This window comes from Acidovorax sp. GW821-FHT10A04 (assembly GCF_059415825.1).
Window position 1 is genome coordinate 336,189 of sequence record NZ_JBWKNZ010000002.1, and the last position, 221,282, is coordinate 557,470.

At 68.5% G+C, this 221,282-nt stretch carries 212 protein-coding genes and 2 riboswitches (2 of these 214 cut by a window edge); of the genes, 119 read left to right on the top strand and 93 right to left on the bottom strand.

The features are described from left to right. The 4 genes from AC07PF_RS05915 to AC07PF_RS05930 all read right to left on the bottom strand — a co-directional run. On the bottom strand, window positions 1–1,845 hold the 5' portion of the coding sequence (locus AC07PF_RS05915; protein WP_494611176.1) for a TonB-dependent receptor. Its footprint begins 300 nt before the window's first position; only the first 1,845 of its 2,145 coding nucleotides appear in the window; the start codon lies at window positions 1,843–1,845; the stop codon falls past the left edge of the window. A 162-nt stretch (window positions 1,846–2,007) separates the two neighbouring features. Then, window positions 2,008–2,229, bottom strand: coding sequence for a DUF350 domain-containing protein (locus AC07PF_RS05920; RefSeq protein ID WP_007851022.1), 222 nt, complete (start codon window positions 2,227–2,229; stop codon window positions 2,008–2,010). A gap of 20 nt (window positions 2,230–2,249) precedes the next feature. Next, entirely contained in the window at window positions 2,250–3,743 is a 1,494-nt protein-coding gene (locus AC07PF_RS05925; protein ID WP_494611177.1) for a DUF4178 domain-containing protein, read from the bottom strand. A 102-nt stretch (window positions 3,744–3,845) separates the two neighbouring features. Further along, window positions 3,846–4,895: an SPFH domain-containing protein gene (locus tag AC07PF_RS05930; protein ID WP_108016409.1), complete on the bottom strand. Its 1,050-nt coding sequence runs from the start codon at window positions 4,893–4,895 to the stop codon at window positions 3,846–3,848. Between the two features lie 251 nt (window positions 4,896–5,146). Here AC07PF_RS05930 and AC07PF_RS05935 point away from each other — a divergent pair, with 251 nt between their 5' ends. After that, window positions 5,147–5,401: a DUF2061 domain-containing protein gene (locus tag AC07PF_RS05935; RefSeq protein WP_494603705.1), complete on the top strand. Its 255-nt coding sequence runs from the start codon at window positions 5,147–5,149 to the stop codon at window positions 5,399–5,401. Between the two features lie 78 nt (window positions 5,402–5,479). On the opposite strand, the gene AC07PF_RS05940 is transcribed toward AC07PF_RS05935, so the two are convergent. Then, window positions 5,480–6,034, bottom strand: coding sequence for an adenine phosphoribosyltransferase (locus AC07PF_RS05940; protein ID WP_428003051.1), 555 nt, complete (start codon window positions 6,032–6,034; stop codon window positions 5,480–5,482). Between the two features lie 154 nt (window positions 6,035–6,188). On the opposite strand from AC07PF_RS05940, the gene AC07PF_RS05945 reads away from it, so the two are divergent. After that, window positions 6,189–9,251, top strand: coding sequence for a bifunctional diguanylate cyclase/phosphodiesterase (locus tag AC07PF_RS05945; protein WP_494611178.1), 3,063 nt, complete (start codon window positions 6,189–6,191; stop codon window positions 9,249–9,251). Between the two features lie 9 nt (window positions 9,252–9,260). Here the strand turns inward: AC07PF_RS05945 and AC07PF_RS05950 are convergent, their stop codons facing one another. After that, window positions 9,261–11,246: a monovalent cation:proton antiporter-2 (CPA2) family protein gene (locus AC07PF_RS05950; RefSeq protein ID WP_145694040.1), complete on the bottom strand. Its 1,986-nt coding sequence runs from the start codon at window positions 11,244–11,246 to the stop codon at window positions 9,261–9,263. A gap of 49 nt (window positions 11,247–11,295) precedes the next feature. On the opposite strand from AC07PF_RS05950, the gene AC07PF_RS05955 reads away from it, so the two are divergent. From AC07PF_RS05955 to AC07PF_RS05970, 4 genes are read left to right on the top strand one after another with little or no spacing between them, the layout of a single operon-like run. Continuing rightward, entirely contained in the window at window positions 11,296–12,288 is a 993-nt protein-coding gene (locus AC07PF_RS05955) for a KpsF/GutQ family sugar-phosphate isomerase (RefSeq protein ID WP_494611179.1), read from the top strand. 3 nt (window positions 12,289–12,291) lie between these two features. Further along, window positions 12,292–12,855, top strand: coding sequence for a KdsC family phosphatase (locus tag AC07PF_RS05960; protein ID WP_007856743.1), 564 nt, complete (start codon window positions 12,292–12,294; stop codon window positions 12,853–12,855). A gap of 58 nt (window positions 12,856–12,913) precedes the next feature. After that, the gene (lptC, locus tag AC07PF_RS05965; protein WP_494611180.1) at window positions 12,914–13,540 is read left to right on the top strand and encodes an LPS export ABC transporter periplasmic protein LptC; all 627 of its coding nucleotides are present in this window, start codon (window positions 12,914–12,916) and stop codon (window positions 13,538–13,540) included. A 50-nt stretch (window positions 13,541–13,590) separates the two neighbouring features. Next, a complete protein-coding gene (locus AC07PF_RS05970) occupies window positions 13,591–14,379 on the top strand; it encodes an SDR family oxidoreductase (protein WP_494611181.1) in 789 nt (262 codons plus the stop codon). A gap of 251 nt (window positions 14,380–14,630) precedes the next feature. Here AC07PF_RS05970 and rbp (AC07PF_RS05975) read toward each other — a convergent pair whose 3' ends face one another. Both rbp (AC07PF_RS05975) and rbp (AC07PF_RS05980) read right to left on the bottom strand, forming a co-directional pair. After that, complete coding sequence (gene rbp / locus AC07PF_RS05975; protein WP_494611182.1) at window positions 14,631–15,212, bottom strand: RNA-binding regulator; 582 nt, start codon at window positions 15,210–15,212, stop codon at window positions 14,631–14,633. 325 nt (window positions 15,213–15,537) lie between these two features. Then, a complete protein-coding gene (gene rbp, locus AC07PF_RS05980) occupies window positions 15,538–15,930 on the bottom strand; it encodes an RNA-binding regulator (RefSeq protein ID WP_007852956.1) in 393 nt (130 codons plus the stop codon). A gap of 251 nt (window positions 15,931–16,181) precedes the next feature. After that, window positions 16,182–16,380, top strand: a riboswitch (yybP-ykoY riboswitch). 20 nt (window positions 16,381–16,400) lie between these two features. Here rbp (AC07PF_RS05980) and AC07PF_RS05985 point away from each other — a divergent pair. The 4 genes from AC07PF_RS05985 (at window position 16,401) to AC07PF_RS06000 (ending at window position 20,105) form a co-directional block, all read left to right on the top strand. Continuing rightward, the gene (locus AC07PF_RS05985) at window positions 16,401–16,967 is read left to right on the top strand and encodes a TMEM165/GDT1 family protein (RefSeq protein WP_007852954.1); all 567 of its coding nucleotides are present in this window, start codon (window positions 16,401–16,403) and stop codon (window positions 16,965–16,967) included. Window positions 16,968–17,192: 225 nt separating this feature from the next. Further along, window positions 17,193–18,323 carry a homoserine O-succinyltransferase MetX gene (gene metX, locus AC07PF_RS05990; RefSeq protein WP_035202956.1) on the top strand — a complete coding sequence of 377 codons (1,131 nt, stop codon included), beginning with the start codon at window positions 17,193–17,195 and terminating at the stop codon, window positions 18,321–18,323. After that, window positions 18,320–18,904: a methionine biosynthesis protein MetW gene (gene metW, locus AC07PF_RS05995; RefSeq protein ID WP_494611183.1), complete on the top strand. Its 585-nt coding sequence runs from the start codon at window positions 18,320–18,322 to the stop codon at window positions 18,902–18,904. The genes metX and metW overlap by 4 nt, the downstream gene beginning before the upstream one ends. A 73-nt stretch (window positions 18,905–18,977) precedes the next feature. Then, on the top strand, window positions 18,978–20,105 hold the full coding sequence (locus tag AC07PF_RS06000; RefSeq protein WP_494611184.1) for a glycerophosphodiester phosphodiesterase: 1,128 nt from the start codon (window positions 18,978–18,980) through the stop codon (window positions 20,103–20,105). Window positions 20,106–20,109: 4 nt separating this feature from the next. Here the strand turns inward: AC07PF_RS06000 and AC07PF_RS06005 are convergent, their stop codons facing one another. Further along, a complete protein-coding gene (locus AC07PF_RS06005) occupies window positions 20,110–20,721 on the bottom strand; it encodes an NAD(P)H-dependent oxidoreductase (RefSeq protein ID WP_007852948.1) in 612 nt (203 codons plus the stop codon). A gap of 93 nt (window positions 20,722–20,814) precedes the next feature. Continuing rightward, the gene (locus tag AC07PF_RS06010) at window positions 20,815–21,252 is read right to left on the bottom strand and encodes a MerR family transcriptional regulator (protein WP_494603683.1); all 438 of its coding nucleotides are present in this window, start codon (window positions 21,250–21,252) and stop codon (window positions 20,815–20,817) included. Between the two features lie 98 nt (window positions 21,253–21,350). Between AC07PF_RS06010 and otnI the strand changes: the two genes are divergently transcribed. From otnI to AC07PF_RS06035, 5 genes are all read left to right on the top strand, one after another. Further along, the gene (otnI, locus tag AC07PF_RS06015; RefSeq protein WP_007852945.1) at window positions 21,351–22,169 is read left to right on the top strand and encodes a 2-oxo-tetronate isomerase; all 819 of its coding nucleotides are present in this window, start codon (window positions 21,351–21,353) and stop codon (window positions 22,167–22,169) included. A 138-nt stretch (window positions 22,170–22,307) separates the two neighbouring features. Beyond that, complete coding sequence (locus AC07PF_RS06020; protein ID WP_199234331.1) at window positions 22,308–24,278, top strand: methyl-accepting chemotaxis protein; 1,971 nt, start codon at window positions 22,308–22,310, stop codon at window positions 24,276–24,278. 87 nt (window positions 24,279–24,365) lie between these two features. Further along, window positions 24,366–25,601 (top strand): GGDEF domain-containing protein, encoded by a 1,236-nt coding sequence (locus tag AC07PF_RS06025; RefSeq protein ID WP_494611185.1) that lies wholly within the window; start codon window positions 24,366–24,368, stop codon window positions 25,599–25,601. Between the two features lie 109 nt (window positions 25,602–25,710). Continuing rightward, window positions 25,711–27,201 carry a M20 family metallopeptidase gene (locus AC07PF_RS06030; protein ID WP_494611186.1) on the top strand — a complete coding sequence of 497 codons (1,491 nt, stop codon included), beginning with the start codon at window positions 25,711–25,713 and terminating at the stop codon, window positions 27,199–27,201. 184 nt (window positions 27,202–27,385) lie between these two features. Next, window positions 27,386–28,291, top strand: coding sequence for an alpha/beta hydrolase (locus AC07PF_RS06035; RefSeq protein ID WP_494611187.1), 906 nt, complete (start codon window positions 27,386–27,388; stop codon window positions 28,289–28,291). Between the two features lie 38 nt (window positions 28,292–28,329). Here AC07PF_RS06035 and AC07PF_RS06040 read toward each other — a convergent pair whose 3' ends face one another. Together AC07PF_RS06040 and AC07PF_RS06045 are read right to left on the bottom strand one after the other, a co-directional pair. Beyond that, on the bottom strand, window positions 28,330–28,809 hold the full coding sequence (locus tag AC07PF_RS06040) for a YidB family protein (protein WP_007859572.1): 480 nt from the start codon (window positions 28,807–28,809) through the stop codon (window positions 28,330–28,332). A gap of 137 nt (window positions 28,810–28,946) precedes the next feature. Beyond that, window positions 28,947–30,308: a M20/M25/M40 family metallo-hydrolase gene (locus AC07PF_RS06045; RefSeq protein WP_494611188.1), complete on the bottom strand. Its 1,362-nt coding sequence runs from the start codon at window positions 30,306–30,308 to the stop codon at window positions 28,947–28,949. Between the two features lie 139 nt (window positions 30,309–30,447). Between AC07PF_RS06045 and AC07PF_RS06050 the strand changes: the two genes are divergently transcribed. After that, the gene (locus AC07PF_RS06050; RefSeq protein WP_494611189.1) at window positions 30,448–31,389 is read left to right on the top strand and encodes a LysR family transcriptional regulator; all 942 of its coding nucleotides are present in this window, start codon (window positions 30,448–30,450) and stop codon (window positions 31,387–31,389) included. On the opposite strand, the gene AC07PF_RS06055 is transcribed toward AC07PF_RS06050, so the two are convergent. From AC07PF_RS06055 to AC07PF_RS06075, 5 genes are all read right to left on the bottom strand, one after another. Further along, window positions 31,354–32,529 (bottom strand): MFS transporter, encoded by a 1,176-nt coding sequence (locus tag AC07PF_RS06055; protein ID WP_007859569.1) that lies wholly within the window; start codon window positions 32,527–32,529, stop codon window positions 31,354–31,356. The two genes, AC07PF_RS06050 and AC07PF_RS06055, sit on opposite strands and share 36 nt — an antisense overlap. A 52-nt stretch (window positions 32,530–32,581) precedes the next feature. Further along, window positions 32,582–33,313, bottom strand: coding sequence for an SOS response-associated peptidase (locus AC07PF_RS06060; protein WP_494611190.1), 732 nt, complete (start codon window positions 33,311–33,313; stop codon window positions 32,582–32,584). A 39-nt stretch (window positions 33,314–33,352) separates the two neighbouring features. Next, complete coding sequence (locus tag AC07PF_RS06065) at window positions 33,353–34,510, bottom strand: diguanylate cyclase (protein ID WP_494611191.1); 1,158 nt, start codon at window positions 34,508–34,510, stop codon at window positions 33,353–33,355. 126 nt (window positions 34,511–34,636) lie between these two features. Beyond that, on the bottom strand, window positions 34,637–35,380 hold the full coding sequence (locus AC07PF_RS06070; protein WP_494611192.1) for a 16S rRNA (uracil(1498)-N(3))-methyltransferase: 744 nt from the start codon (window positions 35,378–35,380) through the stop codon (window positions 34,637–34,639). Window positions 35,381–35,574: 194 nt separating this feature from the next. Beyond that, entirely contained in the window at window positions 35,575–36,717 is a 1,143-nt protein-coding gene (locus AC07PF_RS06075; RefSeq protein ID WP_494611193.1) for an aminoglycoside phosphotransferase family protein, read from the bottom strand. A 96-nt stretch (window positions 36,718–36,813) separates the two neighbouring features. On the opposite strand from AC07PF_RS06075, the gene AC07PF_RS06080 reads away from it, so the two are divergent. From AC07PF_RS06080 to rsmA, 3 genes are all read left to right on the top strand, one after another. Further along, on the top strand, window positions 36,814–39,228 hold the full coding sequence (locus AC07PF_RS06080) for an LPS-assembly protein LptD (protein ID WP_369751450.1): 2,415 nt from the start codon (window positions 36,814–36,816) through the stop codon (window positions 39,226–39,228). An 11-nt stretch (window positions 39,229–39,239) separates the two neighbouring features. Continuing rightward, window positions 39,240–40,637 (top strand): peptidylprolyl isomerase, encoded by a 1,398-nt coding sequence (locus AC07PF_RS06085; protein ID WP_494611194.1) that lies wholly within the window; start codon window positions 39,240–39,242, stop codon window positions 40,635–40,637. A 266-nt stretch (window positions 40,638–40,903) separates the two neighbouring features. Further along, the gene (gene rsmA / locus AC07PF_RS06090) at window positions 40,904–41,692 is read left to right on the top strand and encodes a 16S rRNA (adenine(1518)-N(6)/adenine(1519)-N(6))-dimethyltransferase RsmA (protein WP_007854743.1); all 789 of its coding nucleotides are present in this window, start codon (window positions 40,904–40,906) and stop codon (window positions 41,690–41,692) included. 302 nt (window positions 41,693–41,994) lie between these two features. Here rsmA and AC07PF_RS06095 read toward each other — a convergent pair whose 3' ends face one another. The 3 genes from AC07PF_RS06095 to AC07PF_RS06105 form a co-directional block, all read right to left on the bottom strand. Beyond that, window positions 41,995–42,420, bottom strand: coding sequence for a barstar family protein (locus tag AC07PF_RS06095; protein WP_007854744.1), 426 nt, complete (start codon window positions 42,418–42,420; stop codon window positions 41,995–41,997). 137 nt (window positions 42,421–42,557) lie between these two features. Then, entirely contained in the window at window positions 42,558–42,968 is a 411-nt protein-coding gene (locus AC07PF_RS06100; protein ID WP_007854746.1) for a guanyl-specific ribonuclease, read from the bottom strand. Window positions 42,969–43,123: 155 nt separating this feature from the next. Beyond that, the gene (locus AC07PF_RS06105; protein ID WP_007854748.1) at window positions 43,124–45,445 is read right to left on the bottom strand and encodes an NADP-dependent malic enzyme; all 2,322 of its coding nucleotides are present in this window, start codon (window positions 45,443–45,445) and stop codon (window positions 43,124–43,126) included. Between the two features lie 453 nt (window positions 45,446–45,898). Between AC07PF_RS06105 and AC07PF_RS06110 the strand changes: the two genes are divergently transcribed. The 9 genes from AC07PF_RS06110 to AC07PF_RS06150 all read left to right on the top strand — a co-directional run bounded on the left by AC07PF_RS06110 (window position 45,899) and on the right by AC07PF_RS06150 (window position 53,400). After that, complete coding sequence (locus AC07PF_RS06110) at window positions 45,899–46,387, top strand: GNAT family N-acetyltransferase (protein WP_494611195.1); 489 nt, start codon at window positions 45,899–45,901, stop codon at window positions 46,385–46,387. Next, complete coding sequence (locus AC07PF_RS06115) at window positions 46,384–47,121, top strand: aspartyl/asparaginyl beta-hydroxylase domain-containing protein (RefSeq protein ID WP_145694062.1); 738 nt, start codon at window positions 46,384–46,386, stop codon at window positions 47,119–47,121. Before AC07PF_RS06110 ends, AC07PF_RS06115 begins: the two co-directional genes overlap by 4 nt. Beyond that, window positions 47,087–48,100, top strand: coding sequence for a sulfotransferase family protein (locus tag AC07PF_RS06120; protein WP_494611196.1), 1,014 nt, complete (start codon window positions 47,087–47,089; stop codon window positions 48,098–48,100). Before AC07PF_RS06115 ends, AC07PF_RS06120 begins: the two co-directional genes overlap by 35 nt. Window positions 48,101–48,578: 478 nt before the next feature. Beyond that, a complete protein-coding gene (locus AC07PF_RS06125; protein WP_494611197.1) occupies window positions 48,579–49,004 on the top strand; it encodes a hypothetical protein in 426 nt (141 codons plus the stop codon). Window positions 49,005–49,111: 107 nt separating this feature from the next. Beyond that, the gene (locus tag AC07PF_RS06130; RefSeq protein WP_007854759.1) at window positions 49,112–49,408 is read left to right on the top strand and encodes a hypothetical protein; all 297 of its coding nucleotides are present in this window, start codon (window positions 49,112–49,114) and stop codon (window positions 49,406–49,408) included. 163 nt (window positions 49,409–49,571) lie between these two features. Continuing rightward, window positions 49,572–49,928: a hypothetical protein gene (locus tag AC07PF_RS06135; protein ID WP_494611198.1), complete on the top strand. Its 357-nt coding sequence runs from the start codon at window positions 49,572–49,574 to the stop codon at window positions 49,926–49,928. Window positions 49,929–49,968: 40 nt separating this feature from the next. Then, window positions 49,969–51,639: a DUF4384 domain-containing protein gene (locus AC07PF_RS06140; protein WP_494603650.1), complete on the top strand. Its 1,671-nt coding sequence runs from the start codon at window positions 49,969–49,971 to the stop codon at window positions 51,637–51,639. After that, the gene (locus tag AC07PF_RS06145; RefSeq protein ID WP_494611199.1) at window positions 51,636–52,817 is read left to right on the top strand and encodes a tetratricopeptide repeat protein; all 1,182 of its coding nucleotides are present in this window, start codon (window positions 51,636–51,638) and stop codon (window positions 52,815–52,817) included. Before AC07PF_RS06140 ends, AC07PF_RS06145 begins: the two co-directional genes overlap by 4 nt. Window positions 52,818–52,833: 16 nt before the next feature. Then, window positions 52,834–53,400, top strand: coding sequence for a pentapeptide repeat-containing protein (locus tag AC07PF_RS06150; protein WP_494611200.1), 567 nt, complete (start codon window positions 52,834–52,836; stop codon window positions 53,398–53,400). A 63-nt stretch (window positions 53,401–53,463) separates the two neighbouring features. Here AC07PF_RS06150 and AC07PF_RS06155 read toward each other — a convergent pair whose 3' ends face one another. Then, complete coding sequence (locus AC07PF_RS06155; protein ID WP_007854764.1) at window positions 53,464–54,981, bottom strand: CoA-acylating methylmalonate-semialdehyde dehydrogenase; 1,518 nt, start codon at window positions 54,979–54,981, stop codon at window positions 53,464–53,466. A gap of 27 nt (window positions 54,982–55,008) precedes the next feature. Next, entirely contained in the window at window positions 55,009–56,370 is a 1,362-nt protein-coding gene (gene aptA / locus AC07PF_RS06160) for an omega-aminotransferase AptA (RefSeq protein WP_007854765.1), read from the bottom strand. A gap of 141 nt (window positions 56,371–56,511) precedes the next feature. Between aptA and AC07PF_RS06165 the strand changes: the two genes are divergently transcribed. Next, entirely contained in the window at window positions 56,512–57,441 is a 930-nt protein-coding gene (locus AC07PF_RS06165) for a LysR family transcriptional regulator (protein WP_007854766.1), read from the top strand. A gap of 6 nt (window positions 57,442–57,447) precedes the next feature. Here AC07PF_RS06165 and AC07PF_RS06170 read toward each other — a convergent pair whose 3' ends face one another. From AC07PF_RS06170 to araD, 3 genes are read right to left on the bottom strand one after another with little or no spacing between them, the layout of a single operon-like run. Then, the gene (locus AC07PF_RS06170) at window positions 57,448–58,422 is read right to left on the bottom strand and encodes a Bug family tripartite tricarboxylate transporter substrate binding protein (protein WP_494611201.1); all 975 of its coding nucleotides are present in this window, start codon (window positions 58,420–58,422) and stop codon (window positions 57,448–57,450) included. Window positions 58,423–58,473: 51 nt separating this feature from the next. After that, window positions 58,474–59,184, bottom strand: coding sequence for a ribonuclease activity regulator RraA (locus AC07PF_RS06175; RefSeq protein WP_494611402.1), 711 nt, complete (start codon window positions 59,182–59,184; stop codon window positions 58,474–58,476). Between the two features lie 26 nt (window positions 59,185–59,210). Further along, on the bottom strand, window positions 59,211–60,950 hold the full coding sequence (gene araD, locus AC07PF_RS06180) for an L-arabinonate dehydratase (protein ID WP_494611202.1): 1,740 nt from the start codon (window positions 60,948–60,950) through the stop codon (window positions 59,211–59,213). A 78-nt stretch (window positions 60,951–61,028) separates the two neighbouring features. Here araD and AC07PF_RS06185 point away from each other — a divergent pair, with 78 nt between their 5' ends. After that, a complete protein-coding gene (locus tag AC07PF_RS06185; protein ID WP_007854771.1) occupies window positions 61,029–61,718 on the top strand; it encodes a GntR family transcriptional regulator in 690 nt (229 codons plus the stop codon). A gap of 4 nt (window positions 61,719–61,722) precedes the next feature. Here the strand turns inward: AC07PF_RS06185 and AC07PF_RS06190 are convergent, their stop codons facing one another. Continuing rightward, the gene (locus AC07PF_RS06190; protein ID WP_494611203.1) at window positions 61,723–62,655 is read right to left on the bottom strand and encodes an AraC family transcriptional regulator; all 933 of its coding nucleotides are present in this window, start codon (window positions 62,653–62,655) and stop codon (window positions 61,723–61,725) included. Window positions 62,656–62,783: 128 nt separating this feature from the next. Between AC07PF_RS06190 and AC07PF_RS06195 the strand changes: the two genes are divergently transcribed. Then, window positions 62,784–63,173 (top strand): nuclear transport factor 2 family protein, encoded by a 390-nt coding sequence (locus tag AC07PF_RS06195; RefSeq protein WP_494611204.1) that lies wholly within the window; start codon window positions 62,784–62,786, stop codon window positions 63,171–63,173. 85 nt (window positions 63,174–63,258) lie between these two features. Further along, window positions 63,259–63,561 (top strand): flagellar basal body rod protein FlgC, encoded by a 303-nt coding sequence (locus AC07PF_RS06200; RefSeq protein WP_494611205.1) that lies wholly within the window; start codon window positions 63,259–63,261, stop codon window positions 63,559–63,561. A 69-nt stretch (window positions 63,562–63,630) separates the two neighbouring features. On the opposite strand, the gene AC07PF_RS06205 is transcribed toward AC07PF_RS06200, so the two are convergent. The 7 genes from AC07PF_RS06205 to rpmH form a co-directional block, all read right to left on the bottom strand. Further along, window positions 63,631–64,575: a hypothetical protein gene (locus tag AC07PF_RS06205; protein ID WP_007854778.1), complete on the bottom strand. Its 945-nt coding sequence runs from the start codon at window positions 64,573–64,575 to the stop codon at window positions 63,631–63,633. Window positions 64,576–64,689: 114 nt separating this feature from the next. After that, a complete protein-coding gene (locus AC07PF_RS06210; protein WP_007854779.1) occupies window positions 64,690–65,181 on the bottom strand; it encodes a Crp/Fnr family transcriptional regulator in 492 nt (163 codons plus the stop codon). Window positions 65,182–65,274: 93 nt separating this feature from the next. Further along, window positions 65,275–66,699 carry a tRNA uridine-5-carboxymethylaminomethyl(34) synthesis GTPase MnmE gene (gene mnmE / locus AC07PF_RS06215; protein WP_494611206.1) on the bottom strand — a complete coding sequence of 475 codons (1,425 nt, stop codon included), beginning with the start codon at window positions 66,697–66,699 and terminating at the stop codon, window positions 65,275–65,277. A 76-nt stretch (window positions 66,700–66,775) separates the two neighbouring features. Further along, the gene (gene yidC / locus AC07PF_RS06220) at window positions 66,776–68,494 is read right to left on the bottom strand and encodes a membrane protein insertase YidC (protein WP_494611207.1); all 1,719 of its coding nucleotides are present in this window, start codon (window positions 68,492–68,494) and stop codon (window positions 66,776–66,778) included. After that, complete coding sequence (gene yidD, locus AC07PF_RS06225) at window positions 68,491–68,787, bottom strand: membrane protein insertion efficiency factor YidD (protein WP_007854782.1); 297 nt, start codon at window positions 68,785–68,787, stop codon at window positions 68,491–68,493. Before yidD ends, yidC begins: the two co-directional genes overlap by 4 nt. Beyond that, complete coding sequence (locus AC07PF_RS06230; protein WP_494611208.1) at window positions 68,784–69,383, bottom strand: ribonuclease P protein component; 600 nt, start codon at window positions 69,381–69,383, stop codon at window positions 68,784–68,786. The genes yidD and AC07PF_RS06230 overlap by 4 nt, the downstream gene beginning before the upstream one ends. Before the next feature lie 64 nt (window positions 69,384–69,447). Next, window positions 69,448–69,582, bottom strand: coding sequence for a 50S ribosomal protein L34 (rpmH, locus tag AC07PF_RS06235; protein ID WP_005798102.1), 135 nt, complete (start codon window positions 69,580–69,582; stop codon window positions 69,448–69,450). A gap of 311 nt (window positions 69,583–69,893) precedes the next feature. Between rpmH and dnaA the strand changes: the two genes are divergently transcribed. The 5 genes from dnaA (at window position 69,894) to AC07PF_RS06260 (ending at window position 76,466) form a co-directional block, all read left to right on the top strand. Next, the gene (gene dnaA / locus AC07PF_RS06240; RefSeq protein ID WP_145694080.1) at window positions 69,894–71,372 is read left to right on the top strand and encodes a chromosomal replication initiator protein DnaA; all 1,479 of its coding nucleotides are present in this window, start codon (window positions 69,894–69,896) and stop codon (window positions 71,370–71,372) included. Between the two features lie 173 nt (window positions 71,373–71,545). After that, window positions 71,546–72,664 (top strand): DNA polymerase III subunit beta, encoded by a 1,119-nt coding sequence (dnaN, locus tag AC07PF_RS06245; protein ID WP_007854794.1) that lies wholly within the window; start codon window positions 71,546–71,548, stop codon window positions 72,662–72,664. Window positions 72,665–72,825: 161 nt separating this feature from the next. Continuing rightward, window positions 72,826–75,432, top strand: coding sequence for a DNA topoisomerase (ATP-hydrolyzing) subunit B (gene gyrB / locus AC07PF_RS06250; RefSeq protein WP_494603626.1), 2,607 nt, complete (start codon window positions 72,826–72,828; stop codon window positions 75,430–75,432). 146 nt (window positions 75,433–75,578) lie between these two features. After that, the gene (locus AC07PF_RS06255) at window positions 75,579–76,076 is read left to right on the top strand and encodes a DUF4124 domain-containing protein (protein WP_494611209.1); all 498 of its coding nucleotides are present in this window, start codon (window positions 75,579–75,581) and stop codon (window positions 76,074–76,076) included. A gap of 24 nt (window positions 76,077–76,100) precedes the next feature. Beyond that, window positions 76,101–76,466, top strand: coding sequence for a nucleotide pyrophosphohydrolase (locus AC07PF_RS06260; protein WP_494611210.1), 366 nt, complete (start codon window positions 76,101–76,103; stop codon window positions 76,464–76,466). Window positions 76,467–76,632: 166 nt separating this feature from the next. Here AC07PF_RS06260 and AC07PF_RS06265 read toward each other — a convergent pair whose 3' ends face one another. Continuing rightward, entirely contained in the window at window positions 76,633–77,433 is an 801-nt protein-coding gene (locus AC07PF_RS06265) for a hypothetical protein (protein WP_494611211.1), read from the bottom strand. A 9-nt stretch (window positions 77,434–77,442) separates the two neighbouring features. Further along, complete coding sequence (locus AC07PF_RS06270; protein WP_494611212.1) at window positions 77,443–78,624, bottom strand: DNA cytosine methyltransferase; 1,182 nt, start codon at window positions 78,622–78,624, stop codon at window positions 77,443–77,445. Between the two features lie 619 nt (window positions 78,625–79,243). On the opposite strand from AC07PF_RS06270, the gene AC07PF_RS06275 reads away from it, so the two are divergent. From AC07PF_RS06275 to AC07PF_RS06285, 3 genes are all read left to right on the top strand, one after another. Then, on the top strand, window positions 79,244–81,670 hold the full coding sequence (locus AC07PF_RS06275) for a DNA/RNA helicase domain-containing protein (RefSeq protein WP_494611213.1): 2,427 nt from the start codon (window positions 79,244–79,246) through the stop codon (window positions 81,668–81,670). 100 nt (window positions 81,671–81,770) lie between these two features. Beyond that, entirely contained in the window at window positions 81,771–82,553 is a 783-nt protein-coding gene (locus tag AC07PF_RS06280; RefSeq protein ID WP_494611215.1) for a protein NO VEIN domain-containing protein, read from the top strand. 32 nt (window positions 82,554–82,585) lie between these two features. Continuing rightward, window positions 82,586–83,698, top strand: coding sequence for a suppressor of fused domain protein (locus AC07PF_RS06285; protein WP_494611216.1), 1,113 nt, complete (start codon window positions 82,586–82,588; stop codon window positions 83,696–83,698). Window positions 83,699–83,845: 147 nt separating this feature from the next. Here the strand turns inward: AC07PF_RS06285 and AC07PF_RS06290 are convergent, their stop codons facing one another. After that, the gene (locus AC07PF_RS06290) at window positions 83,846–84,343 is read right to left on the bottom strand and encodes a hypothetical protein (protein WP_494611217.1); all 498 of its coding nucleotides are present in this window, start codon (window positions 84,341–84,343) and stop codon (window positions 83,846–83,848) included. A gap of 104 nt (window positions 84,344–84,447) precedes the next feature. After that, a complete protein-coding gene (locus AC07PF_RS06295; RefSeq protein WP_494611218.1) occupies window positions 84,448–84,834 on the bottom strand; it encodes a cupin domain-containing protein in 387 nt (128 codons plus the stop codon). A 95-nt stretch (window positions 84,835–84,929) separates the two neighbouring features. On the opposite strand from AC07PF_RS06295, the gene AC07PF_RS06300 reads away from it, so the two are divergent. The 3 genes from AC07PF_RS06300 (at window position 84,930) to AC07PF_RS06310 (ending at window position 87,605) form a co-directional block, all read left to right on the top strand. Further along, window positions 84,930–85,832, top strand: a complete 903-nt coding sequence (locus AC07PF_RS06300; protein WP_494611219.1) for an AraC family transcriptional regulator — start codon at window positions 84,930–84,932, stop codon at window positions 85,830–85,832. Between the two features lie 216 nt (window positions 85,833–86,048). Then, window positions 86,049–86,993, top strand: a complete 945-nt coding sequence (locus AC07PF_RS06305; protein WP_494611220.1) for a DUF2846 domain-containing protein — start codon at window positions 86,049–86,051, stop codon at window positions 86,991–86,993. Between the two features lie 174 nt (window positions 86,994–87,167). Further along, on the top strand, window positions 87,168–87,605 hold the full coding sequence (locus AC07PF_RS06310; RefSeq protein WP_007854812.1) for an OsmC family protein: 438 nt from the start codon (window positions 87,168–87,170) through the stop codon (window positions 87,603–87,605). Window positions 87,606–87,636: 31 nt separating this feature from the next. On the opposite strand, the gene AC07PF_RS06315 is transcribed toward AC07PF_RS06310, so the two are convergent. The 3 genes from AC07PF_RS06315 to AC07PF_RS06325 all read right to left on the bottom strand — a co-directional run bounded on the left by AC07PF_RS06315 (window position 87,637) and on the right by AC07PF_RS06325 (window position 91,217). Then, window positions 87,637–89,274, bottom strand: a complete 1,638-nt coding sequence (locus AC07PF_RS06315) for an AMP-binding protein (RefSeq protein WP_494611221.1) — start codon at window positions 89,272–89,274, stop codon at window positions 87,637–87,639. 79 nt (window positions 89,275–89,353) lie between these two features. Continuing rightward, on the bottom strand, window positions 89,354–90,658 hold the full coding sequence (locus tag AC07PF_RS06320; RefSeq protein WP_494611222.1) for a serine hydrolase domain-containing protein: 1,305 nt from the start codon (window positions 90,656–90,658) through the stop codon (window positions 89,354–89,356). Window positions 90,659–90,734: 76 nt separating this feature from the next. Beyond that, window positions 90,735–91,217 (bottom strand): DUF2147 domain-containing protein, encoded by a 483-nt coding sequence (locus tag AC07PF_RS06325; RefSeq protein WP_494603591.1) that lies wholly within the window; start codon window positions 91,215–91,217, stop codon window positions 90,735–90,737. Between the two features lie 168 nt (window positions 91,218–91,385). Between AC07PF_RS06325 and AC07PF_RS06330 the strand changes: the two genes are divergently transcribed. The 3 genes from AC07PF_RS06330 to AC07PF_RS06340 all read left to right on the top strand — a co-directional run bounded on the left by AC07PF_RS06330 (window position 91,386) and on the right by AC07PF_RS06340 (window position 94,316). Further along, the gene (locus AC07PF_RS06330) at window positions 91,386–92,153 is read left to right on the top strand and encodes a response regulator (protein WP_494611223.1); all 768 of its coding nucleotides are present in this window, start codon (window positions 91,386–91,388) and stop codon (window positions 92,151–92,153) included. Next, on the top strand, window positions 92,150–93,472 hold the full coding sequence (locus AC07PF_RS06335) for an ATP-binding protein (RefSeq protein ID WP_494611224.1): 1,323 nt from the start codon (window positions 92,150–92,152) through the stop codon (window positions 93,470–93,472). Before AC07PF_RS06330 ends, AC07PF_RS06335 begins: the two co-directional genes overlap by 4 nt. Window positions 93,473–93,533: 61 nt before the next feature. After that, window positions 93,534–94,316, top strand: a complete 783-nt coding sequence (locus AC07PF_RS06340) for a DUF72 domain-containing protein (protein ID WP_494611225.1) — start codon at window positions 93,534–93,536, stop codon at window positions 94,314–94,316. A gap of 3 nt (window positions 94,317–94,319) precedes the next feature. Here AC07PF_RS06340 and AC07PF_RS06345 read toward each other — a convergent pair whose 3' ends face one another. Further along, entirely contained in the window at window positions 94,320–94,613 is a 294-nt protein-coding gene (locus AC07PF_RS06345; protein WP_494603583.1) for an acylphosphatase, read from the bottom strand. Between the two features lie 57 nt (window positions 94,614–94,670). Between AC07PF_RS06345 and AC07PF_RS06350 the strand changes: the two genes are divergently transcribed. The 3 genes from AC07PF_RS06350 to AC07PF_RS06360 all read left to right on the top strand — a co-directional run bounded on the left by AC07PF_RS06350 (window position 94,671) and on the right by AC07PF_RS06360 (window position 97,913). After that, window positions 94,671–94,922: an ATP-binding protein gene (locus tag AC07PF_RS06350; protein ID WP_471635234.1), complete on the top strand. Its 252-nt coding sequence runs from the start codon at window positions 94,671–94,673 to the stop codon at window positions 94,920–94,922. Between the two features lie 82 nt (window positions 94,923–95,004). Then, a complete protein-coding gene (locus tag AC07PF_RS06355) occupies window positions 95,005–96,150 on the top strand; it encodes a Fic family protein (protein WP_494611403.1) in 1,146 nt (381 codons plus the stop codon). A 362-nt stretch (window positions 96,151–96,512) separates the two neighbouring features. After that, on the top strand, window positions 96,513–97,913 hold the full coding sequence (locus tag AC07PF_RS06360; RefSeq protein WP_494611226.1) for a homoserine dehydrogenase: 1,401 nt from the start codon (window positions 96,513–96,515) through the stop codon (window positions 97,911–97,913). A gap of 4 nt (window positions 97,914–97,917) precedes the next feature. Here AC07PF_RS06360 and AC07PF_RS06365 read toward each other — a convergent pair whose 3' ends face one another. Both AC07PF_RS06365 and AC07PF_RS06370 read right to left on the bottom strand, forming a co-directional pair. Beyond that, window positions 97,918–98,556, bottom strand: coding sequence for an FMN-binding negative transcriptional regulator (locus AC07PF_RS06365; RefSeq protein ID WP_494611227.1), 639 nt, complete (start codon window positions 98,554–98,556; stop codon window positions 97,918–97,920). A 3-nt stretch (window positions 98,557–98,559) separates the two neighbouring features. Then, window positions 98,560–99,042 carry an OsmC family protein gene (locus AC07PF_RS06370; RefSeq protein WP_494611228.1) on the bottom strand — a complete coding sequence of 161 codons (483 nt, stop codon included), beginning with the start codon at window positions 99,040–99,042 and terminating at the stop codon, window positions 98,560–98,562. A gap of 77 nt (window positions 99,043–99,119) precedes the next feature. Between AC07PF_RS06370 and pdxR the strand changes: the two genes are divergently transcribed. Further along, window positions 99,120–100,568: a MocR-like pyridoxine biosynthesis transcription factor PdxR gene (pdxR, locus tag AC07PF_RS06375; RefSeq protein ID WP_494611229.1), complete on the top strand. Its 1,449-nt coding sequence runs from the start codon at window positions 99,120–99,122 to the stop codon at window positions 100,566–100,568. Window positions 100,569–100,577: 9 nt separating this feature from the next. Here the strand turns inward: pdxR and AC07PF_RS06380 are convergent, their stop codons facing one another. Then, window positions 100,578–101,612, bottom strand: a complete 1,035-nt coding sequence (locus tag AC07PF_RS06380) for an MBL fold metallo-hydrolase (protein WP_494611230.1) — start codon at window positions 101,610–101,612, stop codon at window positions 100,578–100,580. 134 nt (window positions 101,613–101,746) lie between these two features. On the opposite strand from AC07PF_RS06380, the gene AC07PF_RS06385 reads away from it, so the two are divergent. From AC07PF_RS06385 to AC07PF_RS06400, 4 genes are all read left to right on the top strand, one after another. Continuing rightward, complete coding sequence (locus tag AC07PF_RS06385) at window positions 101,747–102,388, top strand: TetR/AcrR family transcriptional regulator (RefSeq protein WP_494611231.1); 642 nt, start codon at window positions 101,747–101,749, stop codon at window positions 102,386–102,388. A 25-nt stretch (window positions 102,389–102,413) separates the two neighbouring features. After that, window positions 102,414–103,043 (top strand): alpha/beta fold hydrolase, encoded by a 630-nt coding sequence (locus AC07PF_RS06390; RefSeq protein ID WP_494611232.1) that lies wholly within the window; start codon window positions 102,414–102,416, stop codon window positions 103,041–103,043. Between the two features lie 46 nt (window positions 103,044–103,089). After that, on the top strand, window positions 103,090–103,659 hold the full coding sequence (locus AC07PF_RS06395) for a gamma carbonic anhydrase family protein (protein WP_494611233.1): 570 nt from the start codon (window positions 103,090–103,092) through the stop codon (window positions 103,657–103,659). 96 nt (window positions 103,660–103,755) lie between these two features. After that, window positions 103,756–105,669, top strand: a complete 1,914-nt coding sequence (locus AC07PF_RS06400) for a B12-binding domain-containing radical SAM protein (protein ID WP_494611234.1) — start codon at window positions 103,756–103,758, stop codon at window positions 105,667–105,669. A 10-nt stretch (window positions 105,670–105,679) separates the two neighbouring features. Here the strand turns inward: AC07PF_RS06400 and AC07PF_RS06405 are convergent, their stop codons facing one another. Continuing rightward, on the bottom strand, window positions 105,680–106,759 hold the full coding sequence (locus tag AC07PF_RS06405; RefSeq protein WP_494611235.1) for an ankyrin repeat domain-containing protein: 1,080 nt from the start codon (window positions 106,757–106,759) through the stop codon (window positions 105,680–105,682). Window positions 106,760–106,799: 40 nt separating this feature from the next. On the opposite strand from AC07PF_RS06405, the gene AC07PF_RS06410 reads away from it, so the two are divergent. After that, window positions 106,800–107,486, top strand: coding sequence for an HAD family hydrolase (locus AC07PF_RS06410; protein WP_494611237.1), 687 nt, complete (start codon window positions 106,800–106,802; stop codon window positions 107,484–107,486). Window positions 107,487–107,492: 6 nt separating this feature from the next. Here AC07PF_RS06410 and AC07PF_RS06415 read toward each other — a convergent pair whose 3' ends face one another. From AC07PF_RS06415 to AC07PF_RS06435, 5 genes are all read right to left on the bottom strand, one after another. Continuing rightward, window positions 107,493–107,855 carry a hypothetical protein gene (locus tag AC07PF_RS06415; protein WP_007861766.1) on the bottom strand — a complete coding sequence of 121 codons (363 nt, stop codon included), beginning with the start codon at window positions 107,853–107,855 and terminating at the stop codon, window positions 107,493–107,495. Window positions 107,856–107,910: 55 nt separating this feature from the next. Continuing rightward, entirely contained in the window at window positions 107,911–108,369 is a 459-nt protein-coding gene (locus tag AC07PF_RS06420; RefSeq protein ID WP_007861767.1) for a roadblock/LC7 domain-containing protein, read from the bottom strand. Continuing rightward, window positions 108,362–108,949 (bottom strand): GTP-binding protein, encoded by a 588-nt coding sequence (locus tag AC07PF_RS06425; protein WP_007861768.1) that lies wholly within the window; start codon window positions 108,947–108,949, stop codon window positions 108,362–108,364. The genes AC07PF_RS06420 and AC07PF_RS06425 overlap by 8 nt, the downstream gene beginning before the upstream one ends. After that, window positions 108,943–109,905, bottom strand: coding sequence for a hypothetical protein (locus AC07PF_RS06430; RefSeq protein ID WP_494611238.1), 963 nt, complete (start codon window positions 109,903–109,905; stop codon window positions 108,943–108,945). The genes AC07PF_RS06425 and AC07PF_RS06430 overlap by 7 nt, the downstream gene beginning before the upstream one ends. A 189-nt stretch (window positions 109,906–110,094) precedes the next feature. After that, a riboswitch (cyclic di-GMP riboswitch) is annotated at window positions 110,095–110,195 on the bottom strand. Between the two features lie 133 nt (window positions 110,196–110,328). Then, window positions 110,329–110,601 carry a hypothetical protein gene (locus AC07PF_RS06435; protein ID WP_145694116.1) on the bottom strand — a complete coding sequence of 91 codons (273 nt, stop codon included), beginning with the start codon at window positions 110,599–110,601 and terminating at the stop codon, window positions 110,329–110,331. A gap of 156 nt (window positions 110,602–110,757) precedes the next feature. Between AC07PF_RS06435 and dinG the strand changes: the two genes are divergently transcribed. The 9 genes from dinG to AC07PF_RS06480 all read left to right on the top strand — a co-directional run bounded on the left by dinG (window position 110,758) and on the right by AC07PF_RS06480 (window position 118,240). Next, window positions 110,758–112,920 (top strand): ATP-dependent DNA helicase DinG, encoded by a 2,163-nt coding sequence (gene dinG, locus AC07PF_RS06440; RefSeq protein ID WP_494611239.1) that lies wholly within the window; start codon window positions 110,758–110,760, stop codon window positions 112,918–112,920. A gap of 111 nt (window positions 112,921–113,031) precedes the next feature. Then, entirely contained in the window at window positions 113,032–113,535 is a 504-nt protein-coding gene (locus AC07PF_RS06445) for a pyridoxamine 5'-phosphate oxidase family protein (protein WP_007861774.1), read from the top strand. A 70-nt stretch (window positions 113,536–113,605) separates the two neighbouring features. Next, entirely contained in the window at window positions 113,606–113,839 is a 234-nt protein-coding gene (locus AC07PF_RS06450) for a hypothetical protein (protein WP_145694119.1), read from the top strand. A 132-nt stretch (window positions 113,840–113,971) separates the two neighbouring features. After that, window positions 113,972–114,400 (top strand): CopG family transcriptional regulator, encoded by a 429-nt coding sequence (locus AC07PF_RS06455; protein WP_494603550.1) that lies wholly within the window; start codon window positions 113,972–113,974, stop codon window positions 114,398–114,400. A 181-nt stretch (window positions 114,401–114,581) separates the two neighbouring features. Then, on the top strand, window positions 114,582–115,814 hold the full coding sequence (locus tag AC07PF_RS06460) for an extracellular catalytic domain type 1 short-chain-length polyhydroxyalkanoate depolymerase (RefSeq protein WP_494611240.1): 1,233 nt from the start codon (window positions 114,582–114,584) through the stop codon (window positions 115,812–115,814). Window positions 115,815–115,911: 97 nt separating this feature from the next. Continuing rightward, on the top strand, window positions 115,912–116,682 hold the full coding sequence (locus AC07PF_RS06465) for a hypothetical protein (RefSeq protein WP_494611241.1): 771 nt from the start codon (window positions 115,912–115,914) through the stop codon (window positions 116,680–116,682). A gap of 71 nt (window positions 116,683–116,753) precedes the next feature. Further along, entirely contained in the window at window positions 116,754–117,383 is a 630-nt protein-coding gene (locus tag AC07PF_RS06470; RefSeq protein WP_494611242.1) for a 3'-5' exonuclease, read from the top strand. A gap of 100 nt (window positions 117,384–117,483) precedes the next feature. Then, window positions 117,484–117,741, top strand: coding sequence for a DUF3297 family protein (locus AC07PF_RS06475; protein ID WP_007861785.1), 258 nt, complete (start codon window positions 117,484–117,486; stop codon window positions 117,739–117,741). Between the two features lie 19 nt (window positions 117,742–117,760). After that, window positions 117,761–118,240: a ribonuclease HI family protein gene (locus tag AC07PF_RS06480; protein ID WP_494603542.1), complete on the top strand. Its 480-nt coding sequence runs from the start codon at window positions 117,761–117,763 to the stop codon at window positions 118,238–118,240. A gap of 16 nt (window positions 118,241–118,256) precedes the next feature. Here AC07PF_RS06480 and AC07PF_RS06485 read toward each other — a convergent pair whose 3' ends face one another. From AC07PF_RS06485 to AC07PF_RS06510, 6 genes are all read right to left on the bottom strand, one after another. After that, window positions 118,257–118,787 (bottom strand): GFA family protein, encoded by a 531-nt coding sequence (locus tag AC07PF_RS06485; RefSeq protein WP_494603540.1) that lies wholly within the window; start codon window positions 118,785–118,787, stop codon window positions 118,257–118,259. Window positions 118,788–118,850: 63 nt separating this feature from the next. Next, window positions 118,851–120,143, bottom strand: a complete 1,293-nt coding sequence (locus tag AC07PF_RS06490; RefSeq protein WP_494611243.1) for an RNA polymerase sigma factor — start codon at window positions 120,141–120,143, stop codon at window positions 118,851–118,853. A gap of 5 nt (window positions 120,144–120,148) precedes the next feature. Next, window positions 120,149–120,547, bottom strand: coding sequence for a VOC family protein (locus tag AC07PF_RS06495; RefSeq protein ID WP_494611404.1), 399 nt, complete (start codon window positions 120,545–120,547; stop codon window positions 120,149–120,151). An 89-nt stretch (window positions 120,548–120,636) separates the two neighbouring features. Next, a complete protein-coding gene (locus tag AC07PF_RS06500; RefSeq protein WP_494611244.1) occupies window positions 120,637–121,170 on the bottom strand; it encodes an SRPBCC family protein in 534 nt (177 codons plus the stop codon). A gap of 33 nt (window positions 121,171–121,203) precedes the next feature. After that, entirely contained in the window at window positions 121,204–121,620 is a 417-nt protein-coding gene (locus tag AC07PF_RS06505) for a YciI family protein (RefSeq protein WP_494603532.1), read from the bottom strand. Between the two features lie 198 nt (window positions 121,621–121,818). Next, entirely contained in the window at window positions 121,819–123,144 is a 1,326-nt protein-coding gene (locus tag AC07PF_RS06510; protein ID WP_494611245.1) for a M20 metallopeptidase family protein, read from the bottom strand. A 120-nt stretch (window positions 123,145–123,264) separates the two neighbouring features. Between AC07PF_RS06510 and AC07PF_RS06515 the strand changes: the two genes are divergently transcribed. Both AC07PF_RS06515 and AC07PF_RS06520 read left to right on the top strand, forming a co-directional pair. Further along, on the top strand, window positions 123,265–124,149 hold the full coding sequence (locus AC07PF_RS06515; protein ID WP_494611246.1) for a LysR family transcriptional regulator: 885 nt from the start codon (window positions 123,265–123,267) through the stop codon (window positions 124,147–124,149). A gap of 168 nt (window positions 124,150–124,317) precedes the next feature. Continuing rightward, the gene (locus tag AC07PF_RS06520; RefSeq protein WP_494611247.1) at window positions 124,318–128,247 is read left to right on the top strand and encodes a WG repeat-containing protein; all 3,930 of its coding nucleotides are present in this window, start codon (window positions 124,318–124,320) and stop codon (window positions 128,245–128,247) included. A gap of 186 nt (window positions 128,248–128,433) precedes the next feature. Here AC07PF_RS06520 and AC07PF_RS06525 read toward each other — a convergent pair whose 3' ends face one another. Both AC07PF_RS06525 and AC07PF_RS06530 read right to left on the bottom strand, forming a co-directional pair. Further along, window positions 128,434–128,799 (bottom strand): YciI family protein, encoded by a 366-nt coding sequence (locus tag AC07PF_RS06525; RefSeq protein ID WP_007859881.1) that lies wholly within the window; start codon window positions 128,797–128,799, stop codon window positions 128,434–128,436. Between the two features lie 75 nt (window positions 128,800–128,874). Then, a complete protein-coding gene (locus tag AC07PF_RS06530) occupies window positions 128,875–130,185 on the bottom strand; it encodes an aminotransferase class I/II-fold pyridoxal phosphate-dependent enzyme (RefSeq protein ID WP_007859879.1) in 1,311 nt (436 codons plus the stop codon). A 41-nt stretch (window positions 130,186–130,226) separates the two neighbouring features. Here AC07PF_RS06530 and AC07PF_RS06535 point away from each other — a divergent pair, with 41 nt between their 5' ends. From AC07PF_RS06535 to AC07PF_RS06550, 4 genes are all read left to right on the top strand, one after another. Next, on the top strand, window positions 130,227–130,937 hold the full coding sequence (locus tag AC07PF_RS06535; protein WP_494611248.1) for a glutamine amidotransferase: 711 nt from the start codon (window positions 130,227–130,229) through the stop codon (window positions 130,935–130,937). Beyond that, window positions 130,934–131,632: an MOSC domain-containing protein gene (locus tag AC07PF_RS06540; RefSeq protein ID WP_494611249.1), complete on the top strand. Its 699-nt coding sequence runs from the start codon at window positions 130,934–130,936 to the stop codon at window positions 131,630–131,632. Before AC07PF_RS06535 ends, AC07PF_RS06540 begins: the two co-directional genes overlap by 4 nt. Window positions 131,633–131,926: 294 nt before the next feature. Further along, window positions 131,927–133,609: a 2-isopropylmalate synthase gene (gene leuA / locus AC07PF_RS06545; RefSeq protein WP_494611250.1), complete on the top strand. Its 1,683-nt coding sequence runs from the start codon at window positions 131,927–131,929 to the stop codon at window positions 133,607–133,609. Between the two features lie 105 nt (window positions 133,610–133,714). Then, window positions 133,715–134,221 (top strand): C40 family peptidase, encoded by a 507-nt coding sequence (locus AC07PF_RS06550; protein ID WP_007862273.1) that lies wholly within the window; start codon window positions 133,715–133,717, stop codon window positions 134,219–134,221. A gap of 157 nt (window positions 134,222–134,378) precedes the next feature. Here AC07PF_RS06550 and AC07PF_RS06555 read toward each other — a convergent pair whose 3' ends face one another. Then, the gene (locus AC07PF_RS06555) at window positions 134,379–134,738 is read right to left on the bottom strand and encodes a VOC family protein (protein WP_145694137.1); all 360 of its coding nucleotides are present in this window, start codon (window positions 134,736–134,738) and stop codon (window positions 134,379–134,381) included. Window positions 134,739–135,114: 376 nt separating this feature from the next. Between AC07PF_RS06555 and AC07PF_RS06560 the strand changes: the two genes are divergently transcribed. Next, a complete protein-coding gene (locus AC07PF_RS06560) occupies window positions 135,115–136,236 on the top strand; it encodes a 3-deoxy-7-phosphoheptulonate synthase (RefSeq protein ID WP_494611251.1) in 1,122 nt (373 codons plus the stop codon). Window position 136,237: 1 nt separating this feature from the next. Here AC07PF_RS06560 and AC07PF_RS06565 read toward each other — a convergent pair whose 3' ends face one another. Further along, window positions 136,238–136,693: a PaaI family thioesterase gene (locus AC07PF_RS06565; RefSeq protein ID WP_494603516.1), complete on the bottom strand. Its 456-nt coding sequence runs from the start codon at window positions 136,691–136,693 to the stop codon at window positions 136,238–136,240. Then, window positions 136,690–137,145: a MerR family DNA-binding transcriptional regulator gene (locus tag AC07PF_RS06570; RefSeq protein ID WP_494611252.1), complete on the bottom strand. Its 456-nt coding sequence runs from the start codon at window positions 137,143–137,145 to the stop codon at window positions 136,690–136,692. The genes AC07PF_RS06565 and AC07PF_RS06570 overlap by 4 nt, the downstream gene beginning before the upstream one ends. Before the next feature lie 331 nt (window positions 137,146–137,476). Between AC07PF_RS06570 and AC07PF_RS06575 the strand changes: the two genes are divergently transcribed. Further along, window positions 137,477–142,351, top strand: coding sequence for an EAL domain-containing protein (locus AC07PF_RS06575; RefSeq protein ID WP_494611405.1), 4,875 nt, complete (start codon window positions 137,477–137,479; stop codon window positions 142,349–142,351). 1,060 nt (window positions 142,352–143,411) lie between these two features. On the opposite strand, the gene AC07PF_RS06580 is transcribed toward AC07PF_RS06575, so the two are convergent. Beyond that, window positions 143,412–143,987: an acyloxyacyl hydrolase gene (locus tag AC07PF_RS06580; RefSeq protein ID WP_494611253.1), complete on the bottom strand. Its 576-nt coding sequence runs from the start codon at window positions 143,985–143,987 to the stop codon at window positions 143,412–143,414. A gap of 154 nt (window positions 143,988–144,141) precedes the next feature. Further along, window positions 144,142–144,696, bottom strand: coding sequence for a Spy/CpxP family protein refolding chaperone (locus tag AC07PF_RS06585; protein ID WP_007861547.1), 555 nt, complete (start codon window positions 144,694–144,696; stop codon window positions 144,142–144,144). Between the two features lie 311 nt (window positions 144,697–145,007). Here AC07PF_RS06585 and AC07PF_RS06590 point away from each other — a divergent pair, with 311 nt between their 5' ends. Then, window positions 145,008–146,066 (top strand): recombination-associated protein RdgC, encoded by a 1,059-nt coding sequence (locus AC07PF_RS06590; RefSeq protein WP_145694142.1) that lies wholly within the window; start codon window positions 145,008–145,010, stop codon window positions 146,064–146,066. Between the two features lie 46 nt (window positions 146,067–146,112). After that, window positions 146,113–147,012, top strand: a complete 900-nt coding sequence (locus AC07PF_RS06595) for a LysR substrate-binding domain-containing protein (protein ID WP_494611254.1) — start codon at window positions 146,113–146,115, stop codon at window positions 147,010–147,012. On the opposite strand, the gene AC07PF_RS06600 is transcribed toward AC07PF_RS06595, so the two are convergent. The 9 genes from AC07PF_RS06600 to AC07PF_RS06640 form a co-directional block, all read right to left on the bottom strand. Continuing rightward, a complete protein-coding gene (locus AC07PF_RS06600) occupies window positions 146,996–147,895 on the bottom strand; it encodes a DMT family transporter (protein ID WP_007861544.1) in 900 nt (299 codons plus the stop codon). The genes AC07PF_RS06595 and AC07PF_RS06600 overlap by 17 nt on opposite strands. A 175-nt stretch (window positions 147,896–148,070) precedes the next feature. Continuing rightward, window positions 148,071–149,258, bottom strand: a complete 1,188-nt coding sequence (locus AC07PF_RS06605; RefSeq protein ID WP_494611255.1) for an acetyl-CoA C-acyltransferase family protein — start codon at window positions 149,256–149,258, stop codon at window positions 148,071–148,073. Window positions 149,259–149,288: 30 nt separating this feature from the next. Next, a complete protein-coding gene (locus AC07PF_RS06610; RefSeq protein ID WP_494611256.1) occupies window positions 149,289–150,086 on the bottom strand; it encodes an enoyl-CoA hydratase/isomerase family protein in 798 nt (265 codons plus the stop codon). Between the two features lie 12 nt (window positions 150,087–150,098). Then, window positions 150,099–151,898, bottom strand: coding sequence for an AMP-dependent synthetase/ligase (locus tag AC07PF_RS06615; protein WP_494611257.1), 1,800 nt, complete (start codon window positions 151,896–151,898; stop codon window positions 150,099–150,101). Beyond that, a complete protein-coding gene (locus AC07PF_RS06620; protein WP_494611258.1) occupies window positions 151,895–152,716 on the bottom strand; it encodes an ABC transporter ATP-binding protein in 822 nt (273 codons plus the stop codon). The genes AC07PF_RS06615 and AC07PF_RS06620 overlap by 4 nt, the downstream gene beginning before the upstream one ends. Window positions 152,717–152,727: 11 nt before the next feature. Then, window positions 152,728–153,918: an ABC transporter substrate-binding protein gene (locus AC07PF_RS06625; protein WP_007861539.1), complete on the bottom strand. Its 1,191-nt coding sequence runs from the start codon at window positions 153,916–153,918 to the stop codon at window positions 152,728–152,730. Between the two features lie 43 nt (window positions 153,919–153,961). Next, on the bottom strand, window positions 153,962–154,999 hold the full coding sequence (locus AC07PF_RS06630) for a branched-chain amino acid ABC transporter permease (protein ID WP_494611259.1): 1,038 nt from the start codon (window positions 154,997–154,999) through the stop codon (window positions 153,962–153,964). Then, window positions 154,999–155,880 carry a branched-chain amino acid ABC transporter permease gene (locus AC07PF_RS06635; RefSeq protein WP_494611260.1) on the bottom strand — a complete coding sequence of 294 codons (882 nt, stop codon included), beginning with the start codon at window positions 155,878–155,880 and terminating at the stop codon, window positions 154,999–155,001. Before AC07PF_RS06635 ends, AC07PF_RS06630 begins: the two co-directional genes overlap by 1 nt. Beyond that, window positions 155,877–156,746: an ABC transporter ATP-binding protein gene (locus AC07PF_RS06640; protein ID WP_494611261.1), complete on the bottom strand. Its 870-nt coding sequence runs from the start codon at window positions 156,744–156,746 to the stop codon at window positions 155,877–155,879. Before AC07PF_RS06640 ends, AC07PF_RS06635 begins: the two co-directional genes overlap by 4 nt. A 150-nt stretch (window positions 156,747–156,896) precedes the next feature. Here AC07PF_RS06640 and AC07PF_RS06645 point away from each other — a divergent pair, with 150 nt between their 5' ends. Beyond that, a complete protein-coding gene (locus AC07PF_RS06645; RefSeq protein ID WP_007861535.1) occupies window positions 156,897–157,631 on the top strand; it encodes a TetR/AcrR family transcriptional regulator in 735 nt (244 codons plus the stop codon). A 3-nt stretch (window positions 157,632–157,634) separates the two neighbouring features. On the opposite strand, the gene cueR is transcribed toward AC07PF_RS06645, so the two are convergent. The 3 genes from cueR to AC07PF_RS06660 all read right to left on the bottom strand — a co-directional run bounded on the left by cueR (window position 157,635) and on the right by AC07PF_RS06660 (window position 159,475). Continuing rightward, entirely contained in the window at window positions 157,635–158,063 is a 429-nt protein-coding gene (gene cueR, locus AC07PF_RS06650; protein WP_108016401.1) for a Cu(I)-responsive transcriptional regulator, read from the bottom strand. Next, window positions 158,060–158,278 (bottom strand): heavy-metal-associated domain-containing protein, encoded by a 219-nt coding sequence (locus tag AC07PF_RS06655; RefSeq protein ID WP_494611262.1) that lies wholly within the window; start codon window positions 158,276–158,278, stop codon window positions 158,060–158,062. The genes cueR and AC07PF_RS06655 overlap by 4 nt, the downstream gene beginning before the upstream one ends. Window positions 158,279–158,386: 108 nt before the next feature. After that, window positions 158,387–159,475: a flavodoxin family protein gene (locus AC07PF_RS06660; protein WP_494611263.1), complete on the bottom strand. Its 1,089-nt coding sequence runs from the start codon at window positions 159,473–159,475 to the stop codon at window positions 158,387–158,389. Window positions 159,476–159,584: 109 nt separating this feature from the next. On the opposite strand from AC07PF_RS06660, the gene AC07PF_RS06665 reads away from it, so the two are divergent. The 3 genes from AC07PF_RS06665 to AC07PF_RS06675 all read left to right on the top strand — a co-directional run bounded on the left by AC07PF_RS06665 (window position 159,585) and on the right by AC07PF_RS06675 (window position 164,364). Next, window positions 159,585–161,828 carry a heavy metal translocating P-type ATPase gene (locus tag AC07PF_RS06665; RefSeq protein WP_494611264.1) on the top strand — a complete coding sequence of 748 codons (2,244 nt, stop codon included), beginning with the start codon at window positions 159,585–159,587 and terminating at the stop codon, window positions 161,826–161,828. A gap of 146 nt (window positions 161,829–161,974) precedes the next feature. After that, window positions 161,975–163,639 carry a methyl-accepting chemotaxis protein gene (locus tag AC07PF_RS06670; protein ID WP_494611265.1) on the top strand — a complete coding sequence of 555 codons (1,665 nt, stop codon included), beginning with the start codon at window positions 161,975–161,977 and terminating at the stop codon, window positions 163,637–163,639. Window positions 163,640–163,785: 146 nt separating this feature from the next. After that, complete coding sequence (locus AC07PF_RS06675; protein ID WP_494611266.1) at window positions 163,786–164,364, top strand: hemerythrin domain-containing protein; 579 nt, start codon at window positions 163,786–163,788, stop codon at window positions 164,362–164,364. Window positions 164,365–164,371: 7 nt separating this feature from the next. On the opposite strand, the gene AC07PF_RS06680 is transcribed toward AC07PF_RS06675, so the two are convergent. Then, entirely contained in the window at window positions 164,372–165,496 is a 1,125-nt protein-coding gene (locus tag AC07PF_RS06680) for an alkene reductase (protein ID WP_494611267.1), read from the bottom strand. Window positions 165,497–165,674: 178 nt separating this feature from the next. Between AC07PF_RS06680 and AC07PF_RS06685 the strand changes: the two genes are divergently transcribed. The 4 genes from AC07PF_RS06685 (at window position 165,675) to AC07PF_RS06700 (ending at window position 169,772) form a co-directional block, all read left to right on the top strand. Further along, window positions 165,675–166,901 carry a YbfB/YjiJ family MFS transporter gene (locus tag AC07PF_RS06685; protein ID WP_494611268.1) on the top strand — a complete coding sequence of 409 codons (1,227 nt, stop codon included), beginning with the start codon at window positions 165,675–165,677 and terminating at the stop codon, window positions 166,899–166,901. A 142-nt stretch (window positions 166,902–167,043) separates the two neighbouring features. After that, the gene (gene tauA, locus AC07PF_RS06690) at window positions 167,044–168,057 is read left to right on the top strand and encodes a taurine ABC transporter substrate-binding protein (protein WP_007854264.1); all 1,014 of its coding nucleotides are present in this window, start codon (window positions 167,044–167,046) and stop codon (window positions 168,055–168,057) included. Beyond that, window positions 168,047–168,886 carry a taurine ABC transporter ATP-binding protein gene (locus AC07PF_RS06695; RefSeq protein WP_494611269.1) on the top strand — a complete coding sequence of 280 codons (840 nt, stop codon included), beginning with the start codon at window positions 168,047–168,049 and terminating at the stop codon, window positions 168,884–168,886. The genes tauA and AC07PF_RS06695 overlap by 11 nt, the downstream gene beginning before the upstream one ends. Further along, the gene (locus tag AC07PF_RS06700) at window positions 168,879–169,772 is read left to right on the top strand and encodes an ABC transporter permease subunit (protein WP_494611270.1); all 894 of its coding nucleotides are present in this window, start codon (window positions 168,879–168,881) and stop codon (window positions 169,770–169,772) included. The genes AC07PF_RS06695 and AC07PF_RS06700 overlap by 8 nt, the downstream gene beginning before the upstream one ends. Window positions 169,773–169,796: 24 nt before the next feature. Here AC07PF_RS06700 and gstA read toward each other — a convergent pair whose 3' ends face one another. The 3 genes from gstA to AC07PF_RS06715 form a co-directional block, all read right to left on the bottom strand. Next, entirely contained in the window at window positions 169,797–170,405 is a 609-nt protein-coding gene (gene gstA / locus AC07PF_RS06705; RefSeq protein ID WP_007854273.1) for a glutathione transferase GstA, read from the bottom strand. A gap of 97 nt (window positions 170,406–170,502) precedes the next feature. Continuing rightward, window positions 170,503–171,273, bottom strand: coding sequence for a class II aldolase/adducin family protein (locus AC07PF_RS06710; RefSeq protein WP_145694163.1), 771 nt, complete (start codon window positions 171,271–171,273; stop codon window positions 170,503–170,505). A 95-nt stretch (window positions 171,274–171,368) separates the two neighbouring features. After that, entirely contained in the window at window positions 171,369–171,812 is a 444-nt protein-coding gene (locus AC07PF_RS06715; protein ID WP_494611271.1) for a GNAT family N-acetyltransferase, read from the bottom strand. A gap of 178 nt (window positions 171,813–171,990) precedes the next feature. On the opposite strand from AC07PF_RS06715, the gene AC07PF_RS06720 reads away from it, so the two are divergent. After that, window positions 171,991–172,860: an ABC transporter substrate-binding protein gene (locus AC07PF_RS06720; protein ID WP_494611272.1), complete on the top strand. Its 870-nt coding sequence runs from the start codon at window positions 171,991–171,993 to the stop codon at window positions 172,858–172,860. A 59-nt stretch (window positions 172,861–172,919) separates the two neighbouring features. On the opposite strand, the gene AC07PF_RS06725 is transcribed toward AC07PF_RS06720, so the two are convergent. Further along, window positions 172,920–174,065: a GlxA family transcriptional regulator gene (locus AC07PF_RS06725; protein ID WP_494611273.1), complete on the bottom strand. Its 1,146-nt coding sequence runs from the start codon at window positions 174,063–174,065 to the stop codon at window positions 172,920–172,922. A 161-nt stretch (window positions 174,066–174,226) separates the two neighbouring features. Here AC07PF_RS06725 and AC07PF_RS06730 point away from each other — a divergent pair, with 161 nt between their 5' ends. The 5 genes from AC07PF_RS06730 to AC07PF_RS06750 are packed head-to-tail and all read left to right on the top strand — an operon-like array spanning window position 174,227 to window position 178,652. After that, window positions 174,227–175,003, top strand: a complete 777-nt coding sequence (locus AC07PF_RS06730) for an amino acid ABC transporter ATP-binding protein (RefSeq protein WP_494611274.1) — start codon at window positions 174,227–174,229, stop codon at window positions 175,001–175,003. Between the two features lie 2 nt (window positions 175,004–175,005). Further along, window positions 175,006–175,665, top strand: coding sequence for an amino acid ABC transporter permease (locus AC07PF_RS06735; protein ID WP_494611275.1), 660 nt, complete (start codon window positions 175,006–175,008; stop codon window positions 175,663–175,665). Continuing rightward, window positions 175,662–176,348 carry an amino acid ABC transporter permease gene (locus AC07PF_RS06740; protein ID WP_494611276.1) on the top strand — a complete coding sequence of 229 codons (687 nt, stop codon included), beginning with the start codon at window positions 175,662–175,664 and terminating at the stop codon, window positions 176,346–176,348. The genes AC07PF_RS06735 and AC07PF_RS06740 overlap by 4 nt, the downstream gene beginning before the upstream one ends. Before the next feature lie 17 nt (window positions 176,349–176,365). Continuing rightward, on the top strand, window positions 176,366–177,760 hold the full coding sequence (locus AC07PF_RS06745) for an amidase (protein WP_494611277.1): 1,395 nt from the start codon (window positions 176,366–176,368) through the stop codon (window positions 177,758–177,760). Window positions 177,761–177,770: 10 nt separating this feature from the next. Next, a complete protein-coding gene (locus AC07PF_RS06750; protein WP_494611278.1) occupies window positions 177,771–178,652 on the top strand; it encodes an amino acid ABC transporter substrate-binding protein in 882 nt (293 codons plus the stop codon). Between the two features lie 55 nt (window positions 178,653–178,707). On the opposite strand, the gene AC07PF_RS06755 is transcribed toward AC07PF_RS06750, so the two are convergent. From AC07PF_RS06755 to AC07PF_RS06780, 6 genes are all read right to left on the bottom strand, one after another. After that, window positions 178,708–179,940, bottom strand: a complete 1,233-nt coding sequence (locus AC07PF_RS06755) for a GAF domain-containing sensor histidine kinase (RefSeq protein WP_494611279.1) — start codon at window positions 179,938–179,940, stop codon at window positions 178,708–178,710. 128 nt (window positions 179,941–180,068) lie between these two features. Continuing rightward, complete coding sequence (locus AC07PF_RS06760; RefSeq protein ID WP_007857045.1) at window positions 180,069–180,527, bottom strand: carboxymuconolactone decarboxylase family protein; 459 nt, start codon at window positions 180,525–180,527, stop codon at window positions 180,069–180,071. Window positions 180,528–180,847: 320 nt separating this feature from the next. Continuing rightward, window positions 180,848–181,744 (bottom strand): RNA polymerase sigma-70 factor, encoded by an 897-nt coding sequence (locus tag AC07PF_RS06765; protein WP_494611280.1) that lies wholly within the window; start codon window positions 181,742–181,744, stop codon window positions 180,848–180,850. A gap of 78 nt (window positions 181,745–181,822) precedes the next feature. Further along, window positions 181,823–182,548: an aldolase gene (locus AC07PF_RS06770; protein WP_494603460.1), complete on the bottom strand. Its 726-nt coding sequence runs from the start codon at window positions 182,546–182,548 to the stop codon at window positions 181,823–181,825. Between the two features lie 32 nt (window positions 182,549–182,580). Then, the gene (locus tag AC07PF_RS06775) at window positions 182,581–183,816 is read right to left on the bottom strand and encodes a diaminopropionate ammonia-lyase (protein WP_494611281.1); all 1,236 of its coding nucleotides are present in this window, start codon (window positions 183,814–183,816) and stop codon (window positions 182,581–182,583) included. A gap of 13 nt (window positions 183,817–183,829) precedes the next feature. Beyond that, window positions 183,830–185,005 (bottom strand): M20 aminoacylase family protein, encoded by a 1,176-nt coding sequence (locus AC07PF_RS06780; RefSeq protein ID WP_494611282.1) that lies wholly within the window; start codon window positions 185,003–185,005, stop codon window positions 183,830–183,832. A gap of 156 nt (window positions 185,006–185,161) precedes the next feature. Here AC07PF_RS06780 and AC07PF_RS06785 point away from each other — a divergent pair, with 156 nt between their 5' ends. After that, window positions 185,162–185,662: an Lrp/AsnC family transcriptional regulator gene (locus tag AC07PF_RS06785; protein ID WP_007857040.1), complete on the top strand. Its 501-nt coding sequence runs from the start codon at window positions 185,162–185,164 to the stop codon at window positions 185,660–185,662. On the opposite strand, the gene AC07PF_RS06790 is transcribed toward AC07PF_RS06785, so the two are convergent. Genes AC07PF_RS06790 through AC07PF_RS06805 form a run of 4 tightly spaced genes read right to left on the bottom strand, consistent with a single transcriptional unit; the run spans window position 185,663 to window position 187,746 of the window. Then, complete coding sequence (locus AC07PF_RS06790) at window positions 185,663–185,923, bottom strand: YkgJ family cysteine cluster protein (RefSeq protein ID WP_007857039.1); 261 nt, start codon at window positions 185,921–185,923, stop codon at window positions 185,663–185,665. A 28-nt stretch (window positions 185,924–185,951) separates the two neighbouring features. Continuing rightward, a complete protein-coding gene (locus tag AC07PF_RS06795; RefSeq protein WP_007857038.1) occupies window positions 185,952–186,539 on the bottom strand; it encodes an NADPH-dependent FMN reductase in 588 nt (195 codons plus the stop codon). A 47-nt stretch (window positions 186,540–186,586) separates the two neighbouring features. Continuing rightward, the gene (locus AC07PF_RS06800; RefSeq protein ID WP_494611283.1) at window positions 186,587–187,114 is read right to left on the bottom strand and encodes an anthrone oxygenase family protein; all 528 of its coding nucleotides are present in this window, start codon (window positions 187,112–187,114) and stop codon (window positions 186,587–186,589) included. Window positions 187,115–187,149: 35 nt separating this feature from the next. Beyond that, window positions 187,150–187,746, bottom strand: a complete 597-nt coding sequence (locus AC07PF_RS06805) for a Crp/Fnr family transcriptional regulator (RefSeq protein WP_494611284.1) — start codon at window positions 187,744–187,746, stop codon at window positions 187,150–187,152. A gap of 169 nt (window positions 187,747–187,915) precedes the next feature. On the opposite strand from AC07PF_RS06805, the gene mnmG reads away from it, so the two are divergent. From mnmG to AC07PF_RS06875, 14 genes are all read left to right on the top strand, one after another. Beyond that, window positions 187,916–189,889 carry a tRNA uridine-5-carboxymethylaminomethyl(34) synthesis enzyme MnmG gene (gene mnmG, locus AC07PF_RS06810; RefSeq protein WP_494611285.1) on the top strand — a complete coding sequence of 658 codons (1,974 nt, stop codon included), beginning with the start codon at window positions 187,916–187,918 and terminating at the stop codon, window positions 189,887–189,889. Between the two features lie 7 nt (window positions 189,890–189,896). Next, a complete protein-coding gene (locus tag AC07PF_RS06815; protein ID WP_494611286.1) occupies window positions 189,897–190,619 on the top strand; it encodes a hypothetical protein in 723 nt (240 codons plus the stop codon). Window positions 190,620–190,688: 69 nt separating this feature from the next. After that, window positions 190,689–191,366: a 16S rRNA (guanine(527)-N(7))-methyltransferase RsmG gene (gene rsmG, locus AC07PF_RS06820; protein ID WP_494611287.1), complete on the top strand. Its 678-nt coding sequence runs from the start codon at window positions 190,689–190,691 to the stop codon at window positions 191,364–191,366. A 120-nt stretch (window positions 191,367–191,486) separates the two neighbouring features. Then, the gene (locus AC07PF_RS06825; RefSeq protein ID WP_007857032.1) at window positions 191,487–192,101 is read left to right on the top strand and encodes a LysE family transporter; all 615 of its coding nucleotides are present in this window, start codon (window positions 191,487–191,489) and stop codon (window positions 192,099–192,101) included. A gap of 17 nt (window positions 192,102–192,118) precedes the next feature. Beyond that, window positions 192,119–192,919, top strand: coding sequence for a ParA family protein (locus tag AC07PF_RS06830; protein WP_494611288.1), 801 nt, complete (start codon window positions 192,119–192,121; stop codon window positions 192,917–192,919). A gap of 35 nt (window positions 192,920–192,954) precedes the next feature. Next, window positions 192,955–193,524 carry an RBBP9/YdeN family alpha/beta hydrolase gene (locus AC07PF_RS06835; RefSeq protein WP_494611289.1) on the top strand — a complete coding sequence of 190 codons (570 nt, stop codon included), beginning with the start codon at window positions 192,955–192,957 and terminating at the stop codon, window positions 193,522–193,524. Window positions 193,525–193,529: 5 nt separating this feature from the next. Then, a complete protein-coding gene (locus tag AC07PF_RS06840; RefSeq protein ID WP_494611290.1) occupies window positions 193,530–193,826 on the top strand; it encodes a cupin domain-containing protein in 297 nt (98 codons plus the stop codon). 57 nt (window positions 193,827–193,883) lie between these two features. After that, window positions 193,884–194,801: a ParB/RepB/Spo0J family partition protein gene (locus tag AC07PF_RS06845; protein WP_007857027.1), complete on the top strand. Its 918-nt coding sequence runs from the start codon at window positions 193,884–193,886 to the stop codon at window positions 194,799–194,801. A gap of 433 nt (window positions 194,802–195,234) precedes the next feature. Beyond that, on the top strand, window positions 195,235–195,987 hold the full coding sequence (locus AC07PF_RS06850) for a class I SAM-dependent methyltransferase (RefSeq protein ID WP_494611291.1): 753 nt from the start codon (window positions 195,235–195,237) through the stop codon (window positions 195,985–195,987). 321 nt (window positions 195,988–196,308) lie between these two features. Continuing rightward, entirely contained in the window at window positions 196,309–197,862 is a 1,554-nt protein-coding gene (locus tag AC07PF_RS06855) for a COG3014 family protein (protein WP_494611293.1), read from the top strand. A gap of 31 nt (window positions 197,863–197,893) precedes the next feature. Then, window positions 197,894–198,292 carry a YcfL family putative periplasmic lipoprotein gene (locus tag AC07PF_RS06860; protein ID WP_007857023.1) on the top strand — a complete coding sequence of 133 codons (399 nt, stop codon included), beginning with the start codon at window positions 197,894–197,896 and terminating at the stop codon, window positions 198,290–198,292. Between the two features lie 29 nt (window positions 198,293–198,321). After that, window positions 198,322–198,942 carry a penicillin-binding protein activator LpoB gene (lpoB, locus tag AC07PF_RS06865; RefSeq protein WP_218885812.1) on the top strand — a complete coding sequence of 207 codons (621 nt, stop codon included), beginning with the start codon at window positions 198,322–198,324 and terminating at the stop codon, window positions 198,940–198,942. A gap of 28 nt (window positions 198,943–198,970) precedes the next feature. Beyond that, window positions 198,971–199,906 carry a hypothetical protein gene (locus AC07PF_RS06870; RefSeq protein WP_494611294.1) on the top strand — a complete coding sequence of 312 codons (936 nt, stop codon included), beginning with the start codon at window positions 198,971–198,973 and terminating at the stop codon, window positions 199,904–199,906. A gap of 34 nt (window positions 199,907–199,940) precedes the next feature. After that, window positions 199,941–200,894, top strand: coding sequence for an alpha/beta fold hydrolase (locus AC07PF_RS06875; protein WP_494611296.1), 954 nt, complete (start codon window positions 199,941–199,943; stop codon window positions 200,892–200,894). Between the two features lie 7 nt (window positions 200,895–200,901). Here the strand turns inward: AC07PF_RS06875 and AC07PF_RS06880 are convergent, their stop codons facing one another. Both AC07PF_RS06880 and AC07PF_RS06885 read right to left on the bottom strand, forming a co-directional pair. Continuing rightward, the gene (locus AC07PF_RS06880) at window positions 200,902–202,326 is read right to left on the bottom strand and encodes a hypothetical protein (RefSeq protein ID WP_494603435.1); all 1,425 of its coding nucleotides are present in this window, start codon (window positions 202,324–202,326) and stop codon (window positions 200,902–200,904) included. A gap of 244 nt (window positions 202,327–202,570) precedes the next feature. Further along, the gene (locus AC07PF_RS06885; protein ID WP_494611297.1) at window positions 202,571–203,203 is read right to left on the bottom strand and encodes a flavin reductase family protein; all 633 of its coding nucleotides are present in this window, start codon (window positions 203,201–203,203) and stop codon (window positions 202,571–202,573) included. A gap of 177 nt (window positions 203,204–203,380) precedes the next feature. Here AC07PF_RS06885 and AC07PF_RS06890 point away from each other — a divergent pair, with 177 nt between their 5' ends. The 12 genes from AC07PF_RS06890 (at window position 203,381) to AC07PF_RS06945 (ending at window position 216,689) form a co-directional block, all read left to right on the top strand. Beyond that, entirely contained in the window at window positions 203,381–203,962 is a 582-nt protein-coding gene (locus AC07PF_RS06890) for a sigma-70 family RNA polymerase sigma factor (protein ID WP_494611298.1), read from the top strand. 103 nt (window positions 203,963–204,065) lie between these two features. Further along, window positions 204,066–205,148, top strand: coding sequence for a FecR family protein (locus AC07PF_RS06895; RefSeq protein WP_494611299.1), 1,083 nt, complete (start codon window positions 204,066–204,068; stop codon window positions 205,146–205,148). A 131-nt stretch (window positions 205,149–205,279) separates the two neighbouring features. Further along, a complete protein-coding gene (locus tag AC07PF_RS06900) occupies window positions 205,280–207,733 on the top strand; it encodes a TonB-dependent siderophore receptor (RefSeq protein ID WP_494611300.1) in 2,454 nt (817 codons plus the stop codon). Between the two features lie 7 nt (window positions 207,734–207,740). Then, window positions 207,741–209,378 carry a PepSY-associated TM helix domain-containing protein gene (locus AC07PF_RS06905; RefSeq protein WP_494611301.1) on the top strand — a complete coding sequence of 546 codons (1,638 nt, stop codon included), beginning with the start codon at window positions 207,741–207,743 and terminating at the stop codon, window positions 209,376–209,378. Between the two features lie 29 nt (window positions 209,379–209,407). Continuing rightward, complete coding sequence (locus tag AC07PF_RS06910; protein ID WP_494611302.1) at window positions 209,408–210,058, top strand: nickel uptake transporter family protein; 651 nt, start codon at window positions 209,408–209,410, stop codon at window positions 210,056–210,058. A gap of 6 nt (window positions 210,059–210,064) precedes the next feature. Then, entirely contained in the window at window positions 210,065–210,376 is a 312-nt protein-coding gene (locus AC07PF_RS06915) for a DUF3649 domain-containing protein (protein WP_494611303.1), read from the top strand. Continuing rightward, entirely contained in the window at window positions 210,373–210,729 is a 357-nt protein-coding gene (locus tag AC07PF_RS06920; RefSeq protein WP_494611304.1) for a DUF3325 domain-containing protein, read from the top strand. Before AC07PF_RS06915 ends, AC07PF_RS06920 begins: the two co-directional genes overlap by 4 nt. 156 nt (window positions 210,730–210,885) lie before the next feature. Then, on the top strand, window positions 210,886–211,545 hold the full coding sequence (locus AC07PF_RS06925; RefSeq protein WP_494611305.1) for a hypothetical protein: 660 nt from the start codon (window positions 210,886–210,888) through the stop codon (window positions 211,543–211,545). Beyond that, the gene (locus tag AC07PF_RS06930; RefSeq protein ID WP_494611306.1) at window positions 211,545–212,801 is read left to right on the top strand and encodes an efflux RND transporter periplasmic adaptor subunit; all 1,257 of its coding nucleotides are present in this window, start codon (window positions 211,545–211,547) and stop codon (window positions 212,799–212,801) included. Before AC07PF_RS06925 ends, AC07PF_RS06930 begins: the two co-directional genes overlap by 1 nt. Continuing rightward, window positions 212,798–214,780 carry a MacB family efflux pump subunit gene (locus tag AC07PF_RS06935; protein ID WP_494611307.1) on the top strand — a complete coding sequence of 661 codons (1,983 nt, stop codon included), beginning with the start codon at window positions 212,798–212,800 and terminating at the stop codon, window positions 214,778–214,780. Before AC07PF_RS06930 ends, AC07PF_RS06935 begins: the two co-directional genes overlap by 4 nt. 26 nt (window positions 214,781–214,806) lie before the next feature. After that, a complete protein-coding gene (locus tag AC07PF_RS06940; protein WP_007856718.1) occupies window positions 214,807–216,219 on the top strand; it encodes an efflux transporter outer membrane subunit in 1,413 nt (470 codons plus the stop codon). Next, complete coding sequence (locus tag AC07PF_RS06945; protein ID WP_494611308.1) at window positions 216,216–216,689, top strand: Fur family transcriptional regulator; 474 nt, start codon at window positions 216,216–216,218, stop codon at window positions 216,687–216,689. Before AC07PF_RS06940 ends, AC07PF_RS06945 begins: the two co-directional genes overlap by 4 nt. A 53-nt stretch (window positions 216,690–216,742) precedes the next feature. Here the strand turns inward: AC07PF_RS06945 and AC07PF_RS06950 are convergent, their stop codons facing one another. Next, the gene (locus AC07PF_RS06950; protein ID WP_494611309.1) at window positions 216,743–217,753 is read right to left on the bottom strand and encodes a LacI family DNA-binding transcriptional regulator; all 1,011 of its coding nucleotides are present in this window, start codon (window positions 217,751–217,753) and stop codon (window positions 216,743–216,745) included. A 291-nt stretch (window positions 217,754–218,044) separates the two neighbouring features. On the opposite strand from AC07PF_RS06950, the gene AC07PF_RS06955 reads away from it, so the two are divergent. The 4 genes from AC07PF_RS06955 to AC07PF_RS06970 all read left to right on the top strand — a co-directional run. Continuing rightward, window positions 218,045–219,052, top strand: a complete 1,008-nt coding sequence (locus tag AC07PF_RS06955) for a sugar ABC transporter substrate-binding protein (RefSeq protein ID WP_494611310.1) — start codon at window positions 218,045–218,047, stop codon at window positions 219,050–219,052. A 154-nt stretch (window positions 219,053–219,206) separates the two neighbouring features. Next, entirely contained in the window at window positions 219,207–220,157 is a 951-nt protein-coding gene (locus AC07PF_RS06960) for an ABC transporter permease (RefSeq protein ID WP_494603410.1), read from the top strand. Then, window positions 220,157–220,948 (top strand): ATP-binding cassette domain-containing protein, encoded by a 792-nt coding sequence (locus tag AC07PF_RS06965; RefSeq protein ID WP_494611311.1) that lies wholly within the window; start codon window positions 220,157–220,159, stop codon window positions 220,946–220,948. Before AC07PF_RS06960 ends, AC07PF_RS06965 begins: the two co-directional genes overlap by 1 nt. A gap of 15 nt (window positions 220,949–220,963) precedes the next feature. Beyond that, window positions 220,964–221,282 carry the 5' end (the start) of a nucleoside/nucleotide kinase family protein gene (locus tag AC07PF_RS06970; RefSeq protein ID WP_494611312.1) on the top strand. The gene runs 323 nt beyond the window's last position, so the window shows 319 of its 642 coding nt (coding positions 1–319); its start codon is at window positions 220,964–220,966; the stop codon falls past the right edge of the window.

Consider the following 221,282-nt stretch of genomic DNA (forward strand, 5'->3'; position numbering starts at 1 on the left):
CAATGCGGGCTGCAGCTTGTCCTCCGTGACCTTGGCGCTGGTCACGCCCACGCCGCCGCGCACGTACCACGACGAAGCCACGCGGCCCGCCGCGCTGAACTCGATGCCGCGCGAGCGCTCCTTGCCGCGCACGGCCCAGGTGAAGGGGTCGTTGACCGCGTCGGGGCGGTAGCGGATGTTGGCGTGTTCGAGCTGGTACACCGACAGCTGGGTCGAGAGCGCGCCGTTCAGCCAGTCGCTCTTGACGCCCACCTCGACCTGGCGCGAGTGCTGGGGCTCGTCGTCGTAGACGGCGGTGGGCGAGACATCCACGCTGATCATGCCGCGCCCGCCGTAGGGCGAGTAGCTCTTGTTCCACGAGGCGTACAGGCTGTGCTCGCGCACCGGCTGCCAGACCACGCCCAGGCGCGGGCTCACCGAGTCACCGTCGTAGCCACGGCCCACATTGGTCAGCAGGTTGGTGCTGTTGAAGTCGAAGCGGTCATAGCGCAGGCCGGCCAGCAGCTTCCACTCGGGCGTGAGGCTGATGAGGTCCTGCACGTACAGGGCCTGGCCCTCGGCCTTGTGCAGGTTGTGCTGGGTCGGGTTGCCCTGGGCCGGCTTGGCGCCCCAGGCGATGGGCTGCAGCGGGTCGTAGCTGAAGGTGGAGGCCGGTTGGCCGATGCGCGGATGGCGCTTTTCCTCGCTCACTTCCACACCGACCAGCACCTCGTGCTGGATGCCGCCGGTGCTGAACTTGCCCATCAGGTCGACGGTGTTGGACAGGGTCTCGTTGGCCGTCTGCTGCCAGGCGTAGTTCGGCCGCACCTGGCCGCGCCAGGTGCAGGCAGCGCCCGCGGAGGTCTGGCCCGCCGTGTTGCAGTAGGTGCCGGCGAAGTAGTGATCGAAGTCTTGGCTGGCCTCGCGCTTGCTGGCCACCCAGCGCACGCTCCAGGCCTTGTTGAAGTCGTAGGACAGGTCCGAGCGCAGCACGCGCAGGCGGTCTTCCACATGGTCGCCGGGGTGGGCAAAGCCCTTGCGAATGGAGACACCGGGCGGCAGCTGGTCGTAGACCGGGCCGCGGTCGGGCACGCGCCAGATGTTGTCGTAGGTGTACTGACCCGTCCAGCGCAGGCCGGTGCGGGTGTCCACCAGGATGCTGGGCGAGACCATCTCGTTCTTGTTGCGGATGCCGCTGCGAAAGCTGTCGGCCTGCTCACGGTCGGCCGTCAGGCGCACGGCCACGTGGTTGTTGATGACCTTGTTGATGTCGAGCGTGCCACCGTAGTTGTCCCACGAGCCGCCGCGCAGGGTGACGCTGCTCTTGGCATCGAAGCGCGCCTGCTTGCTCACCAGGTTCACGATGCCGCCGCCGCTGCTGCGGCCGTAGAGCACCGAGGCCGGGCCCTTGAGGATCTCGATGCGCTCCACGTTGGCCGTGCTGCGGCGCACCTGGCCCGACTCGCGCACGCCGTCGCGGTAGATGTCGCCCGAGTCGGCGTTGAAGCCGCGGATCATCACGCCCTCGCCGCGCATGTCGTACTTGGTGTTCACGCCGGGCACGCCGTCGAGCATGACGGCCAGGTCGTTGATGCCGTAGCTCTTGTACTTGTTGACTTCGAGCGTATCGATGGTCTGCGGGATGTCGCGCGGCGCCATGTAGGTCTTGGTGGCCGTGGTGACGCCCTCGGGGCGCACGTCGTCGGCGTCGTACTGCGAGCCGGTCACCTGCACGGCGGGCAGGGCAGCATCGGCCTGGGCCCAGGCCTGGGAGGTGCCCAGCACGGCCAGCAGGCTGGCCGCGGCGGTGGCCGTCAAATGAAAACGGGCAGCCTTGGTGCTGCCCGCATGGTTCTTGTTCGCCATGTGTACTCCAGTGGGTCGAACACGGCCCCTCCGGCCGCACCCGTTAACAGAAAGTACACATTTTAATACAAACGATAATTATTCTTATTCATCCCTTTACATTCCCAAGGACAAGCGCCTGCATGCCCTGGGCAGGGCCGGTCTCCAGCACCACCGCCACCCTCAATGGATGGCCGCAGCGACGATGATGCTGATGCCCAGGCACATGGCGGCCACCACGACGCCCAGCGCCACGTTCTGCTTCTCGACGATCTCGCCCCACAGGTCGTAGGGGGTGATCTTGTCGACGATGACAAAGCACAGCCAGAAGATGACGACGCCGATCAGCGCGTACAGGATGGACCCGAGGAACGCCGCGGGCTTGAGCCATTCGATTCCCATCATGGTGGAAGCTCCTTGATAAATTACTTGTGCCCGCCGCCGCCGCTGGAATAGCCGCCGAACGAGCCGCCCGAACTGCGGTAACCGCTGCCGGACGACCCGGAACAGTTGCTCAGCAGGATCAGCAGGATGATGATGACGATCGCAATGATGATGATGGTGCCGCAGCCCAGGCCCGATTTGGCCACGAAGGGCCCCGGGTCGTCGCGCTGCAGCACGTCTTTCTTGTCTTCGAGCTTGAAGGCCTTGGCGACGGTGTCGCTGGCCAGCTTGTCGCCCGAGGACCAGGTCACCTCATTGGGTGTCTGCTCCATCGACAGCAGGCCCTTGGCGCTCGCGAAGTCGCGGTTCGAGGTCTTCTGGCCGCGCGTGACCTGCCAGTAGAACTCGCCCAGCACATAGGTGGTCTCGGCCTCGTAGCTGTATTTGAGCTGGTAGGTCGTGCCCAGGTAGGTGGCGCTGCGGCCGCTGGCGGCCATCTGCGGCGCGCCGGTGGTCGGGCGCACCATGCTCCAGCCGTCCTCGGCATCGACCAGGAAGGCGAAGCCGCGCTTCTGGTTGTAGAGCAGGTACTCGCTCCAGCCGAAGTGCTCGTCGTCGCCGGGCTCCACGCCCATGCGGTGCTGGAAGCCCACCACCTGCCAGTGCACGCCCTGCAACTGGCCCTTGCTGCCCAGCGGGATGATGGGGCGCACCGGCTCGTCCTGCTCGGCCGAGCGCAGCTCGCCACCCACGCCACTGTCCAGCGAGATGATGCTCGCGCACGATCCGCAGGTGACGCTCTTGGTGCTGGACAACTGCACCTGCACCGGTGCACCGCAGTGCGGGCAGTTGAACTGGCGGCCTTTCTCGTCCTTGGCCGATTCGTCCTTCAGGCCGGTGAGCTTGAGGTCCTCGAGCAGCACGGCGCGGCCGCGCTCCAGATGCGGCGGCGTGTGGCCGTAGTCGATGCTGAGCACCTCGCCATCGGCGCTGCGCAGCTCGACCATGTCGAAGGGCTGGCCGATGGGCGGCAGCTTGGGCAGCTCGCCCTGGGCCGAGATCAGCGTGGCGCTGCCGCTGAAGGCGACGGAATACGACTTGCCGGAAATGGCCGTCGTCGCGCCGATGCGAAAGCGGCTGGCCTCGGGCAGCTGGCGCCCGGCCTCCATGGGCCGCGTGAAGACGTAGGCGCCGTTGTCCTCGCCCAGGCTGGCCAGGGTCCCGTCCTGCAGGAAGGCCGACCACTCGGTCCACACACCCGCCTCGGTCCTGTACTGCAGCCGGCCGATCAGCGTGAAAGGGATGTCCTTGCCATCGAGCTCGATGCGCCCGCTGGCCATGAGCTGCAGCGGGCTGTGGTCGTCGAACAGCTCGGCCATCTTGCCCACGCGCTGCAGCACGTCGCCGCTGCGCACCACGGTGCTCTGGCAGTAGCCGCAGACGGCGTGGGTGGACTGCGCGCTGCGGAATTCAACCGGCGCGCCGCAGCCCGGACAGGGCGCACGGTAGGAACGCTGTGTAGGGTCAGTGGCCATTCGGGCGTTGCCAAGGGCGGCCGGGTGCGGCAGAGCAGGGGCCCGTCAGCCCGCTGCCGCCCGCACCCGAGGCGCCGGTAGCGAAGGTAGGTTGCGCCAGCCTCAGATCAGCTTCTTGAGCAGCTCGGACTTCTTGGCGTCGAACTCCTCCTGCGTGAGGATGCCCTTGGACTTGAGTTCGCCGAGCTTCTCGAGCGTGGCCATCACGTCCTCGGGCTTGACGCCGGAGGACACGGCAGCCGCCGCCGCGGCAGCCGGTGCCGCATTGCCGCCACCCTGCAGGCCCTGCTGCAGGTTCTGCGCCATCACCTGGCCCAGCGCCACGCCGGCCCCCAGGCCCATGGCATCGCCCGCGATGCCGCTGCCGCCACCGCTGTTCTCGGCGAACTTGGGGATGGCCTGGGCCGTCTGGTACTGCATGAACTTGGCCATGTCGTTGCCGACCATGCCCATGCCGATCTTCTGGTCGAGGATCTTCTGCAGCTCTTCGGGCAGCGAGACGTTCTGCACCGTGAGGTTCTCGATCAGGAGGCCGAGCTTGGCGAAGATCGGCGCGAGTTCCTTGGTCAGCGCATCGGCGAACATGACCTGGTTGGCCGCCAGGTCCAGGAAGGGCAGGCCGCTGCCGGCAATCGCGTTGCTGATGTTCTGCAGCACCAGGCCGCGCAGCTGGCCTTCGAGGTCGCCCACAGGATAGACATCGCGCGTGCCCGAAATCTCGGTGTGGAACAGCTTGGGGTCGGCAATGCGGAAGGCGTAGTTGCCGAAGGCGCGCAGGCGCACCGCACCGAAGTCCTTGTCGCGGATGGTGATGGGCTGGGGCGTGCCCCACTTCTGGTCGATCTGCTGGCGCGTGCTGAAGAAGTAGACATCGCTCTTGAAGGGCGACTCGAAGAGCTTGTCCCAGTTCTTCAGGTAGGTCAGCACCGGCAGCGTCTGCGTGGTGAGCTTGTAGGTGCCGGGGCCGAAGACGTCGGCCACCTTGCCTTCATTGACGAACACCGCCGTCTGCGACTCGCGCACCACCAGCGTGCCGCCATTCTGGATTTCCATGCCGCTCATGGGGAAGCGCCAGGCAAGCGTGCCGTCGCCGTCCTCGGTCCACTGGAGGACGTCGATGAACTGTTTCTTGATGAAGTCCATGAGGGCCATGTCTGCTCCCTAGTGCGTTGCCGCAGTTGAAAAGATGTCCATCATAGCAACGGGGTTGGCGCCGCCAAGGGCAAATTTTTTCCCCACTGCGTGACGGAATTAACGGGGTGGCTGGGCAGTAGGCAAAGCCCGGTCATCAATAGTTTCAATGCTGGAGCTAGCCGAACTCAATTGGTCATGGCTATTGAGAAACCCTACCATTCCATGACCGGTGCCCCAGGGCGCCTGCCGCAGAAAGAAAGGAATCCACCATGGCCCGCCTCCGCCAGATCGCCCAGCAGAACAAGACCATGCTCATGAAGACCGGCAGCTACTACCTGATCCACATCAGCGTGGCCGCCATGGTGGCCTATGCCGTCACGGGCAACCTCTGGGCATCGATCACACTGAGCCTGCTCGAACCCACGGTGCAGGCCGTGGCCTTCTTCTTCCACGAGAAGGCCTGGGACCGTGCCGCACGCCGCCGCGAGGCCAGTGCTGACGGCGCCATCCCTGCAGGCGCCTGACAAGCATGCGCAGGCACTTTGCCCGGTGGGCGCAACAGGTACTGGCCGCCTACGCCCTGGCGCACTGAAGCGCCGGGCTCAATGCCCGGCGAAGTCGACCAGGGTGAACAGCGGCAGGCCCGATTCCTTGAGCCGCTGCGAGCCACCAAGTTCGGGCAGGTCGACGATGGCCGCGCCCTCGGTCACCGTGGCGCCGAGCTTCTCGAGCAGGCGCCGGCCGGCCATCATGGTGCCGCCGGTGGCGATGAGGTCGTCGATCAGCAGCACGCGGTCGCCGGGTTTCACGGCATCGGTGTGCAGCTCCACCGTGGCGCTGCCGTATTCGAGCTCGTAGGTCTCCTCCACCGTGGTGAAGGGCAGCTTGCCCTTCTTGCGGATCGGCACGAAGCCCACGTTGAGTTCATAGGCCACCACGGCGCCCAGGATGAAGCCGCGCGCATCGAGCCCGGCCACCACGTCGGGGCGCAGGGCCTTGTCCATGTAGCGGTGCACGAAGGCATCGATCAGCACGCGAAAGACCTTGGGGTCCTGCAGCAGCGGCGTGATGTCGCGGAACTGCACGCCGGGTGCCGGCCAGTCGGGCACGGTGCGGATGTGCTGGCGCAGGTACTGGTTGACGCTGAGGGGCTGCATGGGGTGTGGGGTGGATGGCACAAAGGGTGCGAGTGTAAACACCAGCCCCCCGGGGTTGGCGGGCCGCAAGCCCCGAATGCTGACCCATAATGGGTCATCGTTACCCCTGCGGTATGCAGGCTGCCATTCCTTGCCTGGAAAAACCAGATCGGCCATGCCCATCTCCGTCCTGTTGATCGAAGACGACCGGGAGCACGCACGGGCCTTGGTCGAGGCCTTGGTGGACCCCTGGCTGGGCTGGCGGGTCGAGGTGGCACCCTCGCTGGCACAGGCCCAGGCATGGCTGCAGGACCACACCCCTGACATCCTGCTGGTCTGCCAGCATTTCGAGGACGGCTCGGCCTACGACGTGCTCGAGCGCATGGGGCGCATCCCGGCCTTGATCATCGTCGACGCTGGGGCCGACGCGCAGGCGGCGCACGCCATGCGCCATGGCTTTGCCGACTTCACCATCCGCGATCCCGGCTGCAACTACCTGCTGGCCCTGCCCGCGCAGATCGAGGCTGTGCTCGAGCGCAGCAGCAGCGTGCGCGCCCGGCGCGCCGCCGAGGCCATGCTGGCGCGCCAGCACCGCCTGCTGCAGGCGATCTCGCGCGCGCAGGCCGTGTTCATTGCCAGCTCGGCACCGCGCGCGGCGTTCGACGCGCTGCTGCACGAGCTCATGGAGCTGACCGGCAGCCGGTTCGGGCTGGTCGGCCAGGTGCAGCGCACGGCCGAGGGCCGGCCCTTCCTGCGCATGCACTCCGTGACCGACCTGGAATGGGACGAGGCCACGCGTGCGCGCCACACCCGGGACGCGGAGGAGGGCCGGGTCTTCGACGACCTCGACTCCCTGCCCGGCCAGGCGATGCAGACCGAAAAGCCGGTGATCGTCCACAACGCGGCAGGCGACCCCCGCAGCGCCGGCATGCCGCCCGGGCATGCGCCCGTGGTCTCCTACCTGGGCCTGCCCATCCTGGCCTCGGGTGAGCTCGTCGCCGTGGTGGGCCTGGCCAACCGGCCCGAGGGCTACACCACGGCCGACGTGCAGTTCCTGCAGCCGCTGCTGAGCACCGTGGGCCAACTGGAGCTGGCGCGCCGCGCCGAACTGGCGCGCCGTCAGGTGGAGGAAGAGCTGGCGCGCACCAGCGAGCTGCTGGCCGAAAAAACCCGGGCGCTGCAGAGCACGCTGGCCAGCGTGTCGCAAGGCATCACCAAGGTCGATGGCGAGGGCCGCATCCGCGTCTACAACCAGCGTTACCTGGAGCTCTTGAACCTGCCGGATGAACTGCTCGCGGGCGAGCCGCGGGTGGAGGAGGTGGTGCGCTTCCAGACCGAGCGCGGGGACTTCGGTACCAGTTTTCAGCTGATCGAATCCAAGGCGCGGGACTATGTGGGCGCCGAGTACGCCGCGCATGGCGGCAAGCTGACCATGCCGGACAGCTACATCCGGCGCACGGTCACCGGCCGCTTCATCGAGGTGCGCACACGCCCGCTGGAAGACGGCGGCCGCGTGCGCACCTTCACCGACGTGACCGACTACCTGGGTGCGCTGGAGGCCCTGCGCGAGAGCGAGGCCCGCTGGCGCAGCCTCACGCAGCTGTCCTCCGACTGGTACTGGGAGCAGGATGCCGAGTTCCGCTTCGTGCGCATCGAGGGCAGCCCGCAGAACAAGATGGACCTGCCCGACGACCAGCTCTTCGGGCTCACGCGCTGGGAGCTGCCCAACACCTTCGCCGACGAGGGCCAGTGGCGCGCGCACCGCGAGCAGCTCGCGCAGCGCCAGGTGTTCCGCAATTTCGAGATCCAGCGCATGTCGGCGCAGGGCGAACCGATCTGGGTGTCCATCAGCGGCGAGCCGATCTTCAATGCCGAGGGCGAGTTCACGGGCTACCGCGGGCTGGCCCGAGACATCACGGAGCGCAAGCGCGCCGAGGCCGAGATCCAGCGCCTGGCCTTCTACGACGAACTGACCAAGCTGCCCAACCGGCGCCTGCTGCTGGACCGGCTGGAGCGCGTGGCGACGGCCTGCGAGCGCGACGGCCAGCATGGCGCCCTGCTGTTCCTGGACCTGGACAACTTCAAGGGCATCAACGACACCATGGGCCATGAGTGGGGCGACCGCCTGCTGGTGCAGGTGGGCACCCGCCTGCGTGCCAGCGTGCGCGCCACCGACACCGTGGCGCGCCTGGGGGGCGACGAGTTCGTGGTGGTGCTGCAGGGCCTGAGCAGTGAGGAGACCGGGGCCGCCGTCGAATCGGAGGCCGTGGCGCAGAAGGTGCTGCAAGCCCTCAACGAGCCTTACGACATGGATGGCAGCGAACTGCACAGCACGCCCAGCATCGGCATCGCGCTGTTCCACGACCGGGAGCAGCCCGTCAACGAACTGCTCAAGCGGGCCGACCTGGCGATGTACCAGGCCAAGGCCCAGGGGCGCAATACGCTGTGCTTCTTCGACCCCGCCATGCAGGCGGCAGCCACCGCGCGCTCGGCGCTGGAGGGCGACATCCGCCAGGGCATACAGCGCAACGAGTTCTTGCTGCACTACCAGCCCGTGGTCAACGCCGCAGGCCAGGTCATGGGCGCCGAGGCCCTGGTGCGCTGGCAGCACCCGCAGCGCGGCATGGTGCCGCCGGGGCAGTTCATCCCGCTGGCCGAGCAGACCGGCCTGATCCTGCCGCTGGGCCAGCGCGTGCTGCACCTGGCCTGCGAGCAGCTGGCACGCTGGAACCGCGAGAGCGCCACCCAGGCATGGACCGTGGCTGTGAACGTGAGCGCGCAGGAGTTCCGCCATACCGAATTCGTGCCCCAGGTGCTGCAGGCGCTCTACACCACGGGTGCCGACCCCGGACGGCTCAAGCTGGAGCTGACTGAAAGCCTGCTGCTCACAGACGTGGAGGAGAGCATCGTGAAGATGCAGGTGCTGCGCAACCTGGGCGTGGGCTTCTCGCTCGATGACTTCGGCACCGGCTACTCCTCGCTGGCCTACCTCAAGCGCCTGCCACTGGACCAGCTCAAGATCGACCAGAGCTTCGTGCGCGACGTGCTCACCGACCCCAACGACGCCGCCATTGCCTGCACCATCGTCGCGCTGGCGCACAGCCTGGGCCTGGACGTGGTGGCAGAAGGGGTGGAGACCGAGGGCCAGCACGACTTCCTGCTGCGCAACGGCTGCCAGCAGTTCCAGGGCTATCTCTTCGGGCGGCCCGGCCCCGCAGAGGCGCTGCAGCCCGGCTGATCCGGCCCGTCAGCCTTTGAGCAACTTGGCTTCGGCCAGGCTCAGCGCCGCGGGGTGGCCCGACAGCACCAGCGTGTCGCCCTCGGCCAGCGCCGCATCGTCCACCGCAGCACTCACATGGCCGTTGGCACGGCGCAGGTTGACCACGCGCACGCCCATGGCGGGCAGGGCCAGCTCGCCCAGCGCCTGGCCCAGGGTCTTGGCGCCCAACGGCAGGGTGACGGTGGCCAGGCGCTCCTGGTCGCGCTCGTTGACGGTGTCGTCGTCGGCCCCGTGGAAGTAGCCGCGCAGCAGGTTGTAGCGCGCATCGCGCTGGTCCTGCACCAGGCGCAGCACGCGGCGCATGGGCACACCGACCAGGGCCAGGGCATGGCTGGCGAGCATCAGCGAGCCTTCTATGGCCTCGGGCACGACCTCGGTCGCGCCGGCATCCCGCAGCTTGTCCAGGTGCAGGTCGTCCTGGGTGCGCACCACCACCGGCACCTGCGGCGCATGGGAGCGGGTGTTGGCCAGCACCTTGAGTGCGGCAGGCACGTCGACGTAGGTCACGGCCACGGCGCTGGCGCGCACCAGCCCGGCCGCCATGAGCGCCTGCAGGCGCGTGGCATCGCCGTAGACGACGGAGTCGCCGGCGGCGGCGGCCTGGCGCACGCGGTCCGGGTCCAGGTCGAGCGCCATGTAGGGGATGCCTTCGTGCTCCAGCATGCGCGCCAGGTTCTGGCCCGAGCGGCCGTAGCCGCAGATGATCACGTGCTTGCTCGAATTGATGGACTTGCGCGCGATGGTCGTCATCTGCAGCGACTGCTGCAGCCAGTCACTGGCCACCAGCTTCATCACGATGCGGTTGGCATACATGATGAGAAAGGGCGTGGCCAGCATGGACAGCACCATGGCCGCGAGGATGGGGTTCATGAGCGCGGGCTGCACCAGGTTGTTGGTCTGGGCCAGCGACAGCAGCACGAAGCCGAACTCGCCGGCCTGCGCCAGGTACAGCCCGGTGCGCAGCGAGATCCCCGTGGTGGCCCCCATGCCGCGCGCCAGCACCAGGATGACCACCAGCTTGAGCGTGATCGGCACCACCAGCAGCGCCAGCACCAGGCCCCAGCGGTCGACCAGGATGTGCCAGTCCAGCATCATGCCGATGGTGATGAAGAACAGCCCGAGCAGCACGTCGTGGAAGGGACGGATGTCGGTGCCCACCTGGTGGCTGTACTCGGTCTCGGAGACCAGCACGCCGGCGATGAAGGCCCCCAGCGCCAGGCTCAGGCCGGCCACCTCGGTCAGCCAGGACAGGCCCAGGGTGATGAGCAGCAGGTTGAGCATGAACAGCTCTTCGCTCTTGCGGCGCGCCACCAGGGTCAGCCACCAGCGCATCACGCGCTGGCCGCCGGTGAGCAGCAGGCCCACCAGCACCGTGGCCTTGAGCAGGGCCCAGGCCAGCGCCACCAGCAGCTTGTCGGGCGAGGAGCCCAGGGCCGGGATCAGCACCAGCAGCGGCACCACGGCCAGGTCCTGGAACAGCAGGATGCCCATGACGTTGCGCCCGTGCTCGCTTTCGAGCTCGGCGCGCTCGGCCATGAGCTTGACCACGATGGCCGTGCTGCTCATGGCCATCACCCCGGACAGGGCCAGGGCGGTCTGCCAGCCCATCTCCCAGACCCCGCCCAGCAACTGGGCCAGGATCAGCGAGCCACCGGTGGCCAGGGTCATGGTCACGACCACCTGCATCAGCCCCAGGCCGAACACCTGGCGGCGCATGGCCCGCAGCTTGGGCAGGCTGAACTCCAGCCCGATGGCGAACATCAGGAACACCACGCCGAATTCGCCCAGGTGGCGCACCCCCTCGGAGTTCTGCGCCAGGGCCAGCGCGTGGGGACCGATCAGCACGCCCGCAGCCAGGTACCCCAGCATGGGCGGCAATTTCAGGCTGCGGCAGACCACCACGCCCAGCACTGCAGCCAGCAGGTAGAGCAGGGTGAGGGCGAGTGAGGACATAGGCTGATGCTATCCGAGCCCGGGCAGGCCGGTCGATAGAATCTCGCGCATGACCGCCGTACTTCCCCCTTTCGATGCCGAGCAGGCCCTGCGCCTGGCCCGTGAAACCTTCGACATCGAAGCCGCCGCCCTGAACGGGCTGGCCGCCCGCGTGGATGCACGCTTTGCCAACGCCGTGCAGATGGCGCTGTCCATCCGCGGCCGCGTGGTCGTGATGGGCATGGGCAAAAGCGGCCATGTGGGCCGCAAGATCGCCGCCACCCTGGCCTCCACCGGCACCCCGGCCTTTTTCGTGCACCCTGGTGAAGCGAGCCATGGCGACCTGGGCATGGTGACCGAGCACGACATGGTGCTGGCCATCTCCAACAGCGGCGAAAGCGGCGAGCTCACGGCCATCCTGCCGGTGCTCAAGCGCCTGGGCGTTCCGCTCCTGGCCCTGACCGGCGGCCTCGATTCCACGCTGGCGCGCCATGCCGACCTGGTGCTCGACTGCAGCGTGGAGCGCGAGGCCTGCCCGCTGAACCTGGCCCCCACGGCCAGCACCACGGCGCAGCTGGCCATGGGCGACGCGCTGGCGGTGGCCCTGCTCGACGCGCGCGGTTTCCGGCCCGAGGATTTCGCGCGCTCGCACCCCGGTGGTGCACTGGGCCGCAAGCTGCTCACGCATGTGAGCGACGTCATGCGCTCGGGCAGCGATGTACCGCGCGTGGCGCCCGAGGCTTCTTTCAGCGAGCTCATGCGCGAGATGAGCGCCAAGGGCCTGGGCGCCTCGGCCGTGGTGGACGCAGCCGGCCAGATCCTGGGCATCTTCACCGACGGCGACCTGCGCCGGCGCATCGAGGCCGGTGCCGACCTGCGCACGGCGACGGCGGCCGAGGTGATGCACCCCTCACCCCGGCGCATTGCGCCGGACGCGCTGGCCGTGGACGCGGCAGAGCTGATGGAAGCCCACGGCATCACCAGCGTGCTGGTGGTGGACGCCACCGGCGCGCTGGTCGGCGTGGTGCACATCGGCGACCTGATGCGCGCCAAGGTGATCTGAGCCATGGCGACCCCCCTTTCCGTGCAACCGGCCCTGAACTTCGCACCCGAGCTGCTGCTGCGCGCCCAGGGCGTGCGCGTGGCGTTCTTCGACGTGGACGGCGTGCTCACCGATGGCAGCCTGCTGTTCACCGACGCCGGCGAAACCATCAAGCGCTTCAACACCCTGGACGGCCACGGCCTCAAGCTGCTGCAGAAGGCCGGCATCACGCCGGCCGTGATCACCGGGCGCGACTCGGCGCCGCTGCGCGTGCGCCTCAAGGCCCTGGGCGTGGAGCATGCGGTCTTCGGCACCGAGGACAAGCGCCCCGCGGCCGAGGCCATCCTGGCCGGGCTGGGCCTGTCCTGGGCGCAGGCCGCCGCCATGGGCGACGACTGGCCCGACCTGCCGGTGATGCGCCGCAGCGCGCTGGCCTGCGCCCCGGCCAACGCCCAGATCGAGGTGCGCCAGAACGCCCACTACGTGACCGCCGCCCGCGGCGGCGATGGCGCTGCGCGTGAACTGTGCGACCTGCTGCTGGTGGCCACCGGCCACTATGCGCGCCTGCTGGCAGACTACACCGCATGACCACCGCCCCGCTTTTCTTTCCCATTGCAGCCACCGAGCTGCGCGCCGGAGGCCGCCCATGAGCCGGCGCCAGATGCTGCGCCAGAGCTGGGAGCGCATCACCCTGTACCTGCCGGTGATGATCATGGGGCTGCTGGCCCTGGGCACCTGGTGGCTGGTGCGCAATGCGCCCATGCCCCTGGCCCCCGCTGCCGAAAAGGCCCGCAGCAACCAGCCCGACTATTCGATGAAGGCGTTTTCGGTCAAGAGCTTCGATGCCAAGGGCCGCCTGCAGAGCGAGGTGCAGGGCGACCTGGCGCGCCACTTCCCGGACACGGACACGCTGGAGATCGACCATGCGCGCATGCGCTCGGTGGCACTCGATGGGCGCCTGACCCTGGCCACCGCCAACCGGGCCCTGAGCAATGCCGACGGCAGCGAAGTGCAGCTCTTCGGCAATGCCATCGTCACGCGCGAGCCGCTGCCCGCCCGCCCCGGCGTGGCCGCCCAGCCGCGCATGGAGTTCCGCAGCGAGTTCCTGCATGCCTACACCCAGACCGAGCGTGTGCGCTCGGACAAGCCGGTGGTGCTGACGCGGGGCAATGACCGCTTCACGGCCGACGGCATGGACTACGACCACCTCGACCAGGTGCTGCAGCTGCGTGGACGCGTCAAGGGCGTGCTCGTCCCCGGCGCCTCCAAGTAAAAGAGCAACCGGCGCCGGCCGGCGCATTCCACCCCACCACCAAGGCCCCCATGACCCTGCAGCAGCGACCCTCACTGGCCTTCATCACCGGCGCCTCCAGCGGCATCGGCCAGGCCCTGGCCCTGCGCTTTCACCAGGCCGGCTACCGCCTGGCGCTGGTGGCGCGCCGCACCGAGGAGGTCAAGGCCTGGGCGATCGCACAAGGCATCGACCCCGCGGACTACGAGATCTACGGCGCCGACGTCTCGGTGGTGGACAGCATCGTCGCCGCCGGGCACGACTGCCTCGCGCGCCAGGGCACGCCCGACGTGGTGATCGCCAACGCCGGCATCAGCGTCGGCATGGACACGGCGGTGCGGGCCGACATCGACGTCATGGCCCGCACCTTCGCCACCAACAACATCGGCATGGCCGCCACCTTCCACCCCTTCGTCGGTGCCATGGTGCAGCGCCAAAGCGGCACCTTCGTGGGCATCGGCAGCGTGGCCGGCATCCGCGGGTTGCCCGGGCACGGTGCCTACTGCGGCAGCAAGGCGGCGGTCATCAGCTATTGCGAAAGCCTGCGCGGCGAAATGCGGCCCCACGGCGTGCGCGTGGTGACCATCTCGCCCGGCTACATCGACACGCCACTGACCCAGGGCAACCGCTACGGCATGCCCTTCCTCATGAAGGCCGAGGATTTTGCCGAGCGCGCCTTCCGCGCCATCACCGCAGGCGTCACCTACCGCGTGATCCCCTGGCAGATGGGCGTGGTGGCCAAGCTCATGCGCCTGCTGCCCAACTGGGTGTTCGACAAGGTCCTTGCTGGGCGTCCGCGCAAGCGCCGAGAGAACGAGTGACAACCCCCTGAGTCGCTTCGCGCCTTCCCCCTTCTCTCGAATGGCTGCGCCATTCGGGAAGGGGGACACCGCCAGCGCGGCGGGGCGGCCCTTGCGCGGCGGTCGCTGGCTTGGATCGTGCGGATTCCGACCGCCCGATGCGGCGCTTCGCGCCATCGAAGATCGCGGCAAAGCCGCGCAAAACATCACGGGCATGAAAAAAGCCCCCGAAGGGGCTTGTCTTGGGTGCGCGCGAGGCGCAGCCGGGTTGCTCAGTAGCCGCTGTTGCCGCCACCACCGTAGCCGCCGCCGCCACCGCTGCGGCCACCGCCGCCGCCGTTGCGCGAGCCGGAGCCGTAGGGGCTGCGGAAACCGCCTTCGCTGCGGCCGCCGCCACCGTAGCCACCACCGCCGCCGCCATCACCGCGACCGCCGCCGTAGCCACCACCGCCACCTTCACGGCCACCGCCGCCGTAGCCGCCGCCACCGCCTTCACGGCCGCCACCACCACCGTAGCCGCCGCCACCGCTGCGGCCACCGCCGCCGCCATAGCCGCCACCACCCCCACCACCGCCGCCAAAGCCACCGCTGCGGGGAGGACGGGGTTCCATGGGACGTGCTTCGTTCACCACGATGCTGCGGCCGCCGAGGGGCTGGCCGTTCATGCCGTTGATGGCAGCCTGGGCTTCTGGGTCGCTGCCCATTTCAACAAACCCGAAACCCTTGGAGCGGCCGGTGTCGCGCTCCATCATCACTTTGGCACTGGTCACTGCGCCAAATTGGCCAAAGGCCTGCTCCAGATCGCTATCGCGTACCGAGTACGGCAAATTGCCAACGTACAGTTTGTTGCCCATCGAGGGACTCCTCAAAAACACATGGATAAAGCGATGGAGTCCCGATACCGCAGCCAGCTAATCTCAATGACGCTCTCAGCGCGAAACTGACGGATCACCGCAAACTTGAGACGGGCAAAACCCGCCAAGCCATTATGCGCCACAAATTTCCCAAAAAAGCAAGCCTCATGGTCTGGCGGGGTACGGTGTGGTGGCATGGTGACAAATGCCACAGCGAGGGAAGAAATGGGCTCTCGCAGGCCCCGGCGGGCATAAAAAAAGGAGCCCGAAGGCTCCTTGTTTTTGTCGTCAGCAGGCCAGGCCTGCCGGGACGGGTGTGCGCTGCTTAGTAGCTGCCACGGCCACCGCCGTAACCACCACCGCCGCCGCCGCCGGAACGGCCACCGCCGTAACCGCCGCCGCCGCCACCACCGTAGCCGCCGCCACCACCACCGCCGCCACCGAAGCCACCGCTACGGGGAGCGCGGGGCTCCATGGGACGGGCTTCGTTGACCACGAGGTCACGGCCGCCGAAATTCTGGCCATGCACGCCTTGGATGGCGGCTTGTGCTTCGGCATCGCTGCCCATTTCGACAAAGCCGAAACCCTTGGAACGGCCGGTGTCACGCTCCATCATGACCTTGGCGCTGCCAACCGAGCCGTACTGGCTGAAGGTTTGCTGCAGGTCTTCGTCGCGGAAGCTGTAGGGCAGGTTGCCCACGTAAAGTTTGTTGCCCATGAAAGGACTCCTGAAAAAACATGAAAACGCGATGGAGCCCGACGCAATCAACAAACCTGTGACGACTTCAAAGACGCGAAACTGACCAATCACCGCTAACCATCTGCCTTGCTGCTGGGCAGTAAGGCGAACCCATTATCAATCACTTTATGCGGCTTGTGGGGTTTTATTTCAGCAAGGGCAAACCCGAACTGCCTTTTGTCAACCGCCCGCGGCATCGGGTTTCTCCCTAGACTTTCCAATATTCGTATACAATTGCGGCGTCTTTGGGGAGTAGCCCGTCCGGTCGTTCCATGCGCCGGGGGCATGCGTCAACACACTTGGGTTCCTTGCAACCCATGGCGCATGCGGTTTTTCATTCTTTCTTGAATGAGCTGGGCAAGACCATTGACTGCATGCCGATCCAATGGCCGGAGTCGGGGTGCAGTCAATGCGTTCGCACAACAATCCGGCCGGATTGACCCCACCCCATGGAAGCCTTCTTCGTTTCGACCGCCCTCGTCGCCCTTGCCGAGATGGGCGACAAGACCCAACTGCTGGCGCTGGTACTCGCCGCCCGTTTCCGCAAACCCTGGCCCATCGTCCTCGGGATCCTGGTCGCCACGCTGGCCAACCACGGCCTGGCCGGCGCACTCGGCGCCTGGGTCACCACCATGCTGGGCCCGCAGATGCTGCGCTGGATCCTGGGCGCCTCCTTCATCGCCATGGCCATCTGGATGCTGATCCCGGACAAGCTCGACGAAGAGGAAACCGGGGGAGCCCCGCGCTGGGGGGTCTTCGGCACCACGCTGATCACCTTCTTCCTGGCCGAGATGGGCGACAAGACCCAGATCGCCACCGTGATGCTGGCGGCACAGTACAACGCCTACCTCTGGGTGGTGACGGGCACCACGCTCGGCATGATGCTGGCCAACGCCCCCGTGGTGTGGCTGGGCGAGCGCATCACGCGGCGCGTGCCCATCAAGGCGGTGCACATGGTGTCGGCCGGCATCTTCCTGGTGCTCGGCGCCATCGCACTGTTCGCACCGGTGAGCTGACTCCCCCTGAGTCGCTTCGCGCCTTCCCCCATAGGGGGACGCCACCCACGGCCTGCGTGCGGCGCGCAGGCCCGTTGGTCACCGGCGTGCGGCCGGCGCCCGCCTTTGGTATAGTCGTACCTGCGCCGATTTGCCATAGCTTGCGGGCGCTTTATAAATTCTGCTAAAGACCCGACCGACACCCAAACCCCGGCCTCGTTTTTAGCGATGCCGGGTTTTTTGTTTATGTCGTTCATTGCCACACCCCAGTCCATGCATTTCGAGGAGGCGCTGCCGCTGCAGAGCGGCGCCTCCATCCGCGACTACGTGCTGGCCTACGAGACCTACGGCACGCTCAACGCCGAGCGCTCCAATGCCGTGCTCGTCTGCCACGCGCTCAACGCCTCGCACCATGTGGCCGGCGTCTATGAAGGCCAGCCGCGCAGCGAGGGCTGGTGGGACAACATGATCGGCCCGGGCAAGCCGGTGGACACCAACCGCTTCTTCGTGATCGGGGTGAACAACCTGGGCTCGTGCTTCGGCTCGACCGGGCCCATGCACACCCACCCGGACACGGGCGAGGTCTATGGCGCCGACTTCCCGGTGGTGACGGTGGAAGACTGGGTCAATGCCCAGGCCCGCCTGCTCGACCGCCTGGGCATCACCCAGCTGGCCGCCGTGCTCGGTGGCAGCCTGGGTGGCATGCAGGCCCTGGGCTGGACGCTGCAGTACCCGGATCGCATGCGCCATGCCGTGGTGGTGGCCAGCGCCCCCAACCTCACGGCCGAGAACATCGCCTTCAACGAGGTGGCGCGCCGCGCCATCGTGACCGACCCGGACTTCCACGGCGGCCACTTCTACCGCCACGGCGTGATCCCGCAGCGCGGCCTGCGCATCGCGCGCATGATCGGCCACATCACCTACCTGAGCGACGACGTGATGAACGAGAAGTTCGGGCGCCAGCTGCGCGAGGGCCTCACGCCCAAATACAGTACACAGGACATCGAGTTCCAGATCGAGAGCTATCTGCGCTACCAGGGCGACAAGTTCAGCGAGTACTTCGACGCCAACACCTACCTGCTGATCACGCGCGCGCTCGACTACTTCGACCCGGCGCTGCAGTACGGCGGCAGCCTCACGCAGGCGCTGGCCCGCGCCACGGCGAAGTTCCTGCTCATCAGCTTCACCACCGACTGGCGCTTCTCGCCCCAGCGCAGCCGCGAAATCGTCAAGGCCCTGCTCGACAACCGCCGCCGCGTGAGCTATGCCGAGATCGACGCGCCGCACGGGCACGACGCCTTCCTGCTCGACGACCCCCGCTACATGGACACCATGCGCTCGTATTTCGACAGCATCGCCAAGGAGGTCCACGCATGACCGAGAAAGCCACCATGGAGGCGCTGGCGCGCCTGGTCCCCACCGGCTCGCGCGTGCTCGACCTGGGCTGTGGCGACGGCGCCATGCTGTCCTACCTGCAGCGCGAACGCAGCTGCAGCGGCTACGGCGTCGAGATCGCCGACGCCAACGTGCTGGCCTGCGTGCGCCGCGGGGTGGACGTGATCCAGCTCAACCTGGACGAAGGCCTGGCCATGTTCGGCGACAACAGCTTCGACGTCGTGCTGCAGATCGACACGCTGCAGCACCTGCGCAATGCCGAGGTGATGCTGCGCGAGACGGCGCGCGTGGGCCGCACCGGCATCGTCGCCTTCCCCAACTTCGCGCACTGGCCCAACCGCCTGTCCATCCTGCGCGGGCGCATGCCCGTCACGCAGCGCCTGCCCTACCAGTGGTACGACACGCCCAACATCCGCGTGGGCACCTACAAGGATTTCGAGGTGCTGGCGCACAAGAACGAGCTGCGCGTGCTCGAATCCTTCGGGCTGCAGGACGGGCGCGAGGTGCGCGTGCTCCCCAACGTGATGGCCGGCACCGCCGTCTTCCACTTCGAGCACGCCTGACGGGCGCCATGCACCTGTCACGCAGGCGGGTTATGGTGGCAGGTTGGCAAACACCACCGCCCCGGAGACCCCCATGCGCCTCGTGCCCCTGAAATCCGCCCTCGCCATCGCCCTGGCCACCCTGGCCCTGGGCGCTGCCGCCCAGCAGGCCTGGCCGCCCACCCCCACGGTGATCGCCCACCGCGGCGCCTCGGCGCTGCGCCCCGAGCACACGCTGGCGGCCTACCAGAAGGCCATCGACGATGGCGCCGACATCATCGAGCCCGACCTGGTGATCACCAAGGACGGGGTGCTGGTGGCCCGGCACGAGAACGCCATCGCCATCCTCAACGCCGACGGCTCGGTGAAGGAAGCCACCACCGACGTGGTCGACCGCCCCGAGTTCGCGGCGCGCAAGGCCACGCGCAGCATCGATGGCCAGGCCATCACCGGCTGGTTCACCGAAGACTTCACGCTGGCCGAGCTCAAGACCTTGCGCGCGCGCGAGCGCATCCCGGCGCAGCGCCCGGCCAACGTGGCCTACAACGGCCAGTTCGAGATCCCCACGCTGCAGGAAGTGATCGACCTGGCCAAGGCCCAGAGCGCCAAGACCGGCCGCACCATCGGCATCTACCCCGAGACCAAGCACCCGACCTACTTCCAGTCCATCGGCCTGCCGCTGGAGGCGCCGCTACTCGCGGTGCTGGAGAAGAACGGCTGGAACCACAAGCAGGCACCGGTGTTCGTGCAGTCCTTCGAGGTGGCCAACCTGCAGGCCATCCGCAAGCTGAGCACCGTGCGCCTGGTGCAGCTGGTCGCGCCCTCGGGCCGGCCCTACGACTTCGTGGCCCAGGGCGCGGCCAACACGCGCAGCTATGCCGACCTGGTCACGGCCGAGGGCCTCAGGCAGGTGGCCAGCTATGCCAACGCCGTCGGCCCCTTCAAGACCCTGGTGGTCCCGGTGAAGGACGGGGTCCTCGGCGAGCCCACTGCGCTCGTGGCCAACGCCCGTGCGGCCGGCCTGTCGGTGCACATCTGGACGCTGCGGCCCGAGAACAGCTTCCTGCCCACCAGCCTGCGCAAGGCCCCGGCCAGCGACGCCACGGCCCGCGGCGACACCATCGCCGAGATCACCGCCTACCTGCGCGCAGGCGTGGACGGTTTCTTCACCGACGACTCGGCCGTGGGCCGCGCCGCCGTGCAGGCGTTCACCGCGAAATAAGCCGTCAGGACGCCGCCACCGTGGCCGGGGTGCGGCCGCCATGCCGCGCGCCCAGGGCGCGGGCCTGTGCCACCCATGCGCCCAGGCGCTTCGCGTCGGCCGTGCGCACCGGCCCGAAGCTGTGCACTTTCACGGGCCGGATGCCGCAGAACTCCAGGATGGCTTTCTTCATCTGGTGGTGGCCCGGCATGCGCGTGACCCAGCGGAAGTACCAGGGTGGCGAATCCATGGTCACCAGCAGCTCGGCCGAGCGACCGGCCAGCAGCTTGTCCCACAGCGACGAACCCTGGCGGTACTTGAAGGCATAGCCGGGCAGCAGGACCCGGTCGATGAAGCCCTTCAAGAGCGCGGGCATGGCGCCCCACCAGATGGGGTAGACCCAGACCAGGTGCTCGGCCCAGGCAATGTCGGCCTGCGCGGCCAGCAGGTCGGGTTCCAGCGGCTGTTCGCCATAGTGGCCGGCATGCAGCAGGGGATCGAAGTGCAGGGTGGAAAGGTCCAGGCGCCGCACTTCGGCGCCAGCGGCCTGCGCGCCCTCGGCGTAAGCGGTCGCCATGCCTGCGCACAGGCTGTTGAGGGCAGGGTGGCCAAGGATGACCAGGATGCGTTGCGCCACGAGAACTCCCGAAAAGTGTTGAGTTCCCCATGCTCACCTTGCCCCACGGGGCAGAGTCAAGCAGCGGGATCAGGCTTTCCGCACAAAGAGCCGTCAGGCGGTGGCGCTGGCGAGGGGGACGAGGTGGCGCAAGGGGCCCACCGGCCCCTGCGGCGCCGCGCAGGCCTGCGGCGCGGCGGGAAGGGCCAGCGCATCGCAGGCATGCAGTTCGGCCTGCAGTGCGGCCAGTTGCCCATCGAGAGCGGCCAGGCGCGCCTGCTCTTGCGCCACCATGGCGCGCCGCTCGGCCAGCAATCCGGCCATGCGCGCCCAGCCGGCGCTCTGGTGCAGGTCGGGCAGGCCGTCGAGCTGCGCCAGGCTGAACCCCAGGCCCTGGGCCTGGCGGATCAGTTGCACACGCGCCACGTCCGCCTCGCCGTAGTGGCGGTAGCTGCCGTCGCGCGCCACCGTGCCCAGCAGCCCGCGTGCCTCGTACAGGCGGATGGCCTTGGGCGTGGTGCCGGTGCGTTGGGCCAGTTCTCCGATGCGCATGGGGCGGTTCCTGAAGGGGGGTGGGCGGTGGAGGGGATGGCTCCACCGCAAAATAGTAGCCTACGCACGTCCTGGCCTTCCACCTTTTGCCCACCACCATGCCCCAGTTCGCCGCCAACCTGAGCCTGATGTACACCGAGCTGCCCTTCCTGGAGCGCTTTGCCGCCGCCGCGCGCGACGGCTTTGCCGCGGTGGAATGCCAGTTCCCCTATGCCTTCGCCCCGGCCGAGCTGGCGGCGCGGCTGGCCGACAACGGCTTGGCCATGGTGTTGTTCAACGCCCCGCCCAGCGGCACCGACCGCGCCAGCATGGCCACGGCCTGGGAGCAGCAGGCGCGCGGCACGGCCGCGCTGCCGGGGCGCGAGGCGGAGTTCCGCCGCGGCGTGCAGGAAGCGCTGGAATATGCCGCTGCCCTCGATTGCCCGCGCATCCACGTGCTGTCGGGCATGGTGCCGGCCGGGGTGGAGCGCGAATCGCTCAAGGGCCTGTGCGTGGACAACCTGCGCTGGGCCGCGACCGAGGCGGCGCGGAGCGGGCGCGAGATCCTGATCGAGCCGATCAACCTGCGCGACATGCCGCGCTACTTCCTGAACCGCCAGGACCATGCGCATGAGCTGCTCGACGCGGCGCAGATGGACAACCTCAAGGTGCAGATGGACCTGTACCACTGCCAGATCGTGGAGGGCGACGTGGCCAGCAAGCTGCGCCGCTACCTGCCCACGGGCCGCGTGTCGCACCTGCAGGTGGCCGGCGTGCCCGAGCGCCAGGAGCCGGACCGGGGGGAGCTCCACTACCCCTACCTGTTCGATTTGATCGACAGCCTGGGCTATGCCGGCTGGGTGGGCTGCGAGTACCGGCCGGCCGCCGGCACCTCCGAGGGCCTCGGGTGGCTGGAGCGCACACAGTCGGGTCACTGACCTGCGGCGCATGCTTGGGCGGTACGCAGCTCTGCGTAAGGGAATGCGTGAATAAATGTAACAAGCACTCGGGCTTAGAGTGAATGCAGACCGGCACAGCCGGCAGCAGTGCGCATTCACTTCCAGGAGACAAGCCCCGTGCCAGCCCCCCTTGCCAACAACCGTTCCGTCGCGCGCCAGGTCACGCTCATGGCCATTGCCCTGGTGGCACTGGTCATGGTGCTCGTGGGCCTGGCCATCGCCGTGCTGACCGAGCGCAACACCCGCACGCAGCTGATCGCCAGCGTGGGCGACACGGCGCAGAGCGTGGCCCAGTCGCTCGACGCGGCCGATAACACCAACCGCGAGCTGGTGCAGCTCACGATGAAGGGCTTCCAGCGCTACTTCGATGCGGCCATGCACCTGGACGAGGCCACGGGCGAGCTGCGCAGCTACGGCGCGCTGGTCAACGAAGACTATGGCTCGGTGGACAAGTTCGCCAACGAGACCGCGGGCATCGCCACGGTGTTCGCGCGCAAGGGCGAGGATTTCATGCGCATCACCACCTCGGTCAAGAACGCCCAGGGCGAGCGCCAGCAGGGCACGCCGCTGGCGCGCACCGACCCGGCCTATGCGGCCGTGAGCAAGGGCGAGACCTACACCGGCGTCACCGTGGTGAACGGCAAGCCCTACATGGGCCACTACCTGCCGACCAAGGACGGTGCCGGCAAGGTCACCGCCGTGCTGTTCATCGGCAACGACATCAGCGTGTTCCACGCCATGCTGCAAAAGCAGGTCGCGCAGACGCGCTTCTTCGAGCATGGCGGCACCTACGTGGTCAACCCCGGCGCCGGGCTGGACAAGGCGAATTTCGTCTACCACCCGAGCGCCGGCGGCAAGCGCGTGCTGGAGGCCTATCCCCAGGCCGGCGCGTTCCTGGAGGCGCTTGCCGCCTCCCAGGACGGCTATGTGCGCGAGGCCCTGCCGCTGCTGGGCCAGGGCGCCGAAGACCCCTTCGCCCTGGTGCGCAAGACCGCCGGCGGCTGGTGGGTGGTGGCCGAGGTGCCCTACGGCGAGGCCATGGCCGGCCAGCGCCGCGTGACCCTGGCCGTGTGGGCCCTGATGGCGGTGGCCGTGGCGCTGCTGGCCGTGGGCCTGTTCCTGGTGCTGCGCCGCGGCGTGAGCCGGCCGCTGCGCGACCTGACCCAGGCCATCACCCTGGTGGCCCAGGGCGACCTGACCCAGGCGTTTCGCACCACGCGGCGCGACGAGATCGGTGCGCTGGTGCAGGAGGTCGAGGGCATGCGCCAGCGCTACACGCAGATGCTGCAGCAGGTGCGCACGGCCGTGGACAACATCGGCACGGCCAGCGCCGAGATCGCCAGCGGCAACCAGGACCTGTCGGCGCGCACCGAAGCCACGGCCAGCAGCCTGGCACAGACCGCCCAGAGCATGGACCAGCTCACCGCCACCGTGCGCCAGTCGGCCGACGCGGCACGCCAGGCCAACCAGCTGGCCAGCAGCGCCGCCGAAGTCGCCGCGCGCGGCGGCCAGGTGGTGGGCGAGGTGGTGACCACCATGGGCGAGATCAACCAGAGCTCGCGCAAGATCGCCGACATCATCGGCGTGATCGACTCCATCGCCTTCCAGACCAACATCCTGGCGCTCAATGCCGCCGTCGAAGCGGCCCGCGCCGGCGAGCAAGGCCGGGGCTTCGCCGTGGTCGCCAGCGAGGTGCGCAGCCTGGCCGGGCGCAGCGCCGACGCGGCCAAGGAGATCAAGCAGCTGATCAGCGCCTCGGTGGAGCGCGTCGAATCGGGCGCGCGCCTGGTGCACAACGCGGGCACGACCATGGACGAGATCGTCGGCTCGGTGCAGCGCGTGGGCCACATCATCGGCGAGATCACGGCGGCCTCGGGCGAGCAGTCGGACGGCATCGGCCAGGTCAACACCGCCGTGAACCAGCTCGACCAGATGACCCAGCAGAACGCCGCCCTGGTCGAGGAATCGGCCGCCGCCGCCCACAGCCTGCGCGAGCAGGCCACCCGCCTGGCCGGCGCCGTGCAGGTGTTCAAGCTCTCGGGCACGCCGGCCCTCGGCCTGTCGGCAGCGGAGGTGCCCGCGCTCTGATCCGGCACTTTTTCTGACGGGAGTCCGCGGCGCCATCGTTTATCCTGAACTCCCTGCGGCCTTTGCCGCCCGTCCCGACTACGCGCCATGGTTCCCTTCACTGCCGACGTGCCCACCATGCTGGTGATGATCATCCTGTCATCGCTGGCGGCCGCCTTGGCCATGGCGGTCATGACCTGGGGCAAGCGCCGCGAAGGGGTGGAGCTGTGGGCGCTGGGCCTGCTGCTCAACGCCATGGCGTATGCCCTGTTCGCATCGCGCGGCCACATCCACGCCCTGCTGTCCATCGTGCTCGGCAATGTGCTGCTGTGCGGCGCATTCACCAGTCTGGTGGCGGCGCTGCTGCAGTTCCAGGGCCGGCCCATGCCCTGGCCCGCCCTGGTGGTGGCGCCGGTGCTCATGGCGGCCGGCATGGGCTGGTTCATCGACGACTACGCCGCGCGCGTGGTGGTCGCCGGGCTGCTGCTCGGTGCGCTGAGCCTGTGGGCCCTGTGGATCCTGTTCTCGCGCCGCGAATCCACGCCCGGCCGGGGGGCCTGGCTGGTCATGGCGATGCTCGCCATGCAGGCGCTGGTGTTCCTGGTGCGCGTGCTCGTGGTCGGCAGCAGCGACCAGCCGGCCACCGGCATCATGCAGCCCAGCGGCGTGCAGACGCTGACCTTCAGCACCACCTTCATCGAGCTCATGGTGGCCACCATGGGCTTCATCTTCATGGCCCGGGACCGTGCGGACGAGAACAACCGCCGCCTGGCAGCGCTCGACCCCCTGACGGGCGTGGCCAACCGGCGCGCGGCGATCGCCGCGCTGGACCGCGACGTGGCGCGCGCGGTGCGCACGCGCGAGTCCATCTCGGTGATGATGGTCGACATCGACCATTTCAAGCGCGTCAACGACCACTACGGCCACCCCGTGGGCGACCAGGTGCTGTGCAGCGTGGTGAACCTGCTGCGCGAGCGCCTGCGCTCGCAGGACCTGGTGAGCCGCTATGGCGGCGAGGAATTCCTCATTGTGCTGCCCGACACCGACCTGATCGGCGCCCACCAGCTGGCGCGCCAGCTGTGCGAATCGGTGTCCGGCGCGCGCCACCGGCATGAGGGCAAGGACATCAGCGTCACGGTGAGCATCGGCGTCTTCGGTGGCCGGCTGGAGCCGGGCGACAGCTGGGACATGCTGATCTCGGCCGCCGACCGGGCCCTGTACCGGGCCAAGGAGCTCGGGCGCAACCGGGTGGAGGCCGCGGTTGCGCTGCACCCGCCCTCGTCGCCGTCCTCGCTGGACAGCAACCCCGAGACCCTTCCCGCTTCAGGATACTCAGGGTATTGACCAGGGACACGCCCCATCCCATGCCGGGACAGGGGCAGTTCCCGGGCGGTGGCGCACCCGCGCGCGTTGTGTTGGAATGCTGGTTTCATCCCGCCAGAGGAACACCACCATGAACGCCCGCGTCCCCTCCCACGCCCTGCAACCCGCACTGGCGCTCGAGCGGGTGAGCCAGGCGTGGGACACCGACATCCTGCGCCAGCTCACCGACTACATCGCCATCCCCGCCAAGTCGCCCGGCTTTGCCCCCGACTGGGCCGAGCTCGGCCTGCTCGACACCGTGGTGCGCAACGCCGCCGCCTGGGTCGAGGCCCAGAAGGTGCCCGGCCTGCGCCTGGAGATCGTGCGCCTGGAAGGCCGCACCCCCGTGCTGTTCTTCGAGATCGAGGCCACCGCACCCGCCTCGACCCAGACCGTGCTGATGTACGGCCACCTGGACAAGCAGCCCGAGTTCTCGGGCTGGCGCAACGACCTGGGCCCCTGGACGCCCAAGTACGAGGACGGCAAGCTCTATGGCCGCGGCGGTGCCGATGACGGCTACGCGGTGTACGCCAGCGTTGCCGCGGTGCAGGAACTCAAGCGCCAGAACGTGCCGCACCCGCGCATCGTCGGCCTGATCGAGACCTGCGAGGAAAGCGGCTCGGGCGACCTGCTGCCCTACATCAACGCCCTGAAATCCCGCATGGGCGACGTGGCGCTGGTGGTCTGCATGGACTCGGGCGCCGGCAACTACGACCAGCTGTGGCTCACCACCAGCCTGCGCGGCATGGCCAGCGGCACGCTCAAGGTCGAGGTGCTGACCGAAGGCATCCACTCGGGCGACGCCTCGGGCCTGGTGCCCTCGTCGTTCCGCATCATGCGCCAGGTGCTCGACCGCCTGGAAGACAGCGCCACCGGCCGCCTGCTGCCCGCCAGCTTCCACTGCGAGGTACCGGCCGACCGCCTGGCCCAGGCCCGCGCCACCGCCGCCATCCTGGGCGAGGAGGTGTACAAGCGCTTCCCCTGGGCCCACTACGACTGCGGCGGCTCCACCGCCTTCGCGCTGCCCACCACCACCGACCCGCTGCAGGCCCTGCTCAACCGCACCTGGACGCCCACGCTGAGCGTGACCGGTGCCGAGGGCTTCCCGGCCCTGAAGGACGCGGGCAACGTGCTGCGCCCCTACACGGCCTTCAAGCTCAGCCTGCGCCTGCCCCCGCTGGTGGATGCCGGCCAGGCCGTCCAGGAACTCAAGGCGCTGCTCGAGGACAACGCCCCCTACCAAGCCAAGGTCACCTTCGAGCATGGCGGCGGCGCCACGGGCTGGAATGCCCCGAGCACCACGCCCTGGTTCGAGCGCGCGCTCAACGAGGCATCGCAGGCGCATTTCGGCGCGCCCTGCGGCTACATCGGCCAGGGCGGCACCATTCCGCTCATGAACATGCTCAGTGAAGGCTTTCCAGAGGCGCAGATGATGGTCTGCGGCGTGCTCGGCCCCAAGAGCAATGCCCACGGACCCAACGAGTTCCTGCACGTGCCCTATGCCAAGCGCCTCACGGCCTCGGTGGCGCATGTGATTGCGGCCATGGCGGCCGAGCAGGCAGTGGCCGCACCAGCGGCCTGAGCCCCCGCGGGGCGGCACCACCCGTGCGGGTGGCCTGTCGCCCCCACGCCGCAGTGCGGCATGAAATCCATTGACGGCGCCGCGGGGCCCCGTCACGATGCCTGCATGCGGCAGATTGTTGGCTGCGCGCACCTTTTTCCTGCCCGCTCCCGGGCCACGATGCCCACCTCTGCCGCCCTGCACGATGACCGAACCCGTTGCCTCCACCCTGACCACCTTCACCGCCAGTGATGGGGAGAACCTGGCCGTCCAGGACTGGCCGCTGGCGCCGGGCCAGGTGCAGCGCGGCACCGTGCTGCTGGTGCATGGCCTGGGGGAGCATGTGGGCCGCTACGACGCGCTGGCGCGGCAACTCGTTGGCTGGGGCTTTGCCGTGCGCGGCTACGACCAGTACGGCCATGGCGAATCGGCCGGGCCGCGCGGCGGCCTGACCTCGGACAGCCGGCTGCTCGACGACCTGGCCGACATGGTCGACGCCCTGCGCGCACGCACCCCCGAGGGGCTGCCCCTGGTGCTGCTGGGCCACAGCATGGGCGGGCTGGTGGCCTCGCGTTTTGTCGCAGTCGGCCTGCGGCCCGTGGATGCGCTGGTGCTCTCGTCGCCCGCGCTGGACCCCGGCCTGGGTGCGGTGCAAAAGCTGCTGCTGGCCACCCTGCCGCGCATCGCCCCCAACCTGCGCGTGGGCAACGGCCTCGATGCGCAGTACCTGTCGCACGACAGTGCCGTGCCTGCCGCCTACCTGGCCGACCCGCTGTGCCATGACCGCATCAGCGCGCGCCTGGCGCGCTTCATTGCCGATGGCGGCCCGGCCACCGTGGCCGCAGCGGCGCAGTGGAAGGTACCGACCTTGCTGATGTGGGCCGGCAGCGACCGGCTGGTGAACCCGGCCGGCAGCCGCGCCTTTGCGGCCGCAGCGCCCAGCGCCCAGGTGCAGTCACGCTGCTTCGAGCCGCTGTACCACGAGCTGTTCAACGAGCGTTCCGACCTGGCAGCGCCCGTGTTCGAGACCTTGCGCCACTGGCTGGACATGCGCTGCCCGGTGCGCGCAGGCCGCTCCGAGGCCCGGGACCGGATCGCTTCCGTCGCCTGATCCCGATCCGCCAGGCCCTGGCGGATCCCGCCGGGCGCCTACTTGCTGAGCAGGCCGCCGAGCATGCCGAACAGATCGCTGCTCTGGCCCAGGCCGCCCTGGGGTGCATGGCCTTGCGGCGTGAGCTGGTCGAGCAGGCCCGGCAGCACCTGTGCCAGCTGGTTGGCCGCATCGGACTGGCCCACGCCCAATTGCGATGCCACCTGCGACAGCGGGCCGGAACCGAGCACGCGCGAGAGCTGGTCGCCCGAAATGGCCTGGTTGGCCCCGGTGCCGAGCCACGAAGCGATCATGTCGCCCAGGCCCGCCTGCTGGAATTTCGCCATCAACCCTGGCAGGCCGCCCACCGGGCCGTCATTGCTCACCAGGGACAGCACCGCCTGGATGAGTTGCGGGTTCTGCGCGGCCAGCGCCACGAGCCCGCCCAGGCCCCCGCCGCCTTGCGCGGCCGATGCACCGCCATGGCCCTGCGACGCGTTCTGAATGACAGCGCCCAGCACTGAATCGAGCAAACCCATGGTGATCTCCTGAAAAAGACAAGGGCAGGGCCGAAGCGGCCTGCCACCTGGCGATGGTACGCAGGCCAGAGCCTGCCCCCATGTCAACAATGGTGAATTGTTCTACCGCCCGCCGCCGGTCGATAGCAGCGAGCGGCTCACTTGCTGCGCGGCGCGCGTTTTTCCAGCAGCGGAGCGCTCACGCCCTGCACGCCCACCAGGCCGAGCACGGTCACCAGCGAGTTCTGCGCGCCCTTCCAGGCGTCGGTCAGGTCGATCCATTCCGACAGCGCATGGAAGCCCCCGGTCTTGCCACCGCCGCCGATCACGATGGCCGGGATGCCCAGGGACATGGGCACGTTGGCATCGGTGCTGGCGCCGCTGAGCACCGTCTTGTGGCCGAACGCAGTGTTGGAGCGCACCGCGGCCTCGACCAGGACCGTGTCCACCGCCGTGCGACCACCCGGGCGGTCGCCGATCAGCCTGGTCGACGCGCTCAGCGTGGCCACGCCCCAGCGCTTGTTCTCTTCGGCCACGGCCTCGTCCACGGCGGCCAGCACCTGCTTTTCGGTGGCCAGCAGCGGTTCCATCGCGTCGGAGCGGATGTCCACGGCCATGCGCGCATCGGGCGCGATGGTGTTCACCGAGGTGCCGCCGCCCACCGTGCCCACGGTGAAGGTGGTCTTGGGCGTGGCGGGCGTGCGGATCTCGGAGATCTTGGCGATGGCCCGGCCCATGCCGTGGATGGCGCTCGGTACCTGGCCGAAGGCCGCGAAGCTGTGGCCGCCCGGCCCCTTGAAGGTGACCTCGTGGCGGTGGCTGCCCGTGCCCTGCACCAGCACCGTGCCATCGGGCGCAGGCTCCAGGGCCACCATGCCGTCGATGTCCAGGTGCTCGGCGAACAGGTGCTTCATGCCGCGCAGGTTGCCCAGTTCCTCCTCGCCCACGTTGCCAACGAACACCAGGTCGCCCACGGTGGCGATGCGCTGGTCGTTGAGCACCTTGAGCCAGGACAGCAGCACGGCCAGGCCGCGCGTGTTGTCGGAGATGCCGGGTGCATACAGGCGGCCATCGCGTTCCTTGACCTTCACGTCGGTGCCGGCCGGGAACACCGTGTCCATGTGGGCCGAGACCACCAGCTTGGGGCCCTGGCCCGTGCCCTTGCGCACGCCGACCACGTTGCCTTCGGCATCAATGGCAGCGCTGGTGAGACCCAGCGCCTTCATGCGGGCCAGGAAGGCTTCGGCACGCTTTTGCTCCTTGAAGGGTGGCGCCTCGATCTCGGTGAGCATCTTCAGGTCGCCGATCGAGCGCTCATGGTCGGCCTTGACGGCCTCGAGCAGCTGGTGGATCTGCGGCGCCGCCATGAGCTGGGTGTAGGCCTGGTCCACGGCGGGACGCAGCTGCGTGGGCGTGGGGGCGACGGCCTGCGCATGGGCCGTGCCGGCGCACAGGGCGGCGACGGACAGCGACACGGCGCTGGCGGAAAAGGCAAGGCGGCGAACAGGGGATAGGGTCATGGCTGTAAGGAAAATTGACAGGTGATAGGCAGAGCGGGTGCACGGCCATGGCCGTGACACGCTGATGACAGAGCAATTGTTGGGCCGGGTGAGGGCCTTTTGCTCTGCTTTAATCTGGCACCCCGTCAGTTTTTCTTACATGCACCGCCACATCCCCAGCACCCGCGCCCTGTTGATCTTCGATGCCGTGGCGCGCCACCACGGCGTGGGCAAGGCCGCCCAGGAGCTGTGCCTGACGCACAGCGCCGTGAGCCAGCAGCTGCGCCAGCTCGAAGGCCAGCTCGGCCTGCAGCTGGTGCAGCGCAGCGCGCGCGGCACCGAGCTGACCGCGGTGGGTCGGCGCTACCACGCGCAGATCACGGGTGACCTGCTGCGCCTGCAGAACCACACACGCGAGGCCATGGCCCAGCGCTCCGACGGCACCAGCCTGCAGCTGGGCTGCGTGCCGGTGTTTGCCGAGCGCTGGCTGCTGCCGCGCCTGCCGGCCTTCCTGGCCGAGGAGCCGGCCTGCAGCGTGCACCTGCAGGTCTACCCCACGCAGACCTACATGGCCGAGATCCCGTTCGACGTGGCCGTGCAGTACGACGATGCGGCCTGGCCCGGGGCCCTGCAGCAGCCGCTGCTGCGCGAGACCTGCGTCGCCGTCTGCGCGCCCGGCTCGCGCCACCGGCGCGCCATGGCACGGGGCGACTTCAGCGCCGTGCCGCTGCTGCAGCTCAGCTCGCGCCTGGGGGCCTGGGACGACTGGTTCGCCCATGCAGGCATCGCGCACACACCGGCGCACAGCCTGGGCGGGCACCGGTTCGATCTTTTTTCCATGCTCGTGGAGGCGATGCGCGCGGACCTGGGCGTGGGTCTGGTGCCGCAGTACTTCGTGCAGCGCGAGCTGCAATCGGGCGAACTGGCGCTGGCCCATCCCTTCGTCGACAGCGGCCTGCGCGGCTACAGCCTGTTCGTCGCACGCGAGCGGACAGAGGAGCGCGCCGTCGCCGCCTTCGTGCGCTGGCTCACGCAGGCCGTCGCGGCCGAAGCGCCGAAGGAAGCACTATGGGCAACGGCGGCGCTGCACGGCCAGCCATAGCAGGCCCGCGCCCGTGACCACGATGGGCACCAGCGAGCCCGCGTTGAGCAGCGTCCAGCCCTGGGTGGTGACCAGCACGCCCGACGAGAAGGCGCTTACCGCCAGCGTAGCGAACACGCAGAAGTTGATCGCCGCCTGCGCGCGGTCCTTCTCCTCGGGGCGGTAGGCCGTCATCGCCAGCGTGGTGGCGCCCGTGAACAGGAAGTTCCAGCCCACGCCCAGCATGAACAGGGCGATGCCGAAGTGGTGCAGCTCCAACCCCGACAGCGCCACCGCCACGCAGGCGAAGTTGAGCAGCACACCCGTGCCCATCACGGGCAGCACACCCAGGCGCTTGATCAGGTGGCCCGTGAAGAAGCCCGGGGCGAACATGCCGATCACATGCCACTCGAGCACCAGCGCGGCCTGGTCGAAGCCAAAGCCGCAGACCTGCATGGCCAGCGGCGTGGCGGCCATCAGCAGGTTCATCACGCCGTAGCCGAGCGCCGCCCCGAGGATGGCCACCACCAGGGCGGGCTGGCGCATCAGCTCGGCCAGCGGCCGGCCGGTCTGCGGCTGGCCCGCCGCATTCAGCACCACGGGCAGCTTCTCGAAGCGGATGGCCGACATGGCGGCCATGGCCAGCAGCGCCACGCCCATGAGCGCAAGGTAGGCCCCGGCAAATGGCACCGAGAACAGCGTGCGCGTGGCACTGGCCAGGTTGGGGCCGGCCACGGCGCCCAGCAGGCCACCGGCGAGCACCACTGAGACGGCCTTTTCGCGGTAGTCCGGCGCGGCCAGCTCGGCAGCGGCAAAGCGGTAGAGCTGACCGTTGGCGCTGTAGTAGCCGGCCACCACGGTAGCCGCGCACAGCAGCCAGAACTGCGCGCTGAACGCGGCCCAGGCGCACAACGCTGCCGACAACAGGGCCACGGCCAGGCCGATCTGGAACGAGACCTTGCGCCCCCAGCGTGCCTGCGTGGCCGCCACCAGCGCGGTCGACAGCGCGCCGCCGACCACGTAGCCCATCACCGGCAGCGTGGCCATCCAGCCATAGGGCGCCAGCTGCAGACCGACGAGCCCGTTGATGGCGATGAAGACGACGTTGTTGGTGAGGAAGAGGCCCTGGCACAGGGCCAGCAGCCAGAGGTTCTTGTTCATTCAGCGCAGCGGGCAGGGGAGGGCGCCCATTGTGCACAGCGCCCCGGACGGGTTACTCCAGCCAACCTTTGGGAACCTTGTCGGCCTTGGTCTCCACCGGGTTGGCCGTGAGCGACTGGGCCGGGTACTGGCGCAGGAACTCCTTGGCCTTGTCCGCGCGCGCACCGAGCCAGGCGTCGTAGGCCCCTTCGTTGAGGATGGCGGGCATGCTTTTTTCGCTGCCCGGCTGCTGGTAGCGGTGCATGAGCGCGTGGTTGTTGGCGTTCACGGTGATCAGCGCATAGCTGAGCAGCACCTCGCCGTCCGGCCCCTGCCAGCGCGCCCACAGCCCTGCCACGCCCATGGGCTTGCCGTCCACGCGCACGATGCGGGTGGGGCGGGCCTTGCTGCCCTGGCGAAAGTCGTCCTCGTAGAAGGCCGCCATGGGCACGATGCAGCGCTGGCCCTGGAGCCAGGCGTCGCGGAACGCCGTCGCCGTGGAGGCCAGGTCGGACTTGGCGTTGACCAGCTTGGGCGCGCGCAGCTTGCCGTCGGACGCCGACTTGACCCAGTGGGGCACCAGGCCCCATTGCGCAGGCACCAGCTCCCGGCGCCGCGCGGGGGCTGGGCCCGCATCCCCCCCTTCGCCCTCGGCCACCGCGACCTCCGGCGTGGCGGGCAGCCGGATGAAAAAGCCGCTCTTGCGCGGCCACAGGTGTTGCTCGCCCAGCGCATCGGGCGCCGGCACGCCCAGGGATTCGGGGTAGGCGCTGGCGTGCTGCAGGGTTTCGTAATGGGTGCTCATGCCAGGATGGTACCCGCGCCATCCCGCCATGCCGGTTGCTCAGGACCGCAGGTGCGCCCCGGAGGCCCCCAGCGGCCGGGGCGAAGGGGCCACCGCCACGCGGTTGCGCCCGAGCGCCTTGGCCGTGTACAAGGCCTGGTCGGCCCGGTCCAGCGTGTGTTCGATGGTCTCGCCGGGCAGGTGCTGGGCCAGGCCGGCCGACACGGTAAAGCACACGGCCTCGGACACGTGCAGCACCTGGAGCTGGGCCACCGCGCTGCGCACCCGGTCGAGCAGCTCCATCCCGTCTTCCAGGCGGGTATCGCAGAGCATCAGCACGAACTCCTCGCCGCCCCAGCGGGCCAGCACGTCGGTGTCGCGCACGCTGCCGCGCACGGCGGCAGTGAAGGCCTGCAGCGCCCGGTCGCCGGTGGAATGGCCGTGCAGGTCGTTGATGGGCTTGAAGTGGTCGATGTCCAGCAGCGCCAGCAGCAGCGGGCGCCCGCTGCGCAGGCTGCGCCGCTGCTCGAGCAGCATCAGGTCGAGCATGGCGCGGCGGTTGAGCAGGCCGGTGAGTTCGTCGCGCATGGCCAGTTCGCGGTTCTCAGCCAGGGCCTGGGCCAGGGCCTGGCGCTGCAGGCGCAGGCGCAGGCGGATGTTCTGGATGCGCAGGTTCAGGGCAATGGAGCCCGCCAGCACCAGCAGCACCATGAGCGCATAGGCCGTGTCCACGACGCCATAGGTGCCGGCATTGAAGCGCGCCGCTGCGGCCACCGCCACCACGAAGGCCGCCAGCGCATAGCTGCCAATGCCCACGACCTGCGCCAGCGTCAGGCCGAAGGTGCCGAAGAACAGGATCATGGCCAGCACGGCGGGCACCACGCCGCGCGCGTCACCCGCGAGCACATAGGCCACGGCGCCGCTGGTGATGGTCCAGGCCATCTGGGCCATGGTGAGGGAGGGGTCGGGCAGCCGCGCGGACCAGCCGCTGAAGACCATGGCGGTCATCACCATGAGACCGCCCACCGACACTGCGGCCCACCACTGGACCGCCTCTTCGTGGGCGGTCATGCCGGCATGCGCGAGCATGAGCATCACGCCCGAGCTGCCGATCATGAGCAGCAGCGCAAGCAAGGCCATGCTGCCTATCGTGCGCTGCCGACGGTCCGTGGGAAGGATGGAGCCCACCAGCCGCCGCCAGTGGGTGGGTTTGTGCAAGGGGGCCTGCCTCTCCTGCCAAGGGCCCATCGCCCGGGTTGGGCGCGCTGGGCCAGCGGCGCTGCCCGCGATTTTACGGGCGGGGCCCCCTGCGTGGGGCTTTTTTGTGTCACGTCCGTTCCTGGCTCAGGCCAGGGTGAGCGCGGCGAGGGCCGCCAGGGGCGCCGTTTCGGCCCGCAGCACGCGCGCGCCCAGGGTGACGGGCGCAAAACCGTGCTGCAGCGCCAGATCCTCCTCGGCCGCGCTCAGGCCACCTTCGGGGCCCGAGAGAAACACCACCGGCCCGTTGCCTGCCGCCCCCGTGTGCAGCGGCACGGTGCCCGCCCGCAGGGACAGCAGCAGGCGCTGCGCCGCACCGGGGGTGCCCGGCTGCAGGGCCTGCGCACGCAACCAGGCGGCCAGGTCGACGGCACCGTGCACCACGGGCACGCGGTTGCGCCCGCACTGCTCGCAGGCGGCCACGGCCACGGCCTGCCAGTGGGCGATTTTCTTGTCGGCGCGCTCGCCCTTGAGCTTGAGCACGCTGCGCTCGGCCACCAGCGGGGTGATGCTGGCCACGCCCAGTTCGGCGGCCTTCTCCACGAGCCAGTCCATGCGCTCGTTGGCGGTGATGCCGGCCAGCAGGTGCACGGCGCGCGGCGCCTCGCGCTCGATGGCGTGGTGGGCGCCGACCTGCACGCGCACGTCGCTGCGGCCCATGCGCAGCACGGTGGCCTCGAATTCGCCACCAGGGCCGTCCTGGCCCCCGTGGAACAGGGTGATAGCGTCGCCGGGTTGCAGGCGCAGCACCTGCACATGGCGAGCGGCGCCCGGGGGCAGTTCGATCTCGGCGCCAGGAGCGAGATCCACGGGGCAATGGAAGCGGGGCATGTACGTTATCTCTTCAATGGCATATCAATTTCCCATGGCGCCGAACGCAACACGCAACGCACAAAAACTGGCACGGTCCAAGCCAGTGCCCCCGCGCAAGGGCCGCCCCGCCGCGCTGGGGGCGTCCCCCTCCCAGATTGCGAAGCAATATGAGAGAGGGGTGAAGGCGCGAAGCGACTCAGGGGGTGCTTCATTCAAACGCGACCAAAGGCATAGCCCATCGGTGCCTCGGTGCCCTCGATGCCATCCAGCATCTTCAGCAGCGGGCCCAGCTGGCGGTAGCGGTTGGTCGTGGCGCGGATGTAGTGGAGGAAGCGCGGCGCATCGGCCAGGTATTTGGGCTTGCCGTCGCGCAGGGTCAGGCGCGCGAAGATGCCGGCCACCTTGAAGTGCCGCTGCAGGCCCATCCATTCCACGCTGCGGTAGAACTCGCCGAAGTCGTCGCCCCAGCCGCTGGCACTGTTGGCGCCCAGCAGGCCGGCCTTGCGGGCCTTCTCCCAGTAACGCACGGTAATGTCGATGACAAATTCCTCTTCCCAGCTGATGAAGGCGTCGCGCATCAGGCTGGCGATGTCGTAGGTGATGGGGCCGTAGACCGCGTCCTGGAAGTCGAGCACTCCGAGCGGCGCTCCCTCCTGCACCGGCACCATGAGGTTGCGCGCCATGAAGTCGCGGTGCACGTAGACCTGCGGGGCCGCGAGGTTGTGCGCCACGATGGCGTCGAACGCGCCCGAGAGCGTGGCCTGCTGCCCGGCATCGAGCGTCACACCGCGGTGCTTCGCCAGGTACCAGTCGGGGAACAGCGCCAGTTCGCGGCGCAGCAGCGCTTCGTCGTAGACGGGCAGCACGCCGGGCTTCGAGGCCAGTTGCCACTGCAGCAGCACGTCCGTGGCCTGCTCGTACCAGGCATAGGCGTCACGGGGCTTCTCGGGGTCGAGCAGCTCGATCAGCGTCTGGTGCCCCAGGTCGGACAGCAGCATGAAACCGCCGGCCTCGTCCCAGGCCAGGATCTGCGGCACGTTCAGGCGGGCATCGGCCAGCAGGCGCTGCACCTGCACGAAGGGGCGGCAGTTCTCCTTGTCGGGCGGGGCATCCATCACGATGCAGCTCGTGCCCAGCGTGGTGTCGATGCGCAGGTAGCGCCGAAAGCTCGCATCGGCCGATGCCGGGCGCAGTGTTTCGGGCTTCAGCTGGTGGCCGCCCACCAGGGGCGCCAGCCAGGCGTCGAAGGCGCTGTGGCGTGCGGCGTCAGGCCAGGCGACCGTGGAGGAAGAGGGGGTTGCCACCGCCGCACCGGCGGGTGGGGGGGAGGAAGGTGGGGGGAAAGGGTGGCTCATGGATAATCCGATTTTACAAACCCGTTCCCTGGAGCGGGTTCCCTTCTTCTGATACAGCCCCTACCGTCCCACGTGCCACGCCGCAAGCCCCCCACCGTGCAGACCCCTTCCTCCCGGACCCGGCCCGCCACGGCACCCGGAGCGCGGCTGCGCCCGCCGGTGCCGCGCGCACTGGCCTATGGCGTGGCCCTCGCCTGGTGCGGCCTGCCGTTGGCCGCCCTGGCGCAGGACGGCAACACGCCCAGCGCCTGGGATGCCCCCCCCGCGCTGCGCACCTCGCCCCAGCTGCAGGAGAACATTCCCGAGGCGGTGCGGCCCAAGCTGCCGATCTTCGTCACCGGTGACCACATCAGCGGGCAGACGGACCTGAACGCCACCATCGAAGGCAACGCCGAGCTGCGCCGGGGGGACACGGTGATCCGCGCCGACCGGCTGGACTACGACGTGCCCGAAGACCTGGCCAAGGCACGCGGCTCGGTGCGCATCAACCGCGCCGGCAATGTCTACGAAGGCACGGCGCTCGACCTGCGGGTGGAGGCTTTCGAGGGCTTCTTCAACGACGCGCGCTACCGCTTCCTGGCCACCCAGGCCCACGGAGATGCCTCGCGCGTGGATTTCATAGACCGCCAGCGCTCCATCGTCCACGACGCCACCTACACCACCTGCCAGAAGAACGACGAGGCCTCCTGGCAGCCCGACTGGGTGCTGCGCGCCAAGACCATCCGCATCGACCGCGAAGAGGAAGTGGGCACGGCCGAGGACGCGGTGCTGGAGTTCAAGGGCATCCCGCTGCTGCCGATCCCGCGCATCACCTTCCCGCTGTCGGACAAGCGCAAGTCGGGCCTGCTGCCCCCGTCCTTCGGGCTGGACAGCCGCGATGGCGTGGCCTATTCGCAGCCCTATTACTGGAACATCGCGCCCAACCGCGATGCCACGCTGCGCGCGGCGCTGCTCTCCAAGCGCGGCACCAACCTGGGCGGCGAGTTCCGCTACCTGGAGCCCACCTACAAGGGCGAGATCAGCGGCGACTACATGCCTTCGGACCGCCTGCGCGACCGCGACCGCTGGGGCTTCACGGGCAAGCACGACGCCCTGATCGCCTCGCCCGTGGGCGGCCTGAACCTGAGTCTGAACCTCAACCGGGTGAGCGACGACAACTACTGGCGCGACTTCGGCCGCGTCTCCGAACCGCTGCGCCAGCGCCTCCTGCCCGGCGATGCCACGCTGACCTGGGGCAGCGGCGACATGTCGGTGCGCGCGCGGGCCCTCAAGTGGCAGACGCTGCAGGACGTGTCGGCGCCCATCGTGCCGCCCTACGACCGCATGCCGCAACTGGTCTGGCGCTATGAGCCGACGATGCTGCCCGGCGGCTTCGACGCCAGCGTCGAGCTGGACACCACGCGCTTCCAGGCCGACCGCTTTCTGACCAAGCAGCCCGACGCCAACCGCTCCTTCGCAGTGGCGCAGATCAGCCGGCCGTTCCTTGCGCCGGCCGGCTTCATCACGCCACGCCTGCAGCTGCACACCACGCAGTACCAGTTCGACGGCCCGCTCAGCGACGGCTCGCGCTCGGCCAGCCGCACGCTGCCGACCTTCAGCCTGGACAGCGGCCTGGTGTTCGAGCGCGATGCCAGCTTCTTCGGCCGCTCCTTCCTGCAGACCCTGGAGCCCCGGGCGTTCTACACCTACACGCCCTACCGCGACCAGAGCAAGCTGCCGCTGTACGACACGGCGCTCAACGACTTCAACTTCGCCACGATCTACACCGAGAACTCGTTCGGCGGCAACGACCGGCTGGCGGACAACAACCTGCTGACCATGGGCGTGACCACGCGCCTGATCGACCCCGACTCGGGTGCCGAGGCGGCGCGCTTCGGCGTAGCGCAGCGCGTGCGCTTCTCTGACCAGCAGGTGACCCTGCCGGGTGCCGCCCCGGTGAGCGAGCGGCTGTCGGACATCCTGCTGGGCGCGGGCATCAACTGGACGAAGAACTGGGCCTACGACTCCACGGTGCAGTACAACCCCAAGACCCGGCGCTCCATCCGCTCGACCATCGGCGCGCGCTACAGCCCGGGCAACTACCGCACCGTGAGCGCCGCCTACCGCTTCCAGCGCGGCACCAGCGAGCAGATCGACATCGGCTGGCAGTGGCCGCTCAACGACCTGTGGGGCGACAAGGGCCAGGACCTGGGCCCGGGCCGCGGCCAGGGCCCCGGCCGCTGGTACACCATCGGTCGCCTGAACTTCAGCATGCAGGACCGCAAGCTGGTGGACAGCGTGGTCGGCCTCGAATACGACGGCTGCTGCTGGATCGGCCGCGTGGTGCTGGAGCGCCTGCAGAACAGCGTCTCCACCTCCAACACCCGCCTGTTGTTCCAGATCGAGTTCGTCGGGTTCTCCCGCCTCAGCCTGGGCTCCAGCCCCCTCGACACCTTCAAGCAGAATGTGCCGCGCTACCAGAACCTGCGCGACCAGGTTGGCTCGCCCAGCCGCTTCAGCAACTACGACTGACTGACACCGCCATGAACCACCGTGTTTCCGCACTGGCACTTGCCTGCCTGGCCGCCCTCGCCTCCGGGGGCGCATTCGCGCAGGGCCTGCGCATCCAGGGCAACACCGGCCGGCCGGCCGCCGCTGCCGCCCCGGCCCTGGGCCTGCCCGTGCCCGCTGCGAGCCAGGGCCCGCAATCGGCCGACTTCATCGTGGCGGTGGTCAACTCCGAGCCCGTCACCAACAACGAGGTGCGTGCCCGCCTGGCCCGGGCCGAACAGCAGCTGGCACAGCAGCAGGGCGGCAACCGCCCCCCGCGCGACCTGCTGGCGCGCGAGGTGCTCGAACGCTTGATCCTGGAGAAGGCCCAGATGCAGCTGGCCAAGGAAAGCGGCGTCAAGGTCGAGGAATTCGCCCTCAGCCAGGCCGAGCAGGGCATTGCCCAGCAGAACGGCATGACGCTCGAGGACATGCACCGGCGCCTGGCCCGCGACGGCACGAGCAAGGAGCGCTTTCGCGAGGAACTGCGCAGCCAGTTGCTGCTGCAGCGTTTGCGCGAGCGCGATGTGGACGCCAAGGTCCGGGTCAACGACCAGGACATCGACCAGTTCCTGCGCGAGCAGCAGTCGGGTGCCGATGCCTCGGCCATGGAGATCAACCTCGGCCACGTGCTGGTGCTGGTGCCCGAGAACGCCACGCCCACCCAGGTGGCGCAGCTGCAGGCCCGCGCGCAGAGCGCCGCCGACAAGGCACGTACCGCCGGCAGCGACTTTGCCGCCGTGGCGGCCGAGTTCTCGGATGCGCCCGAAGGCAAGCGCGCCGGCGGCCTGCTGGGCCTGCGCCCGGCCGACCGCTACCCCGACCTGTTCGTCAACTCCGTGCAGGGCCAACCCGTGGGCGGCATCGTAGGCCCCGTACGCTCGCCCGCAGGCTTTCACATCCTGAAGGTGGTGGAGCGCAATGTGGCCGGCCTGCCGTCGACCGTGGTGCAGAACCACGCGCGGCACATCCTGCTGCGCCCCAGCGCGCAGCTGACCGAGGCCGCGGCCGCGGCACGGCTGGCCGACTACCGGCGCCGCATCCTGGCCGGACAGGCCGACTTTGCCACCCTGGCGCGCGAGAACTCGGTGGATGGCAGCGCCAAGCAGGGCGGCGACCTGGGCTGGGCCAGCCCCGGCCGCTATGTGCCCGAATTCGAGCAGGCGCTCAGCACGCTCAAGCCCGGCGACATCAGCGAGCCCCTGGTTTCGCGCTTTGGCGTGCACCTGATCCAGCTCATGGAACGCCGCGAGGCCAAGCTCACGCAGCGCGAGCAGCGCGACATGGTGCGCGACGCCGTGCGCGAGAAGAAGATCGAGGACGCCTACGCCACCTGGGCCCAGGAACTTCGCGGCCGCGCCTATGTCGAGTACCGGGAACCACCGCAGTAAATAGAGCCCCCACGCTCCCCACTGCGTGTGGTTCGCTGCCCCCCGAGGGGGCTGGCCTTGCTTGGGGCGGCCCGGCGCGGCGGCCGACCCGCCCTCGCATCACGGACAGTGGTTGCTCGATCCGGTGAACTCCGCCGAGGGCGGATGCCTTGTGGCCTGGCGAATGGCAATGGTGCATCATCCGCTTGCAGAGCGCCCGACATCTGAGCGCCTTCACTTCCTTTCCCACGCGGCCCAAACGGGGCTGCGTGCATGATCCAGTTGACATGAAACACATTCCCCGCAAGCGCTTCGGCCAGCATTTCCTGTCCGACAAGGGCATCATCGATGGCATCGTGGACGCCATTGCGCCGCAGGCGGGCCAGCCCATGGTGGAGATCGGGCCGGGGCTGGCGGCGCTGACGCAGCCGCTGGTGGAGCGGCTGGGGCGCCTCACGGTGATCGAGCTGGACCGCGACCTGGCGCTGCGGCTGCGCCTGCATGGGCAGCTCGAGGTGATTGAGTCGGATGTGCTCAAGGTCGATTTCACGCAGCTGGCGCAGGACTGGCGCACGCGCGTGGAGCAGCCGGCATTGAAGCTGCGGGTGGTGGGCAACCTGCCCTACAACATCTCCACGCCCATCCTGTTCCACCTGCTGGCACACGTGGCGGTGATCGAGGACCAGCATTTCATGCTGCAAAAGGAAGTGATCGACCGCATGGTGGCCAGCCCGTCCACCTCGGACTATGGCCGCCTGTCGGTGATGCTGCAGTGGCGCTACGCGATGGAGAACGTGCTCTTCGTGCCGCCCGAGAGCTTCGACCCGCCCCCGCGCGTGGACAGCGCCGTGGTGCGCATGGTGCCCCGCGAGGCACCGGTCGCCCTGAACGAACGCCTGCTCGAAGAGCTGGTGCAGGTCGCCTTCAGCCAGCGCCGCAAGCTGCTGCGCCACACCCTGGGCCGCTGGCTCGAAGCCAAGGCCTACCCCGGCACTTTCGACACCCAGCGCCGCGCCGAGGAAGTGCCCGTGGACGAGTACGTGGCCCTGGCTGCGGCGATGGGCCAGGGCGCCTGACGGACGGCGATGCCGCGCCCGCGCTGGCGCATGCAGGCGTGCCGTGGTGGGCTTGGAAGGCTGCCGCGCAAGGCCGCAGGGTTCAATGCTGCCGCCCAGGGCGGCAGGGGGTCATGCAGCGCTGAGCCAGTAGCCCGCGTTGAAAGGGCTGCTCATGCGCAGCGCCAGGGGGGACACGTCCACCAACTTGTCAGTGGGCATCTTCTCGGCAGGGTCGGCGGGGATCTCGATGCCTTGGACCTTGGTCTGTGCTCCGGTAGCCTCGTTCGCCCGTTCTGCTTGGCTGGTGGATGCAGAACGGGCTACAGAAAAGAATAGAAACAGCGGAACGGGATCTTGCGGTCGCTCCAGTAGTCGGCAGCGTCGCGGAAGATGTCGAGCAGCTGCTCACGCGCTTCCTTGTCGAACTTGCCCGTGGCGGGGATCTGTTCCAGCACCACGATGAAGCCGGGCTGCGGGCCCGATTTGTGCAAGGGATCCGTCATGCAGTCGTACAGCGCATCGAAGTTCTTGCCGAAGTGCGACGGGAAGGTGAACTGCCCGGCGATCAGGTCCAGCACGTCCTGCTTGGACTGGGCGTGGGCCAGATTGGCGTACAGGAAATGTTGGCCCAGGGAAGTGGCTGCATCCTGCAGGTCCTGCACGCGAAACGCGCGGATGGACTGCACGATGTTGGTGCGCACGCCACGCAGTGGCGTTTCCAGGTCTTTACGAAGTGGCGTCTGCATCTCCGCTACTCTTTCTTTATAAAGTCCAAAAACTTCGGGTATCCGCCAGTCCACGGGGGCCGACTGCCGGTTGGGGGATTCAAGAGCGCGCACCTCCCACCGCCGGACAAACCGGGCGGTGCGTGGTGCATCGGGCGTCATTTTTCGATGATTTCGCGAAAACTGGCGTAGTGGTCGCTGGTGTAGTAGCAGGCGTCCGGTACCCGGGGCTTGCCGCCACACACGATACGCCGGGCTCCCCGGTCGCGCGAACCTGGTGTTCTGACGGTGTATTCACGGTAGTAGCCGCGCTTGTAGGCGGGCAACAGCCGCTCTCGATTGCCGAAAACCGATCCGTCCTTGTCGTACGGAAACGGGCCTCCTTCACGGATCAGCGCATACGTCGCACGTCCCTGGGGCGGCAACTCGGCCAGTGCGATAGGGGTGGTGGAACCGTGGGTGGAGGGGGATTGGCGGGCCTGCCCCACCATCGGGGAAAGAGCAAACGCAACACCCACCACACACAAAAACCCTGCTTTGCGCGCCCGGGTGGCTACAGCCTTCAGCATCAACAACACCTTTCAGAAACTACGGGTTAACCCGAAATTTCGAGCCCGTAGTGTGACTCAACGGTCCCCAAAAAGCAAGCGCCTGCACAAAGATTGGGCAGGCGCTCAAGGGAGTTGCAAGCAATATAAGTTAGTGCTCGCTATCAATAAATCACTTATCGAGAAGCGTTGGCATCGGCCACGGTGAGGGCTGTCATGTTGACGATGCGGCGCACCGTGGCGCTCGCCGTCAGGATGTGCACCGGCTGCGCAGCACCCAGCAACACGGGGCCGATCGCGATGTTTCCGCCAGCCGCCGTCTTGAGCAGGTTGTAGGAGATATTGGCGGCGTCGATATTGGGCAGCACCAGCAGATTGGCATCGCCGATGAGATCGCTGTGCGGCATGATGGCCGCACGGGCCTTGCCGTCCAGCGCCACGTCGCCGTGCATCTCTCCGTCCACTTCCAGCCAGGGGGCCTGCACGCGCAGCAGTTCCAGGGTCTGGCGCATCTTCACCGCGCTGGGCTGGTTGCTGCTGCCGAAGTTGGAGTGCGAGAGCAGGGCGGCGCGCGGCTTGATGCCAAAACGCATCATCTCCTCGGCCGCCATCACGGTGATCTCGGCCAGCTGCTCGGCCGTGGGGTCGTAGTTGACATGCGTGTCCACCAGGAACACCTGGCGGTCGGGCAGCAGCAGGCCGTTCATGCAGGCGTAGGTGCACACACCCGCGCGCTTGCCGATCACCTGGTCGATGTAGTTCAGGTGCAGGGCGGTGTGGCCCCAGGTGCCCACGATCAGGCCGTCGACCTCGCCCTTGTGCAGCAGCATGGAGCCGATCAATGCCAGGCGGCGGCGCATCTCGATCTTGGCGATCTGCACCGTCACGCCCTTGCGCTCGGTCATGCGGTGGTAGGTCTGCCAGAAGTCGCGGTAGCGGTGGTCCTGCTCGACGTTGACGATGTCGTAGTCCACACCCTCGCGCAGGCGCAGGCCGAACTTCTGGATGCGCTCGGCGATCACGGCGGGGCGGCCGATCAGCGTGGGGCGCGCGATGCGCTCATCGACCACGATCTGGGCGGCGCGCAGCACGCGCTCTTCCTCGCCTTCGGCATAGGCCACGCGCTTCTTGCTGGCGGCCTTTGCGGCGGCGAAGATGGGTTTCATCATGGTGCCCGAGGCGTAGACGAAGCTTTGCAGCTGGTCACGGTAGGCATCCATGTCGGTGATGGGGCGCAGGGCCACGCCGCTGTCGGCGGCGGCCTGGGCCACGGCCGGGGCGATCATCATCATCAGCCGCGGATCGAAGGGCTTGGGGATCAGGTACTCGGGGCCGAAGGCCAGTTGCTCACCCACGTAGGCAGCGGCCACCACCTCGCTCTGCTCGGCCTGGGCCAGCTGGGCGATGGCGTGCACCGCGGCGATCTCCATCTCCAGCGTGATGGTGGTCGCGCCGCTGTCCAGCGCCCCGCGGAAGATGTAAGGGAAGCACAGGACGTTGTTGACCTGGTTGGGGTAGTCCGTGCGGCCGGTGGCCATGATGGCGTCGTCGCGCACGGCCTTCACGTCTTCGGGCTGGATCTCGGGGTTGGGGTTGGCCAGCGCGAAGATCAGCGGACGTGGCGCCATCTTGCGCACCATGTCCTGCTTGAGCACGCCACCGGCGGACAGGCCCAGGAACACGTCGGCACCTTCGATCACTTCGCTGAGCGTGCGCGCCGAGGTCTTCTGCACGAACTGGATCTTGTCCTCGTCCATGAGTTCGGTGCGGCCTTCGTAGACCACGCCGGCCAGGTCGGTCACCCAGATGTTCTCGCGCCGGATGCCCAGCTTGACCAGCAGGCCCAGGCAGGCCAGGGCGGCCGCGCCGGCGCCCGAGGTCACGAGCTTGACGTCCTCTGGATTCTTGCCCGCCACCTTCAGGCCGTTGAGGATGGCGGCGCCAACCACGATCGCCGTGCCATGCTGGTCGTCGTGGAAGACCGGGATCTTCATGCGCTCGCGCAGCTTGCGCTCGATGTAGAAGCAGTCGGGCGCCTTGATGTCCTCGAGGTTGATGCCGCCGAAGGTCGGCTCCAGGCTGGCGATGATCTCGACCAGCTTCTCGGGGTCCTTCTCGTTGATCTCGATGTCGAACACGTCGATGCCCGAGAACTTCTTGAACAGCACGCCCTTGCCTTCCATGACCGGCTTGCCCGCCAGCGGGCCGATGTCACCCAGGCCGAGCACGGCCGTGCCGTTGGTCACCACACCGACCAGGTTGCCACGCGCGGTGTACTTGAAGGCGGCATTGGGGTCCTTGACGATCTCCTCGCAGGGCGCGGCCACGCCGGGCGAATAGGCCAGCGCGAGGTCGTGCTGGTTGATCATCTGCTTGGTCGCCGCGATGGCGATCTTGCCGGGCTTGGGAAACTCGTGGTACTCGAGAGCCGCGCGGCGCAGCTGGGCGCGCTTGTCGGGATGGTTGTTGTTGTTCTCGGCCGTGGTGTTCTCGGGCATTCAATTGTCTCCAGCTTGGGGTGTGCGCAAGGCGTCGGTCAGCTCTTGTAGGAACATGCTTACACGTTCCGGGGGAAGGGATTGTAGGCCGCGTTCGGTAAAAACCCTAGTAAGCGAATCTGCTTATATGGGTGGGACAGTTTTGCTGTCCGGGTTGGAAAGCAGCAGGCTAGCGGCTGCGCCAAGCCCCTGCGCACCGTTGGGACAAGGCGGGACGCCCCCTCGCCCGGAGGGCGGCATTGCCTTGCCAAACAGCGCCCCATGGCGCGGAACCGGGCCATGCCGGCAGCATGCGGCGGAGCGACTGCCGAGTACGGCCTTGAGCAGTTCGAACCGGATACCACGGTTGCATCCGCTGAAGAGTGATCCAATCGTTGGAGGATGGCCGTTCCCTTTGCCAGAATAGGCAGGTTTCCACGACCCGACCACACACCGTACCGCCGGTTATCCACTGTGTACCCATTGCCAGAACCCTTTGCCCTGCGGGACAGGACCGATACCGACCAGGCCTTTGTGCAGGTGCTGTATGCCTCCACCCGTGAGGACCTGCGGCAGGCCCTGCCGGATCCCGCGCAGTTGCTGCCCCTGCTGGCCATGCAGCAGAACGCGCAGGAAGCCGGGTTCCGCCGCCAGTTCCCCGAAGCCCGCCAGTGGCTCCTGCTGCGCTCAGGCCGGCCCATTGGCCGTGTGGTGGTGGACGCCGCAGCGCAAGACCTGCGCGTGGTGGACATCGCCATCGTCCCCGAGGCCCGCCGCAGCGGCGCCGCCACCGCCGTGCTGCAGGCGCTGCAGGCCCATGCCCTGGCGCAAGGGCTGCCGCTGTGCCTGGCCGTGGCCCATGGCAACCACGCAGCGCAGAGCCTGTACCGCAGGCTGGGATTCGCCACCACGTCCGAAGACGGTACCCACGCGCAGATGGTCTGGCGGGGGGAGCACGCATGAACCGCACCATCGCACCCACCCCCTACCTGAAGCTGCCCATGGCCTTCGACCTGGCCCGCCTGCAGGAAGACCTGCAGCGCGTGGCCCCTTCGGAATGGATCGGCCACTTCAACACCGCCGCCTACGAAAAAGGCTGGGGATGCGTGCCCTTGCGCTCGGTCGATGGCCGTGCGGACCACATCGTGCCGGTGAATGGCGGCCGCTTCGAGGACACCCCCATCCTCGCGCGCTGCCCCTACTTCCGGCATGCCATCGACCAGTTCCAATGCGAGAAGACCTCCATCCGCCTGATGGGGCTGGAAGCCGCAGGGGTGATCCACGAGCACCGGGACCAGGGCAGCGCACTGGAAGACGGCCTGACCCGCCTGCACATTCCCGTGCAGACCTCGCCGCTGGCCACCTACCGCATCGAAGGCGAAGAGGTCCATTTCTCGGCCGGCGATGCCTGGTACCTCAATGCCAGCTGCCTGCACGGCGCCCACAACCGCAGCCCGCAGGCCCGCATCCACCTGATGATCGACTGCATCACCAACCCGTGGCTGGAACAGCTGTTCCTGTCCGCCGGCGGGGTGCTGCGCGAAAGCCCGCCCTATGGCGATGCCTCCATCCACGACGGCAACGTGCTGCAGGTCATTGCCGCGCTGCGCGCCGGCGGCCATGCCAGCGCAGCGCAGCTGGCCACCCGATTGGAGGAAACCCATGCTCGAAGAACAGGCACTGCTGCGCGGCCGTGAGGTGGGCCCGGCCGAGCGGCAATCGCTGCACGGCTGGTTCCCGGTGAGCCTGCAGCACGACCCGGCCACGGTCTGGTGGCGCTTCATGGGCGAGCAGCGCTTCACCGCCCCCTTCTTCGATGACACCCTGGCCTGGCAGGCAGCGCCGGACCGCCGGGTCTGCAGCACGCCCCTGTCCGCACTGGAGGACCTGCCCGACAGCGTGCCCCCCGCGGCCTTCATCTTCCACGTCTCGCGCTGCGGCTCCACGCTGCTCACGCAGGCGCTGGCCACCTCGCCGCAGTGCATCGTGATGTCGGAGCCCCCGGCCCTCAACGCCTTCTTCCGGCTGCACCATCGGCACCCGGAGCACAGCGGCGGCGCCCGGACCTTGCAGCGGCTGGTGGCCGCCCTGGGGCAGCAGCGCAGCCCTGCGGAGCGGCACCTGGTGATCAAGTTCGACTGCTGGCACCTGCCCTGGATTCCGTTCGTGCAGGCCGCGTTTCCGGGCACCCCCGTCGTGTTCCTGTACCGCGAGCCCAGCGAAGTGCTGGCCTCCCACCGCCGCCAGCGCGGCCGGCAGATGGTGCCAGGCTTGATCGACCTGTCGCGGCTGGCGGACATGCTGCACCGCCCCGGGGCCCCGGAACTGGCCCCCGGAGACCTGGACGGCCATGCCATCCGGGTGCTTGAAAGCCTGTACCGCTGCGGACTCGAGGCGGCGACCACATCGGACCTGGTGCTGATGGACTATGGGCAGCTTCCCGCGGTGATCTGGCACGGGCTGCTGGACACCCTGGGCATGGAGTGCAGCCCCACCGAACTGGCCGCGCTGCAGACACGCTCGGGTTTCCACTCCAAGCACTCGCACGACCGATTCGAAGGCGATCCGTTGCCAACGCACGCCCAACCCCTGCCCCCCACGCCCGAACACCTGGGCGAGACCCACCGGCTTTACCAGCGGCTGGAGCAGTTGCGGCGCGCGCGAAGCCCCGACTGACCCCATGCCGGCCCGGTCCGGCAACCCCTTGCACCGGTGGACTGCGGCAGGCGACGAAGGCCTTCGGGCCCTTGTGACGGGCGGCAGGGCCCCGCCAGCACCGGCGCCAACCCGGGGCCAGCCCCCGCATCCGCATACAACATCCCCGCACAACGCGCTACCGTGGGTCGTCAGCGCCGCTGTCACATGTGTATTCATTTGGCATCTGTGTTTCCATAAGTACATGGGCCATTAACTTCACCCCCATTTTGTTGCTTCCGGTTGCGCTTATTTCAATATGAATGGCCGGAATTCTGCATTTTGAGAAGTTTTACGCAATTGGGGCGACTTACGTTCCAGCCGCTTCAATTTAATGAATTTGTCATGAAGCGGATTGAAACTGCCGTTGGGTCCAAAAGATTTCGAAGGATCCTTGGCAGCATTGGTTCAAGGGGTTCAAAGACACGGCAGTAATGTGTCATGAATATCCATTGCATGGATGCAGCAGGACAAGCCACGCATTGGGCATGACGAACATGGACTGGAATTTGAAATGAAGAAATCCCCATTTCCCTGGGTGGCCCTGGTGGCGTTGGCGCCCGCATTGGCCCACGGCGCAGGCAATCAGCAGACGGTCGAGCTGTCGGGCGGTGCCGCAAACCTGGCCGCCACGGGCGGCACTGCAGTGATGAATATCTCGTCGACCCAGGGTGCGCAGGTCATCAGCGGCAATTCACAGCAGGTGGTGGTGCGCGGCGCCGTGCTCAATGCGGCGACCTTTGGTGCCCATAGTGAATTGAATATTGCTTCCCGCACGGGGCCCGGCTCAGGCTCCGGCAGCCAGGTGATTTCGGTCCAGGGCCCCGTCGTCAACCAGGCCGCCGGCAAGGGCGTGAGAAGTGTCGTGAATATTGGCGGGAGGTAATTTCCGCCAAAACCTCCGATGGGTTATTTCAAATCCACCGGACTTCCCTATGGCAGCCATTATCTATCTGGCGCCTTTCCTTTTTATATTTATCAATGGAGTTCATTATGCAAAAGACTTTCGCACTGGCTATCTCTGCCCTCGTGTTCGTTGCTGGCGCTGCGCATGCAGAAGTGAAGATCGGCGGCAATAACAGCCAGAAGGTGACCGTGCAGAACGGCGCCGTGGCCAACATGGCCTTCGGTGCTTCCACCGCCAAGCAGAACCTGGCTTCCAACAAGGGCAACGTCAAGATCGGTGGCAACAACACCCAGGAAGTCTCCGTGAAGAACGGTGCCGTCGCCAACATGGCCTTCGGTGCTTCCAAGGCCGAGCAGAACCTGGCCTCCAACGACGGCAAGTAATTCAGGGGCGCGCCCTGCGCCCTGACCCTTCACGACAGAAGAACAAGGCGTGCAGTAGCGCTGCTGCCCGCCCTGCGTTACCTGTCCAAAACCCTCTGGCAACAGCACTGCCGCAGGCACAGAGGATTTTGTACAGGTTCCAAAGAGAAGAGGAGAAGCACCCATGAAACCCCATTGCCTCGCCGCGCTGTGCCTGGTCGGCGCATGCGCCGCCGCATCGTCTTCGGCCGCCTTTGCACAGACGCCCGTCCAGAAGCCCCCGGCCGGGCGCAGCGGCCTGGACCCCGCCTCGCGCACCAAGGTCACCAACGTGCTCTCGCGCACGCGCATCGATGCCGAGGACACGCTGGCCACGGTGGACCGCAAGCTCGTCACCGGTCCCAGCGGCAGCAGCTGCGCCACCAACATCGGCGCGCCCAAGGTGCCCGAGGGCGACAGCGGCATCGGCAATCGCTTCGGCACCGCCAACAACGACCAGGTCATCGTGGTGCAAGGCCCGGTGATCAACCTCTGCAAGTAAGCCTCCCGCCACCCCCCACTCCCACCCAACGGTTTCCCGCATGAAGAACAAGAACAGCCTCCCTGCACGCCGCTTGCTGGCCCTCTCGGCCCTGGCGCTTCTGGTGTCCGGGTGCGCCATCCAGCCCAACGTGAGCGACCGCGTGAACATCATCGAGCAGGGCACCGTGGAGCAGGCCCCCCTGGTCACGCCGAGCAAGTCCGGCTCCGTGCTGCGCGAGGGCCTGGCCTGCATGGACCGCATGCTGGCCGCCGAGAACACGCCCACCACGCTGATCGCCGTGAAGTCCATCCCCGACCCCTCGGGCCTGTTCAGCACCGGCACCAAGGAGATGCTGATCACCGCCCTGTCGCGCATGTCGCGCACCAGCCAGGCCTTCCGCGTGGTGGACTACGAGGTCGACGCGCTGCGCCAGGACACGGTGCAGACCCTCACCAGCCTGCTGCTCAACAACAACCAGATGGAACTGCGCAAGCCGCAGATCTACATCTCGGGCGCCATCAGCTTCGGCGACAAGACGGTGGTCTCCAAGCGCCAGAGCCTGGGCGTCTCCACCGCCGCCACCGACACCGGCTACAGCTGGGACGTGCTGGGCAGCGCCGTGGGCCTGGACCTGCACCTGGGGGACATGAACACGCGCACGCTGTACTCGGGCATCGAATCGGCCAACGAGCTCATTGTGGCCACCGGCGGCAAGGCCGTGGAGATCGGCGCCAAGGCCACCGGCCTGCCCCGGCACATCTACCGCGTGGGCGTGCAGTACGAGGTGGCGGCCGACAACAACCAGGGCGCCGGTGCCGCCATCCGCCTGCTGGTGGACCTGGCGGCCATCGAACTGGTGGGCAAGTGGGCCAAGGTGCCGTACTGGGACTGCATCGACTACGAGCAGAACCACCCCGAGTTCCTGCGCCAGATGCGTGCCTGGTTCGACGAGGCCAGCGTGGCCGAGCGCTGGACCCTGGCGCAGCGGGTGCTGCAGACGCATGGCATGTGGAATGGTGCGACGGACGGCACGGATTCGCCCGCCTTCCGCAAGGCCGTGGCCCTCTACCAGGCCTCGCAGGACCTGACCCCCGTGGGCGTGGTCACCTTCGAGACCTACACCCGGCTGATGCGCAGCTTCGTGGGCATGTCGGCCGAAGGCAAGCTGCGCAAGCCCGAATACGCCGGCGACCAGCTGGTGGCGCGCCCCAGCGGGCTGCCGGCCAACGAGCCCGACCCGCGCAGCATCGCGCTGAGCATGGTCGGCCGCAAGGACCGCGACCTCAAGGTGGGCGAATCCATCGTGGTGCGCGTGGTGCCGCCGCGCACCGGCTACCTGTACTGCTACTACCAGGACGCGGGCGGCTCCATCAGCCAGGTCTACCCGAACCCGATGCAGCCCTCGGCCACGGTGCAGGGCCGCACCAGCGTGCTGATCCCCGACATCAGCAAGCCCAACTCCTTCCTGATCGAGACGGCGCGCGGCGGCACCGAGAACATGTTCTGCGCGATGACGGCCCAGCCGCTCAAGGGCCAGGTGCCGGTGGCCCTGACCCGTGCCAACCTGGAGCCGATCAAGAGCTACTCCAGCCTGGCCCAGGTGCAGGGCGCCTTCGAGCAGGCCGGCGTCGGCGTGATGAGCACCTCGCTTGACTGGAACGTGCAGGCCCCCGAGCCCGCACCGGCCGCCGGCCGCGTCCGCAGCAACCCCAACCGGCCTGCCAAATGAGCACGGCCCGCCTGTCCCCCCCGGGCGCCCCCGCAGAGCGGGCACGCAGGGCGGCCCTGCGCTGGTCCCTGGCCGCCTGCTGCGTGGCCGCCGCGGGCGCCGCCCAGGCGGTGATCCAGCTGCCCTCGGCGCAACCGGCGTCGGCCCCGCAAGGCGGTGCGGCCCGCGCGCCCCAGGCACCGGGCAGTTCGCTGCGCCTGCCCTCGGCCAATACCGGGCAGGTGCTCGACGGCCTGATCGAGGCGGCGAACGCCGGCGATGCCGATGCCATGGTGCAGGTGGGCATGTACTACCACGCCAACCCGGGCCTACCCCAGGCCGCGGCCACGGCACGGCGCTGGTGGGGCCGCGCCGCCGAAGCCGGCGACGTGCGCGGCATGGCCGGCTACGGCTACCTGCTGGGCGTGGACAACGCCGGCGGCCAGCGCGACCTGTCGGCCGCGCGCGAATGGCTGCACAAGGCGCGCGCGGCCGGCCTGGTGCGCGCCACCTACCTCGAGTCGCTGCTCGAAGGCCAGATCACCGGCCCGCGCAAGCTGCGCGATGCGCGGCGCCTGCTGGAGCAGGCCGCCCAGGACGGCGACCCCCTGGCCCTGAACGACCTGGCCGTGGCCTGGGAGCTCGACGGCAGTCTGGAGCGGGCGCGCGAGATGTACGTGCTCGCCGCGGCCCAGGGCTATGGCGCGGCGCGCGCCAACTACCTGCGCCTGGAACGCCAGAACCTTTCCAGCGAATCGGCAACACTGGCACGCCTGCGCACCCTGTCGGACGACGGCAACGCCGATGCCACCTTGCAGCTGGCCCAGCTGTACCACCAGGGCAGGGGCGGCGTGCAGCGCGACTTCGCCCAGGCCATCCAACTCTACCGGCGCGCGGCCGACAGCGGCTCGCGCAGCGCGCGCGAATTCCTGGCGCTGGTCTTCAGCCGCTCCGCGCGCGACAACCCGGCGCGCGGCGTGGATGCCGCCTGGATGGAGGAACTGGCCACGCGCATCAATGCCCGCACCGATGCCGGCAAGGAGGGCCGGGACATGCTCTCCGACCGCCCGCGGCGCAGCGAGGACGCGCTGTGGAATCTCACCAGCTTACGTTGGACACCGCCTGTTACCGCCGAACCCGCCGTCCCCCCTTACAGTCCAGCCCGCGCTCCGGCCGAGGGCCTACCGATTGACGAATGACCAAGGAAATCCAGAGATGAAGAAGCACCCCCTTGCCAGCACCCTGATCGCCCTCACGGCCGTCGCTGCCTGCATGCCCCTGGCCCATGCCCAGCGCAACCTCGCCTCCAACGGCTCCGGCACGGTGATCGCCGGGGACAACAACGCCACGGTGGTCGTCAACGGCCAGCAGGTGATCACCGCTACCGACGGCAATGCCCGCGTGGAGACCACGGTGGGCGGCGGTGCCAACCGCGTGGTGGTGCAGGGCTCGTCGGTCACGGTGACCAACTCCGGCAACGCCAGGCCCGCCCCGGCTGGCAAGGCCGGCAAAAGCGGTGACTACGTGAACAGCGACCTCTCGGGCCGCAATTTCGCGGGGGCCCAGCTGGCCGGCCGCAAGTTCACCAACGTGGACCTGTCGCGCGCCAACCTCTCGGGCGCCGACCTGCGCGGCGCCGAGTTCGTCAACGTGAGCCTGGAGCAGGCCGACCTGCGCGGCGCCAACCTCTCGGGCGCGAAGATGGTCAATGTGGACCTGGACGCCGCCTTGCTCGAAGGCGCGACCTGGACCGACGGAAAGCGCTGCCGCGCCGCCTGCTGAGCCCCGAACCCGCCAAGAAAAAACGGCCCCGCGGGGCCGTTTGTCTTGTTGGACGCCGTCGAATCAGCGGCTGCTCGGAAAGCTGAACACCGCGCCTTCGCGCACGCCGGCCGAGGGCCAGCGCTGGGTGATGGTCTTGCGCTTGGTGTAGAAGCGCACGGCATCGGGGCCGTAGGCGTGCAGGTCGCCGAACAGGCTGCGCTTCCAGCCGCCGAAGGAGTGGTAGGCCACGGGCACGGGCAGGGGCACGTTCACGCCCACCATGCCGACCTGGATGTGGTCGGTGAAGTAGCGCGCAGCCTCGCCGTCGCGCGTGAAGATGCAGGTGCCGTTGCCGTACTCGTGGTCGTCGATCAGCTTCATGGCTTCCTGCAGCGTCTTCACGCGCACCACGCCGAGCACGGGGCCGAAGATCTCTTCCTGGTAGATCTTCATGCCGGGCTTGACGTTGTCGAACAGGCAGGCACCGAGGAAGTAGCCGTCCTCATGGCCGGGCACCGTCACGCCGCGGCCGTCGACCACCAGCGTGGCACCCTCGGCCACACCGCTGTCGACATAGGCCTTGACCTTCTCGAAGTGGGGCTTGGTCACCAGCGGACCCATGTCGTTGCCGTTGTCGGTACCGGGGCCGACCTTCATCTTGGCGATTTCGACCTTGAGGCCTGCCACGACGGCATCACCGGCCTCGTCACCCACGGCCACCACCAGCGGGATGGCCATGCAGCGCTCGCCGCAGCTGCCGTAGGCCGCGCCCATGAGCGCGCTCACGGCATTGCCGATGTCGGCGTCGGGCATCACGATGGCGTGGTTCTTGGCGCCGCCCAGGGCCTGCACGCGCTTGCCGTGCTTGCAGCCTTCGGAATAGATGTACTCGGCGATGGGGGTGGAGCCGACGAAGCTCACGGCCTTGACTCGAGCGTCCTGCAGCAGCGTGTCCACGGCCAGCTTGTCGCCGTTGACCACGTTGAGCACGCCCGGGGGCAGGCCGGCTTCCAGCGCCAGCTGGGCGATGAACAGGGTGCTCGTGGGATCGCGCTCGGAGGGCTTGAGCACGAAGGTGTTGCCGCAGGCGACGGCCATGGGCCACATCCACAGCGGCACCATGGCCGGGAAGTTGAAGGGCGTGATGCCCGCCGCCACGCCCAGTGCCTGGAACTCGCTCCACGAGTCGATGCCGGGGCCGACGTTGCGGCTGTGCTCGCCCTTGAGCAGCTCGGGCGCGTAGCTTGCGTACTCCACGTTCTCGATGCCGCGCTGCAGTTCGCCGTGCGCGTCGCTGAGCACCTTGCCGTGCTCGGCCGTGATCATCGCGGCGATCTTGTCGGCGTTCTCTTCGAGCAGCACCTTGAGCTTGCCCATGACGCGGGCGCGCTTGAGCGGCGGCGTGTTGCGCCAGGCCGGGAAGGCAGCCTCGGCCGAGGCGATGGCGCGCTCCACCGTGGCCTTGCTGGCCAGGGCGACGTTGGTGGTGGACTGGCCCGTGGCCGGGTTGAAGACCGGCTGCGTGCGCTCGGTATCGGCAACGATCTGGCCGTCGATCAGGTGGCCGACGGTGGTGGTGACGCTCTTGTCGTGGTTCATGGCAAAGGAATGGCTAAAAAATGGAACTCAGGCGGTTTCCGCCAGGGCGTCGCCCAGCGCGTTCACGAGGCGGTCGATCTCGGCCTTCTCGCTGATGAAGGGCGGTGCCAGCTGGATGGTGTCGCCACCGTAGCGCACGTAGAAGCCCTTCTTCCAGCAGTTCATCGCGATCTCGTAGGGGCGGCGTGCCGGCTCGCCGGGCAGCGCGGCGATGGTGATGCCCGCGGCCAGGCCGTAGTTGCGGATATCGAGCACATGCTTGCTGCCCTGGAGGCTGTGCACGGCCTGCTCGAAGTGCGGGGTCAGCGCGTTCACGCGGCCGATGGCGTCTTCGCTCTGCAGCAGGTCCAGCGCGGCGATGCCGGCGGCGCAGGCCACGGGGTGGGCCGAGTAGGTGTAGCCGTGCGGGAACTCGAGCATGTACTCGGGACCGCCCGCGGCCATGAAGGTGTCGTAGATGTCCTTGCTGGCCACCACGCCACCCAGGGGCTGCGCGCCGTTGGTGACCTGCTTGGCGAAGTTCAGGATGTCGGGCGTCACGCCGAAGGCCTCGGCACCGGTCCAGGCGCCGGCCCGGCCGAAGGCGGTGATCACCTCGTCGAAGATCAGCAAAATGTTGTTCTGCGTGCAGATCTCGCGCAGGCGCTGCAGGTAGCCCACGGGCGGGATCACCACGCCGGCAGAACCCGAGAAGGGCTCGACGATCACGGCCGCGATGTTCGAGGCATCGTGCAGTGCGATCACGTCCAGCAGGCGGTCGGCCAGTTCCTTGCCCGTGGGCGGCATGCCCTTGTGGAAGGAGCCGGCGGCCGGCTGGGTGTGGGGCAGGTGGTCGGCTTCGACGCCCTGGCCGAAGAGCTTGCGGTTGGCCGCGATGCCGCCCACCGAGATGCCGCCGAAGTTCACGCCGTGGTAGCCCTTTTCGCGGCCGATCAGGCGCGTCTTGCTGGCCTGGCCCTTGGCGCGCCAGTAGGCGCGCGCCATCTTCAGCGAGGTGTCGGCCGCTTCCGAGCCCGAACCCGTGAAGAACACGTAGTCCAGGCCGTCCGGGGTGATGGCCTTGATGCGGTTGGCCAGCTCGAACGAGAGCGGGTGGCCGAACTGGAAGGCCGGCGCATAGTCGAGCTTGAGCGCCTGCTTGCCCACGGCCTCGGCGATCTCGCGGCGGCCATGGCCCAGGCCCGTGCACCACAGGCCCGACAGGCCGTCGAAGATCTTGCGGCCATCAGAGTCGGTGTAGTAGGCACCGCTGCCTTCCACGATCATGCGCGGAGCCGCCTTGAACTGGCGGTTGGCGGTGTAGGGCATCCAGTGGGCGTCGAGCCAGGCGGCGTCCAGGCGGTCACCGCCAGCGTCGGAAGCGGGTTTTTCGATGTTGACGAAACTCATGGGAATCTCCAGTGCAAGGCAGCCGCGCAGGGCCGGGCGAAAAGCAGGTTTCAGGCGGATTGTTGTCCCCGGTGTTAATCTCTCAAATAGTGCAATATCAATGTTTACTTGCGCGTTTATGCAAGTAACAACCGGACCGCCATGAACACCAAGAACCGCGCCGTGCTCGGCCAGCTCAGCGACATGGACCTGCGCCTCTTGCAGGTGTTCAAGGCCGTGGCCGAGTGCGGCGGCATGTCGGCCGCGGAGCTGGAACTCAACATCGGCACCAGCACCGTGAGCCGCCACGTCAAGGACCTGGAGACCCGCCTGGGCCTGACCCTGTGCCGGCGCGGCCGGGCAGGCTTCGCCCTCACGCCCGAGGGGCAGCGCGTCTACGACGAGACGCTGCGCCTGCTGGCCTCGGTGGAGGGCTTTCGCAATGCGGTGGACGACATCCATGCGCGCATGGGCGGGCAGCTCGCAGTGGCCGTGTTCGACAAGACCGCTACCAACCCGGCCGCGCGCATCGGCCAGGCCATCGCCGCGTTTGCGCAGCAGGCGCCCGACGTGCACCTGCAGATGCACGTGGGCACCATCAATGCCATCGAGCGCGGGGTCATCGACGGCACCTTCCAGGTCGGCATCATCCCGGCGCACCGCGCCTCGCAAAGCCTGCTGTACACCGACCTGTTCACCGAGACCATGCTGCTGTACTGCGGCGCAGGCCACCCGCTGTTCGGCGTCGACGACACTTCGCTCGACTGGGAGGCGCTGCGCCACCAGCCCTTCGCGGGCCTCGGTTACCACTCGCCCAACATGGAGCTGAGCCACCAGGCACGCCTGTCGCGCACGGCCACGGGCTTCGACCAGGAGTCGATCGCCACGCTGATCCTCTCGGGCCGCTACCTGGGCTTTCTGCCCGACCACTATGCCGAGGTCTACGAGCGCCGTGGCCTGATGCAGGCCGTGCAGCCCGCGCTGCTGCGCTACAGCTGCCAGTTCGTGGGCCTGCTGCGGCGCTCACCCGAACCCTCGCGCGCGGCCCAGGCCTTCCAGCAGTGCCTGGCACAGGCCCACGGCGTGGGTTGAGCCCCCTCAGTCCGGCTGGGCACCGGATTTCTTGACCAGCTCCGCCCAGCGCGGAATCTCGCGCGCCATGTGGGCTGCCAGCTCCTCGGGCGTGCTGGCCACGATGTCCATGCCCAGCTGGTCGTGCAGCCTGGCCTGCACGTCGGGCAGCCTGAGGGCCTTGGTGATCTCGGCGTTCAGGCGCTGCACCACGGCCCGGGGCGTGCCCTTGGGCGCATAGACCGCCTGCCAGGACGACATCTCGAAGCCCGGCACGCCGGCCTCGGCCATGGTGGGCAGCTCGGGCGCCAGGGTGATGCGCTTGCCCGTGGTCACCGCCAGCAGCTTCACGCGACCGGCCTTGGCCAGGGGCAGGGCCGCCGTCATCTGGTCGAACATGAAGGCCACCTGGCCGGCCGCCACGTCGGTCAGCGCCGGGGGCGTGCCCTTGTAGGGGATGTGCGTGAGCTTCACGCCGATCAGGTCGCCGAACAGCTCGCCCGCCAGGTGGGTGGAGGTGCCCGAACCCGAGGACGCGAACATGCGCTTGGCTGGATCCTTCTTGAGCAGCTCGACCAGTTCGGCCACCGAGTTCACGCCCAGCGCGGGGTTGATGATGAGCACATTGGGCAGGGTGGCCACCAGCGCCACCGGCTCGAAGTCGCGCACCGGCTGGTAGGCGAGGTTCTTGTACAGGCTGGCGTTGATGGCGTGGGTGCTGATGGTGCCGCCGAACAGGGTGTAGCCGTCGGGCGCGGCCTTGGCCACATAGGCCGCGCCGATGCCGCCGGCCTGGCCCGGCTTGTTCTCCACCACCACGGACTGCTTGAGCGCTTCCTGCAGCTTGTTGGCCAGCACCCGGCCGATGGTGTCGGTGGAGCCCCCGGGCGTGAAGGGCACCACGTAGGTGATGGGCTTGGCGGCTGGCCAGTCCTGCGCGGCAGCCATCGGGGGCAAGGCAGCCAGCGCCAGCACGGTCGCGCAGTGGATGAGGAATCGCATGGTGGTTTGTCTCCGGGTGTCGTTATGGGGGAAGCAATGCGGCGAGGGGCGTCAACGCCCGTGGGCCTGCCGCCAGGCGGCAAACTCGCCGGGCGTGGCCGGGTCGGTGGGCGGGTACAGGCCCAGGATGGAGCGGCCCTGCAGCACCTGCGCGGTCACGAAGTCCTCGAAGGCCGTCATCTCCGTGGCCTCGGCGGCGATCTCGTCGGCCAGGTGGGCAGGGATCACCACCACGCCTTCGCCATCGCCCACCAGCACGTCGCCCGGGAACACGGCCACGTCGGCGCAGGCGATGGGCACGTTGATGTCCAGCGCCTGGTGCAGGGTGAGGTTGGTGGGTGCCGAGGGCCGCTGGTGGTAGGCCGGCATGGACAGCGCCGCGATCTCGGGTGTGTCGCGAAAGCCGCCGTCCGTCACCAGGCCGGCCACGCCGCGCTGCATGAGGCGCGTGGCCAGGATGGAGCCGGCCGAGGCGGCGCGCGCGTCCTTGCGGCTGTCGATCACCAGCACAGCGCCCGGCGGGCATTCCTCCACGGCCTTGCGCTGGGGGTGGCCGCGGTCCTGGAACACGCTGATCGGGTTCAGGTCTTCGCGCGCCGGGATGTAGCGCAGCGTGAAGGCCTCACCCACCATGTTGGCGCGGCCTCCGCGCAGGGGGTGCACGTCCTGCAGGAACTGGTTGCGCAGTCCGCGCTTGAACAGCGCAGTGCACAGGGTGGCGGTGCTGACGTGGGCGAGCAACTCGCGGGTGGTGGGGTTCAGTGGCATGAGAGCGGGGGGGTGGGTGGTCAGAAGATGTCGGGCTCGGGCACGGGCGCGCCGAAGCCGGTTTCGAGGAAGTCGAAGTCGCAGCCCTGGTCGGCCTGCAGGATGTGGCGGCTGAACATCCAGCCGTAGCCGCGCTGAAAGCGCGCGGGCGGCGGCGTCCATTCGGCACGGCGGCGCGCCAGCTCGGCGTCGTCCACCTCCATGTGGATGCGGCGCGCGGGCACGTCCACGGTGATCAGATCGCCGGTGCGCACCAGCGCCAGCGGCCCGCCGATGTAGGCCTCGGGCGCGGCGTGCAGGATGCAGGCGCCGTAGCTGGTGCCGCTCATGCGCGCGTCGGACAGGCGCAGCATGTCGCGCACGCCCTGCTTCACGAGCTTGGCCGGTATGGGCAGCATGCCCCACTCGGGCATGCCCGGCCCGCCCTGGGGGCCGGCGTTGCGCAGCACGAGGATGTGGCCGGGCGTCACGTCCAGGTCCGGGTCGTCCACGGCGGCCTTCATGCTCGGGTAATCGTCGAACACCAGCGCCGGGCCGGTGTGCTGCTGCAGGTGGGGGGCGCAGGCGCTGGGCTTGATCACCGCGCCATCGGGCGCCAGGTTGCCGCGCAGCACCGCCAGCGCGCCTTCGGCGTAGATGGGGTTGGACAGCGGGCGGATCACGTCGTCGTTGAACACGGCCGCGCCTTCGATGTTCTCGCCCAGCGTGCGGCCGGTGACGGTCTGCGCGCCCAGGTGCAGCAGCTGCGGCATGCGCGACATCAGGCCCGGCAGGCCGCCGGCGTAGTAGAAGTCCTCCATCAGGTAGGTGTCGCCGCTGGGCCGCACATTGGCCAGCACCGGCACCACGCGGCTGGCGGCGTCGAAGTCGTCCAGTGTCACGGCGCAGTGCGCACCCGCACGGCGCGACATGGCCACCAGGTGCACGATGGCGTTGGTCGAGCAGCCCACGGCCATGGCGATGCGGATGCCGTTGAGGAAGGACTCGCGGCTGAGCAGGCGTGCGGGCGTGAGCTCGTTCCACACCATGTCGACGATGCGCCGGCCGCTCTCGGCACTCATGCGCACATGGTTGGCGTCGGGTGCAGGGATGGACGAGGCGCCGGGCAGGCTCATGCCGATGGCCTCGGCAATCGCCGTCATGGTGCTGGCCGTGCCCATGGTCATGCAGGTGCCGTGGCTGCGCGCGATGCCGGCCTCCACGCCCTGCCACTGCTCCTGGCTCAGGTTGCCGGCGCGCCGCTCGTCCCAGAGCTTCCAGGCATCCGAGCCCGATCCCAGCACCTGGCCGTTGTAGTTGCCGCGCAGCATGGGGCCGGCGGGCACGAAGATGGCCGGCAGCCCCGCGCTCATGGCGCCCATCAGCAGGCCGGGCCCGGTCTTGTCGCAACCGCCCATCAGTACCGCGCCGTCGACCGGGTGGCTGCGCAGCAGCTCCTCGGTCTCCATGGCCAGCATGTTGCGGTAGAGCATGGTGGTGGGCTTGACGAAGGCCTCGGCCAGCGAGATGGCCGGCAACTCGATGGGAAAGCCGCCCGCCTGCAGCACGCCGCGCTTGACGTCCTCCACCCGCTGGCGGAAGTGGCCATGGCAGGGGTTGATGTCCGACCAGGTGTTGACGATGGCGATGATGGGCTTGCCCACCCAGTCCTCGGGCGCATAGCCCATCTGCAGGATGCGCGAGCGGTGTCCGAAGGAGCGCAGGTCGTCGGGTGCGAACCAGCGCGCACTGCGCAAGGAATCAGGGGTGCGTCGTGTCATGTGGCGCATTAAAGCACTAGTATATTAGTGCGTCAACACAACAGGGTGCGACAATCCGGGCGCCATGAACCCGACCCTATGAACGTGAGAGAAAAAGTCCGCCTCGACCGCTCGCGCCATGCGGCGCCCCAGGTCTTCGACCGGCTGCGCGAGGCCATCGTCTCGCTCGACCTGGCGCCCGGCACCGTGCTGGCGCGGGCCGAGCTGGCCGAGCAGTTCGGCATCAGCCAGACGCCCGTGCGCGACGCCCTGCTGCGCCTGGGCGAAGAGGGGCTGGTGGACATCTTTCCGCAGCACGCCACGGTGGTCAGCCGCATCGACATCGAGGCCGCGCGCCAGGCGCACTACCTGCGCCGCTCCCTCGAACTGGAGGTGGTGCGCACCCTGGCCCTGGCACCCGACGACACCGTGCTGGCCCGCCTGCGTGCCCAGGTGGCGGCCATGGCCGCCGTGGTGGGCCCGGCCCACTACCGCGAGTTCGTCGAGGCCGACCAGGGCTTTCACCAGCGCATGTACGAGGCCGCCGGCGTGGCCGGCCTGTGGGACCTGGTGCGCCGCCGCTCCGGCCATGTGGACCGCTTGCGCCGCCTGCACCTGCCCACCGCCGGCAAGACCGAGGCCGTGCTGGCCGACCACCGGCGCATCGTGGACGCCATCGCGGCCGGCGACGCCCCGGCCGCGCAGGACGCGCTGCGCCAGCACCTGTCGGGCACGCTGAGCCAGGTCGACGAGATCTGCGCGCGCCACCCGGACTACGTGCAGGTCTGAATCCTCACCCTGCGTTGACCTCCGGGAGTGCCGCCACCTGCTGGCGGCGGAACTCGGCCGGGGTGCAGCCCGCCTCCCGCCGGAAGAACTTGCTGAAATGGGTCGCCTCGTCGAAGCCCAGGCGCTCGGCAATGCGTGCCACGGGCACGCCGGTGTGTAGCAGCAGGCGCTTGGCCTCCAGACAGAGGCGCGCGGCGATGAAGGCCTTGGCGCTCATGCCGGCCGCGGCACTGGTGGCACGCGCCAGGCTCTTTTGCGTGCAGCCCAGCGGGCCGGCGTAGTCCGCCACCTGGTGCCACTGGGCAAAACGCTGCTCCAGCAGTTGCCGAAAGCGCTCGAAGCGCTGCAGCGCGCGGTGGCTCGCGGGCTCCCGCTGGCCGTGGGCAATGGCCAGCCGCGCGAGCAGGGCATAGAGCTGGTAGCGCAGCAGCGCGTGCAGGTCCTGCGCCGGCGCAGTGGCCGCCGCGTCCGTGCGCATCTGCACCATCGCATCCGCCACCGTGCGGGCCTCGCCGTCGCCCAACGCCAGGTGCACGGGAAACCGCTCCAGCCCGACCACCAGGCGCAGATCGCTGGCTGCCGCAGCGCCGGCCGCCAGCAGGAACTCCGGGCGCAGCAGCATGACCCAGCCTTCCCAGTCCTGCCCCGTCCCGAAGTGGTGGGCCTGGCCGGGCCGGATGGCCAGCAGCGACCCGGGCGCGCAGGGCACGGGCTCGAAGTCGATCACCTGCGTGCAGCTTCCGCGGGTGACCAGCACCAGCATGTGGAAGGCGTAGCGGTGGGTGCGCAGGACCTCGCCCTCCGGCCCGCGCTGGCGCAGGTCGGACATCGGGAAGACCTCCAGGTCCAGCCCGTAGGTCCCGGGCGGCCGGTAGTCGAAGCGTTCGATATCGGTGTTGGCGTCGGTGCCGGTGCGGCCGGTCTTCTGCGGGGCCATCGCTTTCCTTGGCAGGGGTAGTTGGCCCATTTTGTCCGATAAGTGTCTTTCTCTGGCTGCTGGCTGCCGTGCTTTGCTGCACCCCAAGTCCAATAATTGCCTGATCTTCAACACTTCCAGAGAGCCCCATGACCGCCATCGACATCGCCAGGAACTACATCCGTGCCGCCCAGACCGGCGACCAGGCCCTGCTGGCCGCCACCGTGTCGCCGTCCGTGGTCTGGCACCAGCCCGGCGCCAACCGCTTCTCGGGCACGCACCGGGGCCTGGCCGCCGTGGGGGCGATGATCGGGGGCATGATGGAGCTGTCCCAGGGCAGCTTTGCCATCACCGAGGCCAGCCACTACATGGAGAACGGCGACTGGGTCGCCGTCAGCATCCGCTTTGGCGGCGAGCGCGAGGGTGCCCGCCTGGACCAGGCGGGCGTGGACCTGCTGCGCATCGCGGACGGCCAGGTCGCCGAGGTGTTTCTCTTCTCCAGCGACCCGGCGCAGGAAGACCGCTTCTGGGGCCAGTGACCCTGCCGGCAGGATGGGCGGTCTCGCCCAAAACCCGGCAGCGCCGGATAATCCAGCCATCCCCCTCCACCGCGAGCACTCCACCATGGCCTCCATTTCCTCGATCGGCGCCTCTGGCATGCAGGCAGCCCAGCTGCGCCTGGATGCCTCGGCCAACAACGTGGCCAACATGAACACGCCGCGCTACAAGAGCGAGGTGGTGGAGCAGCAGGCCGCACCGGGTGGAGCCGGCGTCACCGGCTCCGTGCGCCGCAGCCAGGAAGAGGGCGTGGCACTGGAGAAGGAGGCCGTGGAGCAGATGTCGGCCACCTACGCCTTCAAGGCCAGCCTGCAGGTGGTGAAGACCCAGGACCAGATGATGGGCTCTTTGCTCGACGTGAAAGCCTGAGCACCCCAGCGGTGTGCCATGAAAAAGGCGGCCCCTGGGGCCGCCTTTGTTTTTGGCGCCCTGCGCGCTCTAGCGCAGCTCGCCGTACTGCGTACTGCTCAGGTCCGGGCCGCGCTCTTCGGCGCCGGGCATTTCCGTGTCCTCGAAGCCCGTTGCATTGGCTGGTCGGGGGCGGATGGGGCCCGAGCGCACCGGGGCACCGCCCGGGCGTGCCGGGGTGACGGGTACGGGGTTGGTGCCTGCGGCATCGGCCAGGGCGCGCTTGAAGGCCGCCACTTCGTCGGCCTCGATGGGCTCGAAACGCGGCACAGGGCGGGTGGCTTCGTAGTCCACCGGCGTGGGCGAGCGCGGTGCGGCCGTGCCCGTCAGCGGAGCCGGGGCGGTGGCCACGGGCGCGGCGGCGCGCAGCGGTGCCGGGCGCGAGATCGGGGCCGACGGCGTGGCCGTGAGCGGGGCCGGGGCCGACACCGGAGGCAACGGGCGCCGCACGGCGGCGGCAGCGGCCGGGGCCTGCGTGCCCACGGGCAGGGCGGCACCCAGCGGGGCAATGCCCTTTTGCGGAATGCCCACCGCCACATGGTCATTGATGCGCCAGTACACGGCGGTCACCAGGATGTCGTAGCGCGTCTTGGCGGTCTGGGCGATCAGCGCCTCGATCTCCGACAGGCGCACCGTCTCGCCGCCGTACTCGCGCGCCAGGTCCATCATCACCAGGAACTGGCGGCCGCGCTGGTCCAGCGACAGCACCTTGAACTTGTAGCTGGCCGAGAGCACGCCGGCGCGCACCATGGCGTCGCGCACCACGGTGTACAGCAGCTCGCGGCGCTCCATGCGCTCGTTCTTGCGGTTGGCGGCGTGCTCGGGCGGCAGCGCGTCGACCAGGGGTTTGCCCTGGCGGCCGGCAGCCAGGGGCACCGTGGCATCGGCGTTGAGCAGGCCCGAAGGCTCCGATGCCGCATTGGGCCGGGGCTTGGGCGGTACCGGTTTGCGGCTGAACCAGCTGAACAGTGACATGGCTTGCTTTCCTCGGAGTACACCTGCAGTGGGTTGTCCGATTCGAGTGTACCGCGAGCCCTGCACCCCCAACGATGCCGCCGGTACCGAAAGCGGTGCCGGCCGACAGCGGTGTCAGGTCGCCGCAACGCGCCGGCGGCGATTGCCCAGGCGCTTGGCCAGCACCGAGCCGGCCGCCATGGCCAGCCCCAGGGCAATGGCGGGCTGCCGGTTGGTCAACTCGGTGAAACGGATGGCCGTCAGGCTCCACAGCTTGCAAGGCCCGGTGGCCTGCACCGTGGCGCTGCGCGACCGGTGCGAAAAGAACGCCCCTTCGCCGAGCACGGAGCCCGGGCCCACGATGGCCAGGCGCAGGCGCTCCTTCTCGTCCTGGAAGTGCACGCTCAGGCTGCCGCTTTCCACGAAGTACAGGGTGCGGTCGCTGGTACCCTGGGTGAACAGCACATGCCCCGTGGGCAGGATGCAGGGCAGCAGGTACGAAGCGACGGTGTCCCACTGCGCAGGGGTCAGCGGGTTGGTCATGCTGTCGTCGGCGCTGGCCTGGGCGATGGCATCGATCAGGCCCTGCAGATCGGCTTTGGTGGCAGCGGGGGATAGAACGTTCATGGTTGTTCTTAAAGTAACCCTGTTACAGGTTGCGCACAAGCGCTGTTTACGTCCGTTTACAACAAAAGCGCCCAGCCAGGTGGCTCCCGCGGGCTACTTGCCGATGCAAAAGCTCGAAAAAATCACACCCAGCAGGTCATCGGACGTGAACTCCCCCGTAATGGCCCCCAGCGCGTTCTGCGCCAGGCGCAATTCTTCGGCCAGGATGTCAAGGGCCGGGGCCCGCGCCTGTAACTGCATGTGCGCTTCATCGAGGTGCGCGGCCACCGCTTGCAGCGCCTGCACATGGCGCGCACGGGCGATGTACACGCCCTCGGGCGCCGACTGCCAGCCGGCAACCTCCAGCAGCGTGCGGCGCAGGTCTTCCAGGCCCGTTCCCATGCGCGCCGACAGCTGCACCGAGCGGCCCGGGCCCTGCAGCCGGGTGGCTGCGGCCTGGTCCACGCAGTCGATCTTGTTCCAGACATCGATCACCGGCACCGACGCCGGCAGGCGCTGCGCCATGTCGGCAGCGATGGCCGCATCGCTCTCGGCATAGGCGGCCGTGTGCGCACGCGACAGGTCGTGCAAGAACAGCACCGCATCGGCCCCGGCGATCTCGTCCCAGGCGCGGGCGATGCCGATGCGCTCCACCTCGTCCTCGCTGTCGCGCAGGCCGGCGGTGTCGATCACGTGCAGCGGCACGCCCTCGATCTGGATGGTCTGCTGCACCTTGTCGCGCGTGGTGCCGGCGATCGGGGTCACGATGGCCAGCTCCGCCCCGGCCAGCGCGTTGAGCAGCGAGCTCTTGCCCGCGTTGGGCTGGCCGGCGATCACCACCTTGATGCCCTCGCGCAGCAGCGCGCCCTGCTGCGCGCGCTGGCGCACGCGCGCCAGGGTCTGCTGCAGCCGGTCGAGCTGGCCCTGGGCATCGGCCTGCTTCAGGAAGTCGATGTCCTCCTCGGGGAAGTCCAGCGTCGCCTCCACCAGCATGCGCAGGTGGATCAGCGCGTCGCGCAGCGCATGGATCTCGCTGGAGAAGGCGCCCGTGAGCGAGCGGCTCGCACTGCGCGCCGCCGCCGAGGTGGAGGCGTCGATCAGGTCGGCAATCGCCTCGGCCTGCGCCAGGTCGATCTTGTCGTTGAGGAAGGCACGCTCGGTGAACTCCCCGGGCTCGGCCACGCGCAGCCCGGACAGCACGGCGGGGCCGCCCTCGGCCTGCGCCGCAGCCGCTGCCTCCAGGCAGCGCGCCACCAGCAACTGCAAAACCACCGGGCCGCCATGGGCCTGCAGCTCGAGCACGTCCTCGCCCGTATAGGAATGCGGCGCCGGAAAGTACAGCGCCAGCCCCTGGTCGATGGCCTGGCCCTCGGCATCGCGAAACGGCAGGTAGTGCGCCTCGCGCGGGCGCAGGTCGCGCCCGCACAGGGCCTGCACCAGCGCCGCGATGCCCTTGCCGGACACGCGCACGATGCCCACGGCGCCGCGCCCCGGGGCAGTGGCAATGGCAACGATGGGGTCGGCGTGGCGGGCAAGCATGGGGGTGACTTTAGCGGTATGGATTGAAAAAGGCCGCTTGCGCGGCCTTTCGGGGGATTCAGCGATCAGGCGGTGATCACTTGAACTTGGGCAGGTTGAACTGCGGGGGCACGCCCATGCGGGTGTTGATGAGCCACTGCTGCGCGATCGACAGGATGTTGTTTGTCAGCCAGTACAGCACCAGGCCGGCCGGGAAGAAGAAGAACATCACGCTGAAGATCAGCGGCATGAACCACATCATCTTGGCCTGCAGCGGGTCTGGTGGCGCGGGGTTCAGCGCCGTCTGCAGCAGCGAGCTGACCGTCATCAACAGCGGCAGGATGAAGAACGGGTCCGGTGCCGAGAGGTCATGGATCCACAGGACCCAGGGCGCGTTGCGCATTTCCACGCTGGACAGCAGCACCCAGTACAGGGCGATGAACACCGGGATCTGGATCATGATGGGGAAGCAGCCACCCATGGGGTTGACCTTTTCCTCGCGGTAGATGCGCATCATCTCCTGCTGCATCTGCTGCGGCTTGTCCTTCAGGCGCTCGCGCATCTCCATGATCTTGGGGTTGATGGCCTTCATCTTGGCCATGCTCGCGTAGGCCTTGGCGTTGAGCCAGTAGAAGGCGATCTTGAGCAGCAGCACCAGCGCCACGATGGCCCAGCCCCAGTTGCCCAGGATCTTGTGCAGCTGGTCCAGCAGCCAGTACAGCGGCTTGGACAGGATGGTCAGCCAGCCATAGTCCTTGACCAGCTCCAGGCCGGGGCTCAGGGCTTCCAGCGTCTTCTCGACCTGGGGGCCGGCGAACAGGCGCGCGTCCACGGTCTTGCTGGCACCGGGGGCGATGGCGCCCAACTGGGTGATCATGCCCACCGAGTACAGGTTGGTGTCCACCTTGCGCATGAACAGGTTGCGCGGGATGTCGTTGCCCAGCAGCCAAGCTGTGGCGAAGTAGTGCTGCACCATGGCCACGTAGCCATTGGTGGAATCCTTCTGGATGTCGACCTTGCCGGCCTCGATGTCCTTGAACTCGACCTTCTGGTACTTCTTGGCCTCGGTGTAGACCGCAGGGCCGGTGAAGGTGGAGTAGAACGACGACTCGCCTGGCGGCTTGTTGCCGTCGCGCACCAGCTGCAGGTACAGCTCGGGCGACACAGGGGCCGTGCCGGTGTTCACCACTTCGTGCTTCACGGCGATGTCGTAGGCGCCGCGCTTCACGGTCCAGGTCTTGACCAGCTTCACGCCGCCCTGCTCGGGCGATTCGAAGCGGATGGACAGCTCGTCCTGCCCGTCCTTGAGCTCGCGCGGGCCGGCCACGGCCGTCATCAGCGTCTTGTGCGTGGGGAAGGCGCCGCCGATCAGGCCGGTCTGCGCCACGTACACGCGGTTCGCGCTCTCGTCCAGCAGCAGGAAGTTCTTGCCGCTCTTGTCGCCGATGTCGGCATGCTTGAGCAGTTCGGCATGCGTCAGCGAGCCTCCTTCGCTGTCGAAGGTGAGGCGGTAGACGTCGGTCGTCACCTGCACGCGCTCACGCGTGGCAGGCGCTGCCGTGGGAGCCGGCTGGCCAGGCACGGCCGCTGCGCCCTGGGCCGATGCGGTGGCGGGCGCCGACGCATTGGTGGTCGAAGGCACGCTCGCAGCGCCGGCCGAAGCCGAGGCGGTGCCCGCAGGCGCAGGCGCTGCCACGGGGGCTGCGGTGGGGAAAAAGGTGGCCTTGTTGCCGTTGTGCAACTGCCACTTGTCCCACAGCAGAACCATGGAAAAGCCAAAAATCACCCACAGTATGGTGCGGCGAATGTCGTTCATGAAGACTTCTTTGGTGAGGATGTTGGAGTGGTGGACGACGCAGTGAAGCGCGAAAAAAGCCGCATGCTGCGCGGCAGCTCCTGCGGGACCGGGTCATGGCCCCCGTCACACCAGGGGTGGCAGCGTACCAGCCTGCGCACCGTGAGATAACTGCCAGCCGCCGCGCCATGCTGCTCCAGCGCCTGCAGCGAATACACGGAGCAGGTCGGCTCGAAGCGGCAGGCCGAGCCCAGCCAGGGGCTCAGGAACAGGCGGTAGCCCTTGACCACCCCGATGAGCAGCGCACGCATCATGGCGCAACCGCCGACACCCGCGGCGCGCTGGGGCTTTTGTCGCTTCTGCTACCGCCCTGGCCCTTGCCGCTGCCTTTGCCCGCATCGCCACCGGCGCCCGGGGCCTGGCCCGAACGCTTGGCCGCGTAGCCGAACAGCTGCAGCAGCTCGGCCCGCACCGCCGCCTTGAGCTGGTCGGACGTGGCGCTGATGAACTGCTTGCGGTCGAACGTGCTGCGCAGGCGCACCACGTGGGCGGCCTGGGGCAGGCGCGCCTCGAACGTAGCGCCCACCGTGTAGATCTGCCGCTTGATGGTGTTGCGCGTGACCGCGCGGCGCGCCCAGCGCTTGGGCACCATGGCACCCAGCCAGACGTCGTCGGAAACACCGAACAGGGCCTGCGGCGAGGTGCCGGGCCCTGGGGAAGGTACCGTTGCAGCGGGCTGCGCGGCGGTTGCCGTGGCGGGTTCGCCGGGCGCAACGACAACGGCACCGCCAGTCGTGGCAGTGCCGTCGGCGCCCAGCACCAGGCGGTGCAGCGCAAAATGGGCGGTACGGGAAACGGTGCCCCCCGCCATGGCGGCCTGGAACTGCGGACGGGTTTTCAGCCGTTGCATGCAAGCGCCCCCGTTTGGTACCTGACGGTGCAAACCGGGGTGCAGGCCCAGGACCTTGCCGGCCTTAGACGGCCAGGCGCTTGCGGCCCTTGGCGCGGCGTGCGTTGATGACAGCGCGGCCGCCGCGGGTCTTCATGCGGACGAGGAAACCGTGGGTGCGGGCGCGGCGGGTCTTGGAGGGCTGGTAAGTACGTTTCATGGTGCTCTATTCCTTGAGGTTCAGTTCCGGACTGCTGCGCAGAAATAACGGCACGCCCGGTCAAATCGCCCTGAACACATTCAGGGAAACCCAAAATTATCGCAGGCTTGTGCCCCGCTGGCAATGCCCGCGGCAGGGAAGACCCTGTGGCGCGCTGGAATCAGGGGTTCAAAATGCCGTTTCCGACCCCCTCGCAAGGGGTGCGAGCCCATTGGAGAAACCGGCCTTTCAAATTGTGGATAACTCCTTGACAAGCTACAATGCCAGGCCCAGCACCGTTCCTCCTATCCACAAAAAGAATCACCCGATAAATGACCGAGGAACCCTCCAGCAGCTCCGCATCCAACCCCGGGGCCGACGCAGGCCAGGGCCTGTGGCAGGCCTGCCTAGAACAACTGGCGCAAGACCTGCCAGAGCAGCAGTTCAACACCTGGATCAAGCCCCTCGTGGCGCAGGTGACCGAAGACTTCTCCAAGGTCACGCTGTTCGTCGCCAACCGCTTCAAGCTCGACTGGATCCGGGCCCAGTACGCCAAGCGCATCTCGCTGCTGCTCGAAGACCTGTACGGCCAGCCCGTCACGCTGGAGTTAGCGCTCGCTCAGCGCGAAGCCGTTACCCGCACTTACGTGCGCCCCAACGCAGCGGGCACGCAGACCCCGGTTTCGCACAACGACCAGCAGGGCCAGGGGCAGGGCAGCAGCAACAACAACAGCAACTCCGGCAACGGCAACAGCGGCAGCAGCACCCCCGACGAATCGGCCGGCGCCTTCCGCAACCGCCTGAACGCCGGCCTCACCTTCGAGACCCTGGTCGAGGGCACGGCCAACCGCATGGCACGCTCGGCCGCCATGCACGTGGCGGGCATGCCCGGCCACCTGTACAACCCGCTGTTCATCTACGGCGGCGTGGGCCTGGGCAAGACCCACCTGGTGCACGCTGTGGGCAACCGCCTGCTGGCCGACAAGACCGACGCCAAAGTTCTCTACATCCACGCCGAGCAATTCGTGTCGGATGTGGTTAAGGCCTACCAGCGCCGCACCTTCGACGAGTTCAAGGAGCGCTACCACTCGCTGGACCTGCTGCTCATCGACGACGTGCAGTTCTTTGCGAACAAGGACCGCACGCAGGAAGAATTCTTCAACGCCTTCGAAGCCCTGCTGGCCAAGAAGAGCCACATCGTGATGACCAGCGACACCTACCCCAAGGGCCTGGCCAACATCCACGAGCGGCTGGTCTCGCGCTTCGACTCGGGCCTCACCGTGGCCATCGAGCCGCCCGAGCTCGAGATGCGCGTGGCCATCCTGATCAACAAGGCACGCGTCGAAGGCACCGAGATGCCCGAGGAAGTCGCCTTCTTCGTGGCCAAGAACGTGCGCTCCAACGTGCGCGAGCTCGAAGGCGCGCTGCGCAAGATCCTGGCGTACTCGCGCTTCAACCAGAAGGAAATCTCCATCCAGCTGGCCCGCGAGGCGCTGCGCGACCTGCTGTCCATCCAGAACCGCCAGATCTCGGTGGAAAACATCCAGAAGACCGTCGCCGACTACTACAAGATCAAGGTGGCGGACATGTACAGCAAGAAGCGCCCGGCCAGCATTGCCCGCCCGCGCCAGATCGCCATGTACTTGGCCAAGGAGCTCACGCAAAAGAGCCTGCCCGAGATCGGCGAACTCTTCGGCGGGCGCGACCACACCACGGTGCTGCACGCGGTGCGCAAGATTTCGGGCGAGCGCCAGCAGCTGACCGAACTGAACCAGCAGCTGCACGTGCTGGAACAGACGTTGAAGGGCTGAGCCACCATGCGTTCCCTCCTGGCCTTTGATGTAAGAACTTGTTCGGCGCCACACTGCCAAATAGAACACGTCCTTACAAGGCAAAATGGGGGGTTTAGGGGCAGCAGGGGGGCACAACCCGTGCCGCTGCCCGCACCGTTCCAAAAAAGATCCACAAGCAAGGGGTTGATGACATGATCGTCCTGAAGGCAACACAAGACAAGGTACTCGCGGTTCTGCAATCGGTGGCTGGCATCGTGGAGCGCCGCCACACCTTGCCCATCCTGGCCAACGTACTGATCCGCAAGACCGGCAACGCGCTGCAGCTGACGACCAGCGACCTCGAGATCCAGATCCGCACCACCGCCGAGCTCGGTGGCGACACGGGCGACTTCACCACCACCGTGGGTGCGCGCAAGCTCATCGACATCCTGCGCACCATGCCCAGCGACCAGACGGTGAGCCTCGAATCGGCCCAGTCCAAGCTGATCTTGAAGGGCGGCAAGAGCCGCTTCACCCTGCAAAGCCTGCCGGCCGAGGACTTCCCGCTGGTGCAGGAGTCGGCCGCCTTCGGCCCCGTGTTCGCCGTGCCGCAAAAAACCCTCAAGGACCTGCTGGGCCAGGTGTCGTTTGCCATGGCAGTGCAGGACATCCGCTACTACCTCAACGGCATTTTGTTCGTGGCCGAGGGCAAACAGCTGAGCCTGGTGGCCACCGACGGCCACCGCCTGGCCTTTGCCAGCGCCACGCTCGATGTGGAAGTGCCCAAGCAGGAAGTCATCCTGCCGCGCAAGACCGTGATCGAGCTGCAGCGCCTGCTGTCCGACGCCGGCGGCGAGAACCAGCCCCACATCGAGATGCAGTTCGCCAACAACCAGGCCAAGTTCACCTTTGGCGGCATGGAGTTCGTGACCAAGCTGGTCGAGGGCAAGTTCCCCGACTACAACCGCGTCATCCCCAAGAACCACAAGAACAGCATCACCCTGGGCCGTGCCCCACTGCTGGCCAGCCTGCAGCGCACCGCCATCATGACCAGCGACAAGTTCAAGGGCGTGCGCCTGAACCTGGAGCCCGGCACCCTGCGCGTGGCGTCCAACAACGCCGAGCAGGAAGAGGCCGTGGACGAGCTCGACATCGACTACGGTGGCGACACCATCGAGATCGGCTTCAACGTGACCTACCTCATCGACGCCCTGGCCAACATGGGCCAGGACATGGTGAAGGTGGAGCTCTCGGACGGCAACAGCTCCGCGCTCTTGACCATCCCCGACAACGAAAGCTTCAAGTACGTGGTGATGCCGATGCGCATCTAGCCCTGCGCCGTGCCCTTGTCGCCTTGCGCGCCGGGCACCCCGCACGAGCTATTGATTTGATAGCTGCTCGCCCCCATATGATGGGGACCAGAGCCCTATTTGAACCTTATTGACAGACACATCGGAGGCCCCCCGGGCCTCCACGGATCCCAAGGCCCACCATGACCGCTGACAACAACCTGCCCGAGCCAGAACCCACCGGCACTGGTGAGCCCGTTCCGCACAAGATCGACACCAACCAGGCCGGCGCCAGCGAAAGCTACGGCGAAGGCTCCATCACCATCCTCGAAGGCCTGGAGGCCGTGCGCAAGCGCCCCGGCATGTACATCGGCGATACGTCCGACGGCACCGGCCTGCACCACCTGGTGTTCGAGGTGGTCGACAACTCCATCGACGAGGCCCTGGCCGGCCACTGCGACGACATCGTCGTCACCATCCACTCCGACAACTCCATCAGCGTCACCGACAACGGCCGCGGCATCCCCACCGGGGTGAAGATGGACGACAAGCACGAGCCCAAGCGCAGCGCCGCCGAAATCGCGCTGACCGAGTTGCACGCCGGCGGCAAGTTCAACCAGAACAGCTACAAGGTATCGGGCGGCCTGCACGGCGTGGGCGTGAGCTGCGTGAACGCCCTCTCCAAATGGCTGCGCCTGACTGTGCGCCGCGAAGGCAAGGTGCACCAGATCGAGTTTGCGCGCGGCTTTGTGCAAGACCGTTTGCTCGACACCGTGGACGGTTTCGAAGTAAGCCCCATGAAGGTGACCGGCGAGACCGAAAAGCGCGGCACTGAAGTGCACTTCTTGCCCGACACCGAGATCTTCAAAGAGAACAACGACTACCACTACGAGATCCTGGCCAAGCGCCTGCGCGAGCTGTCCTTTTTGAACAACGGCGTGCGCATTCGCCTCAAGGACGAGCGCAGCGGCAAGGAAGACGACTTCTCGGGCGCCGGCGGCGTGCGCGGTTTTGTCGAGTTCATCAACAAGGGCAAGACGGTACTGCACCCCAACTCGTTCTACGCCGCAGGCGAACGCCCGGCAGAGACGTACGGCGGCATCCCCGGCACGCACATCGGCGTGGAAGTGGCCATGCAGTGGAACAGCGCCTACAGCGAGCAGGTGCTGTGCTTCACCAACAACATCCCCCAGCGGGACGGCGGCACCCACCTGACCGGCCTGCGTGCCGCGATGACCCGCGTCATCAACAAGTACATCGAAGAAAACGAGTTTGCCAAGAAGGCCAAGGTCGAAGTCACCGGCGACGACATGCGCGAAGGCCTGTGCTGCGTGCTGAGCGTGAAGGTGCCCGAGCCCAAGTTCAGCAGCCAGACCAAGGACAAGCTGGTATCGAGCGAAGTGCGCGCCCCCGTGGAAGACATCGTGGGCAAGCTGCTCACCGACTACCTGCAGGAGCGCCCGGCCGACGCCAAGATCATCTGCGGCAAGATCGTGGAGGCCGCCCGCGCCCGCGAAGCCGCCCGCAAGGCCCGCGAAATGACCCGCCGCAAGGGCGTGCTCGACGGCATGGGCCTGCCCGGCAAGCTGGCAGACTGCCAGGAAAAAGACCCCGCCCTGTGCGAAATCTACATCGTCGAGGGTGACTCCGCCGGTGGATCTGCCAAGCAGGGCCGCGACCGCAAGTTCCAGGCCATCTTGCCGCTGCGCGGCAAGATCCTGAACGTGGAAAAGGCCCGCTACGAAAAGCTGCTGACCAGCAACGAGATTTTGACGCTGATCACCGCCCTGGGCACCGGCATCGGCAAGGCCGGCGGCACCACCGGTGGCGATGACTTCGACGTGGCCAAGCTACGCTACCACCGCATCATCATCATGACCGACGCCGACGTTGACGGCGCCCACATCCGCACCCTGCTGCTCACCTTCTTCTACCGCCAGATGCCCGAGCTGGTCGAGCGCGGCCACATCTACATTGCCCAGCCACCGCTGTACAAGGTGAAGGCCGGCAAGGAAGAGCTGTACCTGAAGGACGCGCCCGCGCTCGACGGCTTTCTGCTGCGCATTGCGCTGAACCACGCCAGCGTGAGCACCGGCGGCGCCAACCCACAGGTGCTGACCGGCGAGACCCTGGGCGAACTGGCGCGCAAGCACCAGGTGGCCGAAAGCGTGATTGCCCGCCTCAGCAACTTCATGGACGCCGAAGCCCTGCGCGCCGTGGCCGACGGTGTGAGCCTGAAGCTCGACACCGTGGCCGAGGCCGAAACCAGCGCCGTGGCCCTGCAGGCCAAGCTGCGCGAGCTGAACACCACCGGCGCCCCCGCCGAAGTGGCCGGCGAGTTCGACGCCCGCACCGACAAGCCCCTGCTGCGCATCAGTCGCCGCCACCACGGCAACATCAAGAGCAGCGTGATCACCCAAGACTTTGTGCACGGCGCCGACTACCAGGCCCTGGCCGAGGCCGCCGAAACCTTCCGCGGCCTGCTGGGCGAGGGCGCCAAGGCCCTGCGCGGCGAAGGCGAAAAGCAGAAGGAAGAAAAGGTCGGCGACTTCCGCCAGGCCATGAAGTGGCTCATCAGCGAAGCCGAACGCAGCACCAGTCGCCAGCGCTACAAGGGCCTGGGCGAGATGAACCCCGAGCAGCTGTGGGAAACCACCATGGACCCCAACGTGCGCCGCCTGCTGCGCGTGCAGATCGACGACGCCATCGAGGCCGACCGCGTGTTCACCATGCTCATGGGCGACGAGGTGGAGCCGCGCCGCGACTTCATCGAGACCAACGCGCTGCGCGCGGGGAATATCGACGTTTGATGCTTGGCTGGTTGGATATCCGACCAGCACCCATCCATCAAGCACCGCTTGAACCGAAGACGCCCGGCCCATGCCGGGCGTTGTCCTTTCTGGTGCTGTAATAGGCCCGTCTCGACCCTGACCTCCATCATTCGACTCGCCACGCCATGCCCAAGCCACTCACCACCATCGCTGCCGCTGTCGCCGCACTGGCACTGACCGCCGCCGCCGCATCGCCCGCCTGGGCGCAAACGTACAAATGCACCCAGCCTGATGGCAAGACCGCCTTCCAGGACCAGCCCTGCCACATGAGCGGCGGCACCGGGGGCAGCGTCAACATCAAGGTCACCCCGCCCTCCAGCGACCCCCTTCCGCCCAGTGCCCCGCCAGCGCGGCAGCGCTCGCCCTACGCAGGCAGCACCGGAGCCGGCACGGGAAGTACGCAAACCGCCGACGCCCAGGCCGCCCAACAGGCGCGCCAGCAGGCCGAGGCGTACAACCGCTCATCCCGCTGCAACTCCGCGCGCCGCAACCTGGGCACCCTCAAGACAGCGCGCCCCGTGTTCCAGTACGACAACAAGGGCGACAAGCAGTACCTGGACGACAGCAGGCGCCAATCGGAAATGGCCGCAGCACAGCGCGACGTGGCAGAGAACTGCCGCTGACGCGGAGAAAGACGATCACCCGGCATGCCCCAATCCCAAGACCCCGCATCGCTCCAGCAACTGGCCCTGCGCCTGCAAGACTTTGCGCAGCAGCGCGACTGGGGCCAGTTCCATTCGCCCAAGAACCTGGCATCGGCTCTGATCGTGGAGGCCGGCGAACTGCTGGAGCACTTTCAGTGGCTGACCGAGGAGCAGAGCCGCGATCTCTCAGCGGACAAGAAGCAGGCCGTTGCGCATGAGATGGCGGATGTGCTGCTGTACCTGGTGCAGATGGCCACTGTGCTGGATGTGGATCTGATCGAGGCTGCGAATGCCAAGGTGGGGATCAATGGGCAGAAATACCCTGCGGATCAGGCGCGGGGGAGCAGTCGCAAGTCCACCAAGCAGTAGTCATTGCAAAGAGCGCCAACGCAATGCCCACTGCGGTCCGACGCCTCCCGATAGGCTACCACCTGAATAATGTGCCAGCGAACCACTGAAAACGAAATGGCACTTGAAAACGCCGGCATGTTAGCGTTTCGCCAATCATATCGGCGGCGACCGTCGTGCTGTAAAATTATGGACTTAGCAACTGCTGGATGATAGCAGTGAACTCTCTGCGAATTTTCGTGGTATTGCGTTCGAAGAAATTAGCCAGATCGTAACCTATCACATCGCGAAAGAAAGCGAATGTGCTGAGATCTCCTTCTCGCGTTCCAAGCAATACGAGTAGCGTTGCGTCTCGATAACGTCGACAAACCGTATCGCTAGCTTGGGTAGAAACAATGCATATAACCGGTAGTAAATTCACATCATTATATGCTCTCAGCCCAAAACGTAAATCAGCCCCTTGTCGTTTTGAATCTGCACTTTTATAACCTTGTCGAATTTCGAATGCAGCCCCGGTCAAGGATGCTGCACGCGCTGCCGGAAGACCAAGGCCTATCGCAGATTTATTTATCCAACTTTGGACAATTCTCCTTCTAGGCAGATCCTGAATATCAGCTAGCTCTATCTTGGCGTCAAGGGTATGAACTGCCATTTGCCCATTACCTTTGTCGTACATGTACGACCAAGCAATCTGCTCATTTGAAATTCCAAGATTATCCTGAATGACCTTTCGGAGCAATCTTTCGCAGCCAATTCCAAGCTGCCGATAGATGGACGTCATACCACCTGCAGCTTTATGCGCAGCATACATTAGATTGGAATCCAATCCAATCCAGTGATAGAGAGGGTCACCACCATACAAAGCCTGAAACTGTGGCAAATCTATGCCGTCGTTTCCAGCCTGACCAAAGGCTGGTTTGTAGTTGGTACACTCAGCAAGGGGGGTCAGTATAATACTAATGTACTCAGCATCTTTTCCCATTGGCATTCGATTTCCTTAAGAGAAAAGTGCAAGCTGTGTTTTTTTAACAGAGGGCAACCGACGGCGCTTACCTAGATCTTGCATCCGCTCCTCGATAGAGCGATTATTCCACTGAATAAACTCGCCTCGATCAATCTGCGAAATATATTCCGCAACAACTCTTGCGACATGATGAGCTAACGTTGGAGGCACAGCATTGCCAATTTGTGTCATATTTGTCATGGCAGCAAACGGAAATACAAATTCATCAGGAAAAGACTGAAGGCGAGCGCATTCACGAACAGTTAGCCGCCTCTCCAATTCATAGTGAAATTGAATGCGGGCTTTGGCATTGGCTCGGATACAATAGGCTAACTGTCCCGCTTGATTTGCATGATCCCCTTGCCCCCCACCCGCAGTAGCCTTTGTCGCCATAAAATACTGACTTTGATTTGTAATTTTTTCATCCGTTATTGAGACCAAATCACCAATCGCATCTTCAATTGGACGATAATGATTCACATTGACAGGAATCGGTGGTTTTGGAGGCCCTCCAAGTTCTTTTCGAACGCCCACCATAAATAAACGCCTTCGACTTTGGGAAAGACCGTAATCTGGCGCAAACAAATTCCATACTTCAAAATTATAGCCCTCAGCCTCAAAATCATTCAGGATAGCCTTAAGATATTCTCCGCCGTTTAGGCTCGCAAGATGGGGTACATTTTCCCCAACAACTATATCAGGCTTATGGTCGCGCATGTAATCTACCAAGGCCAGATACAGCTGCCCCCGCTTACCAGCAAAACCAAGCTTGGGGCCGGAAGATGAAAAATCTTGACATGGAAAACCTCCAATTAGCACTCGTGCTTTTGGAAGGTCTACGGCGTTAATTTTCGTAAGATCCCCAACGCTAGCGTGCTCACCAATGTTCAATTTATATGTTTCAATGGATTTTTCATCAAAATCTATCGCATTCACTATATTAAATGGCAAAGGCGAATACTCCTTCCCCAGATATGAAAATCCGCCCAAAAAACCTAAATCCAGCCCTCCACAACCACAAAACATAGACATCACATTTGAACCACCAACATGCATTTTACCTCGCATGTTCGAGTGACTAATTTTCAAATTTGAAGGATTGTCTTTCAAACCGAACTCAAACTCGGGCTTGCTTCTTAGTGCTTTTCGCTTTGGTAGACCAGATTTTGGACGCATTTGGATGTTTCCCTGATAGATGCCGCCATTTTAATGACTTCTGAGAAGCCCCTCAAACACTCTTGATCAATCTGCAAAAACGGCACAAAGTTCATGCAGAATTTTCAGAAGTAAATCGGACGCATCCAGCGCAACTCTGCCCAAGTCACATCCCACCAGTTCAGCTCGACAAAAGCAAACGAAGAAGCCTCTTCGGCCTATCACAGCAAAAACCCCGCCATCGGGCGACTGTCTTCCTTGCGCAACAGCACAACTGTGCCAGTTCCATTCGCCCAAGAATCTAGCATCGGCCCTCATTTGGCGAACGGCTGGACCACTTTCAATGGCTGACCGTAGAGCGAAGCCCCGACCTGCCGAGGGACGAGAAGCGGGCCTTTGCGCATGAGATGACCGACGTGCTGCTGTGGCCATGGCGCTGGATGTGGATTTGATCGAGGCTGCGAATGCGAAGGTAGAGATCAATGAGCAGAAGTACCCCGCTGAACAAGCGCGGGGCGGCAGTCGCAAGTACGACGAGTTGTAGCCATCAACCTTATGTGCACCACAATACTTCTGCCAATGGTGTCTGCAGCAATGCGACCGGGGCTAGCGGTTCAAAGTACAGGGGAGTGCATCGCGGGTGATCATCTACCAAGCCAACAAGCGGAAGTTTCTGCAGCACGCATTTGCGGACAGCATCGAAGACGTTGTCTCCAAGCACTACAAGCACGCTACCGGCCAGAACGTTGGCCCCGCCGAGCTGCGGTCTTGGACCAATTCGCTGTCGCACATGGCGAAGGTGCTTTACGACGACGAGATTCCCGACGATGCAGGCGTGGCCATCGAGTACCAGGTGCCGCAAACGGCCAAGCGCATCGATTTCCTGATCACGGGCTTGGACGAGCAGCGCCAACCCAAGGTGGTCATCGTCGAACTCAAGCAATGGTCCGAAGCGCGCGTGAGTGAGAAAGACGGGATCATTTGGGCGCGGCGAGGAGGGCGGGCCGGCGAAAGCGAAGGCGCGCATCCCTCGTACCAGGCCTGGTCCTACGCGGCACTGCTCAACGACTTCAATACCGCCGTACTAGATGATGGGATGGTGCTGCAACCGTGCGCCTACCTGCACAACTATCCAGAGCGCGATGGGGTGATCGACCACCCGAGCTACACACCCCACATCGGCAAGGCGCCCCTATTTCTCAAGCCCGAGCGAGATCGGCTGCAGGCCTTCATTCGCCAGCATGTGCGGCATGGGGACAGCAAAAACCTGCTGTACCGCATCGAGCATGGCCGCATCCAGCCATCGAAGATGCTGGCAGATGCCGTGGTCGGCCTGCTGCAAGGTAAAAGCGAATTCGTGCTAATCGACGACCAGAAGCTGGTCTATGAAAGCGCGCTGGAGGCAGAGGCCAAGGCGGTCAACGGACCGAAGCAGGTGGTCATCGTGCAAGGCGGCCCCGGCACCGGCAAATCGGTGGTGGCCATCAATCTGCTGGCGGCGCTGATCGGCAAGGGACGGAATGCCCGCTATGTATCGAAGAACGCCGCGCCACGCGCAGTGTTCGAAGCGAAGCTCACGGGTACGTTCAAGAAGACCCGCATCAGCAACCTGTTCAGCGGCTCTGGCGGATTCACCGATCCTGCGACGGATAGTTTCGATGCGCTGCTCGTGGACGAAGCGCACCGGCTCAACGAGAAGTCTGGCCTGTACGGCAACCTGGGTGAAAACCAAGTCAAGGAGATCATCACCTCGGCACGGTGCAGTGTGTTCTTTGTGGATGACGATCAACGCGTCACCATCTCGGACATCGGGCACACCGGCGAGTTGCGCAAGTGGGCCGCCGCGCTAGACGCGCAGGTGACCGAATTGAACTTGGCATCGCAGTTTCGATGCAGCGGATCGGACGGCTACATGGCGTGGCTGGACGACACCCTTGCCATTCGCTCCACAGCCAATCAGACCCTCGACACCACAGAGTACGACTTCCGTGTGGTCGACAGCCCGACCGAGTTGCACGAGCTGATCCACAAAAAGAACCAAGCTGCCAATAAGGCCCGGGTGGTGGCGGGTTACTGCTGGGGCTGGCCTAGCAAGACCGATCCGCAGGCATATGACATCGATATCCCTGAGTACGGGTATCAGCGCCGCTGGAATCTCAGTCAAGACGGTAGCCTCTGGATTGTGACGCCCGGCTCCGTGGAACAGGTGGGCTGCATCCACACCTGTCAGGGGCTGGAGCTGGACTATGTTGGCGTGATCATCGGTCCGGACCTTGTGTACAAGGATGGTCAGATACAGCCAAATGCCGACGGGCGTGCCCGGTCTGACAAATCCATCAAGGGTTTGAAAACCCTGATGAAGAAGGACCCTGTCGCTGCCCGAGAGATGGCGGACCGCATCATCAAGAACACATACCGCACACTGATGACGCGCGGAATGCGCGGGTGTTTTGTGTACTGCACAGACCGCCCTCTGGCGGAGTACCTGCGTTCGCGCTTGCGTGGCGTCATCACGGAGCAACTTGTTGAACATGTTGACAGGGCAGTGGCTGCGAAAGCACCAGCAAGCAACGTCATCCCACTGCTTGTGGTGACCGCTGCCGAACGGGCCGCAGGAAAGAATGCAGCTCCGCTGATCGACCTGCGATTTGCGGCCGGCTCATTCTCTGAATCGCAGTCGCTCGAACAAGGTGCGCAAGACTGGATCGAGCTACCGGACTGGATTCCCTACCAGCCCGGCTTTTTTGTAGCCCAAGTGGTGGGCGAGTCCATGAACAAGCGGATACCCAACGGCTCTTGGTGCCTCTTCCGCGCAGCACCAGGGGGTACTCGCAACGGCAAGATTGTGGTGGTTCAGCACCGCAGCATCGATGATCCCGAAACCGGCGGCAGCTACACCATCAAACGATATTCAAGTGAGAAGGTTATGGCAGCGGATGGGACGTGGCGCCATACGCGCATAGAGCTGTGGCCAGAGACGGACAGCCCCGGATTTGAAACGATCGTGCTGGAGGTTGGCGAGGACGAGGAGTTCGCTGTGGTCGCAGAAATGTTGACGGTGCTCTAATAGCGCGGCACCCCACTATCAGGGGGCCCAATGTGAGAAGGAGGTGGGGATGGATTGGTCGAGGGAAGAAGTTGAGGCCATCGTCGCAGACTACCTCCACATGCTGACGTTGGAGCTTGCCGGCCAAAGCTACAGCAAGACAGCGCACCGCCGCGCACTGCAGTCCAAACTCAATGGCCGCTCAGATGGATCAATAGAGTTCAAGCACGGCAACATCAGTGCAGCCATGCTTGCGCTGGGGTTCCCATACATTCGGGGCTATCAATCACGGTCGAATTTTCAAGCGCTCTTGCTTACCGTGCTGGAAGCGCAAGTAGGCGCGAGACCAGCGCTTGACCAAGCGGCGATGGTTGCGGTTCAACAGCCTGCCATCGCTCCTTTGCAATCAGATTTCTCACAGGTGAAAGCGCAGGCACCGATCAGACAACACCGGGCCGCCGAGGCGCAAACACTTCTCAGTTTCGCGGGAGTCAAAAGAGACTATCTGGAGCGGGAAGCACGGAACCAATCGCTCGGATTGGCGGGGGAAGAGTTCGTCCTCCAGTATGAACACTGGCGACTCAACCAGTTGGGCCAACCAAAACTCGCAGACCGTGTGGAACACGTCTCTCGCACCAAAGGTGATGGGCTAGGGTTTGATGTGCTGTCGTATGAAACGGACGGTCGCGAGCGATTCGTGGAAGTGAAGACCACGACGTTTGGTAAAGACACGCCGTTCTTTGTGTCGAGGGGGGAGCTCACGCTCTCAAGCAAAGCCAAAGACCAATTCCACCTGTATCGCCTATTTGAGTTCAGGAAGACTCCCCGCTTGTTTGCTTTGGTGGGAGCGCTTGAACAACACTGTTCATTGGACCCGGTCACCTATCGCGCAAGCTTCAACTGAAACCAGCTCTCGTCCCCGTGCATTTCACAGACATGAACTCAACCACCATCGACGATACCGACGATGCCTCCCCCGGCTGGGACGCCATCTCCGACCGGCTGGGCCAGCTCTACCCTGGCCAGCAGCCCAAGCACTACGGCACGATCATCAATTACATGCTGGGCGGGCCGGACCCGCTGGACGGCATCAGCGCGTGGCGACGCACCGACCCGATGCCGCACTGGCACTTTGTGACCTATGGGTTCAGCGAGTTGTACGCCAAGGAGTCCGATGACCCGGAGGTGAGCGGCTATGGGTTCGAGCTGACCTTCAGGCTGGCCATAGCGCCCGACACTGCGGCCGATGCCGAGCCCCCGGTATGGGCGATTAACTTTCTGCAGAACCTGGCGCGCTATGTGTTCCAGAGCGGCAATCGGTTCAAGGACGGCGATTGGATGACCGCCAACGGCCCCATTGCGCTGGGCCAGGCCACGCAGATCTGCTCCATGGGCTTTGCCACCGACCCGGAGCTGGCCGAGCTGCTGGCCACGCCCCATGGGTCCGTGGCATTTTTACAGGTGGTGGGCCTGACGCTGGACGAGGAGCGCGCGGCCAAGCAGTGGCGCACGCGCCATTTGCTCGATGCGCTGCTGCCGCACATGCCGCTGTGGATCACGGACCTGGGCCGCGCCTCGCTGCTGGCCCACCCGGCCGTGAAGCAGCAGGTGGACGAGGGCTTGCAGCGGGATGGCTCGGCCAGCGGCTTCTTGTTCACCGATGTGCTGGGCCTGCAGCAGACCAAACGCCTGCTGCGCAAGCCGCTGACGCAGGTGACCCTGGGTGCCCGCCAGGTGGACGAACTGGTGGCCCTGCTGCCGCTGCGCCTGCCGTTTGGCCGCCCGCTGCGGGTGGCGGGGCATGAATGGCAGATGCTGCTGGAGCCTGCTGCTGCAGGCGTCGATGGCGGCAATGCGGTGGAGTGGCAGGGCGAGGGCGATAACGCCGTGGTGCTGCGCCTGACCGATGCCACGGTGCAGCAACTGGCGCAGACGCTGCAGCCGCGCCAGGGCAGCTATGTGCTGCCGCTGATGCCGCAGGTGGAGTGGGTGGTGGAGAAAACGACGATCAAGGATTCGACCGGCAAGGTGGTTGAGGTGATCGGCTGATCAGTTGCAGCTAGGCGCGGCTCCGAGCCGCGCTCATGGGCGTTTGCATTCGACCGCAAGACCAGTCAGGAAGCCGCAGACAGTGCCGTAGCACCGCGCGGCGCCCGAACGACGTCAGGCGGTTGAAGGCAAGCAAGGCCGTGCTGATCACTCTTGCTTGGTCTGCTTCCAGATGCGGTCCGCGCGCTCCCAAGCGGCCTTGGCTGCGGGTTCGGCGTCCTGCCAGCTCAGACGGCTGGTCGCACGGTCCAACTCCCAGCGCGTCTGCAAATGGCCGCGCGCCTCGTCCCAGTCGCTGCGCCCGTCGATCACGCTCTGGTAGCCGTGGCGGTAGGCGGGCGCATAGTCTTCGTAGTTGTACGCGTCGGAGTAGTAGGGCTGGCGGCCATGGGCGTCGCGCCAGTAGGCGTCTTCGGCCGTGGGGTTGACGGCTTCTGCCGCACCCTTGCCGGCCAGGCCGCCCACGACGGCGCCGACCACGGCACCCACTGCGGTGCCGATGGGGCCGCCCAGCGAGCCAGCAGCCGCGCCGGTAACCGCACCGCCCGCAGCGCCGATGCCGGTGCCGACGGGGTGGGCGCCGGGTGCGCCGGTGATGGGATCGGGGTTGAGGTCGTGGTTGATGGTGGTGTTGTCTCGGGCCATGGTGTGCTCCTTGTCGTGTTGGGGGTGGAACTCCATGGTCCATGGGCCTGCGCCGGCATGGCGTAGGCAAACGGCCCAATGCCGTGCCAGAGGGAAGGGCCTGCCTACAGCACCCTGCGCGGCGCAGCCGTGGCCGCATCGCCGCTGTTGGGCGTGCCGGTCGATTCGATGAGCAAAATATGCGCTTCGGCGCTGGCGCGCGGCCGGTGCTCCACCCCCTTGGGCACCACGTAGAGCTGGCCGGGGTGCAGGGTGACCATGGCGCCGCCGGGCAGGTCGATCTCCACGGTGCCTTGCAGCACGAGAAAGAAGTCGTCGGTGTCAGGGTGGCTGTGCCACTGGTACTCGCCCTCGATCTTGGCGACCATGATGTCGTGGCCGTTGAACTCGGCCAAGGTGCGCGGGGCCCAGTGCTCGGTGAACTGGGTGAGCTTGTGGGCCAGGTCGATGGCTGGGACGGGGGTGGGGATGCTGCTGGTGGTGTCAGGCATGGGATGGCTTTGGTTGTTGGCATTACCGCGTGGATGAGCGGGTTGGTGCCTGCAGTGTCGCCACCAGGCGCAGGGCGGTCTTGTACATTTGTTGCATGCACGCCGGGGACCCAAGCTCCTCCTCCTCCTCTTCGTCTCCCTCATCGCCCAGCCAGCGCGACTGGGCCGAGTTGCGGCCGCTGGCCTCGGGCGGGGTCACGCTGCTCAACGCGCATTTCACGCAGCACCGGTTCGAGCGGCACAGCCACGAAACGTATTCGATAGGCGTCACGCGCTCGGGCGTGCAGACCTTCGCCTGCCGGGGTGCGCGCCACGCCAGCCTGGCGGGCGATGTGATCCTGTTCAACCCCGATGAGCCGCACGACGGCAGCCGGGGCACGGAGGCGGGGTTTGGCTACTCCATGCTGTATGTGGATGCCGCGCTGGTGCATGCGTGGATGGGCGACCGCGATGCTGCGGGTGACAGCCGCAGCCACGGCATGGCCACCCGCTACTTCAAGGCGCCGCTGGTGCACGACCCGCAGGGCGCGCTGCTGCTGCAACAGGCCGTGGCAGCGGTGGCCGAGCGGCAGGAGTCATTGCACGGCGAGGAGCGCACGGCCGCGGCCATGGTGGCGCTGCTGGGCCGGCATGGCGAGCTGCGGCGGCCCTGGGCGACGGCCGGCCTGGACGCAGGCCGCCAGCGCATGGCCCTGGTGCGCGAGTACCTGGATGCGCACTTTGCCGACGATGTGACGGTGCAGGACCTGGCCACGCAGGCGGGGCTGTCGCGCGCGCACCTGACGCGCGCCTTCACCGCCACCTATGGCATGGCCCCGCACGCCTACCTGAACATGGTGCGCATTCGCCAGGTGCAGGCCGCCCTGCGGCAGGGCGGCGCGGTGGCCGATGTGGCGGCGGCCTGCGGCTTTGCCGACCAAAGCCACCTGACGCGGCGCTTCAAGGGCCAGGTGGGCATGGCGCCGGGGCGGTGGCTGGCGCAAATTGGCCCTGCCTGAAGAGCCCCGTCAATCGCCTAGAGGGGGGATGTTGTGCCCGCCGCACAGTCCATAGGCACACGCGCCTAAGTTGCTGCACCCCGCTGTAAGCAGTTGCAACCCGATGCTAGAGTGCGCGGGCGGGTATGCCCGCCTGCGTGGGGAGCGCAGTACCACCCAACAAAGAGTCCAACATCCATCATGCGTTTCCTGACGAGATATTTCCGTGCGCTTGCCTTGTTCATTGCCGCGCTGGCCCTGGTGGGCTGCGCGCAGGTGCCAAGGGCCTCCGTGGACCAAGAGGCCAAGGCCAAGCAGTTCGCACCCCAGGCCGAATCGGCCTCTCTGTACATCTTCCGCGACGAGCTGTTCGGCGGTGCGATCTCCATGCCGGTGAACGTCAACAACCAGAACCTGGGCTACACGGGGCCCAAGAGCTTCTTCTACCTGAACGTGGCACCGGGCCGGTACACCATCGAGTCGATGGCCGAGAACCAGGCCTCCATCAGCATCGACGTGCAGGCGGCCAAGAACTACTTTGTGTGGCAAGAGGTGAAGATGGGCCTGTTCCAGGCGCGCAGCAACCTCACCCAGACCGACGAGGCCCGGGGCCGCCAGGGGGTGCTGGCCTCCAAGATGATTGCGGCGAAGCCAGGCCTGGCCTTCGCACCGGCGGGCGGCGTGGCGACGGCCGTTGTACCAACCCCGACACCGGTGTCGACGCCGGTGCCGGCACTTGCATCCGCCCCGGCACCGGGTACCGCGCCCGCCCCCGGGTCTGCGCCAGCGCCGGCAGGCGCCACGGTGACGATGCCGTTCATGCCCGACTCCAAGCCGGTGGCCCGCGCCGCAGCGCCCGCAGCAGCAGCGCCTGGGCCAAGGCCTGCTTCACCCACGGCCACCGCCGCGATGTCGATGCCTTTCGCGTCCGACGCCAGGCCAGTGCGCCGCGTTGCCGAGCCAGCAGCAGCCCCCCCAGCGCAAAGCGTGCCCGCCCCCGCCACCGTGGCCGTGGTGAGCCCTGCCCAGCCCACGCCTGCAGCAACGGCTGCCGCCGCAGCGCCCGCATCTGCCAGCAAGAAGGAATCGCGCCTGCAGTGGCTCAAGCAGATGCGCGACGCCAACCTGATCACCTCGGGTGAGTACGAAACCAAGCGCCAGCAGGTGCTGAGCGCGCCTTGATCGGGCTGGGCAGATCCGCCACCCACATCCTCAAAGGGCCCGCAAGGGCCTTTTCTCATTGCGCGCTGGTGAGTACCTGTAGGACATTGCGCACCCGCTTTGCCCGCCGCATCCGACCGGCCGATCGACCGGGGCATGGTTCGATAGACCCTTTGCATTTACAGGAGCCGAACCATGTCTGAAAAGAAAGCCAGTGTTCATTGGGAAGGTGCCGGCAAAACCGGCCAGGGCCAGGTGAGCACCGAGACCGGTGCGCTCGACAAGCACCCCTATGGCTTTGGCAGCCGCTTTGGCGATGACCGCAAGGGCACCAACCCCGAGGAGATCGTGGGTGCGGCGCATGCCTCGTGCTTCACCATGGCGTTTGCCTTTGCGGCCGAAAAGGCGGGCATCGCCACCGAGGTGATCGACACCACGGCGGCAGTGCGGCTGACCAAGGAGGGCGATGGCTTCGTTATCGACCGCATCGCGCTCACGCTCAAGGCCAAGGCGCCAGGGCTGGACGATGCGGCCTTCCAGAAGCTGGCGGCCGATGCCAAGGCCAACTGCCCGCTGTCGAAGGCGCTGGCCGCGGTGCCGGAGATCACGCTGACGGCCACGCTGGTGCAGTGACCGACCGGCGCGGCGGCCGGGCGCGGCGGCTCTACGCCAGCTCGCGCAGCTCCCGCCGCAAAATCTTGCCCACGCTGGACTTGGGCAGTGCATCGACAAACACGATCTGCCGGGGCACCTTGTAGGGGGTGAGCTCCCGGCGGCAGTGCTCGGCAATGTCCTGGGCGCTCACGCGCACCTCGGCCATGCGCACCACGTACAGGCGCAGGGCCTCCCCGGTCTTGTCGTCGGGCACGCCGATGCAGGCGCATTCGAGCACGCCAGGGCAGCCGGTGGCCACGGCCTCGACCTCGTTGGGAAAGACGTTGAAGCCTGAGACGAGGACCATGTCCTTCTTGCGGTCCACGATCTTGAGAAAGCCGCGCTCGTCCAGCTGCCCGATGTCGCCGGTGCGAAAGTACCCGTCTGCCGTGAAGGCGGCGGCATTGGCATCGGGCTTTTGCCAGTAGCCGGACATGACCTGCGGGCCCTTCACGCAGACCTCGCCCGCCGCGCCCACGGGCACCGGGTGGTCGTTGTCGTCGCGCAGTTGCACGTCGGTCGACGGCAGGGGCAGGCCGGTGGTGCCGGTGAATTCGCCGACGTAGGCAGGGTTGAAGGTGACGACGGGGCTGGTCTCGCTGAGCCCGTAGCCTTCGCGGATGAACTGGCCCGTGAGGGCCTGCCACCGGGCAGATACCGAGGCGATGATGGCGGAGCCCCCGCCACCCGCCAGCCGCAGGTTGGAAAAATCGATCTCCTGCGTGCGCGGGTGCGCGGCCAGGCCTGCGTACAGGGTGTTGACGCCCATGAACACGCTGGGGCGCGCGGCCTTCATCACGCCGATCAGGGCGTCGAGGTCGCGCGGGTTGGGCACCAGCCAGTTGTGCGCGCCCACCGAGAAGTAGGTGACCAGGTTCACCATCAGCGCGAAGATGTGGTACAGCGGTATGGCGGTGACGATGGCCTCCTGCCCGGGGCGCAGGGCGTCGGGCATGAAGGCCTTGAACTGCTCCACATTGGCCACCAGGTTGCGGTGCGTGAGCATGGCCCCTTTGGACAGGCCCGTGGTGCCGCCGGTGTACTGCAGAAAGAGCAGGTCGTCCCCCGCCAGCCGCAGTGGCTTGAAGGACAGGCCCGCGCCCTGTGCCAGGGCCTTGGCCAGCGCCGTGGTGGGCAGCGCCAGGCCGGCATCCACGGGCGGGCCGGGCAGCGCTGCCGGGCCACCATCGCCAGGCTCCACGGTGATGACTCTGTGCAGGTCCACCCGGCCCTGGATGGCCGCCAGCGTGGCGGTGGCGCCGGCATAGATGACGAGGACCTTGGCGCCGGCATCGTGCAGCTGGTGCTCCAGCTCGCGCGGGGTGTACAGGGGGTTCACGTTGACCTGCACCCCCCCGGCCCGGGCAATGCCCAGCAGCACGATGGGGAAGGCCAGGAGGTTGGGGCACATCACGGCGATGCGGTCACCCTTGCGCACCTGCAGCACGTTCTGCAGGTAGGCCGCGAACGCGCGGGAGAGGTGGTCCACGTCGGCATAGGTCAGCGTCTGCCCCAGGCTGGTGAATGCCGGGTGGTGGGCGTAGCGCAGCATGGCCACGTCGAGCAGGTGCACGAGGGAGCGGTGCGCGTCGGCGTCGATGTGGGCGGGGATGGTGCCGTAGCTGGCCAGCCAGGGTTGGGGGTGCATGGGTGAAGGTCTCCTTGTGCAGTGTCTTCTTGTGGAAAAGCGCAGCCCCGGCCCTGCGGGGCTGCGCAGGGGTCAGCGCTCAGCGCAAGGCGCCAGCCAGTGCGGCGAAGGCCAGACGGTCGTAGTTGTGCGTGAACGCCGTGTTGGGGATGGGGTGCGACGAGAGCTTGACCACCACCAGCTGTGCGGCCGGGTTGATGTGGATGTGCTGGCCCATGAGGCCCTTGGCCTCGAACGTTCCGTCCACGTCGTGCGGCAGCCACCAGTGGTTGTGGTACGAGTAGCCGTTGCGCATGGTCTGGCCGGCGGCCTTGAACTTCTCGGGGTCGGCGCCCTTGCGCAGCTCGGCCACGGTGGCGGGGGAGACGACCTGCTTGTGGTTGTAGTAACCGTTCTGGCGCAGCATTTCGCCCAGGCGGCCCAGGTCGCGCAGCGTGGCGTTGATGCCCACGCTGGTGGACTGCGCCCCCGTGGGGTCGGCCCACACATAGCCGTCCTGCTCGGCACCCAGCGGGGCCCAGATGCGTTCGGACAGCAGGGTGGAAAAGCGCTTGCCGGTCACACGCTGCAGGATCCAGCCGATGACCTCGGTGTCCACCGACTTGTAATAAAAGCCCTTGCCGTGCTCACCCTCCTTCTGCACCGTGGGCAGGTAGTCGAGCATGGCCTTGGCACCGGGATAGTTGGCGGGCGCGGGCACCAGGCCGGCGGCGATGAGGTACTGGAAGATGCCCGATTGGGGGTTGGCAAAGTCCTCGGCGTAGTTCACGCCGGTGGTCATGTCCAGCGTCTGCTGCACGGTGGCGTCGGCCCAGGCGCTGCCCGCCAGCTCGGGCAGGTAGCGGGTGACGAGGGCGGCGGGGTCGATCAGGCCCTCGCGGATCAGCTCGGTGGCCAGCAGGCCGGTGAGCGACTTGCTCATGGACCACAGCACATGCGGCACGTGCGGCTGGTTGCCGACGTAGTGGCGCTCGTACACCACGCGGCCCTGGTGCATGACCAGCAGGCCGTCGGTGTAGGTGGCCTTCTGCCACTCGGCCAGCGTGGTGCGGGCGCCCTTGTCGTCGAGGAAGGCCAGGCCGTCGAGCTCGCGCGGCGCAGCCTGCAGTTCGCTCGCGGGGCCCGGGCCACGCGCAATGTTGGCGGTGGGCCCCAGCTCGCGCAGGTGGTGCAGGGCCCAGCGGGCGTTGGGGTACTTGAGGATGGTGCCCAGCCGCACCTGCTTGTCGGGCGCGGGCGGAAAGCCCTGCATCAACTTGAGCGCCACCGGGTCCGTGGCGTCGGGCGGCGGCAGCTGCGTGGGCTGCGCATGGCCGCTGGCCTGGGCCAGGGCGAGAAGGGCCGTGGCGACGGCAAGCGACAGGGCGCGGCGGGGAAGGGGCATGGTGGAGTTCTCCTGAAAAAAGGGGAAGGGACAGGGGGGATGGGAGGATGGGAAAAAGGCGCAGCTCAGGCAGTGCTCATGGCGGGGCCCCTGCGGCAGCGGGCGCGGGCCGGCGCCACACCTGGGTCTTGCCGAACAGCGCGATGCCCACGTAGGCGTGCACCCGCAGCTGGTCGGGCCCGGCGGGGGTGAGGGTGGCGCTGTAGGTCTTGGCGTTCTCGCGGTTGTAGATCTCGCCCTGGTGTTCGTTGGCGCCGCTCTCCTTGAAGCCCGAGAGGATGGTCATGCCCAGCGCGGGGCGCTTGTCGGCGAACTCGCCGGCCTGGCCGGGGCCGGCCATGGAGCGGTTGGCCATGACCCGCACCACCTTGCCGCACAGGGTGGGGCTGCCGGCGGTGCAGGGGGCGATCTCCACTTCGAGGTTGCCGCTTTCGGTGACCCAGCGGCCCAGCGGGGCCCGGGGTTCGGCGCCGGCCTGCTGGGCGCCGGCGGGCAGCGCGGCGGACAGCAGGGCAAGCGCGGCCAGCAGGGGGCGGGCGATGGCAGACTGCGGTGTCATGGAAGGCGTCCTCGTGAAGTTCAGGAAGACTGCATTGGAGCCAGCGCAGGTATCGGGCATTTGTCCTGCGGGGGCCTTTTGGTGTGCAGGCATGTCGGTACCGCACGCAGACAAGTTGGGATACAAACCCCCTGCGGATGCCCCCGCATTGCCCGGAGAATCGGCCCCATGCAGCAACAGCACCAGCAGCCTGAAGACCATGTACTGATCGTCGACGACGACGCCGGCATCCGCGAGCTGGCGGCCCAGTACCTGCGCAAGCAGGGCCTGCAGGTGAGCGTGGCGGCCGACGGGCGGCAGATGCGCGCGGTGCTGGCGGGCACGCGCATCGACCTCTTGGTGCTGGACCTGATGCTGCCCGGCACCGACGGCATCACCCTGTGCCGCGAGCTGCGCGGCCCGGGGGCGCCGGTGCTGCCCATCATCATGCTCACGGCGCGCAGCGACGAGGCCGACCGCATCCTGGGCCTGGAACTGGGCGCCGACGACTACGTGACCAAGCCCTTTGCCGCGCGCGAGCTGCTGGCGCGCATCCACGCGGTGCTGCGGCGCACGCGCATGCTGCCGCCCAACCTGGCGGCGGCCGAGCCGGTGCGCGAACTCGCCTTTGGCGACTGGCGGCTGGACACCACGGCGCGCCACCTGCTCGATGCGAGCGGCGCGGTGGTGGCGCTGTCGGGGGCCGAGTACCGGCTGCTGCGCGTGCTGCTGGACCACCCGCAGCGCGTGCTCACGCGCGACCAGCTGCTACAGCTGACGCAGGGGCGCGATGCCGAGGTGTTCGACCGCTCCATCGACCTGCTGGTGAGCCGCGTGCGCCAGCGCCTGGGCGACGGGGTGCGTGGCTCGCGCTACATCAAGACGGTGCGCAACGAGGGCTATGTGTTCTGCGCCGCGGTGCAGCCCGTACCGACGAACGCGGGGCCTGGGGCATGACGCGCTGGTGGCCGGGCTCGCTGTTCGGGCGCATCCTGCTGGTGCTGGCCCTGGGCCTGGCGCTGGCGCATGCGCTGACCTTCATGCTGGCGGTGACCGAGCGCAGCATGAGCATGCGCAGCGCCATGGTGGGCTACCTGGCGAGCGATGTGGCCAGCTCGGTGGCGGTGCTGGAGCGCCTGCCCGCTGAAGAGCGTGGCCAGTGGCTCACGCGCCTGGCGCGGCGCAACTACCGCTTCGTGCTGGCCGAGCCACTGCCGGTGCCCGCCAGCCCATCGACCCTGGCGGTGATGGTGGCGGGCGCCGTGGCCGCCGCGCTGCCGCCTGGGCGCGCAGTGCAGGTGGTGGACCCCGGCGTGCCGGGCACCGAGCTGCGGCTGCAGCTGCGCCTGGCCGACGGCACGCCGCTGGCGGTGGACATGGACGAGCCGCGGCTGCAGGTGTCGCCCTGGGTGCTGGCGGCCCTGGCGCTGCAGCTGGTGGTGCTGGTGGGCCTGTGCGCCTGGGCCGTGCGCGCGGCCACGCGCCCGCTGAACACCCTGGCCGACGCCGCCGACGCGCTGGGCCCCGCGCAGCCGGCCAACCCCATGGCCGAGGACGGCCCGCGCGAGGTGGTGCGCGCCGCCGCGGCCTTCAACCGCATGCAGCAGCGCATACAGGCGCACCTGCAGGAGCGCATGCAGATCCTGGCGGCGGTGTCGCACGACCTGCAGACCCCCATCACACGCCTGCGGCTGCGCGCCGACCTGCTCGACGATGCGCCGCTGCGCGAGCGCCTGCACGCCGACCTGGCGGAGATGCAGGCGCTGGTGGAGGAGGGCATTGCCTACGCGCGCTCCCCCCAGGCCGTGCGCGAGCCGCTGCAGCGCGTGGACCTGCGCGCGCTGGTGGAGAGCCTGGCCATGGACTATGCCGACGCGGGCATGCCGGTGCGCGTGCTGCACGCGGCAGACGGCATCTGCGACACGCGCCCGCAGGCGCTGCGCCGGCTGCTGTGCAACCTGGTGGACAACGCGCTCAAGTTCGCGGGCAGCGCCGAGCTGGCCGTGGAGGCGGGTGACAAGGGCGCACAGGGCGTGGAGGGCGCATGGCGCGTGCGCGTGCTGGACCGCGGCCCGGGCATACCCCAGGCCGACCTGGCCGCCGTGCTGCAGCCCTATGTGCGCCTGGAGGACTCGCGCAACCGCGGCACGGGCGGCACGGGCCTGGGCCTGGCCATTGCGAACGAGCTGGCGCAGGCGCTGGGCGGGCGCCTGGTGCTGGCGCCGCGCGAGGGTGGCGGCGAGGGGCTGGAAGCGCGGGTGGAGCTGCCGCGGTAGCGCTGGGGGACAGCGCTGGTACAGTGCCCTTTCCGTGGATTGACTCGTGACAGGGAACGCCATGACAGACAGCAGCAACAGCAAGCAGCAGCAGCACATCCGCATCGGCATCGGCGGCTGGACCTTCGAGCCCTGGCGCGACAACTTCTACCCGGCCGGCCTGTCGCACGCCAAGGAGCTGCACTACGCCAGCCGCCAGCTCACGGCCATCGAGGTCAACGGCACCTACTACAGCACCTTCAAGCCGCCGACCTTTGCCAAGTGGCATGGCGACACGCCCGATGGCTTCATGTTCTCGCTCAAGGCCAACCGCTTTGCCACCAACCGGCGCGTGCTGGCCGATGCGGGCGACTCGATCGCGCGCTTTGTCGACAGCGGCATCGCAGAGCTCAAGGACAAGCTCGGCCCCATCGTCTGGCAGTTCATGCCCACCAAGCAGTTCGAGCCGGGGGATTTCGAGGCCTTTCTGGCGCTGCTGCCCCAGGCCGTGGACGGGCGCGCGCTGCGCCATGTGCTGGACGTGCGGCACGAGAGCTTTGCCACGCCGGTCTTCATCGAGCTGGCGCGCCGCTATGGCTGCGTGCCGGTGCACACCGACTCCGAGAAATTCCCGGCCATCGCCGATGCACAGGCCGACTTCGCCTACCTGCGCCTGATGCGCAGCCAGGCCGATGTGCCCACGGGCTACACGCCCGAGGCGATCGCGCAGTGGGCCCAGGGCGTGCGCAGCTGGACCGGCGGCGAGCGCCCGCGCGATGTGTTCGTGTACTTCATCAATGGCGCGAAGGAGCGGGCACCAGCCGGGGCGATGGAGCTACTCAAGCAGCTCGGCCTGCGCGCCTGAAACCTATACCGTCTCGCGCTGCGTGAAGCCCTGCGGCGCTTCGCCGCCATCGGGCACATTGCCCACCACCACGCGGTCCACCCGCGCCTGCGCGGGCCCCTGCTGCGCCCAATCGACGAGGGCCTGCACCGCCTGAGGGCTGCCCCAGGCGCAGGCCTCCACCCGGCCGTCGCTGCGGTTGCGCACCCAGCCCTGCACGCCCAGGCGCTCGGCGGCCTGGACCATGGACCAGCGGTAGCCCACGCCCTGCACATGGCCGGTGATCAACAGGTGGCGGGTGATGGTTTCTTCATTCATGGGGGCACTGTACCGCGTGGCTTGTGGGTCCGGTGTTCCAGGCGCACACTGCCCCGCATGACTGCACGCAAGGCCCTGCCCGCCATCGACACCGACCGCTGCACTGGCTGCGGCTGGTGCATAGGCGTGTGCCCCCCGCATGTGCTGTCGCTGCAGGTGCAGGGGCCACAGCCCTGGGGACCCAAGCGCTCCACGCTACACGACGAGGCGGGCTGCACGGGCTGCGCGCTGTGTGCGGTGCGCTGCCCGTTCGATGCGATACGCATGGTGCGCACCGACCCTGGACCACTACCACAATCGGCGCAGTGAACCGCGAAAAAATTACCGCAACGAGATGCGCAAAATGGGTCGCATTTCCTGAAGAAAGCCTTTTCAAGTCATAGACTTGGCGATGCTTTTTAAGTCGCAATATTTTTCGCAGTACACCCACCCTTCACAGATGCAACCCCTGCTGCCAGCAACGCGCCGATTGGCGCCCTTGCTGGAGCAGGCGCATGGCCTGGTCCGCGGGGCCGACCGGCTGTCGGGCCTGTGCCAGCCCGGGGCCCTGGGCGGGCTGCGCGGATTGCTGCGGGCGATGAACGCGTACTACGCCCAAAAGTTCGAGGGTCTGAAAATGCAGCCACTGGAGATCGAGCAGGCCCTGCGCGGCGAGCCGGCTGCCGATCCGGAAAAAGCCGGGCGCCAGCGGCTGGCGCTGGCGCACATGGCCACCGAGGCCCAGCTGGAAATGCGGTGGCCCGCGTGGGATGCCAAAACGGTGTGGTCGCCCCAAATGGTGTGCGACATCCACCAGGATGTGTATGCGCGCCTGCCCGAGGTCGACCGGGCCTTGAAAGGGGGCGCCACGCTGCGGCCCGGTGCGCTGCAAACCGGGCCTGCAAAAGTACGAGCGTTGCTGGAACAGTGGGGAAATGGCTACGGCGGCGTCAACGGGGGCGGCATGCCGGTGCTGGCCATGGCCGCGTCGCACCAGCGCCTGCTGGGGATCCAGCCGTTCCGCGAGGGCAGTGGCCGCGTGGCCGGGCTGCACACCCATCTGGTGCTGGGGCATCTGGGCCTGACCAATGGCCTGTGGTCGCCGCTGCGCGGGTTCGCGCGCAGCCAGGATGCCTACCGGGCCCACTTGGCTGCGGCCACCGATCCCCGGGGCCTGGAGGCGTGGATCGGCTATGTGCTGGCCCAGTGCGGGGAGCAGGTGCAGTTGATGACCGGCCTGCTCGCACCGCAGGACATGCAGGACCGCATCGCGGCCTGCCTGGGCTTCGAGGAGCATGTGGTGAAACAAGGGGTACGCACCGAGTCCTTGCGCGCATTGCACTACCTGTTCGTGACGCAGGGGGCCCTGGAGCGCCGGGACTTCAAGGCGATGCTGGGGCTGGGCGACCGCATGGCCACCACGCAGATCAGCGCATTGCTGCAGCGCGGCCTGCTGGAGACCGACTCGCCGCACGGCAAGCTGCGTTTTGGCGTGCCGCAGCACGCACTGCGCTTTTACTTTCCGAAGCTGTGGCCCGAGGCGGAACGCGAGGCGTAGCTGCATCGCGCAGCGCCTGCGCCACACCGCCCCTTGACGCCCCCCAGGCCCGATCCGCTACACTGGCAGCCATGTCGTACACCTCCATCCACACCGCACGTGCTGCCGCTGCCCCCATGGGCGCCTGCATGATGCTGCCTGCGTTCACGCGGGCGATGGGTGCACGAATGATTACCACCATTACCCCCGCGGCCACCTGAGCACGCGCAGGTGGCCGTTTCGGCAGCCACCTGGTGATCGCTCTCTCCCTCCTTCCCGGAATGAACGAATGAAACCCAGCTCTGGCAGCTGGGTTTTTGTTTTGTTTGTTCGTTTGTTTTTTGGCTGCCCGGCAGCCAGCAACCCGGAGAAGGAAGCTCTTTATGTACCGCGATCCCGTCCAGTCCCTTCAGCCTGCACAGCACAGCAGCATTGCCACGACCATGGCCATGCCTGCTGCCACCCGCCCCCTGCGCGTGGGCATGATCGGCATTGGCACCGTGGGCGCGGGCACCTTCCGCGTGCTGGCGCGCAACCAGGCCACCATTGCCGGGCGCGCGGGGCGCGGCATCGAGGTGGTGGTGGTGGCCGCGCGCAACCTGGCGCGCGCGGCCGGCGTGGTGGGCACCGGCGTGGCGCTGACCAACGACCCGATGCAGGTCGCCACCCACCCCGAGGTGGACGTGGTGGTGGAGGCCGCGGGCGGCACCGGCCCGGCGCGCGAATGGCTGCTGGCGGCCATGGCGGCCGGCAAGCACGTGGTGACGGCCAACAAGGCGCTGCTGGCGGTGCATGGCAACGAGCTGTTCGCCGCGGCGCGCCAGCACGGCGTGGCGCTGGCCTACGAGGGCGCGGTGGCCGTCAGCATCCCCATCATCAAGGCGCTGCGCGAGGGCCTCACGGCCAACCGCATCGAGTGGGTGGCGGGCATCATCAACGGCACCACCAACTTCATCCTGAGCAAGATGCGCGACGAGGGCCTGGGCTTTGCGCAGGCGCTCACGCAGGCGCAGGCCCTGGGCTATGCCGAGGCCGACCCGGCCTTCGACATCGAGGGCGTGGACGCGGCGCACAAGATCACGCTGCTGGCGGCCAATGCCTTCGGCATGCCGGTGCGCTTTGCCGATGCCCAGGTGGAGGGCATCACCGCGCTGCAGGGGCTGGATGTGGCGTGTGCCGAGCAGCTGGGCTACCGCATCAAGCTGCTCGGCGTGGCGCGAAAACGGGGTGACGACGGTGTGGAGCTGCGCGTGCAGCCCGCGCTGGTGCCAGCCACGCACCTGCTGGCACACGTCAACGGCTCGATGAACGGCATCCTGGTCAAGGGCGATGCGGCCGGGGTGACCATGTACTACGGCGCGGGCGCCGGCTCGGAGCAGACGGCATCGGCCGTGATCGCCGACCTCGTGGACGTGGCGCGGCTCGACGGCACGAACGCGGCCCAGCGCGTACCGCACCTGGGCTTCCATGCCCACGCGGTGGACGAGCACCTGGCCGTGCTGCCACGCGCCGCCGTGCACACGCGCCACTACCTGCGCGTGCCCGTGCATGCGCCGCAGGACATCGAGGCCGTGGGCGCCTGGCTGGTCGCCCAGCAGGTGCCGGTGGCGCAGGTGGCGCTGGCGGCCGACAAGGCCCTGCCGCACGGCAGCGGTGCCCAGGTCCTGGTACTGACCGATGCGGTCGCCCAGTCCACGCTGGACCTGGCCGTGCATGCGCTCGCGTCGCACCGGGCCGTGGCCGGGCCGGTGGCCTCGCTGCGCGTGGAAATGCTGGAGGCGTAAGTCCTTAGGCGGGGGAACCCTGCCGCACCAGCGCGGCCATCTCCAGCGCGGCGGGCGTGTTCTCGGCCGTCAGGCCGGCCACCACGCCGGCGCGGTCGGTGTCGGTGCGGTTCTGGCTGACCTTCCACACGCCCTCCCAGCGTTCCACCGCAAGCTCGATGCCGACGATGGCACGCATCATCTGCTCGATGTAGGTGGGCGGGGCATCGTCCAGGCGCCAGGGCTCGGGGCGGTGCGCTTCGTGCGCCTCGCTCAGCGTGTGCAGGATGGCGCGCAGCGTGGCCGGGTCGTCCTTGAGCGCGGTGAGCGTGCCATGGGCATGCACCGTGGCGTAGTTCCAGGTCGGCACCTGCTTGCCGTCGATGGCCTTGGAGGGGTACCACGTGGGCGAGATATAGGCCTGCGGGCCGTGGAAGATGGCCACGGCCGTCTGCGGCAGCAGCGGCCACACGCCGTTGGCACGCGCCACGTGGCCCACCAGCGTGCCGTGCTCGCCGCGCGTGGGGTCCAGGTACAGCGGCACATGGTTGGCGTGCAGGGCGCCTTCGTGCGTGATGACCAGCGTGGCCAGGGGCTGGGCACGCACCAGGCCTTGCAGCACGGCGGCATCGGCCACGCGGAACTGGCGGTTGGCATTGGCCATGGCTCAGCCCCCTTCGCTCAGTTGCAGCTCAGGCGCGCAGTCGATCTGCGTCTTGACCGAGTTGGCCAAAAAGCACGATGCGTGGGCCTTGTGGTGCAGCTCGCCCAGCTGCTCGGCACTGGGCGCATGCGCAGGGTCGAAGCGCGTGACCGGCTTGAGCTGCACATGGGTCACAACGAGCTGGCCCGCTTCGTTCCTGGCCATGGTGCCCACGGCGGCGTCGGTGTAGCTGTCCAGGCGAAAGCCCGCGCGGCTCGTGAAGTCCATGAACCACAGCATGTGGCAGCTGGAGAGCGCGGCGACGTAGGCCTCCTCGGGATCGACCGCGGCCGCGTCGGAGTAGGGCAGGGGCACGACATGAGGCGAAGACGATGCGGCCACGCTGGCACCGCCGTCGAACTGCCAGGTGTGGGCGCGGTGGTAGCGCTTGTCGAGGAAATCATCGCTGCCGCGTTGCCAGGTGATGGTGGCGAAATGCTCTGCCATGGTGAATGACTTTCGTGGGGTTACCTACAATGGTTCCTCAGTCTATTGCGATACCGCTTCATCGAAGGGGCCAATTCGTGCCAAGCGCCAGAGCCAATTCCACCGCAGCCAGCACCCTGCGCCAGCAGGTCTATGAGCGCCTGCGCGGTGCCATTGAGCAGGGCAGCCTGCGCGCGGGCACGCGGCTGCCGCCCTCGCGCGAGCATGCCGCGGCGCTGGGCGTGTCGCGCAACACGGTGCTGTGGGCCGTGCAGCGCCTGCAGGCCGAGGGCTATGTGGAGGCGCGCGTGGGCGACGGCACCTATGTCTCACAGGCGGCCGCGGGCGCTGCCACCCGCAGCCAGCAGCTGGTGGCGCCGCCGCGCGGCCTGTCGCGGCGCGGGCAACTGATCGCCGACACGGCCGCGCGCTGGAACCCGCCAGTGGCGGTGGCCAGGGCCTTCCGCATGGGGGCACCCGAGGTGGACACGTTTCCGTACGCGGTGTGGGACCGCCTGGCGCGCCAGGCCGGCCCCGGCCAGCGCGCGGCGCGCGCGCAGTACCTGGACCCGGCCGGCGACCCGCAGCTGCGCGAAGCGGTGGCGCAATGGCTGTGGGCCTCGCGCGGCATCCGCTGCGACGCAGGCCAGGTGGTGGTGTGCTCGGGCTCGCAGCAGGCCATCGACCTGATCGCGCGGCTGCTGCTGGACGGGGGTGACGAGGTGCTGGTGGAAGACCCGGGCTACCCCGGCATCCGCGCGGCGCTGCTGGGCCATGGCGTGCTGGCCCGGCCCATGGCGATGGACTGCGAGGGTGCCTGCATCGCCGAGGCCACGCAGCGCTGGCCCGGCGCGCACATGGCGGTGGTGACGCCCACGCACCAGTACCCCACGGGCGTGCGCATGGGCCTGGCGCGGCGCCAGGCGCTGCTGCAGTGGGCGCGCACGCACGATGCCTGGGTGGTGGAGGACGACTACGACGGCGAGTTCCAGTACGGCGCGCAGCGCGTGCCGGCGCTGTGCAGCCTGCCGGGGTCGGAGCGGGTGCTGTACGTAGGCACCTTTTCCAAGACGCTGCACCCGGGGCTGCGCCTGGGCTTCATCGTGGCGCCGCCGGCGCTGGTGCAGCCCTTTGCCATGGCGCGCGCCATCACCGACCGGCATGCACCCGGCGATGCGCAGGCGGTGCTCGCGCAGTTCATTGCCGAAGGCCACCTGCTGCGCCACCTGCGCCAGATGCGCGAGCTGTACCAGGCGCGCCAGCAGGCCCTGCGCGATGCGCTGGCCGATGCCAGCGACGGCGCCCTGCAGCTGGCCGCGAGCGACCGCGGCATGCACCTGCTGTGCGAGCGCACGCCGGGCAGCGACGACGAGGCGCTGTGCCGCCAGGCCCAGGCGGCGGGGGTGATGCTGGCGCCGCTGTCGCGCTACGTGATGGCGTCAGAGCGGCGCGGCTGGCTGTTCGGCTACGCGGGTTTCGACATCGCCGAGATCACGGCCGCGGCGCGGATTGTGGGCCAGCTGGCCCGGCGCCTGCCGCGCACCTGACCACTCAACTCACTGCGCGCTTTTCCACCAGCTTTGCGACAGGGCGGGGTTGCGGATGTCCAGGCGCTCGCCCATCACCGGTGCCACCAGGGGCACGTTGGCGGCAGCGGCCAGCTGGGTGATGCGGTCGAAGGGCTCGTGCCAGGGGTGCAGGGCCAGGTCGAAAGTGCCGTTGTGGATGGGCATCATGTGGTGGCCGCGCACGTCGCGGTGGGCCTGCAGGCTTTCCTCGGGCTGCATGTGCACGTCGGGCCACTGGGCGTCGTAGGCGCCGGTCTCGACCATGGTCAGGTCGAAGGGGCCGTAGCGCTCGCCGATGGCCTTGAAGCCGTCGAAGTAACCCGTGTCGCCGCTGAAGAAGATGCGCGTGTCGCCGGCCATGATGACCCACGAGGCCCACAGCGTGCGGTTGCCGTCGGACAGCGTGCGGCCCGAGAAGTGCTGGGCCGGGGTGGCGACGAATTTCACGCCGCCCACGCTGGTGCCCTGCCACCAATCGAACTGCTGCACCTTGGTGGCCGGCACGCCCCAAGCGATGAGGCGGTCGCCCACGCCCAGGGGGGTGAGGAAATGCTCGACCTTGGGCGCGAGCTTCTGGATGGCGGCGAAGTCCAGGTGGTCGTAGTGGTCGTGCGAGAGCACCACGCCGGTGATGGGGGGCAGCTCGTCGATGGTGAGCGGTGGCGCGTGGAAGCGCTTGGGCCCGGCGAACTGGAAGGGCGAGGCACGCTCGGAGAACACCGGGTCGGTGAGCCAGAACTTGCCGTCGAGCTTGAGCAGCATGGTCGAATGGCCCAGGCGCCACAGGCTCTGGTCGGGCGCGGCCAGCACATCGGCCTGGGTCAGCGGCTTGACCTCGATGGGCTTGCTGGGCACGGTATTGGCGGGCTTGTCGGTGGCAAATTTCCAGAAGATGGCCACGGTCTTGAAGAAGCCGGGCGCCTGGCGCGGCGCAACGTTGCGGAACTTGCCGTCCTGGTACTGGGGCGACGCCTCGTACGAACCCGAGGGCAGGGTGGCACAGGAAATGATGCTGTAGGCCATGGCGGTGATTGCGGTGAGGAGGAGGAGGATTCGGGGCACGCGGCGGAACATGGGGACTGCCTTTTCTGAAAAGTGCACTGCACAGTGTAGTGTTGTTTCTGAAAAAGTAAACTACCCGGTGTAAAATTTCTCCTATGCACCCGATAGCCCCCACCGCCGCCCCGACCCGCCTGACCGACCGCAAGCGCGAGGCCATCGTGCAGGCCGCGATCGCGGAGTTCCGCGAGAACGGCTTTGCCGGCACCAGCATGGACCGCGTGGCCGCGGCCGCCGATGTCTCCAAGCGCACGGTGTACAACCACTTCCCGAGCAAGGACGAGCTGTTCGAGGCCATCCTGGCCCAGATGTGGGAGCGCAGCCATGCGCAGGCCGAGATCCGCTACGACGCGGACGGCCCGCTGCGCGCGCAGCTGCTGGCCGTGCTGGAGCAGAAGATGCAGATGCTGGACGACGCGAGCTTCATCGACCTGTCGCGCGTGGCCATGGCCGAGCTGATGCACACACCCGAACGCGCCCGTGCCCTGGTGGACCGCCTGTCCGAAAAGGAAGAGGGCCTGCCGCAGTGGCTGCGCGCCGCCCAGCAGGACGGCCGCCTGCGCGCCGGGGTGGACCCGCAGTACGCCGCCCACCAGCTGCATGGCCTGGTCAAGTCCTTCGCCTTCTGGCCGCAGCTGGCCATGGGGCAGCCGCAGCTGGCCCCCGCGCTGCGCCAGCAGGTGCTGGAGGATGCGGTGGACATGTTCCTGGGCTTCTACGCCGTCGCGGCACCAGCCTGACGCATACGGCGTATGCTGCCGCCCCATGGCACAGCGGCATGCGCAACACCCCTCCCAGATCCTCTTTCTCCCGGGCGTCGGCGGCGACCCGCAGTTCTGGCAGCCCGTGTCCGGCCTGCTGGACCACCCGGCCGCCCGCCGGCTGATGGGCTGGCCCGGCTTCGGCCCGGTGCCGAACGACCCCGCCGTGCGCGGGATGGCGGACCTGGTGGCGCGCGTGGTGGATGCCATCGACCAGCCCACCGCGTTGGTCGCCCAATCCATGGGCGGCATCGTGGCCGTCCAGGCCGCGCTGCGGCGCCCCGGGCAAGTCACGCACCTGGTGCTCACCGCCACCTCGGGCGGCGTGGACATGGCCGCCCATGGCGCGCAGGACTGGCGGCCGGCCTTCGCCCAGGCCCACCCCACGGTGCCGCCCTGGTTCGCCGACTACCGCGAGGACCTGAGCGGCGCCCTGGCCACCTTGGCGGCGCCCACGCTGCTGCTGTGGGGCGATGCCGACCCCATCAGCCCCGTGGGCGTGGGTCGGCGCCTGCTGGCGCTGCTGCCCCGGAGCCGGCTGCACGTGGTACCCGGTGGGGCGCACGATCTGGCGAACCGGCATGCGGCGCTGGTGGCTCCGCTGATCGCAGCCCACCTGAGCGGCCGAGACTGACTTTGCACTACGCTCGGCGCTTTGCAATCCCGAGCCCCCCAAAACCATGCCCACCGCTCCCTACCTCGACACTGCGCCCGTGCTCGCCACCGGCGTCTTCCTCCACGAATCCGCCCAGGTGATCGGCGACGTCACCCTGGGCAAGGACGCCTCGGTCTGGTGCAACGCCGTGCTGCGCGGCGATGTGAACCGCATTGTGGTGGGGGAGGCCAGCAATGTGCAGGACCTGACCATGGGCCATGTCTCGCACCGCAATGCCAGCAAGCCCGAGGGCTCGCCGCTCATCATCGGCAGCCATGTGACCATCGGCCTCGCGGTGATCCTGCACGGCTGCCGCATTGGAAATGAGTGCCTGATCGGCATGGGCTCGATCGTCATGGACGACGCCGTGATCGGCGACCGCGTGATGCTGGGCGCGGGCAGCCTGGTGTCCCCCGGCAAGGTGCTGGAAAGTGGCTACCTCTACATCGGCCGGCCCGCCGTGCGCCAGCGTGCGCTGACCGACAAGGAAATCGCCTACCTGCGCTATTCGGCCGAGCACTATGTGCGCGTGAAGAACAACTACCTGGCCGGCACGCCAGACGTGGCGGTGGAGCCGCCGGCCCAGCCGATGTAAGGCCGACGCGCCCACCGGGTAAGGGCCTGGCGGGATAATCGGGCACTTCCACGATTCCCCACAAGGCGGCACTGCATCGCCCTGGCCGCCCCCACCATGTCCGCCCCACCGCTCCGCGTCCTGTCCGTCATCCCGCCGATGACGCAGCTGAACACGCCCTACCCGTCGACCGCCTACCTCACGGGCTTCCTGCGCTCGCGCGGCATCACGGCGGTGCAGGAGGACCTGGCACTGGCCCTGGTGCTGCAGCTGCTCTCGCCCGAGGGCTTGCGCGCCGTGGCGGCCAAGGTGGATGCGCTGCCCGCCAAGAAGCACAGCCCTGCCGTGCAGGCCTTCGCGGCGCAGCGCGACCGCTACCTGGCCACCATCGCGCCCACCATCGCCTTTTTGCAGGGGCGCGACACCACGCTGGCGCACCGCATCGTGGGCCGCAACTTCCTGCCCGAGGGGCCGCGCTTTGCCACGCTCGACGTCTACGTGGACGACGAGGGCGGCGACCCGCTGGGCTGGGCCTTCGGCGCACTGGGCCTGCACGACCGGGCCAAGCACCTGGCCACGCTGTACCTCAACGACCTGGCCGACGTGCTGCGCGACGCGGTGGACAAGCGCTTCGAGTTCGTGCGCTACGCCGAGTCGCTGGCCGGCAGCCAACCCACCTTCGACCCGCTGGCCGCGGCGCTGGCCGAGCCCCTGAACCTGGTGGACGAGACCTTGCGCACGCTGGCCCTGGCCGCGGTGGAGCGCCATGCGCCCACGGTGGTGCTGCTGTCCGTGCCCTTCCCCGGGGCGGTGTACGCGGCCTTTCGCATCGCGCAGGCGATCAAGGCGGCGCACCCGCACATCGTCACCGTGCTGGGCGGCGGCTTCGTGAACACCGAGCTGCGCGACCTGACCGAGCCGCGCGTGTTCGACCACTTCGACTACGTGGCGCTGGACGCGGGCGAGCGCCCGCTGCTGGCGCTGCTGGAGCATGTGCAGGGCCAGCGCGGGCGCCAGCGCCTGGTGCGCACCTTCGTGCGCGATGCGGACACGCAGGCCGTGCGCTACGTCAACATGCAGGAGGCGGACATCGCCTTCGCCGAGGTGGGCACGCCCACCTGGGACGGGCTGCCGCTGGACAAGTATTTGTCGCTCCTGGACATGCTCAACCCCATGCACCGGCTGTGGAGCGACGGGCGCTGGAACAAGCTCACCGTGGCCCACGGCTGTTACTGGAAGAAGTGCAGCTTCTGCGACGTGAGCCTGGATTACATCAGCCGCTACGAGGGTGCCTCGGCTGCGGTGCTGGCCGACCGCATCGAGGCCATCGTGCGCGAGACGGGGCAGACGGGTTTCCACTTCGTGGACGAGGCCGCGCCGCCCAAGGCGCTCAAGACCCTGGCCACCGAGCTGATCGCGCGCAACACGGGCATCTCGTGGTGGGGCAACATCCGCTTCGAGAAGACCTTCACGCCCGAGCTGGCCGAACTGCTGGCCGACAGCGGCTGCATCGCCGTCTCGGGCGGGCTCGAAGTCGCCTCGGACCGGCTGCTCGACCTGATGAAGAAGGGCGTTTCGGTGGACCAGGTGGCGCGCGTGACGCGGGCCTTCACCGACGCGGGCATCCTGGTGCATGCCTACCTGATGTACGGCTTTCCGACGCAGACCGTGCAGGACACGGTGGACGCGCTCGAGTACGTGCGCCAGCTGTTCGCCAACGGCTGCATCCAGAGTGGGTTTTTCCACCGCTTTGCCTGCACCGTGCACTCGCCCGTGGGCAAGGCGCCCGAGGAATACGGCGTGACGCTGGAGCCCCTGCCGCCCGTGAGCTTCGCCAAGAACGACATCGGCTTCCACGACCCCACGGGCGTGGACCACGACGCGCTGGGCGGGGCGCTCAAGAAGGCCATCTACAACTACATGCACGGCATCGGCCTCGAGGAGGACGTGCGCAGCTGGTTCCCCTTCAAGGTGCCCAAGACGACCGTGCAGCGCAACCGCATCGAGCGGGCGCTGCAGCAACGCGGCTGACCTCGGGAGGTCAGGCCGCAGCCACGAACGCGAGGATGTCGTCGAAGTCCTTGCGGTCCTTGGGCGTCTGGTACTTGTAGGCGGCGAACGACTGCTCAAGCATGCCGGTCAGCCGGTCGCGGTTTTCCCGCAGCTCCGCCTTCCACGCCGGGTCGCGCACCAGCAGCTTGAAGATGGCGAGCTTGCCGTCCAGGTTCCCGTGCATGGCGTCGAACGAGGTGGCCGTGAACTCCAGCAGATTGGCCAGCTTGGGCAGGCCGCGGGTGCCGGCACCCTTGTCCAGCAGCGACTGCACGATCTTGGCCTGGTGATAATAGATGGCGATCTCGATGGGGTAGCTGGTTTCCGAAGATCCCTTCTCGCGCAGGTCAGGATCGGCGCCATGCTTCAGCAGCAGGTCCACGATCTTGGGCGCGGAGAACCGGCAGGCCTCGTAGAGGTTGGGAGACCCCTTGTGCGGCAGGTTGGGGTCGGCGCCATGCTCCAGCATCAGTTGCACGACCTTCACGCGCTTGTCGGTGATGGCCTTGTTCAGGCAGGAGTAGCCTGAGGAGAACTTGCTGTTGGGGTCCGCCCCCTTTTCCAGCAGGGCCTGCACGGTGGCCTGGTTCTTGGAGAACCCGATGGCGCGGATGAAGGCATAGGTCGGGTCGTTCTGCTCGCGCTCGGCGGCCTCGATGGCCCTGCCCACGCGGCCCAGCTGGGCGGTCGGGACCAGGGTCTTCATCAACGCCACCACGTCGGCGGGCGGCTTCTTCCTGCCGTCGATGAAACCGTATTCGAGCTTGCGCGCCACCTCGTCATCGACCAGTTCCGCATGCAGGGCATGGCAGACCTTGGACAGGGGAACGATGAAGTCCCCGACATCGGTCGAGCCCGCGGTAAAGACCGCGTCGATCACCCGGCCCGAGCGCCCATAGTGGTCGAAGCCCAGGTGGTCCGTGGGGTGGATGGCGATCTTGCGGGCCGCGAAGAAGGCCTTGATGGCCGCTTCGAGCGGGGCGCCATCGGGGGTGCTGAAAACGGCATGCAAGGCATCGGCATCGGCCTCGTTCTTGCAGACCAGCGTGAATCGTGTCGTGCTTTCCATGTTCCCTCAAGGCATTGGTTTTTGCGGGCATCATATTTCGATGCAAGCACCTCGCCCGCCCTTCGCTGCCGCCATCTTCGACATGGACGGCCTGCTCATCGATTCCGAGCGCGCCACCCTGCGCGCCTGGACCGATGCGGCCCTGGCCCTGGGCGTAGTGCTGCGCGAGAGCGACTACCTGCAGGTGGTGGGCAAGGCGGCGCAGGACTCGCACGCCATCCTGCAGGCGCACCTGGGCGGGGTGGCGCCGTTCGAGCAGGCCCTGGCGGGGGTGCGGGCCGCGCTGGAGGAAGGGGAGGGCAGGGAGCTGCTGTTCCCGCTCAAGCCCGGCGCGGCCGCGCTGCTCGCGCGATTGCAGGCCGCGGGCATTCCGTGTGCGGTGGCCTCGTCCTCGCGCACCGACGAGATCGCGCAGCGCCTGGCGCGCGTGGGCGTGCTGCCGCACTTCAAGGCCGTGGCCGGGGGCAACGAGGTGCTGCGCGGCAAGCCCGACCCGGCGCTGTACGCGTTGGCCGCCGCGCGGCTGGGGGTGGACCCGGCGCTGTGCCTGGCCTTCGAGGACAGCCACAACGGTGCCTGCGCGGCCCTGGCCGCGGGCATGGGCCTGGTGGTGGTGCCCGACCTGCTGCAGCCTGCACCCGAGGTGGCGCAGGCCTGCGTGGCGGTGCTTGGCTCGCTGCAAGAGGCCTTGCCCGAGCTGCCGCGCTGGTTCACGCGCGGCGCCTGACGGTACTCAGATGGCGGTCTGCGACTCGGCCTCGAGCACCTTGCGGCGGGCCATGGCCAGGTTGGCGCGGCTGCGGTCGAGCACGTAGTAGATGAACAGGCCGTCGTGCTTTTCCACCGGGCGGATGATGTGGTACTGGTGGGTCAGCGTGATCAGGATGTCCTCGATGCTCCCCTGCATGCCCAGCGACTTCATGGTCTTCATCTTGGCGCGCACGACCTCGGTGTTGCCCGCGGCAGCCAGCTCCAGGTCCATGCCGCTGCCCACGGACTCGAGCAGCATGCCGCTGTTGTAGTCCACCAGCGCGGCGCACATCGCGCCCTCGGTCTGCATCAGCTGGTTCAGGAGTTCTTTGGGGGTCAATGCCATGGCGGGGTCTCCGGTGGTGGTGGAACAAGGGAACGGGAACGGCAATGGAAGGGGGTCAGCCCGGCTGCGGCACCGTGGCGCAGGCAGCAATCACCTGGTCGGCGGTGTTGCGGCAGCTCCAGAGCAGCTTTCCCAGCAGCGATGATTCGTTGGTGACCACGGTGAGCACCAGGTCGCCGGAAGGCACGGACAGGTTCATCGAGACGATGTGGCCGCTGCCCGATTCGAGGATCAGCCGCTCGGGCGCGCTGTGGCCGGCCTCGCGCGTCATGGCGCCGGCCAGCGCGCTGAGCGAGCCGGACATGGCCGACAGCTTGTCGGCATCCTGGCTGTCCGAGAGCGTGGAGGCCACGGTGAAGCCATCGGCGCTGGCCAGCGTGGCGCTCAGGATGCCCGGGGTGCCGCGCTGCAGTTCACCGAGCAGCCCGGCCAGCTGCGCGATGGTGACCAGGCGCAAGGACGTGGCGACAGGCGCCAGGCCAGGGGTACCGCCGATGTTGCTGCTGCTACTCATGTTCGATCTCCGCCATGCTCACCAGAACCGACAGCAGGAGGCGCACGTCGGCATCGCGCCGCACGTCCACCTCCAGCACCGGAGGGTTGTACCCCAGGGCGCCCAGTTGCTCGCAGTAGTCGGCGATGCCGGGCGAGGGGTGGGTGTCGAGCCGGCCCACGCCAACCACCGTGCGCCGGGCCGGCACATGCGGCGCAAAGGCCTTGAGGTAGCGCGCCACCTCGCCCACGGGGTCGCGCTGGGAGTTGTCGGCCAGCACGATCAGGCCGAAGGCGCCCGCGCCCAGGATGTCCCACATGAAGCGAAAGCGCTCCTGGCCGGGCGTGCCGAAGAGCTTGAGCTTCCACTGGCCGCCATCCATCTGGCACTCGCCGTAGTCCAGGCCCACGGTGGTCATGGTCTTGCCGGGCATGGGCAGCTCCGCCCAGCCGGTGATGGGCACGTCCGTGGACAGGGCCTGGCCATCGCTGATGGCCTGGATCGCGGTGGTCTTGCCGGCGCCCATGGGGCCGGTGAAAACGATCTTGAGATCGCGGGAGCCGCCTGCAAACACCGCAGGCGCGGAGGAGGGCGTCACCATAGCTTGAGCCGTTCTCGAAGATTGCCGAGCCAGCCTGCGGGGGCGGCGGCAGGAACAGGGGTCTTGGCCGCCGGCGCAGGGGCCGCCACGGCGGTAGCGGCAGCCGCAGGCGCGATCTCCTCCACCGCCAGGCCCAGGGCCAGGCTGGCTTCGAGGAACCAGCGCACCGTCGCTTCGGGCACGCCGCTCTTGGCGCACAGCTGCTCGTAGCTCAGGGCCCGGCTGGTGAGCAGCGCCGCCAGGCGCGGGTGGCCTGCAGACGACAGGCCGATGGCATCGGGCCAGCGTAGCAGCCGGTAGTGGCCCGTGCGCACCGGTGCGCTGGCACCCTTCTGCGCCAGTCGCATCGCCAGGCTCCACAGCAGCTGCCGCAGGCTGTGCGAGGGCACGGAGCGGATGAGCTCTTCCTCGACCGGGCTCACGCGATGCGGCTCGCCCAGTGTGTAGGCGCCCGAGAGCAGCACCTCCATGGGCATGGAGGTGTGCACCAATTGCTGCACGAAGTCGAACACGACCTGCTGGCCCGCGCTCATGGGCACCACGGCGCGGCGGCGCTCGGCCGTGCGGGTGTGCTCACCGAGCAGTTCGAACAGGGCGCGCTGGCCCTTGACCGGATCGAACTGCGACACGCCGTATACCCGCTGGGTGGCCGACTGCAGCACGGCGATGACGTTGCTCATGCGCAGCGGCGTGGCCACGGTGAGGTCAGCGGTCTGCTCCAGCGCCGCGCTGGTGTCGGCGGGGTCGAGCACGCGCACCGTGATGCAGGGCGCATGGAAACGGTAGGGCCAGTGGCCCGGAACGAAGACCACATTGCACTCGGCCAGCTGCTCGCTGAAGCGCGCGCGGATGTTCACGCCGCCGTCGAGCAGGCGCACCAGGGCGCGCAGCACCAGTTGGTCCTTCTGCGCAATGTCCTGGGTACCGATGACCAGCCCGTCGCCCATATCCGTCAAGCCCCCTGTGCAGCAGGATGGCGCCCGTGAAGGCGGCCATGGATGGCCCGGCCCGCGCTCGAAGCAGGAAGATCAGGAGCAGAAACGGCGAGTGCGGGACCTGGGCGGTGTTGCATCGCTGGGGCGGCCTCTCGGTTGGGTGTGATGACCACTGAGACGGCGGTTTCCCTGAGCAACCCTGGATTTCAACGTGGCAGTCCCGCTGTCGTGGGTGCCGAGACATGCTCTCGGTACCGGTAGACCGGTGACTTTGCGGGCCCGGCTTTCGCACGGGGGTGCCGTTTCAGTGCTTTTCAGTATAGGGGAATGGGTTGCGCTGGCAACCATTGAATGGCGCACAGCAACGCCCGCACCCGACGCGCATTCCCAGGGTGTTGTTCTGGCGCATACACCGGCAGGGCGGCCTGCGCGGCGCGGGCCAGGCTACTTCTGCTTCTGGTAGGCCTTGTCGGCCGGGGGACCTCGGTCCGTGTCCTGCAGGCCGCGCTGCACGTCGCGGTAGGCCTGCTGTACCTGGGCGTCGGGCTTGCCATGGGTCATGTCGACCGACTGGTCGCGCTCGTGCGGCAGCTTGGGGTTTTCTTCCTGGGCGGCGTTGGCCGCATCGGCGTCGCCGCGGGTGGGGGTGGCGGCGGTCTGGCGCCTGGTGGTGTCCACCGAGGCTTCGGTCGTGCGGGGATCGGCGGTCGTGGGCATGGGGTGTTCCTTGGGCGTCACAGGGGCGCAGGTGGGTTGTTGACCATCGTAGGAGCACCGGGCGCGGGGCGGTGTAGGCCCATTCCCCATCTGCACGACAGGATGCCGAGGCTGCAAAACACTGTATGCCCAACCATATGCCACACTCTCGTCCTTATGTCTTCAACAGAGTGGGCCCAGGCGGCCCTGCAGTCGTTCGATGCGGTGGTGCAGGCCACGCCGGGGTTTCGCAGCCGCGGCGGGCAGCGGCGCATGGCCGAGCAGGTGGCGCAGACCTTCAGCCATGCCACGCTGGGCAAGGTGGACGAAGAGGCGGGCGAGGCCGCGCCCACCCGCTCTATCGCCGTAATCCAGGCCGGCACGGGCGTGGGCAAATCGCTGGCCTACTGCGCACCCGCGATCGCCATGGCGCTGTCGCGCGGCACGCGGGTGCTCATCTCCACCGCCACGGTGGCGCTGCAGGAGCAGCTGGTGAACAAGGACCTGCCGGCCCTGGCCCAATTGCTGCCCCAGCCCTTCAAGTTCGCGCTGGCCAAGGGGCGCGGGCGCTATGTGTGCAAGCTCAAGCTCGACCGTCTGGCCGGCACCGGCGAGGCCGAGGACGAGCCCGAAGACGACCTGTTTGCCGAGGAAGAGGCCGCCGCCCGCGCCAAGCGTCCGCGCCAGGAGACCGAGGCGCGCATCCAGTTCTACTCGGCCATGTCGCAGACCCTGGCCAAGGGCGCCTGGGACGGTGACCGTGACAGCCTGGACACGCCGCCCGAGCCCGAGGTGTGGAGCGCCGTGGCGGCCGAGGGCGCCTCCTGCACCGGCAAGCACTGCCCGGCCTTCAGCCAGTGCACCTACTACGACAAGCGCAAGGAGCTGGTCGGCGCCCAGGTGATCGTGGCCAACCACGACCTGCTGCTGTCCTCCCTGGGCGCGCGCGTGCTGCCCGAGCTGGACAACTGCCTGCTGGTGCTGGACGAGGCGCACCACCTGCCCGCCACCGCGCTGGACCAGTTCGCCTGCAGCATGGACCTGAGCCGCGTGACCTGGATCGAGCGCCTGGCCAGCCGCGGCCTGCGCATCGGCGCGCTGCTGGAGGTCGAGGAGATCGCCGACATCCCCAAGCACTCGGGCCAACTGCGCCAGACGCTGCAGGACCTGGCGCGCATCGTGATGGACGTCTACGGCCCGGCCCTCAAGAGCCAGAAGGACGCCTGGGGCCCGGCGCGCGTGCGCGTGCCGCGCGGCGTGCTGCCTGAGCAGCTGCTCGCCCCGCTCGGGCTGCTGGCCGCGAGCGCCGACGGTTTTCTCGAAGCGCTGCGCGCCATCTCCAAGGCGCTACGCGCCGAGATGCGCGACAAGCCCGACGAGGCGCGCCGCCTGTCCACCCTGTACGCGCAGATCGGCATGCTGGCCCCGCGCCTGGAAGAGCTGCACGCCACGGCCCAGCTGCTGCTGCAGGACGCACCCGAGGGCGCGGTGCCGGCCGCCAAGTGGTTCACGCTGGAGGTGGAGGGCGACTTCATCGTCGTCAAGGCGCATGCCAGCCCGATATTGCCCGGCACCACGCTGCGCAACCACCTGTGGAGCGCGGTGCGCGGCGCGGTGCTGACCTCGGCCACGCTCACCAGCTGCGGTCACTTCGAATTCTTCATGCGCGAGTCGGGCCTGCATGGCGATGCGGCCGCCACCACGCTGGAGGTGCCGAGCCCCTTCGACTACGCCGCCCAGGGCACACTGATCGCGGCCGAGACGCGGGCCGACCCCAAGAACGCGGCCCAGTTCACGGCCGAGATGGTGGAGGCGCTGCTCTACGACATCGCCAACGTGGAGTACGGTGCGCTGGTGCTGTTCACCTCGCGCGAGCAGATGCGCCAGGCGGTCGATGCCCTGCCCACCGCCATGCGCAGCGTGGTACTGGTGCAGAACGCGCTGCCGCGAACGCAGCTGCTCAAGCGCCACCGCGAGCGCGTGGCCGACGGACAGCCCTCGGTGATCTTCGGCATGCAGTCCTTCGGCGAGGGGCTGGACCTGCCGGGCCGGCTGTGCGAGTCGGTGTTCATCACCAAGCTGCCCTTCGCCCCGCCCGACGACCCGGTGGGCGAAGCCCGTGCCGAATGGCTGCGCGCCGTGGGGCGCGACCCCTTCAGCGAGCTGGTGGTGCCGGCCACCGCGATCCGCCTGGCCCAGTGGGTGGGCCGCGCCATCCGCACCGAGGAAGACCAGGCCCATGTGTACTGCTACGACAAGCGGCTCATGAACACCTCGTACGGGCAGCGTCTGCTCAAGGGCCTGCCCCCGTTTGCGCTGGAGCAGCGCAAGCCGCGCTGAGCGCTGTCGGACAAACGCCCTACGCAAGCCGGGCCCGAGACCGACGCCTGCGCACCTCCTGGCGGCCTACAGTGAATTTTTACCCATTCACCATCTGCCGGAGGCACCCCGATGCAACACGAAACCCCCGCCCGCGAGACGCTGTGGAAGCTGATCAAGGACATCAAATTCGGCATGCTCACCCACCGCCATGCCAATGGCATGCTGCACGCGCACCCGCTGACCACGCAGAACCGCAGCATCGACGAGCAGTCGCTGCTGTACTTCTTCATCCCGCGCAACGGCGAGCTCTATGGCCGCCTGCTGACCGATGGCCAGGTGAACGTGTCGTATGCCGACCCGGGCGATGACAGCTACGTGTCCCTGTCGGGCCAGGCCAGCTTCGTCGAGGACCTGGCGCAAAAGGAAGCCCTGTGGTCGCCCATGGCCAAGGCCTGGTTCCCCGCGGGGCATACCGATCCCAACCTGGCACTGCTGGCCGTGCGCATCGGCCATGCCGAGTTCTGGGACGTCAAGGAAAGCAAGATGGTGCAGCTGTACAAGATGGCCAAGGCGGCCATCACCGGCGAGCAGCCGCGCGACCTGGGCGAGCACCAGGAACTGACGCTGTCCTGAGGCAGCACCGTGCACACCGCGGTGCGCCCGCCCGTGCGCACCATCCATGACCGGACCTGAGGAGATTGCCATGAGCAGCAAGGAAAACCAGCCAGACGACGTGAATGCCAGCAGCGACGGCAGCGGCAAGGTCGCCAACGCCCACAACAGCGCAGGCGACAAGGCCACGCAAATCAACCAGGGCCGCCGCACGCCCGAGAGCCGTGGCGACCGCGACACCCACCTGGGCAGCGGCAACCAGGGCCAGTCCCGCCAGGGCGGTGCTGGCAGCAGCAGCGGTGGTGGGAGCCGCGGCGCGGGTTGAGCCCGCGCACGACCGCCACGCACCAGAAAGGGCCCTCGGGCTCTTTCTTTTTGATCGCCTGCCCTTGAAAACGCCGATACACCATCCAATTACCATCCATATGGATGGCACAGGACGGCCAGAAGGCAATTTATGACCCCCACTTCCACCACCTCCCTGGCCCTGCGCAGCAAGGTCCCCGATTCGGAAAAGATCACCATCAACCTCGGCTATGTGGACCTGGGACACATCGATCTGCTGGTATCGGAGGGCTTCTACGCCAACCGCACGGATTTCATCCGCACCGCCATCCGCAACCAGCTGAGCACCCAGAACGAGGCGGTGCGCCAGGTGGTGGCACGCAAGATGCTCGTGCTTGGACTGCAGCGCTTTGGCCGCACCGACCTGGAGACCGTGCAGGCCGCCGGCCAGACGCTGGAGATCCGCGTGCTGGGCCTGGCCAGCATCGAGGACGACGTGCCGCCCGAGCTGGCAAAGGCGACCATTGCCTCGGTCACCGTGCTCGGGGCGTTCCACGCCAGCCCGGCGGTCAAGGCGGCCCTGGCGGGCCGCATCGGTTGAGACAAGCGCCCACCGTGGCGCGGTGCCCAGCGCACCACAACGGCGATTTCTTTCGTTGTCAATTCCAGACCGGCCCTTTCGAGCGGCGGCATTCCGAGACAAAACCGACGGCACCGGCCGCCCCCTGGGCAGCGGTGCCATGCACGGCGCACGCCCTACCAGCTCACCCAAGGACCTTCCAATGGACTGGAACCACAATCTCAAGCAACTCCTCGGCAACGCCACCGACCTGGTGCGCAAGGGCCAGCTGGCCGATGCCACCCGCGCCATCCAGCAGGCCCTGGGCGGCACGCCCGCCATGGCAGGCACGGCAGCACCCCATGCCGCTGCGACGGCCACCCAGCGCGAAGGCGCCAGGGCGGGGATGCCCGGGACCGCAGCATCCGGCCCAGGCTGGCGCACCGGCTTTGCGCAGGCCGACATCGAAGACGCCGTGGTGATCGACCTGGCGGACGACAAACCGCCCCGCACCCCACCGTCCCCGGATCCCGCACCCGCCAATGCCCGCGGCCATGCCGCCAAGCCAGCGCCCGGCAGCTTCACCCGGGTGGCCTTCGCGCTGGCCGGTGCCCCGCAGGACCATTACTACCTGTATGTGCCGCCCGGTGCCGACACCGGCGCCCCCATGCCCCTGGTGCTCATGCTGCACGGCTGCACCCAGAACCCGGAGGACTTCGCCACCGGCACGGGCATGAACGGCGCGGCGGCGCGGGTGAATGCCCTGGTGCTCTACCCCGCCCAGGCGGGCAGTGCCAACCCCAAGGCCTGCTGGAACTGGTTCCGGCCCCAGGACCAGCGGCGCGGCGGCGGCGAGCCGGCCACGCTGGTGGCCATGGTGCGCGAGGTGATGGCGCGCCACCCGGTGGACGGCGATCGCGTCTACGTGGCGGGCCTCTCGGCCGGCGGTGCCATGGCGGCCCTGCTGGCACGCGAGTACCCCGAGCTGTTTGCCGCCGTGGGCGTGCACTCGGGCCTGTCGGCCGGTGCGGCGCAGAACGTGATGGCCGCGCTCTCGGCGATGAAGACCGGCGCCAAGCCCGCCAGCACCAGCCCGTTCGCGGCGACCACGCCCCCGGTCATCCAGCTGGGCACGGCGCTGCCGCTGATCGTCTTCCATGGCGACGCCGATGCCACCGTGCACGCGCGCAATGGTGAGCAACTGGTGGAGGCGGCGCTGGCCGCCGCCGAGGGCGAGGTACGCCCTGCCGTGACCACCGGCCGCTCGGCCCACGGCCAGGGCTATACGCGCACCCTGTACCAGAGCGGCAGCGCCACACTGGCGGAGCACTGGGTGCTGCACGGTGGCGGCCACGCCTGGGCCGGTGGCGATGCCCGCGGCAGCCACACCGATCCCCGGGGCGTATCGGCCACCGAGGAGATGCTGCGCTTCTTCCTCGCACACCCCCGCTGTTGACCCTGGGCCGCGCGCCACCATAATTTGCCCCCGGGGCAATACGCACCGCCCCATCCATACCAACAGCAAGGTGCGGTACCTGAGGGGGCAATTCACCGTGGAAAACATCTACATCACCGTCGCGGGGCTGGTGGCCATCGGGCTGGTCGTCTACTTTGTCCGGCGCGCCAGGCACCAGGACAACACCCGCACCGACCTGAAGATCACGGGCGTGCACATCGACCCGCCGTCGGGCAGCGTGCTCGAGGCCAACACCCCCATCACCGTGACCCTGGACTACCGCTACAGCGCGCCCCGGGAGCCCCTGTATGTCTGGGTGAAGATCCTCGACACCACCTATGACTCGATCTACGAGGGCTCGCGCGACTGCCTGGAGCCCGGCACGGGCCAGGTGACCCGCCGCGTGCACCTGACGCAGGCCGGCACCGTGCGCGAGCTGTTCATCGTGGCCAAGAACCAGGAATTCGTGGAGGTGTTCAACCAGGCGCTGGCGGTGGACTACACCTACGAACAGGCCGAGGTCGACGAGGAATGGCTGAACGACGGCAAGGGCTCGGAGATCACCGGCGTCAAGGTGTCCATTCCCTCGCCGGCCGTGGTCAAGGCCGGCACCCGCATCGACGTGGACGTCGCCTACGCGATCAACACCGAAGAAGGCCTCGATATCTGGGTCATCCCCGAGACGCAGGCCAACATGACCTACGAGGGCACCACGGGCAGGCAGGTGGGCACGGGCGTCGTGTCCAGGCATTTCACCGTCATCGACCCCGGCAAGCTCACCAGCGTCCGGCTGCTGATGAAGAACGCCGCCAGCCAGACGGTCTACGAGCGCATCGTGCCGGTGGACTACACCTATACGGCGGCCTGAAGCCCGCCTGGCAGGGCCGCAAACCCTGGGCCTCGGCCGGGGCAAGGGCTTCGGTTTATCCTCCAGGCCCCATGTCCTGTATCGCCGTCATCGACTTTGAAACCACGGGCGTCTCGCCCGGCCAGGGCGCGCGTGCCACCGAGGTGGCCATCGTGCTGCTGGAGAACGGCCGCGTGGTGGACCGCTTCCAGAGCCTGATGAAGACCGGCGCCTGGATCCCGGCCTTCATCACCCAGCTCACGGGCATCACCAATGCCATGGTGAATGCCGCGCCCGACGCGGCCGGGGTGATGCAGGACGCCGCCCGCTTCGTGGGCGATGCGCCCATGGTGGCGCACAACGCCGCGTTCGACAGCAAGTTCTGGCAGGCCGAGCTGGCCCTGGCCGGTGTGGCTGCGCCGCACGCGTTCGCCTGCACGGTGCTGCTCTCGCGCCGGCTGTACCCCGAGGCGCCGAGCCACAAGCTCGGCACGCTGGTGGACTACCACGGCCTGCCGCGCACGGGCCGGGCCCACCGGGCCCTGGCCGATGCCGAGATGGCCGCCGAGCTGCTGGCGCGCATGCAGCACGACCTGCGCCAGCGCTGGGGCGTGGCCGAGCCCGGCCATGCGCTGCTGATGGCGCTGCAGCGCTGCGCCAAGCCCGGTATCGGCAAGCTGCTCGCGCAGCATGCCAAGCCTGCGGTGCCGGTGCCCTGCTGACCGATCTCCCTGCCCGCAACCCTTGTTTGCCGGCGCAGGCATGCCGCGGATCGCCGAAAATACGCGGTTGCCTCCACGAACCGATCCACACACTTTTCCCATGACCGATACCACCCAAGCCCCACCGCTGCCCGACCACCTGTCCGTGGACCCGCGCAGCCCGCACCATGTCGCGGCCGTGTTCGAGCACGACATCGGCATCCGCTTCAATGGCAAGGACCGCACCGATGTGCAGGAGTACTGCGTCAGCGAAGGCTGGGTGAAGGTGCCCGCCGGCAAGACGCTGGACCGCAAGGGCCAGCCGCTGATGATCAAGCTCAAGGGCACGGTGGAAGCCTTCTACCGCCAGCCCGAGTAAGCCACCCTCTGTCCCCTCCATGGACCTGTCGGCGCCCTGGGCCATCCACTGCGATGGCAGCGCCATCCCCAACCCGGGCCGCATGGGCCTGGGCGCCGTGCTGGTCGCGCCCGACGGCACGCGCCACGCCCTGTCGCAGGCCACGCACGCCACGGGCTGCAACAACGAGGCCGAGCTGCGTGCGCTGGTGATGGCGCTGAACGAAGCCCTCGCGCGCGGCGCCAGCGCACTGCAGGTCTACAGCGACAGCAGCATCCTGGTGGAGCAGCTCGGCGAAGTGGCCACGCCCCCCATCGAGCGCCTGGAGCCCCTGTACGCCGCCGCACGCGCCCTGCTCAAAAGCTTCGATCAGGTGCAAATACAGTGGATTGCGCGCCACCGCAATGGCGAGGCCGATGCGCTGGCGCGCGCGGCCTTGGGCGCACCGCCCAAGCCCTCGGTGCACCCGTCCCTGCGCGGCCTGCCGCGAAAGAAGCGGCGCAAAAGCCCGCCGCCCTGACCGCTCACACTCACCCTCACAAGGGATCGAACCCCATCGATGCCCGGTAGGCCGCGATCTTGGGCAGCAGCACCTGGCGGCGCGCCAGGCTTTCGGGTGGCCAGTGCGCCTCGCGTTCGTAGTATTCGGGAACCACGGCCGCGCCTTGGGGCAGCACCACCCAGGGCTGCTTCGAGAGGGTGAAGATATGGATGTCGGGCGGCAAGTGGTCGGGCGCGTCGAGCGTGCCCACGCGCACGAAGGAGACCAGCGGGCCCGCGCCCGCGTAGTGGCTCCACACAGCCACATGGCAGTGCGGGCAGCGCGCGATCTTCTGGCCCAGGCCGCTTTCCGAAGGCGTGTCGACCAGCGCCGGCTTGCCGCCCAGCAGGCGGATCCGGTCGGCCTCAATCATGGCGTTGAGGGCGAAGGAGGCGCCCGTCTCGCGCTGGCACCAGCGGCAATGGCAGCAATGCACGAACAGCGGCGCGGTCAGCATGCGGTAGCGCACATGGTGGCAGTCGCACCCGCCTTCGAGCGGGAACGGGGGCGTGGACGGAAACTGCATGGCGATCACTCCGTGGAGGGCCGCACGTTACGGCAAAAGCCGCGCCCTGTCACTCCCGTCTTTTCACGCCCCGCAGTCGGCAGCGCGTGCCAGCAGCAGGGCCTGTTCCTGTGCATTGCGCGTGAGCGTGGCCGCATGCGCGAACTGCACACGCGCTTCACCATGGCGGCCCAGCCTGGCCAGCAGGTCGCCGCGCACGCTGGGCAGCCAGTGGTAGTCGCGCAGGGCCGGGTCGGCGCCCAGGGCATCGACCAGGGCCAGTGCGGCGGCGGGGCCGTCGGCCATGCCCACGGCCACGGCCCGGTTCAGCGCCACGACGGGCGAGGGCGAGACCTGCAGCAGCGCGTCGTACAGCGCCACGATGTGCTGCCAGTCGGTGTCTTCGGCGCGGCGCGCACGCGCGTGGCAGGCCGCGATGGCGCCCTGCAGCGCATAGGGCCCCCAGGGGTGGCCGGCGCGGGCCAACTGTTCGGCCTTGTCGAGCGCAGCCAGGCCGCGGCGCACCAGCAGATGGTCCCAGCGCGAGCGGTCCTGGTCCATGAGCAGCACGGGGCGGCCTTCGGCGTCGGTGCGCGCGGGCAGGCGCGAGGCCTGGATCTCCAGCAGCGCCACCAGGCCCTGCACCTCGGGCTCGTCGGGCGCCAGGCCGGCGAGCACGCGCACCAGGCGCTGGGCCTCGCCGCACAGGGCGGGGCGCATCCAGTCGTCGCCCGCGGTGGCGGCATAGCCTTCGTTGAAAATGAGGTAGATGACCTCGAGCACCGAGGCCAGGCGCGGCGCGCGCTCGGCCGCGCCGGGCACCTCGAAGGGCACATGCGCGGCGGTGAGGCTGCGCTTGGCGCGCACGATGCGCTGGGCCACCGTGGCCTCGGGCACGAGGAAGGCGCGCGCGATCTCCACCGTGGACAGGCCGCCCAGCAGCCGCAGCGTGAGGGCGACGCGCGCCTCGGTCGAGAGCACGGGATGGCAGGCGGTGAAGATCAGGCGCAGCAGGTCGTCGCCGATGTCGTCCTGGCGCGCGGCGTCCAGGGCATCGACGAAGTCGGGCGCGTACTGGGCCTCCAGCGCCTCCATGTCATGGCCCAGAGCCTCGTGCTCGCGCGCCTGCATGGCCTGCTGGCGCAAATGGTCCAGGGCGCGGTTGCGGGCGGTGGTCATGAGCCAGGCAGCGGGGTTGTCAGGCAGGCCGGTGGCGGGCCAGTGCTCCAGGGCCGAGACCAGCGCGTCCTGCGCCAGCTCCTCGGCCCGGCCCACGTCGCGCGTCATGCGCGCCACGCGGGCGATGATGCGGGCCGCCTCGATGCGCCATACCGATGCGATGGTGCGGTGCAGGGCATCGGAGTCGGGCAGGCCCATGCTGCTCAGCCCAGCGCCTTGCTGGCGTCCACCATGTAGGCGAACTCCCAGGTGTGGCCATCGAGGTCGTCGAAGCCATGGCCGTACATGAAGCCATGGTCCTGCGGCGCGCGCGGCGAGGTGGCGCCAGCGGCCACGGCCTTGGCCACCAGGGTGTCGATCTCCTCGCGGCTCTGGGCCGACAGGCAGACCAGCACCTCGGAGGTCTTCCTCGCATCGGCCACGGCCTTGTCGGTGAAGGTCTTGTAGAACTCCTCGACCAGCAGCATCACGAACAGGTTCTCGCCGAGCACCAGGCAGGCACCCTGCTCGTTGGTGAACTGGGGATTGAAGTCGTAGCCCAGGGCGCGGAAAAAGGCTTGCGAGCGGCCCATGTCCTTGATGGGCAGGTTGACGAAGATCATCTGGTGTTGCAAGGCGGTCTCCTGAGGTGGTGGAACGATAAGGGATAACAACGGACGGGGGAAACAGGGGACGAGGCGTCCGGGCAGGATCACTTGGTGGCCTCGGCCGCGAGGAAGGCGAGGCCGTCCTCGAAGTCCTTGCCAACCATGCGGTCCATGTTGAAGAACAGGTGCATGACCTTGGCCAGGTAGGGCACGGGGCCATGCATGGCCCAGGTGACGCGGGTGGCCCGGGCGTTGCCGGCCTGGGGTGCGAGCGTGAAGTCCACCTGGTTGTGCGCCTCGAACGGGGCGACGAAGTCGAGCTTCATGCCCACATGGGAGGGCACGGTGGCCTCGGTGATCTCCATGCTGCCGGTGCCCACCTTGTCGCCCCGCCAGGCATAGCGCGCGCCGGGGCCGGCGGTGGCGGCGCTGTACTCGCCCTTGGCACCGGGGTCCTTGCGCTCGTAGGGGTTCCAGGTGTTGAACTGGCGCAGGTCCTGGATCAGGCCGAACACGCGTTCGGGCGGGGCCTCGATCACGCGGCTGCGCTCCACGCGGAAGCTGTCGGGGCGGGTGGCGGCATAGGCCAGCAGCAGGGCCAGGGCGGCCAGCACGACGAGGGCAATGGTCTTGATCATGGTGAATCCTGGGGTGGTCGTGGGAAATCGGGTTCAGCCGCGCGCGGCCTCGATGTCGCGAAAGCGCTGGACGCCTTCGCCCTGGGCGAAGTCGTCGAGCTCGAAGACCGGGCGCACCTCGATCTCGGCTTCCAACCCTTCGCCGCGCGGGTTGGGAAAGCGCCGGGCCCACTCCATGGCCTCGTCGCGCGAGCGCACCTGGATCAGCGTGTAGCCGGCGATCAGCTCCTTGGTCTCGGTGAAGGGGCCGTCGACCACCGTGCGCTGGCCACCGCTGCCATAGCGCACACGCCAGCCCTGGGCGCTGGACTTGAGGCCCACGCCATCGAGCAGCACGCCAGCGCGCGACAGCTCCTCGTGGTAGGCGCCCATCACGGCAAGCATGTCCTCGCCGGGCAAGGCGCCGGCTTCGCTCTCGGGGCTGGCCTTGACCAGAATCATGAATCGCATGGCACATCTCCTGTCGTTGGAAGTTGCTGTGCAGGGAGATCAAATTCCCTGCGCTCATCCTCCACGACGGACAGGCGCCGATGGAATCGACACGGATTCCGCAAAATCAGGGTTTGCACCTAGAAAATTGCCATCCCCCAATGAGAACAGCCCATGCCGGACACCGGCATGGGCTGTTTGCCAAGGGGGCCGCAGCGGTCAGCGCTTGGCTGGGGGGTTCTGCGCCATGTAGGCCAGGGTGGCGCTGGTCAGTGCGCGCACGCCGATGCGCAGGGCCTTCTCGTCGATCACGAATTCGGACGAGTGGTTGGGTGCACCCGACTTGTCGCCGAAGGGCGAGGCATAGAGGTTCCAGAACACCACAGGCACGCCGCTGCCGCCGAAGGAGCCGAAGTCCTCCGAGCCCATGGAGGGCGGCACCTCGCGGGCCTTGTCGGCACCGCCGGCTGCGGCGGCGAAGGCCGGGGCCAGGGCGGCGGTGATCTTGGGGTCGCTGACCACGACCTCGTAGCCGGTGTCGATGGTGACCTCGGCGGTGAGGCCTGCGCTCTCGGCGATCTTCTGGGCCTTGAGGCGGATGCTGTCGTGCGCGACCTTCTGGTTGCGCGCCGAGAGCGAGCGCACGGTGCCGCCGATCTCGGCCGTGTCAGGCAGGATGTTCACGCGGTTGCCGCTTTGCAGCAGGCCCACGGTGACCACGGTGGGGCCGTCGAGCGGGTCGATCTGCTGGCTGATGATGCCCTGCAGCGCGAGCACGATCTCGGCCGCGGTCAGCGTGGGATCCTTGGCCGTCCAGGGCGAGGAGCCGTGGCCGCCCTTGCCCTGGAGCTTGATGTTGAAGACATCGCCGCTGGCCATGAAGCTGCCGGCGCGGTAGGCCAGGGTGTTGCCCGGCGCACGCGCGCTGATGTGCTGGCCCATCACGACGTCGACCTTGGGGTTGTCGAGCACCTTGGCCTCCATCATGGCCTTGGCACCGCTGGGCACGGGGCCCGGGCCCAGTTCCTCGGCCGGCTGGAACAGGAAGACCACGGTGCCCGCGAGTTCGCTGCGCACGGCGGACAAGGCCTGCGCCGCGCCTAGCAGCATGGCCACGTGGGTGTCGTGCCCGCAGGCGTGCGAGACCGGCGTCTCGTTGCCGCGCCACTGGGCACGGGCCGTGGACTTGAACGGCAGGTCGTTGCGCTCCTGCACGGGCAGGGCGTCCATGTCGGCACGCAGGGCCACCACGGGGCCCGGCTTGCCGCCGCGCAGCACGGCCTTGATGCCGGTCTTGGCGATGCCGGTCTGGATTTCGATGCCCGGCATCTTGGCCAGTGCCGCCGCCACATAGGCGGCGGTCTGGACCTCTTCGTAGGACAGCTCGGGGTGCTGGTGGATATGGCGGCGCCAGGCGATCACCTGGGGCTCGGCCGCATCGGACAGGGCGAGCACGCGCTGTGCCAGGGGCGAAGTGGTCTGGGCAGATGCGGACATCGCCAGGCTTGCAAGCAGGGCGGCCAGCGGCAGGAGCCGGTGTTTCATGGAAAGGACCTTCGGGTTGGACGACGACGGGCAACTCTAGTACCAAGCCCATGCCGCGAACAGTCACAATTTCGTTGCCGTGAAAACCAGAATGCATCACCCTGCGCACCAGAGGCTTCCATGAAACCGCACCAGCTCAAGGCTTTTCTCGCCGTGGTGGAGCTGCACAGCATCCGCCAGGCGGCGAATGCGCTGCACATCACCCAGCCGGCGATCTCGCGCGCCATCCGCGAGCTGGAAGAGCAGCTGGAAGTGCCGCTGTTCGTGCGCAGCGCCCATGGCGTCACGCCCACCGGGTACGGGTTGGCCTTCGAGCGCCGCGCGCGCCTGCTGGAGCAGGAGGCTGAGCGCGCACGCGACGAGCTGCGCCAGATGCGCGATGGCCAGCTCGGTTGCGTGCGCGTGGCGGTATCGTCCGTTCCCGCGATGGCGCTGCTGCCGCAGGCGCTGGCGCTGTTCCGCGCCGAGCTGCCGGCCACGGCTCTGGAGTTCAGCGAGGGCCTGGCGCCCCTGGTGCTGCCCGCGCTGCGCGAGGGCCTGCTCGACCTGGCCCTGGTGCAGCACCGCGTGGAGCGCACCGGCCCCGAGTTCGATTGCGAAGAGCTGCTCACGACACCGCTGGCCATCTGCGCGCGGGTGGGCCACCCGCGCGCGCGGGCGCGCAGCCTGGCCGCGCTGCAGCACGAGGAATGGGTGGGCTGGGACCGGCCCATGGTCGAGGACCTGTTCGCGGGCAGCGGCGTGCCCGCGCCCGAGCGCATCGTGGTGAGCCGCTCGATGGAGATCACGCGCGCACTGGTGGGCCGTGGCGACCTGATCAGCGTGTTCGCGCGCCCGGCGCTGGACCGGGAGCTGGCGCGCCATGGCATCCGCGCCATCCCCGTGCAGACCCGCCTGCCCGCGCTGACCATCAGCGCCATCACCCGCAAGGGTGCCCTGCCGACCCCGGCGGCGCAGAAGTTCATGGAGGCGGTGCGCAGGGCGGCTGCGGCCCTCAGAACCTGAACTTCGGTGCACCAGTCCACTGACAGATTGATACAGACGCGCAAGCTCCAGGCACGCGGCTGCCGGTGCAAAGCGTGACAAATGCCCGGCTTTTCCCCGACGCGGGGGATCGCTGGCCAGGAGGTCCATCGCCCGCCCTTACGATCCAGCGCGGAGGAACCGGAAACCATGAACAAGAACACCACTGCTGCCGCACCCTGGATTGCCAGCGTCCCGCTGTCACCCGACGGCGAGACCTTCGCCCTGCTCATCATGCACCCGGGCCGGGCCATCGCCCCGCCCGGGGGATTGCGCGCCATCATGCGCTTCAACGCCGATGGCAACGGCGGCCACATCGCCGCCGCGATGGCGGGCGATGGCCGATGGGGCTACATCGACGCCGAGGGCCAATGGCGCGTGCCTCCCACCCTGGAAAACGCCCGCGACTTCTCGGAAGATGGCATGGCGCGCTTCTGCCAGAACGGGCGCTGGGGCTTCGTGAACCTGGCGGGGGAGGTGGTGATCGAGCCGGCCTTTGAAGACGCCCGGCCGTTTCGCCGCGGGCTGTGTGCGGTGATGGTGGGCGAGAACGCCTGGCGCATCATCGACCGCGAGGGCCAGTTCACCTGCGAGAAGAGTTTTCGCGAACTCAGCTCTTTCGGCGCGGGCGGCCTGTCGCGGGCGGCGCACAAGATCAAGGGAACGAACCAGCTCGGCCACGGCTTTGTCGATGGCAAGGGCCAGTGGGTGATCGAGCCCCGATTCAAGCGTGCACTGCCTTTTGGTGAGCAGCCCGCCACCGCCGCATCGCTGGACGGGGACACCTACGGCCTGATCGATGCGCGCGGGCGGTGGGTGCTGGAGCCGCGCTACCCGAGCATCCAGGCGTTCAACCAGGCAGGGCTTGCCTACTTCGACGAACCCAACTCCTGGGACAACGGCCATGGCTACCTGGACGCCCAGGGCCGGGTAGTGATCAAGGGTGAAAGGCACCTGTCCAAGCACATGGTCGCAGGCATGGTGTGCAGCGACTACAACGGCGCCGGATTCTTGCGCGCGGACGGCAAAACCCTGGAGACGCCACCGCTGGTCTATGGCAGCCATTTCCGCTCGGAGGGCGGCTTTGCGGTGGTACGAACGTCCGGATCCCGTGCCAGAAAGGGTGGGGCAGAACAGCCCGCCGCCTGGGGCCTGCTGCACCCCGATGGCCGCGTGGTCACCCTGGCAGAGCCCCTGCTCGAGCCCCTGACCAACGGCGATGGTTGGCTGGAGGAGGAGATGTACGGTACCCCGCTGGTGCCGTTTCTCACCCGCGATGGCGGGATCGCCTACCTCGACAAGAGCGGTGCCGCCGTCTGGCGCGCCCAGTACGACGGCCAGCACGCCACGCTGCTCGATGCCCAGGGCCTGGCGCTGTGGCGCAGCGAGGCGCAGGACGGCAGCTGCCGCCCGCCGCATCCCTTCTTCCTGCCGCCCATCACCGACCGCCTCGAGGGCATCGATACCCTGGACGGCATCCTTCCCCTCGCCGAAACCCTGCTGGCCGATGGCGAGGCCCGGCTGCACCGCCTGGCCGCGGGCGAAACGCTCGAGCGTGAATCCTCTGCCGAGGAAGACGACGACGACGATGAGGACGAGGAAGAAGACGAGGACACCGTGCAGGCGAACCGCGCGGTGGTGCTGCGGCGGGTGATGCGCACCTACATCAGCGAGGAGCACAACGGCCCCTACGAGTTCCTGTGTTCGGAGCTGAGCGACGCGGTGAACCAGGCCCGCGAGGCCATGCTGCAGGTGCTGGTGGCCCGCTACGGCCCTGCCGACCCCGACCCCGAGCATGCCGCGCCCTGGCACGGCGGTGAACGCACGCAGGCCTGGGCGGTGCCGATGGCGCAGGCCCTGCCCGGCGACACCGGGGCCGTGCACGAATCGCGCGAGCAGTGGCTCACGCTGTACAAGACTTCCGATTCCGGCGATGGCGATGCCTGGTGGGAACTGTGGCTGATGGTGGCTCCGAGCCTCGACGCTCTGGAGACAGCACAGCGTGCACGACGCGTCCAGGCAGCCCAGGACGCGCAGGACAGCGATGGCGCCGATGAGGAGGGCGATGCGGATGGGGACGACAGCTCGCCCGTGGAGCGCCCCCAACCCCAGACGCGCGAGGAATGGTTGCAGGCCGTGGCCAGCGACCGCTATGCCATTGCCCAAGTGCCCGCAGCGTGGCTCGACGATGCGATGGTGGACGCGGCACTGGCCAGCGATGTGGAGGCGCTGGCCTGGGTGCCCGGCCCGTTCCAGACGCCGGCGCGGCTGGAGGCCCTGATCCGCCGGGGCGTGGACCAGGCCGCGAGCATACCGCCCGAGTGCATGACCGCCGAGGGCCTGGCGCTGGCGCGCGCGCTCTATGCCGAACGCCACGAGTGGGATTGGCGCGACGAGCGCAACAGCCGCATCCCCACCAGTTGGGACCACAACAGCCTGTGCGATGTGTGGGGTTGCCTGCTCACGCCGGAGCTGGCACTCAAGGCCGTGCGCGCCAAGGCCCCCCTGCGCGACCTGGCGCACTGGCTGCGCACCGATGAGGTGGAGAAGGCGGCGCTCAAGGCCGACATCTACAACATCAGCTACATCGACAAAAGCAAGATCACGCCAGAGCTGGCCGCACGCGCCGTGCGGCACGACTACGGCACCCTGATCGAGGTGATTCCGCCGGAGATGGTCACGCCCGCGCTGTGCCTGGTGTCGGCGCGTGTCAACGGCCTGTCGCTCGAGAAGATGCCCGAGCCACTGCGCAGCGTGCCGGTGTGCGTGGCCGCGCTCAAGGACCGCTCGGACGTGTTCCCGCACGTGCCCGAGGCCCTGCGCCTGGCCGTCACCACGCAACTGATCGAGGACGATCTGGCCGAGGCGCGCAGGGATGGCGAGCCGCGCGAGGGCAGCCACTGGCACGGCTACCGCGCCTGGGTGAAGCTCTGGGTCGAGGACTACGAGGGCGCCATCGCCGACGCGAAACTGGGCTTGCCGGAGATGCGCTACGAGCAGCACGCGAACTATGTGCTGGCCAGCGCCTACATGCAGCTCGGGCGTGAAGCGGAGGCAGCGCTGGAAGCATCGACCGTGCTGTCCCTGCAGTCACCGTACAGCGCGCAGTGGAACGACGACGAAGACACCCGTTGGCTGCAGGCGCTGGTGCAGGAGCATGCAGGCGCTGCCGATGACGGCACGCTGGTGGAGCAACTGTATTTGCACCCGCGCACGCTGGCGAAAATTCCACGCGAGCGCATCACCCATGACATGGTGTACGCAGCCCTGGAGTCCGACAAGGACACCGTGCGCTTCGTGCCACGCCGGCTGATGACGCCGTCGCTCTACGTCCTGGCGCTGCGCCAGAACGTCAAGCAGTTCGAGCAGATCCCGCCGGCCATGCTGAGCGAAGAGGCCTGCATCGAGTACGTGAAGGACGGTGGCTGGCGCCTGGAGTACCTGCCCGAGGCCTGGCGCACGCTCACCGTGTGCGCCTATGCCGTGCGGCGCAGCAGCAGTGCCATCGAGCATGTGCCCGAGGCGCTGCGCAAGCAGGTGCCGGATGCCATCAGGCAGCTGCCGCCCGACGAGGACGAAGACGGCTCGGGCAGCGGCTCGTCATCGGCGAGCGACTGGCTGACGCGCAAGCTCGTCGATTCGGTGGTCAGCAGCCAGCAGACCGCCGCGGGCCGGCTGCAGCAGAAGGGCCTCTTCACCGCCTTCATCGTGAAGACCATGCTGGGCGCCAAGTCCGACGACACGTCCACGCTCAAGGGCCTGGCGGGCTGGTTCGAGGTGCGGCCCTTCCTGGCCATGGTGAACAACCTGGTGCTGGGCCTGGCAGCACTGGTCGCCCATGCCTTCGTGTCCGTGGGTGCCTGGCGCGCCGAAGGCCCCTGGGTGGGCCTGGGCACCTTCGCGCTGATGGGCTTTTCGGAGCTCTACTGGGCCTGGCGCTTCTTTTTCTCCACCCCGTTCCGGCCCGGCCTGGGCGTGGCCTGCCTGGTGGTGCTGCTCTACGTGTTCGCCTGGCGCTGGATGTACCGGCGCATTGGCCTGGTGTATGCCGCGCAGGCCAGGGAGAAGGGCGAGGACTGAGCACAAGTCCAAGCTGCCATGCTCAGAGGTGCGGCTGAGTCGTCCGCCATTCGTCGAGCACGTGCTGCCTCACACCAGGACCGCCGCGCAAGGGCCGCCCCGCCGCGCTGGCGGTGTCCCCCTTCCCGAATGGCGCAGCCATTCGAGAGAAGGGGTAAGGCGCGAAGCGACTCAGGGGGTTTTGTCCTAGCCTGTCGCGCCGTCGTAGCAGGGGGCGATGGCGCGCACCTCGATGGTGGCCCACTCGGCGGCCGGGCATTCGCGCGCGATGGCCAGGGCCTCCTCGCGCGTGGCGCAGTTGACGAGGAAGAAACCGCCGACCATTTCCTTGGTCTCGGCGAAGGGGCCGTCCACCAGGCGCGGCTGGCCTTCGCGCACCTGCAGGCGCACGCCCTCGGTGTCGTTGGCCAGCGATTCGCCGCCCAGCAGCAGGCCGCGGGCCTGCAGGCCGGCGCCGAAGCGCTGCATGCGCGCATAGACCTCCTGGCCGGCCGCAAGGCCACGCTCGGCGCGCTGGCCTGGGGGTTCCATGATGAGCAGCATGTAGGGCATGGGATGGTCTCCGGTGTGGGTTGTGAAGATGGGCGCGATTCTAGAAGCGCTGCCGCCGGACCGGATGACAGCGCTTCAGAACACCGCACGCCCCGGCGTGCGCAGCGCCTGCGCCAGGTCGGCCGCCAGCCGGGCCATGTCCGTGGGCTTGCAGCCGCCCAGGCTCACGCGCACGGCTGGCGCGCTGGCCAGGCGCAGCGGGCCGCCGGCTTGCACGGCCCAGCCGCGCGAGGCCATGGACTGCACGACGGCCGCCTCATCGGCCACGGGCAGCCACAGGTGCAGGCCCTCGCCGGGCGCCACGGTGATCTGCTGCGCGGCCAGTGCCTGCACCAGGCCCTGGCGCCGTGCGGCGTACGAGCCGCCGGCCTGCACCAGCGCGCTGCCGTCGCGCATCTGCCGCCACAGGCTGGCCGCCAGGCCCTGCAGGATGCGGCTGACCCAGCGCGGCCCCAGGGCCTGCTGCGCCTGCATGGATTGCAGCAGGGCAGGGCTGCCCGTGGCCAGCGCCACGCGCAGGTCGGGCCCGAGGAACTTGCTGACCGACACCACGTGCAGCCACAGCGGGGGGAGCGATGCGGCCACGGCCAGTGGCGCGGCGGACAGCGGGCCCCAGTGGTCATCGAGCACCACGAGCAGGTGGGGCAGCGCCTGCAGCTGGCCGTGCAGCGCCTTCCATCGCGCGGGGCTGAGCGCCGCGCCCGTGGGGTTGTGCGCGCGCGGCGTGAGCACCAGGGCCGTGCAGCCTGCGAGCACCCCGGCATCGGGAATGCACACGCCTTCGCCATCCACGGGCAGCGGCACGGGCTTCAGGCGCAGGCTGTGCAGCAGCGCCACCATGGGCGGCCAGCAAGGGTCTTCGACCGCGACGCGCTCGCCCGGGCGCGTGTGCGCACGCAGGGCCCGTTCCACCGCATCGAGCGTGCCGGAGAACACGGCGATCTCTTCGCACGGCAGGCCCTGGGCCGACAGCCATTGGCGCGCCTCGGCCTGCAATGCGGGCAGGTCGGCCGGGGCGTCGTAGCCCGCTGAGGAGGTCAGTGCCGCCCAGGTTGCTGCGCCGCCCTGCAACTGGGGCAGCAGGGCCGCATCGACATTGCCGCTGGCCAGGTCGCGCAGGCCGGGGGGCACGGCATAGGCGTGGGGCATGCGCGCGGGCGGCTCGACCACGCGCGTGCCGCGGCGCCCATCGGTCACCACGTGGCCGGCATCGCGCAGGCGCGCGTACGCGGCCGCCACGGTGTTGGGGTTGACGCCCAGTTGCTGCGCCGCCACGCGCACCGCAGGCAGGGGGTTGCCAGGCGGCAGGGTTCCGTCGCGCATCGCAGCCAGCAGGCCCTCGGCAATGTCGGCAGCCGTTTTTCCGGGGACGTACAATGTACTCATACATTCATTTTAATGTATTAGTACAAAAAAGGGAAACCGCCATGAAGACTGCGCTCGTGCTGCGCCATGTGCCCTTCGAGGACCTGGGCCTGCTGGCCCCCCTGCTGCTGCAGCGCGGCTACGCCGTGCACACGCACGACGCGGGCGTGGGCCCGCTGCAGGATGGCCTTCACCCCGCGCCCGACCTGCTGGTGGTGCTGGGCGGGCCCATCGGCGCCTTCGACGACGCGGCCTATCCCTTCCTTGCCGACACGCTGGCGCTGCTGGGCGAGCGGCTGGCGCGGTGCCAGCCGGTGCTGGGCGTCTGCCTGGGGGCACAGCTCATGGCGCGCGCGCTGGGTGCCGGCGTGGCACCCATGGGGCACAAGGAGATCGGCTTTGCGCCGCTGGCGCTCACGGCGGAGGGCGAGCGTTCGGTGCTGGCCCCCCTGGCCGATGGCACACCGGTGCTGCACTGGCATGGCGACCAGTTCGAGATACCGCCGGGTGCCCAGGGCCTGGCCACCACGCCGCTGTGCCCGCACCAGGCCTTTGCCGTGGGCACGCATACGCTGGGCCTGCAGTTCCACCTGGAGGCCGACCTGTCGCGCATCGAGCAGTGGCTGGTGGGCCACGCCTGCGAGCTGGCCGCGGCCGGGGTGGACCTGCACGCCCTGCGCAGCGGGGCCCGGGAGCATGGCGCCGCGCTGGCCCGTGCGGCCGAGGCCGTGTTCGGCACCTGGCTCGACGGCATCGAAACCGAGGCCGCATGACCCCGGTGCTGCTGGGCCAGGTGGCGGCCGTGCTGCGTGGGGCCGCCGTGCCGTTCGGCGACCGGCCGGACACACGCAGCGCCATCGCCAAGCAGGCCGTCGCCGGCCCGGTGCGCGTGGAGGCTACCGGCCTGCTGGGCGACGAGCAAGGCGACACGCGCATCCATGGCGGGCTCGACAAGGCCGTGCACCAGTACCCGCTGGACCACTACGCGCTGTGGCGCAGCGAACTGGGACGCCTGCCCGTGCTGGAGCACCCCGGCGCCTTCGGCGAGAACATCGCCAGCACCGGCATGGTCGAGGCCGACCTGTGCTGGGGCGACCAGGTGCGCATGGGCGGTGTGCTGCTCGAAGTCGCGCAGACGCGCCAGCCGTGCTGGAAGCTCAACACCCGCTTCGGCCAGCGCGACATGGCGCTGCGCCTGCAGCGCACGGGTCGCACCGGCTGGTACTACCGCGTGCTGGAGCCCGGCACGCTGCAGGCGGGCGATGCCATCGCACTGGTGGCGCGCCCGCACCCCACATGGCCCCTGGCCCGTGTGATCGAGGTGCTTTACCACCGCACGCTCGATGCGGACCTGCTGCGCGAACTGGCGGCGCTGCCGCAACTGCCCCCGTCATGGCAGAAGCTGGTGGCACGGCGGCTGGAGCAGGGCGAGGTCGAGGACTGGAGCCGGCGCACGCAAGGGGTGTGAAGGCCGGGGCTTGGCAGCGCGGCAAAGCCCGTGTTAGCATTTGCCTCCTATGCAACGCAGCATGTCCCTACCCACCCTATCGCTAGGCCTAGTGCCTGGCCGGGGTCTGCCTGCGTTCGCCATCGTTGCCATTCCGCGCAACACCTGATTTCCCCCTGACCCCGGCCCGCGAACCAGCCTTTGCACATGTGCAAAGGGCTGCAGGGGACGTCATCCGTATTCATTTCGTTTGACCTGCATGCAGGTGGCGCCCACACCGTGGCGCACCGCACGCACCTGTTCGTGGAGCCTCTCATGATTGCCAAGCCCGCCACCAAGTACCAGCCGATCGCCCCCGTTGCGCTCACCGACCGCACCTGGCCTTCGCGTTCCATCACCCAGGCACCGATCTGGTTGTCCACCGACCTGCGCGACGGCAACCAGGCCCTGTTCGAGCCGATGAACGGCGAGCGCAAGATGCGCCTGTTCCAGGAGCTCGTGCGCATCGGCTTCAAGGAGATCGAGGTCGGCTTTCCGGCCGCCTCGCAAACCGATTTCGACTTCGTGCGCCGCCTGATCGACGAGGACCTGGTGCCCGCGGACGTGACCCTCATGGTCATGACGCAGTCGCGCGCCGACCTGATCGAGCGCACCGTGGAGGCCGTGCGCGGCGCCCCGCGCGCCATCGTGCACCTGTACAACGCCACGGCGCCGGCCTGGCGGCGCATCGTCTTCGGCATGAACGTGACGCAGGTCATGGAGTTCATCGACCAGCATGTGTCGCACTTGAAGCGCCTGACCGATGCCGAGCCCGGGACGCAGTGGACGCTGCAGTACTCGCCCGAGACCTTCAGCGCGACCGAACTCGAAGTCTCGCTGCGCGCCTGCCAGACCGCGATCCAGGCCTGGGGTGTGGGTCCGGACCGGCGCATCATCATCAACCTGCCGACCACGGTGGAGAACGCCACGCCCAACGTGTTCGCCGACCAGATCGAGTGGATGCACCGGCGCCTGGCGCCGCGCGAGCACGTGGTGCTCTCGGTGCACCCGCACAACGACCGCGGCACCGGCGTGGCCGCGGCCGAGCTGGCGATGATGGCCGGTGCCGACCGCGTCGAAGGCTGCCTCTTCGGCAACGGCGAGCGCTGCGGCAACGTGGACATCGTGACCCTGGCGCTCAACATGTACACCCAGGGTGTACACCCGGGGCTGGACTTCTCGGACATCACCGCCGTGGCGCGCGTGGCCGAGGAATGCACGGCCCTGCCCGTGCACCCGCGCCACCCCTATGCGGGCGACCTGGTGTTCACCGCGTTCTCGGGCTCGCACCAGGACGCGATCAAGAAGGGCTTTGCCGCGCAGGACCCGAACAGCCTGTGGGAAGTGCCCTATTTGCCCATCGACCCGGCGGACCTCGGCCGCACCTACGACAGCGTGATCCGCGTGAACAGCCAGTCGGGCAAGGGCGGCATCGCCTTCCTGCTCGAACGCGAGCACGGCGTGGTGATGCCACGGCGCATGCAGGTCGAGTTCAGCGCCGTGGTGCAGCGCCAGACCGATGCCAGCGAGGGCGAGATGACGGGCGATGCACTGTGGAAGCTGTTCCAGTCCACCTACCTGGCTTCAGGCCCCCAGGCGGCCATCGTCTGCCACGGCCACAAGCTGGCCGATGACGGCCAGGGCATCGAGCTCGACGTGAGCATCGATGGCGTGCGCCAGACCCTGCAAGGTGAGGGCAACGGCCCGATTGCCGCCACGGTGGATGCCCTGGGTCTGCCGCTGCGCGTGGACCACTACGAGGAGCGCGCCACGGGCACGGGGGCCAACGCCCAGGCCCTGGCCATCGTGGAAGCCGCGCTCGAAGGCGTGGCCGGCTCCACCTTCGGTGCGGGCACCAGCCACAACATCGTGACCGCCTCGGTGCAGGCCATCGTGAGCGTGGCCAACCGCCTGGCCCAGCGCCGCGAGGCGACGCGCACGGCCGCAGCAACGGCATAGGACAGAAAAGCAGCACACGGGCCAGGGTGGCGCAGCCTCCACAAAAGGCAGGCGCCACGGCGGGGCATTCACCCCCGCCGGCAGGGTACGGTACGCTTGCGATCCATGCGTGTCCTTTCCTGCCTGGCCCTGGTGTCCGCAGCGCTGCTGATTGCAGGCTGCGGCAGCTCCCGGCCCACCCCGTCGTCGTCTTCCTCCTCCTTCCCGTCCGCCCCGGTTCGCACCACCCCGCCGCTGAGCCCGGACCAGGCGCACGGCATCGCCATCCATGCGCTGGGCCTGGTGGGCACGCCCTACCGCTACGGCGGCAACACGCCGGATTCGGGCTTCGACTGCAGCGGGCTGATCGGCTATGTCTACCGCAACCAGGTCGGCACGCCGCCGCCGCGCACCGTGGCCGCGCTCAACAGCTGGGGCTACCCGCTCGAAGGCGGCGAGCTGCGCGCTGGCGACCTGGTGGTGTTCGGCACCGGGCGCCAGCCCAACCATGCGGGCATCTACGTGGGGGAGGGGCGCTTCGTGCATGCGCCGTCGACGGGTGGCACCGTGCGCCTCGATTACCTGAGTGCCAAGCACTGGGCCGGCCAGAAGCCGGCTTTCCGCAGGCCGTAGACAACACCCCCTGAGTCGCTTCGCGCCTTCACCCCTCTCTCGACCCGCTGCGCGAGTCGGGAGGGGGACGCCCCCGGTGCGGCGGGGCGGCCCTTGCACGGGGGCACTGGCCTTGGCCGCGCCAGTGCCACGTGCTACGAATCAAACTGGGCCAGTGTCAATCTGCCAGAGGAAGCCGTGCCATGGCCTGGGCAAAGGCCAGGTGGTTGCCGTCCGGATCCGTCACCAGGATCACGCGCACTTTCTTGCTGTTCGAACGCTGGGCGGTGTCCACACCCATGCGTTCCAGTTGCTCGCCCTGCTCGTCGATGTCGTCCACCGCCAGCGTGACCGAGCACCGACCGGCGCGCCTGGGCAGTTCATAGACCTGCAGCCAGCCGCCCTGCGGCAGGGTCCATTCCGCCAGCTCCGGCATGGGCTGCGAATCGGGTCCCCGTTCGAACAGGGCTCCATACCATTGCACCGCGTCGGGCAGGCTGCTGACAGCGACACTGGCAAGGGCGTTCTGGATGGCCATGGAAACTCCTGGGGACGGGCGGTTGGACTGGCTAGGGCCTGCTAACACTAATTTCTGGGTCGCGAAGGCCCTTGCCGGCGTGCAAATCTAGGCGGGTGACGCCGCGTGTGCATGTGCACATGCAAGGAGCGCAACGACGAGTGGCGCGCTGGCAAGAGCCTTCCCTTCGGGTTGCCCGGCCTGGGGGCCGTCTGCGGCGTTGCCCGCGCTTGCAAGGTGCACACCTTGCTGCGCGCGGGCGTCTTGCACCCAGCCCCCAGGCCGGGCAACGCGATCCCTGAAATTAGTGTTAACAGGCCCTAGGTATATCTGCGGCGTGGGTGAAAGGCTGTAGGACAGCACCCTAGCGCAAAGCCCTCCCGCGACCAAGGCGAAAATGGCGGGCATGACCCTCCACGTACACACCACCCCCACGACCGCCGCGCTGTCCACCCACGACACGACCCGCATCGACGACACCCGCATCAAGGCCGTGCGCCCGCTGATCACCCCGGCCCTGCTGCAGGAATGGCAGCCAGCGCCCGAGGCCGCGCAGACGCTGGTGGAAAGCAGCCGTGCCGCGATCTCGCGCGTGCTGCACGGGCAGGACGACCGCCTCATCGTGGTGGTGGGGCCCTGCTCCATCCACGACCACGGCCAGGCCATGGAGTACGCACGCGCGCTCAAGGCACAGGCCGATGCGCTGGCGGGCGACCTGCTGGTGGTGATGCGCGTGTACTTCGAGAAGCCGCGCACCACCGTGGGCTGGAAGGGCTACATCAACGACCCGCACCTCGACGGCAGCTTCGCCATCAACGAGGGGCTGGAGATGGCGCGTGCGCTGCTGCTCGACGTGCTGGCGCTGGGCCTGCCCGTGGGCACGGAGTTCCTGGACCTCCTGAGCCCGCAGTTCATCAGCGACCTGGTGAGCTGGGGTGCGATCGGCGCACGCACGACCGAAAGCCAGAGCCACCGCCAGCTGGCCAGCGGCCTGTCGTGCCCGGTGGGCTTCAAGAACGGCACCGACGGCGGCGTGAAGGTGGCCAGCGACGCCATCCAGGCCGCCCAGGCGGCGCACGCCTTCATGGGCATGACCAAGATGGGCCAGGCCGCGATCTTCGAGACGCGCGGCAACAACGACTGCCACGTGATCCTGCGCGGCGGCAAACAGCCCAACTACAGTGCGGCCGACGTGGACGCCGCCTGCGCCATGCTGCAGTCGGCCGGCCTGCGCCCGCAGGTGATGATCGACGTCTCGCACGCCAACAGCAGCAAGCAGCACCAGCGCCAGATCACCGTGGCCGAGGACGTGGCGCGGCAGATCGCCGCGGGCGACGCGCGCATTACCGGCCTGATGGTCGAGAGCCACCTGCAGGAAGGCCGCCAGGACATCGTGCCCGGCCAGGCGCTGGCGCACGGCGTGTCGGTCACGGACGCCTGCATCAGCCTGGCACAGACGGTGCCCGTGCTGCAGGGCCTGGCCGATGCCGTGCGCGCACGGCGCGCGTTGAAGGGCTGATTCAGGACCGGGACGGCCGGGCCGCGCTGCCGTCCACATTGTGGGCGGTGGCCAGCAGCGTGGCGCACAGGGTTTCGTCGCCCGACTCCGCCACCGCATAGACGTCCGCCGCGCAGACCGTCAGCGTGCGCCCGGCATTGACCACGCGGCCCCGGGCGCGCAGGCAGCTGCCCCGCGCGGGGGCCAGCAGTTTCACATGGGCATCGACGGTGGAATTGACCCAGCCGGCCGGCAACGTGCTGCCGGCCGCCGCCACGGCCGCGAAGTCGGCCAGCGCGAAGACCGCCGTGGCCTGCATCTGGCCTGTGCGAAAACACAGGGACTCCTGCATGGGCATCTCCAGGTCCACCCGTCCGGGGGCCACCCGGGTGAAGCGCAGGCCCAGGGTCTGCGCAATGGGCATGGCCAGCACGTGGGCTTGCAACAGATCGGCGGGGGCGGTGGGACTGGGGGTCATGGTGAACTCCGGTGGGATGAAGAGGGGAGGCCGGCGGCACGCCTGCGCACGCGTGGCCAGGGCGCCACAGGGGAGGAAGCGGAAGGCGGAGAAGAAGGGGAAGACGGCGCCCTGGCCTGAAGCCAGGCCATGTGCTCCAGCACCTTCTGGCGCTGTGCCTGCAGCACGGCCGCCTGGTCGGCCAGTTCCTGTGCGCGCTGCTGCAGGGCCTGCACCATGGCGGCGATGGTGAGCCGGCCGCTGCGAAAGTCCGCCAGATGTTCGGCGATGCGCGGCAGCGCAAAGCCGAGCTGGCGCGACATGGCGATGAAGACCACCTCACGCTCGGAGCCTTCGGCGTAGTCGCGGTAGCCGTTGGGCCGGCGCTCGGGCTGCAGCAGCCCCTGGCTTTCGTAGTGCCGCAGGGCATGCACCGAGACCGAGGTGCGGCGGGCGAGTTCGGAAATCTGCATGCGACGAAGGCTAGCAAGCCTCGTGCTGCACGAAGGTTGCCTGCGCGACTGCCCGGGAGGGCTTCCATGCGGGTTTTGCGGGACCTGTGCGCCCGGCATCCCGGTGTAGGATGGCCCTATTAAGGTTGCAGGGAACCCTTTTTGCGCCTAGAAACGGTGGTTGGGTGCGCCAACAGGCTTGGGCGCCCGGCCCCAGTCCCTTTCCATTTTTCTCTCCACCACCGACTCCGGTCCGGGTTCTTCCCTCCATGCTGGCTACACCGCTCCCTGCAAGAACCTGTCTTCGACAGGTGGATACGCGCGGCCCGGGCAGCACCCGGAGCGCATGACCATGCAGCACCCAGAGCACGCCACCGCTGAGGCTGCGCGGCTCCATGCACTGCAGTCCTACGCCATCCTGGACACCCCGTCCGAGGATGCCTTCGACAAGCTGGCCGTGCTGGCCGCACGCATCTGCCAGACACCCATGGCGGTGGTCAATTTCGTGGACAGCGAGCGCCAGTGGTTCAAGGCGGCTGTGGGCATCCCGTTCCAGGAGACCGACCGCGCCGTCGCGTTCTGCTCCCACGCGCTGCACGGCAGCAAGGAGCCGGTGGTGGTGGACGATGCCAGCGCGCACCCGGTGTTCGCGCACAACCCGCTGGTGACCGGCAGCCCGCACATCCGCTTTTACGCCTGTGTTCCGCTGGTCAATGGCGAAGGTTTTGCCCTGGGCACGCTGGCCGTGCTGGACACCCGCGTGCGCGGCCTGGAGGCCGAGCAGCTCGAAGGCCTCACGGTGCTGGCCGAGCAGGCCATGGTGCAGCTGGAGCTGCGGCGCCAGCAGCGCCTGCTGGCCCAATTGGTGGAGCAGCGCGACCGCATGCACGACGAGCTCGTGGAGCAGGGCGAGACGCTGCGCGTGGCCGGCCGCATCGCCCAGGTGGGCGGCTGGATCGTGGAGCTGCCCAGCATGCGCCTGAGCTGGTCGCAGGAGATTGCCGCCGCCTATGGGCTCACCCGGCGGGTGAGTGCCGTGGGCCAGGTCCAGGGCCTGTACGCACCACCGTACCGCGCCGCCTTGCGCGCCGCCTTCAGGGCCTGCATGCGGCAAGGCACCCCCTTCGACCTGGAGGCCGAGGTCGTCATGCCGGGCGGCCGGCATTTCTGGGTGCGCACTGCCGGCCAGGCGGTGCGGGACGCGCAGGGCCGCATCGTCCGCATCCAGGGGGCCTTCCAGGACATCTCGGCACGCCACGAGGCCGATCTGGCACTGCAGCGCAGCGAAGAGCGCTTCCAGCTCGTCTCTCGCGCCACGGCCGATGCGATCTGGGACTGGAACCTGACCACCGACGCCATGTGGTGGAACGAGGGCATGCAAAGCCTGTTCGGGGTGCCGCTCGGCGAACTGCCGCCGGACAGCACCTCCTGGACGCTGCGCCTGCACCCCGAGGACAGCGAAGCCGTGCTGCGCGGCATCCACGCGGCCATCGACGGAACCGACAGCCACTGGTCGGCCGAGTACCGCTTTCGCCGCCAGGACGGCAGCTATGCCTGGGTGCTGGACCGTGGCTTCCTGATCCGCGACGGCAGCGGGCGGGCCGTGCGCATGGTGGGCGGCATGGCCGACCACAGCACGCAGAAGGCCATCGAGCTGGAGGCACAGCGCGACACGCGCAACCATGCCGAGCTGCTGCACCTGCAGCAGCGCATCTCCTCGCTGGACATGCCGCTGGCCGACGTGCTGCACATGGTGGCCGAGGCGGTGAAGCGCCAGACCGGCGCCCGTGGCGCCATGGTCGAATTGCTCGAGAGCCGGTACCTGGCGGCCAAGGCCTCGGCCGGCGACATGGTGCGACCCGAGGGCGATCTGCTGGCGGTGGATGAATGCGTTCTCTGGCCCTCGCTCCAGCAGGGCCGCACGGTGCTTTGCAACGACACCGAGGGCAAAGGCTGGGACATGCAGTCCATGGTCCACCGCCGTGGCGTGCGCTCGGTGATGGCTGCGCCGCTGCGCGCAGGGGACGCGGTGGTGGGCTCGCTCACGGTCACGTCGGACCGGGGCAATGCCTTTTCGCGGCGCGACGTGGCGCACCTCGAGATCCTGGCCGAATCGCTCGGGGCCATGGTGCAGCTGCGCCACGTGGCCGGGCAGCTGCATGCCTCGGAGCTGCAGTACCGCATGCTGTTCGACGAGCATCCGCAGCCGATGTGGGTGTACGACCGCGCAAGCCTGCGCATGCTGGCCGTGAACCATGCCATGGTGCACCACTACGGCTACAGCGAAAAGGAGCTGCTGCGCATGCGCATGCAGGACCTGTGGCCGGCGCAGTTCCGCGAGGTCGCCGAACGCAAGCTGCGCGCCATCGACCCGCAGCAGCGCAGCCTCCCCAAGGTGCGCCGGCACGTGCGCAAGGACGGCAGCCTGATCGACATGGAACTCACGGCGGGCAACATCGATTTCAACGGCGTGGCAGCGCGCCAGGTGCTGGCCTCCGACGTGACCGAGCGCGTGCGCAACGAGGCCGAACTGGCGCGCATGGGCCGCGCCCAGCGCCTGCTGAGCGCCTGCAACGAAACCCTGGTGCGCGCCACCTCCGAGGCCACGCTGCTGCAGGCCATCTGCAAGATCGCGGTGGACATCGGCGGCTACCGCATGGGCTGGGTGGGCTTTGCGCGCGACGACGAGCGCAAGTCCATCGAACCGGTGGCCCATGCGGGCCACAACGACAACTACCTCGAGACCCTGAAGCTCAGCTGGTCGGAGGACGAGCCCTTTGGGCGCGGGCCCGCCGGCCGCGCCGTGCGCTCGGGCCGGGCCGAGATCGTGCGCGACATCCGCACGGAGCGCTACTTCATGGACTGGACCGCGCGCATGCTGGAGCACGGCTTCCATGCCGTGGTCTGCCTGCCGCTGCGCGACCGCGACAGCACCTTCGGCCTGCTCTACCTGTATGCGCCAGAGGTGCTGCAGATCAGCGCCGAGGAAACCGCGCTGCTGCAGGAGCTGGCCAACGACCTGGCCTTCGGCATCACCAGCCTGCGCACCCAGAAGGCGCAGCAGCGGCTGCAGGCCTCGGTGCTCAAGGTGGCGGCGGCCGTGTCGGCCAGCACCGGCACGGAGTTCTTCGAGCAGCTGGTGCGCAACATGGCCGATGCCCTCGACGCCCAGGGCGGCTGCGTGGTGCGCCTGCTGCCGCACTACCATGACCAGCCACCGCGGGTGAGCACGCTGGCGGCCGTGCTCGATGGCCAGCTGCTGGCCCCCACCGACTACACCCTGGAAGGCACGCCCAGCCTGCAGCTGCTGAACCAGCGCCAGTTCGTGGTGACCGACGGGGTGCAGCAGCTCTACCCCGAGGCGCCCGTGCTGCGCATGGTGCAGGCGCGCGGCTACGCCGGGCAGCAGCTGTGCAACGCCGATGGCGAGGTGGTGGGCCTGGTGTTCGTGCTGTTCCGCCAGGCCATCGCCGACCCGAACTTCATCATCTCCACCCTGCAGATCTTCGCGGCCCGCGCCTCGGCCGAGATCGAGCGCCAGGTGGCCGATGCGCGCATACGCCACCAGGCCTCGCTGCTGGACAAGGCGCAGGACGCGATCATCGTGCGCGACCTGGAGCACCGCATCATCTTCTGGAACCAGAGCGCCGAGCGCCTGTACGGCTGGTCGAAGCTGCAGGTGCTGGGACAGTCGATCGAGACCCTGCTCTACGAGGACCCCACACAGTTCCGCCGCGCCACCGAGGCCACGCTGGAGCATGGGGAGTGGACCGGCGAGATCGTGCAGCAGCACCGCGATGGCAGTGCCATCGACGTGGAAGGCCGCTGGACCCTGGTGCGCGGCGACAACGGCCAGCCCCATTCCATCCTGGCCATCAACACCGACATCCGCCAGCGCAAGGCCACCGAGCGCGAGATCCAGCGCCTGGCGTTCTACGATCCGCTCACCGGGCTGCCCAACCGCATGCTGCTGATGGACCGCATGCACCAGGCGCTGGCCAGCGCCCGGCGCCACCAGCGCGGCGGGGCACTGCTGTTCATCGACCTGGACAACTTCAAGACCCTGAACGACACCCTGGGCCATGACCAGGGCGACATGCTGCTGCAGCAGGTAGCCCAGCGCCTGAACACCTGCGTGCGCGCCGTGGACACGGTGGCGCGCCTGGGCGGCGACGAGTTCGTGGTGATGCTCGAGGAGCTGAGCTCCCTGCCCGATGAACTGGTGCTGCATGCGCGTTCGGTGGGCGAGAAGATCCTGGCCACGCTGGCGCTGCCCTATGCGCTGGCGGGCTACCAGTACCGCAGCACGCCGAGCATCGGCGTGGCCCCCTTCACGGGTGGGCAGGCCAGCGTGGGCGAGCTGCTCAAGCAGGCCGATCTGGCCATGTACCAGGCCAAGACGGCGGGCCGCAACACCCTGCGCTTCTTCAACCCGCAGATGCAGGCGGTGGTGACCGAACGCGCCTCGCTGGAGACCGACCTGCGCTCGGCCCTGGCGCAGGAAGAGTTCCTGCTGCACTTCCAGCCCCAGGTGCGCCAGTCGGGCCTGGTGGTGGGGGTCGAGGCGCTGCTGCGCTGGGCCCACCCGCAGCGCGGCATGGTCTCGCCGGCGCAGTTCATCCCGCTGGCCGAGGAAACCGGCTTGATCCTGCCGCTGGGCCGCTGGGTGCTGCACACCGCCTGCAAGCTCCTGGCCAGCTGGCAGGACGACCCGGCCCTGAGCCACCTGACCGTGGCCGTCAACGTGAGCTCGCGCCAGTTCCGCCATGCGAGCTTCGTCGACGACGTGGCCCGGGTGCTGGCCATCACCGGAGCGCCCTCGGGCCTGCTCAAGCTGGAACTGACCGAGAGCCTGCTGGTGGAGGACATGGAAACCACCATCGCCACCATGACCGCCCTGCGCTCCTACGGGGTGGGCTTTTCGCTGGACGACTTCGGCACCGGCTACTCGAGCCTGAGCTACCTGAAGCGCATGCCGCTGGACCAGCTCAAGATCGACCAGAGCTTCGTGCGCGACCTGCTGACCGACCCCAACGATGCCGCCATCGTGGACACCATCATCGGGCTGTCGCGCAGCCTGGGCCTGGAAGTCATCGCCGAGGGCGTGGAAACCGCCGAGCAGCGCGAGCTGCTGGCCCGCGCAGGCTGCCAGCTCTACCAGGGCTACCTTTTCAGCCGACCCCTCTCCGTGGACGTCCTGGAGGCCTTCCTGCGCAGTCCTGGGTAGGAAGCCCCCCTGAGTCGCTTCGCGCCTTCCCCCGGAGGGGGACGCCCCCAGCGCGGGGGCACCGGCTTCGGTAGCGCCGGTTTTTAGGGGCATGTCCCGAGTGGAGTGCAGAGAGTGCTGCCGCTTTTGCTTCTGAACCCCGTTTGGCTCACGACAAAGGACCGTGGAGGGACGACCGGATGTTGTTCTCTGTCTTCTTCTTAAAGTCTTTATAAATACATAGTCGTAGTAGTAGAGCCGGGGCACTTGTGTGGACAAGTGCCAATTTCCCAGTCCTGGCAAGCACTTGCGTCGCGCCAAACCCTGTGCGCGGCACGCGGTTCCCGCTGTAGCGCCAACGGGGACAACCCTCGGAAACGGCACTTCGCTGTGGACAACCGGGTGGTTGTGCCAGCAATTCCCCCAAAGTTATGCACAAGGACCTGCCCGTGCCGGGAGAAGTTGCCGCACCGAGGGACTTTTCCCCCCAGGGTTCGGCCTTGTGCAGTCCATCCCCTCCCTTTTCGGCCATCTGCGGACCTGGACGTGGCTGCCGGGCCACCGGATCCACCGGCAAGGCCCCTGGAAGCCCTCCAGGCCCCTGCGGTGCCCCCGACCTGCCACACGGGCTTGCCAGGTGCAAGCAAGGCTCCTCAGCGGGCTGCAAAGGGCACGGCAGCCGCTCCCTGCCTGCAGGCAGGCACCAGGCGGCCGCAGCTGCCCTGGCATCAGCCGCCTGCGAGAGGTGCCAGGACGGTCGAACGGCCCTGCCTTGGGTTTTGCTTGTTATTCTTTGATAGCTCTATAAATCAATAGCAGTAGTAGTAGAGCATGGGCTGTTGTGTGGACAAGACCGTTTTTCCCAATGCTGGCGCGCACTTGCGTGGCTTCAAACCCTGTGGCGCGAAGGGGGTGAACTTTGCGCGTGGATGACAACAACTTTCGGCCACGGCAAGGTTCTGTGGATAACCAATGGGTTGTTCGGGAATAGTACCCATGGTTATCCACAGACGGGACCGGGAACCCGGCCACAAAAAACCCGCCGAGGTGGCGGGTGCGTTGGGCGCAGCGCCGGGCCGGCTCAGAAGTGGTAGCCGTAGCGCAGCTGTGCGAAGTTCTCGCCCGGGTTGGGTTTCTTCAAGCCGGCGTTGGAGACATGCTGCACGCGCAGCACGATGTCGTGCTGGCGCTGCTCGCCCAGGCTCACGCCCAGGCCCAGGTGGGAGGCGAAGTTGGCACGGGTGCTGAAGGTGCGTTCGGGCGTGACATAGCGCTTGTCGGCCACCGTGAGGCCGATGCCGCCTTCCCAGAACCAGGCCGAGCGGCCCTCGTCCATGCGCAGGCGCAGGGTGGGGGTGACGCCGATCAGCGTGGTGCGCGCGCGCCCGCCCGCCACACCATCGAAGGTCCAGCGGCTGGCATAGACATCCCAGTAGCCCGTGAGCTGACCGCCCCACACCGGGCGTTGCCAGTCCTTCCAGGGCAGGGTGCCGCCGAGGGTGATGGCGTCCGTGCCGCGCCGGGCCTCGGAGCCCTGCAGGTAGAGGGAAGGGGACGCCTGCGCGCCCTGTGCCAGGGCTGCCCGGGGCAGGGCCGCCAGGGTGCCCAGGGCCAGGAGCACAGAGAGTGAAGCCGCGTGGAAGAGTTTGTTGTTCATGGTTTTTGTTCCGTGGGAATGAACCCCATATCGGTATGTAAGTGAGTGTAGAAATGCCTCCTGTCGCACCTTTGTAGGCCGCCATCCCGCCTTGTTGGCAGAAAAAAAGAAAGGGGCCCGTTCGGGCCCCTTTAGGTGTGCGCCTGGCGCCTGCTTACTTCTGCGGTGCTGGCGCTGCTGTGGCACCGGCGGGCTTGTCGCCGTGACCGCGGTGGCCATGGGGGCCATGCTTGCCATGGCCAGGGCCGCCGTGCGGGCCCATGCGGTGGGCGCGGGCATCGAAGGTCTTTTGCTGCTCGGGCGTCAGCACGGCATAGAAGGCCTTGGTGGCTTCGCCGCGGCGGTCGGCCTCGGCGGCGTGCTGGGCGCGCAGGGCCCGCATGCGGTCGATGCGTTCGGGGGTGGTGAGCTTGTCCAGCTCCTTGCGGTCCAGGCGGGCATGGCCTTCGCCCTGTTGCAGGGAGGCGGTGAAGCTGTTCCAGGCCGGCTCCTGGTTGGGGGTCAGCTTGAGCTGCTCCTTGAGTGCGGCGGCGCGCTGGGCCTTGTGGGCCTGGTGGCGCTCGCGGTGTTCGCCCGGGCCCTTGCGGGCATCGGGGGCGGCAGCCGCACCCACGGCGGGCGGGTTGGTGGGGGTGGGCTGGGCCAGCACCGGCAGGGCCAGGGCGGCGAGGACGGCGGCGGCGAGGGTGTGGCGGGACAGGAAGGCCATGGCGAGAATCCTTTCAGAGGGAGGAAGGGCCCCGGAACGGTGGTTCCAGCGGTTGACTGCAGTGTCTGCCCGCCATGTATCGCCCGCATGCACGTTGTTTGTCCCAGTGTAAAGTTGTGACAAGAAGATCGTCTTTGCCCGTGGGGCGCTGCAGCTATCAAAAGCGGAGCAGAGGCCGGAATTTTCCCTGTCTTGCACCCCGGCCCGGTACGCAAGGGGCGCCGACCACCGACAATGGAGGGTTGCGTGCCAGCGCCGCAGGCGTGCATGGCACCGGTGGACAGCTTCGTCCGGTAACCAGAGGGTTTTTCGTGTTCAAGAACATGATCGTGTACCGCATTGCTCCGCAATGGCAGGTGGAATTGACGCAGGTGGAAGAGGCGCTGGCCAAGGCCCCCTTCATGGAGTGCGGCGCGACGCAGGAAAAGTCGCTGGGCTGGGTGCCACCGCGCGGTGATGAGCATGGCGCCATGGTCGAATCGGTGGGGGGGCAGTGGATCCTGCGCTTCATGGTCGAGTCCAAGGTGCTGCCCGGCTCGGTGCTCAACCGCCGCGTGAAGGAAAAGGCCGAGCGCATCGAGAAGGAAACCGGGCGCAAGCCGGGCAAGAAGGAAAGCAAGGAGCTCAAGGAAGAGGCCAAGCTCGACCTGCTGCCCATGGCCTTCACCAAGCAGGGTTCGATGTGGGTGTGGATCGACAGGGAAGCACGCACCATCGTGTTCGACACCTCCAGCCAGGGCCGGGCCGACGAAGTGGTGTCGCTGCTGGTCGAATACCTGCCGGGCCTGTCGGTCTCGCTGCTGTACACCGAGACCAGCCCGCAGGCGGCCATGTCGCACTGGCTGAGCACGCAGGAGCCGCCCGTGGGCTTCACCGTGGACCGCGAATGCGAGCTCAAGAGCGCCGACGAGGCCAAGGCCGTGGTGCGCTATTCGCGCCACCCCCTGGACATCGAGGAGGTGCAGGCCCACATCGCCGCCGGCAAGCTGCCGACCAAGCTGGCGCTGACCTGGGACGACCGCGTCTCGCTGATGCTGACCGAGGGCCTGCAGATCAAGAAGGTGTCCTTCCTGGACACCGTGTTCGAAGGCACCAAGGCCGATGACGGCGGCTTCGACACCGACGTGGCGATCGCCACGGGCGAGCTGTCCAAGCTGATCCCCGACCTCATCGAGGCGCTGGGCGGCGAGTCCGACGGCATCGGGGCCAGCGCTGTTGCGCAGGCCATTCCTGCCAGCAGCGGCCCCTCGGGCCCGGGCCTGGCCGCCGCTGCGCCCGTGGCGCCGCGCGGCAAGGACGTGGCCGGGCGGGCCATAACCGGGCCGGCGACAGCACCGGCGGACACCGACCCGGATTCGGCGCCGTTCTGAGCGGGACGGGCGCGGCGCTGACGGGCATGGACATTCCCTGCGGTCGATGAAAGCCATTCCGCCCATCCACCTGGTGCTGGCCTTCGATGCGGTGGCGCGGCTGTGCAGCTTCAGCAAGGCGGCCGAGGAGCTGCACCTGTCGCACAGCACGGTGAGCCACCGCATCCGCGAGCTCGAGCGGCTGCTCTCGCGGCCGCTGTTCGTGCGCAGCACGCGCGCCGTGGCGCTCACGGCCGAGGGCGCGCACCTGCACCAGCAACTCAAGGAGCCGCTGCTGCGCTTGCAGCAGATCTTCGGCGCGGGCGATGCGGGCCAGTTGCCCGTGGTGCGCATCAGCGCCTTGCCCTCGTTCGCCCGCTGGCGCCTGGTGCCGGCCCTGTCACGCCTGGGCGCGCAGCCGCCGGCGTGGGGCGTGGAGATCCACCCCTCCATCGACACGGTGGACCTGGAGCGGGGCGATGCCGACATTGCCGTGCGCTTTGCGCGCACCCGCCCGGTGGCCCACCACTGCGAAAAGCTCATGGACGATGAGTGGTTCCCGGTAGCGGCGCCGGCCTACCTGGAGCGCCTGGGCGTGCCGGCTGGCACGGCCGCGTTCCGCAAGGCGGTGCTGCTCTCGCACACGCGCCAACCCTGGCAGCCCTGGCTGGACAAGGCCGGCATCCGGGTGGCCGCAGCGCGCCAGCAGGGAATGGCGTTCACGGACACGGGCTTCGTGCTCGATGCGGCGCTGGGCCTGCAGGGCATTGCGCTGGGCCGGCGCTCGCTGGTGCTGGATCTGCTGGCCAGCGGCGCGCTGGTGCGCCTGGGCGATGTGGCCCTGCCCGCGGAGCAGTCGTACTACCTGCTGGCGTCGGAGCGCATGGCCATCACGCCGCAGGGGCAGCAGGTGATGGCGTGGATCCGAAGCCTGGCGCCCCCGGAGCGCATCAGTTCCAGAGCGTGAGCACGATGCCGGCCAGCACGCCGGCGATGGCCAGCGACTTCTGGGCGATGAAGCGCTCGCGCAGGAACAGGGCCCCGAGCCCGAAGACCATGACCAGGTTGGTGCGGCGCAGCACGGAGATCACCGAAATCATCGCCCCCTCGGTCTGCACGGCTGCGAGGTAGAGGTACTCTGCCGCCACATAGGCCAGTGCGATCGCAGGCACGGCCCAATGCCGTGTGAACAGGCCGCGCAGCGAGAGGCGCGGCCACACCCAGGGCAGCAGGGCCAGCGCGATCAGGCTGCGCTGCAGCGCCGACCAGGCCTGGACGGCCGCCAGGTCCAGCCGCAGCCCGGCGAGGATGTGCTTGTCGTACAGCGCGTTGGCCGAGGACAGCAGCGTGGCGGCCAGCATGCACAGCACCCAGCCGTCGCGGTGGAAGCGGATCCCTTCCTTGCCGCCGATGCGCGAGAACAGGGCGTAGGACAGCATGGACACCGCCAGGCCCAGCCACTGCCACCAGGTGAGTTGCTCGCCCAGCAGCACGATGGCACCGGCCGCCGTCCACAGCGGGCCCGACGCGCGCACGCCGGCCGAGATCGACAGCGGCAGTGCCTTGACCGCGTAGTACGACAGCACCCAGGTGGCCACCATCATCAGCGACTTGGGCAGCACCAGCGCCTGTTCGCGCCAGCCCAGGGGAGCGGGGTACAGGCCCCAGGGCTGCAGCGCGGGCGACGCCGCAGGCGGCACCAGCAGCAATGGCAGCCACAGCAGCGCACCCAGCACCGAGGTCAGCAGCACCACCTCGAGCACACCCCTGTCGCGCAGCGCGAGCTTGGTGAGAAAGTCGTAGGTGCCCAGTACCAGGCCGGCGAAGAGACCCAGGGCGACCCAGGTCATGGAGCACCCCACGGGGCGGGAGAAGACAAGGCGGAGAAACGCAGCACGGGATGTTGTCCAGCAAGGAGGAAGAAGTCCTCCAGCGTAGAAACATGGCGGCGCCGATTGATGACCAATGGCCATGCATTGCTGCGCTGTGTTCAGCAATGCGCCCGGCAGCAGGCGCTTGCGCGGATCACACCCGTTCGAAGATCGCCGCAATCCCCTGGCCGCCGCCGATGCACATGGTCACCAGCGCATAGCGCCCGCCCGTGCGGTGCAGCTCGGCGATGGCCTTGGTGGTGATGATGGCGCCGGTGGCACCCACGGGGTGGCCAAGCGAGATGCCCGAGCCGTTGTGGTTGACCCGGGCGGGGTCCAGGCCCAGCTCCTGGATCACCGCGCAGGCCTGGGCGGCGAAGGCCTCGTTGGCCTCGATCACGTCCATGTCCTGCACGCTGAGGCCGGTGCGCTGCATGACCTTGCGCGTCGCCGGTACGGGGCCGATGCCCATGTAGGCCGGCTCCACGCCTGCATGGGCGTAGCCAACCAGGCGGGCCAGGGGTGTGAGGCCCAGGGCCGAGGCGCGTGCACCCGAGGCCAGCACTACGGCGGCGGCGCCGTCGTTGATGCCCGAGGCATTGCCGGCGGTGACCAGGCCGTCCTTCTTGAACGCGGGCTTCATGCCGGCCAGCACCGCGAGCGTGGTGCTGCCGCGCACATGCTCGTCGGTGTCGAAGACCACCGTGCCCTTGCGCGTGGTGATCTCCACCGGCACGATCTGCTCGCGGAAGTAGCCCGCCGCGATGGCGTGGGCCGCGCGCTGCTGGCTCTGCACGGCGAGCTGGTCCTGCGCTTCCCGGCCGATGCGGTAGCGCTCGGCCACGTTCTCGGCGGTGATGCCCATGTGCATCTTCTGCCACGGGTCGTGCAGGATGCCCAGCATGTAGTCGATGCTCTTGGCGTCGCCCATGCGCGCACCGTAGCGCGCGGCGGTGTCGAAGTAGGGGCCGCGGCTCATGGATTCGCTGCCGCCGCCGATGGCGATGTCGCAATCCCCGTAGCCGATGGCCTGGGCCGCCGAGATGATGGCCTGCAGCCCCGAGCCGCACAGGCGGTTGACGTTGAAGGCCGGTGTCTCGATGGGGCAGCCGGCGTCGATGGCGGCCACGCGCGCGAGGTAGGCGTCCTTGGTGTCGGTGGGAATCACGTTGCCCATCACCACATGGCCGATGGCATCGGCCGGCAGGCCGCTGCGCGCGATGGCGGCCTTCACGGCGGTGGTGGCCAGCTCGGTGTTGGGCACGTCCTTGAGGCTGCCGCCGAAGGTGCCGATGGCGGTGCGGGCGGTGGAGATCACATAGACGTCTTGCAGGCTGCTCATGGGGAATTTTCTGGAGAAGGAAGGGAAGAATCAGCGCCCGCTGAACTGGGCGGGCCGGCGTGCGTAGAAGGCGGCTATGCCCTCGCGGAAGTCTTCGGTGGCGGCGCAGTGGGCGAAGGCCTGCTGCTCGGCAGCCAGCTGTTCGGGCTGGCTGCGCGTGAGCGATTCGCGCATGAGGCGCTTCATCGCGCCGTAGGCCACGGTGGGGCCGGCGGCCAGGCGCTGGGCCAGGGCCGCGGTGGCGGCATCGAGTTCGGCTGCGGGGACCACGCGGTTCACGAGGCCCAGGCGCAGTGCATCCTCGGCCGTGAAGGCCTCGCCGAGCAGCGCGATCTCCAGCGCGTTGCGCAGGCCCACCATGCGCGGCAGCGCCCAGGAGGCACCCACGTCGCAACTGGTGCCCAGGTTGATGTAGGCCAGGTTCAGGCGCGTGCCCTCGGCCATCAGCACATAGTCGGCCTGCAGCAGCATGGACAGGCCGGCACCCGCGGCCGCGCCATGCACCTGGGCGATCACGGGCGCATCGATCTGCGCCAGCAGGGCCAGACCGGCGTGCAGTGGTTCGAGCAGGTCCATGGCGCCCTGCACCGGGTTGGCGCGCAGGGTGGCCAGGTCGCCGCCCGCCATGAAGCCCTTGCCGGCGCCACGCAGCACCACCACGCGCACGCCGGGGTCCTGCGCGATGGCCTGCACGGCCGCGAGAAAGGCCTGCGCCATGGGCACGTCGACGGCATTGAGCGCGGCAGGCCGGTTGAAGCACAGCGTGGCGATGGCGCCCTGGCGCTCGTGCAGCAGGGCAGGAGGCGCGGCCTCGGTGGCGTCGGTCATGGCAGGGGTTCCTCAGCGGTAGAGCGCTTCGATCTCGGCGGCGTAGGTCTTGTAGATGCTGGAGCGGCGCACCTTCATGGTGGCGGTGACTTCGCCGTCGTCGTGGTCCAGCTCCTTGGTGAGCAGGTGGAACTGGCGGATCTGCGATACCTGGGCCAGGCGCTCGTTGCCACGGCGGATCTCGGTGTCGATGAGCTCGCGCACCTCGGGTGCCTCCACCAGCGAACGGAAATGCGTGAACGCCAGGCGCCGGGCCTCGGCCCACTTGCCCACGGTCTCGTAGTCGATCATCACCAGCGCACCGACGAACTTGCGGCCCTCGGCGACGATGATGCATTCCTTGATGAAGGGGCTGCCCTTCATGGTGTTCTCGATCTCCGAGGGCGTGAGGTTCTTGCCGCCGGCCGTGATCATGATGTCCTTGAGCCGGTCCACGATCTTGATCTGGCCCTGCTCCTCGCGCACCACGTCGCCGGTGTGCAGCCAGCCGTCGACGATGCTGGTGGCGGTGGCCTCGGGGTTCTTGTAATAGCCCGCGAACACCATGTCGCCGCGCAGCTGCAGCTCGCCGTTGTCGGCAATGCGGTGCTCCACGCCCAGGATGGGAACACCCACGGTTCCGACCACCACCTGGTCCAGCCGGTGGCCCGTGACCATGCCGGTGGATTCGGTCAGGCCGTAGACCTCCACCAGCGGCAGGCCGAGCACGCGAAAGAAGCGCACCACGTCGGGCGGGATGGGGGCGGCCCCGGTGAGGGCCACGCGCGCCTCGCGCAGGCCGATGAAGTTCTGCAGCGCGCGCAGCACCAGCCAGTAGCTGGCGGCGAAGGCCATGCGCTCGCCCAGGCTCCAGGCGCTGCGCGGCTTCTCGGCCAGGGGCTGGCAGGCGGCCATGGCGCGGTGGAACAGCCGGCGGCGCAGGCCCCCGGTCTCCTGCAGCTTGATGTGGATGGCGGCGTGCATCTTCTCCCAGATGCGCGGCACGCCGAGGAACATGGTGGGTGCCACCTCGCGCAGGTCTTCCTGCACGGTGCGGATGGACTCGCCGAAGTTCACCTGTGAACCGATGTACACCGGCACGAAGCTGGTGAGCATCTGCTCGGCCACATGGCACAGCGGCAGGTAGGACAGGTGCGTGGTGGCCGCGTCGAGCTGTAGCCGATCGACGATGCCGGGCACCACGCCGCGGATGTTGCGGTAGCTGATCATCGCGCCCTTGGGCTTGCCGGTGGAGCCCGAGGTGTAGATCATCAGGCCCAGGTCATCGAGCGTCTGGCGGGCGAGCGCTTCGTCCACCAGCGCCTGCGACCCCGAGGCGGCGCCCAGTGCCTCGACCTCGGCGAAGGTGGCGATCAGCGCGCGCACCTCGGGCGCGAAGCTGCGCAGGCCCTTGGTCTCGATGACGATGATCTTTTTCAGGCGCGGCAGATCGGGCAGGGCGGCGAGCAGCTTGTCGGTCTGCTCCTGGTCTTCGCAGACCATGACCTCGATGTCGGCATGGCCAACCACGTAGGCCACCTCGTTGCTGGGGCTGGTGGGGTAGACCCCCACGGTGACCGCGCCGACCAGGCCCGCGCCCATCTGCGCGAGCACCCACTCCGTGCGGTTCTCGGAGATCACGCCCACATGGCCGCCGGCCGGCAGGCCCAGCGCGCGCAGGCCCAGGCCGAAGTGGCAGGCGCGCTCGTGGTAGCGGGCCCAGGTGAAGGGCTTCCAGATGCCGAAGTCTTTTTGCCGGATGGCCACGCGGCCCGGTTCGGCTCGCGCGCGCTCGCGCAGCATCTGGGGCAGGGTGAGTTCGGGGAGGGTCATGACAGCCATCTCTTGCGGCGCTTGTAGTGCTTGATGTCCTTGAAGCTCTTGGCTTCGCCACCACCCCCCATGCCCAGGTAGAACTCGCGCACGTCGGGGTCGTTGGCCAGGCGCTCGGCCGAGCCGTCGATCACGATCTTGCCGTTCTCCATGATGTAGCCCTGGTGGGCCACGGCCAGGGCCACGGTGGCGTTCTGCTCCACCAGCAGCATGGAGGTGCCGCGCTCGGCGTTGATGCGCGCGATGATGGTGAAGATGTCTTCCACCAGCTTGGGCGACAGGCCCAGCGAAGGCTCGTCGAGCAGGATCAGCTGGGGCTGGGCGATGAGCGCGCGGCCGATGGCCAGCATCTGCTGCTCGCCACCCGAGAGATACCCGGCCAGGCCCTTGCGGCGCTCGTGCAGGCGCGGGAAGTAGCTGTAGACGCTGTCGAAGTCGGGCTTCGCATCGGCGCGGCCCGTGAGCGCATAGGTGGCGGCCACCAGGTTCTCTTCGACCGTGAGGTCCTCGAACACGCGGCGGCCCTCCATCACGTGCGAGAGGCCGCTGCGCACCAGCTGCTGCGGTGCCAGGCCCGCGGTGGGCTGGCCGTTGAAGCGGATGCTGCCCGACTCCACCGTGCCGTCTTCGAGCGCCAGCAGGCCCGAGATGGCCTTGAGCGTGGTGGACTTGCCCGCGCCGTTGCTGCCCAGCAATGCCACGATCTGGCCGCGCGGCACGGCCAGCGACAGGCCGCGCAGGGCCTGCACGACCTTGTTGTAGATGACCTCGATGTTGTTGACTTCGAGGACGTGGTCCGGCGTGGCGTGCGGGGTCATGGCAGGCAAGGTCAGAGCTTGATCCAGTCGGAAGCGGCGACCATCTTCTGCGCCTTCATGTCCGCGCGGTACACGCGCCCCACGGGGATGGAGTTGCCGCTGATGGTGATCGGCACGCCGATCAGGCCACCGGTGTCGAAGTCCTTGATGCTGTTGAGCGCGGCCTTGAGGTTCTTGCCGTCGAGCGGCTTGCCCGCATCCAGGCAGCGCTTGGCCGATTCGGTGAACAGCATGGCGGCGAGAAAGCCCTGGATGTAGGCCGTGCTCTGGTACTCGGGGCGCAGCGCGCGGATCTTCTCCAGCATGGGCGCCTTCTCGGTGTCGTAGTAGTAGCGGTAGGGCATCACACCCATGAATCCGTCGGCGGCCTCGCCCATCTTCATCACGGTGGAGCTGTCCATGGTCCAGAAGGTGCCCATCCACTTGCTGGTCATGCCCTGCTGTTTGCCCTGGGTGATGAACTCGGGGATGGGCGCCAGGATGTAGCCGTGGAAGATGGTGTAGTCGGGCGCGGCGCGGCGCAGCTTGATGACCTCGCCCGAGACGTCCACGCTGCCCGCAGGCGTCATGATCTTGACGGGCACCGACAGGCCGAGCGCCTTGGCCGCGGCCTCGCTCTTGTCGATGGGGTCGCGGCCGAACTCGGAGTCCGAGTACACGAAGGCCACCTTGGCGCCGGGCTTCTCCTTGGCAATGTGCTTGAGCAGGATGCCGAACATCTCGGTGTAGTCGGGCCCCACGAGGAACTGGTTCGGGTACTTGGCGGGGTCGTTGAGTTCGGACGCGAAGGAGGCGCCGGCCATCAGGGTGGTGCCGGCACGGTCGAGCTCGGGGTTGATGGTCTTGGAAAAGCCCGTGGAGTCGCCGTAGTAGAGGTTCACCTTGTTCTGGCTGGTGATCTTCTTGTAGGCGGCGACCGAGACGTCGACCTTGTAGCCCGTGTCCTCGGGCACGTACCTGAGCTTGCGGCCCTTGATGCCGCCCGCATCGTTGACCATCTTCACGTAGTCGCCGATGCCGGCGTTGATGCCCACGCCCGCAAACGCGAACACGCCGGTGAGCGGGATGGAGCCGCCGATCACGATGTCTTCGCCGCTGGCCTGCGCGGTGGCGGTGAGCGGCGCGGCGAGCGTGGCGCCCGCGGCGAGCAGCAGGGAGCGGCGGCGCTGTGACATGGGGGATGCGTGGGTGGTGGTGGGCATGGTGCTTGTCTCCTTCATGGTTTTATGGGCTGTGGCGGCTCTCTCAATTGCGGAACGGCCACAGATGGAAAAAGCGGCGAATGCGCCGCCACACTTCTGCGAGCCCCTGTGGCTCGAACACCAGAAATCCGATGATCAGCAGGCCGAAGATCACGGTGCGCACCGGCGAGAGAAACACCGTGAGCTCGTTGCCGCCGGGCAGCAGGGCGACCACCAGCTTGAGCAGCTCGGGCACCATGGTCATGAACACCGCGCCCAGGATGCCGCCCAGGATGGAGCCCATGCCGCCGACGATGATGGCCGCCAGGAAGAAGATGGACATGAGCAGCGGAAAGCTCTCGGGCGTGACCACGCGAAAGAAGTACGCCCACAGGCCGCCGGCCACGCCCGCGTAGAACGAGGACAGTCCGAACGACAGCAGCTTGTAGCGCAGCAGGGGGATGCCCAGCACCTCGGCCGAGATGTCGCGGTCGCGGATGGCGATGAAGGCGCGGCCCACGCGCGTGCGAAACAGGTTGGCTGTGCCCAGCAGCATGAGCACGGTGACCGGCACGATCACCCAGTACAGGCGGAACGAGGTGTCGAGCGGCAGGCCGAAGAGTTTGGCCGGCGGCACGCTCAGGCCGCCGGTGCCGCCCGTGAACTTCCAGTTGGCGAAGATGAAGTGCGCAATGAACGATGCGGCGATGGTGGCGATGGCCAGGTACAGGCCCTTGACGCGCAGCGAGGGGATGCCCACGACGATGCCGCCCAGCATGGCGACGAAGCCGCCGGCCAGCAGGTTGAGCACGAAGGGCGTGCCCACGCGCGTCTCCAGCACGGCCACGGTGTAGGCCCCCAGGCCCATGAAGGCGGCCTGCCCCAGGCTCACGAGGCCGGTGTAGCCGGTGAGGATGTTGAGCCCCGTGGCACTGGCGACGTTGATGCTGACCAGGCAGGCCAGGTAGAGCCAGTAGTCGCTGGCCATGAAGGGGAACAGCAGCAGCAACGCAGCAGCCACGGCGAGCCAGACCTTCTGCGTGCGCGAGTCGAACAGCGCCGCGTCGGCGATGTAGCTTTCCTTGAGGGTTCCGATGCGCATCAGAGTCTTTCGATTTCGTGCGTGCCGAACAGGCCGTACGGCCGCACCAGCAGCACGGCCACGAGCACGATGAAGGTGGCCAAGAGCTTGTATTCGCCGCCCAGGTAGGCGCCCGCCAATGCTTCGACCAGGCCGATGAGCAGGCCGCCCAGGAGCGCGCCGAGCACGCTGTCGAGTCCGCCCACGATGACCACCACCAGCACCGAGAGTCCGAACACGCCCATGCTCGACGAGATGCCGCCGATGGAGCCGACGATGATCCCGGAGACCGCGGCGATCATGGCCGAGGCCACCCAGGCCAGCGAGAACACGCGCGGCACGTTGATGCCCACCGAGTAGGCGGCCGCCTGGTCGCTGGCCGTGGCGCGCAGGGCCACGCCGCCGCGCCAGAAGCGGAACACCAGCAGCACGGCGGCGATGAAGGCCACGGCGATCATGGCGCCCCAGAACACCTTGGGCGCAAGGAAGGCTTCGCCGATCATGATGGGCTTGGTGGGCATGAATTCGGGCAGGCGGCGCTGGTCGGCGGTCCAGATCATCTCCACCAGGCCCACGAGCACCGAGGCCAGGCCCACGGTGACCATGAAGACGGAGATCGGCGGCTCGCCCAGCAGTGGGCGGATCATGGTGCGCTCGATCACCGCGCCCAGGAGGCCCGAGCCGAGCACCGCCGCGGGGATGGCCAGCCACAGCGGCAGCGCGAAGGTGGCGGCAAAGGTGAAGAACAGGTAGGCGCCGACCATGAGCATCTCGCCGATGGCGATGTTCACCACGCGCGTGGCCTTGTAGACCATCACGAAGGCCAGCGCCGCGAGCGCGTACAGGCCGCCGCCGGCAATGCCGGTGAGGCTGATCTCGAACAGGTAGGCCCAGTCCATCATGCGCTGGCCCCTTGTCGCGGTGTGGCGGCTGCTGCCTGGAACCGGGCGCGCAGGTCGCCCACGTTGCCCGCGCCCAGGTAGGCGCGGACCACCTCGGGGTTGGCCTGCACATCGGCTGGCGTGCCCTGGGCGATGACCTGGCCGAAGTTGAGCACCACCACGTGGTCCGACAGGTCCATCACCATGCCCATGTCGTGCTCGACCATGAGCACGGTGACACCCCATTCGGCGCGCACGTCGAGGATGAAGCGCGCCATGTCCTCGGTCTCCTCGCGGTTCATGCCGGCCACGGGTTCGTCGAGCATCAGCACCTCGGGCTGCATGGCCAAGGCGCGGGCCATCTCCACGCGCTTTTGCAGGCCGTAGGGCAGGGCCGAGACGGGCGCGTGGCGGATGTGGTCGATCTCCAGGAAGTCGATGATGCGCTCCTCGATGTCGGCACGCAGGGCGGCCTCTTCGCGGCGCGCGCGGCCGAGGTAGAACAGTGCGTCGAGCACGTTGGTTTTCAGGTGCGCATGGCGGCCGAGCTTGATGTTGTCGAGCACCGTCATGCCGCGGAACAGTGCGATGTTCTGGAAGCTGCGCCCCAGCCCCAGCCGGGCGCGCTGCGGTGCCGGCACGCGCGTGATGTCCTGGCCCTTGAAGCGGATGGCGCCGCTGCCGGGGCGGTAGAAGCCCGAGATGGTGTTGAACAGCGAGGTCTTGCCCGCACCGTTGGGCCCGATCACGGCGGTGATGGAGCCGGCCTGCACGCCGAAGCCCACGCCGGTGAGCGCCTTGACCCCGCCGAAGGCCAGCGTGACGCCATCGACCTGCAGCAGGGGCGGTGCGCTGGCGGGGGGAATGCCGGGTGGGTGTGTCTCCATTGGCTTTCTAATGCGGGTTTGTGCTGACCAGAAAATGCCTGCGGACCCGCAGAAATTTCCTACTTGTGCGTAAACTGTTTACTCGCGAGTAGATTCTGGAAGGCCCCGCGCCAAACCAGCATCCGTACTTTCCCGAGGAACCCGCCTGCCATGCCCAGCCCCACCGTGTCGCCCCCCCGCAGTGCCGAGCGCCCGCCTGCGTCGCCCTGGGCGCCCGCGTCCCACCGCGAACAGCAGCGCGAGGCCAAGCGCAATGCCGTGCTGCAGGCCGCCGCGCAGCTGTTCAACGAACGCGGCTTTCACGCCACCTCGCTCGACGACATCGCCGCGCGGCTGAACGTGACCAAGCCCACGCTGTACTACTACGTGAAGAACAAGGACGAGATCCTGCTGCAGTGCGTGACCAAGGGCCTGGAAATGATGCTCGAGGGCATAGCCGCCTCGCGCGCGGCCGGCGGCAAGGCCATCGACCAGCTCATGACCTGCATGCAGGTGTATGCGCGCATCGTCACCATGGATTTCGGCAAGTGCCTGATCCGCGTGGGTGACGAGCAGCTGCCGCCCGAGAGCCGTGCCGAGCTGCGCCGCCACAAGTCCGCCATCGACCGGGAGTTCCGCCGCCTGGTGGCCGAGGGCGTGGCGGAGGGCTCGCTGCAGCCCTGCGACCCGAAGATGACGGCCTTCGTGATCGCCGGGGCGCTGAGCTGGATCGGCCGCTGGTACCAGCCTGGCGGCGAGTACACGGCCGAGCAGGTGGCCGAACAGTGCATCGAGACCCTCTGCCAGGGGGTGCTGCGGCGCACCGATGGGGCCGTGGTGGCCAAGGCGCCTGCCAAGCGGGTGCGCAAGGCGGCTGCCGCACCCGCTGCGCGCAAGCGCGCCTAGTGCCTAGTGCCTGGGGGGCGCCGGCTCCCCCGCCAGGTCATCGAGGATCGGGCAGTCCGGCCGGTCGTCCCCATGGCAGCACGAGACCAGCGTCTGCAGGCTGCGCTGCATGGCCTGCATGGCAGCGATGCGTTCGCCCAGGTCGGCGATGTGCTCCTGGGCGATGCGCTTGACCTGGCTGCTGGCGCGGCTGCGGTCCTGCCACAGGGCGAGCAGGCCGGCGATCTCGTCCATGGAGAAGCCCAAGTCGCGCGCGCGGCGGATGAAGCGCAGGCCGTGCACGTCGGACTCGGTGTACTGGCGGTAGCCGCTGTCGGTGCGCGCCACGCCGGCCACCAGGCCCAGGGATTCGTAGTGGCGCACCATGCGTGCCGAAACCCCGGCGCGGCGCGCGGCCTCGCCGATGGGCACGGGCCAGTCGGTCTTGCTCATGCTGCGACGGCGTAGCCTTCTTCGGCAATGGCCGCGGCCAGCGTTGCGCGGTCTGCGCTGCTGTGCGCCACATGTACGCTGCCGCTGGCGCGGTCGATGCGCACGGTGGCGTCGGGGTCCACGCCCTGCACGGCCTGGGTCACGGCGCGCTCGCAGTGGCCGCAGGTCATGCCCTGGACCTGGAAGTCGTAAGAGGTGGTGGCGGGTGCTGTCATGGAAGGCTCCTTGCCGAAATCGATGGGATGGCAGGGAGCGTAAACCTTCACATGGTGGCAAGGTCAAGCGCCATGCCAAGACCTTGGTGCCAACCGCCTTTTTCGGGCCTATTTGGGCCGGGCGCGCTTCACGTGTGCATCGGGGCGCGAGAGCCGGCCTGCGCGCAGCTCGCCCACGGCGACCGCCAGGGCCTGGGCGGCACCGCGGATCTCGGCCTGCATGGCGGTGTCGCGGTCCAGCACCTCGTGGCTTTCGGCATAGCTTTCGTAGTAGCCGATGTAGCGGTCCAGCCGCGCGGCCTGGCCGGCGTCGATGAAGCCCATCCAGTCGAGCCAGTCCGACAGGCCGCGGCGCGTCATCTCGATGCCGGCCACGTCGCCGTGCACGGCCACGGCATAGGTGCGGCCTTCCAGGTGCTTGGGATAGCCCCAGCCGGCCAGCTCCAGCGCCTTGGCTTCGGCGGACTTCTTGCCGTGGGTGCTGGTGGGATCGGGGTTGCCGCCGTCGGCGCAGACCAGGCGGTCGATCATGAGCTTGAGCGGGCTGGGCGCCTGGTACCAGTACACGGGGGTGATGATCATCACGCCGTGCGCGGCGGTCCAGCGTTCGTAGATCTCGTTCATCCAGTCGCCGGTCTGGCGCGTGGCGTGGTTGGGGTAGCAGCTGCACGGGAAGTGGCACAGCGGCATGGCGGTGGAGACGCAGCCCTTGCAGGGGTGGATGTGGCGCCCGTAGTCGGAGGTGACGCGGCTCAGGTCGAGCAGGTCGATCTCGATGTGTTCGGCGGCCAGCACGTCGCGCGCCATGTTCAGCATGCGCCAGCTCTTGGAGATCTCGCCGGGGCAGGTGCCGTCGTTGCGGGCCGAGCCGCAGACCAGGAGCACGCGCGAGGGGCTGGCCGGGTCGGCCCAGCGCTGGCGCGCCGCGTCGATGCGCTCCTTGGCCTCGAGCCAGTCGACCGAGAGGTCGTAGTCCGGGTCGGCATAGCCGGGCCCGGCCTTGCGCGTGCGCGGCGCCTTGCGGTTGTCGTCGTAGTTGCGCCAGGCGATGGCCTCGATGCGGTCCAGGGCGTCGCCGGCCTCGTCGGCAAAGCGCGGGTCCTGGAAGTCGAGCAGAAAGCGTTCGCGGAATTCGGCGCGGTCCAGGGGCTTCGGGGCCTGGCCGGTGCGCGCCCGTGGGGGTGTGGGGCTTGTCATGGAGAAAATTCGACCACCGGCCGCCCGGCGGCTCTATCGGACAAGGCGCCGACTTGATCTGCGGCAAGGGCTTGACCTTGACACCATGGCAAGCTGTAACTTCCAGGCCATGAACACGACGATCCTTTCTCCTTCCTCTTCTGCTGCAGCGCAACAGCAGCAGTTCGACCTCGGCATCGGCGGCATGACCTGCGCGAGCTGCGTGGGCCGTGTGGAGCGCGCGCTGCGCAAGGTGCCGGGGGTGCAGGACGCGGCCGTGAACCTGGCCACCGAGTCGGCGCGCGTGGCCATGGCGCTGCCCGAGGGCGCTGATGCGGCGGTGCTGGAGGCACAGTTGCGCCGCGCGGTGCGCAATGCGGGCTACGAGCCGCTGGCCAAAGAGGAGGCCGATGCGGCCGAGGATCTCTCGCCTTGGGCCGGCTTCCTGCCGGTGGGCGTGGGCCTTGCGCTGTCGGCCCCGCTCGTGCTGCCCATGGCGGGCGATCTCTTCGGGCAGGACTGGATGCTGCCCGCGTGGCTGCAGTTCGCGCTGGCCACGCCGGTGCAGTTCATCCTGGGGGCGCGCTTCTACAGGGCGGGCTGGCACGCGCTGAAGGCGCTGACGGGCAACATGGACCTGCTGGTGGCGCTGGGCACCAGCGCGGGCTGGGGCCTGTCGGTGTGGCTGTGGCTCACGGCGCATGCTGGCCATGCGCCGCACCTGTACTTCGAGGCCTCGGCCGTGGTGGTCACGCTGGTGCTGCTGGGCAAGTGGCTGGAGGCACGCGCCAAGCGCCAGACCACCACCGCCATCCGCGCGCTGCACGCGCTGCGGCCCGACGTGGTGCACCTGCTGGGCAAGGCCGGTGAGGTGGACGTGCCCGTGGCCGAGGTGCTGGTGGGCGACCGGCTGGTGGTGCGCCCGGGCGAGCGCATCCCCGTGGACGGCACGGTGCACGAGGGCCACACGCAGGTGGACGAGTCCATGCTGACCGGCGAACCCCTGCCCGTGGCGCGCGAGGTGGGTGCGCCGCTCACGGGCGGGTCGATCAACGGCGATGGCCGCATCGTGATGGCGGTGACTGCCGTGGGTGCCGAGACGGTGCTGGCGCACATCATCCGCCTGGTGGAGGACGCGCAGGCCGCCAAGGCGCCGCTGCAGCGGCTGGTGGACAAGGTCTCGGCCGTGTTCGTGCCGGTGGTGCTGGCGATTGCGCTGGCCACCCTGCTGGGCTGGCTGTGGGCCGGCGCGGGCCTGGAGGCGGCGCTGATCCACGCGGTGGCGGTGCTGGTGATCGCCTGCCCCTGCGCGCTGGGCCTGGCCACGCCGGCCGCCATCATGGCGGGCACGGGGGTGGCCGCGAAGCATGGCATTTTGATCAAGGACGCGCAGGCGCTGGAACGTGCGCACCAGGTGGACACGGTGGCCTTCGACAAGACCGGCACGCTGACCGTGGGGCAGCCCCGGGTGACGGCCTTCGAGGTGGCGCCGGGCGTGGACGAGGGCGAGGCCCTGGCGGCGGTCGCGGCGGTGCAGAGCGGCAGCGAACACCCGCTGGCGCGCGCCGTGGTGCGGGCCGCCCAGGCGCGGCAGTTGGCGGTGCAGGCCCCCGGTGCGGTGCGTGCCGTGCCCGGGCGCGGCACGGAGGGCGAGGTGCAGGGCGCCAGCGTCCTGGTGGGCAGCCTGCGCTGGATGCAGGAGCTGGGGGTCGACCTGGGGCCCCTGGCCGCGCGTGCCCAGGCCCTGCAGGCCGAAGGCGCCACCGTCTCGGCCATGGCCGAGCGCACGGCCCAGGGCCTGGCCTTGCGCGCGCTGCTGGCGTTTGGCGATGAGCCCAAGCCGGGTGCGCGCGAGGCGCTGGCGGCCTTGAAGGCCCGCGGCATCCGCACGGTGATGGTGTCGGGCGACAACCGCGGCGCGGCCGAGGCGATGGCGCGCCGACTGGGGCTCGATCCGGCAGCGGGCGAGGTGATGGCCGAGGTGCTGCCGGGCGACAAGGCGGCGCGGGTGGCCGCATTGCAACAGGGAGGCCATGTGGTGGCCATGGTGGGCGACGGCGTGAACGATGCGCCGGCCCTGGCCGCCGCCGACGTGGGCATGGCCATGGGCAACGGCACGGACGTGGCCATGCATGCGGCAGGCATCACGCTGATGCGCGGCGACCCCCGGCTGGTGGCGGCAGCGCTCGACATTTCGCACCGCACGGTGCAAAAGATCCGCCAGAACCTGTTCTGGGCCTTCGCCTACAACGTGGCCGGCATCCCGCTCGCGGCCCTGGGCTACCTGAGCCCGGTGGTGGCGGGCGCCGCGATGGCACTCAGCTCGGTGAGCGTGATGGCGAATGCCCTCTTACTCAAGCGCTGGCGCATGTGATAAACACGTATGGCGCATGGTCACACATGTCTGGCAAACTGCAACGTTTTGTTGCAGTCGGGCGGACACGGGGGCAGGGTGCCTTGCATGGCAGGGCATCCCTTGCAGTCCGGCACCGGCACACACACCAATGAAGGATGACAGACATGAATCTATTCGCGCTCATGCGGCAGTTCACCATTCGGTTCCGAATGCTGGGCGCCATTGCCGTGGTGCTGGGGCTGCTGGGCCTGCTCGGAGGGGCCGGCATGCTGGGCATGTTCCGCATTGCGGCGCTCAGCGAGGACTTCATGTCCCACTCGTTTGCCGAAGTCGGCCACATGGCCGAGCTGCGCGGCGAAATGGGCACCATTCGCCAGCTCGAGAAGGACATGATCATCGGCTACGAGAAGCCCGAGGTCGTGAAGGCGGCACACGCCAAGTGGCTGGCCAGCCAGGACAAGGCCAAGAAGGTCGCGGCCCAGCTGCTCGAAGGGCCTGAGGACGCAAACAACCCGGTGGTGCGCGACATCATCAAGCGCCTGGACAGCTACCGCGAGCAGTTCGCGCATGTGGCGCGCCAGCTCGAAGCCGGCGGCTACGACACGGCCACCATCGCCAACCGCATGAGCGGCAAGGCCGTGGCCGAGTTCGACCAGGCCGACAAGCTCATGGTGCAGCTCGACACGGTGCTGCGCGCCGACGTGACCCAGGCCGTGGAACAACAGGGCAAGGTGACCAGCCAGACCAAGTGGCTGTTCGTGCTGGCCGTGCTGATCACCGTGGTGGTGGTGGTGCCGCTGACGCTGTTGAACATGATCTCCATCTGCAACCCGCTGGCCGATGCGCGCCGCATGGCGCAGGCGATTGCCGGGGGCGACCTGTCGCAGCCCATCGTGGCCGACGGCAAGGACGAGGTGGCCGACCTGCAGCGCGCGCTGGGCGACATGCAGCAGGGCCTGGGCGCGCTGGTGGCGCAGGTGCGCGATGCCAGCGGCAACATCGCCACGGCCAGCCAGGAGATCGCCACCGGCAACCAGGACCTGTCGCAGCGCACCGAGCAGACGGCCAGCAACGCGCAGGAGGCCGTGGCCTCGCTGTCGCAGCTGACCTCCACCGTGCAGCAGACGGCATCGTCCTCGCAGATGGCCAACCAGCTGGCGGCGTCGGCCTCCAACACCGCCACGCGCGGTGGCTCGGTGGTGCAGCAGGCCGTGGCCAGCATGCAGGAGATCTCGGCATCGAGCCGCAAGATCGGCGACATCATCGGCCTGATCGACTCCATCGCCTTCCAGACCAACATCCTGGCGCTGAATGCGGCCGTGGAAGCCGCCCGTGCGGGCGAGCAGGGCCGTGGCTTTGCCGTGGTGGCGTCGGAAGTGCGCAGCCTGGCCCAGCGCTCGGCGGCAGCAGCCAGCGACATCAAGGGCCTGATCCACAACAGCGTGACCGCCGTGGACGGCGGCGTGCGCCACGTGGAAGACGCGGGCACGGCCATGAAGGAGATCGTGGCCAGCGTGCAGCGCGTGGGTGACATCATCGGCGAGATCACGGCGGCGGCCACCGAGCAGTCGGCCGGCATCGGCCAGGTGAACCAGTCGGTGGGCGAGATCGACCGCATGACGCAGCAGAACGCGGCGCTGGTGGAAGAGTCCGCCGCGGCGGCCGAGTCGCTGCGCGAACAGGCGGCGCGCCTGTCGGAGGTGGTGCAGCAGTTCCAGCTCGCCGAGTCGATGGGCCATGGCGGCCATGGTGGCGGCCCGGTGGCACAGCCGCAGCGCCCTGCAGCGCTGCGCGCGCCCGCGGCCTCGCGCCAGCTGCTGGCACGCTGACGCAGCCCCACGGCTGCCGCCAGGGCAAGGCCCCGCACGCTTCGGCGAGCGGGGCCTTTTTCATGGGGCTTTCATTGACCTGCGTCAGGTCGGCCCGGGCACCGGCATGGCACCCTTGGGTCCATGGAAATTTTGGGAGCAAGGCCATGCCTCATGCCAGTGTGCGGACCATCCGCGACGAGCATGCGTCGCTGGCAGCGGTGCTGCGCTCGCTGCAGCTGATGCTGGACCGGGGGCCGGCCGATGCACCGGCGGCGTTCTTCGACGTGATGCGCGCGATGCTGTTCTATATCGACGAATTCCCGGAGAAGCAGCACCACCCCAAGGAATCGCAGTGGCTGTTTCCGTGCGTGGCCGAGCGCGCGCCCGAGGCGGCGGCGGCCATTGCGCAGCTCGAGCGCGAGCATGCGGGCGGCGAGGCCGCGGTGCGCGAACTGCAGCACCTGCTGCTGGCCTGGGAGCTGCTGGGAGAAACGCGGCGCAGCGCCTTCGAGGAGGCCCTGCAGCGCTACGTGGCCTTCTACCTGGAGCACATGCGGATCGAGGAAACCGTGGTGCTGCCCGCGGCCCATGCGCACCTGGAGGCGCAGGACTGGGCGGCCGTGGATGCGGCGTTTGCCAGCAACGCCAACCCGCTGGCGCAGGGGCCGGCCCGCGATGGGGCCTATGACCGCCTGTTCACCCGCATCGTGATGCGGGCCCCCCATCCCATAGGACTGGGGTAGGTCGGATTCACGCCGACTGGAGGGTCGGGTAGTCGGTATAGCCCTTTTCGCCGCCGCCGTAGAAGGTGCTCTGGTCCCAGGCGTTGAGCGGGGCCTTCTTGCGCAGGCGCTCCACCAGGTCGGGGTTGGCGATGTACAGCTTGCCGAAGGCCACGATGTCGGCTGAGCCGTCGGCCACGGCCTGCTCGGCCAGGCCGGCGTCGTAGGCGTTGTTGGTCATCCAGGCACCCTTGCCGCCGGCTGCGCGGTAGGCGGCCTTGAGGGCGGCGTAGTCGAAGGGGCGGTCGGGCAGCTCGCGCGGGCCGCCGGTGGCGCCTTCGATCACATGGATGTAGGCCAGGCCCAGCGGGGCGAGCTGGCGCACCACGTAGTCGAACAGGGGCTGCGGGTCCGCGTCCACGATGTCGTTGGCAGGCGTGACGGGCGACAGGCGGATGCCGACCTTGCCGCCGCCCACGGCGTCGACCGCGGCGCGCGTGGCTTCGAGCAGCAGGCGGGCGCGGTTCTCGATGCTGCCGCCGTAGTCGTCGGTGCGCTGGTTGGCACCGGTCTTGAGGAACTGGTCGAGCAGGTAGCCGTTGGCGCCGTGGATCTCCACGCCATCGAAGCCGGCGGTCTCCACGGCATTGCGGGCGGCGGCGGCGTAGGCGTGCACGATGCCGGGCAGTTCCGAGGCGTCGAGCGCGCGCGGCTGCGAGGTGGGCGCGAAGCTGCCCTTGCCGGTCTCACGGTCGATCAGGTAGGTCTTGGACTTGGCGATGAGGGCCGAGGGCGCCACGGGCGCGCCGCCATCGGGCTGCAGGTCGTTGTGCGAGATGCGGCCCACGTGCCACAGCTGGGTCACGATCTTGCCGCCGGCCTCGTGCACGGCGCTGGTGACCTTCTTCCAGGCATCGAGCTGCTCGGTGCCGTACAGGCCCGGCACGTCGGCATAGCCCTGGCCCTGGTGGCTGATGGCCGTGGCCTCGGTGATCAGCAGGCCGGCGCTCGCGCGCTGTGCGTAGTAGGTGGCCGTGATCTCGGCCGGCACGGCATTGGGTGCGCGGTTGCGCGTGAGCGGCGCCATGGCGATGCGGTTGGCCAGGTGGATGTCACCGACCTGGATGGGATCGAAAAGCGAAGGTGTGGACATGCGGTGGTACTTTCTTTCGTGTTGGAGGAAGGCCGCGGAGGCCGGGAAAGATGGACAAGCCTAGTCGCAAATCGTGAAGCCTGCAGTGGACCGCTGTAACCAAGGGCAAGGAATTTGTGCTATTTCCGGGCGCCCGGGGCGACAGCCTGGCGATGCCCTGCGCGGCACAATGGTCGCCATGAGCAACGACGTTCCAGCGCCTTCTTCCCACCTGCTGCGCAACGGCCTGTGGCTGGCGGTGGCCCTGTCGATGGGGGCGGCCGTCTCGCTGGGCATCACGCGCTTTGCCTACGCGCTGCTGCTGCCGCCGATGCGCGCCGACCTGGCCTGGTCGTACACGCTGGCCGGCGCCATGAACACCGTGAACGCGCTGGGCTACCTGCTGGGTGCGTTGGCCACGCCGATGCTGCTGCGCCGGCTGGCGCCCGGCACGCTGCTCGTGGCGGGCTCCGTGCTGGCCACCGTGTTCATGGGGCTGTGCGGCTTTTTCGTGGAGGCCGCCCCGCTGCTGCTGCAGCGCCTGCTGGCGGGGGTGGCGAGCGCGCTGGTCTTCGTCTGCGGCGGCCTGCTCGCGGCGCGGCTGGGGGCGCAGCAGCCGGGGCGCAGCGGGCTGCTGCTGGGCCTGTACTACGGCGGCACGGGCTGGGGCATCAGCCTGTCGGCGGTGCTGGTGCCGGCGGTGCTGGCCACCGCACCGGGCCCGCACCCCTGGGCCTGGGCCTGGTGGGCCCTGGCCCTGGCCTGCGTGGCGGCCACGCTGGTGCTGCTGTGGCCGGCGCGGGCGCTGCAGGCCCTGGCGGCACCGGTTGCCGCCGCATCCTCGGCGCAGGCGGCGACCGGTGGCATGCGCTGGGCGCCCTTTGCCCCGGCGCTGCTGGGCTATGGCCTGTTCGGCGTGGGCTATATCGGCTACATGACCTTCGTGGTGGCGCTGCTGCGCGAGCAGGGCGCCAGCGGCACGGCCGTGACCTGGTTCTATGCGCTGCTGGGCCTGGCGGTGGTGCTGTCCTCGCGCATCTGGGCGGGCCTCTTGGACCGCAGCCGTGGCGGGCAGGCGCTGGCACTGCTCAACGGCCTGCTGGGCGTGGCCACGGTGCTGCCGGCGCTGACCTCGGCCTGGCCGGTGGTGCTGGCCTCGGGCCTGCTGTTCGGGGCGGTGTTCCTGTCGGTGGTGGCCTCCACCACAGCGCTGGTGCGCCACAACCTGCCGCAGGCGCTGTGGGCCAGCGGCATCAGCGCCTTCACCATCGTCTTCGCGGCCGGGCAGATCGTGGGGCCCACGGTGGTCGGCTGGATCGCCGACGGCCCCGGCGGCCTGGCACGCGGGCTGGTGTTCTCGGCCTGTGCGCTGTGGGCAGGGGCGCTGGTGGCGTCGCGGCAGAAGCCGCTGGCCCCTGCCGCGTAGCCACTGCCCATAGACGCTTTTCGCATATCCAAGCGCGAAAGCAGTGCAAGGCGCCGGGGCCCCTGCTGCCTAGAATTTTTCTCTCATGCCGGGTGCGCGCGCCCGGTCGATTCCCATGGATCCCCGAGAGGACACATTCCCGATGGCAACACGCAGAACAAGCATCCAGGCCGCGGCCCTGTTGATGGGCACGGTATTGGGCTTCGGCGCCCTGGCGCAGACCCGCGAGGTGGTGATCGGCTACCAGGACATGGTCGTGCCCTGGCGCCATGCGCAGGAGACCCGCGAGGTCGAGAAGCGCACGGGCTACAAGGTCACCTACCGCAAGCTGGGCAGCGGCGCCGAGGTGGTGCGCGCGCTGGCCTCGGGGGCCATCCACATCGGCGAGGCGGGTTCCTCGCCGTTCGCCTCGGCCATTTCGCAGGGCGTGCCCATCGAGGTGTTCTGGGTGCTGGACAACATCAACGATGCCGAGGCCCTGGTGGCGCGCAACGGCGCGGGCGTGAACAGCCTGGCCGACTTGAAGGGCAAGAAGATCGGCCTGCCCTACGTCTCGACCACGCACTTCCACGCGCTGGTGGCGCTGCAGGACGCGGGCGTGGACCCCAAGGGCGTGCAGATCCTGAACCTGCGCCCGCCCGAGATCCTGGCGGCCTGGGAGCGCGGCGACATCGACGCCACCTTCGTCTGGGACCCGGTGCTGGCCAAGGTCAAGGGCAACGGCAAGGTGATCGTGACCTCGGGCCAGATCGCCGCCAAGACCGGCAAGGCGACCTTCGACGGCCTGGCCGTGACCAAGGCCTTCGCCAAGGAGCACGACGCCTTCCTCGCGCAGTTCGTGCAGGTGCTGGCCGATGCCGACAAGGCCTACACCGGCAACAAGGCCGCGTGGAATGCCGATGCAGCCGAGGTCAAGTCCCTGGCCAAGTGGAGCGGGGCCGAGGCACCCACCGTGCCCGCCAGCCTGGCGCTGTACGCCTTCGTGCCGCCCACCGAGCAGGCATCGAACCAGTGGCTGGGCGGCGGCAAGGATTCGGGCGTGGCCAAGTCGCTGGCGGCCACGGCGGCCTTCCTCAAGGAGCAGGGCACCATCCAGAACGTGCTGCCCGACTACGCCGTGGGCGTGAACCCGGCCTGGGTCCGGCGTGCCAAATGACACTGCCGGCATCGCCGCAGCCCCGGGCGGGCTGCGGATCACCGGCCTGAACGTGCGCTATGCGGGCGCGCGCCAGGCCCCATCGCCCGTGCTCGCGCTGCAGGACGTGGATCTCGATATCGCCCAGGGCGAGCTCGTGGTGGCGCTCGGCGCCTCGGGCTGCGGCAAGACCACGCTGCTCAACTGCATCGCGGGCTTCACCGAGGCCTCCTCGGGCCGCATCACGCTGCATGGGCGCGAGGTGACGGGCCCCGGTGCCGAGCGCGGCGTGGTGTTCCAGAAGCATGCGCTCATGCCCTGGCTCAACGTGGTCGACAACGTGGCGCTGGGCCTGCGCCTGCGCGGCGTGCCGCGCGCGGAGCGGCGCCAGCGGGCCGCCGACAAGCTGGCCCTGGTGGGCCTGGAGGGCTTTGCCGAGGCACCCGTGTGGCAGCTGTCGGGCGGCATGCAGCAGCGCGTGGGCATTGCCCGCGCCCTGGCCAGCGACCCCGACGTGCTGCTCATGGACGAGCCGCTGGGCGCGCTCGACGCCTTCACGCGCGAATCGCTGCAGGAGCTGGTGCTGCAGCTGTGGGAGCGCACCGGCAAGACCATCTTCTTCATCACCCACGACGTGGAGGAGGCGCTGTTCCTGGCCTCGCGCCTCATCGTGATGACGCCGCGCCCGGGCCGCATCGCGCAGCAGCATGCGCTGGACTTCAACCGCCAGCACCTGGCGGGCCGGCCCGCGCGGGCCGTGAAGTCGGACCCGCAGTTCATCGCCTGGCGCGAGCGCGTGCTGGACTGGATCGCGCCGAGCGTGGCGAACGGGGAGCCGGCCCATGCCTGACGCCATGAGCCAGATCCTGGTGATCCCGGGCATCGGCCGCGATGCACCCGGGGCCGCCGTGCCGGTGGAGCCCGCCACGCCGCCGCTGCCGCGTGCCGTCGCGCCCTTTCGGCTGCCCGGCAGCGGGCCCAGCCAGGCCATCAGCGCTGCCACCGTGGCGGCGCTGGTGGCGCTGTGGTGGCTGGCCACCCAGCGCGGCTGGGTGCCGCCGCTGTTCCTGCCCGCACCCGAGGCCGTGCTGCGCGCCTTCGGCGATGCCTGGCGCGGCAATATCCAGGGCGGTGAGCCGCTGTGGAAGCACCTGCAGTGGAGCGCGATCCGCGTGTTCGGCGCGTTCGCGCTGGCCGCCGCCACGGCCGTTCCGGTGGGCATCGCCATGGGTGTGAGCCGCGTGGCGCGCGGCGTGTTCGACCCGCCCATCGAGTTCTACCGCCCGCTGCCGCCGCTGGCCTACCTGCCGCTGATCGTGATCTGGCTGGGCATCGACGAGGCGTCCAAGATCCTGTTGATCTACCTGGCGTGTTTTGCGCCCATCGCGCTGGCCGCCAAGGCCGGCGTGCGCAGTGCCAGCGTGGAGCAGATCAATGCCGCGCTGTCGCTGGGCGCGAGCCGCTGGCAGCTGGTGCGGCACGTGATCGTGCCGGCCGCGCTGCCCGAGATCATGGTGGGCCTGCGCATCGCCATCGGCTTCGGCTGGACCACGCTGGTGGCCGCCGAGATGGTGGCGGCCACCGTCGGACTGGGGCAGATGGTGCTCAACGCCTCCAACTTCCTGCGCACCGACCTGGTGGTGATGGGCATCCTGGTCATCGGCCTGGTGGCCTGGACCTTCGACTGGCTGATGCGCTGGCTGGAGCAGCGCTTCGTGCCGTGGAAAGGGCGTTGACCGCCATTTCCAGAGGGCCGCTGCTTACTTGAGCAGGCCTTCGGCCTTCATGGCTTCCTGCACGGCAGGGCGGGCGGCCACGCGGTCGCGGTAGGCCGCCAGGTGGGTGAAGGCCGAGATGTCCACGTTGGTGGGCTTGGCCCAGTTGGTCACGGTGAACAGGTAGCCGTCGGCCACGGTGAACTGCTCGCCCATCACGTACTGCTTGTCGGCCAACTGGCCGTCCACCCACTGCAGGCGCTGCAGCAGCTTCTCGCGCGCCATGGTCTTGTATTCCTCGGGCGTGGCGGGGTTGAACAGGGGGCTGAAGCCCTTGTGGATCTCGGTGCCGATGAAGGTCAGCCACTCCTGCAGGCGGTAGCGCTGCAGCGAGCCGTTCTGGGGGGCCAGCATCTTCAGCGGCACCTGGTCGGCGATGTACTGAACGATGGCCGGGCCTTCGCGCAGGCGCGTGCCATCGTCCAGCTCCAGCATGGGCACGTAGCCCAGCGGGTTGATGGTGTAGTAGTCCGTGCCATCCTGCAGCTTGTGGCTCTTGGTGCTGGCCAGCACGGGGGTGTAGGCCAGGCCCGCCTCGTGCAGGGCGATGTGCGGGGACAGGGAGCAGGCGCCAGGAGAGTAGTAGAGCTTCATTTTTGGGTCCTCTGGGTTGAATGCGGCAGGAACCCCCGATCCTATGCGCTGCGCCCGTCTTTTGCATGACCTGGCCGGTAAAGGCGGCAGGCAGATGTCAGCTGTCGTAACCGGGCGCGTCGCGCTGCGCCTTGCGCAACAGTGACGGCCAGACGAAGGCGCCGCCCAGGCCACCGGTCTGCACGCGCATGGCCTGGGCCACGCCGCTCACGATCTGCGGGTCAACCGGGTTGAGCTCGCCGCCGGCCTGGGCGTCGATCTGGATGCGGCAGGTGTTCTCGAAGGTGTACATCGACAGGAAGGCATCGGCGATCGACTTGCCCACCGTGAGCAGGCCGTGGTTGCGCAGCATGAGGAAGTTGGCCTCGCCCAGGTCGGCCTGCAGGCGCGGCTTTTCCTCGTCGCGAAAGGCCACGCCCTCGTAGCCGTGGTAGGCCAGTGAGGCGAGCACGAAGGTGCTTTGCTGGCTGATGGGCAGCACGCCGCATTTCTGTGCGCTCACGGCCACGCCCGCGCGGGTGTGGGTGTGCAGCACGCACTGCGCATCGGCCCGGGCCTCGTGCACGGCGCTGTGGATCACGAAGCCGGCCGGGTTCACGGGGAAGGGCGAGTCGTGCAGCTTGTTGCACTGCATGTCGACCTTGATCAGGCTCGATGCCGTGATCTCGTCGAACATCAGGCCGTAGGGGTTGATGAGGAACTGGTGCTCGGGGCCCGAGACCGACTCGGGCAGCTTGGCGCTGATGTGGGTGAACACCAGGTCGCTCCAGCCGTACAGCGCCACCAGGCGGTAGCAGGCGGCCAGGTCGCAGCGCAGCTGCCATTCTTCGGGGCTGACGCTTTCTTGCAGGGAGGGGATGGCGATCATGGGGCTTGTCTCCTGGAATGTCTTTGGAAAGGAAGCCCACTGTAGGCCGCCTGCGCGGCGGGCGCTGTCAGGCAGGCTACACAAGCCGCAGAAAGTCAGGGCGCCGCAGCGCCGGTCTCGTAGAGGGCGGGAAAGTAGCGCTCCATGAGCGACTGGGGGCGCAGCGGCGCGGTGAAGCCGAAACCGGCGTACAGGCCATGGGCGTCGCCGGTGGCCAGGGTGAAGCGGCGCAGGCCCTGCAGGTCGGGGTGGTCCATGACGGCCTGCACCAGCTGCTTTCCGTAGCCCAGGCCCTGGTGTGCAGGCAGCACGAACACATCCACCAGGTTGGCGAAGGTGGCGTGGTCGGAAATCACGCGCGCAAAGGCCACCTGGGCACCGTCCACGAAACCGCCGAAGCACAGCGAATGCGCCAGCGCACGCTGCACGGTGGCCAGCGGGATGCCCCGGGCCCAGGTGGACTGCTCGGACAGGAAACGGTGGACCAGGGCCACGTCGAGTTCGGCCGGATCGGTGGAAATGCGCAGGGGGGTGTCCATGGGAAAAAGTATACGGATGCGCCGGCGAAGCTGCTGCAGCGGTGTTTTCCCGCAATGTCGCGGGCATTCCATTTCGCCGTGCGCACCTCCAATCGCCGCGCGGCAGGCGTCCCTACAGTCGATTCACCCCATCGCCCGATGGGAGGGAACCACCACCGGACTTCTGGAGATCACCACCATGCCAACATTGAAGATCGCGAGGCTGCTGGCCTCGCTCGCGGCCGCCACCTGCCTGTCCGCCCTGGGGCTTTCGGCCCATGCCCTGGAGACCGTGGACAAGGGCGCCTTCACCATCGCGTTCTCGGGCGACATGCCGGGCACGGGCTATCAGGACGGCAGGATGGTGGGCTACGACGGCGAGATCCTGCAGCGCATCGCGCAGGCACTGCAGCTCAAGGTCAAGCCCGCGCTGATGGAGTGGTCGGGCACCATCGCCTCGGTGCAATCGAAGCGCGTGGACGTGATGGCCGGCACCATGGGATGGACGGAGCAGCGCTCCAGAATCATGGCGCTGAGCGACCCGATCCACTATTTCAAGAACGGCATCACGCAGTCGGACAAGACCGACTGGAGCAAGCTCAAGGATCTGGAAGGCAAGAAGGTCGGCACGATCACGGGCTTCTCGTTCATCCCCGAGCTGCGCAAGATCAACGGCCTGCAGCTGGCGCTGTACGACACCTCGGACGCCGCCGTGCGCGACCTGCTGGCCGGGCGCATCGACGCGGTGATCGGCGACCCGCCGGTGATGCAGTACGCGATCTCGCAGAACCCGCAGTGGAAGATCAAGTTCAATGCCTTCAGCGATGCCTCGCCCGACTACCCGCTGCTCACGGGGCTGGGCCAGGTGGTGTTCGGCCTGAACAAGGACAACCCCGAGCTGGTGAAGGCCGTGAACGCCGAGATCGCCAAGCTCTGGGGCAGCTGCGAGCTGCGCAAGATCGGCAAGACCTATGGCCTGGTGCAGGACGTCTGGTACATCCCCGTGGGCCAGAACGCCCGGGCCGGCGTGGACCGCGCGGCGGACTGGAAACTGCCGTCCTGCAAATGATTGGCTGACATCCTGGCGAGCCGCATGCATGCCCCCGGGCAGGCATGCGGCTTTTTGCTTCAGGCCTCCACGGTGCCGGCCTGCAGCGCCTTGCGCATGCGCCCCGGCGGCATGCCGTACAGCTGCTGGAAGTGGCGGATGAAGTGCGAGGCATCGGAGAAGCCGCACTCGTAGGCGATGGTGATGACGGGCAGGTCGGTGCTGGTCAGCATCCAGCGCGCGTACTTGAGGCGCGCGTTGCGGTAGTACTCCGACGGGGTGGTGCGTGTCTCGGCCAGGAAGACGCGTTCGAGCTGGCGGCTGCTCGAATCCACGAGCCGCGCGATGACCGCGATTTCCAGTGGCGTGCCGATGTTCTTTTCCATCAGCACGATGGCCTGGCGCAGCTTGTCGTGGTCGGCCGTGCCGTAGCCCAGCGCGTGGCGGCGCGCCACGTGGGTGCTGCGCGCGGCGGGGTTCACCGTCATCTGGTGGATGACCTTGGCCGCGCGGTCGGGGCCGCAGTGCAGGCGCACCAGCTCGGCCGTGAGCTCCACGATGGAGATGCCGCCCGCGCAGCTGATGCGGTCGCCATCGAAGACGTAGTGGCAGTCGGTGCTGTAGTCCTGGCCGGGGAAGGCAGTCTTCCAGTCCTCCACATGGTAGGGGTGCACGCAGGCGCGGCGCCCGGCCATGAGGCCCGCATGCGCGAGTGCGAAGGTGCCGGTGCAGATGCCGATGAGCGGCTTGCCCAGCGCGGCCGCATCGCGCAGGAAGGCGGTGTAGCGCGGGTGCACCGTAGGGATGGCGGGCAGCAGCCCGCCGATGACGGCGATGTAGTCGTAGTCGCTCTCGGACGAGAGCGAATCCTGCACCGGCACGGGCACGCCGCAGCTGGCCTGCACCGACTGCCCGGGCACCCCGAGGATGGTCCACGAGCAGCGGATCTGGCGGCTCTGGTCGCCCACGTCGGCGGCGTGGCGCAGGCCGTCGCACAGGCCGGCCAGCGAGAGCAGGGGGAACTGCGGCCACAGCAGGATGCCCACGCGCAGCTCCGTGGCCGAGGTCGTGCCCGAGGGCCTGCGCTTCGGTGCGGACGATGCCCTGGCGGCATCGAGCTTTCCGATCAATGCACCAATGTCGCCTGCGTTCTGTGCACTGGCCTGGTGCGCGTGCGCACCAATGTCGCTAGGGAGGTCGTCAATTCGGTGTTTGGCTGGTGGCATGGGGTTTTCCCTGCATGTCGCATACGTTCAATATAGCGGCGACCGCCTGCAATGAACAGAGGGGTGCAATTCCTAGCATGGAGGCACTGGGTAACGAGGGCACACGGCTGCAAGGACCGTGCCGCGCGGCACCCGCACACAACCCTCTGGAGAACCCTGCTGTGAACGACCAACCCCCCCTGCTGCGCGTAAGCGGCCTCACGAAGAGCTACGGCCAGGCCGAGGTGCTCAAGGGTATTTCCTTCGACCTGAAGAAGGGCGAGACGCTGTCGCTGATCGGGCCCAGCGGCTCGGGCAAGTCCACCTGCCTGCGCTGCCTGAATTTCCTCGAAAAGCCCCAGGCGGGCGAGGTGCTGCTCGGCTCCGAGCGCATCGGCCAGGTGGCCGACCGCAAGGGCGGCTGGCGCCTGATGAGCGACACCGAGATGGCGCCGCAGCGCCGCGAGATCGGCATGGTGTTCCAGCTGTTCTACCTGTGGCCGCACCTGACCGTGCGCGACAACGTGGCGCTGGCCTCCATCAAGGCGGCCGGCATGCGGCGCGACGAGGCCCATGCGCTGGCCGAGGCAATGCTGGACAAGGTGCACCTGCGCCACAAGGCCGATGCCTTTCCCGAGCAGCTCTCGGGCGGGCAGCAGCAGCGCGTGGCAATCGCGCGCACGCTGGCACAAAAGCCCCAGCTCATCCTGTTCGACGAGCCCACCTCGGCGCTCGATCCCGAGCTGGTGGGCGAAGTGCTGGGCGTGATCCGCGAGCTGGCCGAGGAGGGACGCTCCATGATCCTGGTGACGCACGAGATCCGCTTTGCGCGCGACGTGGCGGACCGCGTGATCTTCATGGACGGTGGCCACATCGTCGAGGAAGGCCCTGCGGCGCAGGTGATCGACCAGCCGCGCAGGGAGCGCACGCGCAGCTTCCTCGGCCAAGTGGGGGCGTGAGCATGCCAGGCACCGACACCCTCACCCTGATCGTGGCCACGCTGGCGCGCGGTGCGCTCACGGCCGCGCAGGTGGCCCTGGGCGCGGGCCTGCTGGCGGCCTGCCTGGGCCTGCTGCTGGCGCTGGCCGTGGTCTTCGTGCGCAACCGCCTGCTGCAGCTGTGCATTGCAGCCTATGTGGAATGGATGCGCAATGTGCCGGCGCTGGCGCACCTCTTCGTGCTGTACTTCGGCCTGGCTTCGGTGGGCGTGCGGCTGTCGCCGCTCACGGCCGCGGTGGTGGGCCTGGGCCTGGTGGGCGCGGCCGTGCTGTGCGATGTGTTCGCGGCCGGCCTGCGCTGTCTGCATGCGGGCCAGCGCGAGGCCGCCCTGGCCGTGGGCCTGACACCCGCGCAGGCGCTGCGCAGCGTGCTGCTGCCGCAGATGCTGCGCGTGACGCTGCCCTCGCTGGGCAACTACGCGAGCCAGCTCGTCAAGGACACGTCCATCGCCTCGGCCATCGCGGCGCCCGAGGTGATGTTCTACGCGCGCAACCTGGTCACCTCGACCTTCGAGACGCCGCTGATCTACCTGACGGCCATGCTGCTCTATGCGGCCATGGTGCTGCCCATCAGCTGGGCGTTCGCGCGGCTGGAACGCCGCACCGCAGGGGGTGTGCGATGACTGCCTTCTTCGCGACCTATGCCGAGTACCTGGGCGAGTGGTGGCCACGCCTGCTGCAGGCGGCCCGGGTGACGGCCGAGCTCTCGGCCCTGGGCTTTGCCATCGCGCTGGTGCTGGGCGCCGTGCTGGTGTGGATGCTGCGCAGTGGCGTAGGCGCGCTGCGCCATGCGGCCAACGGCTTCATCCAGCTGCTGCGCGCGGTGCCGCTGCTGGCCCTGCTGCTGGCCATCTACTTCGCGCTGCCCTCGGTGGGCATCACGCTGCCGGGCTACTGGGCCGGGGCCGTCGGCCTGGGGGTGCACGGCGCGGCCTATGTGGCCGAGATCCTGCGCGGCGGCCTGCAGTCGGTGCACGGCGGCCAGCGCGAGGCGGGGCTGGCCGCAGGCCTCACGCCGCGCCAGGTGTTCCTGCACGTGACGCTGCCGCAGGCCCTGCGCGTGATGCTGCCGCCGCTGCTGTCGAGCTACGTGGCGCTGCTCAAGGACAGCTCGCTGTGCGCGCTGATCGCCACCAACGAGCTGATGCTGGCGGCGCGCGCCATGTCCAGCGAGTACTTCCTGCCGCTGCACATCTTCATCCTGGTGGGGCTGCTGTACTTCGCCATCGCCTTTCCCCTGTCCATGCTCTCGCGGTGGCTGGAGCGCCGTCTGGCCCTGGGGCGCCGCACGGTGGGTGCGGCATGAAAGACCTTATGACGTCCATGACCTACGCACCACTGGAGCAGTTGGCCCAAGCCATCGCCTGTGGGGAGCTGTCGAGCGAGGCCTTGCTGGAACACCAGCTCGCGCGCATCGCGCGCCTTGGCGGCCAGCTGCACGCCTTCACCGACGTGTATGCCCACGAAGCCCGCGCCGCTGCGCGCGGCCTGGACCAGATGGCGCGCGCCGGCATCCGCCTGGGGCCGCTGCACGGCGTGGCGGTGGCGGTGAAGGACCTGTTCGAGGTCGAGGGCAAGCCGATTGCGGCAGGTTCGAAGGCGCGGCCGCCGCGCACCTCGGCCACCAGCGCGGCCGTGGTGGAGCGGCTGCGCGCGGCCGGTGCCGTGGTGGTCGGCAAGACGCACACGGTGGAGTTCGCCTTTGGCGGCTGGGGCACGAATGCCGTGATGGGCACGCCCTGGAACCCCTGGGACCTGCGCACCCACCGCACGCCGGGCGGCAGCAGCAGCGGTTCGGCCGTGGCGCTGGCGGCGGGCCTGTGCACGGCCAGCATCGGCACGGACACGGGGGGATCGGTGCGCATCCCCGCGGGGCTGTGCGGGGTGGTGGGCCTGAAGACCACGCGCGGGCTGATCAGCCGGCACGGGTTGATCGAGCTGTGCCCCACGCACGACACGGTGGGCCCGCTCACGCGCACGGTGCGCGACAGCGCCATTTTGCTCGACGTGCTCTCGGGCCCCGACCCGCGCGATGCCGTGTCGCTACCGGTGCCGGCGCGCGCGGTGCTGCCGCAGCTCGATGCGGCGCGCGGCGTGGCCGGCATGCGCATGTGGGTGCTGCCCGAGGCCGAGCGCGCGGACGTGGACCCCGAGGTGCTGGCCGCCTGCGACGAAGCCGTGCGGGTGCTGGAGGGCCTGGGCATGCAGCGCGTGGAGCGCGCGCTGCCGCAGAGCCTGGCCGAGTCGATGCGCGTGGCGGGCAGCCTGATGAGCGCCGAGGGCTATGCGAACCTGGGCACGCTGTTCGAGCAGGACGGGCTGGAGTTCGACCCGCATGTGCGCCGGCGCATCCTGCTCGGGCGCGATATCGGTGCGGCGCAGTACCTGCAGCTGCTCAGGCTGCGCGAGCAGGCCAAGGCCGAGATGCTGGCCGCGATGGATGGGATCGATGTCTGCGCCTTTCCGACCAATGCCATCGCCGCGATCCCGCTCACCGAGGTGGACGAGCTGGCCACGCCGCTGTCGCGCTTCGGCCGCTTCGTGAACCTGCTGGACCTGTGCGCGCTGGCCGTGCCGGCGGGCTTCACGGGCCAGGGGCTGCCGGTGTCGCTGCAGTTCATTGCGCGGCCCTTCGACGAGGCCACGGCCTTGCGCGTGGGCCATGCCTTCGAGCAGGCGACGCGCTGGTACCTGGCGGTGCCGCCGGGGCTGGGCTAGGGAGTGAGCCATGTGTGCACGTGTTTTCGCGAAATCCCTGTCGGTCCTGATCGTGCTGGCCCTGCTGGGCCCTCTGGCCCATGCCCAGGGCACGGGCGGTGCACTGGCCCGCATCGCGCGCAGCGGCACCGTGCACGTGGGCTACATCCCCACGCCCGGCACCTTTGCCTTTCGCGATGCGGCGGGCAACACCGTGGGCTATTCGATCGCCGTGTGCAACAAGGTGGTGGAGGCGCTGCGCAAGCAGCTGGGCCGGCCGGACCTGCGGGTGGCGTTCCGCCCGTTGGAGGCGGCGCAGCGCATCCCGCTGCTTGCAGCCGGCAGCATCGACATCGAGTGCGGGGGCAACACCAACACCGTGGGCCGGCAAAAGGAGGTGGATTTCTCGCACACGCTGTTCACCACCGGGGTGCGCTTCCTGGCGCGGCAGTCGGTGCAGCTCGATGGTGTTCAGAGCCTATGGCGGCGGCGCATTGCGGTGAGCAAGGGCACCACCGCGCAGGAGACGCTGCAGCGCGTGGAGCGCGAGCAGGAGATTGTCGTGACCCTGGTGGCCACCGACGCGGAAGGCGTGCGCCTGGTGGAGCAGGGCCAGGTCGATGCCTTCGCGCAGGACGATGTGCTGCTCTACGGCCTTGTCGCATCATCGCCGCTGCGCGGGGAGTTGCATGTGACCGGCCGCCACCTCACGGTGGAGCCCTATGCCTTCATGCTGCCCAAGGATGACCTGCCGCTGCGCGAGGTGGTGGACCGCACGGTGCTGGGGCTGATGCATTCGGGCGAGCTGGCGGCCCTGTACCGCCAGTGGTTCGACACCGCCACGCTGCGCATCCCGATGAGCGCGCACATGCGCGAGAACATCCGCTACCCGAACAAGTACGGCATTCCCTGAGTCCCGTGTGCGGGTGCTCGTGGCGCCGGGGACGCGGTGGCGGCCGCTTGGGGGCTCAGCTGCGGTGGCGTGGCAGGCGCACGGCGACCTCGGTGCCCTGGCCGGCTGCGCTGTGCAGCGCAACGCGGCCCTGGTTCTGCTCGACCAGGGTGCGCACGATCCACAGGCCCAGGCCCGCGCCGTCCTGCCCGGCCACGCCGGCGCTGCCCTGCCAGCCGCGCTCGAAGGCGCAGGACTGCTCGGCCTCGCCCATGCCGGGGCCATCGTCGGTGACCCGGATGACGATGCTGTCCTCCGTCTCGGTCGCACAGAGGGTGACGGTGCTCCCTGATGGGCAGTACTTGACGCAGTTGCCGATCAGGTTGCACAGCACGCGCAGCAGCTGGGCATAGTCCACGAAGACCTCGCCCGCCTGTGCGGGCACCAGGTGCAGGTGGATGCCGGCGCGCTCGGCCACCATGCCCATCGCGTCTGCCGCATCGGCCAGCAGCCGGGCCGGTGCGATGGTCTCGCACAGGGTGCGTTCGCGGCTGTCCACGGCGTGGGTCGACAGCAGGTCTTCCACCAGGCGCTTCATGGAGGTGATGGCGCCTTCGATGCGGCGGAGGGCCGGCAGCGAGGGGGCGTGGCCGGCGCGGGCGAGCACGCTGGTGTTCAGGCCCATCACCTGCAGGGGCGAGCGCAGGTCGTGCGCGACCACGGCGAGCAGTTCTTCGTTGGCCTTGGCCAGTGCATGGGCGCGTTCGGCATTGGCCTCGGATTCCCTGAGCGCGCTGCGCAGCTGGATCTCGCGCGCGGCGGCCCTGGCGAGCTGCACCAGGGTCTCGACCTCGGTGTCCGTCCAGCTGCGCGGCTGGTTGTCGATGACGCAGAAGCTGCCGATGGGCTGGCCATCGACGATGAGCGGCACGCCCACGTAGGCGCGCACGCCCAGGCTGTTGACCGTGGGCACGGCGCGCCACAGCGGGTCGGCATGGGTGTCCTCGATCACCAGCGGATCGGTGCTGGCAATCGCGTAGTGGCAGAAGGTGCGGCCATGCATCTCGCGCGCAGCGGCCAGTTCCTGCGGAAAGCCGTGGGCGCTTTTGTAAAAATCGCGCTCGGCGTCGACGATGGACAGGAAGCTCGCGGGCGCGCCGACCAGGTTCACGGCCAGGCGGCTCATGGAGTCGAAGGTTTCCTCCGTCGGGCTGTCCAGCAGCGCAACGCTGTGCACGGCCGCCAGCCGGCGGGGGTCGGAGACGAGGGGGTCCAGGTGGGCCACCAGCTCCTGCGGTGCGATCGGCATGCCGGTCCTTTGCGCCACGGGGCTCGCTGGGGTCCGAGGCAGGGCGCGCATCAGGATCCGGGCCGCACCACACCGGCCGGCCCCGTATTGTCGCCCACCCCGGGATTCGGGGTGGGAAACCCGCGTGCTCAGCCCGCCTGCGCCGGGATGGGGGCGCGCATGCCCGCGTTGATCAGGTTCCAGGCGTTGATGACGCCGATGGCAAAGCCCAGTTCGGCGATCTCGGTGTCGTTGAACTGCGCCTTGAGCAGGGCGAACTCTTCGTCGCTGGCGTCGCTGTGCGGCGTGGCGGTGATGATCTCGGCCCAGCGGAAGGCGGCGCGCTCGCGTTCGCTGAAGAAGGGCGCCTCGCGCCAGCCGGCCACGGCGTTGAGGTGGCGTGGCTCCATGCCGTCCTTGGCCAGGTAGGTCCAGTGCATGTCCATGCAGTAGGCGCAGCCGTTGATCTGCGAGACGCGCAGGAAGACGAGTTCGGCCAGGCGGGCGCCGATGCTGCCCTTCTTGACGGTCTCGGACAGGTTCACGAGGCCCATGAAGGCCTTGTTGGCGAGCTGGTGGTAGGGCAGGCGGGCGGTGTGCTGGGTCATGGTGAAAACTCCGTTTGGTGGGTGATGAAGGGTTGGAACTGGAAGGCGCCGGGCCTTTCGTTGCCTTCCATACCCATCAAGACGCGTGGGCCGGTGCCGTTGTGACAGCCGGGCGCAAAAAACTTTCTCTCAGTTCTCCACAGCGCTGCGCGTCACCCGCATCGCATGAAACTGGCACGGCCAAGGCCAGTGCCCCCGTGCAAGGGCCGCCAAGCCGCGTATGCGGCGCTTCGCTTGCGTGCACTGGGGGCGTCCCCCTCCCGCATTGCGCAGCAATGCGAGAGAGGGGTGAAGGCGCGAAGCGACTCAGGGGGTGTTCATCAATCGAGTGTGAGCGGGATGCCCGTGAGCTTGTCCGGGTTGCGGATCGCATAGATGGCGACGATGCGCTCGCCGTCGGTCACGATGGCCTGGGCCGATTCGAGCCGGCCGTCGATGTAGCGCAAGAGGCCCGGCTCGCCATTGATGAGCACGGTGCGGTAGACCACCTGCTCGGCCATGCGCCGCCACTGCGCCCAGAACAGGTTGGCGATGCGGAAGGCCCCCACCAGCGGGTGCGGGAAGGACTGCACCTTGCCGCCGCCGTCGCCGATCAGCATGGCGTCTTCGGACAGCAGGGCCTCGATGGCATCGCGCTGGCCGCTGTGGGCGGCCGCGATGAAGCGTTCGAGCAGCTGGTGGTGCACCTTGCGCGGCACCTCGAAGCGGGTGCGTGCCTGCTGCACGCGCTCGCTGGCGCGGTGCACCATCTGGCGGCAACTGGCCTCGGTCTTGCCCAGCTGGGCGGCGATCTCGGGGTAGTCGTAGTCGAAGACCTGGCGCAGCAGGAAGGCGGCGCGCTCCTCGGGCCCCAGGCGTTCGAGCACGTAGAGGAAGGCCACCGAGAGTTCACCGGCCAGTTCGGCGGCGGATTCGGGTGTGCGCTCATCGAGCTGCTCCACCAAGGGTTCGGGCAGCCACCAGCCCACATAGGCCTCGCGCTCGGCCTTGGCAGCGCGCAGCCGGTCGATGGACAGGCGCGTGGTCACGGTGACCAGCCAGGCCTCGGCCGACTGCAGGGCGGTGGTGTCCGTGCCGCTCCAGCGCAGCCAGGCGTCCTGCACCACGTCCTCGGCGTCGGCGCGCACACCCAGCATGCGGTAGGCGATGCCGAACAGGCGAGGGCGCAAGGTGGCAAAGGTATCGTCGGCCTCAGGGGCCAGGGGTGGTGCGGTCATGGTCGGGCTCCAAGCGTAGTTTGGTCGATAACCAGACGTGCCAGGGGTCCGCTGTGTGACAGTTCGGCCGCGAAAAAATCAGAGCCTGCGGCGCAGCGCCTCGAAGAACAGCTCGGACTGCAGGCGTTCGCCCATGGACTGCTCGCTCACGTGCTGCGCCAGGGTGGCGCTGGCCGGGGCCAGGGGGCGGCCGGTGGATTGCGCCAGCACCTGGGCCATGCAGGCGCGCTCCAGGTAGTAGAGGTCGTCGTAGGCGTAGTCGATGCGATCGCCACAGACGACCACGCCGTGGTTGCTCAGGAAACCGATGTCCGCCGCGCGCAGCACGCCCGCGATGCGCTCGCCCTCGCGCACGTCGAGCGCGAAGCCGTTGTAGTTCGGGTCCACGGCCGTGCGGCCATGGAAGCGCATGGCATTCTGCGAGAGCGTGGTGTCGAGCGCCCGGTCGGTGGTCAGCGTGAGTGCCGTGGCGTAGGGCATGTGGGTGTGCAGCACGCAGGCCTTCTGGCACAGGCGGTGGATGGCGGCGTGGATGAACATGGCCGTGGGTTCCACCGCGTGGCGGCCGGCCAGGCGCTGGCCCTGTTCGTCGATGAGCACGATGTCCTCGGCCTGCACCTCGCTCCACATCAGGCCGCGCGGGTTGAGCAAAAAGCGCCCCGAGCGGTCGGGCAGCTCCACGCTGAAATGGTTGCACACACCCTCGGACAGGCCATGGTGGGCGGCGGCGCGCAGGGCCAGGGCGAGGTCGTCGCGCAGCTTGCGCACGGTGGGCGAATCGAAGTCGAGGGTGGGTGCAGTCATCGGGGTTCCTGGGGGCGTGGGTTCCTCCATTGTCATCCGTGCAACGGGCGTGCCATCCATTCGGACTGGGCCTGCCGCACGCTGGCCGGGCTGCGGCCGGTGATGGCCTGGTAGACACCCGGGGCGGTGGCGCCCTCGGTGCTGATGAGCAGCACGCGTGCGTCCGGGCCCAGGCCGGCCTGGGCCGCCAGTGCCGGGTCGGCCATGAGGGCGGTGAGCCCGGCCAGGCCCGCGGCGCCCGATTCGCCGCTGAGCACGGGGACATCGCCCGCCGTGCCGCTGGCCAGGGTGCGCATGGCCGCTTCGGCCTGGGCATCGCCCACGGTCATGAACAGGTCCACCGTGGGCTGCAGGAAGCGCCAGGCCAGGGGCGAGGTCTCGCCGCAGGCCAGGCCGGCCATCACCGAATCCACGCTGCCCGTGGCGCGGGCCGGCCGGCGGGCGATGGCACTTTGCAGCAGGCAGTCGGCCTGCTCGGGCTCCACGGCGATGAAGCGGGGGCGTGCGGCGCCATAGCGCTCCCACAGGGGCGCCACGACGCCTGCGGCCAGGCCGCCCACGCCGCCCTGCAGCAGCACATGGGTGAAGGGGCTGGCGCCATCGGCGCGCGCGGGGACCTGTTCGAGCAGTTCGTCGACCAGGATGCCGTAGCCCTGCATGACGTCGCGCGGGATGTCCTCGTAGCCATCGTACGAGGTGTCTGAGACCACCCACCAGCCGTGGGTGCGGGCCAGGCGCTCGGCCTCCTGCACGGAGTCGTCGTAGTTGCCGGCGATGCGCACGACCTCGGCGCCCAGGTCGCGGATGGGTTGCTCGCGCTCGGCGCTGACATGGGCATGCAGCACGATCACGCAGCGGCAGCCGATGCTCTGGGCCGCAGCGGCCAGCGCGCGGCCGTGGTTGCCGTCGGTGGCGCTGATGGCGGTGAAGTCGGCCAGCGCGTCGGCATGCCGGCCCGCGAGCAGGTCGGCCGGGGCCCATCCTGCCCCGGGCCACTGGCGCTGCACCAGGCGCACCAGGGCCACGGGCGCGCCCAGCACCTTGAAGCTGGCCAGCGGCGAGCGCACCGATTCATCCTTGAGGGATAGCTGGCCCAGGCCGAGCTGGCGCGCCAGGTGGGGCAGGGCGTGCAGCGGTGTGCTGCCGCGGCGCAGCTGCGCCCAGCCGGCCAGCCATTGGCGGCTTTCGCGGGCGGTGGCGAGTTTCATCACGCGCTGCAGATCGGGGTCATAGGGGCGGCGTGTGGCTTGGGGGTTGGTGAACAGCATGGAATTCTCGGGTTCAGGAAGCGGGAAGGCGTACGCGGGCGATTTCTGCAAAGTAGCGCGCGCCCACGGGCAGCACCGCATCGTTGAAGTCATAGGCGGCGTTGTGCAGGGGCACGCCGCCGGGCGTGCCGGCCTCGCCGTTGCCGATGAACATGAAGGCCCCGGGGACCACCTGCAGGAAGGCGCCGAAATCCTCGGAGATCATCATCGGCGTGACATTGCGGTCCAGGCGCTCGGCACCGATCACGGCTTCGGCGGCCGCGCTGGCCACCTCCACGCAGGCCGGCCAGTTCACGGTGGGGGCGAACTCGTGCGTGTAGCTGAAGCGGCAGGTGGCGCCGTGGGCCGCGCAGATGCCTTCGCAGATCTCGCGCATGCGCTTTGCGAGCAGGGCCTGTACCGCGGGCGCGTAGCTGCGCGTATCGCCCTTGATCGTGACGTGGGTGGGCAGGGCGTTGCGGATGCCGTCGGTGGTGAACTCGGTGCACGAGACCACGGCCGGCTGGCTCGGGTCGACCGAGCGGGCCACCACGGTCTGCAGCGCGAGCACGATCTCGGCGCCGATGACCAGCGGATCGATGGCCATGTGCGGGCGTGCCGCATGGCCGCCACGTCCGGTGATCTCGATGGCGAAGTTGTCCTCGCTGGCCATGATGCCGCCGCTGCGAATGGCCATGTGGCCGGCCGGCATGCCGGGGATGTTGTGCGCGCCGTAGATCTCGTCGACCGGGAAGCGCTCGAACAGGCCGTCGGCCATCATCGCGGCCGCGCCCCGGCCATGCTCTTCGGCGGGCTGGAAGATGAAGCGCACCGTGCCGCAAAAGTCGCGGCGCTCGGCCAGCAGTTGCGCGGCGCCGAGCACCATCGCCATGTGGCCGTCGTGCCCACAGGCATGCATGCAGCCGGCGTTCTGCGAGGCATGCTTGCGGCCGGGTGCGGATTCGCCCATGGCCAGGGCGTCCATGTCGGCGCGCAGGCCGATGGCGGGGCCGCCGTCGCCCACGCGCAGGCTGGCCACCACCCCCGTGCCGCCGATGCCGCGCTGCACGTCGAGGCCCAGGGCCGCGAGGTGGCGCGCCACGTAGTCGGCGGTGTCCACCTCGTTGAAGCCGGTCTCGGGATGGCGGTGCAGGTGGTGGCGCCAGCGCACGAGCTGCTGGTCGAAATCGGCTGCGGTGGTGATGGTCATGGCATGCGTCCCGGTTGTCGGATGGTTCCTACGCATTGTTGGGGTGGGCGCCCGGTTGAAACCACCGCAATACGGCGTTCAATGAGGGATCTGTCTCACAATTTGGAGAAGAGTGATGCATTTGTCCCATCGTCCTTTGGTATCGTGGGCGGGCCCATGAACCTTGACCGCCTGGACATCCAGATCCTCAACCTGCTGCAGGAAGACGCCTCGCAGCCGCTGCGCGTGCTGGCCCGCAAGGTCAACAGCTCGCCGGCCACCTGCCAGCGGCGCATTGCCATCCTGCGCGCTGCGGGCATCCTGCTCAAGCAGGTCGGGGTGGTGAACCGGCAGCGCGTGGGGCGCGCGCTCACGGTGTTCGTGTCGGTGGAGCTGGACAAGCAGAACGATGCGCTGCTGCGCAACTTCGAGGCCAAGATGGCGGCGCAGGACGATGTGATGGCCTGCTACGAGGTCTCGGGCGAGTTCGACTTCCTGCTGATCATCAACTCCGCGTCGATGGAGCGCTACCACGCGTTCACGCGCGAGGTGTTCTCGTCGAACAACAACGTGCGCAACTTCAAGAGCACGTTCGCGATGAACTGCTCCAAGTTCGAGACCCGGGTGGCGCTGGACGTGCCGCCGGAAGTCGACAAAGATGACGACGAGGAGGACTGATCAGGCCGAGGGGCGTGTCAGGTCTTCGAGCCGCGTCAGGAAGGCCATGGCTTCGCGCGTGCTGCCCGCGCACATCTCGGCCGAGGGCTGCAGGCCGCTGCAGACGGCGGGGCGCTCGGGCTGCCCAAAAATAAGGCAGCGTGCGTCGTCCCCGAGCTGGATGCAGCGCACGCCCGCCGGCTTGCCCTGCGGCATGCCGGGGATCGGCGAGCTGATGGAGGGGGCGGTGCAGCAGGCACCGCAGCCCGATCTGCACTGCATGAGTTGCTATCTATTCAATAGCTAAAGATCAGGCATTCAGCCTGGCCGAGGCCCAGAGCACCTGGTCGACCACGGCGCGCACGCGCTCGCGGTGCACCGCCTGCACCAGGGCGCCCGCTTCGTCGAAGGCCGTGCTGGCCTGGCCCAGGGCAAAGGCCTTGGGTGCGAGCCAGCACTCCAGGTTGTGCAGCAGCGGTGCCAGGTGGCTTTGCGAGCGCAGGCCGCCCAGGCCACCGTTGGAGGCGCTGAGCATGCCCACCACCTTGCCGCGGAAGGGCTTGGTGCCGTCCTGCCATTCGGGGTTGCCGCTCACAGGGCTCGATGCCCAGTCGATGGTGTTCTTGAGCAGGGCGGTATAGCTGCCGTTGTACTCGGGCGAGCAGACGATCCAGGCCGGGTGCGCCCACAGCACCTGCTTGAGGCGCACCACGTCGGCCGGCGTGCCCTGGGCTTCGAGGTCGGCGTTGTACATGGGGATGTCGTAGTCCGACAGCTCCAGCAGCGTGACCTCGGCGCCGGCATCGCGGGCGATCGCGGCGGTTGCGTAGGCCAGGCGGCGGTTGAACGATTGCTGGCGCGTGCTGCCGGCGAAGACGAGGAGCGGGTTCTTGTGCATGGCTGGATTGGAGCACAGGCGCCAGGCAGGATTCCTGCAAGCGCAGCCTAGCGGTCGGCCCGGGGCGGCGCCAGCCGCCACACCAGGGTGACCAGCGCCGCGACGAAGGCGGCCAGGCTGAGCAGGGCGCGCCAGAGGTTGGCCGCGTTCCAGCGCGCGCGCACCTGGGCCCAGTCGGCGGGCAGCACCTGCGGGTTCCAGGCCTCGGTGGTCGCGTTGAGCGGCAGGTTCACCTGCTGCGTGAAGAAGACCATGCCCAGCAGGTAGGACAGCAGCACGGCGGCCAGCGTGGGCCACCAGGCTTCGCGGCGCCGGGCCCAGCCGGTAGCCAGTGCCAGCGCGCACCACAGCGGCGGGCCGAAGAACAGTGCAAAGAACAGGCTGTGGCGCACGTTGCGGTTCAGGGCCGACTGCACGGTGGCGTAGGTCGCGCCATCCATCTGCAGCATGGCCAGGTTCACATTGGCGCTGTAGGTGCCGAAGAAGCCGGCCATGAGCCCGAGCCACACCACGGCCAGGAAGTGGGGCGCCACGGCGATGGCGGAACGGGGGTGGAAAAAAGCGGTGGCAGGCATGGCAACCACTGTGCCGGCCCCGGTGGGCCCGCGCCTTAACCTTTGATAAGGCCCATATCACTGCGCACGCGCGAGAGCGTGACATCGGTGACGCCCAGGTAGGACGCCAGGTGCCGCAGCGCGATGCGCTGCGGCCAGTCCGGGTGCTGGGCCAGCAGCCCGGCATAGCGCTCGCGTGCGCTCAGCTGCAGGAACTCCTGCTCGCGCTGCATCTTGCCGTCGAGCAGGGCGCACAGGACCCGGTGCTCAAGCGCCGCCCAGGGCGCCCAGCCATCGGTGGGCGTGGCGGTGCCCCATGCGTGCAGGGGCAGCGCCCACACCCGGCTGTCTTCCAAAGGTTCCACGTGGAACATTGCGGGCTGCTGCCGCAGGCTCGGGGTGATGGGCCAGAACAGGGCGCCGTCGAGAAAGAAGTTCTTGTTGGACTCCGCTCCGTCCCGGTCCACGAGGTACAGGCGCAGGGCGCCTTGCTCCACCCACCATAGATGGCGCCATGGCTCGCCGGCGCGCAACAAGGGCTGGCCCTTGGCGAAATCGGCCGGCCGGGCACTTGCCCACCACGCTGCCACCGGTACGGGCGGATCGCCCACCAGTCGGGTGAGAAAGCGGGTCAGAGGGCTGTCGGCAGACACGGTGGGCGCAAAGTGGGAAAATCCCGGGTTGCCCGCCGGGGCAGGGTGCAGGTTTGCACCCCCGCACCCGGGCGGGGCCGGTGCGCACGGCGGGCCCAGGCGGGGCCCGCCTCCATGCGTCGTGCCGGGATTTTTGATTATCGGGCCCGACAGGCCCCGGAGCGCTCCCATGTTGTACCCCCAGGAATTTGATGTGATCGTCGTCGGCGGTGGCCATGCCGGCACCGAGGCCGCGCTGGCGTCCGCCCGCATGGGCAGCAAGACGCTGCTGCTCACGCACAACATCGAGACGCTGGGGCAGATGAGCTGCAACCCCAGCATCGGCGGCATCGGCAAGGGCCACCTGGTCAAGGAGGTGGATGCCCTGGGCGGCGCCATGGCCCTGGCCACGGACGAGGGCGGCATCCAGTTCCGCATCCTCAACAGCTCCAAGGGACCGGCCGTGCGCGCCACGCGCGCCCAGGCCGACCGCATCCTCTACAAGGCCGCCATCCGCCGCATGCTGGAGAACCAGCCCAACCTGTGGCTGTTCCAGCAGGCGGTGGACGACCTGATGGTGGAGGGCGACCGCGTGGTGGGCGCCGTGACGCAGGTGGGTATCCGCTTCCGCTCGCGCACGGTGGTGCTCACGGCCGGTACCTTCCTCGACGGCAAGATCCATGTGGGCCTGAACAACTACGCGGCCGGGCGGGCAGGGGACCCGCCCGCCGTATCGCTGTCGGCACGCCTCAAGGAATTGAAGCTGCCCCAGGGCCGCCTGAAGACCGGCACGCCACCGCGCCTGGATGGCCGCAGCATCGACTTCTCCAAGTGCACCGAGCAGCCCGGCGACGGCATGCCCGGCGGCGTGAACGAGGGCAGCGTGCCGGTGTTCAGCTTCATGGGCGATGCCGCCATGCACCCGCGGCAGATGCCGTGCTGGGTGACGCACACCAACGAGCGCACGCACGACATCATCCGCAGCGGCTTCGACCGCAGCCCCATGTTCACGGGCAAGATCGAGGGCGTGGGCCCGCGCTACTGCCCGAGCGTGGAAGACAAGATCAACCGCTTTGCCGACAAGGACAGCCACCAGATCTTCCTTGAACCCGAGGGCCTGACCACGCACGAGTTCTACCCCAACGGCATCAGCACCAGCCTGCCGTTCGACATCCAGTACGAGCTGGTGCGCAGCATGCCGGGTCTGGAGAACGCGCACATCCTGCGCCCCGGCTACGCCATCGAGTACGACTACTTCGACCCGCGCTCGCTCAAGAGCAGCTTCGAGACGCGCCAGATCGAGGGCCTGTTCTTCGCCGGCCAGATCAACGGCACCACGGGCTACGAGGAGGCCGCAGCGCAGGGCCTGTTCGCGGGCGTCAACGCCGCACTGCAGTGCCGCGGCGATGCACCCTGGCTGCCGGGCCGCGACGAGGCCTACCTGGGCGTGCTGGTGGACGACCTGATCACCAAGGGCGTGAACGAGCCCTACCGCATGTTCACCAGCCGGGCGGAGTTCCGCCTGCAGCTGCGCGAGGACAATGCCGACCTGCGCCTGACCGAAATGGGCCGCAAGCTGGGCCTGGTGGACGATGCCCGCTGGGATGCCTTCAGCCGCAAGCGTGACGCTGTTTCACGTGAAACAGAGCGCCTCAAGGCCACCTGGGTGAACCCGCGCAGCCTGCCTGCGGCAGAATCCGAGCGGGTGCTGGGCAAGAGCATCGAGCACGAGTACAACCTGTTCGAACTGCTGCGTCGCCCCGATGTGGGCTACGCATCCCTGGTGGGCATGGACGGGGGCAAGTACGCCTCGGCCGATGTTTCACGTGAAACCCTGGGTGCTTTGAGCGAATCCGTGATCGAGCAGCTGGAGATCGCGGCCAAGTACTCGGGCTACATCGACCGCCAGAAGGACGAAGTGGAGCGTGCCGCCCACTACGAAAACCTCAAACTGCCCGAGGACCTGGACTACATGCAGGTGGCGGCACTGTCGATCGAGGCACGCCAGATCCTGACGCGCCACCGTCCCGAGACGCTGGGCCTGGCATCACGCATTTCGGGCATCACGCCTGCGACCATTTCGCTGCTCATGGTGCACCTCAAGAAGGGTGCGTTCCGCGGTATTGCCGGTGCACGTACCCATGCAGAACCCGCTGCGCACTGAGCCGCCCATGCGGGGCAACAGGGCAGGGCGTCGGGTGCGGCAACGGGGCGAGCTGCTGATGGTGCGCACCGTGGCCGTGGTGGCGGTGCTGTTGCTGCTGCTGGGCATTCCCCTGTGGATGAAGCACGAGCGTGACAAGCGCGCCGACCCGCCCACCGCCAAGGCCAACGCAGTCGCGCCCGCGGCCCGGGCCGCGGTGGCACCTGCGTCCGCCGCGGCACCCGTGGCCGCCCCGGCCGCATCCGGCATCGGCCACGGCCTGACCTTTGCGGTGGTGGCAGACGACGCCAAGCAGCCAGCCGAAGTCGCGCGCCTGGGCTGTGCCGGTGAACCCCGCGCGACGGACCGACCCTTGAAGGATGACCACCCCTGCAACCACCAGCAGGGCGACACCTCGTGCCGCGTGGTGCTGCCCGTGCTGTGCATCCAGCCCGGTACGGCTGCCAAGCCTGCCGGAAGTACCGAGGCCAGCTTGGCCGGCTGGACCGGCGGCATGCTGGCACCCACCCAACCCGTGATGGGCGCCATCCTGACCTCGGCGGCCCTGGCGTCGGCCCGGTGCGAGCAGGAGCTGGGCAGCGGCTGGCGCATGGCCGATGTGAAGGATGGCCTGGACAGTGGCAGCATCGTGGGCCTGCGCACCACCAACACCACCCTGGGCCAGGGCACCCGCTACTGGGTGCAGATCCAGGGCCAGCCAGCCAATTGCTGGAACAGCACGGGCTCCTGAACCTGCCAAGCGCCATGGTTCCACGTGGAACCAGGGCCTGCCTATCGAACAATGGAAATGCCGCTCCCCATGAACACCCCCTCCGCCACGACCCAGGCGTTTCGCCCCACGCTGCTCTCGGCGGCCGAGCAACTCGGTGTGTCCCTCTCGGACGCGCAGGCCGATGCGCTGCTGTGCTACCTGGACCTGATCCAGAAATGGACCAAGGTCTACAACCTCACGGCGGTGCGCGACCCCAAGGAGATGCTCACCCACCACCTGCTCGACAGCCTGGCGGCGGTGCCGCCGCTGCGCCGCGCGCTGGCGCAGGCGGCCTTGCCGCCAGGGCAGGGGGCCCGCCTGCTCGACGTTGGGGCCGGTGCCGGCCTTCCCGGTGCGGTGATCGCCATCTGCTGCTCCGACGTCGATGTGAGCTGCGTGGACACCGTGGCCAAGAAGGCGGCTTTCATCCAGCAGGTGGCGGTGTCGCTCAAGCTGCCCAACCTGCGCGGCGTGCACGCCCGGGTCGAGAACCTGGACGGACCGTTCGATGTGGTGACCAGCCGGGCCTTTGCCTCGCTGGTGGATTTCACCACCTGGTCGCGCCAGGCTCTGGGCCCGCAGAGCGTGTGGCTGGCCATGAAGGGCAAGCACCCGGCCGAGGAAATCGCGGCGCTGCCAGGCGATGTGCGGGTGTTTCACGTGGAACCATTGACCGTGCCGGGGCTCGATGCGGAGCGTTGCATCGTCTGGATGCGGCCGGCATGACCGGTATCCAGTAAAAAGGGGCGGGGCCCGCGCACGGGTCGCGTAAACTCGCCGCTCGCTGGTCATTTTGTTGCTGCGGTATCAGCCAGCCTCGCGGTTCGTCTTCCCCTGGGGGTTCTCATGTTTGGCATTGCGGATTACGGCGCCTTCGTGGCGGCCATCGTGTTGTTCCTGGCGATTCCCGGTCCGGGCAATCTGGCGCTCATCACCTCCACCAGCAAGGGCGGTATCCGGGGCGGCCTGGCCGCCACCCTGGGTGTGATCGCCGGCGACCAGGTGCTGATGTGGGCGGCGGTGGCCGGCGTAGCCGCCTTGCTGTCCACCTACCCCGCGGCCTTCCATGCCGTGCAGTGGCTTGGCGCCGCCTACCTGGCCTGGCTGGGCTTCAAGATGCTCACGGCCAAGCCCGGTGCCCAGCCCATCCTGAACATCGAGCCGCGCCACTATTTCAAGCAGGCCGCGCTGATCACGCTGCTCAACCCCAAGGCCATCGTGTTCTACATGGCCTTTTTTCCGCTGTTCGTCGACCCGGCCCGCCACCAGGGCCTGCTGACCTTCGGCGTGATGGCGGCCACCGTGGCGGCCCTGACCTTTGCCTACGGCCTCATCGCCGTGCTGCTTACCCACCACCTGGCGGAGCGCATGCGCGCCAACCCCACCGTCGGCCGCGTGCTCGAAAAAGTCGCTGGCGTGTTCCTGATCGGTTTCGGCATCAAGCTGGCCATTTCGAAGTAAACAAGGCATCCAACCCCATGGCCCAGATCTTTTGCATTGCCAACCAGAAGGGTGGCGTCGGCAAGACCACCACCACCGTCAACCTGGCGGCCGGCCTGGCGAAGATCGGCCAGCGCGTACTGATGGTCGACCTGGACCCCCAGGGCAATGCCACCATGGGCTCGAACCTGGACAAGCGCAAGCTCGACCTCACGGTCTACGACGTGCTGCTCGAGTCGGCATCGGTGCGCGAGGCGGCCGTGCTGAGCGAAAAGTGCGGCTATTACGTGCTGGGCGCCAACCGCGAACTGGCCGGTGCCGAGGTCGAGCTGGTGGCGCTGGAGCACCGCGAAAAGCGCCTCAAGGCGGCGCTCGCCGAGGCCGATGCGGACTACGACTTCGTGCTCATCGACTGCCCGCCCTCCTTGTCCATGCTGACCCTGAACGGCCTGTGCTCGGCCCACGGCGTGGTCGTGCCCATGCAGTGCGAGTACTTCGCGCTCGAAGGCCTGACCGACCTGGTCAACACCATCAAGCAGGTGCATGCCAACCTCAATGCCGACCTGCAGATCATCGGCCTGCTGCGCGTCATGTTCGACCCGCGCATCACCTTGCAGCAGCAGGTGAGCGAGCAGCTCAAGGACCACTTCGGCGACAAGGTGTTCAACACCGTGATCCCGCGCAACGTGCGCCTGGCCGAGGCCCCGAGCTACGGCCTGCCGGGCGTGGTGTTCGACCCGCTGGCCAAGGGCAGCCAGGCCTTCATCGAGTTCGCGCAGGAGATGGTCGAGCGCGTGCAGAGCATGAAGGCGCTTGGCAAGAAGCCCGCGGTCGTCTGACCGGGCACCGGGTCGATTGCTATCAGATTCATAGTATGAATTCACCCTCCGACACCGTGCTGGTGCTGCCCGGCTGGCAGAGCTCCGGCCCCGAACACTGGCAGAGCCGCTGGGAGGCGCTGCACGGCTTTCACCGCGTGGAGCAGCACGACTGGATGCGCCCGCTGCGCGGCGACTGGACCGCGCGGCTCGAGGAAACCATTGTCGATGCCCCCGGCCCCGTGGTGCTGGTGGCGCACAGCCTGGGCTGCATCCTCACCGCCTGGTGGGCCGCGCATTCATCCAACACCCACCGCGTGAAGGGGGCGCTGCTGGTGGCCCCTGGCGATGTGGAGCGCGAGGACATCGCCGGCTATCTGCCGGGCTGGTCGCCCATCGCACGCCGGGCCCTGCCGTTCCCTGCCGTGCTGGTAGGCAGCCGCAACGACCCGTACTGCAGCTTCGAGCGCGCCGAAGGCATGGCCCGGGCCTGGGGTGCGCGCTTCATCGACCATGGCGAGCGCGGCCACATCAATGCCGAATCGGGCCTGGCGGACTGGTCCGAGGGCCAGGCCCTGCTGGCCGGGCTGCGGTCGTCCCCCCTGCCGCCGCTTTCCACCGCCTGAGCCCTATGTCCAAAACCAATCTCCTGGAAACGGCCCGGTCGTTTCCAAACGCCTGGTCATCCCGCGTCGTCGGCCGGGCTGCCAACGCCAACGTCAAGGTGCTGCGCATGGACGACGGCGCCTACCCCGACGAGTCGCATGACTTCGACGAAGCCCTGCTGGTGATCGAGGGCTGCATGCGCCTGGCCCTGCAGGGCCAGGTCACCGAGGTGCAGGCCGGCGAGGTCTTCATCGTGCCGGCGGGCGTGCCCCATGCGGTGGCACCGGGCAGCCATGGCACGCTGGTGATCATTGACCAGTGATGGCCACGCGGCGCTGCCCCTGATTCCCAGAACACAGAACAAGAAAGCTTTCTCACCATGGTCACCAAAAAACCCAAGGGCCTCGGACGCGGCCTCGAAGCCCTGCTGGGCCCCAAGGTCAGCGAAGCCACCGAGCAGGCCCAGGCGGCCGATGCCGGCCTGCCCAACACGCTGACCCTGGCCGAGATGGTGCCCGGCATGTACCAGCCGCGCACGCGCATGGACGAGGGCGCGCTGTACGAGCTGGCCGAAAGCATCAAGGTGCAGGGCATCATGCAGCCCATCCTGGTGCGGCGCCTGGCCGATGGCGAGAACGCCGGCAAGTACGAAATCATCGCCGGCGAGCGGCGCTTCCGTGCCGCGCGCCTGGCCGGCCTGGACCGCGTGCCGGTGCTGGTGCGCGACGTGCCCAACGAGGCGGCGGCCGCGATGGCGCTGATCGAGAACATCCAGCGCGAGGACCTGAACCCGCTCGAAGAGGCCCATGGCTTGCAGCGCCTGGTGCGCGAATTCGGGCTCACGCACGAGCTGGCCGCCCAGGCCGTGGGCCGCTCGCGCAGCGCCGCGAGCAACCTGCTGCGCCTGTTGAACCTGGCCGAGCCGGTGCAGACCATGCTCATGGCCGGCGACATCGACATGGGCCATGCGCGCGCGCTGCTGTCGCTCGAGCGCGCGGCGCAGATCACGGCTGGCAACCAGATCGCGGCCAAGAAGTTGTCGGTGCGCGAGGCCGAAGCCCTGGTCAAGAAGATCGGCGCCGAGTTCAGCCTGGTGCCGCAAAAGCCCAAGAAGGAAAAATCGCGCGACCTGCGGCGCGTGGAGGAAGAGCTGTCCGACCTGCTCATGGCCGAGGTCGAGGTGCGCGTGAAGAAGCGCGTGAAGCGGGCAGGGCGTGTGGAGGACATGGGCGAGCTGGCGATCCAGTTCGGCTCCATCGAGGAACTCAACGGCTTGATCGAGCGCCTGCGCGGCTGAGAGCGGCTAACAAAACTCTTCTGGCGTCGTTGCCGCGTCTTGTCGTACTACTCGTACTGCCTGCGACGCAGCGCCTAGCCAGAACCGCTTCGCTGAGTTTTGTTATCCGCTCTGGGCGGTGCCTGTTCAGGGCGCACGGGCCCCCTGGCACGGGGCCACGTGACAAAGTGCACACAATCGTGCTGCGGTGGCTTGCACAGGCGTGTTGCAGCGCGCCATGCCGGCCTACACTGCGCTCCATTCCATCCCGGGGCATGTGCACCGGGGGAGTTCCGGAGAGTTCCATGCCCCGCGCAAGCCGCCTGCCGTCACTGCATCCCGCCGCCCTGGCCACGGGGCTTGTGGGCATGGTCGTTTGCGCGATTTGGGCGCAGACTGTGGGCCTGATCGTCTCCGGCTCCGTCCCATCCCTGCACGGCCTTCTGGGCCTGTAATGCATATGCCACTGCGCCTGCTGCCCTGGCCTCTCCCTGCGCTGCTGGCGTGGGCGGGGGCATGGCTGCTGTACCTCAGCCTGCAGCGGACCGTGCCGCCCGTGGCGGCGCTGGTGGCGGCCAGCCTGCTGGGCACGGCGGCCAGTGTGCTCGGGGCCACCTGGTGGCGGCGTGGGCTGATCGCGCTGGGCTTCCCGCTCTCGCTGGCGCTCACCGGCATGGCCAGCCTGCCGGCCTGGGCCTGGCTGGTGCCGCTGGCGCTGCTGCTGCTCGTGTACCCGCTCAATGCCTGGCGCGATGCGCCGCTGTTCCCGACACCGCACCACGCGCTGCAGGCCCTGGCCGTGCAGGCGCCCGTGGCGCAGGGCGCACGCGTGCTCGATGCGGGCTGCGGCGTGGGCGACGGGCTCATCGCCCTGCGCCACGCCTACCCGCATGCCCGCCTGGAGGGGCTGGAGTGGAGCTGGCCGCTGCGCCTGGCCTGCGCGCTGCGCTGCCCCTGGGCCCAGGTGCGCCGCGGCGACATGTGGGCCGCCGACTGGAGCGGCTACCAGATGGTCTACCTGTTCCAGCGCCCCGAAAGCATGGCCCGCGCCGCCGCCAAGGCCCAGGCCGAGATGGCCGCCGGCGCCTGGCTGGTGAGCCTGGAATTTGCCGTGCCCGGCCTGCTGCCCAGCGCCCAGTTGCGTGCGCCCGGCGGGCGGGTGGTGTGGCTCTACCGCCTGCCGCTGCTGCTGGACAAGGGGGCCTGAAATGCACCGCTACAACTGTTTTCACAGCCCGCTGCCGGTTACAGAAAAGATACATCCTTTTGCTACATTGCGCCCTGGCTACAGACCACACAAGAACCTAGAAATTCACAGCCACAGGGGGCTTGCAGCAGCAGCAGCGAGGACCAGCGCCAGGAGGGAGCGCTCGGACCTGCACAGCCTTCCTTGTCCGGTCGACTACCTCCCTCGCCAGCGGCATGCCGCGTGCGGCACCCCTTGCGGTGTCCGCCGCAGCATTCCTGTTGCAGGGGCGCGTCGCCGGGGTTTTCTGGTGAACACCCGATCCATTTGCAAGGAGTATTCATGACAACCCGACCCCAATTCCGTCCCCGCCTTCTGTGGGTGCTGGCGCTGAGCGCCGCCCTCACGGGCTGCGCGACGATGCAGAGCCACGACAAGCTCGCCACGGACGTGCAGGGCGCCGGCCGCAGCGGCGGCATTCCTGCGGCCATCGCCCAGCTCGAATCCACGGCCAAGACCGAGGACGAGAAGACCGCGCTGCTGTTCAACATGGAGCGCGGCGAGCTGCTGCGCATGGACCGGCGCTATGCGGACAGCACGAACGCCTTCCTGCTGGCCGACGTGAAGGTCAAGGAATGGGAAGACACGGCCAAGAGCAACCCGCAAAAGCTCATGGGCACCGTGGGTGCGGCGCTGATCAGCGAGCGCCTGAAGGCCTATGAAGGCCAGGACTACGAGAAGGTCTGGCTGACCACGCGCCTGGCGCTCAACCGCGTGGCCGTGGGCGACGTGGAAAACGCCCGCGTGGACATCAAGCGCACGCACGAACGCGAAGCCATCATTGCCGAGTTCCGCTCCAAGGAAACCCTGGCGGCCGAGCAGGAAGCCAAGTCCAAGGGCGCCACTTCGGGCGGCAAGGAGCTCAACGGCTACCCCGTCGAGACCTTCAACGACCCCGAAGTGCTGGCATTGAAGAACGGCTACCAGAACGCCCTGAGCCACTACCTGGCCGGCTTCCTGTACGAGATGCTCAACGAGCCGGGCCTGGCCGCGCCGGGCTACCGCAAGGCCATCGAGCTCAAGCCCGAGACCGGTGTGCTCGAAGAAGGCCTGCGTGGCCTGGACAGCCGCACCAGCTTCACCTGGAAGCGCCGCCAGCGCATGACCGACGTTCTGTTCGTGGTCGAGGCCGGTGACGCCCCCGCGCGCAAGCCCCGTGCCTTCACCCTGCCGGTGCCCGTGGGCAGCCGCTGGACCACGGTGAGTGTCTCCTACCCCGTGATCGAGCCCTCGCGTGACGCGCCGCTGACCAACCTGTCGGCAGCCGGCACGGACTTCAAGCTCGAAAAAGTGGTGGACGTGAACGTCATGGCACGCCGTGCCCTGAAGGACGAAATGCCCGGCATGGTGCTGCGCGGCTTCACCCGCGCCGTCGCCAAGGGCGTGATGCAGGACCAGCTGCAGAAGAAGGGCGGCCTGCTGGGCGGCATCGTGGGTGCCGTGGCGGCCTCGGCCACCGAACAGGCCGACGACCGCATGTGGCGCATGCTGCCCGGCCGCGTCTACGTGGCCCGCGGCTACCTGCCACCCGGCGAACACACCGTGACCATCAACGGCCGCGCGCTGCCCCAGCCCGTGAAGGTCGACGGCCAGTACGCCCTGGTGCCCCTGCGCCTGTACGAGAACAGCGTGCTCATGGGCGACGTGGCATCGGTCGGCCAGCTGGCCGCCGCGTCTTCCACCGCCGCCGTGGCGCCAGCGGCCGTCGAGGTGCCTGCATCGTCCACCAAGACGATCTCCACGACGACGACCACCAAGACGACAACCACCACCACCAACCGCACGCGGCCTGCGGCCAAGCCCGCGCAAGCGCCCGTGACCCCGGCCAAGAACTGACCTGAAGACCGTTTTCCAAGGAGTTTGATCCATGACTATCCGCACACACCTGACCGCCCTCGGCGTCGCCGTGATGGCACTGACCGGCGCAGCGGCCCATGCCCAACTGCACGACCCCGCGACACCGATCGCCGTGGCCTCCAAGGTGGCGCTGCGCGGCGAGGCCAACAGCATCGCCGTGCGCGAGATGCGCATCGTGCGCACCAACGAGATCCTGGTGGTGCAGGCCGACATGGCCAACATGGGCCGCACCGACCGCACCGTGTTCTACCGCTTCAAGTGGCTGGACCAGGTGGGCAACCAGGTGGGTGACGGAGAGTCGTGGAAGCAGATGAGTGTGCTGGGCCTGGGCCAGCAGACCGTCAAGAGCGTAGCCCCCACCAGCGCCGCAGTCGACCTGCGCCTGGAAATGAACGTAGAACCGCGCTGAACCCCACAGCGCCGACCGGAGAACACACCATGCAACGCAACAACAGCAGCATCCAGCGCACCGCGCTCATCCTGGCCTTCGCGGCCAGCACCCTGGCCCTCTCGGCCTGCCAGAACCTGTCCTCGCCCACCGTGCGCTTCGACCGCCAGGTCAACTACGGCGACGCCAAGGCCGTGGAACTGGTAACCAACGAGTTCGGCTCCACCGACCTGCAGATGATTGCCGAGAAGATGACCGGCGGCCTGCTCGAGACCGGCATCTTCCAGGGCCGCCCCACGGTGACCATCTCGACCGTGAAGAACAAGACCAGCGAGTACATCGACACCACCAACGTGATGAACTCGATCCAGACCGCGCTGGTCAAGTCCGGCAAGGTGCGCTTCGTGCGCTCCATCAACGAGATGCAGCAGGGCGTGGACGAGCTGCAGCGCCAGAACCAGAGCGGCCTGTACAAGCAGGGCACCACCGCCAAGGTCGGCCAGATGACGGCCGCCAAGTACAGCATGGAAGGCGAGCTGACCAGCATCGTCAAGCAGAGCAACTCCACCAAGGACGTGTACTACAAGTTCACGCTCAAGCTGTTCGACGTGCAGGAAGGCACCGTGGAATGGCAGGACGAAAAAGAAATCCGCAAGACCAGCAAGCGCTGATCGACCGCGGCACTGAAAGGACCTCACCATGCAACGCAGAACCACCCTCGCGGCCGCACTGTCCGTGCTGGCCGTCACCGCCCTGACCTGGAGCGCTGGCGCCCAGGCCCAGAATGCGGCCCCCAAGATCGCCGTGACCGACCTGGCTTACGCCCAGCAGGTTTCGGAGTACTTCGTGGCCGGCGCCTACCAGCGCAGCGCCCAGATGAGCGCCGGCGGCAGCGCCAGCCACGGCATGTACGGCGGCTCGGGCAGCCACTCTATGCAGGCCTCCGAGCAGGCCAGCGGCACCTTCGTGGCCGGCCGCTACAGCTACATCGAGCAGCGCGAGCTCGGCGGCTACACCAACGACATCAAGGGCGCCATCCTGCAGGGCACCTACTTCCGCCTCGTGCAGAGCAAGGGCTTCGACGCCGGCAAGCCGCAGAACAGCAAGGCCGAGCAGGTGCTCAACCAGGTGCAGACCGGCAAGATGGCCACGCCCCAGGTCCAGAACCAGGTGGCCAACGTGGTCGCGCGCATCAAGAAGGGCGAGTTCGCCGGTGCCGACTACGTGCTCTTCGGCGTGGTCTCCAGCATCAACTTCACCGATGCGCTCTCGCCCCTGCAGGGCACGACCAGCGCCACGCGCCAGTACGGTCTGCAGCTGTTGACCGACTTCTCGCTGATCAACACCCGCACCTACGAGATCAAGGCGGCCTTCTCCGCGCAGGGCGAAGGCAACGACACCAAGATCCTGTCCAACCGCGGCGACATCGCCCCGCCCAACCGGGCCAAGGTGATGCGCGAGACCTCGCAGAGCCTGGCGCAGGACGTGTACGCGCAGCTGGCCACCCAGCTGGGCTACACCGATGCCCACCTGGCGCGCGGCGTGCGTCCACCGCCACCGCCCGTGGTCTACCAGGGTGGTGGCCAGCCGGTGCCCGTGCCCCAGCAGCCCGACCAGGTGCTGATCCTCAAGTGAGCTGCGCGGGTTCCCTGCAGCCATGATGGGCCGCATGCGTCCCGCCCTGAAGGCCAGCCTTGCGCTGGCCTTTTTCGTGGCCGGCTGCGCGGCGCAGCCGGGGCCTGAGGCTGCTGCGGATGCCACGGCCTTCGCGCCCCATCCGCTGCCCGGGGTGGGAGAGGCGCGCGTGCAGGCCCTGCAGCGGCCCGCGCGCACCGCGCCGCTGCGCTACCGCGTGATCGTGGTGCCCGGCTCCGGCTGCGCCGGCATGGGGCCGCTGGCCGACCGCTACTTTGCCGGCCTGCTGCATGCCGAGGTGCTGGTGCTGCACAAGCCCGGCGTGGCGCCCGGTGCGCGCACGGCGGCCGGCGCCTGCGCTGCCGATTTCGTGCAGGCCGACCGCCTCTCGGCCTGGCGCGGGCATGCCCGTGCCGCGCTGCGTGCCGATGCCCGGGAGCGCCAGGCCCGCGGCCTGCAGGCGCTGCCCCAGGTGCTGGTCGGCATCTCCGAAGGGGCCGAACTGCTGCCCGCGCTCGCACCCGAGGTGCCCGGGCTGGCGGGCCTGGTGCTGCTGTCCGCGAGCGGGCTCGACCCGCGCGAGGCCGGTGCCCTGCAGGCGCAGCGCCTCGGGGCCGGGGCCGACTGGGAGGCCCTGGGCCGCCTGCAGGCCGACAGCAGCCTGCCCGACAGCGCGCCCGCGCAGGGCCGCAGCCTGGGCTACTGGCGCGACCTGTGGCACTGGCCGCTGGCCCGGCCCCTGCGCGACGGGCCCTGGCCGGTGCTGCAGGTGTGGGGTGGTGCCGATGCGCTGGTGCCGCCTGCGGCCTTCGCGCAAGGGGCGCAGCTGGCGCAGGGGCGCAAGGCGCCCTGGTGCGCGCGCGAGCTGCCCGGCGCCGACCACGGGCTGCAAAGCCCCGGGCGCGACGGCGTGCAGCAGCTGTGGGCCTGGCTGGAGCAGTGGGCGCGCGAGCCGCAACAGGGCCTGTGCGCGCCCCTGTCGCGCTGAGCCGATTTCAGGGCACCGTATAGATCAGCTGGAACTTGGCGTTGCTCAGCATGTCCGCCAGGCTGGTGCCGTAGCCCAGGAAGAACTGCGTGCCGCGCAGGCCGCTCACATTGACCAGTTCCAGGATCGGCACGGTCTGCGAGGCTGTCAGCGTGCCCTGCCAGGCCGGCGCTGGCGTCGAGGCGCCGTTGAACAGCGTCCAGCCTTGCGGCGACAGCACCGCCAGGCCCACGCCCGGCACCGAGGCCACCACATAGACCACACCGCCCTGGCCCACGTCGCCCGATGCGGGCTGCACGCGCCCGGTCAGCCGCAGCGACTGCACCGTGCCCTCGGTCGTGCCTGAAAAGCTGGCCGGTGTGGTGGGCCCGGTGCCCGGTGCGGGCGGCACGCGCCCGCTGTCGGCGCTGAAGCCCGCGCGCGCGGCGATGGGCGCGAGGTCCACCGCCTCGAAGGCCGTGTGCGGCACGGTCTGCACCTGGGTGATGGTCGCGTCCTGCCACAGCCGGCTCGGGTCGCCCGTGATGTACATGTCCGAGCCGCCGTCGGCGATGTACATGCCGTAGCGCTTGAGCGCGTTGAGGATGGCCTTGGCCTGCGCCGTGTAGCTGTCCGGCACCACGTAATCGGCGCGCAGGCGGAACAGCTGGCCCATGGGCGGCTTGGCGGCCGAGGCATCGCCGTTGCGCGTGAGGTGGCGCGCCGGCCAGGTGTAGCTCGTGCGGATCTTGCTGCTCTGGATGGTGAAGCGCAGCGCATGCTGGATCTCGCCGGTGCTGGCCTCCTCGGCACGCAGCAGCAGCGGGAAGATCGGAAAGCCTGCCGCGTCCGACGAGGTCCAGCCCGCGGGGCGCAGCGCGTTGGAGCGCAGGTCGAAGGCGGCGCTGCTGTAGATGTCCCAGCCGCCGTCGGCACGGGCATAGCTCAGGTAGCTCTCCCACAGCGTGCAGGTGTCGGTGTCCACGCTGAGGATGTGGTGGTCGTTGTAGACCGCCTTGTTGCTGCTGATGCCGCCTTCCACCTTGGGCTGCAGCGGGAAGGGCAGGCGTGCGGGGCTGGTCAGGCCCGTGCAGGGCCGCGCCAGGCTGCCGTCGGCGCGCGCGCAGTCGCTTTCGTCGGGGGCTCCGTCGGCATCGAAGTAGACCGCTGGCCAGGTGATCTTGCTGCCCTGCACGACGTTGTACGGAATGCCCCAGTACTCGGTGCTGGCCATGTCCTCGCTCTGGCCCAGGTCCAGGTGCAGGCGCCGGCTACCGGTGCTGATGGTCTGCAAAAAGGCCGCCGATTGCGGATGCACCGGCAATTGGTCGATGCGGGTGTTGAACACATGGTCGGCCGGCAGCACGGGGCAGGGCCCCACGGTGGGCGCGGCCACGGCGGCGCTGGCCAGCAGTGCCAGCGAGGCCAGCAGGGCGAAGGTGGGGCGGGGCATGCGTGTCTCCTGGGATCTCGCCAGGATGCTGCCACGGCTTGTTACATCGTGGCGCGCGCAGTTGTAACTGCCGGCAACCTATGGCTGCAGCTTCTACGGGGCCTCGCGTCTCGGCTGCAGGCTCGCCCATGCCCGCTGAAGGCGAAAACTGGCATGCTCAAGGCCAGTGCTCCCGCGCAAGGGCCGCCCCGCCGCGCTGGGAGCGTCCCCCTTCCAGGGGGATGGCGCGAAGCGCCTCAGGGGGTTACCTTGGTCTGTACATTTTGAAGAGCTGCTCGGGGCCTACCGTGAAATAGTCGGCCGGGCCGCCCGCGCGCAGGATGTGGCCTGCGGCGGCCGTGTCGTAGATGCCGTCCTTGAGCAGCGCCTTGTCGATGTGGATGGCCACCACCTCGCCCAGCACCAGCCAGGTCGGCACCTGTGCGCCGTCCACCCCCTGCAGCTGCAGGATCTGCGTGCGCCGGCATTCGAAGGCCACGGGGCTCTCGGCCACGCGCGGTGGTGCCACCTGGGTGCTGGCCTGCGGGGTGAGGCCTGCGAGCTGGAACTCATCCACCTCGGGCGGTACGGCCGCGCAGCTCTGGTTCATGGCCTCGGCCAGGCAGCGTGTGGCCAGGTTCCAGACGAACTCGCCCGTCTCCTCGACGTTGCGCACCGTGTCCTTGTAGCCGATGCTCGCAAAGCCCACGATGGGCGGCACGTAGTTGAAGGCGTTGAAGAAGCTGTAGGGCGCCAGGTTCAGCGCGCCTGCGGCACTTTGCGTCGAGATCCAGCCGATGGGGCGCGGCCCGACGATGGCGTTGAACGGGTCGTGCGGCAGGCCATGGCCATTGCGCGGCTCGTAGCTGTGGATGGAGGAGGGGGCGGGCGTGGCCATGGGCGGTACGGGGTGGTGGGGTGGGAGGGGCTGAACCGCCACCATACGTGAAGCGCGCCGCGCGTGCACGGCCGGGGTTGATGGTCGGCAGGGCGCAAAGCCGGGCAGGTGGCAGGGGCTCCCCGGCAGCTGCGGGAAATCACCCCTTTACAATATTGAGAATAATTCGCATTTGCCATGGCAGCCGTGCTGCCTGTCGATCCACTGCCTCTCCCCGTCCGCGCCGTGCTGGCCCGCTATTACCAGGAACTGCTGAACTACTTTGCCCGCACCGCGCGCGGCCGCGAGAACGCGGCCGACCTGGTGCACGAAGCCTATGCGCGCGTGCTCACGCTGCAGCGCTCGGGCCAGGCCATCGCCCAGCCGCGGGCCCTGCTGTACCGCACGGTGCGCAACCTGCTGGTGGACCAGCACCGGCGCAGCAGCGTGCGCGAGCCCCTGCCCGGCGGGGCCAGCGACGAGGCGCCGCTGCCCGACGTGGCCGACCTCGCGGCACCTGCCGCCTTGGGGCCCGAGGCCCTGGCGGCCTCTTCCCAGGGCATGCAGGCGATGTTGGCGACCATCGACGCCTTGCCGCTGCGCTGCCGCGAGGCCTTCATCCTGCACAGGTTCGACGGCCTCTCGCATGCCGAGGTGGCCGCGCAGATGGGCATCTCGCGCAAGATGGTGGAGCAGCACATCCAGCGCGCCATGCAGGCCTGCCGGCGCTGCCGCGATGGGGTGGACCTAGCCCCCGATGCAGGGGAGCGCCAGCCCTGAACTGCCCGCATCGACCTGGGGTTTTCAGGCACCCATGCGTCTACACCCTGGAGTGGCCTGGCACCGACAATCGCTGCCCGGCCTGCGTGCCCCGAACCTTTGCATGACCACCGACCAGTCCTCCCCCCGCCATGAGCCGGGCCCTGCCGAGCGCGACGCGCTCGCCTGGTTCGTGCGCAGCCGCGGGGGGCTCAGCGCGGGGGAGGCGCGCGAACTTGCCGCCTGGCAGGCGCAGGACCCGGCGCATGCCGACGCCTTTGCGCGCTGGCAGGCCGACTGGCAGCAGCTTGATGCCCTGCCCGCGCAGGGCGTGGCCCGCTTGCGCGCCCACCTGGCGCAGGACCTGGTGCGCGAACGGGCCGCGGCCCCCCGGCCAGCGCGCGGCTGGCTGGCCGGGGCATGGGCCGGCAGTGCCACCGTGGCAGCCTCTGTGGCTTGCGTGGCCGTGGTGGCGGCCGGCGGCCTGCTCGCCTGGCAGCACTGGCAGCAGCAGCCGCTGTTCGAGAAGCACATCGCCACCCGCACCGGCGAACAGGTGGATGTGCAACTGCCCGATGGCAGCCACCTGCGGCTGGACACCGCCACGGCCATCGACGTGGCGCTGTTCCGCCAGCGCCGCGAGGTGCGCCTGCCCGAGGGGCAGGCTGTGTTCCGCGTGCAGGGCGACGCCGCGCGGCCCTTTCACGTGCTGGCCGGCCCGCTGCGCATCACCGTGGTGGGCACGCGCTTCTCGGTGCGCAACACCCCGGGCATCCCGGGCGAGGCGGGCGTGCGCGTGGCGGTGGAAGAGGGGCGTGTGCGCGTGGCCCGTGCCGATGCGCCGGCCGCGGCCTCCGGGGCCGTGGTGGAGCTCACTGCCGGCCAGCAGGTCGCCAGCGATGCCACGGGCCGGCTCGGGCCGGTGGCGGCGGTGCCGCCCTCAGGCATCGCGCCCTGGCGCGAAAGCCGGGTGAGCTTCGACAACACGCCACTGGCCCAGGCGCTGGCCGAATTCGGCCGCTACGGCCCCACGCAGCTCACGGTGCGCGACCCCGAGGTCGCGGCCCTGCGCCTGACGGGCACCTTCGACCCGCGCCGGCTCGACAACTTCGTGCGCGTGCTGCCCCAGGTGCTGCCGGTGCGCATGCAGGCGCCAGCGGCGCAGGGCGGCGAGGCCGCCACGACCGAGATCGTCGCGGCGCCCTGATTCCGGGCCCCTGCCAGGGGCCGATGTCCCTTCGGCAAAAAGATTTTCCCGGCGACCTGGGGTTCGGGCGCCGTGCTGCGTCTACCTGAGAAAGCGTCTTATTCAATTCCAACACCGGGGAACCCTTGTCCATGCGCCGCCACCGATTCCGTCCCGCACCGCTCGCCCTTGCCGCCGTGCTGGCCCTTGCTGCAATCCCTGCCGTTCAGGCCCAGCCCGCCGTGGCCGGACAGCCGGCGGTGCAGCTGAGCATTGCCTCCCAGCCGCTGGCCCAGGCGCTCAATGACCTGGCGCGCCAGACGCGGCTGGAACTCATCGTGCAGCCGGCCCTGGTGGCGGGCCGCACGGCGCCGGCCGTGGCGGGCCTGCTCACGCCACGCGAGGCGCTGGACCGCCTGCTGGCCGGCAGCGGCCTGGTGGCCGTGATCGAGGGCACGGCTGTCACCGTGCAGCGCATCCCGGTGCCTGCGGCTGGCACTGCGCCCGCCGCAGGCAGCACCACCCTGTCCGAAGTGCGCGTGACCGCGGCGGGCGAGCGCAGCGGCCTGACCGAGAACAGCGGCTCCTACACCACGCGCCAGGCCGGCACGGCCACGCCGCTGGGCCTGTCGCTGCGCGAGACGCCGCAGTCGGTCAGCGTGATCACGCGCCAGCGCATGGAAGACCAGGGCCTGACCCAGCTGCCCGACGTGGTGGCCCAGACCCCGGGGCTGGTGTCCAGTCAGGGCGGCAACCAGGGCTCGGACAGCTCGCCCATCTACTCGCGCGGCTTCACCGTCAACACCTACATGATCGATGGCGTGCGCCAGACGGACTCGAACTACTCGAGCATCTTCCAGACCAACGACATGGCCATGTTCGACCGGGTCGAAGTGGTGCGCGGTGCCTCGGGCCTCATGAACGGCGTGGGCACGCCGGGCGCGGCCATCAACCTGATCCGCAAGCGCCCCACGGCCGACTTCCAGGGCCACGTGCGCGCAGAGGCGGGCTCGTGGAACCATGCACGCGCCGAGGTGGACATCTCCTCCCCGCTGAACGCATCGGGCAGCGTGCGTGGCCGCCTGGTGGCCGCGGCGCAGGACAACGATTCCTACATCGACCGCCTGAAGGAGCGCAAGAAGCTGCTCTACGGCGTGGTCGAGGCCGACCTCACGCCCGAGACCCAGCTGTTCGCCGGTGCCTCGGTGCAGCACCACGATGCCACGGGCCATGCGCGCGGCGGCCTGCCGGCCTACTACGCGGACGGCACACGCACCGAATGGGCGCGCTCGGCCTCGGCCGCCCCGCCCTGGGCCTACTCGCAGCGCCACTACACCTCGGTGTTCGCGGCGCTGGAGCACCGTTTCAACGACGACTGGAAGCTCAAGGCCACGGCCACGCGCACCACGAACTTCTACGACGAGATGATCGGCTACGCCAGCGGCGGTGCGCCCGTGCGCGAAACCGGGGCAGGCGTCACGCTGTGGGCCGGCCGCTGGACCGCCAAGCCGCGCCAGGACAGTCTGGACGTGCAGGCCACGGGCCGCTTCGACCTGCTGGGTCGCAAGCACGACATCGCCTTCGGCGCGCAGATGTCGCGCACCAGCTACCGGGCGCCCAACTACACCAACTGGACGCATGCCGGCTGGAGCAGCGCCATCGGCAACATCTATACCTGGGACGGTACCTCCCCTGCGGAGCCCAGCAACCCGAGCGTCGGCCGCGCCACGTCGGACGAGCGCCTGAACAGCGCCTATGCCACCGTGCGTCTGAAGCCCACCGACAGCCTGGCCCTGCTGGCCGGGCTGCGCCTGGTGGACTGGAGCCGCTACCAGACCAGCACCCGCTACTCCACGGGTGCCACCACCATCACCGACCGCGGTGAAACCGGCGAGGTGATTCCCTACCTGGGCGCCGTTGTCGACATCGACCGCAACTGGTCGGCCTATGCGAGCTACACCAGCATCTTCACGCCGCAGAACCTGCGCCTGGCCACCGGCGACTACCTGGACCCGCAGACCGGCGACAGCTTCGAGCTCGGTATCAAGGGCGCCTTCCAGAACGACCGGCTCAATGTTTCTGGTGCCGTCTACAAGGCGCGCCAGGACAACCTGGGCGTGGCCATCCCCAACGTGTTCGCGCCCGATGGCAGCCAGGCCTACCAGGCCGTGTCGGGCACCAGCACGCGCGGCTTCGAGCTGGAGGCCTCGGGCGAGGTGCAGCCGGGCTGGCAGGTGTCCGCGGGCTTCTCGCGCAACATCACGCACGACCGCCTGCGTGCCCGCCTGAACACCGACGTGCCGCAGAACACGCTCAAGCTGTTCACCAGCTACCGCATCGCCGGCATCGGCAAGGGCCTCACGGTGGGCGGCGGCCTGCGCTGGCAGAACCAGATCTATCGCGACAACCAGGGCGCCGCGCGTGCCCGCTTCACGCAGCCGGCCTATGCCGTGGTGGACCTGATGGCGCGCTACGCCGTGACCGACACCGTGGCCGTCACGGCCAACGTCGGCAACCTGTTCGACAAGGTTTACTACAACACCGTCGGCAACGCCTACTACGGCACCCCGCGCAACCTGCGCGTGGGGCTGGACGTCCGGTTCTGAGCGCGCCATGAAAGAAGGTTTCCGCCAGTGCATGGCCTGGCTGCACACCTGGACCGGGCTGGTCGTGGGCTGGGTGCTGTTCTTCGTGTTCGTGACGGGCACGGCCGGCTACTTCGCCTACGAGATCGACCGCTGGATGCGACCTGAATTGCCGCTGGCCGGTGACGCCATGCCGGTGGCGCCCGACAAGGCCGTGGCGCTGGCGCAGGCCTACCTGCAGACCCATGCACAGGGCGCGCAGGACTGGTCGGTGCAATTGCCCGGGCAGCGCGGCAGCAGCAGCCTGTCCGTCACCTGGCGCCAGCTGCCCGCGGCCGATGCCAAGCCCGGTACGCGTGGGCGCTTCGTGCGCAAGACACTGGACCCGGTGACGGGCGAGGCCGCGGCCGAGCCGGCCGTGCGCAAGACCGGCGGCGGCCACCTGCTGTACCGCATGCACTACATGCTGCACTACGTGCCCTACGACGTCGCGATCCGCCTCGTGGGCGTGTGCACCATGCTGATGCTCATGGCCATCGTCACCGGGGTCATCACGCACAAGAAGATCTTTGCCGACTTCTTCACCTTCCGGCCGGGCAAGGGCCAGCGCTCGTGGCTCGATGCGCACAACCTCATCAGCGTGACGGCGCTGCCGTTCTTCCTGATGATCACCTACAGCGGGCTGGTGTTCTTTTTGTTCCAGTACATGCCGGCTGGGATCCAGGCCAGCCACTATGCCGGGAACACGCAGGCTTTCTATGACGACCTGCTGCAGCGCCCCGCATCCGGTGCGGCTGCGGGCGGAGCGGGGGCGCCTCTCGTCGCCCTCGCTCCGCTGGTCGCCCAGGCCGAGGCGCAGTGGGGCGCGGGCCAGGTAGCCCGTGTCAGCGTGCAGCAGCCCCAGGCCGCCGACGCCGACGTGCAGGTCGTGCGCGTGGCAGGCAGCCGCATCGCGGGCAGCGAGCGGCTGCGCTTTGACGCACACACCGGTGCCCCGCTCGACCCCCGGGCCGACGACGGTGCCGCGCGCGAGACGCAGAACGTGATGCTGGCGCTGCACGAAGGCCGCTTTGCCGGGCCGCTGCTGCGCTGGCTGTACTTCGCCAGCGGCCTGCTCGGCTGCGCCATGATCGCCACCGGCCTGGTGCTGTGGACCGCCAAGCGCAAGCTGAAGCAGGACAAGCGCGCCAAGGCCGGCGAGAAGCCCGAGTTCGGCTTTCGCCTGGTGGAGTGCCTGAACATCGGCACCATCGCCGGCCTGCCCGTGGCCGTGGCGGCCTACTTCTGGGCCAACCGGCTGATCCCGGCCGACTTCGCCACCCGGCGCGACTGGGAGGTGCACGCGATGTTCATCACCTGGGGCCTGCTGCTGCTGTACCCGGCATTCCGTGCGCCGCTGCGCGCCTGGATCGAATCGCTGTGGCTGGCGGCTGCCGCCTTCGCGTTGCTGCCCGTGCTCAATGCCCTGACGACCGAGCGCCACCTGGGCGTGAGCCTGCCGACCGGCGACTGGGTGCTGGCCGGGTTCGACCTGACCCTGCTGGCGCTGGGCGCCTGCTTCGCCGTGGCGGCCCACCGGGTGCGCCGCAGGCAGCTGCGTGCCGCCACGGCCGCGCGCGCGCCGGCCACCCAGGCGCCCCTCATGGCCGCCAATGCGGCCGGCTGACCACCACCGATTTTTTCCAAGGAGTCTTCATGTTCAAGAAAACGCTGCTCACCGTGGCCCTGTCCACCCTCGCACTGTCCGCCAGCGCCCACCAGCTCTGGCTGGAGCGCGATGCCACCGGCCCGGTGCGCGTCTACGTGGGCGATGCCGACAGCGCCCACGACAAGGGCGAGGAAGTGGCCAAGCTGGCCGCCACCACCCAGGTCTTCACCAGCGACCGCAAGCAGACCGCCAAGCTCACCCCCAAGGAAGAATTCCTGGAGGCCGACGTGGCCGCGACGGGCGACGTGCGCCTGTTCAACGACCAGGTCTGGAAGCCCTGGAAGGCCAAGGACGGCAGCTACCAGGCCGCCGTGTTCAACGCGCGTGCCGGCCGCACCGACACCAAGGCCGTGCTCGACCACGAGCTGGTGCCCGTGGCCGCCGGTGGCAACAGCTTCACGCTGCTGTTCAAGGGCCAGCCCCTGGCGAACAAGGCGGTCACCGTGATCACGCCCGACAAGTGGAGCAAGGGCTTCAAGACCGACGCCGCCGGCCGCATCGACGTGCCCGTGAGCGGCAAGGGCCGCTACGTGCTGGTCAGCACGCACGAGGCGCCGGCGGTGGGCGAGGTGGTGATCGCCGGCCAGAAGGTCGCCAAGCTCGGCTACACGACCACGCTGACCTTCGTCGCGCAGTAAACCGGCATGGCAGTACACCCCGGCTCTCCTGCGCGCTACCGCCTCATGGTGGCCAGCCGTGCCATCGCGGGCGCCCTCGGCGGCTATGCACTGGCCTCGCTGGTCACGGCCGTGCTGTCGCTGGCCCTGCCGCTGATCGCCGGGGCGTCGCCTGCCAGCGCGCTGCTCACGGCCACCATGCTCAGCTTCGCGGTGTATGCGCTGGCGGTGGTCTGGGTGTTCAGCGCGCGCAGCGCCCTGCGCGCCTGGGCGGGCCTGGCCATCGCCTCGGCCGTGTTCGGCGCGGCGCTGCTGGCACTGCAGGGGGTGGGCGCATGACGGCCCTCTGCGCCTCGGCCGTGGCGCTGGCCCTCAGCTATGCGGGCATGGCCGGGCTCAGCCTGGCGATGGACCGCCACTACGAACAGGTCTGCGGCCAGGGCACGGTTCCGCCCCGGCGCCGGCGGGTGCTGCGTGCCGCGGGCAGCGCGCTGCTGGCACTGGCGCTGCTGGCCTGTACCGGCGCCTGGGGCGCCACGGTGGGCTTTGCCGCCTGGTGGGGCTTTCTCACCGCGGGCGGTGTGCTGGTGGCCTGGCTCATGGCCTACCGGCCGCGCCAGGCTGCGGCCGGTGCCGGGATGGCCCTGGTGCTGGGCCTGGCCGGCGGAATCGCCGCGCTCGCCTGGGACTGAACCGCCCTCCAGGGCCATGCGGGCCCTGGCTTTTTCACGCCGGACCGAAAAAAGCGGGCTTGGCATTGCCCGTTTTTCGATCTCGTTGGTCATAGACAGCAAGAGCCCTCCAAAAAAGGCCGGCCCGCTGTCTTCCTGTCTCATCCACTACACGCCATGCTGTCTTCTTCGTTCCCTGTTCCTTCCCGATCCAACAGCCTGCGCGGCACCGCCCTGGCCGTGCTGGCCACCACGGCCGCCGCCTGCATGGCGCCCGCGGCCCATGCGGACTACCTGTGGCTGCAGCGCGAAGGCGCACAGGCCCGCGCCTACACCGGCGAGGTGGAGCGCCGCAGTGCCGCGCTGCCGGCCCTGAAGGCGCCGCGTGCCACCCTGGCCGACGGCAAGGACCTGCCGCTGGCGCCGCAGGCCGGCCACATCGACGTCACCGCCCCCGAGGGCCAGGACCTGCGCCTGACCACCAGCGTGGTGGGCGACAAGGGCGCGCTGACCTTCTACCAGGCGCGCCATGGCCGTGCCGAGACCCGCGCCGCCAACGACCTGGAGCTGGTGCCCACCACCCCCGGCGGCAACACCTTCAAGCTGGTGTGGAAAGGCCAGACCGTGGCGGCCTCGCAGGTCAACGTGGACACCAGCGCGGGCTGGCGCCGCACTTTGGCACCGGCCAAGGACGGCACGGTGAGCCTGGAGACCCCGTTCCCGGGCCTGTACGTGCTGGAGGTGACGGCGCGCGTGAACGGCGCCGCCACGCTGGACGGCAAGCGCTACGAGGACGTGCGCCACACGGCCACGCTGAGCTTCGAGGTGGCACGCTGATGGCGCCGATTCCTCCTTCTTCGTCTTCTTCGCCTTCTTCCGCGCGCTGGGGCCGCTGGCTCGGGTCTGTCGCCCTGGTGGCCGTGGCCGGTGCGCTGGCGGTGGCCTGGTGGAGCCGCCCCACCCCGGTGGTGTACGACACCGCGCCCGTCGCGCTCGGCGACATCGAGGCCACGGTGAGCGCCATCGGCACGCTGCAGCCGCGCCGGTATGTGGACGTGGGGGCCCAGGTCTCGGGCCAGATCAACCGCCTGCATGTGCAGCCCGGCGCCGAGGTCAAGAAGGGCCAGTTGCTCGTGGAGATCGACCCCAGCGTGCAGCAGGCCACGGTGGACGGCGGCCGTGCCGCACTGGCCGGCCTGCGCGCCCAGCAGGCCGAGCAGCAGGCCCAGCACCGCCTGGCGCAGCAGCAGCTGGCGCGCCAGCAGCAGATGGAGCGCGAGGGCGCCACGCGCCTGGAAGACCTGCAGACGGCCGAGGCCGCACTGGCCTCCACCGCCGCGCGCATCGAGCACCTCAAGGCCCAGATCGACCAGACGCAGGCCAGCCTCAAGGCCGACGAGGCGCGCCTGGGCTACACGCGCATCTACGCGCCCATGGCCGGCACCGTGGTGGCATTGGAGGCACGCGAGGGCCAGACCCTGAACGCCACCTACCAGACCCCGAACATCCTGCGCATCGCCGACCTCTCGGCCATGACGGTCTGGACCGACGTGTCCGAGGCCGACATCCGCCGCGTGCGGGTCGGCATGCCGGTGTACTTCACCACGCTGGGCAACCAGGCCGACACGGCCGCGCGGCGTTGGCAGAGCAGTGTGCGCCAGGTGCTGCCGGCACCGCCCACGCCCGAGGGCAAGGCCGCCGGCGGCGGTGCCAACGCGCAGGCGGCAGCAAGCAAGGCGGTGTCGTACACCGTGCTGTTCGACGTGGACAACGCCGACGGCGAGCTCATGCCGCAGATGACGGCGCAGGCCAGCTTCGTCACCGCCCAGGCCCGCGGCGTGATCACCGTACCGATCTCTGCCCTGAAGGACGCGCCGGGTGCCGCGGCCAAGGACGCCGCCAAGGCCGTGCCAGGGCTGCGCCAGCATACGGCGCGGGTGCTGCTGGCCGATGGCAGCGTGCAGTCGCGCACCGTGGAGGTGGCCGTGAAAAGCCGCCACCGCGTCGAGGTGCGCAGCGGCCTGGCGGTGGGCGAGCAACTGATCACCGGTGAGCGGGCGGCGCAGGCCGGCACCAGGAGGTTCAAGCTGTGACTGTGGGTGCCTCCCACCCACCGGTGATCGAACTCACCGACGTGCGCCGGCGCTACGGCGGCGGCGACCAGCCCGAGGTGGAGGTGCTGCGCGGCGTGTCGCTGTCCATCCACGCGGGCGAGTTCGTGGCCATCGTCGGGGCCTCGGGCTCGGGCAAGTCCACCCTCATGAACCTGCTCGGCTGCCTGGACCGGCCCACGAGCGGGCGCTACCGCTTCAACGGCGAGGACGTGGCCGGCTTCGGTGCCGACCAGCTCGCCTGGCTGCGGCGCGAGGCCTTCGGCTTCGTGTTCCAGGGCTACCACCTGATCGCGGCAGAATCGGCGCGCGAGAACGTCGAGGTGCCGGCCATCTACGCCGGCCTGTCGCGCCAGGACCGGGCCGCGCGTGCGTCCGCGCTGCTCACGCGCCTGGGCCTGGCCGACAAGCTGGAGAACCGGCCCAGCCAGCTCTCGGGCGGGCAGCAGCAGCGCGTGTCGATCGCGCGCGCGCTGATGAACGGCGGGCGCATCATCCTCGCCGACGAGCCCACCGGTGCGCTCGACACCACCAGCGGCACCGAGGTCATGGCGCTGCTGCACGAGCTGGCCGACGCGGGCCACACCATCGTGCTCATCACCCATGACCGCGAGGTGGCCGCCCAGGCGCGCCGCGTGATCGAGATCCGCGACGGCCAGATCGTGGCCGACAGCGGGCGCCAGGAGGCCACGGGGCAGGAGCGGCAGGCGCAGTTGGCGGCCGTGCCATCGGTCCGTGCCGCAGGGGAGGGGAGTGGGGCGCGGCGCGCCCTGTGGGCCGAGCTGGCCGAAGCCGCGCGCAGCGCCTGGCGCGGCATGCGCATGAACCGGGCGCGCACCGGGCTCACCCTGCTGGGCATCGTCATCGGCGTGGCCTCGGTCATCGTGATGATGGGTGTGGGCGAGGGCGCCAAGCAGCGCGTGGTCGACCAGATGGGGTCCATGGGCACGACCATCATGTACCTGGGCGGCGCCTACGTGGGCAGCGGCGGGCCACCGGGCGAGATCACCGAAGGCGACCTGGAGGCGATTGCCGCGCTGCCCGAGATCGGCTACGTGATGCCGGTGATCGGCGACCCGACGCCCGTGCGCCAGGGCAACGTGGAGCGCCAGGTCTATGTCTTCGCCGCGAGCGAGGACATGCCCGCCGTGCACCACTGGAAGGTGGCCCAGGGCCGCTACTACACCGAGGCCGAGGACCGCGACCTGGCCGCGCTGGTGGTGCTGGGCCACAAGGCGCACCAGCAGTTCTTCCCGGACACGCCGAACCCGCTGGGCCGCGTCCTGCTGATCGGCAATGCACCGTTCGAGGTGATCGGCGTGATGGCCGAGCGCGGCGCCGACTCGGGCGCGCAGAACTACGACGACATGGTCTTCATCCCCTACCAGGCGGGCCGGGCGCGCGTGTACCGCGTGCAGACCCAGCCCGACTACACGGTGATCTCGGCCGCCTCGGTCGAGCAGGTGACCGCGGCCGAGAAGGCCATGCACGCCCTGCTGCTGGCACGCCATGGGCGCGAGGACTTCCGCATCGGCAATGCCGCTGCCAAGCTGCAGGCCGAGGCGCAGACGCGCAACGCCATGACCATGATGCTCGGCCTGATCGCGGCCGTGTCGCTGGTGGTGGGCGGCATCGGCGTGATGAACGTGATGCTGATGACGGTGCGCGAGCGCACGCGCGAGATCGGCATCCGCATCGCCACCGGCGCGCGCCAGCGCGACATCCTGCGCCAGTTCCTCACCGAGGCGGTGCTGGTCACGCTGGTGGGCGGGCTGGCGGGCCTGTCCATCGGCCTGGCCGTGGGGGCGGTGCTCATCGCCTCGGGCGTGCCGGTCATCTTCTCGCTCACGGCCATGGGCGGCGCCTTCGCCTGCTCGGTGGCCACGGGCCTGGTCTTCGGCTACATGCCGGCGCGCCGCGCATCGGGGCTCGACCCCGTGGTGGCCCTGGCTTCGGAATGACATCGACCCCTTCTCTCCCACACGCCATGCGCCTTTCCCTGACCCTGCTGGCCACCGCACTGCTGTGTGCCTGCGCCACGACCCCGCCCCCGCAGGCGGCAACCACCCCCGCACTGCCTGCGCAGTGGGGCACCCCTGGCGCTGCCGGCGGCGGCGCAGGCAGCATTTCGCCCGACTGGTGGCGCAGCCTGGGCAGCGCAGAGCTCGATGGGCTGGTGCAGGCCGCCCAGGCCCAGAGCCTGGACGCCGCTGCCGCCGCCGCGCGCCTGCGCCAGGCCGAGGCGGCCGCCCGCCAGGCCGGCGCCGCACTGCTGCCTGCCGTGAGCGCCAGCGTGGATGCGGGCCGCCAGGCCCGCTTCTCGGGCGGCGGCAGCACCGATGGCACGGCGGCCAACCGCTATGCGGCCGGCTTTGCCGCCAGCTACGAGATCGACTTCTGGGGCCGCCAGCGCGCGGGCCACGATGCCGCGCTGGCGCGCCTGCAGGCCAGCGCGTTCGACCAGGGCACCGTGGGCCTCACGCTCACGGCTGCCGTGGCCGATGCCTGGCTGCGCCTGGTGGGCGGGCGCGAGCGCCTGGCGATTGCCGGCCTGAACCTGCAGGGTGCGGAGCGCGTGCTGGCGCTCGTCGATGCGCGCGCCCGCGCGGGTGCCGCCACGCCGCTGGAGCGGGCCCAGCAGCGCGGCCTGGTGGCCACCCAGCGCCAGGCCATCGAGGCGCTGCGCCAGCAGGTGCAGGGCCAGCACACGGCCCTGGCCGTGCTGTTGGGGCAGGCCACGCCGCCGCCGGTGCAGGCCGACACGTTGGCCGGGCTGCAGCCTCCTTCCATCGGCGCCGGCCTGCCGGCCGAGCTGCTGGTGCGCCGCCCCGACGTGGCGCGCGCCGAGGCGCAGCTGGCTGCTGCCCATGCCGATCTGCGGGCCGCCCGCGCCGCGCTGCTGCCGCGCATCACGCTGGGCGCCGGCCTGGGCGTGGGCGCCGACCGCCTGGGCCGCACCTTCGACCACCCGCTGTACAGCCTGGCAGCGGGGCTCACCGCCCCGATCTTCGACGGCGGGCGGCTGGCCGCGGGTGCCGACATCCAGGAGGCGCGGCGCGACGAGCTGCTGGCCCAGTATCGGGCGGCCATCGTCGCCGCCGTGGGCGATGCCGAGGTGGCCCTGCAGGCCGTGGCCGGCACCGATGCGCAGACCACCGCGCAGGCCCAGGTGCTGGAGCAGGCACAGCAGGCCCACGCGCTGGCGCAGGTGCGCTACCGTGCGGGGGCCGACACCCTGCTCACCCTGCTCGACGCGCAGCGCACGCTGTATGCCGCGCAGGACAACGCGGCCCTGCTGCGCCAGGCGCGGCTCATGGCCAGCGTGGCGCTGTACAAGGCGCTGGGCGGGGGCTGGCAGCCCACGGGCGTGGTGGCGGGCGTGGGCATGGGACGCCCGTGAGCGACTGCCCGACCCTGCTGCAGCGCCTGCGCGATGCGGGCCTGCGGCCGACCACGGCGCGCATCGGCATCCTGCAGGTCATCCAGGCCGCCGGGGCCTGCGGCGTGGCCGCCGACGACGTGTTCCGCCAGATGCTGCTGCGCGGCACGCGCGTGAGCGTGAGCACGGTGTACCGCGCCATCCACCAGCTGGAGTTCCTGGGCGTGCTGCTGCAGGGCCGCAGCGACCACAGCCTGCGCACCACCTACCGCCTGAGCCCGGTGGCGCAGCAGCCGGTGGAGGTGCGCATGGCCTGCCGGGGCTGTGCGCGCTCGGTGGCCCTGCCGGGCGCCCAGCTGCGCAGCGAGGTGGAGCGCCGCGCCGCCGAGCAGGGCATGCAGCCTGCCATGGGTGAACTGGTCTTCCAGGTCGATTGCCTGGCGCCGCAGACCTGCCGCGCGGGTGCATCGGTCGGGAGGCTGGCCAGCTGAATGCCAACCCGCCGGGCCTGGATCTGCCATGGCCCAACGGGGCTTCGCCGGCGTCACCTGGATCCGGGCACCCCTGCGGAATCGCGCAGTCGCAGCGTGGGCGCGAGCCGCACGGTCTGGCGGCGCGCGCCGGGGTCCGCAATGCGCCGGGCCAACAGGCGGACAGCCCGGGTGCCGAGCTCCTCCACCGGCTGCGCCATGACCGTCAGGCGCGGAGAAAAGACGTCGGCCCAGTCGAAGTCGTCAAAGCCAACCAGCGAGATGTCGTCGGGAACGCGCAGCCCCGCTGAGCGCAAGGCCTGCATGGCGCCAATCGTCATCAGGTTGTTGCCGGTCATCAAGGCGGTGGGGCGCTCGTCCAGTGACAGCAGGTGGTGGACTGCCGCGCAGGCCGGCTCGGACCGCGACTCGCCGCTTCGGACCAGGGCCGGGTCAAAAGCGATGCCTGCCGCCGCCAGGGCGCGGCAGTAACCTTCGAGCCGTTCCGTCGTCGTGGACAGCCCCTCTGCCCCCGACACCAATGCAATGCGCCGGTGGCCCAATCCGATCAGGTGCTCCACCAGGGTCTGGGCTGCGTCGCGGCTCTCCACGCCGATCTGGTCGAACGTGGTCCCCACGAACCGGTCCACCAGGACCGTGGGCACACCCTTGTCGCGCAGGTAGTCCAGCGCACGGTGCTGCGGCTCGGCGGAGGGCGCAATCACGATGCCGTCGACACGCCTTTCATGCAAGGCCTGCACCACCTTCAACTCGTAGTCCGCATTTTCGTGGGTGTCGGCCAGCAACATCATCAGGCCCCGCTGTGCGCACTCTGCCTCGATGGCACGCACCACGGCGGCAAAGTAGTGGTTCGACAGCACCGAAATGGCGACACCGACCGTCCTGGTCGGCGCACCTGCCAGGGCACGCGCCAGGTGATTCGGCGAGTAGCCGACCCGGTCGATGGCGTCCAGCACGGCCCGCTCGGTATCGGGGTGGACCTTGCGCGTCTTGTTGATGACGTGCGAGACCGTTGAAGTCGATACCCCTGCAGCCGCCGCGACGGTTTCCATCGTAATCATCATTTCTCCGTTGAGCTCCAACTTCCATGGCCCGTATTGCCAGCCTGTGCCGTGGGACGCAAGGGGTGGTGGACAGGCATGGGGATTCTTCATCGTATCGCACCCATCCCGGGAATTTATGCACGGAAGTGCCCGGTGTCCTGGTCACCGGAGGCCCCCCGATGCTATGGATTTCCCTAATTAGCAAGCGCTTGCGCAAGCGCTTGCGCGTTACGATAATCGCACACGGCATGTGTCCAGGCAAGGGCTTGCGCATGGCTGCATTTGGACCCGACCACACCCTGGAGACATCCGATGAACTTGAAGCACGCCACCCTGATCGCAACCCTGCTGTCCGCCTGCGGTACGGCGATGGCCGATACGCCGGTCATCGGGCTGATCACCAAGACCGAGACCAACCCCTTCTTCGTGAAGATGAAGGAGGGTGCCGCCGAGGTCGCCAAGGCCAAGGGGGCCAAGCTGCTGAGCGGCGCCGGCAAGGCCGATGGCGACAACGCCGGCCAGATCACCGCGATGGAGAACATGATCGGCGCGGGTGCCAAGACCATATTGATCACGCCCAACGACTCCAAGGCCATCCTTCCCGCGATCAAGAAGGCGCGCGACAAGGGGGTGATGGTGATCGCGCTGGACAGCCCGACCGATCCTGCCGACGGCACCGACGCACTCTTCGCCACCGACAACTACAAGGCCGGCGTGCTGATTGGCCAGTACGCCAAGGCCGCCCTGGCCGCCAGTGCGCAGGGCAAGCCGGTGAAGATCGCAACGCTCGATCTTCTGCCTGGCCATCCGGTCGGTGCGCAGCGGCACAACGGCTTCCTGCAGGGCTTCGGCCTGGCCAGCCATGACGCGAAGAACAACGAGCTGGCCAGGCCTGCAGAGGTGGTGTGCATGGCCGACAGCTTTGGTGACCGCAGCAAGGCCCAGACAGCGATGGAGAACTGCCTGCAGAAGAACCCCGACATCAACCTGGTCTACACCATCAACGAGCCGGCAGCCGCCGGCGCGTTCAATGCGCTGCAGAAGGCCGGCAAGGAAAAGGGCGTGATGATCGTCTCCGTGGACGGTGGCTGTGACGGCATCCGGGACGTGGCGGCCGGCAAGATCGCCGCCACCTCGCAGCAGTACCCCCTGAAAATGGCGGCCATGGGGGTGGAGGCTGGCATCGAGTACGCCAAGAGCGGCAAGAAGGTCAGCGGCTACACCGACACCGGCGTGACCCTGATTGCCGGCAAGGCCATTGCGGGCGTCGACAGCAAGGACGTGAAGACCGGCACCGACCTGTGCTGGGGCAAGAAGTAGCCCTTCGCGCACCAGGCGGCTGCGCGGGGCCGGGTGGTCCCGCTGCGCTGCCTGGCATGCTGTGGCACGGCCGCGCCGGTGGTCGCTGCTGCCGCGTTCGGGTTGAGGGCTGCCGTGTGCCTGCCTTCAGCCCTCTCTCCGGAGGACCATCCCGTTGAAAGACAAACTGCCCCCCCTCGGCCAGCTCGGGCCCTTCATCGCGTTGCTGATTGCCTGCAGCATCTTCGGCGCCACCACCGACCGTTTCCTCAGTGCCGACAACTTTTCGCTGATCCTGCAGCAGGTCATGGTCGTCGGCGTCATTGCCATAGGCCAGACCCTGATCATCCTGACCGCCGGCATCGACCTGTCGTGCGGCATGATCATGGCGCTGGGCAGCATCGTGATGACCAAGGTGGCCGCCGACTTCGGGCTGCCGCCGTTTCTCGCGGTGCTGGCCGGCATCGCCGTGACGACCCTGTTCGCCCTGCTCAACGGCTTGCTGGTCACGCGCCTGAAGCTGCCGCCGTTCATCGTCACACTGGGCGTCTTCAACATCGCCTTTGCGATCACGCAGCTGTATTCGGGGGCGCAGACGGTCACCGAGGTGCCTGGGGCCATGACCTGGCTGGGCAGTACCTTCGCCATCGGCGGCACCAACATTGCGTACGGCACGGTGTTGATGGTGCTGCTGTACCTGGGCGTATGGTTCTGGCTGCGCGAGACGGCCTCGGGCCGGCATGTCTACGCGGTGGGCAACAACCCGGAGGCGACGCGGCTGGTCGGCATTCCGCCCGAGCGCATCATCCTGGGCGTGTATGCCCTGTCCGGGGTGTTCTATGGCATCGCCTCGCTGCTGGCCGTGGCCCGCACCGGCGTGGGCGATCCGAACGCCGGGCAGACCGAGGCGCTGGATGCGATCACCGCCGTCGTGCTGGGCGGCACCAGCCTGTTCGGCGGCCGCGGCGTGGTGCTCGGTTCGCTGATCGGGGCCGTGGTGGTGGGGGTGCTGCGCAATGGCCTGACGCTGATGGGCGTGTCATCGGTGTACCAGATGCTGATCACCGGCATCCTCGTGATCCTGGCGGTCACGGTCGATCAACTGTCGCGCAAAGGAGGCCGCTGATGGCTGCGCAATCCCCCGTCGTGATGCGGGCCACGGGCCTGGTCAAGCGCTACGGCCAGGTCACGGCACTCGATGGCGCCGACTTCGAGCTGCGCGCCGGCGAAATCCTCGCCCTGATCGGCGACAACGGTGCTGGCAAATCCTCTTTGATCAAGTGCCTGTCGGGCGCGACCATCCCCGATGCCGGCGTGATCGAGCTCGACGGCAAGCCGGTGCAGTTCAAGGGCCCGGTCGATGCGCGCCGCGAAGGCATCGAAACCGTGTACCAGGACCTGGCCGTTGCTCCCGCGATGACCATCGCCGAGAACCTGTTTTTGGGCCGCGAGCTGCGCCGCAAGGGTTTCCTGGGCAATGTGCTGCGCATGCTCGACAAGAAGCGGATGCTCGAAGAAAGCATTGCGCGCATGAACGACCTGAAGGTCGGCATCCGCTCGATGACGCAGGCGGTCGAAACCCTGTCCGGCGGGCAGCGGCAATGCGTGGCCGTGGCGCGCGCAGCGGCATTTGCCGAGCATGTGGTGATCCTCGACGAGCCGACGGCGGCGCTGGGCGTCAAGGAAGGCAACATGGTGCTGGAGCTGATCCGCCGCGTGCGCGACAGGGGCCTGGCGGTGGTGCTGATCTCGCACAACATGCCCCATGTTTTCGAGATCGCCGACCGCATCCACGTCGCGCGCCTGGGCAGGCGCGGTGCCGTGCTCGACCCGAAGGCGGTGACCATGAGCGACACGGTCTCGGTCATGACCGGTGCCTTGCCTGCGGAAAAGATCCCGGCCGAATGGCGGGCCTGAAGAATCCATGAACGCATGACGACGTCCCCCCTTCCTTCTGTCCCGCCTTGCCACCTGGCGCGTGTGCATCAGCTCCTCCAGGACGGCCAACGCAAGCTGCTCGGGCTGGTCGGGCCCCCAGGCGCCGGCAAATCCCTGCTGGCCCTGACCTTGCAGCAGGCTTTCGCCGATGTCTCGCAGGTGGTTCCCATGGATGGCTACCACCTGGCCCATGTGGAACTTGAGCGGCTGGGCCGCGCGGATCGCAAAGGCGCTCCCGACACCTTCGACAGCGCAGGCTATGCCGCCATGCTGCGGCGCCTGCGGGCGCAACGGCCCGGCGAAACCGTCTATG

What these genes read in the sequence shown, in the direction of transcription:
- AC07PF_RS06615 (WP_494611257.1), bottom strand. Translation starts at nt 151,898, where the DNA reads ATGACCCTCCCCGAACTCACCCTGCCCCAGATGCTGCGCGAGCGCGCG.
- AC07PF_RS06435 (WP_145694116.1), bottom strand. Translation starts at nt 110,601, where the DNA reads ATGCCCACGACCGCCGATCCCCGCACGACCGAAGCCTCGGTGGACACC.
- AC07PF_RS06800 (WP_494611283.1), bottom strand. Translation starts at nt 187,114, where the DNA reads ATGCCTGCCACCGCTTTTTTCCACCCCCGTTCCGCCATCGCCGTGGCG.
- AC07PF_RS06030 (WP_494611186.1), top strand. Translation starts at nt 25,711, where the DNA reads ATGAACGCCCGCGTCCCCTCCCACGCCCTGCAACCCGCACTGGCGCTC.
- AC07PF_RS06520 (WP_494611247.1), top strand. Translation starts at nt 124,318, where the DNA reads ATGAACAAGAACACCACTGCTGCCGCACCCTGGATTGCCAGCGTCCCG.
- lpoB (WP_218885812.1), top strand. Translation starts at nt 198,322, where the DNA reads ATGCAACGCAACAACAGCAGCATCCAGCGCACCGCGCTCATCCTGGCC.
- AC07PF_RS06850 (WP_494611291.1), top strand. Translation starts at nt 195,235, where the DNA reads ATGCATATGCCACTGCGCCTGCTGCCCTGGCCTCTCCCTGCGCTGCTG.
- AC07PF_RS06685 (WP_494611268.1), top strand. Translation starts at nt 165,675, where the DNA reads ATGAGCAACGACGTTCCAGCGCCTTCTTCCCACCTGCTGCGCAACGGC.
- dnaN (WP_007854794.1), top strand. Translation starts at nt 71,546, where the DNA reads ATGATCGTCCTGAAGGCAACACAAGACAAGGTACTCGCGGTTCTGCAA.
- AC07PF_RS06710 (WP_145694163.1), bottom strand. Translation starts at nt 171,273, where the DNA reads ATGATCGCCATCCCCTCCCTGCAAGAAAGCGTCAGCCCCGAAGAATGG.
- AC07PF_RS06270 (WP_494611212.1), bottom strand. Translation starts at nt 78,624, where the DNA reads ATGCGTCCAAAATCTGGTCTACCAAAGCGAAAAGCACTAAGAAGCAAG.
- AC07PF_RS06870 (WP_494611294.1), top strand. Translation starts at nt 198,971, where the DNA reads ATGCAACGCAGAACCACCCTCGCGGCCGCACTGTCCGTGCTGGCCGTC.
- AC07PF_RS06940 (WP_007856718.1), top strand. Translation starts at nt 214,807, where the DNA reads ATGCGCCTTTCCCTGACCCTGCTGGCCACCGCACTGCTGTGTGCCTGC.
- AC07PF_RS06840 (WP_494611290.1), top strand. Translation starts at nt 193,530, where the DNA reads ATGTCCAAAACCAATCTCCTGGAAACGGCCCGGTCGTTTCCAAACGCC.
- AC07PF_RS05955 (WP_494611179.1), top strand. Translation starts at nt 11,296, where the DNA reads ATGACCGCCGTACTTCCCCCTTTCGATGCCGAGCAGGCCCTGCGCCTG.
- AC07PF_RS06265 (WP_494611211.1), bottom strand. Translation starts at nt 77,433, where the DNA reads ATGCCAATGGGAAAAGATGCTGAGTACATTAGTATTATACTGACCCCC.
- AC07PF_RS06045 (WP_494611188.1), bottom strand. Translation starts at nt 30,308, where the DNA reads ATGACCCTATCCCCTGTTCGCCGCCTTGCCTTTTCCGCCAGCGCCGTG.
- AC07PF_RS06120 (WP_494611196.1), top strand. Translation starts at nt 47,087, where the DNA reads ATGCTCGAAGAACAGGCACTGCTGCGCGGCCGTGAGGTGGGCCCGGCC.
- AC07PF_RS06595 (WP_494611254.1), top strand. Translation starts at nt 146,113, where the DNA reads ATGAAAGCCATTCCGCCCATCCACCTGGTGCTGGCCTTCGATGCGGTG.
- AC07PF_RS06455 (WP_494603550.1), top strand. Translation starts at nt 113,972, where the DNA reads ATGACCCCCACTTCCACCACCTCCCTGGCCCTGCGCAGCAAGGTCCCC.
- AC07PF_RS06415 (WP_007861766.1), bottom strand. Translation starts at nt 107,855, where the DNA reads ATGGCATTGACCCCCAAAGAACTCCTGAACCAGCTGATGCAGACCGAG.
- AC07PF_RS05970 (WP_494611181.1), top strand. Translation starts at nt 13,591, where the DNA reads ATGACCCTGCAGCAGCGACCCTCACTGGCCTTCATCACCGGCGCCTCC.
- AC07PF_RS06145 (WP_494611199.1), top strand. Translation starts at nt 51,636, where the DNA reads ATGAGCACGGCCCGCCTGTCCCCCCCGGGCGCCCCCGCAGAGCGGGCA.
- AC07PF_RS06115 (WP_145694062.1), top strand. Translation starts at nt 46,384, where the DNA reads ATGAACCGCACCATCGCACCCACCCCCTACCTGAAGCTGCCCATGGCC.
- AC07PF_RS06165 (WP_007854766.1), top strand. Translation starts at nt 56,512, where the DNA reads ATGAACACCAAGAACCGCGCCGTGCTCGGCCAGCTCAGCGACATGGAC.
- AC07PF_RS06610 (WP_494611256.1), bottom strand. Translation starts at nt 150,086, where the DNA reads ATGACCGACGCCACCGAGGCCGCGCCTCCTGCCCTGCTGCACGAGCGC.
- AC07PF_RS06505 (WP_494603532.1), bottom strand. Translation starts at nt 121,620, where the DNA reads ATGCGATTCATGATTCTGGTCAAGGCCAGCCCCGAGAGCGAAGCCGGC.
- AC07PF_RS06495 (WP_494611404.1), bottom strand. Translation starts at nt 120,547, where the DNA reads ATGATCTTCGTCAACCTGCCCATCAAGGACATGGGCCGCTCGCAAGCC.
- AC07PF_RS06515 (WP_494611246.1), top strand. Translation starts at nt 123,265, where the DNA reads ATGAAACCGCACCAGCTCAAGGCTTTTCTCGCCGTGGTGGAGCTGCAC.
- AC07PF_RS06950 (WP_494611309.1), bottom strand. Translation starts at nt 217,753, where the DNA reads ATGATGATTACGATGGAAACCGTCGCGGCGGCTGCAGGGGTATCGACT.
- AC07PF_RS06025 (WP_494611185.1), top strand. Translation starts at nt 24,366, where the DNA reads ATGGTTCCCTTCACTGCCGACGTGCCCACCATGCTGGTGATGATCATC.
- AC07PF_RS06655 (WP_494611262.1), bottom strand. Translation starts at nt 158,278, where the DNA reads ATGACAGCACCCGCCACCACCTCTTACGACTTCCAGGTCCAGGGCATG.
- AC07PF_RS06735 (WP_494611275.1), top strand. Translation starts at nt 175,006, where the DNA reads ATGCCAGGCACCGACACCCTCACCCTGATCGTGGCCACGCTGGCGCGC.
- AC07PF_RS06140 (WP_494603650.1), top strand. Translation starts at nt 49,969, where the DNA reads ATGAAGAACAAGAACAGCCTCCCTGCACGCCGCTTGCTGGCCCTCTCG.
- AC07PF_RS06460 (WP_494611240.1), top strand. Translation starts at nt 114,582, where the DNA reads ATGGACTGGAACCACAATCTCAAGCAACTCCTCGGCAACGCCACCGAC.
- AC07PF_RS06450 (WP_145694119.1), top strand. Translation starts at nt 113,606, where the DNA reads ATGAGCAGCAAGGAAAACCAGCCAGACGACGTGAATGCCAGCAGCGAC.
- AC07PF_RS06575 (WP_494611405.1), top strand. Translation starts at nt 137,477, where the DNA reads ATGCAGCACCCAGAGCACGCCACCGCTGAGGCTGCGCGGCTCCATGCA.
- AC07PF_RS06780 (WP_494611282.1), bottom strand. Translation starts at nt 185,005, where the DNA reads ATGACCATCACCACCGCAGCCGATTTCGACCAGCAGCTCGTGCGCTGG.
- AC07PF_RS06760 (WP_007857045.1), bottom strand. Translation starts at nt 180,527, where the DNA reads ATGACCCAGCACACCGCCCGCCTGCCCTACCACCAGCTCGCCAACAAG.
- metW (WP_494611183.1), top strand. Translation starts at nt 18,320, where the DNA reads ATGACCGAGAAAGCCACCATGGAGGCGCTGGCGCGCCTGGTCCCCACC.
- AC07PF_RS06285 (WP_494611216.1), top strand. Translation starts at nt 82,586, where the DNA reads ATGAACTCAACCACCATCGACGATACCGACGATGCCTCCCCCGGCTGG.
- AC07PF_RS06075 (WP_494611193.1), bottom strand. Translation starts at nt 36,717, where the DNA reads ATGAGCCACCCTTTCCCCCCACCTTCCTCCCCCCCACCCGCCGGTGCG.
- araD (WP_494611202.1), bottom strand. Translation starts at nt 60,950, where the DNA reads ATGACACGACGCACCCCTGATTCCTTGCGCAGTGCGCGCTGGTTCGCA.
- AC07PF_RS06635 (WP_494611260.1), bottom strand. Translation starts at nt 155,880, where the DNA reads ATGATGGACTGGGCCTACCTGTTCGAGATCAGCCTCACCGGCATTGCC.
- AC07PF_RS06420 (WP_007861767.1), bottom strand. Translation starts at nt 108,369, where the DNA reads ATGAGTAGCAGCAGCAACATCGGCGGTACCCCTGGCCTGGCGCCTGTC.
- AC07PF_RS06485 (WP_494603540.1), bottom strand. Translation starts at nt 118,787, where the DNA reads ATGCAGTTTCCGTCCACGCCCCCGTTCCCGCTCGAAGGCGGGTGCGAC.
- AC07PF_RS06105 (WP_007854748.1), bottom strand. Translation starts at nt 45,445, where the DNA reads ATGCCCGAGAACACCACGGCCGAGAACAACAACAACCATCCCGACAAG.
- AC07PF_RS06835 (WP_494611289.1), top strand. Translation starts at nt 192,955, where the DNA reads ATGAATTCACCCTCCGACACCGTGCTGGTGCTGCCCGGCTGGCAGAGC.
- AC07PF_RS06260 (WP_494611210.1), top strand. Translation starts at nt 76,101, where the DNA reads ATGCCCCAATCCCAAGACCCCGCATCGCTCCAGCAACTGGCCCTGCGC.
- AC07PF_RS06035 (WP_494611187.1), top strand. Translation starts at nt 27,386, where the DNA reads ATGACCGAACCCGTTGCCTCCACCCTGACCACCTTCACCGCCAGTGAT.
- dinG (WP_494611239.1), top strand. Translation starts at nt 110,758, where the DNA reads ATGTCTTCAACAGAGTGGGCCCAGGCGGCCCTGCAGTCGTTCGATGCG.
- AC07PF_RS06380 (WP_494611230.1), bottom strand. Translation starts at nt 101,612, where the DNA reads ATGGCCTACAGCATCATTTCCTGTGCCACCCTGCCCTCGGGTTCGTAC.
- AC07PF_RS06205 (WP_007854778.1), bottom strand. Translation starts at nt 64,575, where the DNA reads ATGTCACTGTTCAGCTGGTTCAGCCGCAAACCGGTACCGCCCAAGCCC.
- AC07PF_RS06345 (WP_494603583.1), bottom strand. Translation starts at nt 94,613, where the DNA reads ATGAATGAAGAAACCATCACCCGCCACCTGTTGATCACCGGCCATGTG.
- AC07PF_RS06630 (WP_494611259.1), bottom strand. Translation starts at nt 154,999, where the DNA reads ATGCGCATCGGAACCCTCAAGGAAAGCTACATCGCCGACGCGGCGCTG.
- gstA (WP_007854273.1), bottom strand. Translation starts at nt 170,405, where the DNA reads ATGAAGCTCTACTACTCTCCTGGCGCCTGCTCCCTGTCCCCGCACATC.
- AC07PF_RS06925 (WP_494611305.1), top strand. Translation starts at nt 210,886, where the DNA reads ATGCTGTCTTCTTCGTTCCCTGTTCCTTCCCGATCCAACAGCCTGCGC.
- AC07PF_RS06910 (WP_494611302.1), top strand. Translation starts at nt 209,408, where the DNA reads ATGTTCAAGAAAACGCTGCTCACCGTGGCCCTGTCCACCCTCGCACTG.
- lptC (WP_494611180.1), top strand. Translation starts at nt 12,914, where the DNA reads ATGAGCCGGCGCCAGATGCTGCGCCAGAGCTGGGAGCGCATCACCCTG.
- AC07PF_RS06425 (WP_007861768.1), bottom strand. Translation starts at nt 108,949, where the DNA reads ATGGTGACGCCCTCCTCCGCGCCTGCGGTGTTTGCAGGCGGCTCCCGC.
- AC07PF_RS06750 (WP_494611278.1), top strand. Translation starts at nt 177,771, where the DNA reads ATGTGTGCACGTGTTTTCGCGAAATCCCTGTCGGTCCTGATCGTGCTG.
- cueR (WP_108016401.1), bottom strand. Translation starts at nt 158,063, where the DNA reads ATGAGCAAGACCGACTGGCCCGTGCCCATCGGCGAGGCCGCGCGCCGC.
- AC07PF_RS06170 (WP_494611201.1), bottom strand. Translation starts at nt 58,422, where the DNA reads ATGCGATTCCTCATCCACTGCGCGACCGTGCTGGCGCTGGCTGCCTTG.
- AC07PF_RS06230 (WP_494611208.1), bottom strand. Translation starts at nt 69,383, where the DNA reads ATGCAACGGCTGAAAACCCGTCCGCAGTTCCAGGCCGCCATGGCGGGG.
- AC07PF_RS06150 (WP_494611200.1), top strand. Translation starts at nt 52,834, where the DNA reads ATGAAGAAGCACCCCCTTGCCAGCACCCTGATCGCCCTCACGGCCGTC.
- AC07PF_RS06280 (WP_494611215.1), top strand. Translation starts at nt 81,771, where the DNA reads ATGCTGACGTTGGAGCTTGCCGGCCAAAGCTACAGCAAGACAGCGCAC.
- AC07PF_RS06475 (WP_007861785.1), top strand. Translation starts at nt 117,484, where the DNA reads ATGACCGATACCACCCAAGCCCCACCGCTGCCCGACCACCTGTCCGTG.
- AC07PF_RS06490 (WP_494611243.1), bottom strand. Translation starts at nt 120,143, where the DNA reads ATGGGCCTGCCCGACTCCGATGCCCTGCACCGCACCATCGCATCGGTA.
- AC07PF_RS06880 (WP_494603435.1), bottom strand. Translation starts at nt 202,326, where the DNA reads ATGCCCCGCCCCACCTTCGCCCTGCTGGCCTCGCTGGCACTGCTGGCC.
- AC07PF_RS06195 (WP_494611204.1), top strand. Translation starts at nt 62,784, where the DNA reads ATGACCGCCATCGACATCGCCAGGAACTACATCCGTGCCGCCCAGACC.
- AC07PF_RS06565 (WP_494603516.1), bottom strand. Translation starts at nt 136,693, where the DNA reads ATGACCCCCAGTCCCACCGCCCCCGCCGATCTGTTGCAAGCCCACGTG.
- AC07PF_RS06500 (WP_494611244.1), bottom strand. Translation starts at nt 121,170, where the DNA reads ATGATCAAGACCATTGCCCTCGTCGTGCTGGCCGCCCTGGCCCTGCTG.
- AC07PF_RS06155 (WP_007854764.1), bottom strand. Translation starts at nt 54,981, where the DNA reads ATGAACCACGACAAGAGCGTCACCACCACCGTCGGCCACCTGATCGAC.
- AC07PF_RS06680 (WP_494611267.1), bottom strand. Translation starts at nt 165,496, where the DNA reads ATGTCCACACCTTCGCTTTTCGATCCCATCCAGGTCGGTGACATCCAC.
- AC07PF_RS06665 (WP_494611264.1), top strand. Translation starts at nt 159,585, where the DNA reads ATGAACACGACGATCCTTTCTCCTTCCTCTTCTGCTGCAGCGCAACAG.
- AC07PF_RS05985 (WP_007852954.1), top strand. Translation starts at nt 16,401, where the DNA reads ATGGAAGCCTTCTTCGTTTCGACCGCCCTCGTCGCCCTTGCCGAGATG.
- AC07PF_RS06480 (WP_494603542.1), top strand. Translation starts at nt 117,761, where the DNA reads ATGGACCTGTCGGCGCCCTGGGCCATCCACTGCGATGGCAGCGCCATC.
- AC07PF_RS06445 (WP_007861774.1), top strand. Translation starts at nt 113,032, where the DNA reads ATGCAACACGAAACCCCCGCCCGCGAGACGCTGTGGAAGCTGATCAAG.
- AC07PF_RS06625 (WP_007861539.1), bottom strand. Translation starts at nt 153,918, where the DNA reads ATGCCCACCACCACCCACGCATCCCCCATGTCACAGCGCCGCCGCTCC.
- AC07PF_RS06310 (WP_007854812.1), top strand. Translation starts at nt 87,168, where the DNA reads ATGTCTGAAAAGAAAGCCAGTGTTCATTGGGAAGGTGCCGGCAAAACC.
- AC07PF_RS06300 (WP_494611219.1), top strand. Translation starts at nt 84,930, where the DNA reads ATGCACGCCGGGGACCCAAGCTCCTCCTCCTCCTCTTCGTCTCCCTCA.
- AC07PF_RS06905 (WP_494611301.1), top strand. Translation starts at nt 207,741, where the DNA reads ATGAAAGAAGGTTTCCGCCAGTGCATGGCCTGGCTGCACACCTGGACC.
- AC07PF_RS06745 (WP_494611277.1), top strand. Translation starts at nt 176,366, where the DNA reads ATGACCTACGCACCACTGGAGCAGTTGGCCCAAGCCATCGCCTGTGGG.
- AC07PF_RS06915 (WP_494611303.1), top strand. Translation starts at nt 210,065, where the DNA reads ATGGCAGTACACCCCGGCTCTCCTGCGCGCTACCGCCTCATGGTGGCC.
- AC07PF_RS06135 (WP_494611198.1), top strand. Translation starts at nt 49,572, where the DNA reads ATGAAACCCCATTGCCTCGCCGCGCTGTGCCTGGTCGGCGCATGCGCC.
- AC07PF_RS06370 (WP_494611228.1), bottom strand. Translation starts at nt 99,042, where the DNA reads ATGGCAGAGCATTTCGCCACCATCACCTGGCAACGCGGCAGCGATGAT.
- AC07PF_RS06255 (WP_494611209.1), top strand. Translation starts at nt 75,579, where the DNA reads ATGCCCAAGCCACTCACCACCATCGCTGCCGCTGTCGCCGCACTGGCA.
- AC07PF_RS06400 (WP_494611234.1), top strand. Translation starts at nt 103,756, where the DNA reads ATGTCCGCCCCACCGCTCCGCGTCCTGTCCGTCATCCCGCCGATGACG.
- AC07PF_RS06660 (WP_494611263.1), bottom strand. Translation starts at nt 159,475, where the DNA reads ATGACAAGCCCCACACCCCCACGGGCGCGCACCGGCCAGGCCCCGAAG.
- aptA (WP_007854765.1), bottom strand. Translation starts at nt 56,370, where the DNA reads ATGAGTTTCGTCAACATCGAAAAACCCGCTTCCGACGCTGGCGGTGAC.
- AC07PF_RS06755 (WP_494611279.1), bottom strand. Translation starts at nt 179,940, where the DNA reads ATGCCGATCGCACCGCAGGAGCTGGTGGCCCACCTGGACCCCCTCGTC.
- AC07PF_RS06050 (WP_494611189.1), top strand. Translation starts at nt 30,448, where the DNA reads ATGCACCGCCACATCCCCAGCACCCGCGCCCTGTTGATCTTCGATGCC.
- rsmA (WP_007854743.1), top strand. Translation starts at nt 40,904, where the DNA reads ATGAAACACATTCCCCGCAAGCGCTTCGGCCAGCATTTCCTGTCCGAC.
- AC07PF_RS06600 (WP_007861544.1), bottom strand. Translation starts at nt 147,895, where the DNA reads ATGACCTGGGTCGCCCTGGGTCTCTTCGCCGGCCTGGTACTGGGCACC.
- AC07PF_RS06390 (WP_494611232.1), top strand. Translation starts at nt 102,414, where the DNA reads ATGGCACAGCGGCATGCGCAACACCCCTCCCAGATCCTCTTTCTCCCG.
- AC07PF_RS06365 (WP_494611227.1), bottom strand. Translation starts at nt 98,556, where the DNA reads ATGGCCAATGCCAACCGCCAGTTCCGCGTGGCCGATGCCGCCGTGCTG.
- AC07PF_RS06890 (WP_494611298.1), top strand. Translation starts at nt 203,381, where the DNA reads ATGGCAGCCGTGCTGCCTGTCGATCCACTGCCTCTCCCCGTCCGCGCC.
- AC07PF_RS06095 (WP_007854744.1), bottom strand. Translation starts at nt 42,420, where the DNA reads ATGCAGACGCCACTTCGTAAAGACCTGGAAACGCCACTGCGTGGCGTG.
- AC07PF_RS06725 (WP_494611273.1), bottom strand. Translation starts at nt 174,065, where the DNA reads ATGCCACCAGCCAAACACCGAATTGACGACCTCCCTAGCGACATTGGT.
- AC07PF_RS06525 (WP_007859881.1), bottom strand. Translation starts at nt 128,799, where the DNA reads ATGCCCTACATGCTGCTCATCATGGAACCCCCAGGCCAGCGCGCCGAG.
- AC07PF_RS06720 (WP_494611272.1), top strand. Translation starts at nt 171,991, where the DNA reads ATGCCAACATTGAAGATCGCGAGGCTGCTGGCCTCGCTCGCGGCCGCC.
- AC07PF_RS06510 (WP_494611245.1), bottom strand. Translation starts at nt 123,144, where the DNA reads ATGAAACACCGGCTCCTGCCGCTGGCCGCCCTGCTTGCAAGCCTGGCG.
- AC07PF_RS06585 (WP_007861547.1), bottom strand. Translation starts at nt 144,696, where the DNA reads ATGGCCTTCCTGTCCCGCCACACCCTCGCCGCCGCCGTCCTCGCCGCC.
- yidD (WP_007854782.1), bottom strand. Translation starts at nt 68,787, where the DNA reads ATGATGCGTGCGCTGCTCATCGGGGTGGTCAAGGGCTACCGCCTGTTC.
- AC07PF_RS06295 (WP_494611218.1), bottom strand. Translation starts at nt 84,834, where the DNA reads ATGCCTGACACCACCAGCAGCATCCCCACCCCCGTCCCAGCCATCGAC.
- tauA (WP_007854264.1), top strand. Translation starts at nt 167,044, where the DNA reads ATGGCAACACGCAGAACAAGCATCCAGGCCGCGGCCCTGTTGATGGGC.
- rpmH (WP_005798102.1), bottom strand. Translation starts at nt 69,582, where the DNA reads ATGAAACGTACTTACCAGCCCTCCAAGACCCGCCGCGCCCGCACCCAC.
- AC07PF_RS06360 (WP_494611226.1), top strand. Translation starts at nt 96,513, where the DNA reads ATGTACCGCGATCCCGTCCAGTCCCTTCAGCCTGCACAGCACAGCAGC.
- AC07PF_RS06700 (WP_494611270.1), top strand. Translation starts at nt 168,879, where the DNA reads ATGCCTGACGCCATGAGCCAGATCCTGGTGATCCCGGGCATCGGCCGC.
- AC07PF_RS06770 (WP_494603460.1), bottom strand. Translation starts at nt 182,548, where the DNA reads ATGACTGCACCCACCCTCGACTTCGATTCGCCCACCGTGCGCAAGCTG.
- AC07PF_RS06085 (WP_494611194.1), top strand. Translation starts at nt 39,240, where the DNA reads ATGAACCACCGTGTTTCCGCACTGGCACTTGCCTGCCTGGCCGCCCTC.
- AC07PF_RS05935 (WP_494603705.1), top strand. Translation starts at nt 5,147, where the DNA reads ATGGCCCGCCTCCGCCAGATCGCCCAGCAGAACAAGACCATGCTCATG.
- AC07PF_RS06130 (WP_007854759.1), top strand. Translation starts at nt 49,112, where the DNA reads ATGCAAAAGACTTTCGCACTGGCTATCTCTGCCCTCGTGTTCGTTGCT.
- AC07PF_RS06830 (WP_494611288.1), top strand. Translation starts at nt 192,119, where the DNA reads ATGGCCCAGATCTTTTGCATTGCCAACCAGAAGGGTGGCGTCGGCAAG.
- AC07PF_RS05920 (WP_007851022.1), bottom strand. Translation starts at nt 2,229, where the DNA reads ATGATGGGAATCGAATGGCTCAAGCCCGCGGCGTTCCTCGGGTCCATC.
- AC07PF_RS06885 (WP_494611297.1), bottom strand. Translation starts at nt 203,203, where the DNA reads ATGGCCACGCCCGCCCCCTCCTCCATCCACAGCTACGAGCCGCGCAAT.
- metX (WP_035202956.1), top strand. Translation starts at nt 17,193, where the DNA reads ATGTCGTTCATTGCCACACCCCAGTCCATGCATTTCGAGGAGGCGCTG.
- AC07PF_RS06875 (WP_494611296.1), top strand. Translation starts at nt 199,941, where the DNA reads ATGCGTCCCGCCCTGAAGGCCAGCCTTGCGCTGGCCTTTTTCGTGGCC.
- AC07PF_RS06570 (WP_494611252.1), bottom strand. Translation starts at nt 137,145, where the DNA reads ATGCAGATTTCCGAACTCGCCCGCCGCACCTCGGTCTCGGTGCATGCC.
- AC07PF_RS06605 (WP_494611255.1), bottom strand. Translation starts at nt 149,258, where the DNA reads ATGAGCAGCCTGCAAGACGTCTATGTGATCTCCACCGCCCGCACCGCC.
- AC07PF_RS06560 (WP_494611251.1), top strand. Translation starts at nt 135,115, where the DNA reads ATGGCGGGCATGACCCTCCACGTACACACCACCCCCACGACCGCCGCG.
- rsmG (WP_494611287.1), top strand. Translation starts at nt 190,689, where the DNA reads ATGAACACCCCCTCCGCCACGACCCAGGCGTTTCGCCCCACGCTGCTC.
- AC07PF_RS06550 (WP_007862273.1), top strand. Translation starts at nt 133,715, where the DNA reads ATGCGTGTCCTTTCCTGCCTGGCCCTGGTGTCCGCAGCGCTGCTGATT.
- AC07PF_RS06860 (WP_007857023.1), top strand. Translation starts at nt 197,894, where the DNA reads ATGACTATCCGCACACACCTGACCGCCCTCGGCGTCGCCGTGATGGCA.
- AC07PF_RS06540 (WP_494611249.1), top strand. Translation starts at nt 130,934, where the DNA reads ATGACCCCGGTGCTGCTGGGCCAGGTGGCGGCCGTGCTGCGTGGGGCC.
- AC07PF_RS06190 (WP_494611203.1), bottom strand. Translation starts at nt 62,655, where the DNA reads ATGGCCCCGCAGAAGACCGGCCGCACCGGCACCGACGCCAACACCGAT.
- rbp (WP_007852956.1), bottom strand. Translation starts at nt 15,930, where the DNA reads ATGGGCAACAAACTTTACGTGGGCAACCTGCCCTACAGCTTCCGCGAC.
- leuA (WP_494611250.1), top strand. Translation starts at nt 131,927, where the DNA reads ATGATTGCCAAGCCCGCCACCAAGTACCAGCCGATCGCCCCCGTTGCG.
- AC07PF_RS06815 (WP_494611286.1), top strand. Translation starts at nt 189,897, where the DNA reads ATGCGGGGCAACAGGGCAGGGCGTCGGGTGCGGCAACGGGGCGAGCTG.
- AC07PF_RS05930 (WP_108016409.1), bottom strand. Translation starts at nt 4,895, where the DNA reads ATGGCCCTCATGGACTTCATCAAGAAACAGTTCATCGACGTCCTCCAG.
- AC07PF_RS06060 (WP_494611190.1), bottom strand. Translation starts at nt 33,313, where the DNA reads ATGAGCACCCATTACGAAACCCTGCAGCACGCCAGCGCCTACCCCGAA.
- mnmE (WP_494611206.1), bottom strand. Translation starts at nt 66,699, where the DNA reads ATGCTTGCCCGCCACGCCGACCCCATCGTTGCCATTGCCACTGCCCCG.
- AC07PF_RS06955 (WP_494611310.1), top strand. Translation starts at nt 218,045, where the DNA reads ATGAACTTGAAGCACGCCACCCTGATCGCAACCCTGCTGTCCGCCTGC.
- AC07PF_RS06010 (WP_494603683.1), bottom strand. Translation starts at nt 21,252, where the DNA reads ATGCGCATCGGAGAACTGGCCCAACGCACCGGCACCACGCCCAAGGCC.
- AC07PF_RS06715 (WP_494611271.1), bottom strand. Translation starts at nt 171,812, where the DNA reads ATGGACACCCCCCTGCGCATTTCCACCGATCCGGCCGAACTCGACGTG.
- dnaA (WP_145694080.1), top strand. Translation starts at nt 69,894, where the DNA reads ATGACCGAGGAACCCTCCAGCAGCTCCGCATCCAACCCCGGGGCCGAC.
- AC07PF_RS06765 (WP_494611280.1), bottom strand. Translation starts at nt 181,744, where the DNA reads ATGACCGCACCACCCCTGGCCCCTGAGGCCGACGATACCTTTGCCACC.
- AC07PF_RS06530 (WP_007859879.1), bottom strand. Translation starts at nt 130,185, where the DNA reads ATGAGTACATTGTACGTCCCCGGAAAAACGGCTGCCGACATTGCCGAG.
- AC07PF_RS06845 (WP_007857027.1), top strand. Translation starts at nt 193,884, where the DNA reads ATGGTCACCAAAAAACCCAAGGGCCTCGGACGCGGCCTCGAAGCCCTG.
- AC07PF_RS06775 (WP_494611281.1), bottom strand. Translation starts at nt 183,816, where the DNA reads ATGCTGTTCACCAACCCCCAAGCCACACGCCGCCCCTATGACCCCGAT.
- gyrB (WP_494603626.1), top strand. Translation starts at nt 72,826, where the DNA reads ATGACCGCTGACAACAACCTGCCCGAGCCAGAACCCACCGGCACTGGT.
- AC07PF_RS06185 (WP_007854771.1), top strand. Translation starts at nt 61,029, where the DNA reads ATGAACGTGAGAGAAAAAGTCCGCCTCGACCGCTCGCGCCATGCGGCG.
- AC07PF_RS06900 (WP_494611300.1), top strand. Translation starts at nt 205,280, where the DNA reads ATGCGCCGCCACCGATTCCGTCCCGCACCGCTCGCCCTTGCCGCCGTG.
- AC07PF_RS06930 (WP_494611306.1), top strand. Translation starts at nt 211,545, where the DNA reads ATGGCGCCGATTCCTCCTTCTTCGTCTTCTTCGCCTTCTTCCGCGCGC.
- AC07PF_RS06100 (WP_007854746.1), bottom strand. Translation starts at nt 42,968, where the DNA reads ATGCTGAAGGCTGTAGCCACCCGGGCGCGCAAAGCAGGGTTTTTGTGT.
- AC07PF_RS06405 (WP_494611235.1), bottom strand. Translation starts at nt 106,759, where the DNA reads ATGGAAAGCACGACACGATTCACGCTGGTCTGCAAGAACGAGGCCGAT.
- AC07PF_RS06620 (WP_494611258.1), bottom strand. Translation starts at nt 152,716, where the DNA reads ATGACCCCGCACGCCACGCCGGACCACGTCCTCGAAGTCAACAACATC.
- AC07PF_RS05960 (WP_007856743.1), top strand. Translation starts at nt 12,292, where the DNA reads ATGGCGACCCCCCTTTCCGTGCAACCGGCCCTGAACTTCGCACCCGAG.
- AC07PF_RS06740 (WP_494611276.1), top strand. Translation starts at nt 175,662, where the DNA reads ATGACTGCCTTCTTCGCGACCTATGCCGAGTACCTGGGCGAGTGGTGG.
- AC07PF_RS06320 (WP_494611222.1), bottom strand. Translation starts at nt 90,658, where the DNA reads ATGCCCCTTCCCCGCCGCGCCCTGTCGCTTGCCGTCGCCACGGCCCTT.
- AC07PF_RS06555 (WP_145694137.1), bottom strand. Translation starts at nt 134,738, where the DNA reads ATGGCCATCCAGAACGCCCTTGCCAGTGTCGCTGTCAGCAGCCTGCCC.
- AC07PF_RS06645 (WP_007861535.1), top strand. Translation starts at nt 156,897, where the DNA reads ATGCCCAGCCCCACCGTGTCGCCCCCCCGCAGTGCCGAGCGCCCGCCT.
- AC07PF_RS06210 (WP_007854779.1), bottom strand. Translation starts at nt 65,181, where the DNA reads ATGAACGTTCTATCCCCCGCTGCCACCAAAGCCGATCTGCAGGGCCTG.
- AC07PF_RS06125 (WP_494611197.1), top strand. Translation starts at nt 48,579, where the DNA reads ATGCAGCAGGACAAGCCACGCATTGGGCATGACGAACATGGACTGGAA.
- AC07PF_RS06200 (WP_494611205.1), top strand. Translation starts at nt 63,259, where the DNA reads ATGGCCTCCATTTCCTCGATCGGCGCCTCTGGCATGCAGGCAGCCCAG.
- AC07PF_RS06670 (WP_494611265.1), top strand. Translation starts at nt 161,975, where the DNA reads ATGAATCTATTCGCGCTCATGCGGCAGTTCACCATTCGGTTCCGAATG.
- AC07PF_RS06315 (WP_494611221.1), bottom strand. Translation starts at nt 89,274, where the DNA reads ATGCACCCCCAACCCTGGCTGGCCAGCTACGGCACCATCCCCGCCCAC.
- AC07PF_RS05950 (WP_145694040.1), bottom strand. Translation starts at nt 11,246, where the DNA reads ATGTCCTCACTCGCCCTCACCCTGCTCTACCTGCTGGCTGCAGTGCTG.
- AC07PF_RS06920 (WP_494611304.1), top strand. Translation starts at nt 210,373, where the DNA reads ATGACGGCCCTCTGCGCCTCGGCCGTGGCGCTGGCCCTCAGCTATGCG.
- AC07PF_RS06070 (WP_494611192.1), bottom strand. Translation starts at nt 35,380, where the DNA reads ATGCCCCGCTTCCATTGCCCCGTGGATCTCGCTCCTGGCGCCGAGATC.
- AC07PF_RS06350 (WP_471635234.1), top strand. Translation starts at nt 94,671, where the DNA reads ATGACTGCACGCAAGGCCCTGCCCGCCATCGACACCGACCGCTGCACT.
- AC07PF_RS06785 (WP_007857040.1), top strand. Translation starts at nt 185,162, where the DNA reads ATGAACCTTGACCGCCTGGACATCCAGATCCTCAACCTGCTGCAGGAA.
- AC07PF_RS06055 (WP_007859569.1), bottom strand. Translation starts at nt 32,529, where the DNA reads ATGAACAAGAACCTCTGGCTGCTGGCCCTGTGCCAGGGCCTCTTCCTC.
- AC07PF_RS06675 (WP_494611266.1), top strand. Translation starts at nt 163,786, where the DNA reads ATGCCTCATGCCAGTGTGCGGACCATCCGCGACGAGCATGCGTCGCTG.
- AC07PF_RS06825 (WP_007857032.1), top strand. Translation starts at nt 191,487, where the DNA reads ATGTTTGGCATTGCGGATTACGGCGCCTTCGTGGCGGCCATCGTGTTG.
- otnI (WP_007852945.1), top strand. Translation starts at nt 21,351, where the DNA reads ATGCCCCAGTTCGCCGCCAACCTGAGCCTGATGTACACCGAGCTGCCC.
- AC07PF_RS06640 (WP_494611261.1), bottom strand. Translation starts at nt 156,746, where the DNA reads ATGGAGACACACCCACCCGGCATTCCCCCCGCCAGCGCACCGCCCCTG.
- rbp (WP_494611182.1), bottom strand. Translation starts at nt 15,212, where the DNA reads ATGGGCAACAAACTGTACGTTGGCAATTTGCCGTACTCGGTACGCGAT.
- AC07PF_RS05945 (WP_494611178.1), top strand. Translation starts at nt 6,189, where the DNA reads ATGCCCATCTCCGTCCTGTTGATCGAAGACGACCGGGAGCACGCACGG.
- AC07PF_RS06795 (WP_007857038.1), bottom strand. Translation starts at nt 186,539, where the DNA reads ATGCACAAGAACCCGCTCCTCGTCTTCGCCGGCAGCACGCGCCAGCAA.
- AC07PF_RS06580 (WP_494611253.1), bottom strand. Translation starts at nt 143,987, where the DNA reads ATGAACAACAAACTCTTCCACGCGGCTTCACTCTCTGTGCTCCTGGCC.
- AC07PF_RS06000 (WP_494611184.1), top strand. Translation starts at nt 18,978, where the DNA reads ATGCGCCTCGTGCCCCTGAAATCCGCCCTCGCCATCGCCCTGGCCACC.
- AC07PF_RS06410 (WP_494611237.1), top strand. Translation starts at nt 106,800, where the DNA reads ATGCAAGCACCTCGCCCGCCCTTCGCTGCCGCCATCTTCGACATGGAC.
- AC07PF_RS06855 (WP_494611293.1), top strand. Translation starts at nt 196,309, where the DNA reads ATGACAACCCGACCCCAATTCCGTCCCCGCCTTCTGTGGGTGCTGGCG.
- yidC (WP_494611207.1), bottom strand. Translation starts at nt 68,494, where the DNA reads ATGAACGACATTCGCCGCACCATACTGTGGGTGATTTTTGGCTTTTCC.
- AC07PF_RS06325 (WP_494603591.1), bottom strand. Translation starts at nt 91,217, where the DNA reads ATGACACCGCAGTCTGCCATCGCCCGCCCCCTGCTGGCCGCGCTTGCC.
- AC07PF_RS06290 (WP_494611217.1), bottom strand. Translation starts at nt 84,343, where the DNA reads ATGGCCCGAGACAACACCACCATCAACCACGACCTCAACCCCGATCCC.
- AC07PF_RS06895 (WP_494611299.1), top strand. Translation starts at nt 204,066, where the DNA reads ATGACCACCGACCAGTCCTCCCCCCGCCATGAGCCGGGCCCTGCCGAG.
- AC07PF_RS05940 (WP_428003051.1), bottom strand. Translation starts at nt 6,034, where the DNA reads ATGCAGCCCCTCAGCGTCAACCAGTACCTGCGCCAGCACATCCGCACC.
- mnmG (WP_494611285.1), top strand. Translation starts at nt 187,916, where the DNA reads ATGTTGTACCCCCAGGAATTTGATGTGATCGTCGTCGGCGGTGGCCAT.
- AC07PF_RS06395 (WP_494611233.1), top strand. Translation starts at nt 103,090, where the DNA reads ATGCCCACCGCTCCCTACCTCGACACTGCGCCCGTGCTCGCCACCGGC.
- AC07PF_RS06385 (WP_494611231.1), top strand. Translation starts at nt 101,747, where the DNA reads ATGCACCCGATAGCCCCCACCGCCGCCCCGACCCGCCTGACCGACCGC.
- AC07PF_RS06340 (WP_494611225.1), top strand. Translation starts at nt 93,534, where the DNA reads ATGACAGACAGCAGCAACAGCAAGCAGCAGCAGCACATCCGCATCGGC.
- AC07PF_RS06355 (WP_494611403.1), top strand. Translation starts at nt 95,005, where the DNA reads ATGCTTTTTAAGTCGCAATATTTTTCGCAGTACACCCACCCTTCACAG.
- AC07PF_RS06330 (WP_494611223.1), top strand. Translation starts at nt 91,386, where the DNA reads ATGCAGCAACAGCACCAGCAGCCTGAAGACCATGTACTGATCGTCGAC.
- AC07PF_RS06965 (WP_494611311.1), top strand. Translation starts at nt 220,157, where the DNA reads ATGGCTGCGCAATCCCCCGTCGTGATGCGGGCCACGGGCCTGGTCAAG.
- AC07PF_RS06535 (WP_494611248.1), top strand. Translation starts at nt 130,227, where the DNA reads ATGAAGACTGCGCTCGTGCTGCGCCATGTGCCCTTCGAGGACCTGGGC.
- AC07PF_RS06470 (WP_494611242.1), top strand. Translation starts at nt 116,754, where the DNA reads ATGTCCTGTATCGCCGTCATCGACTTTGAAACCACGGGCGTCTCGCCC.
- AC07PF_RS05925 (WP_494611177.1), bottom strand. Translation starts at nt 3,743, where the DNA reads ATGGCCACTGACCCTACACAGCGTTCCTACCGTGCGCCCTGTCCGGGC.
- AC07PF_RS06040 (WP_007859572.1), bottom strand. Translation starts at nt 28,809, where the DNA reads ATGGGTTTGCTCGATTCAGTGCTGGGCGCTGTCATTCAGAACGCGTCG.
- AC07PF_RS06335 (WP_494611224.1), top strand. Translation starts at nt 92,150, where the DNA reads ATGACGCGCTGGTGGCCGGGCTCGCTGTTCGGGCGCATCCTGCTGGTG.
- AC07PF_RS06790 (WP_007857039.1), bottom strand. Translation starts at nt 185,923, where the DNA reads ATGCAGTGCAGATCGGGCTGCGGTGCCTGCTGCACCGCCCCCTCCATC.